At 71.0% G+C, this 230686-nt stretch carries 203 protein-coding genes, 1 other RNA gene and 2 pseudogenes (2 of these 206 only partly in view); 98 read left to right on the top strand and 108 right to left on the bottom strand.

The window, feature by feature from the left end; translation table 11 throughout:
* On the top strand, window positions 1-2496 hold the 3' portion of the coding sequence (locus ID574_RS03430) for an ATP-binding protein (protein ID WP_188187271.1). It extends 645 nt beyond the left edge of the window; 2496 of the gene's 3141 nt are visible here — the last part of the coding sequence; its start codon lies beyond the left edge, outside the window; it ends in the stop codon at window positions 2494-2496.
* A 169-nt stretch (window positions 2497-2665) separates the two neighbouring features.
* Here the strand turns inward: ID574_RS03430 and ligD are convergent, their stop codons facing one another.
* Window positions 2666-3685, bottom strand: coding sequence for a non-homologous end-joining DNA ligase (gene ligD / locus ID574_RS03425; RefSeq protein ID WP_188187270.1), 1020 nt, complete (start codon window positions 3683-3685; stop codon window positions 2666-2668).
* Window positions 3686-4108: 423 nt separating this feature from the next.
* Here ligD and msrB point away from each other — a divergent pair, with 423 nt between their 5' ends.
* Window positions 4109-4510 (top strand): peptide-methionine (R)-S-oxide reductase MsrB, encoded by a 402-nt coding sequence (gene msrB / locus ID574_RS03420; RefSeq protein WP_188187269.1) that lies wholly within the window; start codon window positions 4109-4111, stop codon window positions 4508-4510.
* A 164-nt stretch (window positions 4511-4674) separates the two neighbouring features.
* On the opposite strand, the gene ID574_RS03415 is transcribed toward msrB, so the two are convergent.
* The 3 genes from ID574_RS03415 to hemG form a co-directional block, all read right to left on the bottom strand.
* Window positions 4675-5388, bottom strand: a complete 714-nt coding sequence (locus ID574_RS03415; protein WP_188187268.1) for a hypothetical protein — start codon at window positions 5386-5388, stop codon at window positions 4675-4677.
* Window positions 5389-5735: 347 nt separating this feature from the next.
* Window positions 5736-6437 carry a hydrogen peroxide-dependent heme synthase gene (gene hemQ, locus ID574_RS03410; protein ID WP_188187267.1) on the bottom strand — a complete coding sequence of 234 codons (702 nt, stop codon included), beginning with the start codon at window positions 6435-6437 and terminating at the stop codon, window positions 5736-5738.
* A 5-nt stretch (window positions 6438-6442) separates the two neighbouring features.
* Window positions 6443-7846, bottom strand: coding sequence for a protoporphyrinogen oxidase (hemG, locus tag ID574_RS03405; RefSeq protein WP_188187266.1), 1404 nt, complete (start codon window positions 7844-7846; stop codon window positions 6443-6445).
* 124 nt (window positions 7847-7970) lie between these two features.
* On the opposite strand from hemG, the gene ID574_RS03400 reads away from it, so the two are divergent.
* Complete coding sequence (locus tag ID574_RS03400) at window positions 7971-8933, top strand: DUF4349 domain-containing protein (RefSeq protein WP_188187265.1); 963 nt, start codon at window positions 7971-7973, stop codon at window positions 8931-8933.
* Window positions 8934-8943: 10 nt separating this feature from the next.
* Here the strand turns inward: ID574_RS03400 and ID574_RS03395 are convergent, their stop codons facing one another.
* Window positions 8944-10170 (bottom strand): HRDC domain-containing protein, encoded by a 1227-nt coding sequence (locus tag ID574_RS03395; protein WP_188187264.1) that lies wholly within the window; start codon window positions 10168-10170, stop codon window positions 8944-8946.
* A 58-nt stretch (window positions 10171-10228) separates the two neighbouring features.
* The gene (locus ID574_RS03390) at window positions 10229-10813 is read right to left on the bottom strand and encodes a DUF3000 domain-containing protein (RefSeq protein ID WP_188187263.1); all 585 of its coding nucleotides are present in this window, start codon (window positions 10811-10813) and stop codon (window positions 10229-10231) included.
* A 617-nt stretch (window positions 10814-11430) separates the two neighbouring features.
* Between ID574_RS03390 and hemE the strand changes: the two genes are divergently transcribed.
* A complete protein-coding gene (gene hemE / locus ID574_RS03385) occupies window positions 11431-12435 on the top strand; it encodes a uroporphyrinogen decarboxylase (RefSeq protein ID WP_223166502.1) in 1005 nt (334 codons plus the stop codon).
* Window positions 12436-12566: 131 nt separating this feature from the next.
* Here the strand turns inward: hemE and ID574_RS03380 are convergent, their stop codons facing one another.
* Window positions 12567-13460, bottom strand: a complete 894-nt coding sequence (locus tag ID574_RS03380; protein WP_188187261.1) for an AraC family transcriptional regulator — start codon at window positions 13458-13460, stop codon at window positions 12567-12569.
* Window positions 13461-13470: 10 nt separating this feature from the next.
* On the bottom strand, window positions 13471-14322 hold the full coding sequence (locus tag ID574_RS03375) for a phytanoyl-CoA dioxygenase family protein (RefSeq protein WP_223166323.1): 852 nt from the start codon (window positions 14320-14322) through the stop codon (window positions 13471-13473).
* A 248-nt stretch (window positions 14323-14570) separates the two neighbouring features.
* Here ID574_RS03375 and ID574_RS03370 point away from each other — a divergent pair, with 248 nt between their 5' ends.
* Genes ID574_RS03370 through ID574_RS03360 form a run of 3 tightly spaced genes read left to right on the top strand, consistent with a single transcriptional unit; the run spans window position 14571 to window position 17706 of the window.
* On the top strand, window positions 14571-15716 hold the full coding sequence (locus ID574_RS03370; RefSeq protein WP_188187260.1) for a Gfo/Idh/MocA family protein: 1146 nt from the start codon (window positions 14571-14573) through the stop codon (window positions 15714-15716).
* Window positions 15713-16879 (top strand): dihydrodipicolinate synthase family protein, encoded by a 1167-nt coding sequence (locus tag ID574_RS03365; RefSeq protein WP_188187259.1) that lies wholly within the window; start codon window positions 15713-15715, stop codon window positions 16877-16879. The genes ID574_RS03370 and ID574_RS03365 overlap by 4 nt, the downstream gene beginning before the upstream one ends.
* Window positions 16876-17706 (top strand): sugar phosphate isomerase/epimerase family protein, encoded by an 831-nt coding sequence (locus tag ID574_RS03360; protein WP_188187258.1) that lies wholly within the window; start codon window positions 16876-16878, stop codon window positions 17704-17706. The genes ID574_RS03365 and ID574_RS03360 overlap by 4 nt, the downstream gene beginning before the upstream one ends.
* Before the next feature lie 31 nt (window positions 17707-17737).
* Here the strand turns inward: ID574_RS03360 and ID574_RS03355 are convergent, their stop codons facing one another.
* From ID574_RS03355 to ID574_RS03325, 7 genes are all read right to left on the bottom strand, one after another.
* Window positions 17738-18349, bottom strand: a complete 612-nt coding sequence (locus tag ID574_RS03355; RefSeq protein ID WP_188187257.1) for a class I SAM-dependent methyltransferase — start codon at window positions 18347-18349, stop codon at window positions 17738-17740.
* Between the two features lie 4 nt (window positions 18350-18353).
* A complete protein-coding gene (locus tag ID574_RS03350) occupies window positions 18354-20927 on the bottom strand; it encodes a PEP/pyruvate-binding domain-containing protein (RefSeq protein ID WP_188187256.1) in 2574 nt (857 codons plus the stop codon).
* Between the two features lie 79 nt (window positions 20928-21006).
* A complete protein-coding gene (locus ID574_RS03345; protein ID WP_223166322.1) occupies window positions 21007-21933 on the bottom strand; it encodes an alkaline phosphatase family protein in 927 nt (308 codons plus the stop codon).
* Window positions 21934-21942: 9 nt separating this feature from the next.
* The gene (locus tag ID574_RS03340; protein WP_188187254.1) at window positions 21943-22716 is read right to left on the bottom strand and encodes a sugar phosphate isomerase/epimerase family protein; all 774 of its coding nucleotides are present in this window, start codon (window positions 22714-22716) and stop codon (window positions 21943-21945) included.
* Entirely contained in the window at window positions 22713-23708 is a 996-nt protein-coding gene (locus ID574_RS03335) for a LacI family DNA-binding transcriptional regulator (RefSeq protein ID WP_188187253.1), read from the bottom strand. The genes ID574_RS03340 and ID574_RS03335 overlap by 4 nt, the downstream gene beginning before the upstream one ends.
* A gap of 221 nt (window positions 23709-23929) precedes the next feature.
* On the bottom strand, window positions 23930-25195 hold the full coding sequence (locus ID574_RS03330; RefSeq protein WP_188187252.1) for a hypothetical protein: 1266 nt from the start codon (window positions 25193-25195) through the stop codon (window positions 23930-23932).
* Window positions 25196-25383: 188 nt separating this feature from the next.
* A complete protein-coding gene (locus ID574_RS03325) occupies window positions 25384-25947 on the bottom strand; it encodes a TetR/AcrR family transcriptional regulator (protein WP_223166321.1) in 564 nt (187 codons plus the stop codon).
* A gap of 128 nt (window positions 25948-26075) precedes the next feature.
* On the opposite strand from ID574_RS03325, the gene ID574_RS03320 reads away from it, so the two are divergent.
* Entirely contained in the window at window positions 26076-26807 is a 732-nt protein-coding gene (locus ID574_RS03320; RefSeq protein ID WP_188187250.1) for an SDR family NAD(P)-dependent oxidoreductase, read from the top strand.
* Window positions 26808-26813: 6 nt separating this feature from the next.
* Here the strand turns inward: ID574_RS03320 and ID574_RS03315 are convergent, their stop codons facing one another.
* Window positions 26814-28193: an LCP family protein gene (locus ID574_RS03315; protein WP_223166320.1), complete on the bottom strand. Its 1380-nt coding sequence runs from the start codon at window positions 28191-28193 to the stop codon at window positions 26814-26816.
* A 329-nt stretch (window positions 28194-28522) separates the two neighbouring features.
* On the opposite strand from ID574_RS03315, the gene ID574_RS03310 reads away from it, so the two are divergent.
* The 4 genes from ID574_RS03310 to ID574_RS03295 all read left to right on the top strand — a co-directional run bounded on the left by ID574_RS03310 (window position 28523) and on the right by ID574_RS03295 (window position 33124).
* On the top strand, window positions 28523-29260 hold the full coding sequence (locus ID574_RS03310) for a hypothetical protein (RefSeq protein ID WP_188187249.1): 738 nt from the start codon (window positions 28523-28525) through the stop codon (window positions 29258-29260).
* Window positions 29261-29407: 147 nt separating this feature from the next.
* The gene (locus ID574_RS03305) at window positions 29408-30571 is read left to right on the top strand and encodes a thiolase family protein (protein ID WP_223166500.1); all 1164 of its coding nucleotides are present in this window, start codon (window positions 29408-29410) and stop codon (window positions 30569-30571) included.
* On the top strand, window positions 30568-32655 hold the full coding sequence (locus ID574_RS03300) for a 3-hydroxyacyl-CoA dehydrogenase NAD-binding domain-containing protein (RefSeq protein ID WP_188187247.1): 2088 nt from the start codon (window positions 30568-30570) through the stop codon (window positions 32653-32655). The genes ID574_RS03305 and ID574_RS03300 overlap by 4 nt, the downstream gene beginning before the upstream one ends.
* Before the next feature lie 88 nt (window positions 32656-32743).
* Window positions 32744-33124: an SSI family serine proteinase inhibitor gene (locus ID574_RS03295; protein ID WP_188187246.1), complete on the top strand. Its 381-nt coding sequence runs from the start codon at window positions 32744-32746 to the stop codon at window positions 33122-33124.
* A gap of 31 nt (window positions 33125-33155) precedes the next feature.
* Here ID574_RS03295 and ID574_RS03290 read toward each other — a convergent pair whose 3' ends face one another.
* Entirely contained in the window at window positions 33156-34631 is a 1476-nt protein-coding gene (locus ID574_RS03290; RefSeq protein ID WP_270094297.1) for an amino acid permease, read from the bottom strand.
* Between the two features lie 102 nt (window positions 34632-34733).
* On the opposite strand from ID574_RS03290, the gene ID574_RS03285 reads away from it, so the two are divergent.
* Window positions 34734-35354: a DedA family protein gene (locus tag ID574_RS03285; RefSeq protein WP_188187245.1), complete on the top strand. Its 621-nt coding sequence runs from the start codon at window positions 34734-34736 to the stop codon at window positions 35352-35354.
* On the opposite strand, the gene dxs is transcribed toward ID574_RS03285, so the two are convergent.
* Entirely contained in the window at window positions 35317-37197 is a 1881-nt protein-coding gene (gene dxs / locus ID574_RS03280) for a 1-deoxy-D-xylulose-5-phosphate synthase (RefSeq protein ID WP_188188254.1), read from the bottom strand. The genes ID574_RS03285 and dxs overlap by 38 nt on opposite strands.
* 132 nt (window positions 37198-37329) lie before the next feature.
* Here dxs and ID574_RS03275 point away from each other — a divergent pair, with 132 nt between their 5' ends.
* The 3 genes from ID574_RS03275 to ID574_RS03265 are packed head-to-tail and all read left to right on the top strand — an operon-like array spanning window position 37330 to window position 39880.
* Window positions 37330-38214, top strand: coding sequence for a neutral zinc metallopeptidase (locus ID574_RS03275; protein ID WP_188187244.1), 885 nt, complete (start codon window positions 37330-37332; stop codon window positions 38212-38214).
* Window positions 38215-38270: 56 nt separating this feature from the next.
* On the top strand, window positions 38271-39083 hold the full coding sequence (locus tag ID574_RS03270; protein ID WP_188187243.1) for a neutral zinc metallopeptidase: 813 nt from the start codon (window positions 38271-38273) through the stop codon (window positions 39081-39083).
* A gap of 47 nt (window positions 39084-39130) precedes the next feature.
* Window positions 39131-39880, top strand: a complete 750-nt coding sequence (locus ID574_RS03265; protein ID WP_188187242.1) for a neutral zinc metallopeptidase — start codon at window positions 39131-39133, stop codon at window positions 39878-39880.
* Between the two features lie 193 nt (window positions 39881-40073).
* On the opposite strand, the gene ID574_RS03260 is transcribed toward ID574_RS03265, so the two are convergent.
* The 4 genes from ID574_RS03260 to ID574_RS03245 all read right to left on the bottom strand — a co-directional run bounded on the left by ID574_RS03260 (window position 40074) and on the right by ID574_RS03245 (window position 44513).
* Complete coding sequence (locus ID574_RS03260; RefSeq protein ID WP_188187241.1) at window positions 40074-41279, bottom strand: ROK family transcriptional regulator; 1206 nt, start codon at window positions 41277-41279, stop codon at window positions 40074-40076.
* A 35-nt stretch (window positions 41280-41314) separates the two neighbouring features.
* Window positions 41315-42580, bottom strand: coding sequence for a sugar ABC transporter permease (locus ID574_RS03255; RefSeq protein WP_188187240.1), 1266 nt, complete (start codon window positions 42578-42580; stop codon window positions 41315-41317).
* A complete protein-coding gene (locus ID574_RS03250; protein ID WP_188187239.1) occupies window positions 42577-43341 on the bottom strand; it encodes an ATP-binding cassette domain-containing protein in 765 nt (254 codons plus the stop codon). The genes ID574_RS03255 and ID574_RS03250 overlap by 4 nt, the downstream gene beginning before the upstream one ends.
* 62 nt (window positions 43342-43403) lie before the next feature.
* Entirely contained in the window at window positions 43404-44513 is a 1110-nt protein-coding gene (locus ID574_RS03245; protein WP_188187238.1) for a sugar ABC transporter substrate-binding protein, read from the bottom strand.
* A 395-nt stretch (window positions 44514-44908) separates the two neighbouring features.
* Here ID574_RS03245 and ID574_RS03240 point away from each other — a divergent pair, with 395 nt between their 5' ends.
* Window positions 44909-45394 (top strand): citrate/2-methylcitrate synthase, encoded by a 486-nt coding sequence (locus tag ID574_RS03240; RefSeq protein WP_223166319.1) that lies wholly within the window; start codon window positions 44909-44911, stop codon window positions 45392-45394.
* Window positions 45395-45470: 76 nt separating this feature from the next.
* Window positions 45471-45812: a hypothetical protein gene (locus ID574_RS03235; protein ID WP_188187237.1), complete on the top strand. Its 342-nt coding sequence runs from the start codon at window positions 45471-45473 to the stop codon at window positions 45810-45812.
* Between the two features lie 132 nt (window positions 45813-45944).
* Here ID574_RS03235 and ID574_RS59425 read toward each other — a convergent pair whose 3' ends face one another.
* Window positions 45945-46157, bottom strand: a complete 213-nt coding sequence (locus tag ID574_RS59425) for a hypothetical protein (protein ID WP_223166318.1) — start codon at window positions 46155-46157, stop codon at window positions 45945-45947.
* Window positions 46130-46846: pseudogene (locus tag ID574_RS03230) on the bottom strand (glycosyl hydrolase 53 family protein); the annotation flags it as partial. The pseudogene ID574_RS03230 and the gene ID574_RS59425, both read right to left, overlap by 28 nt.
* A gap of 422 nt (window positions 46847-47268) precedes the next feature.
* Between ID574_RS03230 and ID574_RS03225 the strand changes: the two are divergent.
* Window positions 47269-48714 (top strand): ankyrin repeat domain-containing protein, encoded by a 1446-nt coding sequence (locus ID574_RS03225; RefSeq protein ID WP_188187236.1) that lies wholly within the window; start codon window positions 47269-47271, stop codon window positions 48712-48714.
* A gap of 89 nt (window positions 48715-48803) precedes the next feature.
* On the opposite strand, the gene ID574_RS03220 is transcribed toward ID574_RS03225, so the two are convergent.
* Entirely contained in the window at window positions 48804-49526 is a 723-nt protein-coding gene (locus ID574_RS03220) for a TSUP family transporter (RefSeq protein ID WP_223166317.1), read from the bottom strand.
* A gap of 119 nt (window positions 49527-49645) precedes the next feature.
* Between ID574_RS03220 and ID574_RS03215 the strand changes: the two genes are divergently transcribed.
* The 3 genes from ID574_RS03215 to ID574_RS59420 all read left to right on the top strand — a co-directional run bounded on the left by ID574_RS03215 (window position 49646) and on the right by ID574_RS59420 (window position 50553).
* Window positions 49646-49789, top strand: a complete 144-nt coding sequence (locus ID574_RS03215; protein ID WP_188187234.1) for a hypothetical protein — start codon at window positions 49646-49648, stop codon at window positions 49787-49789.
* Between the two features lie 161 nt (window positions 49790-49950).
* Entirely contained in the window at window positions 49951-50130 is a 180-nt protein-coding gene (locus tag ID574_RS03210) for a type II toxin-antitoxin system PemK/MazF family toxin (RefSeq protein WP_188187233.1), read from the top strand.
* 228 nt (window positions 50131-50358) lie between these two features.
* Entirely contained in the window at window positions 50359-50553 is a 195-nt protein-coding gene (locus ID574_RS59420) for a neutral zinc metallopeptidase (protein WP_223166316.1), read from the top strand.
* A gap of 174 nt (window positions 50554-50727) precedes the next feature.
* Here the strand turns inward: ID574_RS59420 and acnA are convergent, their stop codons facing one another.
* Together acnA and ID574_RS03195 are read right to left on the bottom strand one after the other, a co-directional pair.
* Window positions 50728-53451 carry an aconitate hydratase AcnA gene (gene acnA, locus ID574_RS03200; protein ID WP_188187232.1) on the bottom strand — a complete coding sequence of 908 codons (2724 nt, stop codon included), beginning with the start codon at window positions 53449-53451 and terminating at the stop codon, window positions 50728-50730.
* A 144-nt stretch (window positions 53452-53595) separates the two neighbouring features.
* Complete coding sequence (locus ID574_RS03195; protein WP_188187231.1) at window positions 53596-54324, bottom strand: metal-dependent hydrolase; 729 nt, start codon at window positions 54322-54324, stop codon at window positions 53596-53598.
* A 289-nt stretch (window positions 54325-54613) separates the two neighbouring features.
* On the opposite strand from ID574_RS03195, the gene ID574_RS03190 reads away from it, so the two are divergent.
* Window positions 54614-55342, top strand: a complete 729-nt coding sequence (locus tag ID574_RS03190; protein WP_188187230.1) for a PadR family transcriptional regulator — start codon at window positions 54614-54616, stop codon at window positions 55340-55342.
* A 26-nt stretch (window positions 55343-55368) separates the two neighbouring features.
* Complete coding sequence (locus ID574_RS03185) at window positions 55369-55836, top strand: DUF1707 SHOCT-like domain-containing protein (protein WP_188187229.1); 468 nt, start codon at window positions 55369-55371, stop codon at window positions 55834-55836.
* Here the strand turns inward: ID574_RS03185 and ID574_RS03180 are convergent.
* The 6 genes from ID574_RS03180 to ID574_RS03155 all read right to left on the bottom strand — a co-directional run bounded on the left by ID574_RS03180 (window position 55824) and on the right by ID574_RS03155 (window position 63699).
* Window positions 55824-58175 carry a glycoside hydrolase family 2 protein gene (locus ID574_RS03180; RefSeq protein WP_336245484.1) on the bottom strand — a complete coding sequence of 784 codons (2352 nt, stop codon included), beginning with the start codon at window positions 58173-58175 and terminating at the stop codon, window positions 55824-55826. The two genes, ID574_RS03185 and ID574_RS03180, sit on opposite strands and share 13 nt — an antisense overlap.
* Window positions 58176-58185: 10 nt before the next feature.
* Entirely contained in the window at window positions 58186-59061 is an 876-nt protein-coding gene (locus ID574_RS03175; protein ID WP_188188251.1) for an ABC transporter ATP-binding protein, read from the bottom strand.
* Window positions 59061-60002 carry an ABC transporter ATP-binding protein gene (locus ID574_RS03170; protein ID WP_188187228.1) on the bottom strand — a complete coding sequence of 314 codons (942 nt, stop codon included), beginning with the start codon at window positions 60000-60002 and terminating at the stop codon, window positions 59061-59063. The genes ID574_RS03175 and ID574_RS03170 overlap by 1 nt, the downstream gene beginning before the upstream one ends.
* The gene (locus ID574_RS03165) at window positions 59999-60883 is read right to left on the bottom strand and encodes an ABC transporter permease (RefSeq protein WP_188187227.1); all 885 of its coding nucleotides are present in this window, start codon (window positions 60881-60883) and stop codon (window positions 59999-60001) included. Before ID574_RS03165 ends, ID574_RS03170 begins: the two co-directional genes overlap by 4 nt.
* Entirely contained in the window at window positions 60880-61875 is a 996-nt protein-coding gene (locus ID574_RS03160) for an ABC transporter permease (RefSeq protein ID WP_188187226.1), read from the bottom strand. Before ID574_RS03160 ends, ID574_RS03165 begins: the two co-directional genes overlap by 4 nt.
* Before the next feature lie 66 nt (window positions 61876-61941).
* Complete coding sequence (locus tag ID574_RS03155) at window positions 61942-63699, bottom strand: ABC transporter substrate-binding protein (RefSeq protein WP_188187225.1); 1758 nt, start codon at window positions 63697-63699, stop codon at window positions 61942-61944.
* A 658-nt stretch (window positions 63700-64357) separates the two neighbouring features.
* Here ID574_RS03155 and ID574_RS03150 point away from each other — a divergent pair.
* Window positions 64358-65218, top strand: a complete 861-nt coding sequence (locus ID574_RS03150; protein WP_188187224.1) for a CAP domain-containing protein — start codon at window positions 64358-64360, stop codon at window positions 65216-65218.
* A gap of 86 nt (window positions 65219-65304) precedes the next feature.
* On the opposite strand, the gene mug is transcribed toward ID574_RS03150, so the two are convergent.
* From mug to ID574_RS03125, 5 genes are read right to left on the bottom strand one after another with little or no spacing between them, the layout of a single operon-like run.
* Entirely contained in the window at window positions 65305-65811 is a 507-nt protein-coding gene (gene mug / locus ID574_RS03145) for a G/U mismatch-specific DNA glycosylase (RefSeq protein WP_188187223.1), read from the bottom strand.
* A 10-nt stretch (window positions 65812-65821) separates the two neighbouring features.
* The gene (locus ID574_RS03140) at window positions 65822-67225 is read right to left on the bottom strand and encodes a sugar porter family MFS transporter (RefSeq protein WP_188187222.1); all 1404 of its coding nucleotides are present in this window, start codon (window positions 67223-67225) and stop codon (window positions 65822-65824) included.
* A 60-nt stretch (window positions 67226-67285) separates the two neighbouring features.
* A complete protein-coding gene (locus tag ID574_RS03135) occupies window positions 67286-69748 on the bottom strand; it encodes a polynucleotide kinase-phosphatase (protein ID WP_188187221.1) in 2463 nt (820 codons plus the stop codon).
* Complete coding sequence (locus tag ID574_RS03130) at window positions 69732-71210, bottom strand: 3' terminal RNA ribose 2'-O-methyltransferase Hen1 (RefSeq protein ID WP_188187220.1); 1479 nt, start codon at window positions 71208-71210, stop codon at window positions 69732-69734. The genes ID574_RS03135 and ID574_RS03130 overlap by 17 nt, the downstream gene beginning before the upstream one ends.
* A gap of 45 nt (window positions 71211-71255) precedes the next feature.
* Window positions 71256-72170, bottom strand: a complete 915-nt coding sequence (locus tag ID574_RS03125; protein WP_188187219.1) for an LLM class F420-dependent oxidoreductase — start codon at window positions 72168-72170, stop codon at window positions 71256-71258.
* Between the two features lie 145 nt (window positions 72171-72315).
* Here ID574_RS03125 and ID574_RS03120 point away from each other — a divergent pair, with 145 nt between their 5' ends.
* The 4 genes from ID574_RS03120 to ID574_RS03105 are packed head-to-tail and all read left to right on the top strand — an operon-like array spanning window position 72316 to window position 76455.
* Window positions 72316-73491, top strand: a complete 1176-nt coding sequence (locus ID574_RS03120) for a glycoside hydrolase family 18 protein (protein WP_188187218.1) — start codon at window positions 72316-72318, stop codon at window positions 73489-73491.
* A gap of 48 nt (window positions 73492-73539) precedes the next feature.
* Complete coding sequence (locus tag ID574_RS03115) at window positions 73540-74655, top strand: sensor histidine kinase (protein ID WP_188187217.1); 1116 nt, start codon at window positions 73540-73542, stop codon at window positions 74653-74655.
* Window positions 74655-75839 carry a sensor histidine kinase gene (locus ID574_RS03110; RefSeq protein ID WP_223166497.1) on the top strand — a complete coding sequence of 395 codons (1185 nt, stop codon included), beginning with the start codon at window positions 74655-74657 and terminating at the stop codon, window positions 75837-75839. Before ID574_RS03115 ends, ID574_RS03110 begins: the two co-directional genes overlap by 1 nt.
* A gap of 16 nt (window positions 75840-75855) precedes the next feature.
* Window positions 75856-76455 carry a response regulator transcription factor gene (locus ID574_RS03105; protein WP_188187215.1) on the top strand — a complete coding sequence of 200 codons (600 nt, stop codon included), beginning with the start codon at window positions 75856-75858 and terminating at the stop codon, window positions 76453-76455.
* Between the two features lie 2 nt (window positions 76456-76457).
* Here the strand turns inward: ID574_RS03105 and ID574_RS03100 are convergent, their stop codons facing one another.
* The 3 genes from ID574_RS03100 to ID574_RS03090 all read right to left on the bottom strand — a co-directional run bounded on the left by ID574_RS03100 (window position 76458) and on the right by ID574_RS03090 (window position 79049).
* Window positions 76458-76856 (bottom strand): DUF732 domain-containing protein, encoded by a 399-nt coding sequence (locus ID574_RS03100; protein WP_188187214.1) that lies wholly within the window; start codon window positions 76854-76856, stop codon window positions 76458-76460.
* A 251-nt stretch (window positions 76857-77107) separates the two neighbouring features.
* Window positions 77108-77683: a hypothetical protein gene (locus tag ID574_RS61455; RefSeq protein WP_188187213.1), complete on the bottom strand. Its 576-nt coding sequence runs from the start codon at window positions 77681-77683 to the stop codon at window positions 77108-77110.
* 115 nt (window positions 77684-77798) lie between these two features.
* Complete coding sequence (locus ID574_RS03090) at window positions 77799-79049, bottom strand: class I SAM-dependent RNA methyltransferase (RefSeq protein WP_188187212.1); 1251 nt, start codon at window positions 79047-79049, stop codon at window positions 77799-77801.
* 96 nt (window positions 79050-79145) lie between these two features.
* Here ID574_RS03090 and ID574_RS03085 point away from each other — a divergent pair, with 96 nt between their 5' ends.
* Window positions 79146-80783 (top strand): alpha/beta hydrolase, encoded by a 1638-nt coding sequence (locus ID574_RS03085; protein ID WP_223166315.1) that lies wholly within the window; start codon window positions 79146-79148, stop codon window positions 80781-80783.
* Here ID574_RS03085 and ID574_RS03080 read toward each other — a convergent pair.
* Window positions 80770-82821, bottom strand: a complete 2052-nt coding sequence (locus tag ID574_RS03080) for an APC family permease (protein WP_188187210.1) — start codon at window positions 82819-82821, stop codon at window positions 80770-80772. The two genes, ID574_RS03085 and ID574_RS03080, sit on opposite strands and share 14 nt — an antisense overlap.
* A 102-nt stretch (window positions 82822-82923) precedes the next feature.
* Here ID574_RS03080 and ID574_RS03075 point away from each other — a divergent pair, with 102 nt between their 5' ends.
* Complete coding sequence (locus ID574_RS03075) at window positions 82924-83589, top strand: potassium channel family protein (protein WP_188187209.1); 666 nt, start codon at window positions 82924-82926, stop codon at window positions 83587-83589.
* Window positions 83589-84248 carry a potassium channel family protein gene (locus tag ID574_RS03070; RefSeq protein WP_188187208.1) on the top strand — a complete coding sequence of 220 codons (660 nt, stop codon included), beginning with the start codon at window positions 83589-83591 and terminating at the stop codon, window positions 84246-84248. Before ID574_RS03075 ends, ID574_RS03070 begins: the two co-directional genes overlap by 1 nt.
* 19 nt (window positions 84249-84267) lie before the next feature.
* Here the strand turns inward: ID574_RS03070 and ID574_RS03065 are convergent, their stop codons facing one another.
* Window positions 84268-84840 carry a hypothetical protein gene (locus ID574_RS03065; protein WP_188187207.1) on the bottom strand — a complete coding sequence of 191 codons (573 nt, stop codon included), beginning with the start codon at window positions 84838-84840 and terminating at the stop codon, window positions 84268-84270.
* Between the two features lie 157 nt (window positions 84841-84997).
* On the opposite strand from ID574_RS03065, the gene ID574_RS03060 reads away from it, so the two are divergent.
* Window positions 84998-85477: a GbsR/MarR family transcriptional regulator gene (locus tag ID574_RS03060; protein WP_188187206.1), complete on the top strand. Its 480-nt coding sequence runs from the start codon at window positions 84998-85000 to the stop codon at window positions 85475-85477.
* Window positions 85474-86271 carry a class I SAM-dependent methyltransferase gene (locus ID574_RS03055; protein WP_188187205.1) on the top strand — a complete coding sequence of 266 codons (798 nt, stop codon included), beginning with the start codon at window positions 85474-85476 and terminating at the stop codon, window positions 86269-86271. Before ID574_RS03060 ends, ID574_RS03055 begins: the two co-directional genes overlap by 4 nt.
* Before the next feature lie 127 nt (window positions 86272-86398).
* Here ID574_RS03055 and ID574_RS03050 read toward each other — a convergent pair whose 3' ends face one another.
* Window positions 86399-87310 (bottom strand): helix-turn-helix domain-containing protein, encoded by a 912-nt coding sequence (locus tag ID574_RS03050; RefSeq protein ID WP_188187204.1) that lies wholly within the window; start codon window positions 87308-87310, stop codon window positions 86399-86401.
* Window positions 87311-87536: 226 nt separating this feature from the next.
* Here ID574_RS03050 and ID574_RS03045 point away from each other — a divergent pair, with 226 nt between their 5' ends.
* The gene (locus ID574_RS03045) at window positions 87537-88388 is read left to right on the top strand and encodes a zinc-binding dehydrogenase (protein ID WP_188187203.1); all 852 of its coding nucleotides are present in this window, start codon (window positions 87537-87539) and stop codon (window positions 88386-88388) included.
* A gap of 48 nt (window positions 88389-88436) precedes the next feature.
* Here the strand turns inward: ID574_RS03045 and ID574_RS03040 are convergent, their stop codons facing one another.
* From ID574_RS03040 to ID574_RS03030, 3 genes are read right to left on the bottom strand one after another with little or no spacing between them, the layout of a single operon-like run.
* Window positions 88437-88784 (bottom strand): hypothetical protein, encoded by a 348-nt coding sequence (locus ID574_RS03040; RefSeq protein WP_188187202.1) that lies wholly within the window; start codon window positions 88782-88784, stop codon window positions 88437-88439.
* A complete protein-coding gene (locus ID574_RS03035) occupies window positions 88781-89224 on the bottom strand; it encodes a hypothetical protein (protein WP_188187201.1) in 444 nt (147 codons plus the stop codon). The genes ID574_RS03040 and ID574_RS03035 overlap by 4 nt, the downstream gene beginning before the upstream one ends.
* Entirely contained in the window at window positions 89221-89655 is a 435-nt protein-coding gene (locus ID574_RS03030) for a PadR family transcriptional regulator (protein WP_223166314.1), read from the bottom strand. Before ID574_RS03030 ends, ID574_RS03035 begins: the two co-directional genes overlap by 4 nt.
* A 102-nt stretch (window positions 89656-89757) precedes the next feature.
* On the opposite strand from ID574_RS03030, the gene ID574_RS03025 reads away from it, so the two are divergent.
* Window positions 89758-91476, top strand: coding sequence for an HAD-IIB family hydrolase (locus ID574_RS03025; protein ID WP_188187200.1), 1719 nt, complete (start codon window positions 89758-89760; stop codon window positions 91474-91476).
* A 25-nt stretch (window positions 91477-91501) separates the two neighbouring features.
* Here the strand turns inward: ID574_RS03025 and ID574_RS03020 are convergent, their stop codons facing one another.
* From ID574_RS03020 to ID574_RS02985, 8 genes are all read right to left on the bottom strand, one after another.
* Window positions 91502-91696, bottom strand: a complete 195-nt coding sequence (locus tag ID574_RS03020) for a hypothetical protein (RefSeq protein WP_188187199.1) — start codon at window positions 91694-91696, stop codon at window positions 91502-91504.
* Window positions 91697-92010: 314 nt separating this feature from the next.
* On the bottom strand, window positions 92011-92679 hold the full coding sequence (locus tag ID574_RS03015; protein ID WP_223166313.1) for a DUF3159 domain-containing protein: 669 nt from the start codon (window positions 92677-92679) through the stop codon (window positions 92011-92013).
* Between the two features lie 4 nt (window positions 92680-92683).
* Window positions 92684-92890, bottom strand: coding sequence for an OB-fold nucleic acid binding domain-containing protein (locus tag ID574_RS62665; protein WP_223166312.1), 207 nt, complete (start codon window positions 92888-92890; stop codon window positions 92684-92686).
* Between the two features lie 209 nt (window positions 92891-93099).
* Window positions 93100-93738 (bottom strand): DUF3710 domain-containing protein, encoded by a 639-nt coding sequence (locus ID574_RS03005; protein WP_223166311.1) that lies wholly within the window; start codon window positions 93736-93738, stop codon window positions 93100-93102.
* A 57-nt stretch (window positions 93739-93795) separates the two neighbouring features.
* Entirely contained in the window at window positions 93796-94236 is a 441-nt protein-coding gene (dut, locus tag ID574_RS03000; protein ID WP_188187197.1) for a dUTP diphosphatase, read from the bottom strand.
* The gene (locus tag ID574_RS02995; protein ID WP_188187196.1) at window positions 94233-94787 is read right to left on the bottom strand and encodes a PaaI family thioesterase; all 555 of its coding nucleotides are present in this window, start codon (window positions 94785-94787) and stop codon (window positions 94233-94235) included. Before ID574_RS02995 ends, dut begins: the two co-directional genes overlap by 4 nt.
* Window positions 94788-94798: 11 nt before the next feature.
* Window positions 94799-96154: an AI-2E family transporter gene (locus ID574_RS02990; protein WP_223166310.1), complete on the bottom strand. Its 1356-nt coding sequence runs from the start codon at window positions 96152-96154 to the stop codon at window positions 94799-94801.
* Between the two features lie 139 nt (window positions 96155-96293).
* Entirely contained in the window at window positions 96294-97529 is a 1236-nt protein-coding gene (locus ID574_RS02985; protein WP_223166309.1) for an MFS transporter, read from the bottom strand.
* A gap of 57 nt (window positions 97530-97586) precedes the next feature.
* Between ID574_RS02985 and ID574_RS02980 the strand changes: the two genes are divergently transcribed.
* Window positions 97587-98102 carry an ArsR/SmtB family transcription factor gene (locus ID574_RS02980; RefSeq protein ID WP_188187195.1) on the top strand — a complete coding sequence of 172 codons (516 nt, stop codon included), beginning with the start codon at window positions 97587-97589 and terminating at the stop codon, window positions 98100-98102.
* A 7-nt stretch (window positions 98103-98109) separates the two neighbouring features.
* Here the strand turns inward: ID574_RS02980 and valS are convergent, their stop codons facing one another.
* A complete protein-coding gene (gene valS / locus ID574_RS02975) occupies window positions 98110-100587 on the bottom strand; it encodes a valine--tRNA ligase (protein ID WP_188187194.1) in 2478 nt (825 codons plus the stop codon).
* Window positions 100588-100695: 108 nt separating this feature from the next.
* Here valS and ID574_RS02970 point away from each other — a divergent pair, with 108 nt between their 5' ends.
* A complete protein-coding gene (locus ID574_RS02970) occupies window positions 100696-100980 on the top strand; it encodes a DUF4235 domain-containing protein (RefSeq protein WP_188187193.1) in 285 nt (94 codons plus the stop codon).
* On the opposite strand, the gene ID574_RS02965 is transcribed toward ID574_RS02970, so the two are convergent.
* The 3 genes from ID574_RS02965 to paaN all read right to left on the bottom strand — a co-directional run bounded on the left by ID574_RS02965 (window position 100913) and on the right by paaN (window position 106009).
* On the bottom strand, window positions 100913-102346 hold the full coding sequence (locus ID574_RS02965; protein WP_188187192.1) for an alpha,alpha-trehalose-phosphate synthase (UDP-forming): 1434 nt from the start codon (window positions 102344-102346) through the stop codon (window positions 100913-100915). The genes ID574_RS02970 and ID574_RS02965 overlap by 68 nt on opposite strands.
* 260 nt (window positions 102347-102606) lie before the next feature.
* Window positions 102607-104145 (bottom strand): FAD-dependent monooxygenase, encoded by a 1539-nt coding sequence (locus ID574_RS02960; RefSeq protein ID WP_188187191.1) that lies wholly within the window; start codon window positions 104143-104145, stop codon window positions 102607-102609.
* A 217-nt stretch (window positions 104146-104362) separates the two neighbouring features.
* Window positions 104363-106009 (bottom strand): phenylacetic acid degradation protein PaaN, encoded by a 1647-nt coding sequence (gene paaN / locus ID574_RS02955; RefSeq protein ID WP_188187190.1) that lies wholly within the window; start codon window positions 106007-106009, stop codon window positions 104363-104365.
* Window positions 106010-106109: 100 nt separating this feature from the next.
* On the opposite strand from paaN, the gene paaI reads away from it, so the two are divergent.
* Both paaI and ID574_RS02945 read left to right on the top strand, forming a co-directional pair.
* Complete coding sequence (gene paaI / locus ID574_RS02950; protein ID WP_188188246.1) at window positions 106110-106484, top strand: hydroxyphenylacetyl-CoA thioesterase PaaI; 375 nt, start codon at window positions 106110-106112, stop codon at window positions 106482-106484.
* Window positions 106485-106492: 8 nt separating this feature from the next.
* Window positions 106493-107089, top strand: coding sequence for a TetR/AcrR family transcriptional regulator (locus tag ID574_RS02945; RefSeq protein ID WP_188187189.1), 597 nt, complete (start codon window positions 106493-106495; stop codon window positions 107087-107089).
* Here ID574_RS02945 and ID574_RS02940 read toward each other — a convergent pair.
* The 4 genes from ID574_RS02940 to ID574_RS02925 all read right to left on the bottom strand — a co-directional run bounded on the left by ID574_RS02940 (window position 107078) and on the right by ID574_RS02925 (window position 110528).
* A complete protein-coding gene (locus ID574_RS02940) occupies window positions 107078-107878 on the bottom strand; it encodes a hypothetical protein (RefSeq protein ID WP_223166308.1) in 801 nt (266 codons plus the stop codon). The two genes, ID574_RS02945 and ID574_RS02940, sit on opposite strands and share 12 nt — an antisense overlap.
* Before the next feature lie 81 nt (window positions 107879-107959).
* Window positions 107960-108259 carry a DUF4193 domain-containing protein gene (locus tag ID574_RS02935; RefSeq protein ID WP_020542847.1) on the bottom strand — a complete coding sequence of 100 codons (300 nt, stop codon included), beginning with the start codon at window positions 108257-108259 and terminating at the stop codon, window positions 107960-107962.
* A 308-nt stretch (window positions 108260-108567) separates the two neighbouring features.
* Complete coding sequence (locus ID574_RS02930; protein WP_188188244.1) at window positions 108568-109836, bottom strand: sensor histidine kinase; 1269 nt, start codon at window positions 109834-109836, stop codon at window positions 108568-108570.
* A gap of 38 nt (window positions 109837-109874) precedes the next feature.
* A complete protein-coding gene (locus ID574_RS02925) occupies window positions 109875-110528 on the bottom strand; it encodes a response regulator transcription factor (protein WP_043614151.1) in 654 nt (217 codons plus the stop codon).
* A 232-nt stretch (window positions 110529-110760) separates the two neighbouring features.
* Here ID574_RS02925 and ID574_RS02920 point away from each other — a divergent pair, with 232 nt between their 5' ends.
* Window positions 110761-110925 carry a hypothetical protein gene (locus ID574_RS02920; RefSeq protein WP_188187188.1) on the top strand — a complete coding sequence of 55 codons (165 nt, stop codon included), beginning with the start codon at window positions 110761-110763 and terminating at the stop codon, window positions 110923-110925.
* A 309-nt stretch (window positions 110926-111234) separates the two neighbouring features.
* Here the strand turns inward: ID574_RS02920 and ID574_RS02915 are convergent, their stop codons facing one another.
* Window positions 111235-112023: an inositol monophosphatase family protein gene (locus ID574_RS02915; RefSeq protein ID WP_188187187.1), complete on the bottom strand. Its 789-nt coding sequence runs from the start codon at window positions 112021-112023 to the stop codon at window positions 111235-111237.
* Window positions 112023-113999: a S9 family peptidase gene (locus ID574_RS02910; RefSeq protein ID WP_223166307.1), complete on the bottom strand. Its 1977-nt coding sequence runs from the start codon at window positions 113997-113999 to the stop codon at window positions 112023-112025. The genes ID574_RS02915 and ID574_RS02910 overlap by 1 nt, the downstream gene beginning before the upstream one ends.
* Window positions 114000-114121: 122 nt before the next feature.
* Here ID574_RS02910 and ID574_RS02905 point away from each other — a divergent pair, with 122 nt between their 5' ends.
* On the top strand, window positions 114122-115075 hold the full coding sequence (locus ID574_RS02905) for a ferrochelatase (protein ID WP_188187186.1): 954 nt from the start codon (window positions 114122-114124) through the stop codon (window positions 115073-115075).
* An 18-nt stretch (window positions 115076-115093) separates the two neighbouring features.
* Here the strand turns inward: ID574_RS02905 and ID574_RS02900 are convergent, their stop codons facing one another.
* Entirely contained in the window at window positions 115094-116269 is a 1176-nt protein-coding gene (locus ID574_RS02900) for a lytic transglycosylase domain-containing protein (RefSeq protein ID WP_188187185.1), read from the bottom strand.
* Between the two features lie 92 nt (window positions 116270-116361).
* Between ID574_RS02900 and ID574_RS02895 the strand changes: the two genes are divergently transcribed.
* The 3 genes from ID574_RS02895 to ID574_RS02885 all read left to right on the top strand — a co-directional run bounded on the left by ID574_RS02895 (window position 116362) and on the right by ID574_RS02885 (window position 119669).
* On the top strand, window positions 116362-117567 hold the full coding sequence (locus ID574_RS02895; protein ID WP_188187184.1) for an MFS transporter: 1206 nt from the start codon (window positions 116362-116364) through the stop codon (window positions 117565-117567).
* Window positions 117568-117645: 78 nt separating this feature from the next.
* Window positions 117646-118344, top strand: coding sequence for a polysaccharide deacetylase family protein (locus ID574_RS02890; RefSeq protein WP_223166306.1), 699 nt, complete (start codon window positions 117646-117648; stop codon window positions 118342-118344).
* Between the two features lie 47 nt (window positions 118345-118391).
* On the top strand, window positions 118392-119669 hold the full coding sequence (locus ID574_RS02885; RefSeq protein WP_188187182.1) for a D-arabinono-1,4-lactone oxidase: 1278 nt from the start codon (window positions 118392-118394) through the stop codon (window positions 119667-119669).
* Between the two features lie 70 nt (window positions 119670-119739).
* On the opposite strand, the gene ID574_RS02880 is transcribed toward ID574_RS02885, so the two are convergent.
* On the bottom strand, window positions 119740-120447 hold the full coding sequence (locus ID574_RS02880) for a hypothetical protein (RefSeq protein ID WP_188187181.1): 708 nt from the start codon (window positions 120445-120447) through the stop codon (window positions 119740-119742).
* Window positions 120448-120560: 113 nt separating this feature from the next.
* Here ID574_RS02880 and ID574_RS02875 point away from each other — a divergent pair, with 113 nt between their 5' ends.
* Together ID574_RS02875 and sepH are read left to right on the top strand one after the other, a co-directional pair.
* Entirely contained in the window at window positions 120561-121739 is a 1179-nt protein-coding gene (locus ID574_RS02875; protein WP_188187180.1) for a protease inhibitor I9 family protein, read from the top strand.
* 163 nt (window positions 121740-121902) lie between these two features.
* Window positions 121903-124416: a septation protein SepH gene (sepH, locus tag ID574_RS59405; protein ID WP_223166305.1), complete on the top strand. Its 2514-nt coding sequence runs from the start codon at window positions 121903-121905 to the stop codon at window positions 124414-124416.
* A gap of 369 nt (window positions 124417-124785) precedes the next feature.
* On the opposite strand, the gene ID574_RS02865 is transcribed toward sepH, so the two are convergent.
* Both ID574_RS02865 and ID574_RS02860 read right to left on the bottom strand, forming a co-directional pair.
* The gene (locus tag ID574_RS02865; RefSeq protein ID WP_188187179.1) at window positions 124786-126255 is read right to left on the bottom strand and encodes a PH domain-containing protein; all 1470 of its coding nucleotides are present in this window, start codon (window positions 126253-126255) and stop codon (window positions 124786-124788) included.
* A gap of 722 nt (window positions 126256-126977) precedes the next feature.
* Window positions 126978-127499 carry a PH domain-containing protein gene (locus tag ID574_RS02860; RefSeq protein WP_188187178.1) on the bottom strand — a complete coding sequence of 174 codons (522 nt, stop codon included), beginning with the start codon at window positions 127497-127499 and terminating at the stop codon, window positions 126978-126980.
* A 1184-nt stretch (window positions 127500-128683) separates the two neighbouring features.
* Here ID574_RS02860 and ID574_RS02855 point away from each other — a divergent pair.
* The 8 genes from ID574_RS02855 to ID574_RS62240 all read left to right on the top strand — a co-directional run bounded on the left by ID574_RS02855 (window position 128684) and on the right by ID574_RS62240 (window position 138866).
* Complete coding sequence (locus tag ID574_RS02855) at window positions 128684-129208, top strand: YbhB/YbcL family Raf kinase inhibitor-like protein (RefSeq protein ID WP_223166304.1); 525 nt, start codon at window positions 128684-128686, stop codon at window positions 129206-129208.
* A gap of 183 nt (window positions 129209-129391) precedes the next feature.
* On the top strand, window positions 129392-131023 hold the full coding sequence (locus tag ID574_RS02850; RefSeq protein WP_188187176.1) for a hypothetical protein: 1632 nt from the start codon (window positions 129392-129394) through the stop codon (window positions 131021-131023).
* 224 nt (window positions 131024-131247) lie between these two features.
* On the top strand, window positions 131248-131385 hold the full coding sequence (locus ID574_RS02845; protein ID WP_188187175.1) for a hypothetical protein: 138 nt from the start codon (window positions 131248-131250) through the stop codon (window positions 131383-131385).
* Window positions 131386-131484: 99 nt separating this feature from the next.
* Window positions 131485-133728, top strand: coding sequence for a SulP family inorganic anion transporter (locus ID574_RS02840; protein WP_188187174.1), 2244 nt, complete (start codon window positions 131485-131487; stop codon window positions 133726-133728).
* Window positions 133729-133732: 4 nt separating this feature from the next.
* Window positions 133733-134749 (top strand): NAD-dependent epimerase/dehydratase family protein, encoded by a 1017-nt coding sequence (locus ID574_RS02835; protein WP_188187173.1) that lies wholly within the window; start codon window positions 133733-133735, stop codon window positions 134747-134749.
* Window positions 134750-135035: 286 nt separating this feature from the next.
* Window positions 135036-135983, top strand: a complete 948-nt coding sequence (locus tag ID574_RS02830; protein WP_188187172.1) for a serine hydrolase — start codon at window positions 135036-135038, stop codon at window positions 135981-135983.
* 71 nt (window positions 135984-136054) lie between these two features.
* The gene (locus ID574_RS02825; RefSeq protein WP_188187171.1) at window positions 136055-138079 is read left to right on the top strand and encodes a serine/threonine protein kinase; all 2025 of its coding nucleotides are present in this window, start codon (window positions 136055-136057) and stop codon (window positions 138077-138079) included.
* Between the two features lie 58 nt (window positions 138080-138137).
* Entirely contained in the window at window positions 138138-138866 is a 729-nt protein-coding gene (locus tag ID574_RS62240; RefSeq protein WP_188187170.1) for a Clp protease N-terminal domain-containing protein, read from the top strand.
* A 19-nt stretch (window positions 138867-138885) separates the two neighbouring features.
* Here the strand turns inward: ID574_RS62240 and rnpB are convergent.
* The 4 genes from rnpB to ID574_RS02800 all read right to left on the bottom strand — a co-directional run bounded on the left by rnpB (window position 138886) and on the right by ID574_RS02800 (window position 142309).
* Window positions 138886-139275: RNase P RNA component class A (rnpB, locus tag ID574_RS02815), an RNA gene on the bottom strand.
* Window positions 139276-139419: 144 nt separating this feature from the next.
* Entirely contained in the window at window positions 139420-140769 is a 1350-nt protein-coding gene (locus ID574_RS02810) for a bifunctional RNase H/acid phosphatase (RefSeq protein ID WP_188187169.1), read from the bottom strand.
* Window positions 140766-141506, bottom strand: coding sequence for a zinc ribbon domain-containing protein (locus ID574_RS02805; protein WP_188187168.1), 741 nt, complete (start codon window positions 141504-141506; stop codon window positions 140766-140768). Before ID574_RS02805 ends, ID574_RS02810 begins: the two co-directional genes overlap by 4 nt.
* A 2-nt stretch (window positions 141507-141508) precedes the next feature.
* A complete protein-coding gene (locus ID574_RS02800; RefSeq protein ID WP_188187167.1) occupies window positions 141509-142309 on the bottom strand; it encodes a Nif3-like dinuclear metal center hexameric protein in 801 nt (266 codons plus the stop codon).
* Window positions 142310-142425: 116 nt separating this feature from the next.
* Here ID574_RS02800 and ID574_RS02795 point away from each other — a divergent pair, with 116 nt between their 5' ends.
* A complete protein-coding gene (locus ID574_RS02795; protein WP_188187166.1) occupies window positions 142426-143910 on the top strand; it encodes a flavin-containing monooxygenase in 1485 nt (494 codons plus the stop codon).
* A 128-nt stretch (window positions 143911-144038) separates the two neighbouring features.
* Complete coding sequence (locus tag ID574_RS02790; RefSeq protein ID WP_188187165.1) at window positions 144039-145067, top strand: dipeptidase; 1029 nt, start codon at window positions 144039-144041, stop codon at window positions 145065-145067.
* Here ID574_RS02790 and ID574_RS02785 read toward each other — a convergent pair.
* Window positions 145021-145488: an SSI family serine proteinase inhibitor gene (locus ID574_RS02785; RefSeq protein ID WP_188187164.1), complete on the bottom strand. Its 468-nt coding sequence runs from the start codon at window positions 145486-145488 to the stop codon at window positions 145021-145023. The two genes, ID574_RS02790 and ID574_RS02785, sit on opposite strands and share 47 nt — an antisense overlap.
* A 135-nt stretch (window positions 145489-145623) precedes the next feature.
* Between ID574_RS02785 and ID574_RS02780 the strand changes: the two genes are divergently transcribed.
* The 6 genes from ID574_RS02780 to ID574_RS02755 all read left to right on the top strand — a co-directional run bounded on the left by ID574_RS02780 (window position 145624) and on the right by ID574_RS02755 (window position 152343).
* Window positions 145624-146412 (top strand): GNAT family N-acetyltransferase, encoded by a 789-nt coding sequence (locus tag ID574_RS02780; protein ID WP_188187163.1) that lies wholly within the window; start codon window positions 145624-145626, stop codon window positions 146410-146412.
* 64 nt (window positions 146413-146476) lie between these two features.
* A complete protein-coding gene (locus ID574_RS02775; RefSeq protein WP_188187162.1) occupies window positions 146477-147913 on the top strand; it encodes an Nramp family divalent metal transporter in 1437 nt (478 codons plus the stop codon).
* A 64-nt stretch (window positions 147914-147977) separates the two neighbouring features.
* Complete coding sequence (locus tag ID574_RS02770; RefSeq protein WP_188187161.1) at window positions 147978-148331, top strand: VOC family protein; 354 nt, start codon at window positions 147978-147980, stop codon at window positions 148329-148331.
* Window positions 148332-148370: 39 nt separating this feature from the next.
* Window positions 148371-150206, top strand: coding sequence for a zinc-binding dehydrogenase (locus ID574_RS02765; protein WP_188187160.1), 1836 nt, complete (start codon window positions 148371-148373; stop codon window positions 150204-150206).
* A 17-nt stretch (window positions 150207-150223) separates the two neighbouring features.
* Window positions 150224-151192 (top strand): helix-turn-helix transcriptional regulator, encoded by a 969-nt coding sequence (locus ID574_RS02760; RefSeq protein ID WP_188187159.1) that lies wholly within the window; start codon window positions 150224-150226, stop codon window positions 151190-151192.
* Between the two features lie 35 nt (window positions 151193-151227).
* Window positions 151228-152343 carry a C45 family autoproteolytic acyltransferase/hydrolase gene (locus ID574_RS02755; RefSeq protein ID WP_223166303.1) on the top strand — a complete coding sequence of 372 codons (1116 nt, stop codon included), beginning with the start codon at window positions 151228-151230 and terminating at the stop codon, window positions 152341-152343.
* On the opposite strand, the gene ID574_RS02750 is transcribed toward ID574_RS02755, so the two are convergent.
* Genes ID574_RS02750 through ID574_RS02740 form a run of 3 tightly spaced genes read right to left on the bottom strand, consistent with a single transcriptional unit; the run spans window position 152310 to window position 155998 of the window.
* Window positions 152310-153812, bottom strand: a complete 1503-nt coding sequence (locus tag ID574_RS02750) for an AMP-binding protein (protein WP_188187158.1) — start codon at window positions 153810-153812, stop codon at window positions 152310-152312. The genes ID574_RS02755 and ID574_RS02750 overlap by 34 nt on opposite strands.
* Complete coding sequence (locus ID574_RS02745) at window positions 153813-154835, bottom strand: acyl-CoA dehydrogenase family protein (RefSeq protein ID WP_188187157.1); 1023 nt, start codon at window positions 154833-154835, stop codon at window positions 153813-153815. It lies immediately after the preceding gene.
* Window positions 154832-155998 (bottom strand): acyl-CoA dehydrogenase family protein, encoded by a 1167-nt coding sequence (locus ID574_RS02740; protein WP_188187156.1) that lies wholly within the window; start codon window positions 155996-155998, stop codon window positions 154832-154834. Before ID574_RS02740 ends, ID574_RS02745 begins: the two co-directional genes overlap by 4 nt.
* Window positions 155999-156265: 267 nt before the next feature.
* Between ID574_RS02740 and ID574_RS02735 the strand changes: the two genes are divergently transcribed.
* Both ID574_RS02735 and ID574_RS02730 read left to right on the top strand, forming a co-directional pair.
* Window positions 156266-156865, top strand: a complete 600-nt coding sequence (locus ID574_RS02735) for a TetR/AcrR family transcriptional regulator (protein WP_188187155.1) — start codon at window positions 156266-156268, stop codon at window positions 156863-156865.
* Between the two features lie 64 nt (window positions 156866-156929).
* Window positions 156930-157895: an AurF N-oxygenase family protein gene (locus ID574_RS02730; RefSeq protein ID WP_188187154.1), complete on the top strand. Its 966-nt coding sequence runs from the start codon at window positions 156930-156932 to the stop codon at window positions 157893-157895.
* Here the strand turns inward: ID574_RS02730 and ID574_RS02725 are convergent.
* The gene (locus tag ID574_RS02725; protein ID WP_188187153.1) at window positions 157892-158656 is read right to left on the bottom strand and encodes a class I SAM-dependent methyltransferase; all 765 of its coding nucleotides are present in this window, start codon (window positions 158654-158656) and stop codon (window positions 157892-157894) included. The two genes, ID574_RS02730 and ID574_RS02725, sit on opposite strands and share 4 nt — an antisense overlap.
* A 50-nt stretch (window positions 158657-158706) precedes the next feature.
* Here ID574_RS02725 and ID574_RS59390 point away from each other — a divergent pair, with 50 nt between their 5' ends.
* The gene (locus tag ID574_RS59390; protein WP_223166302.1) at window positions 158707-159621 is read left to right on the top strand and encodes a copper resistance CopC family protein; all 915 of its coding nucleotides are present in this window, start codon (window positions 158707-158709) and stop codon (window positions 159619-159621) included.
* A complete protein-coding gene (locus tag ID574_RS02715; RefSeq protein ID WP_188187152.1) occupies window positions 159618-160652 on the top strand; it encodes a copper resistance D family protein in 1035 nt (344 codons plus the stop codon). The genes ID574_RS59390 and ID574_RS02715 overlap by 4 nt, the downstream gene beginning before the upstream one ends.
* Here the strand turns inward: ID574_RS02715 and ID574_RS02710 are convergent.
* From ID574_RS02710 to ID574_RS02700, 3 genes are all read right to left on the bottom strand, one after another.
* Window positions 160610-161788 carry a hypothetical protein gene (locus ID574_RS02710; RefSeq protein ID WP_223166301.1) on the bottom strand — a complete coding sequence of 393 codons (1179 nt, stop codon included), beginning with the start codon at window positions 161786-161788 and terminating at the stop codon, window positions 160610-160612. The two genes, ID574_RS02715 and ID574_RS02710, sit on opposite strands and share 43 nt — an antisense overlap.
* A gap of 11 nt (window positions 161789-161799) precedes the next feature.
* The gene (locus ID574_RS02705; protein ID WP_188187151.1) at window positions 161800-162612 is read right to left on the bottom strand and encodes a class I SAM-dependent methyltransferase; all 813 of its coding nucleotides are present in this window, start codon (window positions 162610-162612) and stop codon (window positions 161800-161802) included.
* 89 nt (window positions 162613-162701) lie between these two features.
* On the bottom strand, window positions 162702-163988 hold the full coding sequence (locus tag ID574_RS02700; RefSeq protein WP_223166300.1) for a cytochrome P450: 1287 nt from the start codon (window positions 163986-163988) through the stop codon (window positions 162702-162704).
* A 186-nt stretch (window positions 163989-164174) separates the two neighbouring features.
* Here ID574_RS02700 and ID574_RS02695 point away from each other — a divergent pair, with 186 nt between their 5' ends.
* Genes ID574_RS02695 through ID574_RS02680 form a run of 3 tightly spaced genes read left to right on the top strand, consistent with a single transcriptional unit; the run spans window position 164175 to window position 168231 of the window.
* Window positions 164175-164324, top strand: coding sequence for a hypothetical protein (locus tag ID574_RS02695; RefSeq protein WP_188188382.1), 150 nt, complete (start codon window positions 164175-164177; stop codon window positions 164322-164324).
* A complete protein-coding gene (locus ID574_RS59385) occupies window positions 164321-167386 on the top strand; it encodes an alpha/beta fold hydrolase (protein ID WP_223166299.1) in 3066 nt (1021 codons plus the stop codon). The genes ID574_RS02695 and ID574_RS59385 overlap by 4 nt, the downstream gene beginning before the upstream one ends.
* Window positions 167383-168231 (top strand): ABC transporter permease, encoded by an 849-nt coding sequence (locus ID574_RS02680; protein ID WP_188187150.1) that lies wholly within the window; start codon window positions 167383-167385, stop codon window positions 168229-168231. The genes ID574_RS59385 and ID574_RS02680 overlap by 4 nt, the downstream gene beginning before the upstream one ends.
* A gap of 327 nt (window positions 168232-168558) precedes the next feature.
* Here ID574_RS02680 and ID574_RS02675 read toward each other — a convergent pair whose 3' ends face one another.
* From ID574_RS02675 to ID574_RS02665, 3 genes are all read right to left on the bottom strand, one after another.
* A complete protein-coding gene (locus ID574_RS02675) occupies window positions 168559-169659 on the bottom strand; it encodes a serine hydrolase domain-containing protein (protein WP_188187149.1) in 1101 nt (366 codons plus the stop codon).
* 41 nt (window positions 169660-169700) lie between these two features.
* Window positions 169701-169916 carry a hypothetical protein gene (locus tag ID574_RS02670; protein ID WP_188187148.1) on the bottom strand — a complete coding sequence of 72 codons (216 nt, stop codon included), beginning with the start codon at window positions 169914-169916 and terminating at the stop codon, window positions 169701-169703.
* Window positions 169917-170016: 100 nt separating this feature from the next.
* Window positions 170017-170466 carry a GNAT family N-acetyltransferase gene (locus ID574_RS02665; protein ID WP_223166298.1) on the bottom strand — a complete coding sequence of 150 codons (450 nt, stop codon included), beginning with the start codon at window positions 170464-170466 and terminating at the stop codon, window positions 170017-170019.
* 234 nt (window positions 170467-170700) lie between these two features.
* On the opposite strand from ID574_RS02665, the gene ID574_RS02660 reads away from it, so the two are divergent.
* Complete coding sequence (locus ID574_RS02660) at window positions 170701-172821, top strand: ATP-binding protein (protein WP_223166297.1); 2121 nt, start codon at window positions 170701-170703, stop codon at window positions 172819-172821.
* Window positions 172822-172832: 11 nt separating this feature from the next.
* Here ID574_RS02660 and ID574_RS02655 read toward each other — a convergent pair whose 3' ends face one another.
* Both ID574_RS02655 and ID574_RS02650 read right to left on the bottom strand, forming a co-directional pair.
* On the bottom strand, window positions 172833-173714 hold the full coding sequence (locus tag ID574_RS02655) for a terpene synthase family protein (protein ID WP_188187147.1): 882 nt from the start codon (window positions 173712-173714) through the stop codon (window positions 172833-172835).
* A 221-nt stretch (window positions 173715-173935) separates the two neighbouring features.
* A pseudogene (locus ID574_RS02650) lies at window positions 173936-174310 on the bottom strand (ankyrin repeat domain-containing protein).
* Window positions 174311-174396: 86 nt separating this feature from the next.
* On the opposite strand from ID574_RS02650, the gene ID574_RS02645 reads away from it, so the two are divergent.
* Window positions 174397-175305: a proteasome assembly chaperone family protein gene (locus ID574_RS02645; protein ID WP_188187146.1), complete on the top strand. Its 909-nt coding sequence runs from the start codon at window positions 174397-174399 to the stop codon at window positions 175303-175305.
* Between the two features lie 297 nt (window positions 175306-175602).
* Window positions 175603-176643: a Gfo/Idh/MocA family oxidoreductase gene (locus tag ID574_RS02640; RefSeq protein ID WP_188187145.1), complete on the top strand. Its 1041-nt coding sequence runs from the start codon at window positions 175603-175605 to the stop codon at window positions 176641-176643.
* 4 nt (window positions 176644-176647) lie between these two features.
* Here the strand turns inward: ID574_RS02640 and ID574_RS02635 are convergent, their stop codons facing one another.
* Window positions 176648-177430, bottom strand: a complete 783-nt coding sequence (locus ID574_RS02635) for a tyrosine-protein phosphatase (RefSeq protein ID WP_336245482.1) — start codon at window positions 177428-177430, stop codon at window positions 176648-176650.
* Between the two features lie 74 nt (window positions 177431-177504).
* Between ID574_RS02635 and ID574_RS02630 the strand changes: the two genes are divergently transcribed.
* Window positions 177505-178377: a hypothetical protein gene (locus ID574_RS02630; RefSeq protein ID WP_188187144.1), complete on the top strand. Its 873-nt coding sequence runs from the start codon at window positions 177505-177507 to the stop codon at window positions 178375-178377.
* Here ID574_RS02630 and ID574_RS02625 read toward each other — a convergent pair.
* Together ID574_RS02625 and ID574_RS02620 are read right to left on the bottom strand one after the other, a co-directional pair.
* A complete protein-coding gene (locus tag ID574_RS02625) occupies window positions 178370-180934 on the bottom strand; it encodes an ATP-binding protein (RefSeq protein WP_188187143.1) in 2565 nt (854 codons plus the stop codon). The genes ID574_RS02630 and ID574_RS02625 overlap by 8 nt on opposite strands.
* 387 nt (window positions 180935-181321) lie before the next feature.
* Complete coding sequence (locus ID574_RS02620; protein ID WP_223166296.1) at window positions 181322-183424, bottom strand: M6 family metalloprotease domain-containing protein; 2103 nt, start codon at window positions 183422-183424, stop codon at window positions 181322-181324.
* 106 nt (window positions 183425-183530) lie between these two features.
* Between ID574_RS02620 and ID574_RS02615 the strand changes: the two genes are divergently transcribed.
* Together ID574_RS02615 and ID574_RS02610 are read left to right on the top strand one after the other, a co-directional pair.
* Window positions 183531-184688, top strand: a complete 1158-nt coding sequence (locus ID574_RS02615; RefSeq protein WP_188187142.1) for a PucR family transcriptional regulator — start codon at window positions 183531-183533, stop codon at window positions 184686-184688.
* Window positions 184689-184821: 133 nt separating this feature from the next.
* Window positions 184822-185826, top strand: a complete 1005-nt coding sequence (locus ID574_RS02610) for an amidohydrolase family protein (protein WP_188187141.1) — start codon at window positions 184822-184824, stop codon at window positions 185824-185826.
* A 53-nt stretch (window positions 185827-185879) separates the two neighbouring features.
* Here the strand turns inward: ID574_RS02610 and ID574_RS02605 are convergent, their stop codons facing one another.
* Complete coding sequence (locus tag ID574_RS02605; protein WP_188187140.1) at window positions 185880-186305, bottom strand: MarR family winged helix-turn-helix transcriptional regulator; 426 nt, start codon at window positions 186303-186305, stop codon at window positions 185880-185882.
* A 70-nt stretch (window positions 186306-186375) separates the two neighbouring features.
* On the opposite strand from ID574_RS02605, the gene ID574_RS02600 reads away from it, so the two are divergent.
* From ID574_RS02600 to ID574_RS02575, 6 genes are all read left to right on the top strand, one after another.
* A complete protein-coding gene (locus ID574_RS02600; protein WP_188187139.1) occupies window positions 186376-188112 on the top strand; it encodes an ABC transporter ATP-binding protein in 1737 nt (578 codons plus the stop codon).
* A 104-nt stretch (window positions 188113-188216) separates the two neighbouring features.
* Window positions 188217-189467: an MFS transporter gene (locus ID574_RS02595; RefSeq protein ID WP_188187138.1), complete on the top strand. Its 1251-nt coding sequence runs from the start codon at window positions 188217-188219 to the stop codon at window positions 189465-189467.
* A 111-nt stretch (window positions 189468-189578) separates the two neighbouring features.
* On the top strand, window positions 189579-190010 hold the full coding sequence (locus tag ID574_RS02590; RefSeq protein WP_188187137.1) for an Hsp20/alpha crystallin family protein: 432 nt from the start codon (window positions 189579-189581) through the stop codon (window positions 190008-190010).
* Between the two features lie 55 nt (window positions 190011-190065).
* On the top strand, window positions 190066-190380 hold the full coding sequence (locus ID574_RS02585; protein ID WP_188187136.1) for a helix-turn-helix domain-containing protein: 315 nt from the start codon (window positions 190066-190068) through the stop codon (window positions 190378-190380).
* Window positions 190381-190421: 41 nt separating this feature from the next.
* Window positions 190422-190964: a hemerythrin domain-containing protein gene (locus tag ID574_RS02580; RefSeq protein ID WP_188187135.1), complete on the top strand. Its 543-nt coding sequence runs from the start codon at window positions 190422-190424 to the stop codon at window positions 190962-190964.
* A gap of 33 nt (window positions 190965-190997) precedes the next feature.
* On the top strand, window positions 190998-191321 hold the full coding sequence (locus ID574_RS02575) for a DUF5709 domain-containing protein (RefSeq protein ID WP_223166295.1): 324 nt from the start codon (window positions 190998-191000) through the stop codon (window positions 191319-191321).
* On the opposite strand, the gene ID574_RS02570 is transcribed toward ID574_RS02575, so the two are convergent.
* From ID574_RS02570 to ID574_RS02560, 3 genes are all read right to left on the bottom strand, one after another.
* Window positions 191314-191967 (bottom strand): HAD family hydrolase, encoded by a 654-nt coding sequence (locus ID574_RS02570; RefSeq protein ID WP_188187134.1) that lies wholly within the window; start codon window positions 191965-191967, stop codon window positions 191314-191316. The two genes, ID574_RS02575 and ID574_RS02570, sit on opposite strands and share 8 nt — an antisense overlap.
* Window positions 191968-192101: 134 nt before the next feature.
* Window positions 192102-195971, bottom strand: a complete 3870-nt coding sequence (hrpA, locus tag ID574_RS02565) for an ATP-dependent RNA helicase HrpA (protein WP_188187133.1) — start codon at window positions 195969-195971, stop codon at window positions 192102-192104.
* 88 nt (window positions 195972-196059) lie between these two features.
* Entirely contained in the window at window positions 196060-196419 is a 360-nt protein-coding gene (locus tag ID574_RS02560; RefSeq protein ID WP_188187132.1) for a VOC family protein, read from the bottom strand.
* Between the two features lie 60 nt (window positions 196420-196479).
* Between ID574_RS02560 and ID574_RS02555 the strand changes: the two genes are divergently transcribed.
* Window positions 196480-196911, top strand: a complete 432-nt coding sequence (locus ID574_RS02555; protein ID WP_188187131.1) for a MarR family winged helix-turn-helix transcriptional regulator — start codon at window positions 196480-196482, stop codon at window positions 196909-196911.
* A gap of 4 nt (window positions 196912-196915) precedes the next feature.
* Here ID574_RS02555 and ppgK read toward each other — a convergent pair whose 3' ends face one another.
* On the bottom strand, window positions 196916-197632 hold the full coding sequence (gene ppgK / locus ID574_RS02550; RefSeq protein WP_188187130.1) for a polyphosphate--glucose phosphotransferase: 717 nt from the start codon (window positions 197630-197632) through the stop codon (window positions 196916-196918).
* A 219-nt stretch (window positions 197633-197851) separates the two neighbouring features.
* Between ppgK and ID574_RS02545 the strand changes: the two genes are divergently transcribed.
* Together ID574_RS02545 and ID574_RS02540 are read left to right on the top strand one after the other, a co-directional pair.
* Window positions 197852-198922, top strand: coding sequence for a TIGR03118 family protein (locus tag ID574_RS02545; RefSeq protein ID WP_188187129.1), 1071 nt, complete (start codon window positions 197852-197854; stop codon window positions 198920-198922).
* A gap of 128 nt (window positions 198923-199050) precedes the next feature.
* Complete coding sequence (locus ID574_RS02540) at window positions 199051-199701, top strand: TenA family protein (protein WP_188187128.1); 651 nt, start codon at window positions 199051-199053, stop codon at window positions 199699-199701.
* On the opposite strand, the gene ID574_RS02535 is transcribed toward ID574_RS02540, so the two are convergent.
* Window positions 199698-200276: an HAD family hydrolase gene (locus ID574_RS02535; RefSeq protein ID WP_188187127.1), complete on the bottom strand. Its 579-nt coding sequence runs from the start codon at window positions 200274-200276 to the stop codon at window positions 199698-199700. The two genes, ID574_RS02540 and ID574_RS02535, sit on opposite strands and share 4 nt — an antisense overlap.
* 91 nt (window positions 200277-200367) lie before the next feature.
* Between ID574_RS02535 and ID574_RS02530 the strand changes: the two genes are divergently transcribed.
* The 3 genes from ID574_RS02530 to ID574_RS02520 are packed head-to-tail and all read left to right on the top strand — an operon-like array spanning window position 200368 to window position 203158.
* Entirely contained in the window at window positions 200368-201186 is an 819-nt protein-coding gene (locus ID574_RS02530) for a DUF4253 domain-containing protein (protein ID WP_188187126.1), read from the top strand.
* 38 nt (window positions 201187-201224) lie between these two features.
* Entirely contained in the window at window positions 201225-202742 is a 1518-nt protein-coding gene (locus ID574_RS02525) for a hypothetical protein (protein WP_188187125.1), read from the top strand.
* On the top strand, window positions 202739-203158 hold the full coding sequence (locus ID574_RS02520) for a hypothetical protein (RefSeq protein ID WP_188187124.1): 420 nt from the start codon (window positions 202739-202741) through the stop codon (window positions 203156-203158). Before ID574_RS02525 ends, ID574_RS02520 begins: the two co-directional genes overlap by 4 nt.
* An 84-nt stretch (window positions 203159-203242) precedes the next feature.
* Here ID574_RS02520 and ID574_RS02515 read toward each other — a convergent pair whose 3' ends face one another.
* The gene (locus ID574_RS02515; protein WP_223166294.1) at window positions 203243-204076 is read right to left on the bottom strand and encodes an SAM-dependent methyltransferase; all 834 of its coding nucleotides are present in this window, start codon (window positions 204074-204076) and stop codon (window positions 203243-203245) included.
* 184 nt (window positions 204077-204260) lie between these two features.
* A complete protein-coding gene (locus ID574_RS02510; protein WP_188187123.1) occupies window positions 204261-205517 on the bottom strand; it encodes a helix-turn-helix domain-containing protein in 1257 nt (418 codons plus the stop codon).
* A 224-nt stretch (window positions 205518-205741) separates the two neighbouring features.
* Here ID574_RS02510 and ID574_RS02505 point away from each other — a divergent pair, with 224 nt between their 5' ends.
* From ID574_RS02505 to ID574_RS02480, 6 genes are read left to right on the top strand one after another with little or no spacing between them, the layout of a single operon-like run.
* The gene (locus ID574_RS02505; RefSeq protein ID WP_188187122.1) at window positions 205742-206464 is read left to right on the top strand and encodes a hypothetical protein; all 723 of its coding nucleotides are present in this window, start codon (window positions 205742-205744) and stop codon (window positions 206462-206464) included.
* Window positions 206461-207093: a hypothetical protein gene (locus ID574_RS02500; protein ID WP_188187121.1), complete on the top strand. Its 633-nt coding sequence runs from the start codon at window positions 206461-206463 to the stop codon at window positions 207091-207093. The genes ID574_RS02505 and ID574_RS02500 overlap by 4 nt, the downstream gene beginning before the upstream one ends.
* A 12-nt stretch (window positions 207094-207105) precedes the next feature.
* Complete coding sequence (locus ID574_RS02495; RefSeq protein WP_188187120.1) at window positions 207106-207306, top strand: hypothetical protein; 201 nt, start codon at window positions 207106-207108, stop codon at window positions 207304-207306.
* A 40-nt stretch (window positions 207307-207346) separates the two neighbouring features.
* Window positions 207347-208111, top strand: coding sequence for a maleate cis-trans isomerase family protein (locus tag ID574_RS02490; RefSeq protein WP_188187119.1), 765 nt, complete (start codon window positions 207347-207349; stop codon window positions 208109-208111).
* Window positions 208108-209274 (top strand): FAD-dependent oxidoreductase, encoded by a 1167-nt coding sequence (locus ID574_RS02485; protein ID WP_188187118.1) that lies wholly within the window; start codon window positions 208108-208110, stop codon window positions 209272-209274. The genes ID574_RS02490 and ID574_RS02485 overlap by 4 nt, the downstream gene beginning before the upstream one ends.
* 22 nt (window positions 209275-209296) lie before the next feature.
* On the top strand, window positions 209297-210649 hold the full coding sequence (locus tag ID574_RS02480; protein ID WP_188187117.1) for an RNA polymerase sigma factor: 1353 nt from the start codon (window positions 209297-209299) through the stop codon (window positions 210647-210649).
* Here the strand turns inward: ID574_RS02480 and ID574_RS02475 are convergent.
* Together ID574_RS02475 and ID574_RS02470 are read right to left on the bottom strand one after the other, a co-directional pair.
* Complete coding sequence (locus ID574_RS02475; protein WP_188187116.1) at window positions 210624-210980, bottom strand: hypothetical protein; 357 nt, start codon at window positions 210978-210980, stop codon at window positions 210624-210626. The two genes, ID574_RS02480 and ID574_RS02475, sit on opposite strands and share 26 nt — an antisense overlap.
* 121 nt (window positions 210981-211101) lie before the next feature.
* Window positions 211102-213024 (bottom strand): Xaa-Pro dipeptidyl-peptidase, encoded by a 1923-nt coding sequence (locus tag ID574_RS02470; RefSeq protein ID WP_188187115.1) that lies wholly within the window; start codon window positions 213022-213024, stop codon window positions 211102-211104.
* Window positions 213025-213098: 74 nt separating this feature from the next.
* Between ID574_RS02470 and ID574_RS02465 the strand changes: the two genes are divergently transcribed.
* From ID574_RS02465 to ID574_RS02455, 3 genes are all read left to right on the top strand, one after another.
* Window positions 213099-214094, top strand: a complete 996-nt coding sequence (locus ID574_RS02465) for an ADP-ribosylglycohydrolase family protein (RefSeq protein WP_188187114.1) — start codon at window positions 213099-213101, stop codon at window positions 214092-214094.
* A gap of 61 nt (window positions 214095-214155) precedes the next feature.
* Complete coding sequence (locus tag ID574_RS02460) at window positions 214156-214815, top strand: FadR/GntR family transcriptional regulator (RefSeq protein WP_188187113.1); 660 nt, start codon at window positions 214156-214158, stop codon at window positions 214813-214815.
* 112 nt (window positions 214816-214927) lie between these two features.
* Entirely contained in the window at window positions 214928-219970 is a 5043-nt protein-coding gene (locus ID574_RS02455) for an SCO7613 C-terminal domain-containing membrane protein (protein ID WP_188187112.1), read from the top strand.
* Here the strand turns inward: ID574_RS02455 and ID574_RS02450 are convergent.
* On the bottom strand, window positions 219957-220526 hold the full coding sequence (locus tag ID574_RS02450; RefSeq protein WP_188187111.1) for a carboxymuconolactone decarboxylase family protein: 570 nt from the start codon (window positions 220524-220526) through the stop codon (window positions 219957-219959). The two genes, ID574_RS02455 and ID574_RS02450, sit on opposite strands and share 14 nt — an antisense overlap.
* A 250-nt stretch (window positions 220527-220776) precedes the next feature.
* Window positions 220777-221526 (bottom strand): hypothetical protein, encoded by a 750-nt coding sequence (locus tag ID574_RS02445; protein ID WP_188187110.1) that lies wholly within the window; start codon window positions 221524-221526, stop codon window positions 220777-220779.
* Between the two features lie 141 nt (window positions 221527-221667).
* Here ID574_RS02445 and ID574_RS02440 point away from each other — a divergent pair, with 141 nt between their 5' ends.
* Window positions 221668-221913, top strand: coding sequence for a hypothetical protein (locus ID574_RS02440; RefSeq protein WP_188187109.1), 246 nt, complete (start codon window positions 221668-221670; stop codon window positions 221911-221913).
* A gap of 11 nt (window positions 221914-221924) precedes the next feature.
* On the opposite strand, the gene ID574_RS02435 is transcribed toward ID574_RS02440, so the two are convergent.
* The 7 genes from ID574_RS02435 to ID574_RS02405 form a co-directional block, all read right to left on the bottom strand.
* A complete protein-coding gene (locus ID574_RS02435) occupies window positions 221925-222206 on the bottom strand; it encodes a metal-sensitive transcriptional regulator (protein ID WP_188187108.1) in 282 nt (93 codons plus the stop codon).
* A gap of 69 nt (window positions 222207-222275) precedes the next feature.
* Window positions 222276-222824: a YybH family protein gene (locus ID574_RS02430; protein ID WP_188187107.1), complete on the bottom strand. Its 549-nt coding sequence runs from the start codon at window positions 222822-222824 to the stop codon at window positions 222276-222278.
* A gap of 403 nt (window positions 222825-223227) precedes the next feature.
* Window positions 223228-223548, bottom strand: coding sequence for a nitrite reductase small subunit NirD (gene nirD / locus ID574_RS02425; protein ID WP_188187106.1), 321 nt, complete (start codon window positions 223546-223548; stop codon window positions 223228-223230).
* Window positions 223545-225974, bottom strand: coding sequence for a nitrite reductase large subunit NirB (gene nirB, locus ID574_RS02420; protein ID WP_188187105.1), 2430 nt, complete (start codon window positions 225972-225974; stop codon window positions 223545-223547). The genes nirD and nirB overlap by 4 nt, the downstream gene beginning before the upstream one ends.
* A complete protein-coding gene (locus ID574_RS02415; protein ID WP_188187104.1) occupies window positions 225971-227365 on the bottom strand; it encodes an FAD-dependent oxidoreductase in 1395 nt (464 codons plus the stop codon). The genes nirB and ID574_RS02415 overlap by 4 nt, the downstream gene beginning before the upstream one ends.
* Window positions 227362-229398, bottom strand: coding sequence for a molybdopterin oxidoreductase family protein (locus ID574_RS02410; RefSeq protein ID WP_188187103.1), 2037 nt, complete (start codon window positions 229396-229398; stop codon window positions 227362-227364). Before ID574_RS02410 ends, ID574_RS02415 begins: the two co-directional genes overlap by 4 nt.
* Window positions 229398-230686 carry the 3' portion of an MFS transporter gene (locus tag ID574_RS02405; protein WP_188187102.1) on the bottom strand. 22 nt of this gene lie beyond the right edge of the window, so 1289 of the gene's 1311 nt are visible here — the last part of the coding sequence; its start codon lies beyond the right edge, outside the window; it ends in the stop codon at window positions 229398-229400. The genes ID574_RS02410 and ID574_RS02405 overlap by 1 nt, the downstream gene beginning before the upstream one ends.

The raw sequence follows: 230686 nt of genomic DNA, 5'->3' as shown, positions 1-230686 counted from the left end.
GTCGCCGAGCTGGTCACCCGGGTCACGGGGCGGGCGCCGGAGCCGGAGGCCGCCGTCGAGCTCCACCGGCGCACCGGTGGAAACCCGTTCTTCGTCCAGCAACTGGCTCATTTGCGGCCGTACGGCGGTGCGATCCCGCATGGCGTCCGCGCCACCGTACGGGAACGCCTGTCCCGGCTGCCGCCAGGGGTCGAAGGGGCCCTGGCGGCCGCCGCCGTGCTGGGCCACGAGTTCGGCGCGCGGCTGCTCCCCACGACGGCCGGGGCGCAGGCCGAGCGCGTGGAACGGCTCCTCACGCACGCCGTGGCCGCCCGGCTGATCGTCCCGGCGGGCGACGGCCGGTTCACGTTCGCGCACGACCTGGTACGGGAGGTCGTCTACGACTCGCTCCCGGAGGAGGACCGGTGGCGCAGGCATGCCGCCGTCGTGGCCACCCACAGCCCGGCGGCGTCGCTCGTCCCGGGCGAGTCGGCCCGTCACGCGCGACTCTTCCCTGGGGAGCCGGTCTTCCCTGGGGAGCCGGCCCGTGACGCGCGACTCTCACCGGCTGAGATGGCCCGTCACGCGGAGCTCGCCGGGCCTGCGCTGGACGCCCAGGTGACCGTGGGATGGCTGGTGCGCGCCGCCCGGGACGCCTCCGCCCGCATGGCCACCGAGGAGGCCGCCCGGCACGCCCGCCGCGCGCTGGAGCTCGTCCCCACGCGGGATCTCCGCACCCGGGCGCTGATCCTGCTCGACCTGGGCACGATCCTGCACCACGACGGTGACCCGCCGGCGGGGCGGGCGGCGTTCGAGGAGGCCGCCGAGGCCGCCAGGCGGCTCGGCGACGACGAACTGCTGGCACGGACAGCCCTGGTCATGCGTCGGCTCGAACACCCCACGAGAAAGCCTCCACTGGAGGTCTCCCTCATCGAGGAGGCGCACCGCCGGCTCGCGCCGCCCGGGACCGCGACGCGCCTCGATCACGCGGTACGCGAACTCAGCGTCCGGACCGCCTCCCTGGCGAGAGGGCGCGAGGACGACGAGGCGCTCGGGCTGAGCCTGCTGACGGCTCACGACGCCATGCTGGGGCCGGGAACGGCGCGGGACCGCCTGGCCATCGCCGCCGAGCTGGCCGACCTGGCCCGCCGCATCGCCGATCGGGAGCTCGACCTCCACGCCGCCCGCCTGCGCACATGGGCGCTGCTGGAGCAGGGCGACCCCCGCTACCTCGGTGAGCACCGTGCCTTCGTGGCCGCGGCCGAACGCACCGGTCTGCCGCGGTTCCGGTTCGACGCGCGGTGGGACCAGGCCACCGTCGCCACCCTCATGGGCCGTTTCGGCCAGGCGGCGGCGCACATCGACCAGGCGCTCGCCCTCGACCGGCCGCCGCACGTGGACGCCGCCAGCGTGGGCCGCCACCTGCGCTGGGCCCTGGAGCTGCGCCGGGGACGGCCGGAGGCGGCCGAGGCGCTGACGGCCGGACCCGATGACGGCCTGCACCCGTACCCGCACCTGCTCAGGGCAGCCACGGCGCTCCACCGGGGTGACCTCGCGACAGCCCGGCGTCACCTGCACGACGACGCGGCAGGAGCCGAGGGGCACGGCTGGTACGCGCCGCTGCGGCTGCGCCTCCAGGCCGAGGTGGCCGCCGCCGTACGGGACCCCGAGGAGTGTGCGCAGGTCCTGGCCTTGATCGCTCCTTTCGCCGGCGAATGGGCGGTCCCGGGCATGGCCACGGTCGAGGGTCCGATGGCGCACTGGGCTGCCATGCTCCACGCCGCCATGGAGCGATGGGACGAGGCGATCGACGGGTTCACCGCCGCCTGGCACTCCGCCGACCGTCTCCAGGCCCGTCCGTGGTCGATCGACGCCCGGTTGCGGCTGGCCGATGCGCTGCTCGTGCGCGGCCATGGCGGCGACGCGGCTGCCGCACGGGCGCGATTGGCCGAGGTGGAGCGGGAGGCGGCCGCCCTCGGCATGGCCGGCGTGAGCGAGCAGGTCCGACGCCTCCGACCACAGGGCGCGGGCTCGCCGAGGGTGTTCAGGTTCGACGGCACCGTGTGGACGCTCACGTACGCGGGCCGCACCGTCCGAGTGCCCGACGCCAAAGGGCTCCACGACCTGCGGACCCTCCTCCGTCAGCCGGGGGTGGAGGTGCCTGCCCTACGGCTGGCCGGCGGCCCGGCGTCCGAGGAGCAGGGCGGGGCCGATCACCGCGATCGGCTCGCCTGGCTGGACGACGAGATCGGCCGGGCGCTGTACGTCGGCGACGACGACCTGGCCGCCCGGCTCGACCAGGAACGCCTGCGGCTCGTCGAGGAGATCGGAACCGCCGGGAAACGTGTGGACGACACCGCCGAACGCGCCCGCAAGACGGTGTCCAACCGCATCCGTGCCGCGCTCGCCCGGCTCGACCGCAACCATCCGGAGCTCGCCCGCCACCTCCGGACCTCGATCAGGACTGGCGCGAGCTGCCGCTATCAGCCCCTCTCGGACGTGACGTGGCAGGCCTAGACGATCGCCTTGTGCTCAGGATCTCTCGAAGGTCTTGCCATCGCGGTGCTGGAGCGGCTTGGCGATGTCGCCGCCGTCGATGACGAGACCCGGTTCTTGGGCGCCGTGGGCTTTTCGAGGCCCGCCACGGCGTCGTGATCGGCCGTTCCGTCCGTCGTGGCCCACCGGCTTAGCTCGACTTGTTCTCCCCTGTCGCAGCCCTGGCCCTGCTGGGCTGGACGCGCATCGGCTCGCCCGGCATCTTCGGGTAGTTGGGCGGATAGGGCATGTCGCCCCTCTCGTCTTTGGCGAAGAGCTCCAGCAGGGGCTCGATGGAATAGGCCCGGTCGTCGATCGCCGCGTGCACGTCGCCCACCTCGGCGAAGCGGGCCGGAACCGTGCGGATGTCGAAGTCGCGCGGGTCGGCGTCGGCCAGCTCGTCCCACGTCAGCGGCGTCGAGACGGGTGCGTGCGGCCTTGCCCTGATGGAGTAGGCGCTGACCACCGTGCGGTCGCGGGCGTTCTGGTTGAAGTCGATGAAGACGCGCTGCCCGCGCTCCTCCTTCCACCACGCCGTCGTGACCAGGCTCGGATCGCGCTCCTCGACGGCCCTGGCCAGGGCGATGCCGGCGTGGCGGACCTGGATGAAGTCCCAGCGCGGCTCGATGCGCACGGCGATGTGCACGCCGCGGTTGCCCGAGGTCTTCACGAACCCGTCCATCCCCAGCTCGCCGAGCACCTCCCGGGTGAGGAAGGCGGCCTTGCGCGCCGCGTCGAAGTCCAGGCCGGGCTGCGGGTCGAGGTCGACGCGCAGCTCGTCGGGGTGCTCGACGTCGGTGGCCCGCACCTGCCAGGGGTGGAAGTCGATGGTGCCCAGGTTGGCGCAGTAGGCGAGCGCGGCCACCTCGGTGACCCGCAGGGACTGCGCCGTCCGGCCGCTCGGGAAGGTGACGGTGACGGACTGGAGCCACTCGGGGTGTTTCGGCGGCATCCGCTTCTGGTAGATGGCCTCGGTCTGCACGCCGTCGGGATGGCGCTTGATGTTGGTCGGCCGGTCCTTGAGCGCCCTCAGGGCGCCCTCGCCGACGCTCACGTAGTATTCGACCAGTTCACGCTTGGTGGCGCCGATCTCCGGAAAATACACCTTGTCGGGGTTGGTGACCTTGACGGTCCGCTCCCCCACCTCGAGCTCTATGAACGGCGATGCCATGCCCTCGAACCTACTCCTTTCCCGCGCGAGGGAGTGCCGTCGCCTGGAGGAGGAGCGACGAAGGAGCGACGGGGGAAGGCGGCGGCATAGGGCGACCGAGCCGCCGCACGAAGTGCGGCCATGAGCAGCGAGGTGGGCCCGCCCCGGAGCCGCCTCGGTGGCGGGACCGAGGGCTCGACGGGGCGGGCCAACAGACCGTCCGCCGCCGTTCCGGGCGCTGGCGCGCCACCCGGCCGGCCGTGTCGATCCCCTGCGGCTCCAGCACGGGCGTGGGCTGTGCCGCTTCCGTGGGATCTGCGGACGATCTCACCCCTTCGGCAGGAGGCGATGACACCCCCTTGCCTACAAAGACGCGAATTCTCCCCAGAATGGATGCTTCACCCTGTGGAGATCTCTTTTTGCAGGATCTCGTACGCTGGACCCATGGAAAAGGTCGTCAAGAGCGAGGCCGAGTGGCGGGCCCAGCTTTCCCCGGAGGAGTTCCACGTCCTCAGGGAGGCCGGGACCGAGCGCCCGTTCACGGGGGAGTACGTCGACACCAAGACCGAGGGCGTCTACTCGTGCCGGGCCTGCGGGGCCGAGTTGTTCCGGTCCGACACGAAGTTCGAGTCGCACTGCGGGTGGCCGAGCTTCTTCGCCCCTGCCGACTCCGACGCGGTCAGGCTGATCGAGGATCGCAGTCACGGGATGGTCCGGACCGAGGTGCGGTGCGCGCGGTGCGACTCCCACTTGGGGCACGTGTTCCACGGCGAGGGTTATCCGACCCCGACCGACGATCGCTACTGCATCAACTCGGTCTCGCTGCGGCTCGAACCCAAGGCGTGATCGACCCACGACTCCGCGTACCAACCTGCTGCCGAGGGTAGAACTCCCCCGTGCGGTTCCTGCATCTCCGCCACCGGTGGGTGACGATCGAGGCCATCGGCCGCGTCGTGACCCAGCGGTGCGAGGTGTGTGCCAGGACGCGCGTACGGGTGCGCTGAGCCGCGTCAGCCCGGATCCGGGTGGGTGACGCTGCAGCTGCGGTCGGAGGGTCCGAGGATGTTGGCGAGCACCGGGTTGCCGTTCTCCCCGAACCTGGCCTGGACGAACACCACCGGCCTGGTCACCCCGGCGGCTCTGAGGTATTCGAGGCCGCGCTTGCACAACGTTATGGCGTGCCGGGAATTGTACGCTGACGGCGGTAAATCGGTATAAATGCGCAAATATCCGCCGACGGTGCGAATGTCCTTGAGGCGTTTCATCGCCTTGTCGTCCGGGCCCCAGTGCGCACGGAAATACTCCGCCGCCTGCCGGTCCGTATGGGACGAGGGCCCGTCGGCGCGGTAGCCGTCGGTGTCGTCCATGCCGGGCACCATCAGCACCGCCTCCTCCGGCGGCGCGGAGCCCTCGACCAGGTCGGGGTCGGCGGTCTCCACGGGCCCGGGCTTCCCCGTCTCCTTGGGCACGGCCCGCTCGCTCTCGCGCGGCTTGGCCTCCTGCCTGACCTCGGCCTCCGCGCTCGCCCGCGGACCGGCCTCCCCGACCCGGCCGGGCAGCGCGGGGGCGCGATCGTCCGGCTCGGCGCGGGTCTGCCGCCCGGACGTCTCCGGCTGCGCCGCCGTCCGGGCGGCCGTGGGAACCCCGCCGGTGGCGCCGCCGAAGGCCCCGTTGACACCCAGCAGCCCGGCCACCCCGCCGGCCAGCGCCAGCGTCCACAGCACCAGTCCCCGTCGCCCGGCACGGCGACGCCGCCGGCCGCGCCGCGACCGCCCCGCCGCGTGCCGACCGGCCGGACGCCGCCTGTGGCCCGGCCCCCCGGATGTCTCCACCCCGCCCTCCCTGCCGCCCTGGAACGTGCCACCGCTGTCACGTCAACGAACAAGGGATTTCCCCGATTGTGACAAACGGGATAGATCACGTCTGTTGGATCGCCAAATTGGTCTGGGCTGGGCGATCGTCGGCTGGATCCGCATTCGGCAGGATCGTGTCTCCTGCGCCGCCTGACGTCCATGGGGCCGGTGTGGCGGTCAGGAGGGGCGGCGCGGAGCCGGTCAGGCGGAGAAGGAGGTTAGGGCAGGGCGGCGACGAGCTCGCGTACGGGCTTGCGGGCGCCGGTGTAGAACGGGATCTCGACGCGGGTGTGGCGGCGGGCCTGCGCGCCCCGCAGCGTGCGCATCAGGTCGACGATCCGGTGCAGCTCGTCGGCCTCGAAAGCCAGCATCCACTCATAGTCGTTGAGCGAGAAGCAGGCCACGGTGTTGGCCCGCACGTCCGGATAGTCGCGCGCCATCCTGCCGTGCTCGGCCAGCATCGCCCGCCGCTCGGAGTCCTCCAGCAGATACCACTCGTACGAGCGGACGAACGGGTAGACGCTCACGTAGGCGCGCGGCTCCTCCTCAGCGAGGAAGGCCGGGATGTGCGACTTGTTGAACTCGGCCGGCCGGTGCAGCGCCATCGCCGACCAGACGGGCCTGCTGTGCCGGCCCAGCGTGGTGCGCCGGAACCTGGCGTAGACGTCCTGCAGGTCCTCGGGCGTGGGCGCGTGCCACCAGAACATGAAGTCGGCGTCGGCCCGCAACCCGGACACGTCGTAGGCCCCCCTGGTCACGACGCCCTTGCCGGCGACCTGCTCCAGCAGCTCCTCGACCTCGCCCGCCAGGCCGTCGCGGTCGACGGGACACGGCTCGGTCGCCTGGAAGGCCGACCACATCGTGTAACGGATCACCTGGTTGAGATCGCGGGCCTTGGGCCGCGGGGCTGCCTCTGTCATGTTTCCTATTCTCCTCGCCGGGACAGGTGGTCCAGAATCCGGGCGGCCGCCGTACGGGCGGTGCCGACGCAGGCCGGGATGCCGAGGCCGTCGTAGGCGGCGCCGCAGACCGCCAGCCCGGGCTGCACCGCCACGGCCGCGCGCACCCTCGCCACCCGGTCGAGGTGGCCCACGTTGTACTGCGGCAGCGCGCCTCCCCAGCGGCTGACCCGGCTGTCGACCGGCAGGCCGCGCACCCCCATCACGTCGCCCATCTCGGCCATGGCCAGCGACACCAGCTCGGCGTCGTCGCGCTGGAGCAGGTGCTCCTCGCCGATCCTGCCGATCGAGCAACGCAGGATGAGCAGGTCTCTGGCCAGGTGGGGCCACTTCACCGAGCTGAACGTGACCGCCTTGACCGGCCGCCCCTCCACGGGGGGCACCAGGTAGCCGCTGCCGGTGGGCGGCTCGGGGAAGGCGTCCAGCGGGTACGCGAGCGTGACGATGGCCATGCTGGCGTACTCGATCCTGGCCAGCTCGCCCGCCGCCTTGGGCGCCTCGGCCTTGAGCAGCCGGGAGGCGGCGGGGCCCGGCACGGCGACGATCACCGCGTCGGCCTCGAGAGTCTCGGGCCTCGGCACCGGCCCGGTCACCAGGCGCCAGCCCTGCTCGGTGCGGTGCAGCTCGCGTACGGTGACGCCGGTCCTGATGTCGGCGCCGGAGGCCTTGGCGACCGCCTCGGGCAGGGCGCCGACGCCCCCCCGCAGCGACGTGAAGACCGGCCCGGCGTCCTTGGGCGCCTCCTCGACGAGGTGTCTGGCCCCGGCCAGCAGCGAGCGTTCGGAGCGGGCCACCGCCGCCACGCGCGGCATCGTGGCCTCGAGCGACAGCATCTCGGAACGGCCCGCGTACACGCCGCCGAGCAGCGGCTCGACGAGCCGCTCCACGACCTCGCCGCCCATCCTGGCGCGGATGTAGGCGGCCACGGACACGTCGGTGCGCACCAGCGTGGCGGGCAGGATCTGGTCGAGCGGCACGCGCAGCAGCCCGCCCGGGGAGATGATGCCTGACCTGGCGAGCTCTGCCAGGTCGGCGGGCACGCCCATGACCTGCCCCTTGGGCATGGGGCGCAGCGCTCCCCTGGTGTAGATGGACGCGCTCGTGGTGCCGGGGAACACCAGGTCGTCGCCGAGCCCGACCGCCCTGGCCAGCTCTGTGCCCTCGGGCCGCCTGGCCAGCATGGCCTCCGCGCCGGCGTCGACGCTCACCCCCGCGACCTCCGAAGCATGCAGCTTGCCGCCGATGCGCGAGCCCGCCTCGAGCACGGTGACCTTGACCCGCTCGTCCGCGCCCTGGCGGATGTACCACGCGGCGGCGAGACCGGAGATCCCTCCGCCGACGACGACCACGTGCGCCCTGTTCCCTTCCACGCCTCCTGACGCTACCGCCTCATCGGCTCGGCCAGCCGTTCGGGGCCACGAGGGCCATGAACACGGTGACCGTACCGTGATTCACGGCATCAAACCGGGCCGATCCGCAAGCCGTCTTAAGGGCATGAGGAGAATCCGGCACGGCATCGCACTCTCCGCCGCGTGCGCGGCCCTGCTCCTGACCGGCTGCGGCGGCGGCACCGCCACCCCTCAGTCCGCCACTGGAGCAGCCGCCCCCGAGATGGCGACGGAGGACTCCGGCTCCGCCGCCCAGGACCAGCGGGCCCTGAAGCGGGCGCAGCCGCAGCAGACGAGCAAGGACGGCCTGGTCTCGAACGTCAAGGTGACCCTCCAGGACCGGCAGGTCATCTACACCGGCAACATGAGCGTGCGGGTCAAGCGCGTCTCCGCCGCCGTCGACCTGGCCAAGCAGATCGTGACCGCGGCCGGCGGCTACCTCTCCAAGGAGGAGAGCAGCTCGGCCACCGAATCCCAGGAGACGGCCACGCTGGAGTTCAAGATCCCGCCGAACGCGTACGGCGGGGTGATCGGGCGGTTCGGCAAGGAACTGGGAACGCAGCTCTCCTTGAACCAGGCCACCCAGGACGTCACGCTGCAGGTCGCCGATGTCAACAGCCGGCTGAAGTCGGCCGAGCAGGCGCTGGAGTCGCTGCGCTCGCTGCTGAAGCGGGCCGACACCATCGGGCAGGTGCTGGACGTCGAGCGGGAGATCTCCGCCCGTGAGGCGGATCTGGAGTCGTTGCAGGCGCAGCAGAAGGAGCTGGCCGCCCAGGTCTCCATGGCCACGCTGACGCTCCGGCTGCTCGGGCCGGTCGCCGTCGACGAGGAGCCGGAGGAGGAGCCCGCCGGGTTCCTCGGCGGGCTCAAGAGCGGGTGGAACGCGCTGGTCTCCACCGTGAAGGTGCTGCTCACGGTGCTGGGAGCGGTGCTGCCGTGGCTGGTGGCCTCGCTGCCCCTGGTGGCGCTGCTGGTCTATCTGGTACGCCGCAACCGCGCCCGCCGCCCCCGCCTGGCCTCTCCCCCGCCAGGCGCGGGCCCCAGCGAGCCCCGCCCGGAAACCGCCTGACCGGAGCCGGTCAGATCTCGCCCCGGATCTCCAGGCGGGACAGGGCCTTCGCGATGGGGCGGGCGGCGAGGGAGAGCTGCCATTCGCGGGCGCCGAGCTCGCGCAGCCGGGCGGTCACCGTCTCTTCGGTGATCTCGTCCGGCGGCTCCCACGTCAACCGGCGCACCGCGTCCGGCTGCAGCAGGTTTTCCGTCGGCATGTGGTGCTCGTCGGCGAGGGCGGCCACCACGGCGCGGGCCGCGGCCAGGCGCTTGGCGGCGGCGGGGTCGCGGTCGGCCCAGCGGTTGGGCGGCGGCGGCCCGTCGCCCGGAGTGGTGGGCGCGGGGAGCTGGCTCTCGGGCAGATTGCGGGCCCTGGCCACGGCGGCGAGCCAGTCGCCCATGTGGCGGCGCGCGCTACGCCCCGTGAAAGCCGAAATCTCGGTCAAGGCCTTTTTGGTGCGCGGCCCTTCGAGAGCGGCGGTGATGATCGCCGCGTCGGGCAGCACCCGGCCGGGCGCGAGGTCGGCCTCGCGGGCGATCCTGTCGCGCATGGTCCACAGCTCGCGCACGATAGCCAGCGCCCGCACGTTGCGTACTTTGTGGATGCCCGACGTGCGCCGCCACGGATCCGACCGGGGCACCGGCGGCGGGGTGCCGAGCACGGCGGCGAACTCCTCGCGCGCCCACTCCAGCTTCCCGCTCTCCGACAGCTGCTGATGGAGCACGTCACGCAGCTCGACCAGCACCTCTACGTCGAGCGCGGCGTACCGCAGCCAGTCTTCCGGCAGCGGCCTGGTGGACCAGTCGGCGGCCGAGTGGCCCTTCTCCAGCCGCAGCCCGAGCACGGTCTCGACCATCGTGCCGAGCCCGACCCGCTCGTAACCGAGGAGCCGGCCCGCCAGCTCGGTGTCGAACATCTCGCGCGGCCGGAACCCCACCTCCAGCAGGCACGGCAGGTCCTGCGAGGCGGCGTGCAGCACGATCTCCGCGTCGGCCAGGGCCGCGTCGAGCGCGGACAGGTCGGGACAGGCGATCGGGTCGATCAACGCGGTGCCCGCCCCCGCGCGGCGCAGCTGCACCAGATAGGCACGATTGCCGTATCGGTAGCCCGAGGCCCGCTCGGCGTCGACCGCCACCGGGCCGCCGCCCGCGGCGAACCTCTCCACGACCATGGCGAGACCGTCCGCGTCACCGATCACCGGCGGGATGCCCTCACGCGGCTCGAGCAGCGGCTCGACGGTTCGTTCTTCTGTCACGAGTTCACCGACCTCATGACGCTGACGCTGTATTGACTGGTGCCCTCACTTCGTTCGGTCACTCTCCGGGTTCATCACGTCGGCGGGGCATCGCGGCCACGTCCGGCGGGAGCGGCGGGATCCCCGCCGCCAGGCACATCAGGTCGCACCAGGCGGCGACGTGGCCGGAGAGATCCTCCTCGGCGGGCGACCAGGACGCACGCAGCTCGAGCTCGGTCGTGACCGGGTCTTCGGCCTTGTTGCCGAACCCCTCTGACACGGCTCTTGTCACGGTACCGCCGGCGGCCGAGTAGTCGGCTGCGTGTGCGTCGAGAGCCTCGGTCAGCCAGCTCCACGCCACGGGCCCGAGGAGGGGGTCGGAGGTGATCTCCGGCTCCATGTCGGCCCTGACGTACGCCACCAGCCGGAACGGCCCCTCCCAGCCGCGCTGCCCGTCGGGGTCGTAGAGCAGGATCAGCCTGCCCACCGCGAGCTCGTCGTCGTCGCGATAGACCGACGCCCCGATCGCGGCCGAGTAGGGGGCCAGCCGCTGGGGCGCTGGGAGGTCCTCCAGCTCGATCTCGGGCCTGACCTCGGACAGCCGCAGGCTCTCCGCCGCGCGTGTGAACGCTGCAGGAGGCGGTGGCTGGTCACCGAGTGTCATAGCCGAAGAGTAGGTCGAAGTCGGACGGAAGGGGACCACGGGGGTGCTCATCCTTCGTGATCAAACTGCAGCCGTAACCAGCTGGCGAACCGGTCGGGTGGACTCGGCGGAGCCGAGCATGATCGCGTGGCCGCACTCGACGCACGCCCAGTCCGGGCACTCGCCCGGCTCGTGCCCGTCGGAGCACGGCGGCTGCTCGAACAGCCGCTCACCAGCGCAGGAAGCGCAGCGCTCACTGCGGCGCTCTGGGGAACTCCACAACGCGGTCATCGCAACGGAGCCTTTCTTCCGGGTCGTGGCTCCGACGTTGGCACGAGCCGCTGACAATTCCCCGCAACGCGCTCGGCGTGTCCCGAAAGTGGTCGCTGAATCGATGCCGCGCGGTGGCTTGGCGAACATTTGGTCCAGTCCAGACCGGCTCTCTGGGTCGTCATGGGGCGTGTTCGACCCGAGTACGACGCGGACGCGGGGCGGCCGGTAAACCTTCACCCTGCTATCTGATCATGACTCGGCCCGCCGGATGCAGGTTTTTCCGACACCTCACGCTTCGCGCCTATGACCCGACCGGTGCCCGGACGTGGCACCCTTGATGGGTGAACCTCGCCGACTCAGCGTTCCTGCGCGCCTGCCGCCGCCAGCCCGTTCCGCACACTCCGGTCTGGTACATGCGCCAGGCCGGGCGGTCGCTGCCGGAATACCTCAAGGTGCGCGAGGGCGTGCCGATGCTCACGGCGTGCGCCACGCCGGAGATGATCGTCGAGATCACCCTGCAGCCGATCCGCCGCTACGGCGTGGACGCGGCCATCTACTTCAGCGACATCGTGGTGCCGCTCAAGGCCATCGGCGTCGACCTCGACATCAAGCCGGGCGTCGGCCCCGTGGTCGCCGACCCGATCCGCGACGCCAAGGGGCTCGGCGTGCTGCGGCCGCTGGAGCCGGACGACGTCCCGTACGTCACCGAGTCCATCCGGGCGCTGATCGGCGAGCTGGGGGGCACGCCGCTGATCGGGTTCGCGGGTGCGCCGTTCACGCTGGGCTCCTACCTGATCGAGGGCGGGCCGTCCAAGAACCACGACCGGACCAAGGCCATGATGTACGGCGCTCCGGAGCTGTGGCACGAGCTGATGGAGCGGCTGTCCGGCATCGTCCTGGAGCACCTGCGCATCCAGGTCGCGGCGGGCGCCTCGGCCGTGCAGCTCTTCGACTCCTGGGTGGGGGCGGTGGCCCCCGACGACTACCGCGAGTTCATCCTGCCGCACACCCGGCGGATCTTCGAGGGGCTCGCGGGCGTGCCCCGCATCCACTTCGGGGTGGGCACGGGCGAGCTGCTGGGCCTGCTCGGCGAGGCGGGGGCCGATGTGGTCGGCGTGGACTGGCGGGTGCCGCTGGACGAGGCGGCCCGCCGGGTCGGGCCGGGCAAGGCGCTGCAGGGCAACCTGGATCCGGCGATCCTGCTGGCGCCGTGGGAGGTCGTCGAGCGCAAGGCCCGCGAGGTGTTGCGGCGGGGGCGGGCGGCCGAGGGGCACGTGTTCAACCTGGGGCACGGCGTGCTGCCCTCCACCGACCCCGACCAGCTCAAACGCCTGACCGATCTCGTGCACGAAACCTCTGCGGAGGGCTGAGGCCCCGCCCCCACTCACCACCGCGCGCCCTGGCCGGGGGATCTCCATGTTCCCACGGCTCCGCATGGCGACCTGCCGACCATGGCGATCGCTCCTGTGGGAGGCATGGGGCCGGATGTTCAGGCGGACGGTCACGAGGGGCGTTCCGGCAGCGGCGACCCGCGGCCGTGGGTGCCGGGCAGGAGCGACTGCAGTGCCGCGAGGCGACCGGACTCGACCGGTGACGGTGGTGCGCTCTCCGGCGCGGTGCCGCGGAACGCGGTCGGCGCCATCCCGTAGATCGCGCGGAATCGGCGGGAGAAGTGGTAGGCGTCGGTGAAGCCGCACTGCACGGCGATCGCGTGCATGGACAGGTTGCTCTGCCACAACAGCGGTTCGGCTCTGGTCAGGCGCAGCAGTTCGACGGCGGCGACCGGGCCGATGCCGAACCGCCGCCGGAACGTCCGGCACAGCGTGCTGGGCGAGACCTGGGCCGCCGCGGCGAGCCGTCGCATCGGGATCGGCCGCGCCACCCCGTCCGACCAGTGCTCGCGCACCGCGCGCATCATCGCGACGACCGGCTCCGGCAGGGCTTCGGGGGCACGATCCGCCGGCGCGGCGCCGGCCACGAAGATCACCACCAGCAGCCGGAGCGTTTCACGGGCCAGGGTCTGCCACCCGGGCGGGCACTCGGTGGACAGCCAGAGCAGGTACTGGCACAGGCCGCCCATCGGATCGGGCCGGCCGGTCAGGTCGCGCACCAGCGGCCAGTCGGCCGGCGTGTGCCCGGTGAGCGTGAAGTGCACGTACGCGTGCCGGGTCGGGGTGTGCGGATCCCAGTGGAACGAGTCGCGCATCCCCGGCCGGACGAGAAGCAGCTTTCCCGGGGCCAGCGGCAGCAGGACGTCGTCCCACTGCCAGGTGGCGCTGCCCCGGAGGAGCCACACGAACTCGTACGTCCTGGCGTCCCGCGGCCCGAAGGTCGAACCCGGCGGGTAGTCGGCGACGGTGGGCCCGAGGCGGGGCACCAGGTCGATGGAGATCATGCGACAGCCGTCATCTGTCACAGCCGCCGTCCCGGTTCCCGCGAATGCGTGGGCGGCGTACGTCCTGGAGACCTTTGTACGCGTACGGGTCGGTGCCCGCGACGAGGACGATGTCCCGGAAGTCGGCCTGCGCCATGTTCGTCCCGGCCGCCGGGGCATCCCACGGCAGCAGGGACTCGGCGCTCATGTAGTGGTTGACCAGCGCCCGGCGGTAGCCGTGCCGGCCGCTGTTGGGCAGCGACTTGTGCAGCAGGTAGCCGTTGAACAGCAGCACGGAGCCGGCCGCGATCTCGACGGGCACCGCTTCGGAGTCGTCGAACGGGAAGCCGTAGGACTCCACGGTGCAGTCGTAGCGCGAGTCGTCGTGATCGCGGTTCGGATAGAGCACGCCGGCCCGGTGTGATCCCGGCAGCACCCAGAGGCACCCGTTCTCGACGGTGGCGTCGTCGAGCGCGAGCCACGCCGCCGTGAGCGAACGGTCCCGGGTCGGGATGAACATCTCGTCCTGGTGCCAGGCCTGCCCGGGCTGTCCCTCGGACTTGATGAACAACATCGACTGCATCGCCTTGACGTTCGGGCCGATCAGTGAGGTGAGCGCCGAGACGATCGCGGTATGGCGCATCGTGGCGAGCATCACGTCAGAGAGCTTGTGCGGGTAATGGATGCACAGGAACCTGCGCAGCACGTCGTCATCGGTGTCGGCGCCCCCGGAGGGAAGCGCGCCCTGGATGTCGCCGAGCTCGCCGCGGCAGACGCGCACCGCCTCTTCGACCAGCCGGGCGACCTCACCGGGATCGAGGGCCTGCTCGAGGATGACATAACCGTCGCGCTCGTATCGGGACTTCATGTCGATGTTCGTCACCACCCCACTATCGGCGTCACGGTCGCGTCACGGCCATGGTGCGAGCGCGCACGGGGATGGCGAATCGGGTCATCCGCCGAGTGGTGGCCGAGGGCGGCGTCGTTCCGGCCCAGAGGGCGTTGAGCTGCGGCCAGGGGTGGTTCCGTAGAGTTCGGAGCGGTAAGGGGAGGCGCTACTTGACGCCCTCGGCGGGATGGCCGTACGGTTCGGGAAAGCGCTTTCCCCACGTTTGTCCTGAAGGGATCCTCATGAGCGTGCGCACCATAGGCGTCGTGATGAACGGCGTCACCGGGCGGATGGGCTATCGCCAGCACCTGGTCCGTTCTGTCCTGGCCATCAACGATCAGGGCGGTGTGACGCTCTCGGACGGCAGCCGGGTCAAGCTCAAGCCGGTACTGGTCGGCCGAAACGCCGACAAATTGGCATATATCGCGTCGAAGCATGGAATTTCGGATTTCACCACGGACCTCGACGCGGCCCTCGCCGACGACGACAACGTGATCTACTTCGACGCCCAGGTCACCAGCGCCCGCGTCAAGGCCGTACTGAAGGCCATCGAGGCGGGCAAGCACATTTACGCCGAGAAGCCGACGGCCGAGTCGGTCCAGGAGGCGGTCGCCCTGGCCGAGGCCGCGACCGCCAAGGGCGTCAAGAACGGCGTCGTGCAGGACAAGCTGTTCCTCCCCGGCCTGCTCAAGCTGAAGCGGCTGATCGACGGCGGCTTCTTCGGCCGCATCCTGTCGGTGCGCGGCGAGTTCGGCTACTGGGTCTTCGAGGGCGACTGGCAGGAGGCGCAGCGCCCGTCGTGGAACTACCGGGCCGAGGACGGCGGCGGCATCGTGCTCGACATGTTCCCGCACTGGCACTACGTGCTGGAGAACCTGTTCGGACGGGTCGAGTCGGTCTACGCCCGCGCCGTGACGCACATCCCCTCGCGGGTGGACGAGCAGGGCAACACCTACCAGGCCACCGCCGACGACGCCGCGTACGGGATCTTCGAGCTCGAAGGCGGCATCATTGCGCAGATCAACTCCTCCTGGGCCGTCCGCGTGAACCGCGACGAACTGGTCGAGTTCCAGGTGGACGGCACGCACGGCAGCGCCGTCGCGGGCCTGCGCAACTGCCGCGCGCAGCACCGCTCGGCCACCCCCAAGCCGGTCTGGAACCCCGACCTGCCGGTCACGGCGCGCTTCCGCGACGACTGGCAGGAGGTGCCGGACAACGGCGAGTTCGACAACGGCTTCAAGATCCAGTGGGAGGCGTTCGTCCGGCACGTGGTGGAGGACGCGCCCTTCCCCAACGACTTCGCCTCGGGCGCCCGCGGCGTCCAGCTCGCCGAGCTGGGCCTGCGCTCGAACGCCGAGGGCCGCAGGATCGAGGTGCCGGGGCTGTGATCATCGACCTGCCCGGCATCGGCGCGTACACGCTGAACGAGCGGACGGTCTGGCCGGTGCCCGAGGCGCCGGCGACCAGCCGCATCGTGTACGCGGCCGCCCACGTGGTGGCCGACCCGCTGGGCGACAACACGCCCGGCTCCCCCGCCGCCGTGGACTGGGACGCCACTCTGCGCTTCCGCCACCACCTGTGGTCGCACGGCCTGCGGGTGGCGGACGCCATGGACACCGCGCAGCGCAACATGGGCCTGGACTGGGCAGCGACCAAGGAGCTCATCCGGCGCAGCGCCGCCGAGGCCCGTACGGTCGGCGACCCGGCGACGCTGGTGGCCTGCGGCGCGGGCACCGACCACGCGTCCGGCGCCGGTGACCTCGACGCGATCGCCGCCGCGTACGCCGAGCAGATCGAGACCGTCCAGGAGGCGGGCGCCGGCGTGATCGTCATGGCGTCGCGGCAGCTCGCCAGGGTCGCCACCGGCCCGCAGGACTATCACCAGGTGTACGGCAAGCTCTTCGGGCTGGCCGACCGCCCGGTGATCCTGCACTGGCTGGGCGAGATGTTCGACCCGCAGCTGGCCGGCTACTGGGGCTCGCGTGACGTGGCGGCGGCGACCGAGTCGTTCCTCGAGCTGATCCACGCCCACGCCTCGATGGTGGACGGCGTGAAGGTGTCGCTGCTGGACGAGGAGCACGAGGTGGGCCTACGGGCCGCGCTCCCCGAGGGCGTCAAGCTCTACACGGGCGACGACTTCAACTACCCGTCGCTGATCAAGACCGGCTCGCACGCCTTGCTCGGCATCTTCGACGCCATCGCCCCGGCGGCGGCGGCCGCGCTCCAGGTGCTGGACTCGGCCGAGGCGGCCTGTGACGAGGCGGGCCGCGAGCGGCTGCTGGCCTCGTACGACGAGATCTTCGCCCCGACCGTCCCGCTGTCGCGGAAGATCTTCGAGGCGCCGACGTACAACTACAAGACGGGCATCGTCTTCCTGGCCTGGCTGAACGGCCACCAGGACGCGTTCGCCATGGTGAACGGCGCCCAGTCGGCCCGCTCGCTGCTCCACCTGTCGGAGGTGTTCCGCCTGGCCGACCAGGCCGGGCTGCTGGCCGACCAGGAGCTCGCGGTGCGCCGCATGAAGGCCCTGCTGGCGGTGAACGGCCTGTGAATCTCTCGCTGAACCAGTGGACGACCCGGCGCTGGTCGGTGGCGGAGGCCGTGGACGGGTGCGTGCGGCACGGCCTGGAGGCGATCGGGCTGTGGCGGCAGAACGTGGCCGACCAGGGCCTGGCTGAGAGCGTCAAGCTGGTGCGGGACGCCGGGCTGCGGGTGTCCTCGCTGTGCAGGGGCGGCTTCCTCACCTCGGGCGGGGACGCCCTGGACGACAACCGCCGCGCCATCGACGAGGCGGCCGAACTGGAGGCGGCCTGCCTCGTCATGGTGGTGGGCGGCCTGCCCGGTGTGCAGCCGGGCGAGCCGCTGACCGCGGGCGCGTCACGCGACCTGGCGGGCGCGCGGGAGCGGGTGGCCGAGGCGCTGGCGGAGCTGGCGCCGTACGCCGGGGAGCGGGGCGTCAAGCTGGCCCTGGAGCCGCTGCACCCGATCTACTGCCCGGACCGCGCGGTCCTGTCGACCCTGGGTCAGGCGCTGGACCTGGCGGAGCAGTACCCGGTGGAGCAGGTCGGCGTGGTCGTCGACACCTTCCACGTGTGGTGGGACCCGAGGGTGTTCGAGGACATCGCGCGGGCGGGCCGCCGGATCGCGTCCTACCAGGTGTGCGACTATCTGCACCCGCTGCCTGAGGACGTGCTGCTCGGGCGGGGCATGATGGGCGACGGCGTGATCGACTTCAAGCCGATCACCCGGGCCGTCCAGGCCGCCGGCTACTCCGGCGACGTCGAAGTGGAGATCTTCAACGCCGACGTCTGGGCCGCCGACCCGGACGAGGTCGTGGCCACGATGAAGGCTCGTTACGAGGACGTGGTGCTCCCATAGCAGGGCGGCGGCTCAGCTGAGCCGCCGCTCGCTACGCCGGTTTGTCCCAAGTGAGCAGGTAGCGGCGGAGGAGCAGGCGGCGGAAGCGGCAGCCGGGCAGCATCCTGCGCGCCTCCCTGGCGATCTCGCCCCAGGACATGACGGGGCTCATCCCCGGCACGCCTCCGGGTCCGCGCTTGCCGCTGTGAAACACCTTGAGCACGTGTGAGGCCGCTTGTCCGGCGAGCCGGACGATCCAGTCCAGGGGTGTGCGGTCCTTCCCGAGGCCGATGATCACCAGCCGCCCTCCGGGTGCGAGCAGTCGGACGATGGCGGTCACGGCCTCGCGGAAGCCGGCGTGGTGGACGACGGCGACGGCGGTGACGAGGTCGTACTTGCCCTCCGGTAACAGCCCTTTCGGGTCGTCGAGGTAGTCGGTCTCCACGAAGGTGACGTTGTCCAGGTCGCCGTATTGGCGGCGGGCCATGGCGATCGCGTCGGCGGAACGGTCCACGCCGGTCACGGTCGGCACGCGGGCGGCCAGCCTGCTTGCCAGCAGCCCGTCTCCGCACCCGACGTCGAGCGCCCGCTCGCATCCCTCGGGCACGAGCGTCAGCACGAGCCGCTGGTAGTGAACGTTGTGGTTCCAGTACACCTCGGGCATTTGATCACGATAGCGTCACGGTGCCCGCCGCGCCGTCCACTTCGATCTCCTGGCCCGTGGTGATGCGGTGGGTGGCGTCGGGGACGCCGACGACGGCGGGGATGCCGTACTCGCGGGCCACCACCGCGCCGTGCGACATCGCGCCGCCCATCTCCATCACCAGGCCGCCCGCCGTCAGGAACAGCGGCGTCCAGCCGGGGTCCGTCGAGGGGCAGACCAGGATCTCGCCCGGCTCCAGGTGCGCGCCGACCGGGTCGAGCACCACCCTGGCCACGCCGGTGACGGTGCCCGCCGAGGCCGCCGTGCCCACCAGCGCGCCATCCGCAGCGGCCGCCGCGAGCGCCTCCGGCTCGGTGCCGTCGGACAGCAGCACCCTGGGCACATGCCTGCGGCGCTGCTCCTGCTCGTACGCCGCCCGCCGCTCCGCCACCAGCTCCCGCAGGTCGCCCCCGGCCAGTGCGGCCCTGGCCTCCCGCAGGTCCAGGAAGAACACGTCCCGCGCCGAGTCGAGCACGCCGAGGCCCACCAGGTGCTCACCGACCGCCAGCAAGCTGTGCCGCACCGCGGCGAGCGTCTTGACTGCGTAGAACTTGGGCAGCTCACGCAGGCCGGCGAACATCCTGGTGCGCCGGAGCCCGAACCGCACCACCGCGCCACGCCAGCGGGCCCTGCGCCTGGCCTGCGCCACCACGTGCGCGATCGCGGCCCGCGACTGCTCGGCGCCCTTGGCGAACAACGCGGCGGGCGCGAGCTCGGCACCGCCCTCCTCGATGCGCAGATAGTTGGACAGCACGCCGAGGATGTGGGCGGGGTCCTCGGACCACCTCGGCACGCCCAGGTCGATCTCGGCGACGCCGCGGTGGCCGTACTTGCCCAGGAACGCGGCGATCCCGCGCTGGGCGACCGGCGGGAGCCGTCCCTCCTGGTAGCGGCGGACGAGCTCGGCGACCGGCAGCTCCCTGAACGGCTCGGGCTCGATGCGGGTGGCCAGGTCCCACAGCTCCAGGTCCATCTCCGTGGTCGGGTTGTGCGGAACGCTGCGCAGCACGTCCTGCATGTCGTTCACCGGCACGCCGGAGAGCTTGGAGGCCAGGGCGAACATGCCGTAGCCGGCGATCGCCACGGGCATGATCGAGATGATCGTCGGGAAGGTGCCGGCGAGCACGCGCTCGGCGTGGTCGAGGCGCTGCGCCGGGGTGGCGGAATCCGGCACCCGGAGCCTCCTGTCGAGCTCCTCGCCGACCCGCACCGTCAACGCGAGGGCCCGCTCCGGCCTGGTCAGCGCCATCAGGATGCGCGAGGGGAGGTGGATGCGGCGGGCGAAGCGGGCGAAGGCCCGCAGGAAGGGGCGGAGGGAGGTGTGCGCCGGCGCCAGGCGCGGATCCTCGAACAGCCGTTCCATGACGGTCCCGGTACGGGCCTCGCCGAGCAGGAGCATGCGCGGGAGGATGGCGCGGCCGGGGCGGCTGCGTACGGCGGTGGTGATGTCGAACCACACGCGCTGCCCGGAGACCGCCAGGAAGGGCGCGCCGTCGAGCGGGTCGGCGGGGCCGAACCCGGCCAGGCCCGCGCCCCCGGCGCTGATCAGCCGGAACGCCGACAGCCCCATCGGCGTGAGCGGGCCCATGACGCCCTGGGCGACGTTGACCGAGAAGTAGACCCGCAGGCCCGGCCTGGTGGTCTCGGGCAGCGGGTAAAGGGTGGTGATCGGCCTGGCCTGGGTGAGCCAGATCGTGCCGTCCCCGTCGATGGCCCACTCGGTGTCCTGCGGCGCGCCGTAGTGGTCCTCGACGCGTGCGCCCAGCTCGGCCAGCCGGAGCACCTGGGCGTCGGTCAGGCAGAGGCCGTCGTGGGCGGTCTCGACCCGCTCGGTGCCGCCGCCGGGCAGGGAGCGGATGGCCAGCCGCTTGTCGCCGGCGTGGCGTTCGAGGACCTCGCCGCCGTACACGACGAAGCGGTCGGGGTTGACGGCGCCGGACACGACGGCCTCGCCGAGCCCGGGGCCGGCGTCGACGACGATCTCGCACCGCCTGCCCGTGACCGGGTTCGCGGTGAACATCACCCCGGCGACCTGCGCGTCGACCATGACCTGGACGACCACGGCGAGGCGCACGGCGGCGTGGTCGATGCCGTTGGACTCACGGTAGGCGACGGCCCGGTCGGTCCACAGCGAGGCCCAGCAGCGGCGTACGGCGCCGATCACCGCCTCGGCGCCCACCACGTTGAGGTACGTCTCCTGCTGGCCGGCGAAGCTGGCGAACGGCAAGTCCTCGGCCGTGGCCGACGAGCGCACCGCCACGGGGACGTCGTCGCCGAGCGCGGCGTAGTGCTTCACGACGGCCTCGTGGACGGCGTCGGGCACCGGGGCCTGGAGCAGGTGCCGCCTGGCACGCTCGGCCAGCCCCTCTCCGGTGGTCTCCAGCCCGGCCGCGACCTGCCGGTACGCCTCCGTGGTCAGCACCCAGCCGGGCGGGACGGGCAACCCGGCCCGGGTCAGCTCGCCGAGGTTGGCGGCCTTGCCGCCGACCTCGGCGAGCATCCCGGCGTCGATCTCGGAGAAGTCAAGTGCCGTCTTCATCGGATGCACTCCTGCCGTTCAGCGTCTCGTCATCAGTCTCACGCTTCCGGGGCAGGAATTCAACACTTGATGAAACCGATCACGGTTCCAGGGGCACGCCGTCCAGGTCCCACGCGGGGTCGATCGCCAGCTGCAGCGCCGCGAGGGCCGTCGGTCCCACGTCGACCAGCCGGGGCGCGGCGAGCCTGCGCCCGCCGAGGTCCTCGCCGAGGCGGTGCGCGATCACGAAGACCGTGCGCTCCTCGTCCGACGTGCCGCCGTGGCCGCCCTCGTCCACGTGCCCGTGGTCGGTGGTGACCAGCACGGTCCACCGCTCCCCCGGGTACGCGGGCCGAGCCCGGATGGTGTCCAGGAGGCGGCCCAGGTAGGCATCCTGGGCCTGGAGGGCGGCGGCGTACTCGGGGCAGTGGGGGCCGAGGTCGTGGGCGACCTCGTCGGTGTCGCCGAGGTAGACGAACACGGCGTCGGGGTCCTCCTCGGCCAGGTGGCGCTCGGCCGCGTCCGTCACCTGCTTGTCGGCCTCGGCCCAGCCGACCGTGTAGCCGTCCAGGACGAACCGGTGGTCGATGGCCGGGCCGAAGGCGCCGTGCTCGGCGAGCGCCGCCCAGGAGAAGAACGCGGAGGTCAGGAGCTCGGGCCGAGCATTCTTCGCACGAGTCAGGAAGTCCGGAAATTTCTGGAACCGGGAGCCTTCGAAACCGTTGTCGACGACGCCGTGTTTGTCGGGCCAGGCGCCGGTCGCGATGGACGACCAGCCGGGGCCGGAGTCGGTGCGGCTCTTGATGACCCGGTCGCCGAGGCCCGGCTCCGGCGTCTCCGTCTCCGGGACGACCTCGCCGGGCGACTCCGTACGCGGCGCGTCGTCCACGCCGTAGGGGAGCATGCTGGTGCCGTACGCACCGGTGGACATCAACGCGGTCAGCACGGGGGCACCCGAGGCGGAGAGGAGGTCGAACCTCAGCCCGTCCATGCCGACGACGAGCACCTTGTTCTTGATAGGGGACATGCCCCCCATCTAAGCGGTGAAGCGCCGCACCCAGTCAGCCGCTCCCGGCAGGATCTCCTCGACCGGCGCGACGTGCGGATACCACGTGCGCTCCCACTCCAGCGACACCCAGCCGGAGTAGCCGGCGCCGCGCAGCAGCTCACCGGCCTCCTCCAGCGGCACGGACCCGGCCCCCATGGGCACCGGCGTGGTGTCCTGCGCCGAGACCGCGTCCTTGACCTGCACGTAGGACAGGTAGGGGCCGAGGGCGGCCAGCGAGTCGGCCGGCGACTCGCCGTGGCGCCACGGATGCAGCAGGTCCCAGATCGCGCCCGTGGTCTCCGGGGAGCCCGCCTCGGCGAGCAGCCGGGCCACGGCCGCGCAGGTGGGCATGCTGTCGTGGGTCTCGACGAGCACGCGGCGGCCGAGCTCGGAGGCGGTGCCGGAGACCGCCTTGAGCCTGCGCGCGCCGACGGCCGGGTCGTCGCCGCGCGGGAACACGCGCACCCCGGGCGCGCCCAGGTCGGCGGCCAGCCGCAGGTCGGCGAGGAGCGCCTCGACGACCGGCTCGTCCGGCCCGGGCTCGCAGATCCCGACGTAGCCGGCGAGGGCGGAGATCTCCAGACCCGCGCTCTCCACCCGCTCGCGCACCGAGCGCCGCTCCTCCGCGTCCAGGCCGGAGTGCACGCCGGTGTCCGGATGCAGGCGCAGCTCCAGCCCCGCGCAGCCGTGCCCCGTCGCGATCTCGATCGCCCGGTCGAGCCCTTCGCCGGGCATCCCCAGCGTGCTGACCGACAGCCTCACACCAACCTCCGTACGCTCTCTCGCAGGACGACCTCGCCGGCGACCTTCTCGACCACCACCGCGTCGTCCTCGCCCAGCGCCAGCTCCAACGCCCGCGCTCCCATGTCCTTCAACGGCAGCCGCACGGTGGTCAGCGCCGGCACGTGATCACGAAGAGTGACGATGTCGTCGAAACCGGCCACCGACACGTCCTCCGGCACCCGGATTCCGCGCTCCCGATAGGCCGCCAGCGCCCCGACGGCCATCACGTCGTTGACCGCGAACACGCACGTCGTGTCCTCTCCCACCTGCTGGGCCGCCGCGTAGCCGCCGTCGCGGTCGAACGGCCCGTGGATCACGTGGGGGGCGGGCAGGCCCAGCTCCTTCAGCGCCCCGGCGAACCCCGCGCAGCGGTCGGCGGCGGTCACCAGGTGCGGAGGCCCGGCCAGCACCGCGAAGCGCGTGTGCCCGAGCTCGGCCAGCGCCCGCGCGAGCTCCGCCGCCCCTTCGCGGTTGGCGGGCGCGACGGTGTCGACGCCGAGCAGGTCCTGGCCGACGCAGGCGGCCCGGCCGCCGCCCGATCGATATTTGGCCAGCTCGTCGCGGAGCCGGCCGGTGACGCCGGGATCGGCGACCCGGGAGCCGACCAGCAGCACGGCCCGCACCCGCTGGGCGTTGAGCGTGGCGACGTACGCGATCTCCTGCTCCGGGTCGCGATGCGTGGTGCCCACCATGACCAGCAGGCCCTCGGTGGCCGCTGCCCGCATCGCCCCGTCGGCCAGGGCGGCGAAGTAAGGGTCCGTCAGGTCGTGCACGACGATGCCGATGACGTTGCTCGCGCCGCGGGCGAGCGTCTGCGCCGCGATGTTGGCCCGGTAGCCCAGCTCGTCGGCGGCCTGCTCGACGCGGGCCCGCAGGGCCGCGCCCACCTGACGGGTGCTGCCGTTGAGCACCCGCGAGGCGGTCGCCAGCGAGACGCCCGCCTGCCTGGCGACGTCCTCAAGCGTGACCACGAGACCTCCCCGGAAAGCGGTTTCCAAGTGTGCCAGAACAGCACCCGAATCCGCATCCTTACACGTCTCGCCCCTCGGACGACAGAGGCCCCCGATCCCGGGGGACGCCTACCCGTCGAGGACGCGGACAGCGCCCCCCATCAGGAGGAGACCGCCGCCGCAAGCCCGGAGTGGACACGCCGGGCCCGAGGACAGGTCGGACGTCTCGGGCCCGGAACGGCTCACCAGGGGAAGAGGATGTCCAGCAGTCCCTTCCGCTCCTCCTGCGTCGGCGTCGGGGCGGGCGCCTGCGTCGTGGGCGCCGGCGCCTGGCTCGAGGGCTGGCTGGTCGGCTGGGGGTTGGGCTGCCTGGTCTGCGGCTTGGTCTCCGGCTCGTCGAGCTGCGGGTCGGTGTCCCGGGTCTCGGGCTGCCTGGTGGGCCTGTCGCTCGCCCGCGAGGTCGGCTCGCCGGCGCGCGTGCGCGTGGGACGCGCGGAAGGCTCGCGCGTCGGGCGCCGCGGCCGATCAGTCGTCGGGTTCTGGTTTGCGGGCTCGGACTCGGCCGGCTCCTGGGTGTCCGTATCCGCGGGCTCGGGGGTGGGTTCGTCCTCGGTCGGCGTGTCCTCGGGGGCCGCCGACTCGGAGGGCGAGGTCACCTCGCCGGCACTGGCGCACCGGCCGCCCGAGCACGGGTCGTCGGAGGAGGTGCCGGTGAGCAGGAACCCGGCCCCCACGCCGATCACCACCACCGCGGCGGCCGCCACCAGCAGCTTCCTGGTACGGCGGCGCACCTCGCGGTCGCCGCCCCGGGAGCCGCCGGACCGCTCGTCCTGCGTGTCGTCGGTCCAGCCCGAACCGAGGAAGCCGCGCTTGGGCCGCTCCTCCTCGCGCTCCTCGTACGCGGAGTCATAGCCCTGGTCGAGCGGGAGGTAAGGGTTGTCGTCCTCCACGCGGTGCGGGCCGCTGTGCTCGTCCATCGCCTCGTGCGCCGCGCCCGCCCGGTCGTGCGGCCTGTCGGGGTCGCCCAGCACGTCATGAGGTCCGCTGTGGCCGCCGAACCCGTCGTCATAAACGCTGGTGGTGCCGAGCACGTCGTCATAACTGTTGCCGGTGCCGCGCACGTCGTCATAACTGCTGCCGGGGCCGCGCACGTCGTCATAACCGCCGGCGCTTCCGAGCACGTCGTCATAGCCGCCGGCGGGGCCGCGCACGTCGTCGTAACCGCCGGCGGGGCCGAGCTCGTGGGCCCCTCCATGGCCGCTCAGCAGGTCATGGGAGGCCGCCGGGGCGTCGTCGAGCACGTCACGCAGGCCGCCGTCCCCCAGCGGTATCGGCTCGCCCTTGTCGGCCGGAAGGATGTAGGTCTCGTTGCCGGCAACCTGGATGGCGGGTTGCTCGTCGGTGTCGTCGGTGCTCCACCGCGGGGACAGCACGTCGCCCGTCAGCTCCGGGTTTAACGACCTACCCTGCCCATCCTCGTATGGCCTGTCGTTCTCGTCGCGCGCCACGATGGAACCTCTCTAGTGCGAATTCGGACCGCGCCCCTTCCTAGCAGACCCGACCACCCCTTGTCCGGAAATTTCACACGTTTCCCTAAAATCACCCTCCGTAACACCCGCCGCTCCACCGCTTGAGCGACGCTCCAAACCCACCCTCCACGCCGCCGCCCTCACAACGATGGGCGCCTGGACCGCTCCTACGTGGTCATGCCGTCGAGGAGGGCGGCGAGGGCGAGCTTCACCCTCTCGACCTCCACCCCGCACTCCCGGATCCGGTGAGCCAGCAGCGGAGCGGCCAGGGGTGCCAGGAGGGCGTCGGCCAGGCAATAGGCGTCGGCGTCCGGGCGCAGCTGCGCGATCAGCATCGACAGGTGGCCGTGGTAGGCGTCGTACGCGCCGCCGAACCTGGCGAACGGCCCCGCCGTCTCCGCCATGAGCAGCAGGTCGAGCTGGCCGACCGTCCGGTCCGTGAGCGCGTCCAGGAACGCGCGCGCCCTGGCGGCGGGATCCGCGCCGGGCCCCAGCGGCGGCGGCCCCTCGATGAACGCCGACTGGAACTCGCGCTCCCGCCGGTCGATCAGCGCGTACGCCAGCCCGGAACGATCGCCGAAGCGCCGGTAGAGCGTGCCCACGCCCACCCCGGCAGCGGCGGCGACCTCCGCCATCGACAGCCCTCGCACCCCCTGCGCGGCCACGATCGCCTCGGCCGCGGCGAGGATCTTCGCCCGGTTGCGGGCCGCGTCGGTGCGCTCGCGTCTCACGATCTCCACCCTCGCGCCATCGCGGGCCCCTCTCTCACGATCTCCATCTTGGCACCCGTTGCATCCGGAATCGGTTCCGCTTAGAGTGTTTAGCGGAACGCATTCCGGATCGGCGGAGGAGGGTCCGCATGACACGCAAGGTCGCCCTGGTCACGGGCGGGAGCAGGGGCATCGGCGCGGCCGTCGCTCGACGGCTGGCGGGCGACGGGTTCGACGTGGCGATCACGTACCGGAGCGCGGGCGACCGGGCCGCGGCCGTGGTCAAGGAGGTCGAGGCGGCCGGAGGGCGGGCGCTCGGCGTGCGGGCCGAGGCGGCCGACGCCGAGGCCCTGGTCGAGGCGGTGGAGCGGACGGTGCGCGAGCTGGGGCGGCTCGACGTGCTGGTGAGCAACGCCGGCATCGCCCCCTACGGGGCGCTGGAGGAGGTGACGCTCGACGAGGTGGACCGGCTGCTGGCCGTGCACGCCCGCGCGTCGTTCGTGCTGGCGCAGGCGGCGGCACGGCACATGGAGCGGGGCGGCAGGATCGTGCTCATCGGCAGCAGCCTGGCCGAGCGGGTGCCGTATCCGGGCTGGACGGCGTACGCGATGAGCAAGTCCGCGTTGATCGGCCTCGTCAAGGGCCTGGCCAGGGATCTCGGGCCGCGCGGCATCACCGCGAACCTGGTCAACCCGGGCTCCACGGACACCGACATGAACCCGGCCGACGCGCCGGAGGCGGACGAGGAGCGGCGCTACACGGCGCTCGGCACGTACTGCTCACCCGACGACGTCGCCGCCGCCGTCGCCCACCTGACCGGGGAGGGCGGCCGCCACGTCACGGGCGCTTCCATCCCCGTCGACGCGGGAGTCACGGCCTGAGCCGGGTCACTTGCAGGGATTGGTGGTGCTGTCGATGACCTTGTCCTTGAGCGAGTCCGGGATCGCCGACAGGACACGGACACCGGGCCAGTCCTTCCCGATGACGAGCTGGACGATCGGGCCGTCGGGCAGCTTGTCCACCTTGGACTCGTACGGCTGGCTGTTGACCGGCTTGACCTTGCCCGCCACCGGGGTCCGCTTGTCCTTCGACAGCCGGGCGGCCACCGCGTCGGCGTAGGCCGGGCCGTCCTGGGCGTCCTTCTTCGCGTAGCGGATCGCGGTGGTCTCGGTCGCGGGGGCGTTGCCGACCTCGATGACGGCGAAGCCCTGGGCGGCCAGTTCGTCGGCCACCTGGGTGGCCTTGCCGTCCTCGCCGGAGCCGTTGAGCACCTGGACGCGCACCTGCCCGTGCTCGATCTTCGGCGCGGCGGACTTGCCGGGGCTGGGGGCGGCGGTGGGCTCGCTGTCGTTGCGCACGGCCTCGAAGAAGTTCTTCGCGGCCGGCTGGGCGAACTGCACCCGGTCCTTGTTCTGCGGGTACGTCTCGATCGGCACCGTGATGCCCTTGAGCTCCTTGGCCGTCAGCCCCCGGAGGCTGTTGGCGATCTCCAGCATCCGGTCGAGGCTCAGCCCGCTGTCCACGGTGACCGCGGCGGCGGCCGAGCGCAGGAAGGCGTTCAGCTTGCCGGGGTCGGTGAGCAGGCCGCCGTCGGTGACCTTCTTCATCACCTGCGTGAGGAACACCTGCTGGCGCTGGATCCGGCTCAGGTCGCTGCCGTCGCCCAGCGCATACCGCGTGCGGACGTACCCCAGCGCCTGCTCGCCGTTGACCACGTGCTTGCCCGCGGGGAGCACCAGCTTGGCCTTGGGGTCGTTGACCGCCTTGGGCAGGCAGATCTCGATGCCTTCGAGGGCGTCGATGATGTTCTTGAAGCCGGTGAAGTCGACCTTCACGAAGTGGTTGATCTTGATGTTGGTGAGCGACTCCAGGGTCTGGATCGTGCAGTTGATGCCGCCGCTGTTGAAGGCGGAGTTGATCTCGCGGATCCCGCCCGGCAGCACGGTGCCGTTGCGGCCCCGGCACTGCGGGATCATGACCATGGAGTCGCGGGGGAAGCTGATCACGGTGGCCTTGTCCCGGTTCGGGGAGATGTGCAGCAGCATGATCGTGTCGGTGCGCTCCCCCAGCCCCTGCGACTTCGCGCCGTACTTCTTGTTGTCGCCCTCGCGGGAGTCGGAGCCGACCAGCAGCACGTTGAGCGCCCCGGTCTCCGGCGGCCGGGTCGTGTCGACCTCGATCTCCTCGCGGTCGATGCCGCTCTCGATGCTGCGGTAGTACGCGTACGCGCCGAGGGTGACGGCCACCAGCACGAGCGTCAACGCCATGCTCACCCAGCCCAGGGGCGTCAGCGGGTTCTTCCGCGGCCGCGGGCCGAGGTTCCTCGAGCGGCGTGGCGGCATCGGAGCGACACGAGGGTCACGAACCGCATGAGCAGGTCGCTCTCTCACGTTGTCCCCCCTTGCGCCATGATCGCGAAGCATAACCACGAACCAGAATTCGTGATGACATATCAAAAGTTCTTACGTTCGCCCCCACTCGCTAGTTCGCCTATCTACGGCCCTGCCGACTATGACTTTCCGGCCACTCATCCGTCACCTCGGAACTCCATCCGAAGCAGGCGAATCCCGGCGCGACTACAACGAGTGACGCCATCATGACGTTCATGCTGCTGACCGAGATGGCACCCCCTCCGGGCGCCGAGGATCTGGCCGGCCTGCGCACCAGGGCCAAGGCCGCCCGGCGCAGAGCGCTCGTCGCCCTCGTCGCCACCCTCGCGCTGCTGAGCACCGCCCAACTGCTCGCCGACCGGGCCGTCACCCGGGAGCAGACGCTCCCGCTCGCCGTGCTGTCCGTGACGGTCTTCGCCGCCGCCCTGCCCACGCTGGCGATCACCCAGTACGTGTGGGGCGCCCGCGCCCGCCTCGTCCGCCGGCGGGAACGCGAGCTCTACGCCGTCGCCAGGTCAGGAAGGGCGCGCCCGCTGAGCCGGATGGGGATCGCGGCGGGCTGGGCCGTGACGCTGCTGCTCGGCTGCACGGCGCCGCACTTCTTCCACGGGGTGGCCCACTCCGGCCTCGCCGGCGTCCTGAGCCGGGCCGCCGAGGCGATCGCGCTGGCCGGTCTCGCCGCAGGCGTGTGCTTCCTCGTTTGGTGGGCACGGGACCTGATGGGGATGCTGGCGCGTGACCGGTGCCCGGGAGGATCTCCTGGCGATCCGTGGGATCCCGGCCTCGGCACGCGTCGGCGAGCGGGCGCGGCGCTCTGGACCGGCGCGGCCGTAGCTGTCGCCGCCCTGGTCGGAGCCCGCGCCCATCTCTGGGAGCCCACCACGGGCATGATTTACGGCCTGTTGACCGCCGCCCTCGTCTGCGGGGTAGTTACCGACGAGTAGCATAACCCTGGACCCATCAACGAGAAACCTGCTCGTTGGCCTGCCGCCCACCTGTCACGCGCGGTCGAGACCGTAGCGGCAGTCCACTTAGCAGGTTTCTTATTGCCACCAACGAGGAGCGAATCCGTGCCTTCCTCTCGTGACGTCGTGTTCGTGGACGGCGTGCGCACGCCTTTCGGCAAGTCAGGGCCGAAGGGACTGTACGCGGAGACCCGCGCCGACGACCTGGTCGTCCGCGTCATCCGCGAGCTCATCAGGCGTAATCCCAACCTGCCCCCCGAGCGCGTGGACGAGGTCGCCATCGCCGCGACCACGCAGATCGGCGACCAGGGCCTGACCATCGGCCGGGCGGCGGCTGTGCTGGCCGGGCTGCCCAAGACGGTGCCCGGTTACGCGATCGACCGCATGTGCGCGGGCGCGATGACCGCCGTCACCACGGTCGCGGGCGGCATCGCGTTCGGCGCGTACGACGTGGCCATCGCGGGCGGCGTCGAGCACATGGGCCGCCACCCCATGGGCGAGGGCGTCGACCCGAACCCGCGCTTCCTGTCGGAGAAGCTCGTCGACCCGAGCGCGCTGGTCATGGGCATGACGGCGGAGAACCTGCACGACCGCTACCCGGGCATCACCAAGGAGCGCGCGGACGCGTACGCGGTGCTGTCGCAGGAGAAGGCGGCCAAGGCGTACGCCGACGGCAAGATCCAGCCTGACCTGGTGCCGACCGCGATCAGGACCGCGGAGAAGGGCTGGGGGCTGGCCGTCGAGGACGAGGCCCCGCGGCCGGGCACCACGATGGAGGGGCTGGGCGGGCTCAAGACGCCGTTCCGGCCGCACGGCAAGGTGACCGCGGGCAACTCCTCCGGGATCAACGACGGCGCGACCGGCTGCATCGTGGCCGCCGCGGACGTCGCCGGGGAGCTCGGGCTGACGCCGAAGATGCGGCTGGTGTCGTACGCGTTCGCGGGCGTCGACCCCGAGGTCATGGGCGTGGGGCCGATCCCGTCCACGGAGCGGGCGCTCCGGCTGGCGAATCTCGATATTTCGGATATCGGGCTGTTCGAGATCAACGAGGCGTTCGCCGTGCAGGTGCTGGCGTTCCTCGACCACTTCGGGATCGCCGACGACGACCCGCGCGTGAACCCGTACGGCGGCGCGATCGCCTACGGCCACCCGCTCGCCTCCTCCGGCGTGCGGCTGATGACGCAGCTCGCGCGGCAGTTCGGCGAGCGTCCCGACGTGCGTTACGGCATCACCACGATGTGCGTCGGCATGGGCATGGGCGGCACTGTGATCTGGGAGAACCTGGCGTGAACAACATCGACACCTGGCGGGCGCTGCTCAGCGAGCGCAACTCTGACGAGGTCGTCACCAAGGCGCTGGTGCGCGACGTCCAGCTTCCCTACGGCGCGGGCACGATGGCGCTGATCACGCTGGACAACGGCTTCGACCACACCAAGCCGAACACGTTCGGCCCGCACGGCCTGTTCGCGCTCAACGGGGCGCTGTCGGAGATCGCCGAGCGCTCCGACCTGGCCGCCGTCGGCGTGACGGGCAAGCCGTTCATCTTCGCCGTCGGCGCCGACCTCAAGGGCGCCGCGGCGCTGCGCACGCGCGAGGAGGCGCTGGCCATCGGCGCGCTCGGCCACCACGTGTTCCGCCGGCTGGGCGAGCTGCCGATCCCGTCGTTCGCGTTCGTCAACGGCGCGGCCATGGGCGGCGGCCTGGAGGTGGCGCTGCACTGCACGTACCGGACGATCTCCTCCGGCGTGCCCGCGGTGGCGCTGCCGGAGTGCTTCCTCGGCCTGGTGCCGGGCTGGGGCGGCACGCAGTTGCTGCCGCGGCTCATCGGCCCGGCGAACGCGGTCAAGCTGATCATAGAGAACCCGCTGTCGCAGAACCGCATGATCAAGGGCAAGGACGCGTTCGAGCTGGGCGTCGCGGACGTGATGTTCGAGCCGGCCGACTTCCTGGAGGAGTCGCTGCGCTGGGCCGCCCGCGTGCTCAAGGCCGAGGTGAGCGTCGAGCGGGCCGCTCACGACGGCTGGGAGAAGGCCGTCGCCGACGGGCGCTTCCTGGCCGACATGAAGCTGCGCGGCGCCTCCCCCGCCCCCTACCGGGCGCTCGACCTGATCGCCATGGCCGAGACCGCCACCCGCGACGAGGGCTTCGCCGCCGAGGACGAGGCTCTCGCCGACCTGCTGATGGGCGACGAGCTGCGGGCCGGGCTCTACTCCTTCGACCTGGTGCAGCGCCGGGCCAAGCGGCCCGCGGGCGCGCCGGACGCGTCGCTGGCGCGCAAGGTGACCAAGGTCGGCATCGTGGGCGCCGGGCTCATGGCCTCGCAGATGGCGCTGCTGTTCGCGCGCCGCCTGGAGGTGCCGGTCGTCATGACCGACCTCGACCAGGCCAGGCTCGACAAGGGCGTGGAGTACGTCCGCGCCGAGGTCGGCAAACTCCTCGACAAGGGTCGCATCACCGGCGACCAGGCCAACAGGCTCAAGGCGCTGGTGACCGGCTCGCTGACCAAGGACGCCTTCGCCGACGCCGACTTCGTGATCGAGGCCGTGTTCGAGGACATGGCGGTCAAGAAGCAGGTGTTCGCCGAGGTGGAGGCGGTGGTCTCGGCCGGGTGCACGCTTGCCACGAACACCTCCTCGCTGTCCCTGACCGAGATGGGCGCCGACCTGAGGCACCCGGAGCGGCTGGTCGGGTTCCACTTCTTCAACCCGGTCGCCGTCATGCCGCTGCTGGAGATCATCAAGGGCGCCGCGACCGACGACGCCACGCTGGCCACGGCCTTCGCGGTCGGCAAGTCGCTGAAGAAGTCGTCGGTGCTGGTCAAGGACGCCCCGGCGTTCGTGGTGAACCGGCTGCTGACCTGCTTCATGGGCGAGGTCGTCGCCGCCGTGGACGAGGGAACGCCGCTGGAGGTGGCCGAGCACGCGCTCGACGGGCTCGGGCTGCCGATGACCCCGTTCGCGCTGCTGCAGCTCGTCGGCCCGGCGGTCGGCCTGCACGTGGCCGAGACGCTGCACGCGGCCTTCCCCGACCGCTTCGGCGTCTCGGAGAACATGGCCAAGCTGGTCGCCGCGGGCAAGCCGGGCGTCTACCGGCCGGACTTCACGCTCGACCCGGAGGCGGTGGCGATCTTCTCGGGCGGCTCCTCCCCGTCCACCGCCGAGCAGGTGCGCGAGCGCGTGCTGAAGGCGCTGGCCAAGGAGATCCGCATCATGCTCGACGAGGGCGTGGTCGCGGCGGCTCAGGACATCGACCTGTGCATGATCCTCGGCGCCGGCTGGCCGTTCCATCTGGGCGGCATCACGCCTTATCTCGACAGGACCGGCATCGCCCAGCCCCGGTTCCTTCCTCCGGGTGTGGCCTCGCTCCCCGCGTGATTCTTTACGGGGGCCCGACCCGGGCCCCCGTAAATCATGACCTCCGCCGTCGTAGCGTTTGGTGCCGCACGACGAACGGAGAGTAACCATGATGCGAACGATCGGCACGATCGCGCTGTGCGCGGCGTTCCTGGCGTGCTCGGCCCCGGCGCAGGCGGCGCGTCCTCCCAAGGCCACCCTGAAGATCATCATCGGGGTGAAGGATCAGCCGGCGAGGGGGGCCACGCTGCACTGCAACCCCGACGGCGGCAACCACCCGAACCCACGCGCGGCCTGCGACCTGCTGCGCAAGATCGACGGCGACTTCAACAAGATCCACGTGCCGCCGAACACGAAGTGCGGCCAGCAGGTCAAGCCGTACGTGGCGGTCATCACCGGCCAGTGGCACGGCAAGAAGGTGCAGTGGGACATGGGCTACCGCAACGGCTGCGCGATGAAGGCCGCGGCCGGGCCGCTCCTCACCTCCTGAGCGCACGAGGGGTGGGCGCGCAGCCCACCCCTCAGCGGCGGGTGGCCTTCGGGTGGGGCACCGCGGTCCTGCTGTGCCTGTAGCCGTAGAGGAAGTAGAAGGCCACGCCGACGACCATCCAGATGAGGAACCGCAGCCAGGTCTCCACCGGCAGGTTCAGCATGAGGTAGAGGCAGGCCAGCACGGACAGGATCGGCAGTACGGGCACGAACGGGGCGCGGAAGGCGCGCGGCAGCTCCGGCCGGGTGCGCCTGAGCACCATCACGCCGATCGAGACCACCACGAACGCGAACAGCGTGCCGATGTTCACCAGCTCGGCCAGCTCACCGAACGACACGAACCCGGCCAGCGCCATCGTCACCAGGCCGATGATCAGAGTGAGCCGGGCCGGTGTGCCGAAACGCGGGTGGACCTGCGCCAGCCCGCGCGGCATCAGCCCGTCGCGGGACATCGCGAACAGCACCCGGGTCTGGCCCAGCAGCAGCACGAGGACCACGGTGGTCAGGCCGGCGATCGCGCCGACGCTGATGATCGTGGCCAGCCACGGATGCCCGACCGAGACGAACGCGTCCGACAGCGGCGCCGCCGTGCTCAGCTGGCTGTATTTCTGCATGCCGACGACGACCATGGAGACGGCGACGTACAGGAACGTGCAGATGGCCAGCGAGCCCAGGATGCCGCGGGGCACGTCCCGCTGCGGGTGGACGGTCTCCTCGGCGGCGGTGGCCACGATGTCGAAGCCGATGAAGGCGAAGAACACGATCGCCGCGGCCGAGAAGATGCCGATCACGCCGAAGGCGACCGGCGTGATGCCGAACAGCACCTGGATCAGCGGCGCGTTCAGCCCGCCCACGCGGGGGGTGGCCTCGGGCGCGGGGATGAACGGCGTGTAGTTGGCGGCCCGGATGAAGAACAGCCCCGCGATGATGACCAGCAGCACCACCGCGACCTTGGTGACCACCAGGACGAGGTTGACGCGGGAGGAGAGCTTGATGCCGGCGATCAGGATCGCGGTGAGGATGGCGATGATGAGGACGGCTGGGACGTTGACGACGGGGTCGTCGCCGGCGATCGAAGCCGGCAGGGGGATGCCGATGGAGGCGAGCATCGAGGCGAAGTAGCCGGACCAGCCGACCGCCACCACGGCCGCGGCCAGCGCCAGCTCCAGCAGCAGGTCCCAGCCGATGACCCAGGCGGGGAACTCGCCCAGGGTGGCGAAGGAGAAGGTGTACGCCGACCCGGCGACGGGGATCGTGGAGGCGAACTCGGCGTAGCACAGGGCCGCGAGCCCGCAGACGATGCCGGCGACGACGAACGACAGGGCCACCGCCGGGCCGGCCACCTCCTTCGCGACCTGTCCGGTGAGCACGAAGATCCCGGTGCCGATGATCACGCCGATGCCGAAGACCGTGAGGTCCATGGCGTTCAGGCGTTTGCGGAGCTGGTGCTCGGGGTCCTCCGTGTCGCGGATCGACTGCTCGACGGTCTTCGTCCGAAAGATGTCCACGGCCAGTGATCCTTCCCATACCCTCGGCGATCATGCCTGTTTTCTGGGCGGTTTCGAGACCTCCCCTATGGTTTTCCGGGATCCGGGTAGCACGCTGTAATCATGTTCAATGGTCTGCTCGATACCTTGGCGCGGCAAGACCTCGGCGTGGTGCTGGCGCTCCTGCTGGTGTTCCTGACGCTGGACGCCTCGGTCGGGATCGGCCTGGTCACGCCGGGCGACAGCCTGCTGCTCGTGGCGGGCGCCACCGCGGACAGCCCCGCTGAGGTGCTGGCGCTGATCGGCGCGGGCATGCTGGCGTGCTTCGCCGGCGCGTCGGGCGGCTATTTCCTCGGCCGGCACTACGGCGACCGGCTGCGGCACAGCAGGCTGGGGCGGCGCGTCGGGGAGGCCCGCTGGGCGCGGGCGGAGCGGTTGTTCGAGCGCAGGAGCTGGGCGCTGGCGCTGGCTTATTTCCTGCCGTTCCTGCACGCGCTGACGCCCGCCGTGGCGGGCACGGTCGGGATGCCCTACCGCACGTTCATGCCGTGGGCGATGGCCGGCAGCACGGCGTGGGTGAGCGCGTACGTGACGCTCGGCGCGGTCGCGGGCGGGGTGGCGCGCCAGCGCGCCGAGCTGCTGCTGCCGGTCGCGACCGCGGCGGTGATCCTGGTGATCGGGATCTCCGCCGCGGTCCGCAGGATCGTCAACGGCGGGCAGGCTCCGCGTGGGAGGTCCGCTTAGCGACCGCCTCGGTGATCTGACGGGCGAGGTCTTGACCGGTGAGGCCGACCCGGCCGAGGATCGCGGCCCGCTTGGCGTGGTCGAGGAACTCCTGCGGGATGCCGTAGGTGCGCACGGGCACGTCGACGTCGGCGTCGCGCAGCAGGCGGGCCACGGCGTCGCCCACGCCGCCGACGCGGCCGTTGTCCTCCACGACGGCCACCAGCTTGTGCGCGCTCGCGGCCAGCGTGAGCGCCTCGTCCAGCGGCTTGACCCAGCGCGGGTCGACCACCGTGGCCGCGATGCCCTGGGCGTCGAGCAGGACCGCGGCGTCGAGGCAGGCCTGGGCCATCGGCCCCACGCCGACGAGCAGCACGTCGGGCTCGCCCTCAGGGGCGCGCAGCAGATCCATCTCGCCGAGCTTGCCGACCGGCTCGACGGACTCGGCGACCGGGCCCTTGGGGAAGCGCACCACGGTGGGGCCGTCGGTGACCTCGACGGCCTCGCGCAGCAGCTCGGTCAGCCGGTCGCCGTCGCGCGGCACCGCGATCCTGAGCCCTGGCACGACCTGGAGGATCGACAGGTCCCACATGCCGTTGTGGCTGGCGCCGTCGTCGCCCGTGACGCCCGCCCGGTCGAGCACGACGGTGACCGGCAGCCGGTGCAGGGCGACGTCCATGAGGAGCTGGTCGAAGGCCCGGTTGAGGAAGGTGGCGTAGACGGCCACGACCGGGTGCAGGCCGCCGAGCGCCAGGCCGGCGGCGCTGGTCAGCGCGTGCTGCTCGGCGATGCCGACGTCGTAGATGCGGTCGGGGAAGGCGTCGGCGAACGCGTTGAGCCCCGTCGGGTGCAGCATGGCCGCGGTGATCGCGACCAGGTCGTCGCGCTCTTTGCCGAGCCGGACGAGCTCTTCGCTGAACACGTTGGTCCAGATGCGGCCCTTGGGCTTCTCGGCGCCGGTGGCCCGGTCGAAGGCCCCGGGCGAGTGGAACTGGTCTTCGTCGTGGTTTTCCGCCGGGGTGTAGCCGCGGCCCTTCTGGGTGAGCGCGTGGACGATGACGGGGCCGCGGAAGTCGCGGGCCTTGCGCAGGGCGGCCTCCATGGCCTGCTCGTCGTGGCCGTCGATGGGGCCGACGTATTTCAGCCCGAGGTCCTCGAACATGACCTGCGGCGCCAGCACGTCCTTGACGCCCTTCTTGAAGCCGTGGAGCGCGTCGTAGACGACCGGAACGTTGCCGAGTTTGTCCTTGACGTAGTCGAGGAAGTCCTCGTACCGCCGGTTGACGCGCAGTGAGGACAGGTGGGAGGCGAGCCCGCCGATCGTCGGCGAGTAGGAGCGGCCGTTGTCGTTGACCACGATGACGACCGGCAGGTCCTTGGCGGCGGCGATGTTGTTGAGCGCCTCCCAGGCCATGCCGCCGGTCAGGGCGCCGTCGCCGATCACCGCGACGACCGTGCGGTCGCGCTCGCCGCGCAGCTTGAAGGCCTTGGCCAGGCCGTCGGCGTAGGACAGGGCGGTCGAGGCGTGGGAGTTCTCCACGAAGTCGTGCTCGGACTCGGCCTGGCTCGGGTAGCCGGACAGGCCGCCCTCCTGCTTGAGCGCCACGAAGCCGGAGGCCCGGCCGGTGAGGACTTTATGCACGTAGGCCTGGTGTCCGGTGTCCCAGACGATGGGGTCGCGCGGGGAGTCGAAGACGCGGTGGAGGGCGATGGTGAGCTCCACCACCCCCAGGTTGGGGCCCAGGTGACCGCCGAACTTCGCGCACGAGTCGACGAGCAGATCACGGATCTCCCCCGCGAGGCCCGGCAGCTCCTCGACAGCGAGCCGTTTGACGTCGTGCGGTCCCTTGACCGAGCCCAGCAACCCGCTCACGGATCCGACTCCCCTCTGCTCTTGTACGCCGACTCCCCGAGTCTAGTTCGCGGACGCCCCACTGACTTCATCGAGTCAAATCCACCCACATATGTCCGATCTTGACCTACTCTTTCGATACCTATGAACTCCGTCCCCCTAAGCAAGGTCGCGGCGCTCGTGGCCGCCCTGCTGGCCCTCGCCCTGGCAGCGGCCGGTCTGGTGCTCGTTCTCGCCGACGTCGCCACGACTTCGACGGAGTCGCTCAACGAGGGCCAGCAGATCGCCTCCCCGCCGGTCAGGGCCGCCGACAAGAAGAAGGCGACCGTGCCGGGGAAGGCGCTGGCCACGGCCAACCCGCTCTACAGGACCGGCAGGCTGGCCGACGTGAACTGCTCGCCGGGCGAGCTGCCGGCCGGCAGCATGACCGCGTACCGGCGCTTCCTGACCCGCGTGACCGCGTGCCTGAACAGGGCCTGGGGACGGCAGTTCCGCAAGGCCGGGATGCCCTTCACCAAGCCGCGGCTGCGCATCATCACCGGCAAGGTGAAGACGCCCTGCGGCGCGTGGAACGCCGGGGCGGACGGCGTCTACTGCTCCACCGACCGCACGATGTACCTGATGATCAGCCGAGACCAGCTGCGCAACCCGTTCCCGCTGGGCATCACGCGGCTGATCGCCCACGAGTACGGCCACCACATCCAGCAGATCTCCGGCATCTGGAACTACTACTGGGTGGCCAGGGCGGGCGCGAACAAGTCCCAGCGGCTCCTGCTGTCCCGCAAGTCCGAGTTACAGGCCGAGTGCTTCTCGTCGATCTTCATGAGCACGATGCGCGACACGCCGCTCGTCACGGACGCGGACTGGGCGTACACGGTGGACTGGTTCAGGAAGAACGGCGCCAAGGGCTGGCCGCAGAACGACCACGGCAAGGGGCCGACGCAGGCGGCGTGGATGACGCGCGGCTTCAACAGGGGCACTCCGGGCTCCTGCAACACCTGGGCCGCGGCGTCCCGGAATGTTAACTGACGCCACAGTTTAATCTTTCTTTACCTGGAACCCCCTCTTTACTAGGGTGCCTTCCCATGCGTATCCCCCGATTGGCGCTCATGGCGGGCGCCCTGGCGAGCGTGCTGTTCGCCGGCACGGCTCATGCGGCCACCGTCTCGGCTCCGGCGTACAAGCCGGCTCTGGCCAAGAGCCCGATCTACAAGACGGGCAAGCTGGACCTCGGGACCTGCGACGATCCCGAGGTCACGACCGGGACCCTGGAAGAGGTCAAGGGCTACCTGGACACCGTGCTCGACTGCCTCAACGCCGCGTGGGAGCCCAAGATCAAGAAGGCGGGCTTCGCCTTCAGCAAGCCCTCGCTCCAGGTGATCACCAAGCCCGGCGCGCCGACGGGCTGCGGCGCCTACCCGGCGGAGGCGCAGGCGCTGTACTGCTCGCTGAACAAGAAGATCACCTTCCTGCTCTCCGCCAACCTGGTGGACGAGCAGTCGGACCTCATGCTGCTGGCGGTGCTCGCCCACGAGTACGGCCACCACATCCAGCAGCAAACGGGCATGTTCAAGGCTCTGAACAGCTACAGCGGCATGAGCCAGGCCCGCCAGCTCGACGTCCTGCGCCGCTTCGAGCTGCAGGCCGAGTGCCTGGCGGGGGCGTTCGTCGGCAACGTCTGGCACTCGCTCAACCGGCGCCAGACCGAGTGGGACTACATCGTCAAGAACGGCGGCAGCGGCTTCGACCTGTCGGTCATCGGCGTGAAGGTGGAGAGCTGGGGGGAGATGACCCACGGCAAGGCCGCCAATGTGGCGCGCTGGCTCAAACGCGGCTTCGCGGCCGAGTCCGCGGGCGGCTGCAACACCTGGACGGCCCCCAAGTCGCACGTGTCGTAGCGCTCAACCACTACCGATCCCGACAATCTGCTCTATGATCCGCGATCGTGCGCACTCTTCTCGTGGCGGCGGCCACGTGCATGGTCGCGGGTCTTCTCTTACCGGGACCCGCCTGGGCCGTGCCGGGCACCGCGCAGCCCGGGCTGTCGGACGTGATGGGCGGTGACCAGCCGCGGCTGACCTGCGCGATCCCCCCGATCCGGCTGGGGGCAACGGCCTCGCTCAGGTCCTTCCACCGGGCGATGGCCAGGTGCGCCGACCGTTTCTGGTCCGGCAGGTTCGCGGCCGCCGGGTTGCCGTACAGCCCGCCCGAGGTGACGATCACCACCGGTACGGACTCCGTCTGCGGCAAGATCACCAGTAGTGGCGCCCACTACTGCCCGGAGCAGCGCACCATCGTCGTCCGCATCACCAAGCAGGAGCTGCGGGACCCGTTCCGGATGAACATCGCGCACTCCATCGCCCACGAGTGGGGGCACCACGTGCAGGAGCTCACCGGGGTGCTGAACGCGCAGAGCGCCCTCTACTGGCCGGCATCCGACAAGGCGCGCACCCTGCTCAGCCACCGGCTGGAGATGCAGGCCGAGTGCTTCGCGGGCGTCTTCTACAGCGCCACGCTGGAGTCGATCAAACCGGGGATCGCGTGGGAGGAGTGGATCGAAGCGGTGCGGCAGGCGGAGGAGAGCGAGATCCACGGCAAACCCAAGAACCTGGCGTTCTGGCAGGACCGCGGCTACCGCGGCGGCGCGACGGGCTTCTGCAACACGTGGACGGCGAACAAGGCCAAGGTCGCCTGACACCGTCCCCGTCGGCCGGTCACCGGTCGGCGCGCCCGCCCCTCGGCTCGACACGGCACCTGGCCGTCGCACGCGACCACATACGCATGACGCACGTGCCGCGGCGCCGGGTCGTCGACCGCATCGGCGGGGCCGGGGGCGTGAAGGGCTGGAGCAGGGGACGAGGGCGGTGCCGGGGAGCTCCTGGCCGTGGTCAGCCGTTGGCGCGGGCCAGGACCTCGAGGGGGTCGGCGAGGACGTGGGCGAAGGCGAGTTCGGCGGCGCCGACCAGCGTGGCGGCGTCCCCGAGCGCCGACGTGCGCAACCGCAGGCGCTCCCGCTGCGGCGCCATGGCGTGCAGGGCCAACTGGGTGCGCACCTGCGCCGCCGACCCGAGGTAGACCTCCCGCAGCATCCCCCCGAAGATCACCATTTCCGGGTTGAAGATGTTCACCAGATTCGCCACGCCCAGCCCCAGCCAGTCGCCGACCCTCCTCAGCGCCTCCTGTGCGCCGCTGTCCCCCCGGTCGGCGGCCTCGACCACGGCCCGGACCGCGTCGCGCCCCTGCTGCCCGGCCCCGAACCGGCCGGCCGCCTCCAGCAGGGCGCGCTCCCCCACCTCCGCCTCCAGGCAGCCGTGCGAGCCGCATCCGCAGGCGCGCCCGCCCGGGTTGACGATCATGTGGCCGACCTCGCCCCCATAGCCGTCATGGCCGCCCAGCAGGTGCCCGCCGGCGATGATCCCGCCGCCGATGCCCACGTCGCCGTGCAGGTAGATGAGGTCCCTGACGGCGACGCCGACCCCACGGCTGTGCTCGGCGAGCGCGGCCAGGTTGGCGTCGTTGCCCACGCTGACCGGCAGCCCGAGGCCCAGCCTGCGGCCCAGCTCCTCGCCGAACGGCACCTCCTCGGCTTTCAGGTTGGGCCCGAAGGTGACCACGCCGTCGGCCTTGCGCACGCCGCCGGACACGGCCGCGGCCGCGCCCACGCAGACCGTGTCGTCCCTGGTCTTGCGGCGCATCTGGCGGGCGAACCCGGCCAGCGCGCCGGTCAGCTCGTCCAGCTCGAAGGCCCCGCGTCTCCGCGCGGCCTCCCGGCGGTCGAGGATGACCCCGCCCAGTCCGACGCGGGCGACGGCGAGCCGGTCGGGGCCGACGTCGAAGGCGAACACGTAGACCCGCGCCGACTCCGGCCGCACCACGAGCGAGGGCCGGCCGGCCCGGCCGGTCTCGCGGGGCAGCTCCTCGCGTACCAGCCCGGCGGCGGTGAGGTCGGAGGTCAGCGCCATGATCGTGCTGCGATTGAGCCCCAACTTGGAGGTCAGCTCGGCACGCGAGATCGGCCCGCCGAGGTGGACATGGCGAAGCAGCGCGCCGAGGTTGTGGCGCCTGATGTCCTCCTGTGAGGGGCCGGCACGCATGGTCTGGAAATCCTTCGAGGGCTGCGAGTCGCTGATCACCTTAGACCAGTGGCAGCCGCCCGCTTGCGCGCCAGGGCGTCCACGCCTGCCGCCAGCAGCAGAACCGAGCCCGTGACCAGATACTTCACGCTGGCCCCGTACCCCATCAGGCCCATGCCGTTCTCGATCACGGCCACCACCGCGCCGCCGAGCACGGCGTCGAGCACCCGGCCCTTGCCGCCGAACAGGCTCGTGCCGCCGATGACCGCCGCGCCGACCGCGTAGAGCAGGACGGAGCTGCCGCCCGTGTTCGGGTCGACGGAGCTGGCCCGGGACGCGGCCACGATGCCGCCGACGGCGGCCATCGAGGAGCAGATCACGAACGCGCTGATCTTGATCCGGTCGACCGGGATGCCCGCGCGGCGGGCGGCCTCGGTGTTGCCGCCGACCGCGTAGAGGTGGCGGCCGAACGCCGTGCGGCGCAGGATCACCGTCCACATGACCAGCAGCACCAGGATGACGGGGACCACGATCGGCACGCCGGTCAGCGAGACCAGCGCGGGGTTGCGGCTGCGCTCCAGGTTGAGCACGAACACCGCGAGCCCGGCCAGGATCGCCAGCGTGCCGACGCGGAAGGCGATCAGCGACAGCGGGTCGGCCACCAGCCCGCGCTTGGTGCGCTTCCTGGCCCGCAGCAGTTGCACGGCCGCGAACGCCGCCACGCACACGGCGTAGAGCGCCCAGCCGAGCCACGGCGGCAGGTTGCGGTTGGCGATCGCGACGATCACCGAGTCCCTGATGGAGATGTTGGTGCCCTCGTCGACCAGCACCAGGACCAGGCCCTGGAAGGCGAGGAACGCGGCCAGCGTCACGACGAACGACGGGATGCCGACCTTGGCCACCAGTGTTCCGAGCACGGTGCCGATGACCACGCCGGTGAGGATGGCGGCCAGCACGCACACGTACCACGGCAATCCCAGGCTGGCGAGCGTGACGGCGAGCACCGCCGCGCACACGCCGCTGGCGAAGCCCGCCGACAGGTCGATCTCGCCGAGCAGCAGCACGAACACCAGGCCCATCGCGATGAGCGTGACGGCCGCGCCCTGGGTGAACAGGTTGGCGAAGTTGATCGAGGTGACGAAGGAGGGACGGGCGAGGGCGAAGACGACGCAGAGCACCACCAGGCCGAGCACGGCCGGCAACGCGCCCATGTCGCCGCCGCGCACCCGCTGGAGGTAGGCGCGGAAACTGTTGCCGATCGACGGGGCCTGCGTCGCGGCAACGATGGCCTCGCCGGGGAGTTGCTTGACGACCTTGCTCATGGGGTGACCCCGTTCTTGAGGCCGAGATCCCCGCTCCGGCCTGCAGTGATCAGTTCAACGACCTGCGCGTGCGTCACGTCGGCGGTCTTGACCTGGGCGGCCATCCTGCCGAGGTAGAGCGCCGCGATCCGGTCGGAGACGGCGAACACGTCGTTCATGTTGTGCGAGATGAGCACGACGGCCAGGCCGGTGTCGGCGAGCCGGCGGACCAGCTCGAGCACCTGGGCGGTCTGGGCGACGCCCAGCGCGGCGGTCGGCTCGTCGAGGATGACGACCTTGCTGTTCCACAGCACGGCCTTGGCGATGGCCACGGTCTGCCGCTGCCCGCCGGACAGGCTGGAGACCTGCTGCCTGATGGACTTCACCGTACGCACGGACAGGCTGCTGAGGGTCTTCTCGGCCAGCTCCTCCATGCTGTCCTCGTCGAGCAGGAGCCCGCTCCTGCGCTCCCTGCCGAGGAACATGTTCTGGACGATGTCGAGGTTGTCGCAAAGCGCCAGATCCTGGTAGACGATCTCGATCCCGAGCTCGCCCGCGTCGCGGGGGGTGTGGATCTGGACCGGGCGGCCGTCGAAGGAGATCGTGCCCGCGTCGATCGGGTAGATGCCGCCGATGCACTTGACCAGCGTGGACTTGCCCGCGCCGTTGTCGCCGACGAGCGCGGTGACCTCGCCGGCGTAGGCGGAGAACTCGACGTTGTGCAGGACTTTCACCGGGCCGAAGCTCTTGTCGATCCCGCGCACTTCAAGGAGGGGGGTCATGGGGTCTCCGCTCCACAGGGGGTACGGCCACGCGCTCGTGACGCGGGCCGTACCCCTCGGTTCTACTGGATTCCTGCCTCGGTGCACTTCTCGGCGAAGTCACCGGTGCACAGTTCCTCCTTGGTGACGTAACCGTCGGCCACCACGTCCTTGACGTTGTCGAAGTAGATGGCCTGGGGCTCCATCAGCTCGGACGGCACGTCCTGACCGGTCTCCGGGTCCTTGACGCTGGAGGTCGCCGTGGGCTTCTCGCCCTTGGCCAGCGCCACCGCCAGCTTGGCCGCGGCGTCGGCCTCCTTCTTGACCGCCTTGTAGACCGTCATGCACTGGTCGCCCGCGAGGATGTTCTGCAGGCCCTGGACGGTGGCGTCCTGGCCGGTGACCGGCACCTTGCCGTTGAGGTTGTTCTTCTTCAGCACGGTGATGGCGGCGTTGCCGAGGCCGTCGTTGGCGGCCAGCACCCCGGCGATCTTCGGCTGCTCGGTGAGCATCTGCTCGAACAGCGTCCCGGCCTGGGTGTTGTCCCAGTCGGGCACCGACTGCTCGGGGCCCTTGACGTATTCGCCGGAGTCGAACTTGGGCTTCAGCACGCCGTCGTAGCCGGCCTTGAACAGGGTGGCGTTGTTGTCCGTCGGCGAGCCGTTCAGGTAGGCCACGATCGGCTTCTCGGCCTTCTTGTCGGTCAGGCACTTGACCAGGCCCTCGCCCTGGAGTGTGCCGACCTTGGTGTTGTCGAAGCTGACGTAGTAGGCGGCGCCGCCGCCGAGCGTCAGCCGGTCGTAGTCGATCACGGCCACGCCCTGGGACTTGGCCTTGTCGATGACGGCCTTGCCGCTGCCGCTGTCCAGGTTCACGATCATGAGAACGGTGGCGCCGTTCGTCACCATCTGGTCGGCGATGGTCTGGAACGCCGTCTTGTCGTTCTGGGCGTTCTGGATGTCGTACTGGACGCCGGCGGCTTTGAAGGCCTCTTCGAGGTATTTGCGGTCCGCCGTCTCCCACCGGGCCGAGGACTTGCTGTCCGGCAGGATGACGCCGATCTTCCCGGCCTTGGCCGGAGCCGAGGCCGACGACGTCGACGTGGTGGTCTGACCGCTGTCGCCCCCGCAAGCGGTGAGACCGAGGGCGAGCGCGGCTGCCGCGGCGGTCAGGCTGAGGATCCCCTTGCGCATGGTGCAGGGTCCTTTCTTCCGGAGGGGCCCGGATGAATGTTGTTTGCGGCAACGTATTCCGGGACGGCCTGCTTTGGAAGAGGGTTGGAGCCGGGAGTTTGTTGTATCCGGTAACAATCCAGAAACGCCACATCAATCTCCCGGACTCCTGACCGTTTGACGTCGGGAACGATGGACGGCCTCTGGGGGATCTCTCGGTCTTGTCACAGTCCTCGAAGCATCGGCCGGCGACGCCTTCAAGAAGGGGCGGAGGTGGGCGGCACGGCCGAAGTGAGCACAATTCCAGCCCCGCAGGAGCTTGGCATCTAGTCACCTAACTCACTAGTACGTACATTAGGGAATCATGTCCCGCGTACGGCCCTCAACGGGCCCGATCTCGCACGATCACCTGCGGGGTGGGGCTCAACAATGCCGTCGCCACCGGCGTCGACCTGCTCGGCGACGTGCATGGCGGCGCGGGCGAGCAGTGCGTGGAACTGCTCGAGGAGGTCGTCCGGGACGGCGACGCGGCGGCCGTGGTGGCCCGGCGGCGGGCCCGTGACAGATACCTGCCCGGCTTCGGGCACCGCTTCCACACGCGCGACCCGCGCCGCGACCCGCTGCTCCGCCTGGTGACGGCCGCGACCGCGGAGGGCGTGGTGGCGGGCACGCACCTGCGTGCCGCGTTGGAGGTGGAAGAGCTGATCGCGCCGGTGCCGATGAACATCGACGGCGCGACCGCCGTGGTCTACGCGGAGCTGGGCTTTCCGCCTCCGCTGGCGCGCGGGCTCTTCGTGCTCAGCAGGAGCGTCGGGATCCTGGCCCACGCCTGGGAGGAGGCCGGTCAAGGACGGCGGAACAAGGGTCCGATCCCGCCGTCCATCCTGCCGACCTGGTTGTAGAGCGACGGCCGCAAGCGCCTGCTCCCCGCCAAGGGCTACCGCCGGCTCGTCTACAGCCGCACCGCGGGACCACGCCATGCCCGGCCTGGGCACCCCGCTCGGCCCCGGCCTGGACCCGCCGCTCAAGCTGGGACAGGACAACGGGTTGGCCGTCGACTACACCGAGGACGTCACCCAGCTGTCGGCCGCGAGCCGCTTGCTCCGGTACAACGCCGTGATGTTTTACGACCACGGCCCCAACCAGCCCGGCTCCGTCGTCACCGTCAACCGCCGCGGCGCCCACGTCGAGGTAGTCGACGTGGAGCCGTTGACGATCAGGTTCGCCGGCCGGGCGGTGCCGCTGGTGTGGCCGTTGGCGAACCGGACGCCCAGCGTCGCCGGGCCGGCCGCCGACGCGTTCACCGAGAACTGGGCGTAGGCCCTTCACCGCGGCGATGCCGTTGCAGAACCCGCTGCCGAGGGCAGGTCGCATCACTCGCTCCGAATGACTCAGCAACCGGTGTCGCGGTCCCCACGAAGGAGGGCACGGTGGCCTGCCGAGGCGGCACGGTCACACGTTGAGGAATCCGTCCATGGCGGCGGTCGGACGCCGGGTGCCGGGGTCCCAGGCCGAGCTTCCGTAGCTGGTGAACGGCGAGTAGCCCTCGGGCTCCCAGAAGAAGGTGCCCAGGCCGCCGAAGCCCTTCAGCCCGGTGATGAACGCCCTCGACGAGTCGCGCACCTGGGTGGGCTTGTTCAGCGGCCCGCCGTACTCGACCTGCATGACCGGTTGCCGTAGCCGGACTGGATGGTCCGCATGTTGGCGAGCACCGCGGGCACGTTGCCGCCCTGCGCGTACGAGGAGAGCCCGGTGATGTCCCACTGCCCGCCGTTGTCCCGGTAGGCGTTGAGGAAATTCTGGACGCTCGCCAGGTTCTGCGGCTGCGCCGCGTGCACCATCACCGGGGTGGCCGGGAAGACGTGCTTGGACATCTCGTACGCGGCCTTGAGCAGGCCGGTCATCTGGGCAGGCCTGCTGATGCTGCCGGCCGGTCTGCAGATGCCGGAGTTGGTCTCGTTGCCGATCTTCACCCAGGCCGGGGTCACGCCGTAGTACTTGATGACGTTGCAGGAGTGGTGGACGTAGTCGTACATGGCGCCGAGCATCTGGCTGTAGCTCATGCCGGCCCAGGCCGCCGGAGGGTTCTGCAGGCCGACCGAGTTCCAGGTGTCCCCGAAGTGGAAGCCGAGGAGCACCTGCAGGCCGGCGTTCTTGCACCGCACCGCCATCTGCGCGGTCTCCTCGATGCTGCAGTGCCCGTTGGCCGGATCGTCGGACGGGTTGACCCAGGTGCGCAGGCTGATCGCGGTGATGCCGTACCCCTTGAGGATGGCGAACAGGTCCTGCCGTTGCCCGGCGCTGTTGTTCCAGTAGTAGCCGTTCGCCTCCATCTGCGGCATCCAGCTGATGTCCGCACCCTTGACGAAGGTCGGATCCTTCCGTTTGCGCCCAAGTGGTTAAAGCGTTTACACGAGGGGATGGCAGCATGGCATAGGGACCACGTCAAGATCCGTGCTTGATCGAGCGACCGCATGGAATGCGTTGACCCTGTTCAGGCTGCGAACTGCGCCTGCTCGTCGAGTGAAACTTTCTCGTCGCGCATAGGCGCCGTATCCGAGTCACTCTAGGAGTCTGTCTCATCTCGTTTAAACGGTTACAAGGCCCATCTCTCGCTCTCAGCGGCACCCGTCGGCGTAAGCTGGGTGAGGCGCGCTCGGGGCGCCCCCGGTCCGCGGGAAGGGCCAAGCCCACCTGATGCTCGTCGAACGACCCGGCCCGACCTCTTTTCCGGCCTGATCATGCGGACGCCAGGCCAGACGGAAAGGAGGCCCCGATGCCCCGCCATCGCCTGCCCGACAACCCCAGCCTCGAACGGCTCCGCAAGCAGGCCAAGACCCTGCTCCAGTACGTGAGGGCGGGAGTGCCCGAGGCGCTCGCGCTCGTCGCCGAGTTCCATCCCCGGCCGCCGGAGACGCTCAAGCTGTCCGACGCGCAACTCGTCACCGCCCGCATGTACGGCTTCGCGAGCTGGCCCAGGCTGAGAGAGCACCTCGGCACCGTCGAGCGATACTCCCGCTCGCCGCACCGCGTCGCGCCGCGCGACGAGCTTCCGGAGGAGTTCCTGCGGCTCGCCTGCCTCACCTACGGCGCCGACCACCCTGGCCGCACCGGCGAAGCCGACCTGCTGCTGGCCCGGCATCCCCACCTGTCCACCGCGAACGTCTTCACGATGGCGGCCACCGGCTCGGCCGACGTGCTGGCCGGCGTCCTGGCCGAAGATCCCGGGCTCGCCCGCGCGCAGGGCGGCCCCTTCGGGTGGGAGCCGCTGCTCTACCTGACCTACGCGCGCCTCGACTCCCCCGGCCGGTATACGGCGGCGGCCCGGCTCCTCCTCCAGCACGGCGCCGATCCGAACGCCGGATTCCTGTGGGACGGGCTGACCTCGCCGTTCACCGCGCTCACCGGCGCGTTCGGCGGAGGCGAGGGCGACCAGCCACCCCATGCGCAGGGCCTGGCGCTGGCCAGGCTGCTGCTGGAGGCCGGGGCGGACGCCAACGACAGCCAGACCCTCTACAACCTCGGGCTCGGCGGGTCGTTCTCCGACGACACCACCCACCTGGAGCTGCTGCTGGAGTTCGGCCTGGGCCGCGGCCGGGGCGGGCCGTGGCATGCCCGGCTCGGCCCGGCGCTGCAGTCCCCGCAGCAACTGCTGCGCGAGGAACTGGCCACCGCCGCGCTGCGGGGCGGCCCGCGACGGGCCCGGCTGCTCCTCGCCCACGGCGCGGAGGCCGACGGCCTCGGCGAGCATCCCGCGTACGGCGGACGCACCCCGCACGAGCTGGCCCTGCTGAACGGGCACACCGAGGTCGCCGAGATCCTCGCCGCGGCGGGCGCCTCGGCTGCGCTGGACGAGATGGACGCGTTCACCGCCGCCTGCATGCGCGCCGACGCCGACGCGGTGGCCGCCTTCGGCCCGGAAGCGCCGGCCCGGGCGCTCGCCCGCTCCCCGGAGCTGATCAACATCGCGGCCGGGCAGCGCAAGCCCGCGGCGGTGCGGCTGCTCGCCGGTCTGGGCTTCGACGTGAACCACCTGCGCCGAGCCACCCCGCTGCACGACGCTGCCTGGAACGACGACGTCGACACGGCCAGGACGCTGATCGAGCTCGGCGCCGACCCCACGATCAAGGACACCGAGCACGACTCGACCCCGCTCGGCTGGGCCGAGTACGGCGGCAAGCACCGCGTGGCCGCCTACCTGCGCAGCCTCGGCCGAGAGTGACGACCGTGAGGCACGACGGCCGCGCGACCTCGTCAGCCGTCCGTGTGCGCCGTGCCCCACGAGAATCCGCCCGTTCCCGGCCCCCGAGGTCACGTGGGCAGAACCTGCGTGATCACATTCTGGGCGATCAGCGCCGCCGCCGAGGCCGCGGCCACCACCAGGACGCCCACGCGCACCTTGCCGCCATCCAGATAGCGCCGCAACGGCCCCGAAACCAGGAAGCCCAGCACCATGGGCACGATGAGGATCGCCCCCGTCGCCAGTGCCCGGGCGGGCAACTCGTCCACGAGCGCCAGGATGGCCAGGGACTGGGCGGCGCTCAGGAAGAAGAACATCGCCAGGGTCGCACGGATCTGCGGCCCCTTGGCGTTCTGGTAGACCAGCGCGATGGGCGGCCCGCCGATGCCGGTGGCGGTCCCGGTGACACCCGACACGAAGCCGGCCGACGTGATCGTCACACCGTTGCGCGGCACGCTCAGCGCCCTGGCCGTCAGCGCCACGGCGACGAGCACCATGACGGCGACGAAGATGCCTCTGCTGTAGACAGAAATGTAGACAATGATGAATGCGCCGAGGACACTCCCCGGGATCCTGCCGAGGATCGCGAAACCAAGGCCGCGCCAATCCACCTTCCGCCATTCCGCGGCCAGCGTGAACAGCGGCAACGTCAGGTTCACCACCTGAATGGCGCCCGGCATCAGGCCGGGGTCGAGGATGGTGAGCACGGGCGCGCCCACCAGCCCCAGGCCGAAGCCCACACCGCCTTGAACGATGGCACCGACGAAGACGGCCAAACTCGCGAGGATCAGCACCAATGCCGCATTAGTCATGGTCGAAAGTCAACCATCTTTACTCACAGTTGCCATTCATGCTGCGATAGTGACCGCGCCTGCGTAGTGTCTCCTGCAGACGCAGACGTAACGTTTGCAGCATGGCCATGAAGCCGAAGACGACGAGCATACGCGTCAGCGTCAAAACCGGAGACAAGATCGCAGCGTTAGCGAAGAGGGCGGGTGAACCCATGACCGCGATCATCGACCAGGCCATCCGGGAGATGGAAAAGAAGCAACGCTGACAGCACGTCGCGGAGCAGATGGAGCAGACAAGACGAGAGGACCCGAAGGCCTGGGCAGACTACCTCGCCGAATCCGAGCTGGTGCAAGGCCTCTTGCCACGCACTTCCCGCATCGCCCCCGAGTGGGAGGGGCTCATCACATTCCCCAAGGAGAAATGAGGGTGATCCAGGGCGAGATCCGGCTCGCTGACTTGGGCGATCCGGTCGGCCGCGAGCAGGGCTTCCGCCGCCCGGTGCTGGTCGTGCGAAGCGTGTCGCCTCAGCGGTTCACAAGAAGAATCGGGATCGCCCCCGACGAGGTGGTCCGCGAAGTCACCGACTGGATCACAGACGTGATCTGATCGGTTTTGCCGCCCGGCGAAGCAGCATTTCGCCGGGTGGCATTCCTCATCGTGCCATATCCGCCGCTCGTCAAGCGGCCGACCGTGCAATCCCTCCCTATTATGGGATCCTGCGAACGCGGGAGTATCTCCCCGGGCACCGACCGCCTCTCCTGCACCAATACCACACGCTGGTGTTCCCGCTCACCGGCCCTGGATCGACGAGAGGACCCGTCTCTACCGTTCAAGGTGGCCGCCCATGAGTACGGGCACCACCTGCAGTCCCTCGTCGGCATCCGGCGCGCCTTCGAAGAGCGCGTCCGTGCCGCCAGGACGGGCCAGGACGAGCTGAAGCGCCGTTACGAGCTCCAGGCCGACTGCCTGGGCAGCGTGTGGGGATCCCTGTCGCGCTCGCAGCGCGAGTCGGCAGCGAAGGTCGCCTGAAGAACGCGGAAGAGCCGCCCGGCGGGGGGTGTCCCGCCGGACGGCTCTTCGCTGTGTCGGGTGGTACCCCCGATGCGGGCGCGTCAGGATCGCGCGCCCCACCCCCGGCTCAACGGACCAGCCAAGGGCCCCCTGCCCCCCGCCCGGCTCATGACCGGGCGGGGACGAGGGAAGTCACTTGGCGAGCAGCGAACGCAGAACGTACTGCATGATGCCGCCGTGCCGGTAGTAGTCGGCCTCGCCGGGCGTGTCGATGCGGACGACGGCGTCGAACTCGACGTCACCGGCCTTGACGTGCACCGTGCGCGGGATGCCGCCCTTGTTGAGCTCTTCGACGCCGATGATGTCGAAGGTCTCCTCGCCGGTCAGCCCCAGCGACTCGGCCGAGGCGCCCTCGGGGAACTGCAGCGGCAGCACGCCCATGCCGATCAGGTTGGAACGGTGGATGCGCTCGTACGACTCGGCGATGACCGCGCGCACGCCCAGCAGTGCCGTGCCCTTGGCGGCCCAGTCGCGCGAGGAGCCCGAGCCGTATTCCTTGCCCGCCAGCACCACCAGCGGCGTCCCGGCGGCGGCGTAGTTGACCGAGGCGTCGTAGATGAACGACACCGGCCCGTCGGGTTGGGTGAAGTCGCGGGTGTAGCCGCCCTCGGTACCGGGGGCGATCTGGTTGCGCAGGCGGATGTTGGCGAACGTGCCCCTGATCATCACCTCGTGGTTGCCGCGCCGCGAGCCGTAGGAGTTGAAGTCTTTGACCTCGACCCCGTTGGCCTGCAGGTATTGCGCGGCCGGGGTGCCGACCTTGATGGAGCCGGCGGGCGAGATGTGGTCGGTGGTGACCGAGTCGCCGACCTTGACCAGCACGCGGGCGCCCGTGATGTCGGACACCGGCTCGGGCTTCTCCGGCATGCCGTCGAAGTAGGGGGCCTTGCGGACGTACGTGGAGTCGGGGTCCCACTCGAAGGTGTCGCCGGTCGGGATCGGCAGCGAGCGCCAGAGGTCGTCGCCCTTGAACACGTCGGCGTAGTCGCGCTCGAACATGTCGCGGCCGATGGAGGAGTTGACCACCGCCGAGATCTCCTCCGGCGACGGCCAGATGTCCTTGAGGTAGACCGGCTCGCCGTCGGTGCCGAGGCCGAGCGGCTCGGTGTCGAGGTCGATGTCCATGGTCCCGGCCAGCGCGTACGCCACCACGAGCGGCGGCGAGGCCAGGTAGTTCATCTTGACGTCGGGGTTGATGCGGCCCTCGAAGTTGCGGTTGCCGGACAGCACGGCCGTGACGGCCAGGTCGTTGGCCTGGATGGCCTCGGAGATCTCCGGCAGTAGCGGGCCGGAGTTGCCGATGCAGGTGGTGCAGCCGTAGCCGACGAGGTTGAAGCCGATCTTGTCGAGGTACGGCTGGAGGCCGGAGCGCTCGAAGTAGCCGGTGACGACCTGCGAGCCGGGGGCCAGCGAGGTCTTGACCCACGGCTTGCGGGTCAGGCCCTTGTCGACGGCGTTGCGGGCCAGCAGCGCCGCGCCGAGCATGACGTACGGGTTGGAGGTGTTGGTGCACGAGGTGATCGCGGCGATCGAGACGATGCCGTGGTCGATCTCGAACGAGGTGCCGTCGGCCAGCGTGACGGAAACCGGCTTGTGCGGCCGGCCGCCGTTGGCCGAGGCGTTGGAGGCGGGCGCGTCGGAGGCGGGGAACGACTCCTCGCCCTCCTCGTCGTCGGCCACGTAGTTTTGCACGTCGTGGCGCCAGGTGGCCTTGGCGGCCGACAGCGCGATGCGGTCCTGCGGGCGCTTGGGGCCGGCGATGGAGGGGACGACGGTGGCGAGGTCGAGCTCGATGTACTCGGAGAACTCGGGCTCGGGCGCCGACGGGTCGAGCCAGAGGCCCTGGGCCTTGGCGTACGCCTCGACGAGCGCGATCTGCTCCTCGCTGCGGCCGGTCAGGCGCAGGTAGTCGATGGTCTGCCCGTCGATGGGGAAGATCGCGCAGGTGGAGCCGAACTCGGGGCTCATGTTGCCGATGGTGGCCCGGTCGGCCAGCGGCACGGAGGCCACGCCCTCGCCGTAGAACTCCACGAACTTGCCGACCACGCCGTGCTTGCGCAGGATCTCGGTGATCGTCAGGACGAGGTCGGTGGCGGTGGCGCCGGCCGGGAGCTGACCGCTGAGCTTGAAGCCGACCACGCGCGGGATGAGCATGGAGATCGGCTGGCCGAGCATCGCGGCCTCGGCCTCGATGCCGCCGACGCCCCAGCCGAGGACGCCGATGCCGTTTTCCATCGTGGTGTGGGAGTCGGTGCCGACGCAGGTGTCGGGGTATGCCTTGCCGTCGCGGGTCATGACCACGCGGGCCAGGTGCTCGATGTTGACCTGGTGGACGATGCCGGTGCCGGGCGGCACGACCTTGAACTCGTCGAAGGCCGTCTGCCCCCAGCGCAGGAACTGGTAGCGCTCGCGGTTGCGCTCGTATTCGCGCTCGACGTTGCGCTGGAAGGCGTCGGGGTGGCCGAAGTAGTCGACGATGACCGAGTGGTCGATGACCATCTCGGCGGGCGCGAGCGGGTTGATGCGGGCCGGGTCGCCGCCGAGGTCGCGGACGGCCTCACGCATGGTGGCCAGGTCGACCACGCAGGGCACGCCGGTGAAGTCCTGCATGATGACCCGCGCGGGCGTGAACTGGATCTCCACGCTCGGCGTCGCCTTCGGGTCCCATCCGCCCAGCGCCCGGATGTGGTCGGCGGTGATGTTGGCGCCGTCCTCGGTGCGGAGGAGGTTTTCCAGCAGGATCTTCAGGCTGTACGGGAGGCGTGCGGCGCCCTCGACGGCATCCAGCCGGAAAATCTCGTATGACGCGTCGCCGACGCGTAGCGTGTCACGGCTGCCGAAGCTGTTCGCGGACACGGTGATTCGCCTCCTCCATCAGAGCTGTGTTCAGACCAAATCCTGCCGCACTTCAGGAACGCCAAGCACGTTAGGTGACCCTAACAAGCAGGCCGCGACAGATGTCTCGACGTCAAGATATCTCTAGAGTATCTCGACATCAAGTTAAACGGGCGCCAGGCGCCAGAACAGCAGCCCGATGATCGCGACGGACAGGATCGGCGCGAGGATCTTCTGCTCGAACGTCTTGCCCGTCTTGATGCCGATCTTCCACGGCAGCACGAACTTGGCCCCCAGCGGCCACAACACCGGACAACCCCGCTCGGTCATGCAGTCGCCGACGACGTGCATGAGACACCCGATCGCCACGACCAGCCCGAGCCAGGCGTACCCGACGGACATGGAGAGGAAGACGGCGTAGAGCCCGGCGGTCAGCCCGACGTTGATCATGGCAGACCCGATCTTGTTGCCCGGGATCCCGATGCCCACCGCCCGCAGCGCGAGGCCGATGAGCAGCACCACCATGATGTCGCGGCCGATGGGATAGGTGTTGGCCAGCCAGTGCGCCCCGAACCCCATCGCCACGGCGAACACCAGCGAGTGCGTGGCCCCGCGGTGCCCGCCGCTGATCCAGGACACGGCCTTGCTGAGCACCCAGGTGACCGGCCCGAACGTCTGCGCGATGGTCGCGCTCGGATGGTCGAGGTCGGGCAGCATGGCCGCGCCCGCGCAGATGATCGCGCCGGCGATGAGCTCGGCGGGAGAGAGCGCGCCTGCCATGATCCCGGTGTCGACGAACCGGGTGGACTCGTTCAGCAACGGCAGTGCGGCAAGGGCCGGCGCCAGCCCCAGCCAGGCGATGGCCCCGGTCATCGCGTGCGTGTGCCCCATCATGATCGGGACTGTACGGCAAAGAAGCCCTTTACGCGCCGAGGCATGCCGCAAGGCGACTCAGACCTGCCCGGAAACGCAGACGAGGTCGTCTCCGCGGCGACAGCACCCCCCAGCCCTGCCGACGCGGAACGACCTCGTCTGCTCTGAACAACGACCGCATCCCCGATCCTGTTCCCGGATTCCGCAACTTTTTCGTGATCTGGATCACTCATAGTCAAGCCTTGCTAACGACACACTATCGATATATCGTTGACGCATCGAGAGTGGTCAACGATAGAGGAGGAAACCCATGACTTCCGCTCATGCAACAGGCGGGCACTGGCCCGGCGCACACGAATACCGGCAGGCGGGCCGGGAGGCCAAGCAGGCGCTCCGCGAGGCGTTCAGGACCCTCTCCGAGGCCTTCGAGCAGATGGGAGGCCGGCCCCATCATCACGAACACCGGCACCGCGGCCGGCGGGGCGGCCCCGGCGGCCCGTTCCCGTTCGACTTCGGCCGCGGCCCGTGGGGGCCCGGCGGGCCGTGGGGCGGCCACCGCGGCTGGGGCGGCAGGGGCCGCAAGGCGAAGCGGGGCGACGTACGCGCCGCGATCCTGGCCCTGCTCGCCGAGCAGCCGCGCAACGGCTACCAGATCATCCAGGAGATCGCCGAGCGCAGCGAGGGCGGCTGGAAGCCCAGCCCGGGCGCCGTCTACCCGGCGCTGCAGCAGCTCACCGACGAGGGTCTGGTGATCTCGGAGGAGAGCGAGGGCCGCAAGACCTTCCGCCTCACCGAGGAGGGCCGCAACTACGTGGAGGCGCACGCCGACGAGGTCAGCGCCCCTTGGGACGACATGCGTCCGGACATCGACGACAACGCCGCCGATCTCTGGCAGATCTCCAAGCAGTCGGCCTTCGCGATGATGCAGATTCTCCAAACCGGAAATGACGCACAAATCCGCGAAGCGCGTAAGACTTTGGTAGAGACCCGGCGCAAGCTCTACCAGATCCTGGCCGACGGCGAACCGGGCGAGGAGTGAGCAGTCAACTGACGAGGAGCCCGGCCATGGACCGCAACGACCTCCGCATCGGCGACGCCGAGCGTGAGCAGACGATGGCCGCCCTGCGCGAGCACTTCGCGCAGGGCCGCCTGACCCACGAGGAGCTCGACGAGCGGCTCGACCGGACGCTGGCCGCCAAGACGGGGCGCGACCTCGCGCAGGTCACGGCCGACCTGCCGGGATCGGAGCCCACCCCTCGCTACGACATGGACGACTGGCGGGAGTCCATGAAGGCCCACCGCCGGCAGATGCGGACCATGCACCACGACTACCGGGACATGCGGCACCAGTGGCAGCGCCACCCCGGGCGGCGCCACCACCACCGGGGGCCGCACCCGTTCGTCGGCGTGCTGTTCGTGCTCATGGTGCTGGGGCTGATCTTCGGGTTCGGCTTCTTCAAGGTGCTGTTCGCCCTGTGGCTGGGGGCCATGATCTTCAGCATGGTCCACCGGCGTTTCCACTACCGCGGCTGAGACCCCGCACGCTCGTTCACGCAGCGCAGCACGGGGAAGCTCGTCAGCGCCCCGGCGTCCAGCTCTTTCGCGGTGGTGACGTGGAAGACGGCGCTCTCCCCCGGCAGCAGGGTGACGAGCTGGTCGTCCACGCTCGCGTCCGGATCGAGCCGGTCGGGGAAGATCGCGAGTTCGCGCACCAGGCCGGCCGCCGTCACGGTAACCCGGTAGCCGCCCGGGGAGCGCTCGACGTGCGTCTCGTAGGCAGCGTCCGGGAACGCCACGGCGGTGTCCTCGGCGTAGAAGCCGATCGCGCGGCCCGCGCCGAGGCGGGCGACGAGCAGCTCGCGCGCCGGGTCGTCGGGGAGCGCGACGGACCGCGGCAGCGCCACCCTGGTCACCGACCTGGAGGCCACGTGGACGGCGACGGCCTCCTTCGCGAGGGGCTCGCCGGCGAGGCTCAGGCGGTCCAGGAGCAGCTCGCCCGACCAGGGCCCGGCGGTGTCGTTGATGACGGCCAGCTCGCCGTCCTGGACGGTGAGGAGCCGGTCGGCGTAGGCGCGGCGCAGCGCGTACCAGAGCGGTTTGCGCCGGCCGTCGCCGTCGACCGCCGACCACGAGGTCACCGGCCAGCAGTCGTTGAGCTGCCAGACGATCGTGCCCATGGTGAACGGCATGAGCGAGCGGAACCGCTCGATACCGAACGCCACCGCCCGCGCCTGGTTGAGCTGCGTCAGGTAGTGCCAGTCGTCGAACGTCTCCGGCCGCGGCAGGTGCCCGCCCAGCCCGCGCAGCAGTTTGGCCTGTCCGTCGTCGGCCTTCTGGTGCGAGGAGTCCGGGGTCAGCGGCTCGTCCGATGAGGCGCGGCGCAGGGTGGCGTACGCGGGCGGCCCCTGGAAGCCGAACTCGGCCACGAAGCGGGGCCGGTAGGCGGCGTAGCGGGTGTAGTCCTCGCGGTTCCAGACGTCCCAGATGTGGATCGTGCCACGCGCGGGGTCGTTGGGCGGCAGGCCGGGCGCGCCCGAGTAGGGGCTGCCCGGCCAGTACGGGCGGGTCGGGTCGAGCTCGGCGACGATCCGCGGGAGCAGGTCGTAGTAGAAACCCGCGCCCCAGCTGCGGCCTTCGAGCCGGTCCGGCCAGCCCCAGTCGGCGTGGCCCTCCAGGCTCTCGTTGTTGCCGCACCACAGCACGAGGCTGGGGTGCGGGGTCAGGCGGGAGACGTTCTCCCTGGCCTCGGCGGCCACCTCGGAGCGGAACGGCTCCTCCTCCGGGTAGGCGGCGCAGGCGAACGGGAAGTCCTGCCAGACCATCAGGCCCAGCTCGTCGGCCAGGTCGTAGAAGTCGTCGCTCTCGTACAGGCCGCCGCCCCAGACCCGCAGCAGGTTGACGCCGGCGGCCGTGGCCTGCCCGAACCGCTCGGCCAGCCGCTCCCTGGTGATGCGGGACGGGAAGCAGTCGCCGGGGATCCAGTTGACGCCCCGGACGAAGACCGGGACGCCGTTGACCTTGAGCCTGAACGCCTCCCGCTCCAGCTCGACGGAGCGGAAGCCGATCCGGCCGTGCCACGTGTCGTCGCCGAGGCGGACGGTCAGGTCGTAGCGGGGCTGGGCGCCGTATCCGCGGGGCCACCACAGCTCGGGGTCCGGAACCTCGATCGACAGCACGGCGGCCCGGCCGTCGAGGCGCCGCTCCGCGGCGATCCCGGCGATCTCGGCGGACAGCGTCAGAGGCTCCTCGGTGGTGCGCTCGACGCGGACGTGCACGTCCACCGTGCCGTCCGCGTACGCGAGCGGGCGCACCTCGGCCAGGCGGGCGCGGCTCCAGCTCTCCAGGCCGATCTGACGCCAGATCCCTGCCGTGACCAGCGTGGGCCCCCAGTCCCAGCCGAAGTTGCAGGCCATCTTGCGGATGAAGGGGTACGGCTCGGCATAGGAGCGCGGCCGATCCCCCAGCGCCGCCCGCCGCTCCTCGGCGTAGTCGTAGGCCGAGCCGAAGCGGATCTCCAGGGTGTTCTCACCGGCACGTAACAGGTGCCGCACCGGGAAGCGGTAGGAGCGGTGCTGGTTGGCCGTGTCGCCGAGGCGCACCCCGTTGAGCGTGACGGCGGCGACCGTGTCGAGCCCCGCGCACACCAGGTCCGTGCGCTCGTGCTCATCCGGCGACCAGGTGAAGGCGGTGCGGTAGGTCCATTCCGTGCGGCCGATCCAGGCCAGCCGGTGCTCGTTGTCATCCAGGTAGGGGTCGTCGATCAGCCCGGCGGCGAGCAGATCGGTGTGCACGCAGCCGGGGACGGTTGCGGGAACCTCCATGAGGTCCCGCCCCGACAGGGTCCAGCCGTCGTGCAGCGGACGGTAGGTCAAGAAGGTCTCCTTAGCAGCTCTCGAGCTGGGCGCAGGCTACGAAATGGCCGGGTTCGGCCTCCAGCAGGCCGCCGGACGCCCCGCGCGCGTGGTAGAGGCAGCTGTCCACGGGCGCGGGGTCGACCCATTCCTCGTGCAGGCGCGGCACCGCCGACAGCAGCTCACGCGTGTAGGGGTGCAGCGGGTCGCCGAAGACCGCGTCCGTCGGCCCCATCTCCACGACGCCGCCCTTGCGCAGCACCACCGTGCGCTCGGCGAGGTAGTTGCCGAGCGACAGGTCGTGCGTGATGTAGAGCACGCCGAGCCCCCGGGTCTTGAGCTCGGCCAGCAGGTTGAGCACGTCGATGCGGGTGGACGCGTCCAGCATGCTGGTGATCTCGTCGGCCACCAGCAGCTTGATGTCCAGCAGCAGCGCGCGGGCGATGAGCAGGCGCTGCAGCTGGCCGCCGCTGAGCTGGTGCGGGTATTTCCCGAGCACCTGGTCGGGGTTGAGCCGCACGTCGCGCAGGGACGCGCGCACCCGCCCGGCCCACTCCGGCTCCGGCACCGCCGGATAGTACGACTCCTTGATCATGGTGAACACGCGGTCGGCCTTGAACACCGGGTTGAACGAGCTGAACGGGTCCTGGAAGATGCCCTGGACGTGCCGGTAGTACTCCTTGCCCGCGCGGGCCGGGCGGCCGTCGAAGGTGATCGAGCCGCTGGTGGCCGGGTTGAGCCCGAGGATCAAGCGGCCGATCGTGCTCTTGCCGCTGCCGCTCTCCCCGATGAGGGACACGACCTCGCCCGGCACGACGTCGAAGCTCACGCTCCTGACGGCCGTGACGCTCTTGCCGCCGAAGGCGCCGATCCTGAATTCCTTGGTGACGTCCTGGAGTCTCAGCATCATGCCTTCCAGCAGGCGACGTGGTGGGCGGGCGCGATCTCGACCACCGGCGGTTCCTCGGCGCACTCGTCCCCGGCCAGCGGGCAGCGGTCGCGGAAGCGGCAGCCTTTCGGTGGATCGAGCAGCGACGGAGGGCTGCCGGCGATGCCCTCCAGCCGCCGCTCGGCGTAGCGGACGCCGACCTCGGGCAGGGAGTCGAGCAGCAGCCGCGTGTACGGGTGCCGCGGCGCCTTGACGATCACGTCGGCGGACGCCTTCTCGGCGAGCTTGCCCGCGTACATGACCATGATCGTGTCGGCGATGTGGTGGGTGAGCGCGAGGTCGTGGGTGACGAAGATCATGCTCTTGACGTAGCCGCTGTCGCGGAAGCCGAGCAGGGCGCGGGCCACGGCCTTCTGGGTGGAGACGTCGAGGGCGGAGGTGACCTCGTCGGCGATCAGCAGGGACGGGTCGAGCAGGGTCGAGATGACCATCACCATGCGCTGCTTCATGCCGCCCGACAGCTCGATCGGGTAGCGGTCGAGCACCTCGCGGGGCAGCCCGACCTGGTTCATCCGGCGCTCCAGCTCGGCGGCGTCCACGGTCGTGCCCCGCGACCTGAGCAGCTCGGTCACCATTCTGCGGATCTTGCGGGTGGGGTTGAGCGCGCTCATGGCGTACTGCGGGATGAGGGAGACCTCCCTGAAGCGGAAGTCGTTCATCTTCCTGTCGTCGGCGATGGGGAGCTCGCGGCCGTCGAGGACGACGCGGCCGCCCACGTGGTGCATGCGGCCGTCCATGCGGATGAGGCTCTTGCCCAGCGTGCTCTTGCCGCAGCCGGACTCGCCGACCAGGCCGAGGATCTCGCCGTCGGCCAGCTCGAAGGACATCCCGTCGAGGGCGCGCACCTCGCCCTTCAGCGTCCTGTAGTGGACCCTCAGCTCGCTGACCTGCAGGCTCATGTCTCCCTCAGTTTCGGGTTGAAGACCTCGTCGAGGCCGACGTTGGCCACGTACAGGGCGCCGACGATGGCGGTGATGGCCGCGCCGGGCGGCACGAACCACCACCACATGCCGAGCTGGAGCGCGCTCCACTGGTTGGCGTTCTGCAGCATCAGCCCCAAGGAGACGCCTTCAGTGGGGCCGAGGCCGATGAAGTCCAGGGAGGAGGCGATGAGGACCGAGCCGCCGAACAGCAGGATGAACGTCATGAACAGGTAGGAGCTCATGTTCGGCGCGATCTCCCTGGCGATGATCCGCCCGGTGCCCGACCCGCTCATCCGGGCCAGGTCCACGAACTCCCGCGTACGCAGCGAGAACGTCTGCGCCCTGATCGCCCGCGCCGCCCACGGCCACTGCGTCAGGCCGATGAAGACCCCCTGCACGAGCACGCTGCGGATGCCGAGGTACGCGTTGATGACCAGCAGGACGGCCAGGGTGGGGATGACCAGGATGATGTTGGTCAGCATGTTGAGTATCTCGTCCACGATGCCGCCGAGGTAGCCGGCCACGAAGCCGACGATCATGCCGATGACCGCGGCGATGCCGCCGCCGATCACGCCCACGACGAAGGTGCTGCGCAGGCCGTGCACGAACTGGGCGAAGATGTCCTGGCCGAACGTGGTGGTGCCGAGCCAGTGCTCGCCGCCCGGCGGGCTCATCGGCTGGGGGCCGTACTCGTTGGGCGAGGCGTCGACGAACAGCGGGCCGACCAGCCCGAGCAGCAGCAGCGCGAACACGATCGCGAACCCGGTGACGAGCTTGCCGTTGCGGACGGCGAAATACAGCGCCTCGCGCCGGACGCCCTCCCGCTCGCGTGGGGCGACTTCCTGAAGTGCGGTCATGCGTTGGCTCCCGCCATTCCGGCCCGCGTGCGCGGGTCGACCACGACGTAGACGATGTCGATGATGAAGTTGGCGATCAGCACGCCCAGCACGATGAACAGGAACGTGCCCTGGAGCAGGAAGAAGTCCTTGTTCTTGATGGCGTTGAGAATCAGGCTGCCCAGGCCCGGGTAGGCGAAGACGATCTCGGTGACCAGGGCGCCGGCGACGATGACGCCGAGCTGCAGGGCCAGGCCGGTGACCTGGGGCAGGACGGCGTTGCGGAAGGCGTACCTGCGGATCAGCCGGGCGGGCGCGCCCAGCGCCGCCAGGTAGGTGGAGTAGTCGGACTCCAGCTCATAGATGATCATGTTGCGCATGCCGATCGCCCAGCCGCCCAGCGCCACCAGGAACAGCGACAGGAACGGCAGGGTCCAGTGGTGCAGCAGGTCGAGGAAGAAGTCCCACGACCAGTTCGGCCGCAGCGAGAAGCTGTAGCCGCCGGCGACGGGGAAGAGGCCCGCGAGCACGCCGAGCCCCCAGGCCAGGAGCACGGCCAGCCACATGTACGGGGTGGCGGTCAGGACGTACCCGATGGGCAGCACCGTGTTGTCGAGCAGTTTGCGGCGGGCGGCGTACGCGCCGAACCAGTTGCCCACGACCCAGCTCAGCAGCACCGACGGGATGATCAGCCCCAGCGTGTACGGCACCGCGGCGGTGATCACGTCGGCGACCGGCGTCGGGAACAGCCAGATGCTCAGCCCGAAGTCGCCGCGGAACAACGCGGCCCAGAAGTTCAGATATTGCTGCCACAACGGCTGGTCGAAGCCGAAGAGGTTGTTGTAGTAGGCCTGCATGGCCGCCACGGCCTCGGGCCTGGTGACGTTGGCCCGGGCCACCATGCTGGCGACCGGGTCCCCCGGCATGAAGCGCGGGATCATCCAGTTGACCGTGACGGCGACGAAGAAGGTCAGTCCGTAGATGAGGAGTTTCCTGCCGAAATAACGACGCACGTGCGGCTCTCCGGGAAGGCCCCCCGCTCGGCGAGCGGGGGGCTAGGGGGACGGGGTTGGGGTTCGTCAGGAGCCGGAGGGCTGGAGCTGGGTGAGGCTCTCGAATCCGCCCAGTTCGAGCCAGTTGCGCCACATCACGGCGCCGGTCTTGGGCGCGCTGCCCGCGGCGGCGGGCCAGTTCTTCCACACGGAGGTGCTGGACTGGGCCCAGAGGCCGTTGTACCAGAGCGGGATGACCGGCATGTCGTCCAGGTGGATCTGCTGGAGCTGGGAGATGATCTTCTTCATCCCCTCGATGTCGTCGGTCTTGACCTGATCGAGCTGCTGCACGAGCTCCCAGGCCTGCTTGTTCTCGTAGCGGGCGAAGTTGACGGTGTTCTGCTGCTTCTGGATCGGCAGCTGGAACATGTACTCGTAGTAGGTGTACGGCGAGTTCGACAGCTGCCGCTCGTTGTTGATGAGCAGGTCGTAGTCGCCCTTGGCGCGCTTCTCGACGAGCGCGTTGAAGTCGGGGAAGTCGGGCGTGATCTGGATGCCGGCGGTCTTGGCGCTGGCCGCGATCGACCGGGCGGACTCCATCCAGTCGGTCCAGCCGGACGGCACGATGAGGGTGAGGCTCATCTTGGAGCCGTCCTTGTTCTCCACGAAGCCGTCGCCGTCGGTGTCCTTGTAGCCCGCGTCGGCCAGGAGCTTCTTGGCGTTGGCGGCGTCGAACGTGAAGCCGGACTTGGAGACCACGTTCTGGTCGACGAACTGCTCCCACTGCGGCAGCAGGCCGGTCGGGCTGGAGGCCTTGACGAGGTTGCCGTACACGCTCTCGACGATCTTGCCGACGTCGATGGACGAGGCCAGCGCCTTGCGGAAGGCAGGGTCGTCCATCGGCTTCTTGGTGTTGTTCGGCACCAGCCAGGCGGTGTTGGCCGACAGGTGGTACGGCGGCTCGGTGTAGTACGTCGTCAGGCCGAAGTTGCCCTTGACCAGGTTGGCCACGCCGGGCAGGAAGTTGTTGGACAGGTCGAGGTTCTTCTGCATCAGCATGGCGAGCGCAACCTCGTTGCTCGGGGTGGCGATGTCCACGATGTACCTGGGCTTGGGCTCCATGTTCAGCGCGGTCTTGCCCCACCAGTCGTCGCGGCGCTGCAGCACCACGCGGTCCTGGTCCTTGCTGATGAACTTGTAGGCGCCGGTGCCCACCGGGTTCTCGTTGACGCCGTCGAGCACCTCCTTCTCCGAGCGGCCTTTCCAGATGTGCTCGGGCACGATGGAGCGGCTGTAGAGGTTGAAGTCCCACTGCTGGTAGTTGGCCTTGGAGAAGGTGAACTTCACCGTCTGGTCGTCGACGGCCTCGACGCTCTTCAACCAGGTCCACAGGTTGTGGTACGGGATCGTCTCCATCTTGCCCAGCTCGAAGGAGAACACCACGTCCTTGGCGGTCAGCGGCTGGCCGTCGGACCACTTGACGCCCTGGCGGAGCTTGACCTGGTAGGTGGAGTCGTCGGTCCACGAGCCGCTCTCGGCCAGCCACGGGGTGAGCTTGGCCGCGGTGGTGTCGTAGTGGAACAACGTCTCGTAGACCAGGCCCTTGGTGCCCACGGCCGAGTCCCATTCCCTGATCGGGTTGTAGTTGGCCGGCGGGCCCCACTGCGTGCCGGTGGTGTAGAGGGTCTCGGCGCGCGGCAGCTGATCGGGGTTGGCGGGCGCCGCCGCGCCCTGGCTCTGCGGTTGGGAGGCCGGCGGGGTCGGCGTGGATCCGCCGCCGGTGCAGGCCGTGGCGAGCAGGCCCGCCGCCACGAGCGGGATCATGATCCGAGCCCGGTTACGCATCGCTTCTCTCCTTCCCTCCGCGGCCGGCGCGAAGGTTCGCACGTGTGCTAGACACCCCCGATTGGGCCGGGCTCGGACGGGCTCGCGGCGCGGGTGGGCCATTCCGGCCCTGGGAGCGCTCCCACACCCAACGCAAGCACGCTCCCGCCAATGAGACCGGTGAGCGATCGATCTTCAATAGTCGCAGGTCCATGCGGGCCTGCTGAACCGGATAAGTACCGCGAACGTAAATTCCGGATGTCTGCGGCGTCAATAGCCGTGACGCTTTCGAGACGTCACCTCGGGAACGCTCCCACGACCTCGGGACACCCGCGACCACCCCGGCGTGACACCACGGCCAACCGGTCCGACGCCGGCACGGCCCGCCCACAGACGGGTCGCCGAGAGGACGTCGGCCGCTCGCCGTGAAGACCTCCGGCCCGCCGGGGTGCTCAGCATGCGAGACGCCTCTGAACCTCGGCGGCTGGGGTCCCGTACGGAGTAAGGGGCGCCCGGAATCCCGCGCGGAAGGGCCTGCGGGCCGGGGCACAGACGCTTCAGCGATCACTTTGGTTTACACGGGCAACACAGAAATGTCGCAAATTTCATGACAAGTGGGTTGCGGTCCCGACAGAATGCGGAGCCATCCAGCGTCTACCGCAACTGGAGGAAACCCCCTATGCGTAGACCCCTAGGGGTACTCGCCGGGCTCGTGAGCGCCGCGGCACTCTGCACGACGACCACCGCGGCGGAGGCCGCGACCGCGCCGCAGACCGCCTGTCGCGTGAGCGTGGCCAAGCCCCGGCTGAGCGGCACCGCCCTCAAGATCGTCGCTTCCGCCGCCCGCCGCGGCTGCTTCAATTCCGCGCTGCTGCGCATCCGGATCAAGCAGGCCGTCCCCGGCCGCGACCCCGTCGTCAAGAGCGGGGCCACCAGGACCGGCCGTCTCACCCTCGCCCTCCCGTGCAAGCCGGGCACCTACTACGCGGTCGCCACCGACTACCGGGGCGCCACCGCCAAGTCCAAGGCGGTCCGGCTGACCTGCACGCCCGGCAGCGCCACGCCGACCCCCAGCCCCTCCCCCACCGGCTCGCCGTCCCCGACGCCGACGGGCACCCCCACCACGGCGCCCCCGCCCTCGGGAACGGTGGGCACGGCCGAGGAGAACGAGGTCGTCCGCCTGACCAACGCCGAGCGGGCCAAGGGCGGCTGCAAGCCGCTCACGCACGACCCGCAACTGCGTGCCGCAGCCTTCGGCCACTCCGACGACATGGCGAAGAACAACTACTTCGACCACACCTCGCGGGACGGCCGCAGCTTCACCGACCGCATCAGGGCGGCCGGCTTCACCGGCGGGACGTCCTGGGCGGAGAACATCGCCTTCGGCCAGCGCACGCCCGCCGAAGTGGTCCAGGGGTGGATGAACAGCCCCGGCCACCGCGCCAACATCATGAACTGCCGGTTCAACCTGATCGGCGTCGGAGCGGCCAAGAACTCCCAGGGCCGGATCTACTGGACCCAGAACTTCGCCGCCCGTTAGGAACTCGTGGTGCCCCGCTTCCGCGCCGCGGGGCACCACGAACCACCTCGCCGCCGGGCGCATAACACACGAGGCCGGGCCGCTGGTCATCGGCTCTTCGGTATGGACTCGCGCAGTCGTCGCAACTCCTCGGCGATGCTCGCCAGCGTCCAATGGGCGTTGAGACCGCTCGGGTTCGGCAGCACCCAGACGTGTGCACCGCCCACCAGATCGGGCTGAGGGCCGATGTGCGCCTCCGGCCGGGCGAACGCCGTTCGGTAGGCCGAAATGCCCAGGACGGCCAGTACCTTCGGCGCCGCGGACGTCACCTTGGCGGCCAGTCGCGCCCCGCCCTCCGCCAGTTCCGCGCGTGACAGCTCCGACGCCTTGGCGCTGGGGCGGGCGACGATGTTGGTGATGCCCAGGCCGTACGAGGGGAGGAGGTGCTGCTCGGACGGTGCCAGCAGGCGCGGTGTGAAGCCGGACAGGTGCAGCGCGGGCCAGAAGCGGTTGCCCGGGCGAGCGAAGTGGTGGCCGGTGGCCTCGGACATCAGGCCGGGGTTGATGCCGCAGAACAGCACGTCGAGCGAGGGGGCCAGGACGTCGTCAATCACGTGCCGGAGATTAGCCCATCTCCTCGAGTTTGCGGCCCTTGGTCTCCCTGATCCACCTGGCCACGAAGAGGAACGACACCAGCGCGAAGAACGCGTATCCGGCGTAGGTGAGCGGCAGGTTCCACTCCGCCAGGGCGGGGAACGACACCGTGATCGCCCAGTTGGCGACCCACTGGGCCCCCGCGGCGACGCCCAGGGCGGCGGCGCGGATGCGGTTGGGGAACATCTCGCCGAGCAGCACCCAGACCACCACACCCCACGACAGCGCGAAGAACAGCACGAACACGTTCGCCGCGACGAGCGCGACCGGCCCCTGCGGGTCGGGCAGGGAGACCGTGCCCCCGGCCACCCGGGCCGCGCTGAACGCCCATGCCGCGGTGCCCAGCGAGATCGCCATCCCGGCCGAGCCGATCATGAGCAGCGGCCGCCGGCCGATCTTGTCGACCAGCGCGATCGCGATGAACGTGCCGACGATGTTGATGATCGAGCTGGAGAAGCTGATCAGCAGCGAGTCGCTCTGGTTGATGCCGACCGACTGCCACAGCACGGACGAGTAGTAGAAGATCACGTTGATGCCGCAAAGCTGCTGGAAGGCCGACAGCACGATGCCGGCCCAGACGATCGGCAGCAGCCCGAGCGCCCTGCCGCGCAGGTCCTTCATCCCGGGCACGCGCTGGGTCCGCAGCACGTGCTGGATCTCCGAGAGGCGCGCGTCGAGGTCCACGTGCTCGCCCTCGACCTCGGCCAGCACCTCGCGGGCCCGCCGCGAGCGCCCCGACATGACCAGGTAGCGGGGGGACTCGGGGATGTTGAGTGCGAACACCAGGTACAGGAGGGCCGGCACGGCGCACGCGCCGAGCATCCACTGCCACGCCTGCAGCAGCCACAGGTGGTTGTTCACCGCGCCGCCGGCCAGGCGCACGATCACGTAGTTGACCAGCTGCGAGACCGCGATCCCGAGCACGATGGCCAGCTGCTGGAACGACCCCAGCCGGCCCCGGTAGGCGGGCGGCGCCACCTCGGCGATGTACGCGGGCCCGAGCACCGACGCCATGCCGATCGCGAAGCCCGCCATCACCCGCCACACGGCCAGGTCCCAGATGGCGAACGGCAGCATCTGCCCGATCGAGCTGACCGTGAACAGCAGCGCCGCCACCTGCATGGACCGCGTGCGCCCCCACCGGTCGGCCAGCCCGCCCCCGGCCCACGCGCCCAGCGCGGACCCGAGCAGCGCGATGGCCACCACGAACCCGATCTCGACCGGCCCCACCTGGAAGTGCCGCTGGATCCCGACGACCGCGCCGTTGATGACGGAGCTGTCGTACCCGAACAGGAACCCGCCGATGGCGGCCGCCGCCGTGATGAACACGACGTGACCCAGGTGCTCGGGATGCCGGGCGTACGGAGTGGCCATGCCGGTGTGTCCTACCCTCAGGCGGGACCGCTACCGCGCAGCTTGCCCGTTCTTTGCCCCCTACAGGCGCGGGTCGACCGGCTCCGACTCGAGGGCCAGCACCGCGAACACCGGCTCGTGCACCCGCCAGGCCGCCTCGCCGTCCGCCAGCCGCGTCAGCGCCTCCAGGCCGAGCGCGTACTCGCGCAGCGCCAGCGAGCGCTTCTTGCCCAGGAAACGCCTGCGCAGCACGTCGAGCGACTCGGTGTAGTCGGGGCCGTAGATGATCCGCAGGTATTCGCGGCCGCGGACCTTGATCCCCGGCTGGACCCGGCCGGGCGCGTACGCGGCGGGCTTGACCACCATGCCCTCGCCGCCGGCCGCGGTCATCGACTCCCACCAGGCGGTGGCCGCGGCCCTGGACTCGGGCGAGCCGAGGTCGACGAACACGTGCTCGGTCCGGGCGATCAGCGGCGAGTCGAGCAGCGCGAGCGTGGAAAGGTGCCAGGCGTGCGGCTCCAGCGCCGTGGCCCGCCCTTCGCAGGCCAGGATCTGGAACGGCGCCAGCTTGATCCCCTCCAGCCCGTCGACCGGCCAGCAGTATCGTGCATACGCCTCGCGGAACAGGGCAGCGTTGTGGGAGCGGCGGCGGGTGCGGTGCAGCAGATCGCCCACATCCAGCCCGCGCTCGGTCGCCGCCTCCAACGCCGCCACCGCCTCGGGGAGCGCTGCGCGGGCGGCCGCGCCGACGGAGGCGTACTGGCTTCTGATCAGGTCGCCGGCCTTCGCCGACCAGGGCAGCAGCTCGCAATCCAGCACCACCCAGTGGGAGCCGAGCTCGGCCCACAGCGGCTCGCATGCCGCGCGCAGCCGCTCGACGAGCGGCGCCGTGTCGGCGAAGAACGGCCGCCCGGTGCGCGTGTAGACGGCGCCCGCGCTGCCGTCGCTCACGCCGAACCTGGCCGCGGCCGCCTCCGGCGTCCTGGCCAGCACGGCGACGGCGCGCGAGCCCATGTGCTTCTCCTCGCACACGACCTCGCGCACCCCGCCGGCGGCGAACTCCTCGAACGCCTCGTGCGGGTGCTCCAGGTAGCCGTCGAGCCTGGAGGTCTCCGGCGGGGCCATGGTGGGCGGCAGGTAGACCAGCCAGCGGGGGTCCACCGCGAACCTGCTCATGACCTCCAGGGCCGCGGCCGCGTTCTCTTCCAGGACCTTGACCCGCGTGCCGAACCTGGTCTCGACGTGCCGGGTGCCGATCACGTCGTTGATGTCGAGCATGCCGGGGTCGCGGGCGGCGCCCGTGCCGAGCGGTTTGGTCGGCTCGTACCAGACCTTCTCCGCTGGAACCTGGACGATCTGGCGCTCGGGGTAACGCAGGGCGGTCAGCTTGCCGCCGAAGACGCAGCCGGTGTCGAGGCAGATGGTGTTGTTGACCCACTCGGGGTGGAGGGTGGGCGTGTGGCCGTAGACGACCATGGCGCGGCCGCGGTATTCCTCGGCCCACGGCAGGCGGACCGGCAGGCCGTATTCGTCGGTCTCACCGGTCGTGTCGCCGTACAGGGCGAAGGAGCGCACCCGCTTGGAGGCGCGCCCGTGGTAGGCCTCCTTGAGCCCGGCATGCGCGACGACGAGCCGGCCGCCGTCCAGCCGGTAGTGGCTGAGCAGGCCGTCCATGAACCGCGTGGCCCGCTCGACGAACTCGGGCGGCTCGGCGGCGAGCTGGTCGAGCGACTCCTGGAGGCCGTGGGCGACCTTGACCTTGCGGCCGTTGAGCGCGCGCACGAGCTTCTGCTCGTGGTTGCCGGCCACGCAGATCGCGGTGCCCGCCTCGACCATCTCCATGACCAGGCGCAGCACGCCGGGCGTGTCGGGGCCGCGGTCGACGAGGTCGCCGACGAACACCGCCGTGCGGCCCTCCGGATGCCTGATCCCCTGCCAGCCCAGCTCCCGCAGCAGCGTCTCCAGCTCCGCGCGGCAGCCGTGCACGTCGCCGATGATGTCGAACGGGCCGGTCAGCTCGGTCAGGTCCGACCAGGCCTTCTCGTACGTGACCACGGCGTTGTCGATCTCGTCGAGCCCCCGGAGGACGTGGACCTTCCTGAACCCGTCGCCGGAGATCTTGCCGAGCGAGCGGCGCAGGTCTTTCCGCTGGCGGATCACCACGCCGGGGCCGAAGTCGCGGTCGGGCCGGGCGGCGTTGCGCTCGATGGCCACCTCCTCCGGCACGTCGAGCACGATCGCGTCGGCCAGCACGTCGTGTTTCCTGGCCAGGTCGATGAGGCTCCTGCGGGCGGCGTACTGGACGTTGGTGGCGTCGACCACGGTGAACAGGCCCCTGGCCAGGCGCACGCCGACGATGTGGTGCAGCAGCTCGAACGCGGCCGGCGTGGCCGACTGGTCGTTCTCGTCGTCGGCGACCAGGCCGCGGCAGAAGTCGGAGGAGATGACCTGCGTGGGCTTGAAGTGCTTCTTCGCGAACGTCGACTTGCCGCTGCCGGAGACGCCGACGAGCACCACGAGGGACAGCTCAGGAACGCTGATCACGGGTGAACACTCCCATCTGGGTGGGCGGCCCGACCTCGGGGTCGTCGTCGCCGACCGGCTCGAACGCCACCTGGTAACCGTGCTCGGCGGCCACGCGCGTCGCCCAGGCGGCGAACTCGGCGCGGGTCCACTCGAAGCGGTGGTCCGGGTGGCGCAGGCCGGTGAGGAACTCGTAGCGGACGTTGTACTCGACGTTGGGGGTGGTGACGAGCACGTGCTGGGGCCTGGCGTGGCCGAACACGACGCGTTCGAGCGCGGCCAGGCGGGGCGGGTCGACGTGCTCGACCACCTCCATGAGCACGGCGGCGTCGTAGCCCTTGAGCCGCTTGTCGGTGTAGGTGAGCGCGCCCTGGAACAGGGTGAGCCGGGCGCGCTTGGCGTCGGGCATGCGGTCGAGGCGGAGTTTGCGGGCGGCGATGGTGAGCGCCATGGACGAGACGTCCATGCCGGCGACCCTGGCGAACCTGGGCCTGGCCAGCAGCGCGGCCACCAGCTCGCCCTGGCCGCAGCCGAGGTCGATCACGCTGACCGCGCCCAGCTCCTCCAGCTTGGCCAGCACGGCCTCGCGGCGGCGGAGGCTCAGTGGCCTGGCCGGAGCCTGGCCCTGGCTCTCCGCGCTCGCGCCCGCGTCGGCCTCCGCTTCGGCGGCGGCCATCTCGTCGGCGGCGCTCTCCCCTGGAGGCGCCTCCTCGGCGACGGCGGGCTCCAGCTCCTCCTCCGTCTCGTCGCCCAGCTCGGCGAGCCTGGCCAGTGCCGTGCGGGCGAGGGCCCAGCGCCGTCCCAGGTAGCGCCGGGTGATCAGGCCGCGTTCCGGGTGACCGTGGAGCCAGCCCTCACCGGCCCTGATCAGCTTGTCGACCTCGTCGGGGGCGATCCAGTAGTGCTTGCCGTCGTCGAGCACGGGCAGCAGCACGTACAGGTGGTTGAGCGCGTCGGACAGGCGGGCGGCGCCGCGCAGGGTGAGGCGGACATATCGCGAATCGCCCCATTCCGGGAAACCCTCGTCGAGCGGCAGCGCCTGCGCCTCGACCTCCCACCCGAGCGGCTCGAACAGCCGCCGCGCCAGGTCGGGGCCGCCGCGGCAGGGCAGCGCGGGGAGCCGCAGCTCCAGCGGCAGCGCCGTGCCGGGCAGCTCGGGCCTGGCCTTGCACCGGCCGGCCCGCGCGGTGCGGAACACCTCGCCCAGCGCCACGGCCAGCAGCGAGGAGGCCGCGTAGGGCCGGTCGTTGACGTACTGCGACAGGCTGAAGTCGGGCGAGCCCTTGCCGCGCGACCTGACCAGCGCGATCGGGTCGACCTCCAGCATCAGCGCCGCCGTGCAGCGCTCCTCGCCCGCCTCCGGGTAGAACACCGTGGCCGTGCCGAACGACTGGCTGAACTCCTGCACGCGCCCGGGGTGCTTGTGCAGGAGAAAGCCCAGGTCGGTGGCGGGGCTCGCAGTGGTCGTGATCGTCAGCAGCACGCCCCAAGTCTGCCGCACCGCCGCGAACCCCCGCCAACCGATTACTCACACGTGCGGCAGCACCTCGGCGGCGATCAGCTCCAGGTGCTCCAGGTCGCCCAGATCCAGGATCTGCAGGTATACCCGCTCGGCGCCCAGCTCGGCGAACCGGCCGATCTTCTCCACCACCTCCGCCGGGGTGCCGCACAGGCCGCCTGCGGGGAGCGTGTCGGGGTTCTCCCCGATGGCGGCCGCGCGGCGCTCGACCTCGGCGCGGTCGGCGCCCACGACGGTAGTCTGCGCCGCCGACAGCCGCACCGTGCGGCCGGTGGTCTCGCACGCCTCACGCACCCGGGCGAAGGCCTCGCCGGTGTCGGCCAGGGTGCGGAACGGCACGTTGTACTCGTCGGCGTACGTGGCCGCCAGCCGCGGCGTGCGCTTGGCCCCGAACCCGCCGATGATCACGGGTGGCCTGGGCCGCTGCGCGGGCTTGGGCAGCGCGGGCGAGTCGGCGAGGCGGTAGTAGCTGCCCTCGAAGGAGTAGCTCTTCTCCGCCGTCCACAGACCGGTGATGATCTCCAACTGCTCCTCGAACCGCCCGAACCGCTCGGCCATCGGCGGGAACGGGATGCCGTACGCGGAGTGCTCGCCGTCGTACCAGCCGGTCCCGAAGCCCAGCTCGACCCGGCCGCCGCTCATGTGGTCGACCTGCGCGACGCTGATCGCCAGCGGCCCGGGCAGCCGGAACGTGGCGGGCGTCACCAGCGTGCCCAACCGGATCCTCGAGGTTTCCCTGGCCAGGCCGGCCAGCGTGATCCATGCGTCGGTCGAGCCCGGGCCCGGGTCGCCCTCGCCGATGCGCTGGTAGTGGTCGGACCGGAAAAAAGCGTCGAATCCCAGGCGTTCGGCGGCCTGGGCGACGGCGAGCAGGTCGTCATATGTCGCGCCCTGCTGGGGCTCGGTGAAGATCCGCAGCTTCATGACCACATTATCCGCACACAACGGACGCGGACTGGAAAAGGCCCGCGCCGTGACGGGAACGCTTGCTAACGTTCGGTAACAACGCCGTACGTAGCCGACCGACCACATGGGGTGTCCTATGCCACGGCACAAGAGGGAGCCGGGCATGCTTCCTCGTCCTCTCGCGATCCTCGGGGCGCTCGCGCTCACGGCCGGCACCGGAGTCGCGATCCGGCTGCTGCCCGCGGGCGCCGGGTCGGCCCAGCCGCCTCCCGCCGCGCGGCATTCCCCTGTCATCTCACCGGCCGTGGCCGCGGCCTCCGGCGCCGCGTTCGTGGGCTTCGTCGACACCGCCCGAGACCCCGACTTCAACCTGCCCGCCGAGTCCCGCCGCACCGGCGTGCGCCACTACGCGCTGGGCCACCTGGTGGCGGGCGGCGACGACGGCTGCGCCCCGAAATGGGCGGGAGCGCTCGAAACCGACGCGGAGGAGACGGACGACCTCGAATCGGACACAGACTCGGCCGATTCTTCAGATTCTTCTGATGCGGATACCGAGGGCACAGACGCAGACAGCACCGTCTCCCCCGAGCCCGACACGGATGGAACCGACACTGAGGAGTCCGACGAGGACGGGAGCGGTTCACTCGAATCGGACCCGGAGCGGAGCGATCCTCTCGATCCGGGCGAGAATCCGGTGGCGAACAGGATCGGGCGGCTCCGGGCGCTGGGGGGCGACGCCGCGCCCGTGTTCGGCGGCCCTGCGGGCAAAGAACTGGCCGCGACGTGCACCAGGCCGGGCGGTCTCGCCGCCGCGTACCGCCGCGTGGTGGGCGCCTTCGACGCCGCCTCCATCGACTTCGAGATCCGTGACGGCGACGACGGCGCCACGGTGCTGCGCCGGGCCCGCGCCATCCGGGCCATGCAGCGCGAGCGGCCGCTGCGGGTCAGCTTCACGCTGCCGCTGAGGCCGCACGGGCTCGACGCCGTCGACGTGGCAATGCTGCACACCACCCACCAGGCGGGCGCGGAGGTCGGCACCGTCAACCTGCTGGCCGCCATGGAGCCGCGCCACTCCCAGAGCGGCCGCCTGCGCCGGCTCTCCGAGGCGGTGCAGCTGGCCAGATACCAGATCGCCCAGGCGCAGGACCTGCCCGACGCCGCCCAGGCGTGGCACCGCATCGCCCTGACCCCGGTCCTGGCGGGCGAAGGTGACCTGAGCGAGGTCGAGGCCCGCACGCTGACCGGTTACGCCGCCCGCCACGGCCTGGCCTGGCTGTCACTGCGCGGCGTCGCCCCATCGCGGCATGTGTCCCGGATTCTTTGGGGTACCGGTGCCTAAATATAGGATTTCCCTCACCTAGGAGGCTTCTCAGCGGGGAGGGGGGCGATGGCGGCTCGTCCGGACACGGCGCGAAAGATCCTGATCTACTGGATGGACGGGATGATCGTGTTCACCGGCGTCCTCTCCGTGGGACTCACCGTGGCGGCGGTGATGGACGGCAAGTTCTCCCCCGTGGTCGCGGCGATCGCCCTCGCCTGCCTGATCGGCTTCTACGCGCTCTACCCCGTCCTGCTCAGGGAGGCGTTCGACACGCGTCCGCGCCCCACGCCGAAGTTGCTGGCGGCGGCAGTCCTCTCGGCGGCGAGCATCGTCCTGCTCCCGCTCGACACGCCCGGCTTCTCCATAGCGACGCAGACCGAGTCGCTGTGGATGTCGGTGGCCGCTCTCTACCTGCCACTGCGGGCGACCGTCTGCCTCACGGCGGCGGTGGTCAGCCTGGTCACCGGCTACACCGTCCTGATGACCGGGCAGGAGTGGCCGGGCGTCCTGCTCCTCAGCGCGGCCAGCACGGTCGCGATGGTCGGCGCCCTGCTGCTGTGGCGCTGGCTCTGGTGGGTGATCAGGGACGCGAACGACAGCCGCGAGGCGAAGGCCAGGCTGGCGGTGGCCGAAGAGCGGCTGCGCTTCGCCCGCGACCTGCACGACCTACTCGGGCACAGCCTGTCGGTGATCACACTGAAGAGCGAGCTGGCCGCGAAGCTGGCGACCAAGGACGCCGGGCGGGCGGCGGTCGAGATGGCCGAGGTACGCGCCCTGGCGGGCGAGTCGCTGGCCGAGGTGCAGCAGGCGGTGCACGGCTATCAGGCGCTCGACCTGGACGAGGAGCTGGCCGGCGTACGGGCGGCGTTGGAGGCCGCGGGAGCCCGCTGCGTGATCGACGCCAGGGCCGACGGCTTGTCGCCGGCCGGCCGGGCGCTGCTGGCCTGGGCGGTCCGGGAAGGCGGCACGAACGTGCTCAAACACAGCAAGGCCACGCGCTGCGCGATCACCATCGACGGCGGCGTGCTGGAGATGGTCAACGACGGCGTGCATGAGCCGCCGGCCGCGCCCGGCAACGGCCTGCGCGGCCTGGCGGAGCGGCTGGCCACGGCGGGCGGGTCCTTCTTCGCGGCGCCCACTCCGACGGGCGAGTTCCTGCTGCGCGCGGCGGTCCCGTCGTGATGGGCGAAACCCTGGGACGGATCCGCGGCGGTGCGAGAGCCTCCGTCGCCGACCGCCGCACAGCGCTCGGCCGGCGGATACGCAGGCTCCGGGGGGCGACGAGGCTGGACAAGGCCCGCTGGCTGCTCGTCATCTCCACGGACATCATCCTGCTGTTCTCGGCGCTCGGCTATTTCGAGCTGTTCGTCCGCTGGCAGCAGGGTTTTCCGTGGCCGCTGGCCGTGGGCGGCGCCGTGCTGCTGCTGGTCTTCAACGTGCTGAGCATGTTCCCGTTCCAGGTGGCCGTCCGGGGCGGCAGGCGGCCCACCGCGATCCTCGCGGTCACCGGAGCGATCGTGGCACTGCTGGCGGCCTTCCTGGTCGTCTGGGCGATCCCGAGCTGGCTGGGGTTGATGGCGGCGTTCGTCCGCAAGCGCACCGTCATCGCCCTGTTCGTCGGCTCGCTCGCGGTCATGGGCGCGGCCTTCGGCGTGGTCGCCGGGTTCGATCCGGCCATCCTGCTGCTGGAACTGATCCTGGCGCTCCTCGCAGCGATCTCGATCGGCGGGGTCTGGGCGAGCCTGCGGCTCTGGCAGCTCGCCAAGGAGGCGCACGAGGGCGAGGAGGCCATGGCCAGGCTGGCGGTCTCCGAGGAGCGGCTGCGCTTCGCCCGCGACCTCAACGACCTGCTCGGCCAGAGCCTCACCGACGTCGCGGCCGGGACCGTCCGCGCCGAGCAGGCGCTGCGCGCCGATCCGGAGACGGCCGCGGCCGAGATGTTCGAGGTACGCGACCTGGCCAGGAAGTCGTTACGCGAGGTGCGCACCGTCGTGCAGGACTATCGCGCCATCGACCTGGACGAGGTGTTGGCCGGCGTGCGGGCGGTGCTGGAGGCGGCGGACGTACGCTGCACCGTGCGGGCCGACACCTCCGCGCTGACTCCGGAGACCCGCACGCTGCTGGCCACGGTCGTCCGCGAGGGCGCCACCAACGTCCTCAAGCACAGCCGGGCCGAACGCTGCACGATCACGATCGAGAACGGCGTGCTGGAGATGGCCAACGACGGCGTGAGCGGGCCCGTGGGCGAGCACGCCCCCAACGGGCTGGCGGGGCTGGCCGAGCGGGTGCGCGCGGCGGGCGGCACCCTGGAGGCGGCGCCCACGCGTGAGGGCCGCTACCTGCTGCGGGCGGCGGTGCCCGCTTGATCCCCCGGGAGCTTCCATGACCATCCGCGTGCTGCTGGCCGACGACGAGCACCTCATCCGGGGAGCCATCGCGGCCCTGCTGGACCTCGAGGACGGAATCGAGGTCGTCGCCCAGGTCGGCAGGGGCGACGAGGTCCTCGACGCCGTGACCGAGCACCGGCCCGACGTGGCGGTGCTCGACATCGAGATGCCCGCAATGGACGGCCTGAGCGCGGCCGAGCGGATCAGCGCGCAATGCAAGATCGTCATCCTGACCAGCCTGGGCCGGCCCGGCTACCTGCGCCGTGCCATGGCGGCGGGCGTGAGCGGTTTCCTCGGCAAGGACGCCTCGGCCGAGGAGCTGGCCATGGCGATCCGCAAGGTCCAGGGCGGCGGACGCTACCTGGACGCGGAGCTGGCCGCGGCGGCGATGGCCGCCGGCGACAGCCCGCTGACCGATCGCGAGCGCGACGCGCTGCGGCTGGCCGGCGACGGGGCCACGATCGCGCGGATCGCGGGCGAGCTGCACCTGACGGAGGGCACGGTACGCAACTACCTCTCGAGCGCCATGACCAAGCTCAACGCGCAGAACCGACTGGAGGCCATCCGCACCGCTCAGCGCATGGGCTGGCTCTGAGCTCAGGGTTTGCACCACACCCTGACCTCGTCGACGATCTTCCTGGCCTGCTCGGCGTCCACGCCGATGAACCGCTTCCGCGCGGCCTCGACCACCTCGTCGTCGCCCTTGCCCTCCCGGATGTCGGCGCAGGTCTGCTCGGCCGCCGAGATGTTGATGTCCTCGTCCAGCAGCCATGGGGCGATGGTGGCCAGCTTGAACATGAAGTCCTTGCGCTGCTGCTCCGTGGGCGTCCTGCCGTTTCCTCCCCCCGTCTCCCTCGTCGGCTCGGGAAGCGTGATCGAAGGAGCGGCCAGGGGCGGCGCGAGGGCGCGCTGGCCCATGAAGCTGACGACCAGCAGCACGCCGACGACGGCGAGCACCGCCAGCCCGCCGGCGGCGACCAGCACGATGAGCAGCACCGGGCCTTTCTTCGAAGGCGGCGGTGGCGCTTGGTGCTGATGCCACTGCTGCGGGTGTTGCGCGGGATGTGGAGGTTGCTGTTGCGGAGGGTGCATGCGCGCACCGTACGCCCTTCGCCAGTAATTTTGTCCGGGTTCGCCATGACGAATGCCCGAAAACGGGGAAACAGCCGACCTAATCGCCCCGAGTACCCGCAGGCCGAGCGCCCCGCCGCTTCGCCCTTGAGGCGGCGGGGCGCCTTCTGACGCGCTCAGCTCTCGCAGAGCGTCTCGAACTCGGCGTCGCACCGGTCGGTGCCGTCGCCGCCGGCGGCCGAGTCGGTGCCCGCCTCGCCGACCAGCGTGTCGTTGCCCGCCTGGCCCGAGAGCCGATCGTCACCATCGCCGCCGAAGGCGATGTCCGAGCCGAGCCCGCCGAGGAACGCGTCCGTGCCCGGCCCGAGGTCGACCTTCGACCGCAGAGCCGTACGGTTCCGCAGCCGGTCGTCCCCCTTCCCGGTGACCACAGAGATCACCGAGATGCCGGCGCTCGGACAGGCCACCTGGTTGGCGGACAGCCCCACGCACGGCGCGGCCCCGGCGACCGTGTCGGCGGTGTTCGTGACGATCAGTCGCGGGCCGGACACGAACACGACCAGATCGTCGGACGCGCTGCCCGCGACGACCTCCAGCACCGTGCCGGACACGCTCACGTTGGTGGCGGCGTGCGCCGGACCGGCGATGGCCAGGAGCGACGCGGTCAGCGCCGCGCCCGCCGTGAGCGCGCGGATCCCGTGCCGCCGCAGGACAGCGGCCCTGGAGCGCCTGTCGTTCCCCCGTGTACTCATCGATCCCCCTCTGACTTGGTGGCCGGCCTCCGTGATCGGGGGCCAGAGGATGAGTACAGCGCGGTCGGGGGCGCGCCTCTGTGTTGAAGGGGACACCCGTACTGCGTCGTTTTGCCTATGCCCTGACCAGCAGCCCGACGCACTCCACGTGATGGGTCATGGGGAACGCGTCGAAGGCCCGCAGGTCGGCCAGCACGTATCCGCGCTCCGCCAGCCACTTCAGGTCCCGCGCGAACGTGGCAGGATCGCAGGACACGTACACGATGCGCAGCGCGTCCAGCCCCGTGATCCGCTCCACCACCTCGCGCCCGAGCCCCGACCGCGGCGGGTCCACCACGACGAGGTCGGCGCGCTCGATCTGGAACCGGTCGAGGGCCTCCTCCACCCTCCCCCGCTCCACCCGGGCCTGCGGCAGGTCGCGGAGGTTGGCGCGGGCGTCGCGGACGGCGGAGGCCTCCGACTCCAGCCCGAACACCGCGCCCTCCGGCCCCACGGCCTCGGCCAGGCCCGCGGCGAACAGGCCGACGCCGCAGTAGAGGTCGAGCGCCCACTCGCCGGGCTCCGGCGCGGCGTAGACCAGCACCGCGTCCAGCAGCGTCTCCGCGGCCCCCGGGTGCACCTGCCAGAAGCCGCTGCCCGCCACCCGGAAACCCCGGTCGCCCACCTGCTCGTGCAGCACGCCCGATCCGCGCCGCGGCACCGTGCGGCCCTTGCCCTGGTCGAGCAGGATCGAGGCGGGCGCGTCGAGATCGGGCACGGTGACGCTGCGCCGGGGCCGGGGCGAGACCACCACGGCCCGGTCGCCGCTGGAGGAGGCGATGACCTCGACGCCGGCCGCGCCCGGCCACTCGTGCGCCTCCGCCCCGACCGCCTCCACCTCGGGATGGGCGATCAGGCAGGCGTCGACCACCTCGATCTCGTGCGAGCGGTGCCGGCGGAAGCCCAGCTCGCCGGTCGGCAGGGCGGCGAACTGCACGCGCGTGCGCCAGCCCAGCCCGTCTTTGGCGCCCGGCACCTCCTCGACCACGACCTCGCGCTCGATGCCGGCCAGCCGCTGCAACTGCTCGGCCACGACCTGGGCCTTGAGCCGCCGCTGGGCCTCCAGCGTGGCGTGCTGCCAGTCGCAGCCGCCGCAGCGGCCCGGGCCCGCGTACGGGCACGGCGGGACCACGCGATCGGGCGACGGCTCGAGGATCTCGACGGCGTCGGCCCGCAGGAACCGGGTCGTCTCCTCGGTGACGTCGGCCACGACCCGTTCGCCGGGCAGCGCGTGGCGCACGAAGACCACGCGCCCTTCGTGGCGTGCCACGCACCAGCCGCCGTGCGCGACCGGGCCTACCGTCAACTCGAGAGTTCTCCGTTCCACACCGCCACCCTATGGGGGCCGCGCCTTGCAGCCGACCATCGGTGCCCGCGCCCTGGAGGCTCGACCTGCCGGATCGATCCCCTACCGTGGATGGACGTGAGCGGGGGACGTGTGGTGCGGCGGAGGCTGGGCTTCGGGGGGACGCTGGCGGCCACCCTGTTCGCCTGCGCGTCGCTGACGCCGTCGCTGCTGCCCCGCACCTGGCTTTACCAGGCGGTGCTGGCCGCGCTCACCGGCATCCTGGGGTACGCCGCCGGAGCCGCACTCGGCGCGCTGGTGCGGGCGGCGGTTCCCTACCGGCCGCCGGAGCGCACGCGGCAGATCGCCTGGCGGGTCCTGATCGGCGGCTGCGTGGCGCTGGCGGGGACGGCGCTCTGGTACAGCGCCGGCTGGCAGCGCGACGTGCGGGCGCTCATGGGCATGGACACGAGGATCACGTGGTTTCCGCCGCTGATCCTCGCGGTGGCCATCGCCCTGTTCACGGTCCTTCTCGTCATTTCGCGGCTCGTCCGGCTGGGCGGCCGCAAGTTGATCGCCTGGCTCGGCCGGTTCGTCCCCGTCCCCGCCGGTCGCGCCATCGGTGTGATGCTCATCGCCGGCCTGGTCGCGCTCTTCGCCGACGACGCCGTGTCCTCCGCGTTCGCGGCCAAGCTCAACGACGTCTCCTCGGTCACCAACGAGGGCACCCACCCGGGCGTGCGAAAGCCCGCCTCCAGCCTGGTGTCCGGCGGCCCCGGCTCGCTCGTGACGTGGGAGTCGCTCGGCAGGGAGGGCCGCCGCTTCACCGCCACCGCCCCCTCCCGCGCCCGGCTCGCCGCCTTCTCGGGCCGCCCCGCCGCCGATCCGATCAGGGTGTACGTCGGCCTCGGCTCCGCCGCCTCCCCCGAGGCCCAGGCGGCGCTGGCGGTACGCGAGCTGGAGCGCACCGGCGGCTTCCGCCGGCCCGTGCTCGCCGTGCTCGGCACCACCGGCAACGGCTGGGTGGACCCGCACGTCGCCGACGCGCTGGAGTACATGTACAACGGCGACTCCGCCATGGTCGCCGTGCAGTACTCGTACCTGCCGAGCTGGTTGTCGTTCCTGGCCGACAGGGAGCGGGCGGCCGCGGCGGGGCGGACGCTGTTCGAGGCGGTACGCGCCCGGTGGGCCCGGCTGCCGCCCGGCGACCGGCCGCGCCTGCTGCTGTCAGGTGAGAGTCTGGGCGCCTACCAGGCAGAGCGGGCCTTCCGCGACCTTGACGACCTGGTGGCCGAGGCGGACGGCGCGATGTTCGTCGGCCCGCCGAACGCCGGCCCCGTCTGGCGGAGCGTCACGGCCGGACGCGAGCCGGGCAGCCCCATCTGGCGGCCGGTCTACGAGCAGGGCCGGACGGTGCGGTTCGCCGCCCGCCCCGGCGACCTGGGCCGCCCGGGCGCCCCCTGGCCGGGCCCGCGCGTGGTCTACCTGCAGAACGCCTCCGACCCGGTCGTGTGGTGGTCTCCCGAGCTGATCTACCGGCGGCCGGACTGGCTGGCGGACGGGCGGGGTCCGGGGGTGAGCCAGGAGATGACCTGGTTCCCGGTGGTGACCTTCTGGCAGGTGGTGACGGATCTGACGGCCGGGCTGTCCGTGCCGCCCGGATACGGGCACCGCTACGGCCCGAACATCGCCGACGGCTGGGCCGCGGTCGCCGCGCCGCCGGGCTGGAGCACGTCCGACACCGACCGGCTGCGCGCGCTGATCACCTCGTCCTGATCTGCTGCCCTTCCTCTTCCTTGACGGTCTCGTGCCACGGACGGCGCACCGACCCGGGCGCGAACGGCTCCGGCCGCCCCTTGAGCCGGTCGGAGGAATGCAGCTGCCACGGCACGCTGGTGACCATGACGCCCGGCTTGAACAGCAGCCGCGCCTTCAGCCTGAGCGCGCTCTGGTTGTGCAGCAGGTGCTCCCACCAGTGGCCGACCACGTACTCCGGGATGAACACCGTCACCACGTCGCGCGGCGAGCGCCGGCGCAGGTGCTTGACGTAGTCGAGGATCGGCTGCGTGATCTCCCGGTACGGCGAGTCGAGCATCTTCAGCGGCACCGGGATCGCCCGCCGTTCCCATTCCTCCTGCAGCTTCCGCGCCTCGTCCCCCTCCACGCCCACGGTGACGGCCTCGAGCGTGGACGGCCGGGTGGCGCGCGCGTACGCCAGGGCCCGCATGGTGGGCTTGTGGATCTTGGAGACGAGCACGATGGCGTGGTTGCGGGCGGGCAGCATCGTGGGCTCGTAGTCCTCGGTGATCGCCAGCTCGGCCGCCACGTTGTCGTAGTGGTGCCTGATGCCCTTCATCATGAGGAACAGGATGGGCATGGCGATCACCACGATCCACGCCCCGACCAGGAACTTCGTGAGCAGCACGACGATCAGCACGAGCCCCGTCATGATGCCGCCGAAAAAGTTGATCGCCCGGGAGCGGTGCATCTGGTGGCGGACCCTGGGGTCGGTCTCGGTCTTCAGATGGCGGGTCCAGTGGATGACCATGCCGGTCTGGCTGAGCGTGAACGACACGAAGACGCCGACGATGTAGAGGTTGAGCAGGCGGCTGACGTCGGCGTCGAATCCCCACAGCAGCAGGCACGCGCCCAGCGCCAGGATGATGATGCCGTTGGAGAAGGCCAGCCGGTCGCCGCGGGTGTGCAGCTGGCGCGGCAGGTAACGGTCCTGCGCCAGGATCGAGCCGAGCACCGGGAAGCCGTTGAACGCCGTGTTGGCCGCCAGGAAGAGGATCAGCGCCGTCACCGCCGAGATCACGATGAACATCAGCGACCCGCCGCCGAAGACCGCGTCGGCCACCTGCGAGATGATCGGCTGCTGGTGGTAGCCGGGGCCGACAGGCGTGCCATCCGGCCTGAGCAGGTCGTGGGCGACCACGGAGGGCTCGGCCATCCGCACCCCGGAGGCAAGGGCGAGCGCGATGATGCCGCCGAACATGGTGATCGCGATGAGACCCATCATGAGCAGCGTCGTGGCGGCGTTCTTGCTCTTGGGCTTGCGGAAGGCGGGAACGCCGTTGCTGATGGCCTCGACGCCGGTCAGGGCCGCGCAACCGGAGGAGAACGCGCGCAGGACCAGGAAGGCCGCGGCGAAGGCCGTCAGGTTGGTCTGCTCGGGCTCGATGGTGAAGCCGGCGCTCGGCGCCTCCATCCGCTCCCCCAGCACCAGCAGCCGGATCCCGCCCCAGGCGATCAGCCCCAGCACGGCGATCATGAACGCGTACGTGGGGATGGCGAAGGCGGCGCCGGACTCGCGGATACCGCGCAGGTTGATCACGGTGAGCAGAACGACGATGCCGATGGCGACGGCGGGCTTGTGCTGGGCGACGAACGGGATCGTGGCGCCCACGTAGTCGACGCCGTTGGCCACGGACACGGCGACCGTCAGCACGTAGTCGACGAGGAGCGCGCTGGCCACGGTGAGCCCGGCGTTCTTGCCGAGGTTGGTGTTGGCGACCTCGTAGTCGCCGCCGCCGCTGGGGTAGGCGTGCACGTTCTGCCGGTACGACGCCACCACCGTGAGCATCACGATGATGACGGCGATCGCGACCCAGGGACTGTAGGCGTAGAAGGAGACTCCGGCCAGCGACAGGATGACCAGGATCTCCTGCGGGGCGTAGGCCACGGACGAGAGCGCGTCGCTCGCGAAAACAGGTAGTGCGATCCGTTTGGGGAGGAGTTGCTCGTGGAGTTGCCCGCTTCGTAGGGCGCGCCCCACGAGCAAGCGTTTGACAAGATCCGTTACCTTCGCCACGTAACGAGATGCTAGCCCCATAAGCAGGGGCTAAACGAGGTGAGCCCCACCTGGGTCCATACTGGTGTCGAGCAACCGGCCGACCGCGAGATGCGGGGGGATATGCATATAGTGATCATGGGATGTGGCCGGGTGGGATCGACCCTCGCGCACATCCTCGAAGACAGCGGCCATTCCGTCGCCATCATCGACCGCGACCCGCAGGCGTTCCGCCGGCTGCGTGCCGGGTTCCGCGGGCGTCGGGTGACGGGCATCGGCTTCGATCGCGATGTGCTCACGGAGGCCGGCATCGAGTCCGCGGCGGCGTACGTCGCCGTCTCCAGCGGCGACAACTCCAACATCATCTCCGCCCGCGTGGCGCGCGAGACGTTCGGCGTGGACAACGTGGTGGCCCGCATCTACGACCCCCGCCGGGCCGAGGTCTACCAGCGGCTGGGCATTCCGACGGTGGCCACCGTGCGCTGGACCGCCGACCAGATCCTGCGCCGCATCCTGCCCGAGGGCGCCGAGCCGCTGTGGCGCGACCCCACCGGCACGGTCGTCCTGGCCGAGGTCACCGTCAACCCGGGCTGGATCGGCACCCGCGTCGTCGACCTGGAGCGCCGGGTCAGGACGCGCGCCGCCTTCATCAACCGCATGGGCGAGGCCCTGACCATCACGGAGGACTCCGTGGTGCAGGAGGGCGACATCCTCCACGTCATGGCCGCCGAGAACGACATGGACCGGATCAACAAGGTGCTCGCCGCGGCACCGGAAGAGGACCAGTGATGCGCGTCGCCATCGCCGGAGCGGGGGCCGTCGGCCGTTCCATCGCGGCCGAGCTCCTGGAGAACGGCCACGAGGTCCTGCTCATCGACATCGACCCCAAGGCCATCAAGATCGACAGCGTGCCGCGGGCGGAGTGGCTGCTCGCCGACGCCTGCGAGATCGCCTCGCTCGACGAGGCCGGGCTCAACAACTGCCACGTCGTGGTCGCCTCCTCCGGCGACGACAAGGTCAACCTGGTGGTGTCGCTCCTCGCCAAGACCGAGTACGGCGTGCCGCGCGTGGTGGCCCGCATCAACCACCCCAACAACGAGTGGCTGTTCAACGAGTCGTGGGGCGTGGACGTGGCCGTCTCGACCCCGCGTCTGCTGAGCGCGCTGGTGGAGGAGGCGGTGAGCGTCGGCGACCTGGTCCGCCTGATGACCTTCCGCCAGGGCCAGGCCAACCTGGTGGAGCTGACGCTGGCGGAGGACGCGCCGGTCGTCGGTCAGCGGGCCGGCTCGGTGCCGTGGCCGGTTGACGCGGCACTGGTGGCGATCCTGCGGGAGGGCCGGGTGCTGGTGCCGACCGCGGACGATCCGCTGGAGGCCGGGGACGAGCTGCTGTTCGTGGCCAACCAGGAGGTCGAGCAGGAACTGGCCCATTTGCTCTCCCAACACTAGGAGCGGTACGCCAGGATGCTCACCCGGCCGGCGTCAGCACCCGCATGCCGTCCGGCCCCATCTGAATCGTCGTCTCGCCCTTGATGGGCTTTGCGAGGCGGATGACCGCACGCTTGCCGTCGATGCGGACCAAAGTCAGCGAAATGCCGTTGAGGTTCGCCGATCCCGCCGGCCCCGGATGGGTGTAGGCATAAGCGCCGGACGCCAGGTCGAAGACCACCTGGTTTTTGCGGACGCTCTTCACCGCCAGGTCGGCGAAGCCGGCCTTGCGGAAGGCGCGGGCGTCGAAGCGGATGACGTCGCCGGCCTTGACCTCGACCTCGCACCTGGCGTCCGAGCAGGCGGCCAGGCGCCTGCCGTCCTTGGGCTTCCGCGGCGCGGGGCTCCCGCTCGGCGGGGTCGCGGACGGTGTGCTCGACGGCGTCTCCGCGGGCGTTGCCGAGGACGCGGAAGGGGAGGCGGAGGCGCGGGCGGCGGGTGCGGCCGTCGTGGCCGGCGTCGCGTCGCCGCAGGACGTGAGCAGCAGCGCCACCGCCGGAGCGAGCGCCGTCCAGGCAGCGCGGCGGCCCTTCGGGCAACGTGCTTGGTGCATGAGCTTCCCCCTCCACCAGGAGTCCGAGCGGTTCCCGCAACCTAACGTCGTCCGGCCGGGACCGGTCCCGGCCAGGCTCCACGTGGGCTTGCCCGCTCGTTCATCGAGTCCATATAGTTCAGTCAAGAATGAACTGGATGAACTCAGGGAGAGCCGCATGGCGGACCCGGACGATCAGGAGCTGCTCGCGTACGTGGAGGACGTGGCAGGGCTGTTCGCCCGGGACGGGCTGCCGCTGATCACCGGGCGGATCATCGGCTGGCTGATGGTGTGCGACCCGCCCGAGCAGTCGGCCCAGCAGATCGGGCAGGCGATCCAGGCGAGCAAGGCCTCCTTGAGCACGAACATGCGGGTGCTGACCGAGAGCGGTTTCGTCCGGACCATCACCCGTCCCGGCGATCGCGTCACCTATTACCGGATCGACGACGACGCCTGGCTGCAGATCACACGCCGGCGGCTCGCGGCCCTGAGCGGCTTCCGCGACGTCACGGCGAAGGGCCTGAGGCTGCTGGGCGAGGACTCGCCGAGGGCGCGCAGGGTGCGCGACGCCCACGAGATGTTCTCGTGGCTGGATCGGGAGCTGACGCCGTTGTGGGACCGATGGGCGGAGATGAGGCACAAGGAGAAGGAGCCATGATGATCATGCTCACGGCCGAACAGGAGACCCTGCTCATCCCGCTGTACAGCAAGGCCACGATGAAGCAGATCATCGACGATCCGACGGCGGCGGCCATCGTCGAGCAGGTCGACTATGACTTCGCCGCCCTCCGCCAGCCGTGGGTGACCAGGGCGACCCTGGCGATGCGCGCCAGGAAGCTGGATCAGTGCGTCCGCGAGCACCCGGCTCCGCTGGTCATCCACTTGGGCTGCGGCCTGGACGCCCGCGCCGACCGGGTGGCCCCCGCCGCCGGAACGCTCTGGTACGACGTCGATTTCCCCGAGGTCATCGAGTTACGCCGGCGGTTCTATCGGGAGACCGGCACCCGGCGCATGATCGGCTCCTCGGTCACCGACCACTTCTGGATGGACCGGATCGAGGGCGACGGCCCAGCTGTGATCATCGCGGAGGGGCTGCTCATGTATCTCCGCGAGGCGGAGGTCAAAGAGCTGGTGAAAGCCCTGCGTCACCGTTTCCCCGGAAGCCTGCTGGCGTTCGACGCCTTCACCACGTTCGTCGCCCGGCGCATCGCGCGCCATCCCTCGTTGCGGAAGACCGGTGCTCAGGTGCGCTGGGGCATCGACGATCCCCTGGAGATCACTCGCTGGGCGCCCGGCGTGGAGCTGACCGGGGAGTGGACGCTCGCCGACCCCACCTCCCTGAGCGCGCTCGGCCCGCTACGCCGCCTGCAGCTCAAAGCCATGTTCGCCCTCCCCGCCGCCAAGCGGGCCCACCGCATCCTCCGCTACCGGCTGGGCCCCGGCGGAAGCTGAGCCCCGGCACCACCGCCGACGCCTCAGTCCGTTCTTCCGGGACGAGAACCCGGTTGTGTCGTTCATTTGCGACAGTGCGACAGCTCCAGAAAGAGCGCCCATGCGGTCACACCATGGATGCGGGATCTTAGGACGTATCGGGCTTGCCGGTCGTGTCGGGGGAGCGGGTGGTCGCGTCGCGCGCCCGGTCGTCGTGGGGCCGAGATGTTGCGGCCCAGCTGGCCAGGAGGCGGAGTTTGTCTTCGGACTCGCTGCCCGGTTCGGTGCCGTAGGCCACCAGGGTGAGACCGTCGGCGGCCAGTTCCAGGGATTCGTAGGTGAGGTGGAGGTCGCCGACGACGGGATGGTGGAGGGGCTTGGCGCCCCGGTGATGCTGGCGGACGTCGTGGCGGGCCCAGCGCGTGCGGAAGTCGTCGCTGCGGCTGGACAACTCCCCGATGAGGTCGGTGAGGGTCTTGTCGTAGGGGTCGCGGCCGACCTGGGCATGCAGGAGGGCGACGGTCTCGTTGGCGGCGCGTTCCCAGTCGCCCCAGAACTGGCGGGATCGGGCGTCGAGGAAGATGAACCGGGCGTGGTTGGGGGTGGCGCCGCGGGCAGCGTCCAGCATGGGGGCGTACAGGGCGCGGCCGAGGGCGTTGATGGCCAGGACGTCAACGCGGCCGTTCATCACGAAGGCGGGGCAGGTCATGGAGTCCAGCAGCCGCTGCACTTGGGGCCGCACGGTGTGCGGGGCGGGGCGGCGCCGACGGCGCGGGCCGGGTCCGGCGGCGCGGGCCAGATCCTCCAGGTGGGTGCGTTCTTCGTCGTTGAGCCGCAGCGCGCGGGCCAGGCCGTCCAGGACGCTGTCCGACACACCCGCCAGGTCGCCGCGTTCCAGGCGCGAGTAGTACTCCACGCTGACCCCGGCGAGCTGGGCGACCTCGGCGCGGCGCAGGCCTGGCACCCGCCGGGTGCCGTAGGAGGGCAGCCCGGCCTGCTGCGGGCTGATCCTGGCGCGACGGGAGGACAGGAACTCACGGATCTGACTGCGGTTGTCCACCTTTCCCAGGTTAGGCGGCCTTCCCCCGGGCAGGGGTGCCCTGACAGTACACCTCTCAGCAGTGCCTTTCACATCGTCTGACCAGCGCTTTTGATGGTAGGGGCCACCTCACCGGCTCGGATCGCGATGATCGGGAACCGGAGGCCCGGCCAGGCTCGCGACGGCTTCACGCCTGGCCTGTCCGCGGGGCGGGCCGTGAGGACGAGAATCCGAAGGAGTGAAGGCTATGCGTGGTGTGGTGATGCACGCTCTCGGCGACGTCCGGGTGCAGCACCTCGACGACCCGCAGATCATCGAGCCGACCGATGCGATCATCCGCGTCACGGCGACCTGCGTGTGCGGGTCGGACCTGTGGCCCTACCGCGGCATCGAGAAGGTCCACGACCAGCCGATGGGCCATGAATACGTCGGCGGGATCCCCTACGCCGACGGCACCCTGGTCGCCACGCCGGGCATGCCCGACGCGGATTTGATCCCCAGCCTGCTGGCGGCCTCCGACGTCCTGGGCACCGGCTGGTTCGGCGCGGTGGCCGCTGAGTCCGGCCCTGGCAAGACGGTCGCAGTGGTCGGCGACGGCGCGGTCGGCCTGCTGGCGGTTCTGGCCGCCAAGCAGCTCGGCGCCGAGCGGATCATCGCCATGAGCCGCCACGAGACCCGCCAGAAGCTGGCCACCGAGTTCGGCGCCACCGACATCGTCACCGAGCGCGGCGACGAGGGTGTCGCCAAGATCAAGGAACTGACCGGCGGGCTGGGCGCACACTCGGTGGTCGAGGCGGTCGGCACCCAGGAATCGATGCAGCAGGCCATCGGTTCCGCCCGCCCGGGCGGCCACGTCGGCTTCGTGGGCGTCAACCACGACGTCAGCCTCAGCGGGGAGGACCTGTTCTTCTCCCAGGTGCGCCTGCTCGGCGGGCCGGCCCCGGTGCACCGGTTTCTGCCCGAGCTGATCGACCTGATCTGGCAGCGGAAGATCAACCCCGGCAAGGTCTTCGACCTCACCCTGCCCCTGGAGCAGGCCGCCGAAGGCTACAAGGCCATGGACGAACGCCGCGCCATCAAGGCTCTGCTGCGCCCGTGATCTGGCGGGACCCCGCAAGCACGCCGGTTCGCCCCCGACAGCCGCGGGTCAACCGTCGGCTGGGCTGGACGTCGCTTCGCCCGTTCTCGCCAGCCACGCCGTGAGCCCCAGCACCACCGCCGACACCGTGCCCAGTGCCGCCAGGTTGGTCAGATCCCCGGCTCCGGGCAGTCCGCCGGCGAACACGAGCAGCAGCGGCACCAGTGCCACCGCCGTACGACGTCCGACCGGGGAGCGCAACGCCATCACCAGGGCCGTCACCAGGAAGAGCACGATCGCCGCCGCCGAGACCAGAGGGGCGGCGACCACGGCGGCGAAGGCGGCGGCCGACCAGGCCAGAAGCCGGCGGGTGCCGAGAGGGCCGGGGCCTGGTGACGGCGCGAGGGTCAGCATCACGGCGCACAGAGCGATGGGCAGCATGGCGAGGCCCGCGGCCGTCCGAGCCACGCCAGCAACGCGACCAGCCCGTACGGCAGGGCGAAGACGACCAGTTCCAGCAGTTGCAACGCCTCCTCCCGCACGAACGCCGGCAGGGCCCTCCCCGTGTAAGCGGCGGCACGGAACAGCAGGCCGATGAAGAGCGCGATCGGCGCGATGAGGGCCGCGAGGTTCACGGCGTCATGCCACTGGCGGCGCGCCTCCGGCTTGACGGCGCGGTGCAGCCGGATCGCCAAACCGCCGCGCAGCACGTCGAACGCGTCTCGGGCGGTCGGCCGCCGCTGCCCCGGGGACGAGCCGGCGAGCAGCACCGCGATCATCTCCTCCTCGTGCCGCGCCCGGTGCTCCTTCGGATAGCTCGTCAGCAGCCTGCGGTAACGCCGCTCCAACGGGGTCACGTGGCGTCCCCCAGACGTGCGCGCGGAGCCGAGCCGGGCGGGGTGCGAAGCCCCGGACGAGTCTGCGCGGGCAGGAGGCGAAGCCGCAGGCGCGTGGCGAGTGCCGGTCCGGGCCGGGCGCGGAGACGCCGCGTGGCGGTGTCGGCGTTGCGCCGCAGGCGCTCCGCCTCGGCGGACAGCCGAGCCTCACCTTCGGAGGTCAGCCGGTAGTAGCGCCGCACCCGGCCGTCCACGATCTCCTCACGCTCCGCCTCGACCAGGCCCTCCCCTTGGAGCCGGTCGAGCGCGGCGTACAGCGTTCCGGCCCGCAGTCGCACGCTCTCGCCGGAGATCCGCAGAACGTCCGTGATGATGCCGTAGCCGTGCTGAGGGCCGGCCGCCAGCGCCGTCAGGATCAGGAACGTGGGTTCCTGCATCGATCTAGATGCCATGCCCGATATGTACCGATGATCTATCTATAGCGCAACCTGATCCGGAGACCAAGGTCACACCGTCACGCCGGATGCGGGCCCTCTGGCGGGTAAGGGAGGACCATGCGCTACAACGTTCTGGCCTGCGACTACGACGAAACCCTGGCCAGGCGCGGCCAGGTGACCGATGAGACGATCAAGGCGCTGGAAAGGCTCTCGCGCGCCGGGGTCAAGCTGCTCCTGGTGACCGGCCGCGAGCTCGACGACCTCCTCGCCGTCTTCCCGCACCCGGGCCTGTTCGACCTCATCGTCGCCGAGAACGGCGGCCTGCTGTACGACCCGCGCCAGCGCACCGCCGACGCCCTGGCCGATCCCCCTCCGCCCGAGCTGGCGGAGCGGCTGCGGCGCGAAGGGGTCACCCCGCTGGGCGTGGGCCGGGTGCTGGTCGCCACGCGGGAGCCGTACGACGTGCACGTCCTGTGCGCCATCCGGGACCTGGGCCTGGAGGCGCAGGTGATCTACAACAAGGGCGCCGTCATGGTGCTGCCGCCGGGGGTGAACAAGGCCAGCGGGCTGGCGGCCGCGCTGGAGCGGCTGGCGCTGTCACCCCGCAGTGTGGTGGCGGTGGGCGACGGGGAGAACGACCACGCCTTCCTGTCCGCCGCCGAGTGCGGGGCGGCCGTGGCCAACGCGTTGCCCGCGCTCAAGGACGCCTGCGACCTGCCGCTCGCCGGTGAGGCGGGCGAGGGGGTGGCGGAGCTGGCGGAGAGGCTGCTGTCCGGCGACCTGGACGGCGTGGCGGTCCCGCGCCGGCACGTTCTGCTGGGGCGCACGGACGAGGAGGAGGTACGGCTGCCGCCGTACGGCGTCGGCCTGCTGGTCGCCGGGCCGTCGGGCAGCGGGAAGTCCACGGTCACCACGGCGCTGCTGGAACGGCTCTGCGGCCACGGATACCAGTGCGCGATCGTCGATCCGGAGGGCGACTACGCCGAGTACCCGGGCCTCACGGTCCTGGGCGATCCCGATCGGGTGCCGGGCGTGGCGGAGGTGCTCCACGTGCTGGAGCAGCCGGAGCAGAGCGTGGTGATCAATCTGATCGGGCTGCAACTCCGCGACCGGCCCGCTTACTTCGCCGAGCTGCTGCCCCGGCTGACGAGCCTGCGGGCCAAGCTCGGGCATCCGCACTGGCTGATCGTGGACGAGGCCCATCACCTGATGCCGGCCGAGGTGCGGAACGTGCCGCTCCCGGATGCCGGCGACATCGGCGCGCTGCTGATGATCACGGTGCATCCCGACGCGATGAGCCAGGGCGCGTTGCGGCTGGTGACCGGCACGGTCGCGGTGGGCAAGGATCCGGAGGGCACGCTGGCGGCGTTCGCGGGCGCCCTCGGCCACGGCGTTCCCGCGCTGGAGGGGGCGGGCGACCTCGCGCTGTGGCACGTCGGCGACCCCACGGCGCGGCGGCTGACGCTGGAGCCGGCCCGGGTGGAGCGTACGCGGCACCGCCGCAAGTACGCGGCCGGCACCATGGCCAAGGACAAGAGCTTCTACTTCACCGGCCCGGACGAGCGGCTGCGTCTGCGCGCCCGCAACCTGCACACCTTCGTCGAGCTGGCCGAGGGTGTGGACGACGACACCTGGCTGCACCACCTGCGGCGAGGCGACTACTCCGCCTGGATCAGGGAATGCCTGGGGGACGCCGACCTGGCGAACGAGGTGGCGGCACTGGAGGACGACGGCTCCCCACAGGAGAGCAGGGCCCGTATGGCCGCCCTCATCGGCGAGCGCTACACGCTGCCCGCCGAACCCACCGACTTCGACCCCGACCACGACGACCGCTGACTGCCGGGAGTCCTCGCGAGGACGGTCAGGGGAAGTCCGCCTCCGCCAGGCACCCCCTCATCGGATCGTCCGGGCCCTCGTTCTCGGCCATCACCTCGCCGTTCACCGTAATCCGGCAGGTGAGGGTTCCCCGAGGCGCGTTCGGGCTGCTCGCGTCCAGCATCAGGTAGTGAATGCCCCCGTGGTCGACCTTCACTTCCTGTCTGAACGGCAGTTCCACCCATTTCGCGCTCGTCTTGTAGCGTCGCCGACGTTGTACGTGAAATGGGCCTGGTCGATACCACCGTTCCCGATCACCTCGAAGACCACGTCGCCGGACTGGACCCCCCAGCAGACTGCTGAGGAACGGTAAGGGGTTTCGCGATGTCCGCCCGCCGGCCCGGAAGGTGAGCTGACCGGTGAAAGACCTGGTCACTGAGGGCGCGGCGGAACGATCGGCGGGCCCTCGTCACGGCGACCGATGGCGCGAAGGGCCGGCGGCGCGGCCCTTCGCGGGGCGGAAAGTGTCCGGTAAATGGCCGGCCGCTGAGGCCGTCAGGCCGGGGCGACCGGGTTGATGGGGGTGCGGCCGCGGCCGAGAACCCAGACCATCGCGGCGAGCGCGGCCACCTGGAGCGGCCATCCCATCACGATCTTGGCGACGCCGAGCGCCGCCACCGCTTGGTCCCCGCCCCCGAACAGGTAGACGGGCCCCTGCACCGCCACCCTGACCGCGCACGGCAGCATGAGCAGCCAGGTCAGGCGCGTGCAGAGCTTCACGATGCCGGGGTCTCTGCGCCAGGCGGTCGGGTCGCCCGTGACCGAGCCGATCAGGAAGCCGACGACCGGCCACCGGGTGACGATCGACAGGAGCATGCCCACCATGTAGACGGCGTTCCACAGGATGCCGGGCAGAAAATAGTCTTTCGCGTCACCCGTGCGGCTGGCGAAGAACGCGCCGATCGCGATGCCGATCAAGCTGTTGATCACGAACTGCGGCGTGGACCGCTGCACGATCCGGACCAGCAGCAGCAGGACCGCCAGCGAGATGCTGACGATGAGCGACAGCTTCAGGTCCTCGGTGGAGATCCAGGACACCGTGAACGCGATCGTCGGGATCGCCGCCTCGATGATGCCGCGCACCCCGCCCAGCGCCTTGGCGAGCTGCGCTCGCACCGCCGCCTCCACGGTGTCGTGGGCGACCTCTTCCGCCTCAGCACTCACCTGATCAACTCCCTGGCCGCAGCTCGTAACGCGGATTGAACATCACCTTGCGCCCGTCCTGAACGCTGACGAGCCCTTCCGCCTTGACCGTGCGGCCTGGTTCGATGCCCACGATCTTGCGGCGGCCGAGCCAGACCAGGTCGATCACGTCGGACCCGTCGTAGAGCTCGGCCTCGAGAGCGGGGGCGCCGCCCCTCGGGCGCAACGTCACCGTACGTAGCGTACCCGCCACGCAGAAGCGTCGGCGGCCGCCACACGACGCGATCGGCGTCGCGCCGACCTCGTCGGCGTCTTCTCGCAGCTCCTGGGCCTCGATTTCGGACTGAGGGGATGCCAGCCGACTGAAGAACCCGCGCAATCCTCCGCGTTTGGGAGGCTCTGCCGTACTCATGATGAATCAGCCTATGCGAATGTCAGCTTTCAGCGAATCTCGCTGATTTCCGGCCCTCTCTTGAAGGGGTTGAAGCCGGGCCGATCCTCGGGCCTGTCACTCGCCTTCTCGTTGGGGCGGCGCAGCGGGATGGGCTCCTCGCGGGCCATAGGCTCGTCGCCGCGCACGACCACGACGTCCTTGATGAACTCGACGAACGCCCCCGAGACGGCCTCGTCGTGCGTCCCCTTGCCGGAGATCACCACGAGCAGGAACCAGCGCGGGCCGTCGATGCCGAGGTAGCGGGCCGGCCTGACGCCGCCGTCGGCCTTGATCTCGCCGACCAGCTCCGTGCCGAACGGCCCCTCCCGCTCCTCCAGGTCTTTCGCCTGGGCCCGGATCTTGGTCTTGACCTCGTCCCACAGGCCCGAGCTCCGCGGCGCGGCCAGGGCCTGCAGCTGGAGCGTGCTCTCCTCGTAGATGACGACGACGCCGACGTGCTGGTCTCCCATCGAGGCCAGCCGTACGTCGAAGTCGGGGTTGTGCGGCAGCCGCAGGCCGCCGAGATCGATCCTGTCATGGTCCGGATGGGGCTCGTCGGCGTCCCATGGGCCGGACTCGCGCATGGGGGCGGCGGGCTCCTGCTCGGCCACCGGTTCCGGCTGCTCACGACGACGACGTCGGAACACTTTTCTCACTCTCCCTGCTCACCGTTGCTCGTCTTCAGGCTTCCTGCAGCCGTGCGGTCAGCGCCCCGTGGATCCGAAGCCGTTGGCGCCGCGTACCGAGCCGGGCAGGCGCTCGACCTCGTAGAAGGCCGCGCGCTCGACCCGCTGGATCACCAGTTGTGCCACGCGGTCGCCGCGCCGGAGCCGGAACGGCTCCTTGGCGTCCGTGTTGATCAGCGTCACCTTGATCTCGCCCCGGTAGCCGGCGTCGACCGTGCCGGGCGCGTTGACCATCGTGATCCCGTGTCTCGCCGCCAGCCCCGAACGCGGGTGGACGAACGCCGCATAGCCATCGGGAAGGGCGATCGCCACGCCGGTGCCGATCACGGCCCGCTCACCCGGCAGCAGCTCGACGTCTTCGGCCGCGTAGAGGTCGGCGCCCGCGTCTCCCGGATGGGCGTAGGACGGCATCGGCAGCTCGGCGTCGAGCCGGTGGATGAGGACCTCGACGTTGCTCAAGGGTTCACCTCGTAGTCCTGGTGTTGTGCGGCGATGGCGGCCAGGTCGCCGTGCTTGGCGAAGTGTTCCATGTCCACCTCGATGAACAACGCCGCCGCGCGGACGGCGACCGGTCCGTCGGGGGCGCCGATGCGCCCCTCAGCCTCAAGGTACGCCTTCCTGCCCGCGATGCCGTTGCACCAGGCGCGAAGGTGGAGTGTCGTGCCCACGGGAACGGGAAGGAGGTAGTCGGTCTCCAGCCGTCCCGTGACATAAGGCTTGTGGAAGAGGTAGACGGACATTCCGATGACCTCGTCCATGGCGGCGGCCAGCACGCCGCCGTGCGCCAGCATCGGGGCGCCCTGGTGCGCCTCCCCCACCGTGAACTCGGCCTCGACGGTGGCGCCGTCCGGCGTCCTGGCCGCCAAATGCAGGCCGGTCGGGTGGCCGGTGCCGCAGCCGAAGCAGTGGGTGTAGTGGGAGCCCAGCCGGGTGCCTGGCGGCGGCGCGCCGGGGTGCGCCGCGGGCACGGCGGCGTCCGGCGGCGGGGTGGTGAGGGAGGAACGGGTCACGGGTGACGAGGTTACTCCGTGTCCACGCCCCGCCGGTCTTCGGTCCTCGTCCCGCTCTCCGCGGCGGATCCGCCCGCTGTGGACGGTCCGCTCCCCGCTGACGGCCCATCTGCCGCGGGGGGCGTGGCCTCACCGGCGTCGGACTCGGAGCCGCGCCCGGAACGAGGCTCAGGGCGCGAGCCGCGGCCGGGCTCAGGGCCCGCACCGGCATGAGGCTCAGGGCCGACGCCGGCGGCCGGCTCAGGGCCGGGCTCGGGCGGCGGGGGCTCCCCGTCGTGCGGCAACTCCTCGGCGTCCGGCGGGCCCGGCAGGGCGGGCGGCTCGTGCCTGAGCTCCGGCAGCGCCCGGTAGAGCACCGCCGCCACCGGCACCGCCACGGCGGCCCCGGCGATGCCCGCCATGATGCCCCCGATGGACAGCACCAGGATGATCGCCAGCGGATGGAAGTTGAGCGCCCGCCCCACGATCAGCGGCTGCAGCACGTGGTTTTCCAGCTGCTGCTCGACGATGAGGATCCCGAGGAAGACCAGCGCGAGCACCGGCCCCTGCGAGCCCAGCGTGACGAGCGTGGCGACCGTGCCGGCGAAGAAGATGCCGACGATGGGGATGAAGCTGGCCAGGAAGATCAGCACCGCCAGCGGCGCCCACAGGGGCACCCCCATGCCGGCCAGCACGATGCCCATGATCAGCCCGTGCACGGCGGCCACGGCCACGGTGCCCTGCACGTAGTGGGAGAGCGTGGTCCACGCGGCCCGCCCCGCCCGGTCCACGCGCGGCGCCACCCCGCCGAACCCCTTCAGGAACCACGCCCAGATCCGGTCGCCGTCCTTGAGCAGGAAGAACGTCACGAACAGCAGGAGCACGATGGACGCGAGCACCTCGACGGCCACCGCGCCGGCACTCAGCACGGTGCCCGCGATCGCCTGGCGCTGCGTGTCGATCATCTTGGCGAACTCGTCGACGTAGCCGGTGATCTGCGCCTGCTGGAGGTGCAGCGGCCCGGTGATCAGCCAGTCCTGCACCTCGCGGGCGGTCGCCTGCACCTGCCTGACGAGGCCGGGGAACTCCTCCGTGGCCCGCGCCCCGACCAGCCAGCCGGTGCCGACGAGCACGGCGAGCGCCACCAGCATGGTGATCCAGGTGGCGTAGATCGGCCGCATGCCCGCCTGCCGCAGGCTGTTGGTCAGCGGGAACAGCAGCGCGGTCAGCAGCAGCGCGATCGCCACCGGCAGCGCCACGAACGTCAGCCTGGCGACGATCAGGGCGAAGAAGTAGACGACCACGCCGACGAGGATCAGGCACACGCACCAGGCGGCCATTCTGGCCAGCACGGGCGGCACGAGCTTGGTTGGGCGGTCGGGAAGCACGTGTTCAAGACTGGCACGTCCGGGCCGCGGATGCGCGCTGATAATCGCGTGCCGGTCCCACAACGCCAAGATCGTGCCTGGAGAGGCAACGGGCCGGCGGCGGACGGCCGAAGAAGATCTTCCCTACCGGGGTGCGCGACTACTGACCGGCACTCGCCGAGCGCATGGGCAGCTCGCGCATCGTGCGCAGCGGCGAGGTGTACAGCCACAGGAACGCCAGGCAGGACCCGACGGCGGCGACCAGCAGCGTGTTCCTGACCCCGATCGCCTCGCCCAGCACGCCGCCGAGCAGCCCGCCCAGCGGCAGGGTGCCCCAGACGAGGAAGCGGACGGTGGCGTTCATCCGGCCGAGCATCGGCTCGGGTGTGATGGCCTGCCGGAAGCTGAGCTGCGTGACGTTGTAGACCACCACCCCTGCCCCGACGAGGAACTCGAACAGCACGAAGAGTCCCAGTCGCCAGTCCGCCTCCAGCCACGGCAGCACGAACGTCAACGGCGCCGGCACGGCGAGGCTCAGCCACATCGCCGGCCCCTGCCCGAGCCGGCGGGCCAGCCTCGCGTTGACCAGCGCGCCGGTGACCCCGCCGAGCCCGCTCGCGGCCGTGAGCAGCCCGATCGCGCCCGCGCCCAGGCCGAGGTGCCTGGCCAGCAGGAGCAGGGTCAAGGGCTGCGACATGGCCACGAAGAAGTTGGCCGTGGCGGTGCAGCCCGCGATGCGGCGCAGCAGCGGCTGCCCGGCGACGAACCTGACACCTTCGGCGATCTCCTTGCCCAGGTGGGCGCGGCGCGGCTCCGGCCGCGGCTCCGCCTTGCGGATCGCCGCCAGGCACAGCGCCGACCAGGCGAATCCGGCCACGGTGACGGCCAGGGCGAACGGCGCGGTGAGGAGCTGGATCAGGTAGCCGCCGGCTCCGGGGCCGCCGACCTGTGCCACCGTGCGTACGACCTCCAGCGCCGAATTGCCCTCGACGAGCCGCTCGCGCTCGACCAGGTGCGGCAGGTAGCTCTGGTACCCGATGTCGAAGAACAAGGTGAGCACGCCGAGCGCGAGCGCGACCGCGTACAACTGGTGGATCGTGAGCACGTCCAGCCACCACGCCACGGGCACCGAGACCAGCGCCAGTGCCCGCCCCCAGTCGCTGACGACCATGACGACGCGCTTGCGCAGCCGGTCCACGACGGCTCCGGCGGGCAGCCCCAGCACCACGAACGCCAGCGTCTGACAGGCGGCCAGCGCACCCACCTCGAACTCCGAGACCCGCAGCGCCGACACGGCGACCAGCGGCAGTGCCAGCAGGAGGACCTGCGCGCCCGCCTGGCTGGCAGTGTCGGCGAGGAAGAGTCTCCGGAAGTCGCGATCGCGCAGCAGGCTCACGGGCACGACACTGCCCGACCGATTGAGATAAGTCAATCGGTTGTAGGGTGACCTGCCATGGGCACCCAACGCCGCCCCGCCACCGAAGCGGAGGCCCGCGCCCTGGCCTCCGCCATCCGGCTGCGCATCCTGCGGCTCTGCCTCGACCAGGCGCTGACCAACAAGGAGATCGCCGGGCGGCTCGGCGCCAACCCGGCCACCACCCTGCACCACGTGCGCAAACTGGTCGACACGGGTTTCCTGGCCGCCCAGCCGAGCCGCCCCGGGCCGCGCGGCTCCACCGAGATCCCCTACCGGGCCACCGGCAAGTCCTGGGAGATGGACATCCGCGAGAGCGGCGTGAGCGGCGCCAACGCGGCGATGCTCGACGCCTTCCTCGAGGAGATCAGGATGACCGACCTCGAGGAGGGCAACTTCACCCGGCTGGGGCTCAGGCTCACCGTCGAAGGGCTGGCGGAGCTGCAGCGACGGCTGGAAGAGGTGTTCGACGACTTCCGCGAGCGGCCGGCGCCCGACGGAGAGGCGTACTCGTTGTTCGTCGCCCTCCATCGCGACACCGGCCGCGACGCGTGACCCCTCGTCAGCCCAGGTGGACCTCGACCTTCAGCACGTCGCCGTGGTCGAGCACGAACTCCTCGACGTTGCCGGCCCCGCACAGGTCGTCCTGCGCCTGCCGCACGAGCTCGACCTCGGGCCCGGTGACGGTCAGCCGGGAGACCTCGGCCCGCATCGACAGCTTGGCCTCCGACTTGGCCTTGCGCACGCGGCCGAGCACCTCGGAGGCCACGGACAGCACCGCAGGGTCGCCCGGGCCGCGGTCGACGGCCGGCCACGGCGCGAGGTGCACCGACCCCTCGTGCCACCAGGACCACACCTCTTCGGTCACGAAGGGCAGGAACGGCGCGAACAGCCGCAACAGCGTGTCGAGCGCCTGCCGCAACGCCGCGTGCGCCGAGGCCGACTCGGGGCCGGACTCGTACGCGCGGGCCTTGACCAGCTCCAGGTAGTCGTCGCAGAACGCCCAGAAGAAGCGCTCCACGGCCTCCAGTGCCCGGGTGTGGTCGTAGGCCTCGAACGCCTCGGTGGCCTCGCGCACCACGTCGGCCAGCGCCGCGAGCATCGACAGGTCGAGCGGCTCGGTGACGTCACCGTCGCTCTCGGCCAGGCCGAGCACGAACTTGGACGCGTTGAGGATCTTGATGGCGAGCCGCCGCCCGATCTTGAGCTGCCCGGGGTCGAACGCGGTGTCCACGCCGTAGCGGCCGCTCGCCGCCCAGTAGCGCACCGCGTCGGAGCCGTGCTGCTCCAGCAGGTCGAGCGGGGTGACCACGTTGCCCTTGGACTTGGACATCTTCTTGCGGTCGGGGTCGAGGATCCACCCCGAGATCGCGACGTCGCTCCACGGCACCTCGCCGAACTCGTAGTGCGACCTCACCACGGTCGAGAACAGCCAGGTGCGGATGATCTCGTGGGCCTGCGGCCGCAGATCGGCGGGGAAGACCCGCCGGTAGAGGTCGTCGTCGGTGCCCCACCGCCCCGCGATCTGCGGCGTCAGCGACGAGGTGGCCCAGGTGTCCATGACGTCCGGGTCGGCCATGAACCCGCCGGGCACGCCGCGCTGGTCCTCGGTGTAACCGGGCGGCACGTCGGAGGACGGGTCGATCGGCAGCATGTCCTCGGTCGGCACGATCGGCGCGTCGTGGACGGGCTGCCCGGACTCGTCGATCGGATACCAGACCGGGAACGGCACGCCGAAGAACCGCTGGCGGGAGATCAGCCAGTCGCCGGTGAGCCCCTCGACCCAGTTGTCGTAGCGCACCCGCATGTGCGGCGGGTGCCACACCAGCTCGCGCCCGCGCTCCAGCAGGCGCCGCCGCAGCTCCTCGTCGCGGCCGCCGTTACGGATGTACCACTGCCGGGTGGTGACGATTTCGAGGGGCTTGTCGCCCTTCTCGTAGAACTTCACCGTCCGCGTGACCGGCCGCGGGTCGCCGTCGAGGTCGCCGGACTGGCGCAGCAGCTCCACGATCCGCTCGCGCGCGCTGTGGACGGTCTTGCCCGCCAGCTCTTTGTACGGCTCCGGCTCCACGCCCTCGGGCGGCTCGGGCAGCAGCCGGCCGTCCCAGCCGATGACCGGCCGGGTGGACAGGCGCAGCTCCCGCCACCAGGTGACGTCGGTGATGTCGCCGAACGTGCAGATCATCGCGATGCCCGAGCCCTTGTCCGGCTCGGCCAGGTGGTGCGCCAGGACCGGCACCTCGACCCCGAACAGCGGCGTGAGCACCGACGTGCCGAACAGCTCCTGGTAGCGCTCGTCATTGGGGTGCGCGACCAGCGCCACGCACGCCGGGAGCAGCTCGGGCCGGGTCGTCTCGACCCAGACCGGCCCCTTCTCGCCGTAGAACGAGATGCGGTGGAAGGCGCCGGGCCACTCGCGGTCTTCCAGCTCGGCCTGCGCGACGGCGGTGCGGAACGAGACGTCCCAGAGCGTCGGCGCCTCGGCGAGGTAGGCCTCGCCGCGCAGCAGGTTGCGCAGGAACGCCCGCTGCGACACCGCCCGCGCCGCGTCGCCGATCGTGGTGTAGAGCAGCGACCAGTCGACCGACAGGCCGACCCGCCGCCACACCTCCTCGAACGCCTGCTCATCGATCGCGGTCAGCTTGTGGCACAGCTCCACGAAGTTGCGCCGCGAGATCGAGATCTCGCGTTTGCCGGGCTTCTCCGGTGGAACGAACTCCGGGTCGTAGGGCAGCGACGGGTCGCAGCGCACGCCGTAGACGTTCTGCACCCGCCGCTCGGTGGCCAGGCCGTTGTCGTCCCAGCCGATCGGGTAGAACACCGCTTTGCCGATCATCCGCTGGTAGCGGGCCATGATGTCGGTGTGGGTGAAGGAGAAGACATGACCGACGTGCAACGACCCGGACACGGTGGGCGGCGGCGTGTCGATCGAGTAGACCTGATCACGCGGCTTGGACCGGTCGAAGCGGTAGGTGCCGTCGGCCTCCCAGCGGGCTACCCATACCTGCTCCAGGCCGTCGAGGGTCGGCTTCTGGGGCATGGATGCATGGCGTAGTCGCTGTTGAGTCATGCCTCCTTATGGTACGGCTTCGACGGCCCCGCAAGCGGTACAGACTAGTGTTCGTTACATATGGGGAAGGAGATCGGGATGGCTGACGACAAGCCCGACGTGGCCTGGCGGATCATCGGCGGCCTCGTGGGTCTGGTGACCGGGTGGGCGATGAAGAAGCTCCTCGGGTTCGTCTGGGTGAAGGCGACCGGCAAGGAGCCGCCTGTCGACACAGAGTCACCCGAGGTCAGCATGGGTGAGGCGATCGGCTACGCCGTGCTCATGGGCGTCGGCATGTCGGTGGCGCAGATCGTGGTCAACCGGACCGCCAAGAAGCGCTACGACGCATGGAAGGCTCTGAAGCAGGTGACTCCAGGGCAGTGAGAAACTCGCTCGCCCAGCGGTCCACGTCGTAGGTGGCCACCCGGCGGCGCATCGTACGCATCCGCCGGGCCAGCTCGTGCGGCGTGGCCCGCATGGCGGCCACCATCTGCCTCTTGACGTCCTCGACGTCGTACGGATTGACCAGATAGGCCTGCCGCAGCTCGTCGGCGGCCCCCGCGAACTCACTCAGCACCAGCGCGCCGTGCAGGTCGTGATGGCAGGAGATGTACTCCTTGGCCACCAGGTTCATCCCGTCCCGCAGCGGGGTCACGACCATGACGTCGGCGGCGAGGTAGAGAGCGGCCAGCTCCTCGTGGTCGTAGGACTGGTGGAAATACCAGACCGGCTGGTAGCCGAGCTGCGCGTGCTCGCCGTTGATCCGCCCGACCTGCAGCTCGATGTCGTCGCGCAGCCGCCGGTATTCGTCCACCCGCTCCCTGCTCGGCGTGGCGATCTGCACGAACACCGCCTCGCCCGCCTCCAGCCGGTGGTCCTTGAGCAGCTCGCCGAACGCCTCCAGCCGCTGCCCGATGCCCTTGGTGTAGTCGAGCCGGTCCACGCCGAGCAGCACGTGCTCGGGGTCGCCGAGCTCCATCCTGATCTCCTTGGCCCGCGCCACGATGTTCGGGTCGCGCACCAGCGCGTCGAGCTGCCCGAAGTCCACGGAGATCGGGAACGCCTGCGTCCGCACCACCCGGTCGTCGAGGAAGATCTCATTCCCCTTGTACGGCAGCCCGAGCAGCCGCCGGCACAGCCTGCGGAAGTTCGAGGCGCCTCCGGGCAGCTGGAACCCCACGAGGTCGGCGCCGAGCAGCCCCTCGACGAGGTCCTTGCGCCACGGCAGCCGCCAGAACAGCTCGACCGGCGGGAACGGGATGTGCAGGAAGAACCCGATCCGCAGGTCCGGCCGGATCCTGCGCAGCATCGCGGGCACCAGCTGCAGCTGGTAGTCCTGCACCCAGACGACCGCGCCCTCCTCGGCGGCCTCGGCGGCGGCGTTGGCGAAGCGCTCGTTGACCTCGCGGTAGGCCTCCCACATCTCCCGCTCGAAGACCGGCGGCGCGACGACGTCGTGGTAGAGCGGCCACAGGGTGGCGTTGGAGAAGCCCTCGTAATAGAGCTCCACCTCGCGGGCCGACAGAGGGACGGGGATGAGGTTCATGCCGCCCTGCTCGAACGGCTCCAGCTTCTCGTCGGGCGCGCCATGCCAGCCCGCCCATGCGCCGTGGCGGCGCTGCATCACCGGCGCGATCGCGGTGACGAGCCCGCCGGGACTCCTCCGCCACGAGGCCGTTCCGTCAGGCTCGATCGTCCGGTCCACCGGCAGGCGGTTCGCGACGATCAGAAACGAGCTCCGGCCGGTCACCGATTCCCTCCTCCAGCCTGCCGGCCGCGCCCCCGGGCGCGGAGGGGGTATGTGGAGTCCCAGGACATGGTGTTCTCCTCATGACTTCGGTGCTCTGTTTGCACGGGGGCCGAGCCGGCGTGTAGTGGGCATGGAGCGGCAGCACGCGGACCCCGCCGGGCGCCGGCCAGGGCTGTGAACCGCGAACCGCTCGACCTCGGTTGGATGTCTTCGGCCCTCCGGACCGGAGTGGATGTCAAGCAGTCCTCCTCTTATGGGGGTCAAGTGTCAGGTGAGCCACCGAGGGCGCGGCTCACGGCGGCCGCCACCGACTCCGGCCCCGCATGGGGGACGATCGCGGCGATGTGGGAGTCGGGCCTGATGAGCCATGCCTCATCCGGCCCGGCGCCGAGCCTCTCAGCGAGCGAGCCAGTCCCATCCATCTCCGCGAGCCCGCGTACGGCGAGCGGCGCCGTAGTGACCTTGCCCAGGACCTGCACAAACAAACTCGAATCGCACATATCGCCCAACAGAAGCAGAAAACCGTCGCGACAGAACTCGCGCAAGCGCCCGCCCGGAAGGCTCATGTCGGGCAGGATCACGCCGGGCGCGGGCGGGCACAGCGCGCCCTTGGGCGGCCTGCCGGCGAAGGGACGCGTGGGCTCGGGTGTGGTCAGCGGCGAGTCGACGTACCAGAACGGCTCGGCGAAGCGGCCGGAGTCGACCTCGGCCACCAGCCCGCCCTCCAGCACGGCCCGCCGGTGCATGCGCTCCTCCACCGTCCGCGGCGCGAGGAAGCGCATGGTGGCGGCGGTGACCTCGAGGTTCTCCAGCGCGGCCGCGTGCCGCTCGACGTGGTACGACTCCAGCAGCTCCTCCCCCGCCCAGCCGTTGAGCACGAAGGCCAGCTTCCAGGCCGCGTTCTCGGCGTCGGGCACGCCGGAGTTGAGCCCGCGGGCGCCGAACGGGGCCACCACGTGGGCGGAGTCGCCCGCCAGCAGGACGCGGCCGACGCGCATGCGGGAGGCGATGCGGGAGTGGAAGCGGTACGTGCTGTACCAGAGCAACTCGTACGGCCGGTCACCGATGATCTGCCTGATTTTTCGCGAAATATCATCCTTTGTTGGTGTGAAGTCCGGTGCGATCTGCCAGTCGATCCTGAACGTGCCTCCCGGGCAGGGATGGATCAGCACCTGGCGGCCGGGGTTCCAGACGGGGTCGAAGTAGAAGCGGCGCTCGTTCTCCCAGCCGGGCAGGTCGGCCTTGATGTCGCAGATCAGGAACTGGTCGTCGAACGTCTCCCCGTCGAACGTCACGCCGAGCGCCTGGCGCACCTGCTGGGCCCTGGCCCCCGCGCAGACCACCGCGTACGGCGCCCGCAGCAGCCGCTGCCCGCAGTGCACGGTCACGCCGGAGGCGTCCTGAGTGATCCCGGTGACCTCGTGGCTCCAGCGGACCTCGATGAGCGGCTGGCCGGCGATGGCCTCGTCGAGGATCTCCTCGGTGCGGGCCTGCGAGATGTTCACGCACGCCGGGAGCGGCCCCTCGCGCTCGAACGTCCAGGAGAACAACTCGCGGCCGCGGTAGTAGGTGCGGGCCGTCGTCCACGCCAGCCCCTCCTCGGCCACCTTGCCCGCCCCCACGGCGGACCAGATGTCGAGCACGTCGCGCTGCTGGCAGATGGAGCGCGACCCGCCGGCGTCCCGCCCAGGCCGCCGGTCGAGCACCAGCACCTGAACGCCCCAGCGGGCCAGCAGCAACGCGGCGCTCTGCCCGACCGGGCCCGCGCCGATCACGATGACCTGCGGTCCGCCGTTCACGCCGGCCCCTCCGGGGTCTGCCTCTTCTCGCCGAGATCCGCCGACGAGGCGAACGGTGTGGCCATGGCTCTCCTCCCGTCACCACTCGTAGAATCCCTTTCCCGCTCTCGCGGCCCGGCTCTCCGGCGGCCACCCCGTCGCGCGGCCTCGGCGGCACGAATCGTCCCCGCGGCCCCGTCCGGCGCCCCACGCCAGGCCGCGTGGCGGCGGCCCGGGGTCAGGCCGGGCGGCGGGACTGCACCAGGTGGAAGCGCCCCGCCACGAACCCCGGGTCGGTCAGGGAGGCCGTGGCGGCGGGGTTGGCGCCGGTGCCGTGGTAGTCGCTGAAGGCGGCCGACTGGTTGACGAAGACGCCGCCGGTCAGGTTGCACGACAGGTTCACGCCCGCCTCCAGGGCCGCGCGTTCGGCCTGGTCGAGCACGTCCGGGGACGTCGAGTACGCCACGGCGGTCAGCGCGCCGCGCGCCGTGGTCGTGCGGCGCAGCACGTCCAGGCTCTCCGCGGTCGAGGACGTCGGGATGAGGAACGAGATGGGCCCGAAGTGCTCACGGCCGTAGACGTCCGAGGCGGCGGGGTCCACACGGACGATCACAGGCGTCCGGATCACCGCGTCAGGGAACGACGGGTGTGTGACGGCCCGTGACTCCAGCACCACCTCCCCCAGCGACGGCGCGCCCTCCACCCGCGCCAGCACGTCGGCGTTGACGACGGCGCCGATCAGCTCGACGGCGCGGGCGTCGTCGCCGAGCAGCTTGCCGACCGCCGCCGCCAGCCCCGAGGCGACCTCGTCGAAGCTCTTGTGCCCCTCGTCGGTCTCGATGCCGGCGGCGGGGACGAGGATGTTCTGCGGCGCGGTGCACATCTGGCCGCTGTAGAGGGACAACGAGAACGCCAGATTGTTGAGCATGCCCCGCCAGGAGTCGGTGGAGTCGAGGACGACGGCGTTGACCCCCGCCTTCTCGGTGTGGACGAGGGCCTGACGGGCGTTCTGCTCCAGCCACTCGCCGAACTCCGTGGAGCCGGTGAAGTCGACGATGCGCACGCCGGGATGGGTGGCCAAGGTCTTGGCCAGCCCCCGCCCCTCCTCGGCGGCCAGCGACACGAGCGCCGGGTCGAATCCGGCCTCGGCCAGCACCTCACGGGCGATCCGGACGGTGATCGCGAGCGGCAGGATCGCCCGCGGATGCGGCTTGACGATCACGGGGTTGCCGGTGACGAGCGAGGCGAACAGCCCCGGGTAGGCGTTCCACGTCGGGAACGTGTTGCACCCGATCACCAGGGCGACGCCCCTGGGCACGACGGTGAAGCGCTTGTCCATGACCAGCGGCTCGCCCTTGCCCGGCTTCTCCCAGCGGGCGGCGGCGGCCGAGGACGTCATGGCGGCGTAGCCGTACGCGACCGCCTCCAGCGCGCGGTCCTGCGCGTGCGGCCCGCCGGCCTGGAAGGCCATCACGAATGCCTGCCCGGTCGTGTGCTGCACCGCGTTGGCCAGCTCGAAGCTGCTCTGGTTGATCCGGTTGACGATCTCGACGCAGGTCAGGGCGCGGGCTTCGGGCCCGGCGTCCCGCCAGGCCGGCATCGCCGCCTTGGCGGCGCCGATCAGGTCCTCGACGACCGGCTCGGGGTAGGTGACGCCGAGGTCGATCCCGTACGGGGAGCGCTCGGCGCCGATCCACGACCCGGTGCCGGGCTGCTCGATGGGGAACGGCTTGCCGAGGTAGGACTCGAACGCCTCCTTGCCCCGCTCGGCCGCCCCCTCGCCGTACACGCGCGGGCTCGGCGACTCGGGATAGGCGCTCCAGTATCCCCGGCCGGCGATGGCGGAGAGTGCCTTCTCCAGGGTCTCGCGGTGCTGCTCGAACATGGTTGCTCACCCACTTGACAGGCATCGGCCAGACGATGAAGGGTTTACCGAACATTCGGTCAGTTGACAAGGGAGACCTGCGTTGGAGAGCGCGCGTCGCATGATGGACGCCGACACCGCCTCCGCGGCCCTGGGCATCGAGCTGACGGAGCTGGCGGCGGGCAGGGCGGTGTGCCGCATGAGCGTGACCGGCCAGATGATCAACGGGCACGGCCTGTGCCACGGCGGCTACGTCTTCCTGCTCGCCGACACGGCCTTCGCCTGCGCGTGCAACACCCGCGGCCCGGTGACGGTGGCGGCGGGCGCGGAGATCACGTTCGTCTCCCCCGCCCGCGAGGGCGACGTCCTGGTGGCCGAGGCCGCCGAGCGGACCCGCTACGGCCGCAGCGGCATCTACGACATCACCGTACGCAGGCTGGACGGAGAGGTGGTCGCGGAGTTCCGCGGCCGGAGCCGGGAGCTCAGATCAGGATAATGAGGCATATGGCCACCCCGACCCCCACCCGTCAGCGCCGGCGCGGGCACGACCCCGAGTCCGTGCTGTCGATCGCCGTGGACGTCTTCAACGAGCGCGGCTACGACGGGACGAGCATGGAGGACCTGGCCAGGGCGCTGGGCGTCACCAAGTCGGCGATCTACTACCACGTGCCGGGCAAGGAGCAGCTGCTGGCGCGGGCGCTCGACCGGGCGCTGGACGGGCTGTTCGAGCTGGCCGCCGACGAACGGGCGGCGGCGGGCCCGGCGATCGACCGGCTGGAGTGGGTCGTACGGCAGAGCGTGCGACTCCTCGTCGACCGGCTGCCGTACGTGACGCTGCTGCTCCGGGTGCGCGGCAACAGCCTGACCGAGCAGGCGGCGCTGGAGCGGCGCAGGGAGTTCGACGCGTTCGTCAGCCACCTCGTCAAGGAGGCGGCGGCGGAGGGCAGCATCCGGCCCGACCTGGATCCGGCGCTGGTGACGCGGTTGCTGTTCGGCACGGTGAACTCGATCGCGGAGTGGTATCGCCCCGCGCGTGGCGCGTCCGCGGACGAGCTGGCCGACGCGCTGATCAAGATGGCCTTCGGCGGGCTACGACGATAGCTCGTCGCGCCGCGGCGCGGGGGGCAGCTTGCCGCGCAGGTCGTTACGTACGGCCTCGGCCAGTTTCTTGGTCGCCATCCTGTTGAGCGCTCCGCCGGCGACCGCCCCGGTGAGGAACGGGCCCAGGGTGGTGAGGTGGCGCCCCAGCGTCCTCATGAGGCGGTTGCGCAGGGCCGTCTTGGTGGCGGCGCCGAGCGCGAGCGTGACGGACGTGGGAGCGAGGGGGTCGATGCCACGTTGTCTGGCCCAGGCGCTCGTGAACGCGAACGCGCGCTGGGCGCCGGTGCCGTGCACGCGTACGCCGTAGACCTCATGGAGCTCGGCCAGGAGCTTGACCTCGATGGCGGCGACGACGATCGTCTCGGCGACGAGCTGCGCGGGGGCGGAGAGCAGGAGGGGTGGTGCGGCGAACTCGGCCGCCGCGAGCGCTCCGCCGATGGCGCCGACCGTCATCGTGGCCTTCTGGGCGGTGCGCACCAAGTCGTCGGCGAGTTCTTCGCCGGTGAGGCCGTGATGATGCTCAGAGAGGGTGTGCAGATCCCGGATCGGAATGCGCGGCGCGATGTTGAGGAAGACGTCGGCCAGCCAGCGTCCCCGGCCCGCGCCGGTCTCCTTCGCCTTCTTGGCTCCGGCGGACAGGGCCTGGGCTAGTCGGCCGAGCAGCTTGCGCCGCTCGGCCGGCTCGAGCTCACCGGGCGTGGTGAGCCTGCCTACGAGCTCGCCGACCTCCTTCTCGGGGTCGGCGATCTCGTTGCCCGGTTGTTGACGATCTTTCTCCGGTACGGCCACGCGATGCCTCCGTCTCCTTGGTCGCGACCGCTCAGGGCTCGCCGTCTCGGTTCCCCGATGTCGTACCCTGAGCCAAGGCGATCAGGCGGCGCACTCCCGGCACACCTGCTGGCCGTTCTTCTCGGAGGCCAGCTGGCTGCGGTGATGCACCAGGAAGCAGCGCGAGCAGGTGAACTCGTCGGCCTGACGGGGGATCACCCGCAGGGAGAGCTCTTCGTTCGACAGATCCGCACCGGGCAGCTCGAGCGACTCGGCCAGGTCGGTCTCGTCGATGTCGATGCTGCCGGACGACTTGTCGGTGCGCCGCGCCTGGAGTTCCTGAAGGCTGTCTTCCCCCAGGTCGTCGTCTGTCTTGCGCGGGCTGTCGTAGTCGGTAGCCATTGTGCTTACTCCATCCCCCTCATCTATATGTCCTCGCGCTCGTCGCGCGTCTTCTAACGTCCGGGAGGGTCGTCTTGTGCCCGTTCCGCCCAGGAGATTTCCCATCGGTACCCCGCTGGAACGGACAACGAACCTCCCAACACGTCAGGGCCTGCTGCCGTCGGCAATGGTTAGCCAAATATGGCGAAACCCACAGCCTTGGCGTCATGCACCACCGTGTTCGACGGCACATCCAACCACATGTGCGCCGAGAACGAGACGCCCCCCGTGCATCAACACGCGGACGAACGTCCCCGGAGCAACACGAGTCACCGTCTCGGCAGCCGAATGGTCACCACAAGCCCGCCGCCGTCGCGCGGTACGGCGGCGACATTTCCGCCGTGCGCCTGCACGACCGCGCGGACGATGGACAACCCGAGACCCGATCCCTTGGCCGAATCCACGCGGTCGGCGTGGAGCCTCCTGAACGGCTCGAACAGGCTGTTGACCTCGTACGCCGGGACATGCTGCCCCGTGTTGGCCACCTGAACAACCAAGGCACCGTCCACCATTCCCGTCCGGATCCAGACTTTTCCGTTTTCGGGAATGTTGTACTTGACGGCGTTCTCCAGCAGGTTGCTGACGGAGCGCTCCAGGAGCACGGGATCGCCTATGGTAGGCGCGCTGACCAGATCGGTGGTTATGGTCACGCCGTGCTCCTCGGCGAACGGCATGACCTGTTCCACGGCCGTCTGAGCGACTTCCTGAACGTCGACCGGTTTGCGCACGGCGAGTTCGCGCTCGCTCCTGGCGAGCAGCAGCAGTCCCTCGATGAGCTTCTCGTTACGCGCGTTGACTTCGAGGAGGGTACGGCCGAGCGCTTTGAGGTCCTCGGACGCCTCCGGATCCGACAGGGCGATCTCCAGGACGGTCCGGTTAATGGTGAGGGGAGTCCGCAATTCGTGGGAGGCATTGGCCACGAATCTGCGCTGGGTGTCGAAGGCGATGTTGAGCCGGGTGAGCATGGCGTCGAAGGTGTCGGCCAGCTCCTTCAGCTCGTCGTTGGGGCCTTCCAGGGCGATGCGCTGGTGGGCCAGGGTGCTCTCGGAGAGCTTGCGGGCAGTACCGGTCATCTTCGCCACCGGCCGCAGGGCGCGGTCGGCGACGAAGTAACCGATGATGAGCGCGAGGATGCTCACGCCGACCAGCGCGAGGAAGGCGTTCTGCAGCAGCACGTCGCGCGCCTTCAGCACCGTCGCCTCTTTGGCCTCGGCCCACTGGGCCTGCATGACCGCCGCGTCGATGGGATCGACGCCGCGGGTCCTGAGGTCGGGCCAGACGAACTCGATCGTGTTGCCGACGACGGCGTACATGGCGAACAGCAGCGCCGCCGCCGCCAGGAACACCAGACCGCTGTAGGTGAGCGTGAGCCGCCACCGGATGCTGAGCTTCTCCGGGAGCGCCTTCATCCGCGCCATCGTGGTGCGCTGCGCAGGCAGATGCTCCGGAGGGGGCGGGCCGTCCCAGGCGGGCGGGCCGCTGGGCGGCGGCGCCTCCTGCACACGCGTCACTTTGCGCTCCGAATGGGGGCTGATCATGGGATGCGTCGGCCCCGCCTGGCGCTTTGGCCCTTCAGTCACAGTTTGTACCCAACCCCGGGCACAGTCTCGATCACCTGAGGCTCGCCCAGCTTCTTCCGCAGCGTCATCATGGTCACCCTGACCACGTTCGTGAACGGGTCGATGTTCTCGTCCCACGCCTTGTCCAGCAGGTCCTCCTGGCTGACGACGGCGCCCTCGGCCCGCATCAGCTCCTCCAGGACCGCGAACTCCTTCTTGGTCAGCACGACCTCCCTGCCGTCGCGCTCCACCAGCCGCTTGCCCGGGTCGAGCCGGATCCCGGCCCGCTCCAGGACCGGCGGCAGGGCGGGCGCGGAGCGGCGGCCGAGCGCGCGGACCCTGGCGACGAGCTCGATGAACACGAACGGCTTGGCGAGGTAGTCGTCGGCGCCCAGGCCGAGCCCCTCCACCTTGTCGTCCACGTCGCCCGACGCGGTCAGCATCAGGATCCGCGAGGCGGTCCGCTGCTCGACCAGCCGGCGGCAGACCTCGTCTCCGTGCACGACCGGCAGGTCGCGGTCCAGCACGATCACGTCGTAGTCGATGTAGGAGGTCCGCTCGAGCGCGCCGCCGCCGTCGTAGGCCACGTCCACCGCCATGGCCTCGCGCCGCAGCCCGGTCGCGATCGCGTCGGCGAGCACCCGCTCATCCTCCACCACCAGCACTCGCACGCCTGGAACACCTCTCTCCGATTCTGGTCACTCATTCTGCCCACAGGCTCGATAAGCGCACGGTAAGGCATGTTCAGGCCTCGGTGACCACCTGGTGAGGGGGAGCGCCGGAAATTCATGTTTCGGGGGGCAAGGTGGCGGGGTATGCCTGCGGGACACCCATTGCCAGGACATCGTCCGGCAATGGGCAAACATCGCCCTTGCACGAGCGAACCCCTAGAGAGTAGGTGAGATGGGCGAGTTCACGACCACGATCGAACACCGCCTCGACCAGGCTTACAAGGGCCTTCGGGAGGCCCGTAGCGTCGGCGACGACTACCTCGCCGACACGCTCACCGCCGAGATCGAGGACCTGCGCCGACTGGCGGACGATCACGGCATCGCGTTGCCCCGCTAGCCCACGCGAAACGGCCGGAGCCTGCGCGGCTCCGGCCGTTTCGCGTCGCCGGGCGCCCTTGCCCGCTGCCGGTCCCTCCCGGAGACCCCAACGGGGGGATGGGGCTGAGGTCCTCTCGGAAGAAGGACGGGCATCCTCCCAGCACGCCGGGCCGGATCCTTTCGGGCACGCCGTGCAGAGGCCCTCCCGCGCACGCCGGGCCGAGGTCCTCTCGGGCACACCCCCCGAGAGGGACAACGCCCGTGCCCTCCCCGGACAGGCAACGCGTCCGACCTCCCGGGAGAGGATCGGCGGATGTCGGTGAGAGGGTCAGGCGTCGCGTTCGGGGTTCAGCGTCACCAGCAGGTCGTGCAGTTCCTCGAACAGACCGGGACCGGCGCAGAGCGCGAACTCCGGGCTCACCGGACGGCCGCGCAGCCCGCCCAGCCGGGCCCCCGACTCCGTCGCCACCAGGCCGGCGGCGGCGTAGTCCCACGGGTTGATGCCCCGCTCGTAGTACGCGTCCACGCGCCCGGCCGCCAGCGAGCACAGGTCGATCGCGCACGAGCCGCCCCGCCGGATGTCGCGCACCCGCGGCAGCACCGCCGCGACCACCTGCCCCTGGACGGCCCGCCGCTCGACCGCGTAGCCGAACCCGGTCGCGACCAGCGCCTGGGCGAGCGGCACCCCGGTGTTGCAGTGCAGCCGCTCGCCCCCGAGCCAGGCGCCCTCGCCGAGCGCGGCCGTGTAGACCTCGCCCCGCGCCGGGACGTTGACCACCCCGGCCACGACCCGGCCGCCGACCTCGACGGCGATCGACACCGCCCATTCGGGCAGGCCGTACAGGAAGTTGACGGTGCCGTCGATGGGGTCGACGATCCAGCGCACGTCGGACTCGCCGGGCTCCTCCCCGCCCTCCTCGCCGAGGATGCGGTCGCCGGGCCTGGCGGCCAGGATGCGCTCGCGGATGAGCGACTCCGACGCCGTGTCGAGGGCGGTGACCACGTCGGTGGGGCTGGACTTGGTCTCGATCTCCTCGGACATCGTCGGGCGCTTGGCGAGGAGCATGTCCCCCGCCTCACGGGCGATGTCCTCGGCCAGTCGCAGGAAGTCGCTCATCACGCCACCGAGTCCGGGCGCTTCCACTCCTGGCCGAGCACGTGCTGTGCCAGGAAGGCGAGGACGGTCTCGTACCAGGCGACGATGTTGCCCGGCTTGAGTATCCAGTGGTTCTCGTCGGGGAAGTACAGGAACTTCGCCTCGATCTCACTCCGTTGCAGGTCCCGCCACAGGCGCAGGGCCTCGCCGATCGGCACGCGGTAGTCCTTGTCGCCGTGGATGACGAGCATCGGCGTGGTGATCTTGTCGATGGAGAGGTGCGGGGAGAGCCGCTCGTACCGCTCGGAGCCCGGCAGGCCGAACTCCCGCTGCCAGTACATCGCGACGTCGGTGGTGCCGGCGAACTGGTCGAGGCTCCACAGCGAGGCGTGGGTGACGATGGCCTTGTAGCGGTCGCTGTGGCCGGCGAGCCAGTTGGCCATGTAGCCCCCGAACGAGCCACCCATGGCGCCGACGCGCTCGCTGTCGATGTCGTCCCTGGCCAGGGCGACGTCCACGATCGCGTCGAGGTCGGCCTGGGTGCGCGGGCCCCAGTCGCCCCAGCCGCGGTCGATCATGTCCTGACCGTAACCCGTGGACAGGCACGGGTCCGGCATCAACACGGCGTAACCGTGCTCGGCCATGATCCAGGACTGCCAGCGCCACTGCCAGTCGTTCCAGGACGCGACCGGGCCTCCGTGGATCCACAGCAGGAACGGCGCCGGGTCCTCGGCGGAGGCGCCCTCGGGCAGCACGAGCCAGCCGCGAACCGTGGCGCCGTCGTCGGCGGTGGCCGAGATCTCGGTGAGCGTGCCGCGGACCTCGGGGCGCGGCGCGGGCGAGGGCAGGTCGGTGATCTCGCCGGTGGCCACGTCGATCCTGGCCGGGGCGGGGGCGAGGTTGATCGCGCTGCGCAGGGCGTACACGAAGCGGCCGTCGGCGGAGGCGTTGAGCCCGAGGTACGCGGCGTCGTCACCGGTCAGTCTTGCCACTTCCCCGTCCAGCGGGACGCGGAAGATCGGGCGGCGGCCCCGGTGGTCGGCGGCGATGTAGACGGCCGAGGAGTCCGGCGCCCATTCGACGTCGGCGGGGAACAGGTCGGGCGCGTACGCGCGGCCCTCGCCGGTGGCCAGGTCGGCGATCCACAGCTCGCTGCGGGCCGAGACGTCCACGGCGGTGAACCGCTCGCGGGAGCAGGCCACGCGGGCGCCGTCGGGGGAGATCGCGATGGGGCCCGTGAAGTCGTGGCCGTCCTGGGTGAGCAGCGTGCGCCGCTCCCCGGTGGCGACGTCGACGGCCACCAGGTCGGTACGGAACTCACCCTTCGCCAGGTCCGTCCGCCACGTCGTGATCACGGTGGCGCCGTCGGGCGTCAGCTCGAACGCGACCTCACGCAGCGCCTCGCCGGCGTCGGGCGTCAGGTCGCGCACGTCCTCCAGCCGGTCGGCGCCGAGCCGGGCGGCGAAGAGCCGGGTGCGGCCGGGGCCGAGGTCGTGGTCCCAGTAGCGGACGGGAGAGCCCTCGTGCAGGATCGCGCTGATCCCGGCCTCCTTGCGGGCCTTGCGCTTCTCCTCCTCGGCCGCCTCCTCCCCATCCAGCACGTCCGAGGCGAACACGACCACGTCACCCGCGGTGCGCACGGCCCCGATCCCCCCGGGCCTGGCGGCCACCTGGCGGGACTCGCCGCCGGCGCGCGGCAGCAGCCAGAGCGAGGGGACCTCGTCGGTGGAGTCCTTGACCGTGGGGTCGGGGCGGGCCGAGGTGAACAGCACGTCGCCCGCGTCGGTGAAGACGGCGGCCGACTCGCCCTTGGCGGAGCGGGTCAGGCGGTAGGGGTCGCCGTCGAGCGGGATCGCCCAGAGCGCGGTGCCGTACGACTTGCCGTCGGGGTTGAGGGACTGGACCGCCGAGATCAACCGTGAGCCGTCGGGGGAGAGCCGCAGCGAGAGAACCCGGGGGATGGCCACATAGTCACGTATGTCGTTGAATGCGCTCACTCGATCGAACCTACCTTGCGTCGGTGACCGTCGCACCGTGCCGCAACCGCCACTCCGCCGCCCTTCCTTCGGGGGCGGGGGAAGGCTGCGGGGGCACTGCCCCGCGCGAATAAGGTTGTCACGTGGGTGACTACGACGCTCTGCTGGTCCTGTCGTTCGGCGGCCCCGAAGGGCCCGACGACGTGATGCCGTTCCTGGAAAACGTCGTGCGCGGGCGCGGCGTGCCGCGCGAGCGGCTGCTCGCGGTGGCCGAGCACTACCAGAGTTTCGGCGGGGTCAGCCCGATCAACCAGCAGAACCGCGACCTGATCGAGGCCCTGCGCCCGGTCGTCGACGTGCCGATCTACTGGGGCAACCGCAACTGGCACCCGTTCGGCGAGGACACGGTGCGGCAGATGAAGGCCGACGGCGTCCGCAGGGCGGCCGTCTTCGCCACGTCGGCGTTCGCGGGCTACTCCAGCTGCCGCCAGTATTACGAGGACATCGCCAGGATCTCCGTCGAGGGCGGCCCCGAGCTGGTCAAGATGCGGCACTTCGGCGATCATCCGGGGTTCGTCGCCGCCATGGCCGACCACACGCGGGCGGCGCTGGAGCGGCTCGGCCGCGACGACGCCAGGCTCGTGTTCACCGCGCACAGCATCCCGGTCTCGATGGCCGAGACCGCGGGCCCGTCCGGCGGGCTCTACGAGGCGCAGCTGCGCAGGAGCGCCGAGCTCGTCAGCCGGGCGCTCGGCCGGAGCGAGCCGTGGGACCTGGTGTGGCAGTCGCGCAGCGGCCCGCCGCAGGTGCCGTGGCTGGAGCCGGACGTCTGCGACTACCTGCAGAAGACCGACGCCCGCTCGGTCGTGCTGGTGCCGATCGGGTTCGTCTCCGACCACATGGAGGTCGTCTACGACCTCGACACCGAGGCCAGGCAGGTGGCCGCCGAGCTCGGCCTGCCCCTGGAGCGGGCGGCGACCGCGGGCACCCACCCGCGTTTCGTCGGGATGGTGCGCGAGCTGATGGACGAGCCGGAGCCCGTCCCGTGCGCGCTCACCTGCTGCCCGGCGCCTGTTCGCGGGCGTCCTCAGGCGTAAGGGCGGGCGTACGCCGCCTCAGGCGTACGTGCGGGCGTACGCCTCGGCGATGCCCATGACCTTGTTCACGTAGTCCCACGAGTGGTTGTAGAACCAGATCGCCTTGCGCAGCTTCTCGCCGCCCTTGCCCGCGCCGTTGGCGCACAGGTAGTTGGCCGCGCTCGGCACCGCGTCGTACGGGCTCCAGATGTCGGCCTTGCCGTCCCCGTCGCCGTCCACGCCGTAGTGCTTCCAGGTCGCGGGCATGAACTGCATGGGGCCGAGCGCGCCCGCGCTCGACGGCCCGTTGTTGCGCCCGTGCCCGCTCTCGACCTGCCCGATCGCGGCCAGCACCGTCCATGAGAGTCCGGGGCAGCGAGTGGCCGAGGCCTTGTAGAGCTCCAGGTAGCTGCCGGGGCGGCCGACGTTGACCGTCTGCGGGCTCTGCCGGTCCGGCTGATTGCTCTTGGGGGTGCGCGCGTGCGCGTCGAGCGTGACGACCTGGGAGCCCTTGCCGAGCAGCTTCCGCACGCCCGCCGCGCTGATCTTGCCCGGCTTGCCGTGCAGCAGCACCGCGACGCCGGGCGCGAACCCCAGCGACCTGCCCACGTCGGCGCTCACGAGCCCGTCCACGCCCGCGAGCCCGAGCGTGGCCGAGGCCGCGACGCGCAGCTTGGGGCCGCCGTCCACCTGGTACATCGCCCCGAGCATCATCCCGAGCCTGCGCATCGAGCCCGCGTCGGCCACCAGCTCTCCCCTGGCCAGCGCGCTCCACACGGCCGGCTGGTCGGCGACGGGCTGCGGCGTCCAGGAGCGGAAGTCGACCGGGTCGACGGCCAGCAGGTTCAGCCCGGTGCCCGACACCGTGACCGCGCCCGCGTCCACGACGATCGCCTTCTGGACGTGCTTCAGCGCGCCGAGCTTGAGCCGGGTCTCCTTGGGCACGGCGGACCGGGCGATCGCCAGTACGCGCGGCGGGGTCGCGGTGACGCCGGGGCCTCCCGCGCCGAAGTCCTGGACCGGCTGGGCCGTGGGCACGAGCTGGTCGAGGCGGGGCGCGGCGGACGGCTGGCGAGACGGCCTCCGTACCGGCTCTTGTGAGGTTCCGACCAGGTCGTCGTCCAGCATCACGGTGACGACGCCGGCCGCGGCCGTGACCGCGAGCACGGCGGTGACCATGAGCATGACCGCGCGCAACGAGGGAAGACCGGACACTCGGGACAGGTTAGCCCAGCCGACCGGAAAACCATTTGCTATCACAACATTCGTGCGCAATGGTTAGCTGGCCGAAGTAAGGAGGAAACGGGGTGGTCGGGCCTTACCGGGGGCTGTTCAACGGGCCTGGCATCAAGGCGTTCGTGCTCGCCGGCTTCGTCGGGCGCATGCCGATGTCGATGCTGGGGATCGGGATCGTCTTACTGATCTCCGCCCTCACCGAGTCCTACGCCACCGCCGGCGCGGTCGCCGCGACCACCAACGTGGCCTTCGCGGTGGGCGCCCCGTTGTCCGGGCGCCTCGTGGACCGGTTCGGGCAGAGCCGGGTGATCCCGCCGTTCGCCGTGATCAACGCGCTCGCTCTGGCCGCCCTCATGGTCAGCGCCGGCCTCCGGCTGCCCGAGTGGACGCTGTACGTCTCCGGCCTGGTCGTCGGGGCCACGTCGCTGTCGGTCGGCTCGATGGTGCGGGCCCGCTGGTCGGTCATCCACGGCGGCTCCGGCAAGCTGCACACCGCCTTCGCCTTCGAGTCCGTGGTCGACGAGGTCGTCTTCGTCACCGGGCCGGCGCTGGTCACGGTGCTGGCCACCGAGATCAACCCGTACATGGGCCTGATCGTGGCGCTGGTCTTCATGTTCGTCGGCCTCGTGGCGCTGGCGGCGCAGCGGCGCACGCAGCCGCCCGTCCACGAGCAGAGCAGGTCGGCGAACGGCACGCCCATCCTCATCCCCGGGATCGCCCTGCTGTCGTGCGTCTACCTGGCGATGGGGGCGGTGTTCGGCTCCGTGGACCTGATCACCGTGGCGTTCGCGGACGAGCGCGGGGTCAAGGGCGCCGCGGGGTTCCTGCTGGCCGCGTTCGCGGGCGGGTCGATGGTGTCGGGGCTCTGGTTCGGGTCCAGGAACTGGCGGATCTCGTTGCGGCGCCGCTTCGTCCGGGCGCTGGGCGTGTTCGCGCTGGGCCTCCTGCCGATCGTGTTCATCGGGGACGCGTGGATCATGGCCGCGGCGCTCTTCCTGGCCGGGTTCGCGATCTCGCCGACGCTCATCACCGGCTTCTCGCTCACCGAGCGGCTGGTGCCGCCGTCCCTGCTCACGGAGGGGATGGCGTGGATCTCCACCGCGCTCGGCTTCGGCGTGGCGATCGGCGCGTGGGCGGGCGGCCGGCTCACCGAGACGTACGGCGCGTCCAACGCGTACGTCTTCTCGCTGGGGGCGGCGGCCCTGGCGGTGATGGTCGGGATCGGAGGTTCGGGTTTCCTGAGACTTCCCGAGGCTCCTTCACCTGCCAAGAGTTGATCCGCTACGGTCGGGACATCCCTCGCAACACCCATCACAATGGAAGCTCTATTTATGTCCCGACACATCAGTTCACTCTTGGCAATCGCGGCTGTTTGCGTCACCCTCACCCCGGCGCCCGCGTCCGCCCAGGCCCCCAAGAAGGCTCCGGTCGACTGCACGCAGGTGAAGTGCGTCGCGCTGACCTTCGACGACGGACCGGGCAAGTACGCGGGAACCCTGCTCGACACGCTGAAGAAGTACGACGCCAAGGCGACGTTCTTCCTCGAGGGCCAGTACGTGAAGAGCCGCCCCCAGTTCGTCAAGCGGATGGCCGCCGAGGGCCACGAACTGGGCAACCACAGCTACAAGCACCCTGACTTCAGGACACTCGAGACCTGGGAGATCAGGGCCGAGATCAAGAAGACGCAGGACGAGATCAAGAAGGCGGCCGGCGTCGAGCCCAAGCTGCTGCGGCCCCCGTACGGGATGGCCGACCTGACGGTCTCCGAGATCGCCACCGAGTTCGGCATGCCGATCATCCTGTGGACCGGCGGCTCGGAGGACTGGAAGACCAAGAACGTCGAGGCGATCAAGAAGAAGACCCTTGAGGTGGCCAAGCCCGGCAGCATCATCCTCATGCACGACTGGGTGAAGCAGACCGTCGACGCCATGCCGTCGATCGTCAAGTCGCTGCAGAAGAAGGGCTACCACCTGGTGACGGTGTCCGACATCGTCAAGAACGAGAACCTCCAGCCCGGCGACGTCTTCCCGGTTCCCGAGGGCTGGGAGAAGTGAGTATCGTTCACGTTTGACGTGGACGAGGTCTTTCGAAGGGGCCGCTCATGGTCTTCACGAACTGGGCGAGGAACCAGTCGGGCAGCCCCGCCGAGGTGCGTGCGCCCGCGTCCGTCGCGGACGTCGTACGCGCCGTACGGGACGCCGCCGCCTCCGGGCGGCGGGTCCGCATGGTCGGCACGGGCCACTCCTTCACCGGAGTGGCCCTGACCGACGGCATCATGCTCCGCCCGCACGCGCTGACCGGCATCAGGTCGGCCGCGGGCGACCGCGTGACCGTGCTGGCCGGCACCCCGCTGCGGGTGCTGAACGAGCTCCTCGACGAGCGCGGGCTGGCGCTGGCCAACATGGGCGACATCACCGAGCAGACCGTCGCGGGCGCGATCCAGACCGGCACCCACGGCACGGGACGCGACAGCGGCGGGCTCGCCGACCAGGTCGCCGAGCTGGAGCTGGTGCTGGCCGACGGCTCGGTGGCGACCGCGGTCCCGGGCGAGGACCTGTTCGACGCGGCCCGGGTCGGCCTGGGTGCGCTCGGGGTGCTGACGGCCGTGACGTTCCGGGTCGAGCCCGCGTTCCTGCTGCACAACAGGCGGCGCAAGATGTCGCTCAGGGAGATCTTCGCCTCGCTGGACGAGCTCACCTCCGCCAACGAGCACCTCGACTTCTTCTGGCTGCCGCACACCGACGCGTGCCTGGTCAAGACCAACAACCGGCATCCGGGGCCGGCCCGGCCGCCGAGCCCGGCCAAGCGGTGGCTGGACAACGTGTTCCTGGAGAACACCGTGTTCGGGGCCGCCTGCGCGGCTGGGGCCCGCTTTCCCGGGCTGATCCCGCGGATCAACGAGGTCAGCGCGGCGGCGCTCGGGGACTCGGAGTCGGTGGACACCTCGTACAAGATCTTCACAGCGCGGCGGGACGTGCGGTTCCTGGAGATGGAGTACGCGGTGCCGCGCGAGCGGCTCGCCCAGGCGCTGCGCGAGACCAGGGACCTGATCGAGCGGATGGACTGGAGGATCACCTTCCCGGTCGAGGTGCGGGTGGCACCGCCCAGCGACGCCTGGCTGTCCACCGCGTACGGGCGGGCCACGGCGTACGTCGCCTGTCACATCTACCGGCCGACGCCCCATACGGCGTACTTCGAGGGCGTGGAAGAGATCATGACGCGGCTGGGCGGGCGGCCGCACTGGGGCAAGCTGCACACCAGGGACGCCGCGTACCTGGGCAAGGTCTATCCCCGCTTCGCGGACTTCGTCGCCCTGCGCGACCGGCTCGACCCGCGCCGCCTGTTCACCAACGACTACCTGGACCTGGTGCTCGGCTAGGCCCGCTTCCCGGGCCCCGGCGTCGCGACGAGCGGCCGCCGGCGACGGGACGCCACGTGCGAAGACGAGCCTAGGGCGCCGGGGTCGCGGTCTGCTCCGCCTGCTCGTCCTGCGCGGGGTCCTCGGTCGGTTCGGCCTGGTCGGTGGGCGGGGGCTGCTCGGCCACGTCCGGCCGCCCCTCCTCCGCCCGCACCGGCGCGGTGGTCGTGGGCGCCGGTGACGGCGCGACCGTGTCCTCCTGCGTGGGGGCCGGGGTGGGCGTCTTCGTGGGGGCCGGCTTGCCGGTCTCCGAAGGCGTCGGGGTCGCGGGCCGCTCCGTGGCTTTCCCGGGCCGGTACGCGGGCGGATCGCCCTCCTCCGGCGCCCGCTCCGCCGACGCCCTGTCCGCCTCGCCCGCCTTCTTCGGGGACTTGCCGACGATCTGCTCGTGGACCGTCTGCTGGGCGGCGGCCTGGTAGACCAGGATGCTCCCCATGCTCACCGCGAACACCACGGCCGCGGCCGCCGCGATCTTCACCCACGGCAGCCTCCGGCTGGACTCCTCGGGCTCATGCCGCCGCCCGCTCAGCGCGTGCTGCTTGACCCGTTCGCCCGTGCGCTTGAGATAGTGCGTGTAGACGGCGGTGGCGATCGTGCTCGCGACGCTGACGACGGCCGCGCCGATCACCGTGCCCGCCACGCCCAGGTAGGAGGCGGCCACCGCGGCGGTCACCGACGCCAGGGCACCGCCCAGGATCTGTGGCCCGCTCAGCTCGAACTTCCGCTGGTCGTCGCCCATCCCCCGGATCAGTCCCCTCTTGTCATGTGTTCGGTAAAGAGTTGTCTCGTGAATAGACGTGAAGGCGTGTCCTGTTGTTCGTGTGACCTGCGTGACAGGCACCCTCCTAGCTCGTGTCCCGACGACTCGGCCTGCCCTCCGTGTATCTCGCCGCGGCCGTGGCGACGGCCGCCGCGACCGCCGTCCCTCTGGCCATGACGCCCGCCTCGGGACTCACCCTGCGCCCTGCGGCCACCGAGCCCACCCGGCCCTACATCGTCATCGCGCGCAGCGGGGCGGACGCCCGCGACCTCGTCGGCGAGGTGCGATGGCGGGTGCGGCGCTACTACACCGCGGCCCTGCCCGGCTTCGCCACGTTCCTCACCGCCGCCGAACTCGCCGAGCTGCGCGCCGACCCGAGGGTCCGCACGGTCGAGCCCGACCGGCAGATCCACGCCATGCCGGGCCGCGCACCCGCTCGTCCGCCCGCCGACCCGGCCACCGGGGCGGGCGTCACCGTGTACGTCGTGGACAGCGGCGTGAACGCCGGCCCCGGAGACCGGGCGGGTCGCACGCTCGACCCGGGGGACCAGGCCGGGCGGGCACTCGACCCCGGCGATCATGTCGGGCGCGCACCCAGCCCCGGCGGCCGGGCCGGGCATGCCCTCGACCCCGGCGATCATGCCGGGCACGCGCACGACGCCGGGGACCACGTCCGGCACGCGCACGACGCCGGAGACCACGCCGGGCGCGCGCCCGACGCCGACGGCCGGTCCTGGCGCGACCTGGACTTCGACGGCCGGGCGTGGCGCGCCTTCGACGCCACCGGCGGCGCCGGTCGTGACTGCACCGGACACGGCACGCAGGTCGCCGGCCGGGTCCACGCCGCGGCGCCCGAGGCCAGGATCGCCTCAGTACGGGTGCTCGGCTGCGGCGGGCCCGGCATGCTGGCCGACGTGCTGGCGGGGCTCGACTGGATCCGCAGGCACGCGCGCGGGCCGTCCGTCGCGACCCTCTCCCTCGACGGGTCCGGGTCTCCCGCGTTCGACACCGCCGTGGACGCTCTGGTGCGATCGGGGGTCTTCGTGGTCGGCGCGGCCGACTCCGTCGCCTGCCGGGTCACGCCGGGCGGCGCGGCGTACTCCGCTCTCGCCCCGCACCTCGCGGGGGCCGCCGCCCGCCATCTGGAGCGCCATCCCGGCGCGAATCCGGCCTTCCTGACGTCTCGGTTCAACTGCACTCCGGCCCACGGCGCGATTCGCCAGAACCCGTCGGCGGCATCTAACCTCCTCATGCACAGCGGCGGGCTCTAGAGGGATGGATTCGACAAATGTGACCGGCGTCACATCGCCCCGGGGCTATCCCAGGAAGGCGATGTTCGGACATGCCGGGTACGGTGCTGGCAGGCAACCGGCACACGCGAGAGACTCAAGGGTCCGGGGGAAGAATGGCAGCGACGCTGACGAAGGGACTCGCATGCAGGAGCTCCGACTCGTCGCGGTGAGTGAGGACGGCACCTACCTCGTGCTGGCAACGGCCGGGCGGGGCACCCGCTTCACTCTTCCCGTGGACGACCGGCTCCGTGCTGCCGTCCGCGGCAACTTCTCCCGTCTCGGCCAGTACGAGATCGAAGTGGAGAGTCCGTTGCGCCCCAAGGAGATCCAGGCCCGCATTCGCGCCGGAGAGACCGCGGAGGAGATCGCGGCGACCGCCGGCATCCCGGTCGAGCGGGTGCGCTGGTTCGAGGGGCCGGTGCTGCAGGAGCGGGAGTACGTCGCTCAGCAGGCGCAACGGGTCGCCGTGCGCATGCCTGGGGAGTCCGCGCCCGGGCCGACCCTCGGCGATCTCGTCGCGGAGCGGCTGACCAGGCGCGGCGTGCCCACGGACGAGATCGACTGGGATTCCGCCAAGCGCGACGACGGCCTGTGGCGGGTCAAGCTCGGCTACGTGTGGAACGGTCACACCCGGCACGCCGAATGGCTCTTCGACCCGCGCAAGCGCCACGTGACGCCCCACGACGACGAGGCCATGCGCCTGTCCGCGGCCGACTTCGACCCCGAGCCGCCCGTGGTCGAGGACACCACGGTGACGCCGTTCACGCCGCGCGTGGCCAAGCTGCAGCCGGTGCCGCCGCTCGCCTCCGACGCGGTGCCGTTCCCCTCGGTGGCGCGGCGTGAGCCGGAGGAGCCGGCGGTCGGCTACAACCCCCCGCCCAGATCCTCGGAGACCGCCTACACCCGCACCCCGGACGCCCCGTCCCGCGACGCTTCGTTCGACCGCTCGGACTCCCCGTCCCGTGACACCACGTTCGACCGAGCCGACACCCCGTCCCGCGACGCCACGTTCAATCGTCCCGATGTGTCGTCACGCGAGGCCCCGTTCGACCGTGCCGCGCCGCCGCGTGAGGCGACGCCCGACACCGCCCGCGAGACCGGCTACACCCGCCCCGGCGACACCTCCCGCCGCGGCGGGTCTTCGCCGTGGCTGCCCGACTTCGGCTCCGGCCGCCCGGCCGACCACGACTCCATTTACGCCCCCGCCACGCCCACCGACGCCAACCCCATCACCGAGCAATCGGCCATCCCCGCCCGGGACGACCGCACGCCGGCCACCGAGCAGCCGCACACGCCCGAGAACACCCATGGCCTGCCGCAGGAGCAGCGTTCCAGGCAGGACCCGATCTCCGCCCAGGAGCAGCCGCCTGCGACGTCCCAGCCCACCGCGCAGACGCCCGCCGCCAAGCCGCCCCTGAGCCAGGAACCGGCCGCAGAGCCTGCGGCTGCCCGCGACACGGCCCACACCACGGAAGCCGCCGCACAGCCCACGACCGCCATCGACACGACGCATGCCACGGAAGGGGCCGCGCAGCGCACGGCGCCCCCCGTCCCCGACGTGGCCGCGCAGGACGAGCCGACCACGGACACACCGACCACGGACGCACCGACCACGCACGGGCCGCCTACAACCGCCCCTTCGTCCAAGCCGGAACCGACCGCCCAGCCGACCCCGGCCGCTCAGCCGACCACCGCCGCCCAACCGACCACCGCCGGTCAACCGACCCCCGCGGCTCAGCCGACCCCCGCAGCTCAGTCGACCACCACTACCGAATCGGCCGCCGCCGCGAGCGCTACCGCCGTTTCCACGCCGACCGCCGCGGAGGCAACCGCCGCCGGGCCGACCACGACCGCGGAGCCCCCGGTCGCCCGATCGGCCGCCACCGCCGACACGGCCTCCGTGGCAGGGGAGAGCACCGTCGCCGGACCGGCCGTCACCGAGACGACCTCCGCTCCCCAACCGAGCACCGCCGGGCAAGGCACCGCTCCCGCGCAAGGCACCGCTGTGGAGCGGGACACCGCCGATGCTCGTGACACCGCTGCCGAGCCGACCGCCACCCAGGCGTCGACCTCCGCCGCCGCACAGCCGGCCGCCGCCGCGGAGCCCGATGCCACCGAGTCGTCGTCCGCTGCCGCACAGCCGCCTTCTGCCGCTGAGACCGCCGCCACCGACGGGCAGGATGCGGCCTCCACGCCCGCGGAGACCACGCCCGCCACCGCAACTGCCCCTGCCCCTGCCCCTGCGGCGGAGGTCCCGGCCGAGACCACGAGCCAGCCTTCGGAGGCCAAGGAAGCGGTTGCCCAGGACGCGGAGCCCACCCCGTCCACTCCCGAGGCGTCGGAGCCGGCCCCGGCCGATCCCAAGGCCGCGGAGTCCGAAGCTCCCGAGGCCGGGAGTGCGACTGACGGCGAGCCCGAGCAGCCTGTCAAGGAGGCCAAGGCGCCAACGCCCAAGCCGAAGCCCGCTCCCACCGCCGAGCCCAAGGTCCCGGCAGCACGGGCCGGTAAGAACGAGGGCAAGGAGGAGCAGGCCGTACCGGTGCCGTCGCCGCCTCCCGCTCCGGCCGCCCGCCAGGCACGCAAGGGTTCAAGGGGCCGCAGGGCCTCGGTCCCGACCTGGGACGAGATCATGTTCGGCGCCCGTCGTCAGGACTGACCTCAACGTCGGGACTGATCTCAGCGTCACCGATCTCAGCGTCAGAACCGACCGCAACATCCGGACCGACTTCAGCGCCCGGACCCAGGTCAGCGCGCCGGATCGACCGCAACGCCGGGACAAACCCAGGACCCGAATCGAGCTCAGGACGCGAATTGAGCCCTGTACCCGAATCGGGCTCAGGGCGCGGATCGACCGCAGCACCCCCGGTGCCCTGTCGCACAGCGCGCCGCGCCTCGCCGTGCTGCGCATCGGGTATCACCGTGCCGCGCACCGGGCATCGCCGCACAACACGCCACGCATCACCGCGTCCTGTCCCGGTCGTCGCCCACGCCTGCCGCCCCGTCAGCCGGCCGGACGTCCGTTGGCTCAGTCCGTGGGCGGCGAGTCCTCCTCGGCCGACCGGAGGAAGGGGGCGAGCCATTCCGGCGTCACCTCTGCGGGGAAATCCGCCCCTTGGGCCACCGAGACGTCGATCGCCTCGTAGCCTCCCTTGCCCGCGCCCACACCGGCGATCAGCGTGAGCACTCCGGCCCGCCGCTGGAACCACGTCTGCCGCAGCCGCCACCCCACCACGGCCCGGCGCTCGATCACGGCCTGGGAACGCCGCAACGACCCGGAGCGCACGGCCATCCGTACGCCGTCGTAGCCGTGCCCCAGGGAGGCGTACCGGTCGAGCCCCAAGGGGACGCCCGCGCCGGCCAGCAGCAGCGACACCACCAGCAGGATCCACCACAGCATCGCGTCGGTCGCCCAGACCGCCACAGCGCTGACCAACGCCGTCATCGCCCAGGGGAAGACGGCTCGGAACAGGCGACGGTTGCGCGCCACGGGAGGGTGCGGGCGCAGGGCGGCCTCGTAGGGTCCGATCGCCTCCCCGGTCACCCCGACCGCGACCGGCCGGGGCACGTCGGGCAGCAGTTGCCCTCGGGTCTCCGAGTCGCCGAGCCCCGTCACGATGGCCCACACGCGCACGACCCCGGCCCACCGCTCGGCCAGCCCGTCCACGATCTCGTATCCGCGCACCCGCGCCGACTCCAGCGACACGCTGCGCCGGTTGATCAGCCCACGCTCGGCCACCAGGTAGCCGTCGCGCCGCTTGAGCACGAAGTTCCAGTTGAAGACCGCGTACATGAGCCCGCCGAGGACGGGCATCGCCAGGACGAGCAGCACGGCGAAGATCAGCAGCAGATAGGGGCGGTCCCACAGCCACTGGCCCACGTACCAGGCGGCGTCCCGGCCGAACCCCAGCTCGTCCCCCCACTGGAACGCCAGGCCCACGGCGCCGCCGGCGAGCGCGAACGGGGTGAACAGGTAGGCGCCGGACAGCGGCCCGTACAGGAGCCAGCGTCGGGGCACGTTGATGATCGGCCGTTCGACGGGGCGTTCGTGCGCCGGGCCTGGGGCCGCCGCGGCGGGGACACGGCTCTCCGGCTGGGCGGCGCGGCGCAGGAGCAGCGCCTTGAGGCGTTCGGCCTCCGCCAGCGTGACCCCGTCGAGCTCGGCCTCCTCGTTGCCGCCGCTGGCCCCCGTATCGATCTTGAGTACGGCCAGGCCGAGCAGCCGGTGCATGGGCGGGGTCGACACGTCGACGCCGCGGATCCGCTCCAGCGGAATGGTCCGGATGGAACGGCTGATCAACGACCGTTTGGTCTCCAGGCGATCGCCGACGATCTCGTACGTGAACGTGGCCCATCTGACGACCGCGAAGACCACGGTGCCGACGAGGCCGAGCGTCGCCCACCCGTACGACCTGGCCGAGAAGCCGCCCACGAAGAGCACGCCGAGGAGGGGCAGGAGCAGGGACGGCAACATGCGCACCGGATCGATGAGCAGCACCTTCGGACTCAACCGCAACGGCGCCCGACCAGGCGGCGACGGACGCCCCTGCGCCTCGCGCTCGCCCCCTTGCGGCCCGCCACCGTGCCCCAACGGCCTGCCCCCGGCGCCGGGAATCCCACCGCCCGAGCGGCGCAACCCGCCCCCGGCCTCAGGAGCCCCACCGCCTGACCGGGACGCCCCGCCCTCGGGCCCTGGCGCCTGTCCTCCATCTATCAACGGTCCGCCTACCGCCTCGGGTGAGCCGGCCTGAGGTTGCGGCGGCACCTCGCTTCCACGTGAGGCCGGCGACGAAGTGGCACTCGGCGGGGGTGGTGACGGCACATTTCTGGGCAAGGATGGCGACACACCTTCGGGCGGCGATGACGGGGCATCTGCGGCCAGCGGGGGCGACGCGGCGTCGGGCGGTGCGGACGAAGCGCCGCCGTCCGATGTGACCAGGCCCTCGCCGCCCCTGGACGATCGGCCGCCCCCCGATCCGCTGCCGTCGGCGGACTCGGGCGTGGGACGACCGTCAGGGCCTCCGGGCGCAGAGCCGCCCCCAGCGGCTTCGGGCGAGGAGCCGCCGCCGGCCCGCTCGGGCGTCGGGCGGCCGTCGCGGGAATCAGGCGCGAGGCCGCTGTGGGCGGCTTCGGGTGTGGGGTCGCCGTCAGCGGCGTCGGGTGGGGGATCGTTGTCTGTCGCGTCAGGTGGGGAGCCGCGGTGAGGAGGCCGAGGGTCGGTCATGTCGCGTCATCCCTGAGCTCCTCGGCCCGGTGCGCGAGCTGCTCGGCCAGCCCCGCCGCCACCTGGAGATCCAGACCCTTGATCGTCGAGGAGCCCGCGTGGGACGCGGTGCGGATCTCCAGCGTCGCCAGCCCGAGCATCCGTTCGAACCACCCTTGCCCCTTGTCGACCGTCTGGATGCGGCTCACGGGCACGAACACCCACTCCCTGGTCAGGAACCCCGACCTGGCGTAGACGACGTCGCCTGAGAGCTCCCAGCGATGTACGGAGTACCTTACGAACGGCTCGGCCACCAGGAACGGCAGCAGCACCACGACGACCGCCAGCGGCAACAACCAGGGGTTTCCGGCGAACCAGTCAGGCACCCAAGACCACCCGCTCCCGCCGACCCACCGCGCCACCAAGAGGGAGCCGCCGAGGAAGAAGGCGAACGCGACCAACGCCTCCAGCAGCCACAGGCGTACGGCCTTGGGCGAGACGCGGTTCGCCGGATCGCGTAGCGGGCCTGTTGACGTCACAAGGCCAGCTTAGGACCGATGGCGATCTGCCGTCGGGGCGGTAAAGATCCGCCGGTCGCCGCGGCGTGTCCGATCGCCCGCCTCCGGCGCGTGGTGCCATGCTCGGTGGCGGCCGGCCGCAGGCTGTCGAGCTTGGCCACGTCGGCGGCGCCACGTTCGTGCCAGCCAGGCTCGGGCCCCGCGCGGGACCGCACACAGCGCGAGCGCCTCACGCAACGTGGCAGCCGCCGTCCGCCCGATGCGATCCCCCTGCGTCATGCCAGCAACCGATCCCTACTCCAGTAGCCCGCTCGCCACCCAGCCTCGGACCGGCCAGCCCTCGGACCCGGCCAGCCCCGCGCCCACCCAGCCCGGCGTCCAACCAGCCCGCGTCCAACGAGCGTGTCCAACCAGCTCCGCCTCCAGCCAGCCCCGCGTGATGGCAGCCCCGCGTGATGGCAGCCCCGCGTAATGGCAGCAGACGTCTCTCGTGCCAGCAGATACGCCGCGCGGCCACATCCCCTGTCGGCCCCATGCGCTTCGCGGCATTGCCCCGCGGCCGGGCCGACGCCCCCACAGCCTCGCCCCCGTAGGTCGAGCCGACGCGCCACGCAGCCTCGCACCGCCTCCCCCACTGCCAGACCGACACGCTGCATAGCCCCACCCGCGGCCAGCCGACGCGCCGCATAGCCTCGCCCGCTCTCGGGCCGGGTGCGCCGCACGCCGTCACCCACCATCTGGGTGGTGCGGCTCACGGCTGCACCAGGCCGTCTGGCCGGCGTGGGGCCGCGGTCCCATCGGTGCCGGCCCCAATGCGGTTCGCAGTCCCCCATCGACCGCCGGCCCAATACCGCTTCCCGCCGATCTGGCGCATCTGGTTTTCGCCCGAGTCTGCGACCGAAACCAGTGTCCGTTTTGTGGCGTCGCCGTGCGGGATCCCGCCCGCCGTCCCGTCGACGTGACGCCGCAGGCCAGTAAGGGTCCCGAGGCGCGAGCCGATTCGGCTCGGCGGGTGGGGACAGAGGGGCGGATGTGGCCAACCTCACTCTCTAGATGCCTCGATTCCGGCCGATTTCGGATCCTTTACCGACCACGGACCATCGAGAAACGGTCTGCGCATCGCCGAGAGCCGCGTAGCATCGTCCGGCATGGGGCTGTGTAACGCGGCATCACGCGTGCGACGCACCGCCGTCACTGTGACGGCGGTGACCGCGCTGCTGGCGACGTCGGGGTGCGGCAGTTTCTTCGGCAGCTTCATCGGCAGGTCACAGGCCCAGGACATCGCGCGGATCAACGTCTCGAGCCCGGAGTTGCGCGACGGCAAGCCTTTGCCGCGCGAATACTCCTGCAGGGGCACCCAGGGCAGCCCGCCGCTGCGCTGGTCGAGTCAGCCGCTGTCCCAGGCGAAGTCGATCGCGATCGTGGTCGATTCACACACCCCATCAGAAGCGGCCGTGTACTGGGTGCTCTACAACATCCCGGCGACCACGACCGAGCTGGGCCCCAACGCCGCGGCCGAGCCCCCGGAGGGCAGCGGGCAGGCGAGGGTGACCAGTGGAAAAGCGGGCTACGAACCCCCGTGCAAGGAAAAAGGAAGCTACCGCTTCACGGTTTACACGTTGGACGGCAAGGTCGATCCCGGTAAGGGCAGTTCCCTGCCCGAGATCCTGAAGCAGATCGCGGACCAGACCATAGCCCGAGGCCGCCTCACGGCGGTCGACATCGAGTGAGAGACCGAACACCGCAGGTAGTACGGTGTACCAATTCTTCACGTAGGGTGTGACAACGCTCATAGTGGTCCGACACAATCAGATCCAATTGTTAGGCATTGGTGATCAAAGGGGGCAGGTCGCGTCGATGGCCGCGCGATCTCACCAGTGCCAGAGGGAGGCCATGGCTTTGAGGGTGGTGCAATGACTGCGGTTGTCGTGAGCTTGGTCGCCGTCGTGCTCGCCGTGCTCGTCGTCGTGGCACTGGGCATGCGTTCGATGAGTCGCCGGGAGAGCTCGCTCCCTCCGGAACGGCTGAAGGAGATGGCCGAGAAGGAGGAGAAGACCCACGCTCGCTCCACGGACGAGTTCGCGGCGCACGAGCCGCGGATGACCAATTTCAGCCCCGACTTCAGCCCCATCGACGCGCCCAAGCCGAAACCGGTGCGCACCGGACAGCGTGGCAGGCGTGGCGTCGACGAGTGGGGCAACCCCACGACGGACGAGGACGACGAGGAGTTCTGGGCCAACATCCGCAGCGATGCGGAGCAGGGCGGCTTCGGCGCCGGAGGCACCGTGGCGGCCAGGAAGGCCGCCGCCCGCCCCGACGACCGGGAACGTGCCGCCGACCGGCAGCGGACCGCGGACCGCGACCGGACCGCCGACCGCGACCGGACCGCCGAGCGGGCGCGCCCCGCTGAGCGGCAGCCGCAGCGCGCCGCCGAGCGTCCGAGCCGGCCGGAGCGTCCCGCCGAACGTCGCAGCGAGCGCAAGGCCAGGCCCCAGCCCGTCTCCGCCGCCGTCGACCCCAACGCGGCCACCCTCCAGGCTCCCTTGCCGCAGCGCCAGGTCCCCGCGGCCGCCAACCTCGCCGATCTGGTCGAGCCCGCCAGGCGTGCCACTCCCTCGCAGGCCGAGCTGGCCGACCAGCGCACCGTGACGTTCGCGGCGCCGACGGCCGACGTGATGAGCATCCTCGGCACGGGCGCCCAGCAGGTGCCCGCCGCCCGCCCCGAGCCGACCCCCTCCGCCCGCCCGCAGCCCGCGGCGAACGGCAGCGGCTCCTACCCCGCCTCCCCCGCGAACGGCAGCGGGTCGTTCCCGGCCTCCCCCTTGAGCGGCAGCGGCTCTTACCCGGCCTCCCCCGTGAGCGGCAGCGGGTCGTTCCCTGCCGCCGCCTCCACCGGCGGCGCGTTCCCCGCCTCCGGCCCGGCCTCCAGCGGCTCGTTCCCGGTGGCACAACCCACCCCCATCCACGGCGCGCCGACGAGCGACCCGTTCCCCGCCTACAACGGCGCGGCCGCCGACCCGCTCGAGACCACCTGGAACACCCCTCCGATGCCCACCCCCTCGGGCACCTGGCCCCCCACGGCCTCGCCCGACATCCTGGACGACCCCACCCCCGCCACCGTCTACGGCGGCCCCGCGACCTCCTGGCCGGCGTTCGAACAGCCGGCCGGCCGCTCCTCCTACCCGGCCTCGTACGAGGTGCGCACCGGCTGGGCGGTGGCCGACGACTCCGAGCCGCTCCCCGGCTCCTCCCCCGCCACCGGCAGCCCGACCGTGCCGGGCCGGGCGGTCTCGGCGGGCGCCTACGACGACGTGCTGTCGACCCCCACGCCCCCGGCGCCCCCGTCCTCGTTCCCCGCGTACGAGACGGGCGACATCACCACCGCCCCCGCCGCCCTGTGGCCCGAGCCGCCGTCGTCGAACGGCACTCAGAGCACCTGGCCGGGGTACGGCGGCGACGGGCTCGGCGACCAGCCCTCCCAGGGCAACGGCGGCGGCCATCGGCGGCCCTCGGAGAAGGACTACCCGCACGACTACTACCGCTGATCGCAGGCGCCGCCAGGTCGAAGGGAAGGAGACCGCTCCCTTTAGGGCCCTTTAGGGCCCTTTAGGGAGCAAGGGAATGCCGGGCGGGAAGGCGTTCCAGCGCCTGAGCGTGCCTTCAGCCGCAGGCCCATGCGGGTTCCGGCGAATACCAGTGTTATAAGAACACGATCGTTATCGCGGTGGATCCCCGCAACAACTCCGGCAGCTGCCCCGAATGAGGGCACGTGTCAGGGGAGAATCGCACCACCCAGGCCGGCTTCGTCTGCGTCACGTGCGGGTACGCCGCCAACGCGCACGTGGTCGGGGCGAGCAACATCAAGAGGGCCGGGCTGGTCCTCCGCGACGTCGCCCGCGCGGCGTAACGAGAAGCCACCCCCTTTACGGGTGGAGGAGTCACTAATGCGTAAAACCCATGTGACGCACCACTAAAGCAGGGTCGACGGAGCAATAGGGTTTGCTCCATGTTCCGCGACACGCAGAGTAGCTGGCTGAGCACCCTCCGGCATGATGTGCCAGCCTCGCTCGTGGTTTTCCTCATCGCGGTGCCCCTGTCGCTGGGCATCGCGATGGCCTCCGGGGCTCCCCTGGCCGCCGGACTGATCGCCGCCGTGGTGGGCGGAATAGTGGCGGGCGCGCTGGGCGGGTCCGCCGTGCAGGTGAGCGGGCCGGCCGCCGGGCTGTCCCTGGTGGTCGTCGACCTGGTGCACACGTACGGGTGGCGCGCCACCTGCATGATCACCTTGCTGGCGGGCGCTGTCCAGCTCGTGCTGGGAGTTTTCAAGGCCGCCAGGGCGGCGCTCGCGGTGTCCCCGGCCGTCATCCACGGCATGCTGGCGGCCGTCGGCGTGATCATCGCGCTGTCCCAGCTCCACGTCGTGCTCGGCGGCAGCTCGCAGCGCTCCGCCGTGGCCAATCTGATCGAGCTGCCCGGCCAGATCGCCGACCTGCACGGCCACAAGGTCATGGTCGGGCTCCTCACGATCACGGTGCTGGCGGTGTGGACTCGGCTGCCCAAGCGGGTCAAGGCGGTGCCGGCGCCGCTGGCCGCGCTGGTGGCGGCGGCGGTGACGGCGTGGGTGTTCGACTGGGACGTCACGCGCGTGGACCTGTCCGACAGCGTCACCGAGTGGGCCTTCCCGGTGCTGCCGCAGGGCGACTGGCACATGGTCGTCGCGTCGGTGCTGCTGGTGGCGCTGCTGGCGGGCTGCGAATCGCTGCTCTGCTGCGTGGCGGTCGACGGCATGCACGGCGGCCGCCGGGCCGATCTCGACCAGGAGCTGACCGGCCAGGGCGTGGCGAACATGGTCACCGGCGCGCTCGGCGGCCTGCCGGTGGCGGGCGTGATCGTGCGGAGCACCGCCAACGTGCGCGCGGGCGCGCGCACCCGCTGCTCGACGATCCTGCACGGGGTGTGGGTGCTGGTGTTCGCCCTCGGGTTCGGCTCGACGATCACGCTGATCCCGATGGAGGCGCTGGCGGCGCTGCTGGTGTTCATCGGCGTGCAGATGGTGAATCTCGGCCACATCAAGAAGGTCCACGGCCACGGCGAGGTCCCCGTGTACGTGGTGACGCTGGTCATGGTGATCCTCCTCGGGCTGGCCGAGGGGGTGCTGGCCGGGCTGGCTCTGGCGGCGCTGCTCGCGCTGCGCCGCCTGACCTGGGTCACCGTGCTGAAGCGGGAGGACCGGGACGGCCGGCTGCACGTGACGATCTCGGGCTCGCTCACGTTCCTGGGCGTGCCGAGGCTGACGCACGAGCTGCGGACGATCCCCGCGGGCACCCCGGTCGACCTCGACCTCAACATCGACTTCATGGACAACGCGGCCTTCGAGGCGCTCCACTCCTGGCGGCTCGACCACGAGCGCATGGGCGGCACGGTCGAGATCGACGAGCTGCACGACGAGTGGTACACGCTGGCGGCCAGCGGGGCGCGCATGTTCCCGGTGAAGTCGCCGCCCATGGTCCCGGACCGCTGGTGGCTGCCGTGGGCGCACCGGCGGCGCCACCCGATCGGCCGCGACATGCCGGACATCGGCGGCACCACGCGGGTGGAGTGCCAGCTGACGGCCGGGGCGCGCGAATACCACCGGCGCACGGCGCCGCTCGTGAAGCCCATCTTCACCGAACTGGCCCACAAGCAGCAGCCGTCGCACCTGTTCATCACGTGCGCGGACTCCAGGATCATGCCGAGCCTGATCACCGCGAGCGGTCCCGGCGACCTGTTCACGGTGCGCAACATCGGCAACCTGGTGCCGCGCAGGGGGTCGGAGCCGCACGACGACTCGGTGGTGGCCGCGATCGAGTACGCCACGCAGGTGCTGGGTGTGCACACGATCACGGTGTGCGGCCATTCGGGGTGCGGCGCGATGGCGGGGGTGCTGAGCGCGGGGGTCCAGGCGGGGAGCCTGCCGGGGCTGCGGCGGTGGCTGCGGCACGGCTACCACAGCCTGGCGACGTTCATCGAGACCGAGGGCGACCGGCTGCACAGCGGGGCGCTGGACGTGCTGTGCCGGGTCAACGTGCAGCAGCAGCTGGAGAACCTGCGGACCTACCGGAAGGTCGACGAGCAGGTCAGGGCCGGGAAGCTGGAGCTGGTGGGGCTGTACTTCGACATCGCGACGGCCCGGGTGCACATCGTGCCGCCGCTGCGTTCTACGCCCTCGGTGAAGAGGGGTGATCGCCGGGTGCTCGCGGCCGAAGAATGATCCCATGAAGGTTCTGGTCATCGGTGGGTCGGGTTTCCTGGGCCGTGCCGTCGTGGAGGAGGCGCTGGCCCGGGGCCACGAGGTCACGACGTTCAACAGAGGGCGCAGCGGGGCCGACGTGCCCGGGGTCGAGGCCGTGCGCGGTGACCGGGAGGCTCGGGACGACCTGAAGCGGTTAGCCGACGGGCGGTCGTGGGATTTCGTGGTCGACACCTCGGGCTACGTGCCGCGCGTGGTGGGCGAGTCGGCGCGCGTCCTGTCCGGGCACGCGGGGACGTACGCGTTCGTCTCCACGATCTCCGCGATCGCCGGCTTTCCTGGCAAGCCGGCCGAGGAGGACTCGGAGATCTGGCCGTGCGAGCCCGACGCCGGGCCGGACGACGGCAACTACGGGGTGCTGAAGGCGGGCTGCGAGCGGGCGGTGGAGCAGGGCTTCGACGGCAAGGTGCTGATCGTGCAGCCGGGGATCATCCTGGGGCCGCACGAGGACGTCGCCAGGCTGCCGTGGTGGCTGACCAGGATCGCGCGGGGCGGGCGGGTGCTCGCGCCCGGCGATCCGGCGGCGCCCATGCAGTTCGTGGACGCGCGCGACCTGGCGATCTTCACGCTGGATCAGGCGGAGCGCGGCACGGCCGACCGGTTCCTGGTGACGGGGCCCGTCGGCCAGACCACCTTCGGGGAGTGGCTGGGCCTGTGCAAGGAGGCGACCGGGTCCGACGCCGAGTTCGTGTGGGTGGACAGCATGTTCCTGGCCGAGCAGGGGGTGGGGACGTTCGTGGAACTGCCGCTGTGGGGCGGGCCGCCGTCGGAGGACATCGACCGCTTCTGGAGTGTGCCGACGGACAAGGCGCGGGCGGCGGGGCTGCGCATCCGTCCCGTCGCCGAGACGGTGCGCGACACGTGGGCGTGGCTGCGCGAGATCCCGGAGGACGAGCGCGACTTCGGCGCCGACACGACGCACGGGATCCCGGCGGAGAAGGAGGCCGCGATCCTCGCCGCGTGGGCGGCCCGTTCTGAGTAATCCTGCGCAGACCCGGGGCACGGGCGGGATTAGTGTCGCGGTGCCGGCGAGGTACTCCCGGTGCCCACGGCGCACCTCGCGGCGCCGGTCCTGACTCCCAGGGGCCGGAGGGGCGGAGGTGCCGATGCCTCCGCCCCTCACCTTTGAGCTGCCTCCGAGGGAATTTCCAGGTGGCGCACGTAGTGCTAACACGGTGGAAACACCCGTATCGGAATGCTGCCTGCCATGAGTTCCCGGGCTCCGCATTCCTTGTCGCCGTCTCTGTCCGCGTTCGGGTAGTCCGAGCGTGCCGGCCAAGCTCGGGGCGCGGCCGGAGCGGTGGCGTACCGCACTGGGGTCGATCGTGGCCGCGATCACGCCGCTGGTCGTGCTCACGTCGAGCGGCCTCTCCCCCGCACCCGCCCCCGCCCCCGTCCGCCTCAGCCCCGTCCCCGTCGCCATGACGACGACCCCGCAGCCGACACCGGCGAAGAAGCCGTCGCCCTCGGTCAAGAAGCCCTCTTTCAAGAAGCCGCTGACCCGGGCGCTGGACCGCTACCTCGACGACGTTCCCGGCGAGGTGGCGGTGTCGGTGCACGAGCCTTCCAGCGGGCTGTCCTTCTCCTACAACCGCGGGCTCAGGACGGCCACGGCCAGCATCGTCAAGGTCAACATCGTCATGGCGCTGCTGCTCAGAGCCCAGGGGCAGCGCCGCGGCCTCACCTCCTGGGAGCGGCGGGCGGCCGCGCAGGCCGTCAAGGTCAGCGACAACGCCGCCGCCTCGGCGCTGTGGTCGGCGATCGGCGGCGCGTCCGGCCTGGCCGCCGCGAACAAGCGGTTCGGCCTGCGTGACACCCGGCCTGGGCCGGGCGGGGCGTGGGGTGCGACCACCACCAGCGCCGCCGACCAGGTCCGGCTGCTGACCGCGCTCACCTCTCCCAAGAGCCCTCTGTCGGCCGGGAACCGCAGGCACGTGCTGGGCCTGATGGACGACGTGGCGCCCGAGCAGGCGTGGGGAGTGAGCGCGGCGGGCGGCCAGGACGCGGAGGTGGCGCTCAAGAACGGATGGCTGCCCCGCGAACGGCACGGCGGCCGGTGGACGGTCAACAGCATCGGGCGGGTGCGGGATGGCGGGCGCACGTACCTGATCGCCGTGATCTCCCACCGGCACGGCTCCATGGACGCGGGCGTCAAGGCGGTGGAGCAGGCCAGCCGGCTGGTCACCAAGGCCCTGTCCGAAGCCGTTTCACGTTGACGGGCATCAATCCCGCCGGAATACCCGTAAGTAAGTTTCGGAGATCGCCTTCATCGGGTCAAAATTCCTTCATGCCGTCTTACGCGCCGCTGACCTCTGGTGACCCCCGGCAGCTTGGGAACCTGCAGATCATCGGCAAACTCGGCGAAGGAGGACAGGGCGTCGTCTACCTCGCCAAGAACCCCTCAGATGCGTACGTGGCCGTCAAATGGCTGCAGTCCGACCAGTCGGACGACCACGTCAGCGTCGGGCGGTTCCTGCGCGAGGCGGAGGTCGCCCAGCGGGTGGCGCCGTTCTGCACCGCGGCCGTCCTCGGCACGGGCGTGCAGGACGACCGGCCGTACATCGTGAGCGAGTTCGTCGAGGGCCCCTCCCTGCAGCAGGTCGTGAGGGACGAGGGCCCGCGCACCGGCGCGGCGCTGGACCGGCTGGCCATCGGCACCGCCACCGCGCTGGCCGCGATCCACCAGGCCGGAATCGTGCACAGGGACTTCAAGCCGGCGAATGTCATCATCGGCGCGGACGGGCCGCGGGTGATCGACTTCGGCATCGCACGTGCGCTCAACGCGACCACGACGTTCAGCAACACGCCGATCGGCACGCCCGCGTACATGTCTCCCGAGCAGTTCACGGGGGAGGCGATCGGGCCGGCGTCCGACATGTTCTCCTGGGCCGGCACGATGGTCTACGCGTCCTGCGGGCGGGCGCCCTTCGGGAGCGGGGCGATGCATCCGCTGATCAGCCGGGTGCTCAACGGGCCGCCCGACGTGGGCGCGCTCGAAGGGCCGCTGCGTGACGTGGTGCTGGAGTGCTTCTCCAAGGATCCGGGGCGGCGGCCGACCGCCCAGCAGGTCATCATGCGCCTGCTGGGGCACTCGGTGCCCACCGCCGGCCTCCTGGAGCAGGGGGCGATGGAGGCCTCGCCGAGCAGCCGTCCTCACACCGGCGGAATCCAGCTCGACGACCGTCGCGACATGGGCGGGACGAAGAGAGGCACGGGGCCGATCGTCGCCGGAGTGGCGGCCGGGGCCGCCCTGCTGATCGTCCTGGTCGTGGCGGCCGTGACGGTGGTGCTGGACAAGGTCTCGACCGCGGTCGGATCCACCACCGCGGCCGGATCCACCACCACGGCGCCGGCGGAGACGACCCTGACGCCGCCGTCCTCCATCCCCGCCACAACCACCAAGCGCACGCTGCCCGGCGGCGCGATCACGCTCCACGAGCACCCGTCCGACCCGATCACGCTGACGGCGTACGAGGTCTACAACAGGAACCTCGACGACGACGTCGACTACGCCAGGCAGTCGCTGCGGGACGACACGTTCGACCGGCACTCCGGCAACTGGGAGTCGCTGGTCTCGCCCGACGGGCGCTACCTCGCGGGCAGACCTCAGGACTACACCTCGGACGACTACGACTCGATCCTCTTCACCGACCGGCAGGCAGGCGCCAGCTTCCGCGTCAAGACCGTGCGCAAGCCGCTGATCAGCACACTCCGCGCCTGGTCGAAGGACAGCTCGAAGGTCCTGCTCAACATCGACAAGAAGATCAAGGACAACAAGCAGGGCGAGGACGAGTGGGCCTCTCTGGGCTTCGCGATCGTCGACGTGGCCCAGGCCAAGGTCAGCGTGATCGAGGTGACCGACACGTCGGTCCAGGACTCCGACTACGGCTGGGACGCCGCCGAGACGGGCGTGGTCATCGTCTACGGCAAGGACGAGGGACTGCGCTTCTTCGACGCCGCCGGCAAGCCCACGCGGGACGTGGCGGGGGTCGGGCCGCTGGCGTCCGGCACCCTGGACATCTTCTCGCCCTCCGGCAAGATGTTCGTGACCGACTGCCCGGGCGGCGGCGACGGCGACCACTGCCTCTTCGACACCGGCACCGGCAAGCGGGTGCGCACGTTCTCCTCCGACTGCGACAAGGTGCTGGGCTGGTACGACGAGTCGCATCTGTACTGCTGGGAGCAGGACAACGGCGCGAACGACGAGGTCCGGGTCGTGGCGTTCGACGGCAAGCTGACACGTACCCTGCTGGAGGTCCCCGAGGACCTGGACTTCACCCCGTACTTCACGGTGAACCCCACCGGCAGCTGAGCCGACAATCGTCAACCTCCCGTTGACGACAGCTCGGCCGTCAACTTATGGTTGACGCATGGACAGCACGGTACGTCTCGACGACCTGATTTCCGCAGTCAAGAGCCGTCACCCCGCCGGCGACCCCCTGGGCGAGCTGTCGGACGCGGTGACCTTGGGCGAGCACATCGGCGAAGTCGCCGACCACCTGATCGGCCACTTCGTCGACCAGGCCAGGCGCTCCGGCGCCTCCTGGACGGACATCGGACGCAGCATGGGCGTCAGCAAGCAGGCCGCCCAGAAGCGGTTCGTGCCCAAGGACGGCGGCTCTGGCTTGGCCGCAGACATGCGCACGTACTCCCGCTTCACCGACCGGGCCCGCAGCGTCGTCGTGAAGGCACAGGAGGAGGCGCGGGCGACGGGTCACAGCCACATCGAGCCGGGCCATCTGGTGCTCGGCCTGCTTCGCGAACCCGAGGCCCTGGCTGCCACGACCATGGTGAGACTCGGCGCGTCGCTCGACTCGGTCAGGGACGCCGTCACGGCCACGCTCGGACCGGGCGGCGGGCACCCGGCACAGACGATGATGCCGTTCTCCGCGCAGAGCAAGAAGGCACTGGAGCTGACGCTTCGCGAGGCCCTGCGGCTGGGTCACGACGTCGTGGGCACGGAGCACATCCTGCTCGGCGTCCTGTCACTGGAGGAAGGGCCCGTCGTGCGGGCGCTGGCGGATCTCGGCGTGACCAAGGAGCGGGCCGAGCGCGAGATCATGCAGGCTATGGAGCAGATCAGGCGCACCAGGGACTGACCTCAGGCCGAAGTGATGGGTGACGAGTCGGCCTGTAGGCCGGGTTCTGTCCTTCGTGTGAAGGGGCGACCATCCATCTAGGACCGCCGTTGCCGGCGGCCTCGAGCGGTCTACCCGCGCGGCTCGGGCGGGCCGCCCTCGAACGTCGCGCGCGGAACGCTCCGGGGAGCGTTCCTTCTTGACCTTGCTCCGGGTGGGGTTTACCTAGCCGCCCACGTCACCGTGGGCGCTGGTGGTCTCTTACACCACCCTTTCACCCTTACCTCCTGTGCGACCGGGAGGCGGTCTGCTTTCTGTGGCACTGTCCCGCGGGTCACCCCGGGTCGGCGTTACCGACCACCCTGCCCTGTGGAGCCCGGACCTTCCTCGGCGGGCCCGCTGGGCCCGACGCGGTCGCCCGGCCGACTCGTCGGTAGAACATTATCAAGTTTCAAGCTGTTCCCAACCCAACCGCAAGATCGACGCGGTGGGATGGGGGCGTATCGCCTGAGGGGGGCGATGCGCAGACGGGCCGTGCCGGGTGAACTGGCGGAACCCGGCACGGCCCATGACGTCAGCGCAGGTGCGAGGTGTCGTTGAACGACTTCACCACGGAAGGCCCGTCCGCGTAGTACTCGATCATCGACAGGCACGCCAGGTCGAGGTGCATCCGGTAGAGGGATTCCAGCGGGGCCATGAGGGCGAGCCTCAGGAGCATCTTGATGGGCGTCACGTGCGAGACGGCCAGGACGGTCTTGCCCTCGTACCGCTCCACGAGCCGCTCCCCCGCCGCCTGGACGCGGCGCGCGGTCGTGGCGAAGCTCTCGCCGCCCGGCGGGGCGGCTTCGGGGTCGGCCAGCCAGGCGGCGAGCTCGGCCGGCCACTTCCGCTGCACTTCGGTGAACGTGTGGCCCTCCCAGGCGCCGAAGTCGGCCTCCCTGAGGTCGTCGTCCACCTCGACGTCGAGGCCGGTCCGCTCGGCGACGGCGGCAGCGGTCTGCCGGGCCCGCTTGAGCGGCGAGGTGACGATCACGTCCAGCTGGTACGGCTCCCGCGACAGGCGCTCGGCGGCGGCCGCCGCCTGGGCCCGGCCGTTGGGCGTGAGCTCGGCGTCGCCGAGGCCGGAGAACCTGCGTTCGATCGACAGCTCCGTCTCGCCGTGGCGGAGGAGGAGCAGCGACGTCGCGACGCGGGTGGGCGGGCGCCAGCCGGTGCCCTTGCCTGTGCCGCGCTGCTGGGCGGCGGCGACGGAGGCGGTTGGGGCGGATATTTCGGATATGTCGCCAGCGTCGAGGAGGTCCGTCTGCCGCGCGACAGGAGGAGGGGCGCTTGGCGCGACCAACCCACCGGTCCCACCCGGTGCCGAGGGGCCGCTTGGTGTCTCCGGTCTGCCGAGCGTCGAGGTGTCGCCCAGCGGGGCCGGGCCGCCGGGCGTCGAGGGGGCGCCCAGCGGGGCCGGGCCGATGACTGTGTCAGGTGCGGAGGTGCCGCCGGCTTTCCAGGCCAGGCCCTTGGCGGCGGCGTCCATGGCCTCGTTGGCCAGGCGGTCGGCGTGCTGGTTGCGCTCGCGCGGGATCCAGGTCCACTCCGTCACCCGCAGCCGCCGCACCAGCGCCCCGGCCTCCAGCGCCAGCGGTCGCAGGCCCTCGTGCTTGACCTTCCAGCGGCCCGCCATCTGCTCGATGACCAGCTTCGAGTCCATCCGGACGGCCACCGACGCGCCCTCGCCGCCGAGCCGCAGCACGGCCGTGAGCCCGGCGATCAACCCGCGGTATTCGGCGACGTTGTTGGTCGTGACGCCGATCGCCTCGGCCACCTCGGCCAGCACCTGGCCGTCCGCGGCGTCCCTGACCACCGCGCCGTAGCCGGCCGGCCCCGGATTGCCGCGCGAGCCGCCGTCGGCCTCGATGACGTAATGCGTCACAGGCCCGACTCTGGCGTGCGCACGAGGATGCGGCGGCACTCGTCGCAGCGGAGCACCTCGTCGTGGGGGGCGGCCTTGATCCGGTTCATCTCGGCGATGGACAGGGCCACCTTGCAGCCCTGGCACCGGCCGGCGCGCAGCATGGCGGCGCCCACGCCGTACTGCTCCCTGAGCTTCTCGTAGAGCTTGAGCAGGTCGGCGGGGATCTCGCCGGAGACGGCGGAGCGGCGGCCCCGGGCCTCGGTCGCCTCCTTGTCGATCTCCTTCAGCGCGGCGTCGCGGCGGTCTTCCGCGGCGGACACGGCGGCGGCCACCTCGTCGCGCCGCGCCACCAGGTCGGTCACCCTGGCGTCGGCGGCCTCCCGCCGCTCCATGATCTCCAGGACGATCTCCTCCAGGTCGCCCTGGCGCTTGTGCAGCGAGGCGATCTCGGACTGGAGGCTCGCCAGGTCGCGGGGCGAGGTCACGGCGCCGGAGTCGAGGCGCTTCTGGTCGCGCTCGGCGCGTGTGCGCACGGCGTCGACGTCGCTCTCGGCCTTGGCCTGCTCGCGCGCCAGGTCGCCGGCCTCGGTCTCGGCCTCGATGACCTGGGTGGCGAGCCTGGCGTACTGCTTCGACCGCTCGTCGATCTCGGCCAGCTCGGGCAGGGTGCGGCGGCGGTGGGCCAGCCGATCAATCACGGAGTCGAGCTCTGCCAGGTCGAGAAGTCTCTTCTGGGCCTCAGGGGCTGCTTTCATGATCAATATCCTCTTGTCCAAGCATCGGTGACCGTGGCGGAGACACGCGTTTCAACGGTAACGCCACTGGCGTGCAGGATGGACGCGGCGCTGTCGAGCCACGGCCACTCGGTCGCCCAGTGTGCCGCGTCGATCAGCGCGGGGCCGCCCGACTCGATGAACTCGCTCGACGGGTGGTGGCGCAGATCGGCGGTGAGGAACACGTCGACCCCCGCGGCCGCGGCGGTCGCGAGGAGGGAGTCGCCCGCGCCCCCGCTGACCGCCACGCGGGTGACGGACCGGGACAGATCGCCCGCCACCCGGATCCCCCCGGAGGTCCTGGGCAGCCCTTCGGCGGCCTGAGCCGCGAACTCGCCCAGTGTCGTCCCCTCCGGCAGCTCCCCGATGCGGCCCAGCCCGCGCCACGGGTCGTCGGGGAAGGGCTGGAGCGGCACCAGGTCGCCGGTCAGCCCGACGGCTCTGGCCAGGGCGTCGGACACGCCGGGGTTGGCGACGTCGGCGTTGGTGTGGGCGGTGTAGAGGGCGATGTCGTTCTTGATCAGGGTGTGGACGAGGCGGCCCTTGGGGGTGGTCGCGGCCACGCTCGTGGTGCCGCGCAGGTAGAGGGGGTGGTGGGTGACGATCAGGTCGGCCCGCCACTCCAGGGCCTCCTCGGCGACGACGGCGACCGGATCGACGGCGAACAGCACCCGCCGCACCTCCTGCGCCGGATCCCCGGCGACCAGGCCCACCGCGTCCCACGACTCGGCTCGGGCGGGCGGGTAGGCCGCCTCCAGCACCTCGATCACGTCAGCCAACGTCACAGCAGCCACCTGCGAAGACTACCGGCCCGTGGGAGGCGCTCGCGGAGGATGGGAAGGGGTGTCGGCAGAACACGGTTCGGCGTACTGTAAGTGAATACTGACACGCGGAGGACGGCATGGCACCAAGCGTCGCGATCGTCGGAGCGGGGTTCGGCGGACTGTGCATGGCGATCCAGCTCGAACGGGCCGGGGTCCGCTCGTACACCGTGTTCGAGAAGGCGGACGGCCTCGGCGGCACCTGGCGCGACAACAGCTACCCGGGGGCGGGCTGCGACATCCCATCCCATCTGTACTCCTACTCGTTCGAGAAGTACGCGAGCTGGACCCGCCGTTACCCCGAGCAGCCGGAGATTCTCGGCTATCTAGAGCATTGCGCCGATAAATACGACGTCAGGCGAAAAATCCGTTTCCGCACGGAAGTGCGGCGAGCCGTCTTCGACGGCTCCCAGTGGCAGGTCACGACCGCCGCTCCCCCGGCCGACGGCGCGACAAGCATGGAGAAAGGCACGGAGGAGCGCACGGAGACGTTCGACGTGGTCGTGACGGGAGTCGGGCAGCTCAGCCGGCCACGCCTCCCCGATATCCCCGGAATGTCGGACTTCGCGGGCGTCTCCTTCCATTCCGCGCGCTGGAACCACGATCACGACCTCACGGGCAGGCACGTCGCGGTGATCGGGAACGGCTCGTCGGCGGCCCAGTTCATCCCGCGCGTCGCCGAGCAGGCGGAGCGGCTGTACGTCTTCCAGCGCACTCCCAACTGGGTGATCCCCAAACCGGACGCCACGTTCCAGCCGCTGACCAGGCTCGCGTTCCGCCTCGTCCCCGGCCTCCAGCGGGTCTACCGCGAGTGGATCTACCGGTACGCCGAGGCCACCCTCTACCCCGCCCTCGCCCAGGGGTGGAGCGCCGACCTGCTCAGGAAGCGGGCGCTGCGGCACCTGCGCGACCAGGTGCCCGACCCTGAGCTGCAGGCCAAGCTCACGCCCGCCTACCCGCCGGGTTGCAAGCGGGTCGTCATCGACAGCGCCTTCTACCCGGCCCTGACCAGGCTCAACGTCGACGTGGTCACCGACAAGATCGTCCGGCTCGTGCCGCAGGGCGTCGAGACCACCGAGGGAGTGCGCGAGGTCGACACGATCGTGTACGCCACCGGCTTCATGACCACCGACTTCCTCGCCCCGATGGAGATCACCGGGCGGGGCGGGCGGTCGCTGCGGGAGCAGTGGGCGGGCGGGGCGGAGGCGTACCTGGGCATCTCGGTGCCGAACTTCCCGAACATGTTCCTGCTGTACGGGCCGAACACCAACCTCGGGCACAACTCCATCGTCTTCATGATCGAGTGCCAGGTGAACCACATCATGGCGTGCCTGCCGCGCCTGGCCGCGCACGGGCCGATCGAGGTGCGGCCCGAGGTCATGGCGGCGTGGCGCGGGCGGCTCGACGCGGCCATGGAGCGCATGGTGTGGGGCGGAGGATGCCAGAGCTGGTACATGACGGCGGAGGGCCGCGTCACCAACAACTGGCCCGGCCCCACGACGCTCTACCGCAAGCTGACCGCCAAACCCCCGCACAACGCCTACCGCCCGATCCCCGCGAGCTGACGCGTGCCCCGCCGCGTGCACCCACGCCGATCGCCCCGTCCGCCGGGAACCCGGGGTCGTACGGGTGATCCAGAAGATCGGACTCCGGCCCGTTGGTGCGGCGCGGGCGACCGCGATAACTTCCGACCATGACGCTTCCGCTGCATCAGCGCGCCGTCGTGGCCGACACTCACAACGATCTGCTGATGGCCGTCTCCGCCCGCCCGCCAGGGCAGTGGGCCTCGTTCTTCCGCGAGAGGTGGCTGCCCCAACTCGTCGCCGGCGGGGTCGACCTGCAGGTGCTGCCGGTCTTCATCGACGACCAATACCGGCCGGAAGGCGCGCTGCGGCAGACGCTGCGCATGATCGAGTGCGCACATGTGATCGCCGAGGGAAACGCCGGCCACGTCCGCCTGTGCCTCGACGCCGCCGGCATCGACGCGGCGCTCGGCGACGGCAAGATCGCCCTGGTGCTGGCGCTGGAGAGCATGCCGGGCCTCGACGCCGATGTCGAGTTGATCTCGACCGTCCACCGCCTCGGCGTACGGGTGGCGTCCATCGCGCACTTCGGCCGCACGCCGCTGGCCGACGGCAGCGGCGAGGACGCCACGGGCAGCGGGCTTACCTCGCACGGCATCGCCGCGCTGGCGGAGATGGAGCGGCTCGGCATCGTCTTCGACGTCTCCCACCTGGGCGCCTCCGGCCTCGCCCACGTGCTGGAGCTGGCCACCAAGCCGGTCATGGCCACCCACTCCTCCGCCCGCGCGCTGCGCGACCACCACCGCAACCTCACCGACGAGCAGCTGCGCGGCGTGGCCGCCACGGGCGGCGTGATCTGCGTCAACTTCTTCGGCCCCTTCCTCGCCGACCGCTCGGAGGACATGACGCTCGACCGCCTGCTCGACCACATCGAGCACATCGCGGCGGTCGCCGGCATCGACCACGTCGGCCTCGGCCCCGACTTCATCCGCGAGGTCATGGACGATCTGACGCCGCCCTGTTGCGAGGACTTCTTCCCGAGGGGCGTGGACCCGAAGGCCGCGGTGCCCGGCCTGGAGGGGCCGGCGGGCCTGCCGATGGTCACCGAGGGCCTGCTCGAGCGCGGCCTGCCGGAGAAGGACGTCATGAAGATCATCGGTGGGAACGTCCACCGCTTCCTCGGGGAACGGCTGGCTTGAACGGAGCCGCCGCCTCCGGTCGGGCCGTGGCCTCCACGACCGGGCCGAGGGCTCTCCGCATCTCGCAGGTGCTGGGGAATCGGTGCTGGTACGAGACGCGCCGCCCGCGCCAATGGCCGGTGATCGAGACGTCGACCGGCATGTAGATCAACGGACACGGGCCGGGATCGACGTTCAGGTGCTTAATCCATCCGTTGACGGCGCGCAGCGCGTCGCACGCCTCCACGGGCCGGGGGTGGCCGCCTCCGTCCGGGCCGCAGCGGAGGTTCATCCTGTACGCGCCGCCGTCTGCAGGAGAGACGGCGATGTCCAGCTCCGCTCCCGCCGCGGCGGCGGCAGGCGACGGCGCGGCCAGGATCGCGACGGCGCAGAGCCCGAGCGCGGCCGTCCTGCGGGCGACGGCGATCAGCGCGAAAGTCATGGAATCCCCCTGTTTCAACGGGCGTCCCGGCCGGGACGGCACACCTGACCACATTAAGTCATGAGACTGCGACTCACCGTGATGGAGACACGTCCCACGTCGCCCCCACCGGGCGCGACGTGGGTAAATGGTGAGATGACCAGCGAGAGCGAAGAGGCGGCGGCCAAGGCCGGTGTGGAGATCAGGGAGTTGCGGGAGATCGGCGAGTTCCGGGAGGTCTACCGGCTCTTCGACCAGATCTGGCACCCGGATCCGCACAACCCGCCCATCACCGTGGAGTTGATGATCGGGTTCGCGCACACCGGCAACTACGTGGCGGGGGCGTTCGAGGAGGACACGCTCGTGGGCGCGTCCGTCGGATTCCGCGCCGCCGGCCGGGCGCTGCACTCCCACGTGACCGGGGCCGTCAAGGGCCGGGGCATCGGCTACGCGCTGAAGCTGCACCAGCGGGAGTGGTGCCGGGAGCGGGGCCTGGAGCGGATCACGTGGACGTTCGATCCCCTGGTGCGGAGGAACGCCCGGTTCAACCTGGCCAAGCTGGGCGCCCAACCCGAGGCGTACGTGGAGGACTTCTACGGGGCGATGGCGGACGCGATCAACGAGGGGGACGCCTCCGACCGGCTGCTGACGGCGTGGCAGGTGAATCCGGGCGAAGACGGCGGAGCGGGCACCTCGCCGGCCGACGTCGGGGCGTTGCCCGTGCTGCTGGGGTCCGAGGGTGATCGCCCCGTCGTGAGAGGGGTTCAAGGCGACGTGGTGCTGGTGGGGACGCCGCGGGACATCGAGGCGTTGCGGCGGACGGATCCGGCGGCCGCCAAGGAGTGGCGGATGGCGGTCCGGACCGTGCTCGGGGCACTGATGGGCGCGGGCGGTCATGTGGTCGGTTTTACGGAACGGGGAGAGTACATAGTGGTGGTTAACTAGCTATTCCACCCGCGTTTCAGGTCTCTGTAATGTGACGGATAGGTAAGCCGAACAAGGAGACCGCATGGCGGAGTTCATCCCGACCGTTCCTGCGCGAGTCCTACCGCCCGTCACCGTCCGAGACCTCCCCGAACCACCCACGTCGAAATGGCGCATCATCGGCCCCGGCCTGGTCGGCGCCGGCGTGGGACTGGCCTCGGGCGAGTTCATCCTCTGGCCGTACATCGCCTCCCAAGTCGGGCTCATCTTCATCTGGGGAGCCGCGATCGGGATCATCACCCAGTGGTTCCTCAACATGGAGATCGAGCGCTACACCCTGGCCACCGGTGAGACCGCGCTCACCGGGTTCAGCCGGATGTGGCGCCACTGGGGGCTCGTCTTCGTCCTCATGACGCTCGCCTCCAACCTGTGGCCGGGCTGGGTGACAAGCTCCGCCACCATGGTGACCTACCTGACCGGGACGGACGCGGGCAGCGTGCGGTGGATCGCCATCGGCATGCTCATCGTGATCGCGCTCGGGCTGACGCTGGCACCCGTGATCTACATCGCGCTGGAACGGGTGATCTTCGTGAAGATCGCCCTGGTGGCGACGCTGATCGTGGTCGCGATCGTGTTCGCGATCAATGCCGAGAGCTGGGCCGAGCTCGGCAAGGGGATGACCGTCGGGGCCCGCTTCCCGGTGCCGGCGCTGGAGTTCGCCCTGCTGATGGGCGCCATCGCGTACGCGGGCGCGGGCGGCGGCCAGAACCTGTGCCAGAGCAACTGGATCCGCGACAAGGGCTTCGGCATGGGCGCGTACGTGCCGCGCCTGGTCAGCCCGGTGACCGGGCACGAGGAGGCGGCCGCCTCGACCGGATACCAGTTCGCGCCGACCAAGGAGAACCTGGCGCGGTGGCGGCAGTGGTGGCGCTTCGCGAACGTCGAGCAGGCGTGGACGTTCGCGATGGTGTCGTTCGTGACGATCGCCCTCATGTCGATGCTGGCGTACTCGACCGTCTTCGGGAGGGAAGGGCTGGCCAACAGCATCGGCTTCCTGAAGGTCGAGGGCCAGGCGCTGCAGAGCATCGTCGGCCCCTGGTTCGGCGTGCTGTTCTGGCTGATCGGGGCGCTGGCGCTGTTCGCCTCGGCCATGGGCATCGTCGACTACACCTCCCGGCTGGCCTCCGACACGATCAAGACGGTCTACCTGCGCGACAAGCCGATCTCGGTCAACAAGATCTACTTCTACACCGTCTGGGCGATGGTGCTCATCGGGATCGCGATCCTGCTGCTGGGCTTCGACCAGCCGCTCATCCTGCTGGTGTTCTCGGCGAGCTTCGCGGCCGTGATGATGTTCGTGTACTCGATCCTGCTGATCATCCTGAACCGGCGGTCGCTGCCGGACGCCATCAAGGTGCGTTCGTACCGGCTCGGGGCGCTGATCTGGTCGGTGGCCTTCTTCGGCACCCTGACCGTGCTGACGCTCATCCAGCAGGCCCAGCGGTTGTTCGGCGGAGGGTGACGGCGACCGGGCCGTCCGGCTCCCGCTCCTGGGACGGCCGGGCGGTTCGGCGTATCGTGAGCACATGATCAACGGAGCGCATCTGATCATTTACAGCCGCGACGCGGACGCCGACCGGGCGTTCTTCCGCGACGTGCTCAGCTGTCCGAACGTCGACGCGGGCGGCGGCTGGCTGATCTTCAAGCTGCCGCCCGCGGAGGTGGCCCTGCATCCCACGGACGGGGCGGAGGTTCACCAGCTCTACCTGATGTGCGACGACCTGGAGCGCACGATGGAGGAGCTGCGGGCCAAGGGGGTGGAGTTCGCCGCGCCGGTCAGCGACGAGGGGTGGGGGCTGCTCACGGCGATCACGCTGCCCGGGGGCGGGCGACTCGGGCTGTACGAGCCGCGCCACGAGACGGCGTACGACGTGAACTGACTTGACCTCAACCTCGGTTGAGGTACAAGACTCGCCGTCATGCGAATTATCGAGGTGACGAAGTTCGGCGGGCCCGAGGTGCTCGAGGTCCGCGAGGCGCCCGAGCCGGTGGCGGGTCCCGGGCAGGTGGTGATCGGGGTGTCGGCGGTGGACGTCATGTCCATCGACGCTCAGCTGCGGAGCGGGTGGGGGCGCGAGTGGTTCGACCATGAGCCGCCGTACGTGCCGGGCACCGGAGTGGCCGGGCGGGTGCTGTCGGCAGGTGACGGGGTCGACGCCGGGTGGGTGGGGCGGCGGGTGGCCGCGCTGGTGTCCGGCGGCGGGTACGCCGAGCAGGTCGCCGCCGATCTCGCGACCGTGGTGGCGGTGCCCGATGGGCTGCCCTCGTGGCGGGCGGCGGCGCTCATCCAAGTCGGACCGGCGGCGTTGAGCCTGGTCGAGGCGGCCGAGCTGGAGCACGGGACACGGGTGCTGGTCACCGGCGCCGGCGGGGCGCTGGGACTGGCGCTCGTACGGCTGGCGGCCGCGGCCGGGGCCCGCGTCACGGCCGCGGCGCACGGCACGGCCAAGCGCCGGGCCGCCCTCGAAGCGGGGGCGGCCGAGATGATCGACTACACGGCCCTGGCGCCGGGAACGCGGGACGGGTTCGACGTCGTGTTCGACGGGGCCGGCGCAAGCGTCGGCGGAGAGGCGTTCCGGATGGTGGAGCCGGGCGGGAGGTTCTTCGCCTTCGGGGCGCCGAGTGGTACCACGGCGGCGGTCACTCCGGCGGAGGCCGAGCGGCGGGGCGTGCGGCTGATCGGCATGGAGCAGGTCCAGTTCGCGCCGGCCGAGTTCAAGCGCCTGGCCGAGCGCACCATGGAGGAGGCGGCCGCGGGCAGGATGGCGACCGTGGTCGGTCTGGCGGTGCCGCTGGAGCGCGCCCACGAGGCACACGCCGCCCTGGCCGCCCGCGAGCTGGTCGGCAAGGCGGTCCTGCTGGTCACCGCGCAGGCCGTACGGTACCGGGCGTACGGCGGCCCGGAGGTACTGGAGCTGGAGGAGATCCCGATGCCCCAGCCGGGCCCCGGCCAGGTGCGGGTGGCGGTCAGGGCGGCCGGGGTGAACCCCATCGACTGGAAGATCCGCCGCGGCTTCATGGGCGCCCCGATCGTCGGCCCCCAGGGCACCGGGCTGGAGCTGGCGGGCACGATCGACGCGCTCGGCCCGGGCGTCGAGGAATGGCGGCTCGGGCAGCCGGTGTACGGCCGGGTCGCCTCCGGCGCGGCGGCCACGCACGCGATCGCCGACGCGGGCAACCTGAGGGCCAAGCCGGACGACCTCTCGTACGAGGAGGCCGCCGCGCTCCCCGTGGCGCTCGAGACCGCCCACCGCGCGCTGGGCCTGCTCGACCTGCGGAGCGGCCACACGCTGCTGATCCACGCGGTCGCGGGCGGCGTCGGCCTGGCCGCCGCGCAGCTCGCCCTGGCCCGCGGGGCCGAAGTGGTCGGCACCGCGAGCGAACGCCACCACGACGCCCTTCGCGGCCTCGGCATCCACCCGGTCGCCTACGGCGACGGCCTGGAGGAGCGCCTCCCCGGGCCGATCGACCGGGTCCTGGACGCTTCAGGACGGGGCGAGCTGGAGCTGTCGGTCAAGCTCACCGGCGACCCGGACAAGGTGATCACCATCGCGGACCGGGCCGGCGCGGCCCGCTTGGGGGTCCGGTTCTCCTCGGGAGGGGGATCCCTGGCCCTTCCCGCGGACGAGGGCATACGCGTGCCGGTCGCGGAGACGTTCCCCCTGGAGCGGACCGCCGACGCGCATCGCCGCAGCGAAGACGGCCATTTCCTGGGCAAGATCGTCATCAACGCGGAAGCGTCCTTGCCGCATTAGCGGGCACACTGGGCACCATGCTGGAAACCTCCGCCCGCCTGCTCAAGCTCCTGTCCCTGCTCCAGGCACACCGGGAGTGGTCCGGCCCCGAGCTGTCAGCCCGGCTCGGGGTCTCGACCAGGACGATCCGCAACGACATCGAGCGCCTGCGTTCCCTGGGCTACCCGGTGCACGCCACACCGGGCGTCGCGGGCGGCTACCGGCTGGGCGCGGGCGCCGCGCTGCCGCCGCTGCTGCTCGACGACGAGGAGGCCGTGGCCGTCGCGGTCGGGCTCGGCCGCGCGGCGGGCGGCGGCGTGGAGGGCATCGAGGAGACGTCGGTGCGCGCCCTGGCCAAGCTGGAGCAGGTGCTGCCGTCCCGGCTGCGCCGCCGGGTCAGCGCGCTCAACGCCTACACCGTCCAGATCCCCGGCCCTGCCGTCGGCAGCGCCCCGTCGGTGCCGCCGGAGGTGCTGACCACGATCGCGAACGCGGCCCGCGACCACGAGCGGCTCCGCTTCGACTACACCGGCCACGAGGGCGAGACGACCGTGCGCAACGTGGAGCCGCACCGCCTGGTGCACCGCCGTGGCCGCTGGTATCTCGTGGGGTACGACGTCGAGCGGCAGGACTGGCGCACGTTCCGGGTCGACCGGCTGCGGCCGCGCACGCCGTCCGGCCCCCGGTTCACCCCGCGCGAGCTGCCGGAGAACGGCGACGTGGCGGCGTACGTGGAGAAAGGCGTCAACACGGCGATGTGGCGCCACCGGGCCACGGTGCTGCTGCACGCCCCGGCCGAGCACGTGGCCGGGCTGCCGCTCGGGCTGGAGGCCGAGCCGGTGGACGAGGCGACGTGCCTGGTCAAGTTGGGCGGCGACGACCTGAACGGCATGGCCGTGTGGATCGGGTTCATCGGCGTGGACTTCGAGGTGCTCGACCCGCCGGAGCTGGCCGAGCACGTGTTGCGGCTGTCAGAGCGTTACCGGCGGGCGGTCAGCGGCCGGTAGGCGAACGGTCAGCGGGCGGGCGCAGGCTCGGTGGCATGACGAACATGACGCGTGTGGCCGGCAGCCGGGACGACTTCCAGCTCGTCCACCACCTCACCCTCACCGGCAGCCAGTTCGAGATCGGCAGGGCGCTGGCCGAGGAGGCCCGCAGGCTCGGCTGGTCGCCCATGCCGGTCGACCCGGTCGTGAGCCGGGCCCGCCGGACCTGGTTCGAGCGGCACTGGCCGCAGCACCACGCCCGCATGGACGGCGCGGCGGCGGCCCTCGGCCTCGACCCCGACCAGGACGACCTGGCCCTCGACAGCCTGAGCTACATCCCCGAGGGCTTCGGCTGCTCGGCCCTGTGGATTCCGCCGTCGGCCGCCGCGGACGGCCACGGCCGGGTGGGCCGCAACTACGACTTCTTCCCCACGACCACCAGCGAGATCATGGGCGGAACCCCGCGGCCCGGCGAGCTGCCGATGGCCTCGCGCCCCTACGTGATCACGACGGTGCCCGACGAGGGGCTCTCGTCGACCGTGATCACCATGAACGACCTCGACGGCTGCATGGACGGCATCAACTCGGCGGGCCTGGCGGTCATGCTGCTGGTGGCCGACTTCGAGAGCGCCGCGCCGCCGGAGAGCTTCGCGCCGCAGGTGGGGCTGGCCAGCGTGCAGCTGCCCAGGTTCCTGGTGGACACCTGCGAGAACGTCGACCAGGCCAAGCAGGCGCTGCTGGGCGCCAAGCACTACGACTTCGGCACGCCCCTGCACTACCTGGTGGCCGACGCCAACGGGCAGGCCTTCGTGTGGGAGCGCGGCAGGGACGGCAGCGAGCACGTCATCGACTTCGGCGACGGCCCGCTGTGCGTCACCAATCACCTGCTGCACCGCAACCCGGACCCGATGAACCTGCCGCAGGACAGTCCGGCGTCCTTCGGCACCTTCGCCCGGCTGCGCACGCTGTACGAGCGCAGCAAGGGCGCCACCATGTCGGGTCAGGACCTGCGGGACAGCCTGCGCGCGGTCGAGCAGGCCGAGGACCCCGCCGTGCCGTTCCGCACGCTGTGGAGCACCGTCTTCGACACCGCGGACCGCACCCTCTCCACCCGCTTCTACCTGGGCGAGGGCCGCCGCTACAGCGAGGAGCTGGTGTTCTCCGCGAGGTAGTCGGCGCGGACCTTGGAGCGCGACAGCTTGCCCGTGGGCGTGCGCGGCAGCGTCGAGCGGTATTCGACCACCTTCGGGTGCTTGAACCTGGCGATGCGCGGCCCGCAGTGCTCCAGCAGCTCGGCGGTGAGCTCGGGCCCCGGCTCGACCCCGCCGGCGGGCTGCACGAGCGCGACCACGTTGTGCCCCCACTCCGCGTCGGGCACCCCGATGACGGCCACGTCCGCCACCGCGGGGTGTTCGAGCAGCGCGGCCTCGATCTCGGCGGGGTAGATGTTGACGCCGCCGGAGACGATCAGGTCGGTACGCCGGTCGCACAGGAACAGGTAGCCGTCGGCGTCGAGGTAGCCGATGTCGCCCGGGGTGTACCACTCGCCGCGCATGCTGGCGGCCGTCTTCTCCGGGTCCTTGCGGTATTCGAACTTCCCGAGGCTGGACTTGACGTAGATCAGTCCGGGCTCGCCGGGCGGCAGCTCGTTGCCGTCCTCGTCGAGGATCTTGGCCTCGAACGTGGGCGCGGGCCGCCCCACCGTGCCCGGCCTGGCCAGCCATTCGTGCGGCTTGACCGCGAACGCGATCGCCGACTCGGTGGAGCCGTAGTACTCGTACAGCACCGGCCCCCACCAGTCCATGATCTGCTGCTTGACCGCGACCGGGCAGGCGGCGGCCGTGTGGATCACCTGGCGCAGGCTGGAGACGTCGTAGCGGGAGCGGACCTCCTCCGGCAGTTGCAGCATGCGGTGGAACATGGTGGGCACCATCATCGCGTTGGACACCCGGTGCCGCTCGATCAGCTCGAGGATCTTCACCGGCTCGAACCTGGGCGTGATCACCACCGTGTGCCCGAGGTGCAGCGCGAACTGGGTGTGCGCGCACGGCGCGGAGTGGTACATCGGCGAGGTCACGAGGTGCACCTCGGCGCCCGGTCGCAGGTCGACGACCTCGCCGAGGAACCACATGTAGAGCGGCACGATGGCCTCCGGCGCGGCGCCCGGCAGCGGCCGCTGCACCCCCTTGGGGAAGCCGGTGGTGCCGGAGGTGTACCACATGACCGCCCCGGAGGTGCGGTCCGCCGGCGCGTCCACGGGCTGCCCATCGGCCAGCCCGTCCGTGCCGATCTCCGCGCCGGGCACGGCGAAGTCGGGGCCGGTGACGACTACCTTGGCGTCGCAGTCCTTGAGGATGTACGCCACCTCGGACGCGGTCAGATGCCAGTTGATCGGCACGTAGTAGACGCCGATCTGCCCGGTCGCCATCAGCATGATCACCGCGTCGATCCCGTTGGGCAGGACGCCCGCCGCCACGTCGCCGGTGGCGAGCCCGCGGGCCCTGAGCCCGTGGGAGACCTGGTTGACCTTGGCGAGCAGCTGCCCGTACGTGGTGCGGGTGCCGTCGGAGTCGATCACGGCGAGGCGGTCGGGGTCGGCGGCGGCGATGGCGTAGAAACCGGGCGTCTCGCTCAGGTCCATTTACAGCTCCAGCAGTTGTGCGAGGCGGGCGCGGTGAAGACGGGGCGGGCCGAGCAGCACCTCGTCCGCCTTGGCTCGCTTGTAGAACAGGTGCGCGTCGTGTTCCCAGGTGTACCCGATGCCGCCGTGCAGCAGCAGGTGGTCGCGGGCCACCTCGAAGCAGGCGCGGCCGACGTACGCCTGGGCGAGCGCGGCGGCGCCGGGCAGCTCGTCCGGCGCCTCGTCGGCGGCCCAGGCCGCGTACCTGACGATGGACTCGGCCTGTTCGAGCTTGCAGTGCATGTCGGCGAGCTTGTGCTTCACCCCTTGATAAGAGCCGATATAGCGGCCGAACGCCACCCGGATCTTCGCGTAGGCGACGATGGCGTCCAGCGCCGCCCGCATCACGCCGAGCTGCTCGGCGGCCACCGCCACGCACAGCCGGTCTCCTATCCCGCTCTCGGGCTGCGGCCCGAGCACCCGGCACGGCGCCCCCTCCAGGACCACCCGCGCCTGGCCGCGCGTGACGTCGAGGGTTTCCAGCGGGGTTCTGCTGACGCCGGGCGCGCCGAGCTCGACGGCGACCATGACCATGCCGTCGCCGGTGCTCGCGGGCGCGACGAGCACGTCGGCCTCCATGCCGCTGAGCACCTGCGTCAGCGTGCCGCGCACGGTCGTGCCGTCGCAGGCGAGCTCGTGCTCGGTGAGCGTGGCCGCGACGCGGCCCTCGGCGATGCCGGAAAGGAGCTCTTTGTCGGGGGTCCTGGTGAGGGCGATCGCGGCGAACGCGGTGGCGAGGAACGGTCCCGGCAGCAGGGCCGCGCCCGTCTCCTCCAGCGCGACCGCCAGCTCGGCCATGCCCGCGCCCGCGCCGCCGTACTCCTCGGGGACGATCAGGCCCGACAGGCCCAGCTCACCGTTGAGCCGGGCGTAGACCTGCGGGTCGTAGCCGTGGCGGACCTTGGGCAGCGGCGAGGCGGCGCGCAGGAAGGACCGTACGGACTCGCGCAGCTGTTGCTGTTCCTGGCTGAGTACGAGCTTCACGCCTGGGTCCCCACCTTCAGGTCCTTGAACGGCACGGTCTTGTCCACGCGCGGCTCGGGCGGCAGGCCGAGCACGCGGTCCCCGATGATGTTGCGCATGATCTCGTTGGTGCCGCCGCCCAGCGCGAAGCCCGGGGCCAGGGAGATCGCCTGCGCGAGCGGGTGGCCGGCCACCACGGACTCGGGGCCGACGAGCTGTGTGGCCAGGTCGGCCTGGAACAACGTGAGCTCGGCCAGCAGCAGCTTGGCGGCGCTGCCCCGGGCGCCGGGGAAGATCCCGGCCTCGGTCTCCTGGGCCAGCCGCTGGTTGAACAGCGCGAGCGCGCGGCTGCGGATGTGCAGCTCGACGAGTTGGTCGCGGACCAGCGGGTCGCTCGTGTCGACCGCCTGGCGCAGCGCCTCCAGCGAGGCCGGGTTGTCCTTCTGCCCGCCCATGCCGACCCCGGCCGAGATCGACAGCCGTTCGTGCAGCAGCGTCGTGACGGCCACGCTCCAGCCGTCGTCGACCTCGCCCACGCGGTGCTCGTCGGGGATCGTCACATTGTCGAAGAAGACCTCGTTGAAGTTGGCCCTGCCCGACATGTCCTTGAGCGGCCGGACGGTCACGCCCGGGTGGTGCATGTCCACCACGAACATGGTCAGCCCCTTGTGCTTGGGCACGTCCACGTTCGTGCGGGCCAGCAGCAGGCCCCAGTCGGCGTACTGAGCGATCGAGGTCCACACCTTCTGGCCGTTGACCACCCAGTGGTCGCCGTCGCGGACGGCCCTGGTCTGCAGGCTGGCCACGTCGCTGCCCGCGCCCGGCTCGGAGAACAGCTGGCACCAGATCTCCTCGCCGCGCAGCAGCGGCCGGATGAAGCGCTCGCGCTGCTCGTCGGTGCCCCGGTCGAGGACGGTCGGGCCGGTCATGCCGAGGCCGATCGAGAAGACGTACGTGGGCAGGGTGAAGTGGCGCGCCTCGGCGGCGAACGCGCGTTCCTCCGCCTCCGTCAGCCCCTGGCCGCCCCACCGCGCGGGCCAGGTGATGCCGGAGTAGCCGGCGTCGTAGAACCTGGCCATGAACTCCTTGGCCCGGGCGAGGTCGCCTGCCTCGGGACGGTCGCCGGCCTGGGCGTTCTCCTCCAGCCAGGCACGGGCGGCACGCCGATACTCAGCAAGGTTCACGTCGTCTCCTTCGTATCAGTGCTCACTTACTCTAATCAGGCGGCCGCATCACGCATAGAGCATGGCGTTCGTACTACGGATGCCGGCCCGAAAGGACTGACGAGGGCGAATAGCGGGTACTGAAACGTTTTCGGCCCTTTCTAAACCCCAGGGGCCCCACCGTTACCATGATCACGGTAAGTGTCGAGAGGAGATCCGGTCACGTCCGGTTCGTTCCAGGAATGACAAGAAGTAGAAGTTTCATCATTGTGAAATGAGTTACCCGTTGTGACATCAGGTTTCAGCCGATTACGGCGTGAGGATCTCCTCAAGACGGCCTGCGAGGTGATCGCGGAGCAGGGGTTCGGCCACACCAGGACCATCGACATCGCCAGAGCCGCAGGCGTCAGCCAGGCCTTGCTCTTCTACCACTTCGAGAACAAGGAACGGCTGTTCGCGCAGGCCTTCGCGTACGCGGCCCGCCTCCACCTGGACGCGCTCGGCGACGTCGAGCGATCCGCGGGCACGCCGCTCGAGCGGCTGCGCAGCCTGCTGAGGCTCTGCTCACCGGCGACCCCCACCGAGGGCTGGCGCCTGTGGATCGACGCGTGGGCGGAGGCGATGCGCAGCCCGGAGCTGGAGGAGCTCTCGCGCCGGATCGACACGCAGGGCCGCCTGCTGCTGCGCGCGATCATCGAGGCCGGCGTGGAGTGCGGCGAGTTCGACTGCGCCGATCCCGACTCGGCGGCCTGGCGCATCTTCGCGCTCATCGACGGGCTCGCGATCCAGACGCACGTGCATCCCAAGGCGCTGTCGCGGCGCAAGGCCAACATGCTCATCCGCACGGCGGCGGCGAACGAGCTCGGGATGTCCGCCGAAAAGCTGTGACCCCACTCTTCCCGAGTTATTGGACGCTTCGTACAATTACTTGGCGAGGAGAGGAGGGCACGCGATGACACCCGCACCGAGCTCTACCGCCGCCAGGGAAAGCGACGAGCAGGTCGCGAGCCGCAGCGCCTACGAAGCGGTCATCCAACGCCTCTCGAAGGCGTCGGTCGACAAGCACTGGGAGCCGTACCGGGACATCCCGTGGGATGACCCGGAGTTCCTCGTCGATCCGGCCGACCCGCGCTGGGAGCTGCCCGAGGTCGACAAGCTGGGCGGCCATCCGTGGTACCAGAGCCGGCCGCCCGAGGTGCGGGCGGAGATCGGGCTGTGGCGGGTGGCCACCGCCATGAAGATCGGGCTGCAGTTCGAGAACCTGCTCAAACGCGGCCTGCTCAACTACGCCTACCGGCTGCCGAACGGGGCGCCGGAGTTCCGGTACGTCTATCACGAGACCATCGAAGAGGGACATCACGGGATGATGTTCCAGGAGTTCGTGAACCGTACGGGGCTGCCGATCCGCGGCATGCCGGGGCCGCTGTCGCTGATCGCCCAGGTCGCGCCGTGGATCCCGCTGATCTCGACCGAGCTGTTCTTCGTGTTCGTGCTCGGCGGCGAGGACCCGATCGACCACGTGCAGCGCAAGGTGCTCAAAGACGGGCGGGCCCACCATCCGCTGGAAGAGACGATCATGCGCATCCACATCGCGGAGGAGGCCAGGCACATCTCCTTCGCCCGGCACTACCTGCGTAACCGGGTGCCGCGGATGCCCGCGTACCGGCGGCTCATGCTCGGCGTCGCGGCGCCGATCATCCTCGGCGTGATGGCCCGCATCATGCTGGCGCCGCCCGGGGCGATGATCAGGCATTTCCGGATCCCCGCGAAGGTGGTGTCCGAGGTCTACCTCCGCAACGCGGCCGCCAAGCAGGAGCTTCGCGACTCGGTCGGCAAGACCCGCGAGCTCTGCGCCGAGCTGGGGCTGGTCAACCCGCTCACCCGGCGCGTCTGGCGGGCCATGGGCATCTGGGCCTAGCTTTCGGGGCGCCTGGCGATCAGCACCTCGGTCACCGTCACGTGCTCCCACCTGCCTGACGGGTTGCTCTGCAGGAGCGCGTTCCTGGTCGTCTCGGTGAAGGCCGTCAGCCGGTCCGCGAGGCGGGCGGGCGTGCTGAAGGAGAAGGACAGCTGCAGGCCGATCACCTCGTCGACGTCGTGGGTCAGGCGCCGCTCGTACTCGGTCGAGTCCAGGTCGGAGAAGGGCGAGGTGGCCAGCACGTCGTGATGGTGCTCGCCGCTCACCTGGTAGGAGTTGGTGGCCGTCATCTCTCCCAGGCCGAACTCCGCGCGTACCCGCCGCATCACCGGCTCCCAGGGATCCTCGCCGGGGTCGCGCCCCGGGCCGACGAGCGCGACGACGCCGTCCGGCGGGAGCAGCTCGTCCAGCTCGGCCAGCACGGTGCGGCGGTCCATCCAATGGAACGACCTGCCCATGACGACGTGGTCGAACGGCGGCAGCTCGCGCAGCGTCGTGGAGTCGCCGCGGAGCCAGCGGATGTTCGGCGCGTCCGCCGCCAGGCGCCCGCCCTCGGCGAGCATCTCCTCGTCCGGGTCGACGGCCACGACCTCGCGCACGTGCCGCGCCAGCGGGATCGCCACCGTTCCCGGGCCGCAGCCGAGGTCCAGCACGCTGCTGTCCTGCCCGAACGTCCTGGCCAGGTGCTCGATCGCCGCGTCGCCGTGGTCGGCGCGGTATCTGGCGTAATACGGCGCCGCGCCGCCGAACAGGTCTGTCATGGGTGGCACCATATACGGGTTCGGGACATGTTCTACGGAGGGTTTGAGCTTTGAGGCGGCTACTGACGGTCCTGCTGCTCGCCTGCGCCGCGGTGGGGATCGCCCCTCCCCCCGGCGCCCAGGCGCACAACGTGCTGATCGGCAGCGACCCGAAGGACGGGGCCGTGCTGGCGGCCTCGCCGGCGCGGGTGACGCTGGTGTTCGACCAGGCGGTGCGCCAGGGGTACGCGCAGGTGGAGGTCACGGGGGCGGACGGGTCCGCGTGGGCCGACGGGGGCGCCGTCGTGGCGGCCGAGCGGGTGTCGGTGAAGGTCAAGCCGCTGCGGGCGGGAGGGGCGTACGTGGTGGGGTACCGGATCCTGTCGGCCGACGGGCACCCGGTGACCGGGAAGATCACCTTCAGCCTGGCCGCGGACGCCTCCGGGGTCACCGCGGGCGAGGCCGCACAGGGCTCCAGCGCGGAGGCCGCGGAGGCGGCGGCCAACGGCGGGGCCGGCATGGCCGTGGTCTGGATCGTCGGCGCCCTGCTGCTCCTGGCCGGGGGCACCGCGGTCGCCCTCCGCCGCTCCACCCCGGCCTCCCCCGCCACCGCCGTGACCAGCGCACCCGCCCCTGACACAGACCCCGCCCCAACGCCGGATCCGGCCGGTCCGCGCTCCGGCACGGCGCTCAGCACCGCCGGCGGGCCGGTCACGATGGCGGGCCCGCCCAGCGCCAGTGACACGACCGCCCGGCATGGCGGCGGAGGCACCGCGACGCCCGTCGCAACCGGCGCACCCGCCATGACACACGACCTCCGCACCGCACCCCATTCGGCCGGCACCCGTGACGCGGGCATCGGGCACGGCGGCGCAGCAGGAGCGAGCGGTGGCCGGGCAGCGGAGGACGAGGCGCCCGGACATGCGGGGGCGTTCGACGAGGTGACCGGTGTGCCGCGCTCCGAGGCCGAGGGGGCGCGTTCGTGAGCGTCAGCGCTCCTGCTCTCCCCCGGCAGCGCCTCGGCGGGCGGCTCGTGGCCGGCGCGTTCGGGGTGTGCGCGGTCGTCTCCGCCGTGACCGCGAGCACGCTCACGGCCCAGGAGTCCGTACCCGGCATCCCCATGCCGAGCCCCATCGTGGCGATCGGCCTGCCCATCGTCCGGGTCCTGCTCGACGTGGCGGCCGTGGCCGTGGTCGGGCTGAGCCTGCTGCCCAAGCTGCTCGGTTTCGACGACCCCGACCGCACCGAGCCGGTCCTGCTCAGGGTGCGCCCGCTGGCCGTGATCGCCGCCTGGGCGTGGGCGGTCTGCGCGCTGCTCACCATCGTGTTCCAGACGGCCGAGCTGAATCCCGGTGCCGGCGTGCCGACGTTCGGGATGATCGCCGCTTATGTCGGGAATGTCGGCACGGGCCAGGGCCTGCTGTTCAGCGCGGCGTGCGCGCTCGCGGCGGCCGGCATCGGGCTGATGGCGGTGCGGTTCGGAGAGAAGGTGCCGGCCGAGCTGCGGGTGATCGTGGCGTTGTTCGGGCTGCTGCCGATCCCGGTCACCGGCCACGCCGTGAACTCGGTCTGGCACGACCCGATCATGGTCTCGATGGAGATCCACGTGATGGGCGCGGCGGCGTGGACGGGCGGGCTGGTGGCGACGGCCGTGTTCGTGGCGCCCCACAAGGACCTGCTGGCCCGGGTGCTGCCGAAGTTCTCCAGGATGGCCACGGTCTGCCTGCTCCTGGTGTGCCTGTCGGGCCTGGGCACGGGGCTGGGCACGATGGCGCTGACGCCGGGCGTGACGCTGCCCGGCGCGATCGTGACCAGCCCGTACGGATTGCTGGTCGTGGTCAAGACGGCGCTGGTGGCGCTGCTGGTGCCGCTGGCCGCGCACATCCGTTTCCGTCTGCTGCCCGCCGTACGCCGGGGCCGGGCCACCGCCCTGGTGGGATGGGCGGCGGCCGAGGTGGCGGTCATGGGCCTGGCCTACGGGGTGGCGGTGGCGATCACCCGCGCCTCGATCGGCTGAAGGTCGCGCCTGCCCGCGACCCACTCGACGGCCAGCCAGGCGGCCAGCAGCCCCAGGCCGGCCCACACGGCGGACGACGTGGCCAGAGGAGGGGCGCCCAGCAGTCCCTCGTGGCCGATGAGGGCGCCGTACACCACACCCATGATCGCGCTCTGCGCGACCAGCGCGCCGTACGCGACGGCGGTGGCGCCGGCGGCCCCGAGCACGGCGCGCGCCACCGGCATGCGCACCAGGAACGCGGCGTCCACCAGCAGCCCGGCCACCACGAGGAAGAACGGCACCGCCGACGGCGGGAACCCGGTCAACGTCAGCAGCGGCCAGACCAGCGTCCTGAAGCCGACGTACGCGGCCGCCACGAGGGTGGCCGCCCCGAACCTGCCGATCAGCAGCCGCGCCACCACCAGCACCGACAGCCCGGCGACGACGGCGTAGACGGGGTAGAGGAAGTCCGGCACCGGCAGCGCGAAGCCGGTCATCATGGTCCGGTCCACCGGGCGACCCATCTGGTCGGCCGCGAACTGGAGCAGGATCGGCTCGGCGTAGGTGGCCCCGTTGTCCCAGGCGCCAATCGACAGGATGCCGTATTCCTGGTGCTGCTCGGGGAAGTGCACGGTCTCCAGGAGGAAGGCGAGGAACGCGCCCAGCACGACCGTGCGCTCGCGCCCCGGCGGCGCCCCCATGAACCAGCCGCGGATCACGCCGACGATCATGAAGAACGTTCCAACGTAGAGCATGATGTGCGACGGGCTCCACGAGGTGATGTCGAGCCCGTTGACGCGGTGGTTGATCAGGTCGAGCGGGACGGCGACCAGGAAGATCCCGGTGCCCCACTGGATCAGCCGGAGCGCGGCCTTGTCGACGCCGTAACCGGTGTAGCCGTGGATGATCGTCAGCGCGACGGCGAGGGCCGTGCCGGCGGAGTTGAGCAGGTGCGGCGGGGCCAGGTCGTCGCGCAGCCACTTGAAGTGCCACGAGACGTCCCAGGCCGAGCCGAGCAGCTTGAGCGTGAGCGCCGCCAGCCATCCGAAATAGAGCACCCTGAACAGGTCTTGCGGCGTCTCGCGCCCCGCCTGGCCCCGGGTCCAGTAGGGCAAGGCCCAGTCCGCGGCCTTCTTTATCGATGCTGGAGACTTCACGGGAGAGAATCTTACGGTTCCCTGGCGGGAACGCCATCGGCGAACGCCCGCAGGGAGTACATGAGCGGCACCCTGGGGGCGCCCTCCGGCGCGCGGTAGCCCGTGTCGTCCTGGGACAGCGTGGCGAAGCGGCGGAAGAGCGTGTGGTCGTGCTCGTGCAGGAACTCCAGCCGCAGGCCCGCCGCCGTCACCGCGCTGACGACCTCGCCGAGGCCGTGCTGGTACTGCAGGGTCATCATGGGCTCGGCCAGCTTCCCACCGGTGTAGGTGTAGGCCTCCTCCCAGAGGTGCGGACCCTTGGTGAAGTAGTCGAGGGTGACGGTGGTGCCGGTCTCGTCGTCCAGGGTGTCGGCGAACGGGTGGAATTCGGCGAGGTAGAGGAATCCGCCCGGCTTCAGGAGCGCGGCGACCGTTTCCGCCCAGCGGGTGACGTCGGGCAGCCAGACCAGGGCGCCGATGCCGGTGTAGACGATGTCGTACGTCTCGCCGAGCGCCTCGGCGGCGTCGTACACGTCGGCGGTGACGAAGCGCGCCGGGATGCCGCAGTCGGCGGCGATGGCCCTGGCCTGCGTGATGGCGGCGTCGGAGAAGTCGAGACCGGTCACCTCGGCGCCGAGCCTGGCCCATGAGAGCGTGTCCAGGCCGATGTGGCACTGCAGGTGCGCCAGGCGGCGGCCGGACACGTCGCCCACCTCCGCCACCTCGAACGGCCTGAGGAGGCTCCGGCCGCTCGCCTTGAAGCCCTCGACGTCGTAGAAGTCACTGGCGACGTGGATCGGGACGCGTGCGTTCCAGTTGGCCCGGTTCGTCGTCAAATAGTCCATGGCGCCCGAGCCTAAGGTGGGCTTGATCGTGCCGCATTCGCTTTTTCGGCCGGCTTGGTGAGCGCTCTCTGGGCGGCTTGGCGAGCGCTTTATGGGCGGCTTGGTGAGCGGCGCCTTGTGAGGCGTACGGGGAGGTGCTTGAGGCCGTTCTGGAAGTTCGACGTGAGCCTTTGGGGGGCGCCCGCGAGCTCGACGTCCCAAGCCAGCAGTTCCCTGAAGATCGAGCGCATCTGGGCGCGGGCCAGGTGGGCGCCGATGCAGAAGTGCGGGCCGAAGCCGAAGCTGACGTGGTCGTTCGGGGTGCGTGCGATGTCGAAGCGGTCGGGGTCGGGGAAGACGGACGGGTCGCGGTTGGCGGAGACGTGGTAGACGACCACCTTGTCGCCCGCGCGGATGTCGTGGCCGCCCAGGGTGAGGTCGCGCGTGGCCGTGCGGCGGAAGTGCATGACCGGCGGCCAGAAGCGGAGCATCTCCTCGATGGCGGAGTCGAGCAGGGAGGGGTCGTCGCGGAGGCGGGCCAGCTCGGCGGGGTGCTGGAGGAGCGTGAGGAGGCCGCCCGGGATGCCGTTGCGGACGGTCTCGTTGCCTGCGACGGCGAAGAGAGAGAACATGTTCTCGAATTCCTCCACGGTCAGGCCGCCCTTCCTCATGGCCGCCATGAGGGATTCGTCGTCGGCGGGGGCCTCGGCGAGGTCGTGCGCATAGGCGAACACGTCGGCCAGCGCCGCCCTGGAGCGCGGATTCGTCCCGGGCTCGAGCCTGGGCCTCAGCGCGACGGCGCGGCGGCCCATCGGGGTGAGGGACTCCACGTCGGCCGTCGAGAGGTCGGCGTGGTCGGCGTCCTGGTAGCCGATGACCCGCGACGCCCAGTCGTACAGCAGCCGCCTGTCCTGCTCCGGGAAGCCCATGACGTGGGCCAGCGTCCACACGGGCAGGTCGGCGGTCATCTCCACGAAGTCGCACTCGCCCTGCGCGAACAGCGCCGCCGCGCGTTCGGCGATCGTCCGCTCCAGCGCCCGCACGGCGCGCGGCGTGAAGGCCGCCGCCACGATCTTGCGCAGCCTGGCGTGGTCGGGCGCGTCCATGTTGACCATCATGTTCTGGACGAAGGCCAGGTCGGCGGGGGTGTCGAAGTCGCGGAGCTGGGTGGCGCCGAGGTGGGAGGAGAAGTCTTCCGTGTTGCGCAGGACCTGCTTGACGTCGGCGTGCCTGAAGACGGCCCAGTAGCCCGGGCCCTCACGCCACGGGCCGATGGCGGGCTCGGGGATCCAGCAGACGGGGGTCTCGCGCCTCAGATGGGCCAGCAGGTCGTACGGCACGGCTTCCGCGTAGGTGGACGGCAGGAACACCTCCACTGCTGCCTGGTGGACCGTCACCTGAGCCTCCTTGCCTCGTCGGGCATACGTCAAGATCGCGTCCTCGCGTACGATATTGACCTTTGCGCAGTCCGCAGGCAAGCGCCCGGGCACCGTCGTCCACAGGCGAGAGCGGCCTCCGCCGGGTTGTCCACAGGACCGGTGCTCGTGGCGTCGCCGGGAGGGCCGGGCGTGCATGATGAGCGCGTGACTCCAGCAGACGCGCGGGCGATGCTCCGTGACCGGTTCGCCTTCCGGCTCCCGCAGGGCGACGGCACCAGGCACCACGCGGGCGATCCCGACGTGAGCGCCGTCTCAGAGATTTCTCAGGTGCGGAAAGTAAGCTCCCCGTCATGAAGCGTGTGGCCGCACTGGTAGCGGCACTTGCCCTCATCGGGGTGACGACGTGGCTGGTGTGGCCGTCGGCTCCCGAGGTGCGGGGCCAGGACCAGAGAATAACCGTCGTCGACGGGCCCGCCGACGACCAACGGGTGGAGCTCGACACGACGTTCTTCCCACCGCCGGATGGCGGGAAGGCGCCTGCCGTGTTGATCGCCCACGGTTTCGGCGGCAGCAAGCAGAGCGTCAGGCAGCAGGCGATCCGCGTCGCCCAGGACGGCTACGCGGTGCTGACCTGGTCGGCGCGCGGCTTCGGCCGCTCGACCGGCGAGATCGCGCTCAACTCCCCCGACTACGAGGTCAAGGACGTCAAGCAGCTCATCGACTGGCTGGCCAAGCGTCCCGAGGTCCGGCTCGACGCCGCGAACGACCCGCGCGTGGGCATCGTGGGCGGCTCGTACGGCGGCGCCATCGCCCTGATGACGGCCGCCCACGACCAGCGGGTCGACGCGATCGTGCCGCAGATCACGTGGTCCGACCTGGCCGACGCGCTCTTCCCCAACGCCGCCACCCAGACCCCCACGGCCACGACGGCCCAGAGCAACGGCACCACCGGCCAGAGCACGGAGGGCGGCACCGGCACCACCGCCCAAGGCGCGGGGAGCGCCGCCGGCACCGGCCAAGGGCCTGAGAGCGGCGTGTTCAAGCGCATGTGGGCAGGCATCTTCTTCGGGCAGGGCGTCTCCCTGGACAGCTTCGCGCTGGGCCAGCGGCAGGCGGCGGCCGCGCCGCTGACGCCCGAGCAGGCGCGGTGCGGCAGGTTCCTGCCCGCGATCTGCGACATCTACCAGAAGGTCGCCAAGGACGGCCGGGCCACGCCCGAGGCCGTCGCACTACTCCGCAAGTCGAGCCCGATCACCGTGGCCGACCGGATCAAGGCGCCCACGCTGCTCCTCCAGGGCCAGCGCGACTCGCTGTTCCCGCTGAGCCACGCCGACGCCAACGCCAAGGCCATCGCCGCCGACGGCACCCCGGTCAGCCTGGCCTGGTTCGACGGCGGCCACGACGGCGGCAACGGCGAGGCCGACTGGCTGTTCGAGCAGTCCTCGGCCTGGTTCGCCCGCTACCTGAAGGGTGACGGCTCGGCTCAGACCGCCCCGCCGGTCAGCGCCTTCACCGTGACGCGTGACGGCGGCCGCGACCCCGGCACCCGCCAGCGCATCCGCCTGCACCCGGAGGCCGCCTCCTACCCCGGCCTCGCGGGCACCGACACCACCACCGTGGAGCTGACCGGCCCCGAGCAGAACATCGTCAACCCGCCCGGCGGCGCCCCCGCCTCGATCTCGACGGTGCCCGGCATCGGCGGCCTGCTGGGCGGCCAGAACACCGGCGGCGTGTCGATCGACATGCCGGGGCAGAGCGCCGCCTTCGAGTCCCGGCCGCTCACCGCCCCGCTCCAGCTCACCGGCAGCACCACAGTCAAGATCAAGGTGACGGGCAAGGGTGAGGCGACGCTGTTCGCCAAGCTCTACGACGTGGCCGACAGCATGCAGCCGCCGACCTTGCCCGCCGGGCTGGTGGCGCCGATCCGAGTGACGATCCCCGAGGGCGCGGGCAGCGTCGAGGCCACGGTCACCCTGCCCGCCGTCGACCATCGCTTCGCCGTCGGCCACCGGCTCCGCCTGGTGGTGGCCACGACGGACATGGGGTTCGCGACGCCTGTCGAGCCTGCCACGTACCAGGTGTCGTTGGCCTCCCCCACGCTCTCCGTCCCGACGGTGCGCACACTGGCGGCCCCGCCGACCGGGGTGGCGTGGTGGGTGTGGGCGATGCCGCTGACCGCCGTGGTGATCGCCGCCGTCCTGCTGGCGACGGGCCGCACCTCGACCCTCGCGCTCTCCGGCGCCCGGACCCGCCGCCGGACCGTCGCATCCGGCGTGGAGGGAGACGGCCGCCAGTCCGTACCGGCCGCAGCAGGCAACGGCCAGACGCACGGCATCCCCGCCTTCACGCCTAACGGCGACGCCGCCGGCTTGAACGCCCCGAGCCCGAACGGCGAGGCACACGACGTTCCCGCCTCCACGGTCTCGGACGGCAAGTCGTCGGACGATGAGTCCGTCGACGCCGTGAACGGTCACGCGAGCGACGTGCCCGGGGGTGCGGCGAGCGGCGATGGGGAGTCGTCGGATGAGTCCTCGGCCGTCACCCCGTCCTCCGGCGAGGAGTCCCGGGACGCGGCCGTCCGGAACGGCCATCTCGTGGCCAATGGCGTGATACGCGAGCCGGGCAACCCGGAGGTGGCGGCGCAGGCGGCGAGTGGCGAGCCGGTGCCGTTGGAGATCAGAGGGCTGACGAAGGCGTACCGGAACGGGGAGCTGGCCGTCGACGGCCTGTCGTTCCGGGTCGAGCAGGGCCAGGTGCTGGGCCTGCTCGGGCCGAACGGCGCCGGCAAGACGACCACGATGCGGATGATGATGGGCCTCATCCGGCCGGACGACGGCGAGATCCTGATCTTCGGCGACCGCGTCACACCGGGCGCGCCCGTGCTGTCCAGGCTCGGCTCGTTCGTCGAAGGGCCCGGATTCCTGCCGCACCTGTCCGGAAGGGACAACATCGAGCTTTACTGGGCCGCCACCGGACGCCCGGCCGCCGACGCCCATTTCGACGAGGCGCTGGAGATCGCGGGCCTGGGCAAGGCGCTGGAGCGCGCCGTACGCACCTACTCGCAGGGCATGCGGCAGCGGCTGGCCATCGCGCAGGCCATGCTCGGGCTGCCGGACCTGCTCGTGCTCGACGAACCCACGAACGGTCTCGACCCACCCCAGATCAGGGAGATGCGCGAGGTGCTCAAGCGCTACGCGCGCGACGGCCGTACCGTGATCGTCTCCAGTCACATGCTCGCCGAGGTGGAGCAGACCTGCAGCCACGTCGTGGTCATGCACCGGGGCCGGCTGGTCTCCACCGGGCCGGTGTCGCAACTGCTCACCTCCGCCTCCGCCTCCGCCGCCGCGTCCACCGGCAACGGGCACGGGCCGCGGCTGGAAGACGTCTTCCTCGACCTCATCGGAGACAAGTCATGACGGCCGCGACCGGCTACGTGCCCCGCCGTACGCTCCCGCTGCGCGTGGAGATCATCAGGCAGTTCAAGCGGCGGCGGACGATGGTCATGTTCGGGCTGCTGCTGGCGCTGCCGTGGATCCTGGTGATCGCGTTCCAGTTCGGGCCGCAGGGCAGCGGGCAGACGCAGACGGCGCTGCGCATCTCCGACCTCGCGACGGAGAGCGGGCTCAACTTCGCCGCCTTCGCCCTGTCGGTGTCGGCCAGCTTCCTGCTGGTGGTGGCGGTCGCGCTGTTCTGCGGTGACACCGTGGCCAGCGAGGCCAACTGGTCGTCGCTGCGCTACCTGCTGGCCGCGCCGATCCCCCGCGACCGGCTGCTGCGGCAGAAGCTGATCGTGGCGCTCGGCTACTCGGCGGCGGCCGTGATCTGCCTGCCGCTGATGGCGCTGCTGGCGGGCACGCTGGCGTTCGGGTGGAACGACATCCAGGTGCCCGGCACGGGCGAGACGATCCCGGCGCTCGACGTGCTGCCGCGCTTCGGCATCGTGATCGGGTACGCCCTGGTCAGCCAGCTCGTCGTGGCCGCGCTGGCCTTCCTGATCTCCACCCTCACCGACTCGCCGTTGGGCGCGGTCGGCGGGGCGGTCGGGCTCTGGATCGTGTGCAACATCCTGCAGGCGGTCGAGGCGCTGGGGGTGCTGCGCGAGTTCCTGCCCACGTTCTGGAACAACGCCTGGCTCGACGCTCTGGCGCCGGAGCTCGACTGGAGCGGCATGGCCAAGGGCGCCTCGGTGTCAATTACGTACGCGGCCCTATTGATCGCGGTGGCATTCCGCCGCTTCAGGCGCAAGGACGTGGTGAGCTAGCGGAGCCTCGATCCAGAGCCGCGACGGTCCGGCCCGTGAGACGACCGTCCTGAACGGCCGGTCGGTCCGTGCCGGAAGTACGGGCAGCTTCCGTACCCGCAGTACGGCCCGTTCAGGGCGGCGAGTCCGCCGGGGCTCCGAGTACGACCCGTTCAGGGCGGCGGGTCAGCCCCGAACCCGAAGTACGGCCAGGTTCGGGGGGCCGGGTGCGGCCGTCCTGAGCGGCGGATCGTCCAGGCCTCGAGTATGGCCCGTTCAGGGCGGCGGGCCATGTCCCGGTCAGATGGTGTGGAGACCTGACGGTCGCATATGCGTGGGTATGCGGGTTCAGGTGGGGAGGCTTCCGTAGGCGGCCAGGACGATGCCGAGGGCGCGGTCGTCGACGAGTCCGCCGTCGTCGATCATCTGATTCATCGCGTACGCCACCGTCATGCGGGCGTCGAAGTCGACGAAGACCAGGGAGCCGCCCCACCCGCCCCAGTAGCACGCGCGGCGGTCGCCCTGGATGGCGTACCCCATGCCGTACCGCATCCGGGTGCCCAGGTAGCGGTCCGTGCCGTGGTGCTGTTCCTCCAGGGCGCGTTCGCAACCGGCCGGGGACAGCAGGCGGACGCCGCCGAGCGTTCCGCCGCAGGCCAGGACCGACTGGATGGCGGCGACCGAGCGGGCGTTGCCGTGACCGTTGGCGGCCGGGATCTCGGCGCGCCGCCAGCCGGTGGTGTTCGCGTCCGCGGCCTGGATCTCGGGGTGGAACGGCTCGTCCGGCCGGCGGGAGCCTGCTGGGGCGGAGGGCGGGATGACCGGGGCGACGCGGTGGTCGTGCTCGGCGGGCAGGCCGATGTGGAAGTCGGCGCCCAGCGGCCCGGCGACCTCCTCGGCGAAGAAGGTGCCCAGGGTGCGGCCGGTGATGCGGCGGACGACCTCGCCGATCAGGTATCCCTGGGTGAGCACGTGGTAGCCGCTCTCGGTGCCCGGCTCCCAGCGTGGCGTCTGCGCGGCCAGCCGTGCCGTGGCCTTCTCCCAGTCGTACAGGTCCTCGACCGTCATGGGCGCGTCGAAGGTCGGCAGGCCCGCGGTGTGGGAGAGGACGTGCCGGATCTGGACGCGGTCCTTTCCCTCGGCGGCGAACTCGGGCCAGTACGCGGCCACGGGGGCGGTCAGGTCGAGCTCCCCGCGGTCGGCGAGGATCAGTGCGCACAGCGCCGTCATGGGCTTGGTGGTGGACCAGACGTTGGTGATGGTGTCGCGCTGCCAGGGGATGGTGCGTTCGGCGTCGGCGTAGCCGCCCCAGAGGTCGACGACCCGCTCGCCGTCCACGTACACCGCAGCCGAGGCGCCACCCACGGCGTCGTCGCTGTCGAGGGAGGACGCCAGCATCTCGCGTACCTCGCCGAAACGTTCGTCGCAGGTGCCGTGGAGCTCAGCCATGGGACGGAACCTAGCCCGGCTCCTCCTGGCCGTGCCACAGATTAATGACGTGCCGGATTAATGACGTGCCGGACGGCCTGACGCACCCAAGATCCAGGACGGGCGTGGCGGGCGTGTGCGGACACGTAATCGGCGCGCTGGCGGTGGCGGTCGCTGGGGGTGGCGAAGGCGGTGGCTGTGGCGGCGGACATGGTGGCGGACATGGTGGCGGACGTGGCGGAGGAGGGGGCGGCTGTGGTGGCGATGGCGGTGGCCATGGCGCATCCAGAAGGCCAGCCCAGCCGCCATCCCGGCGTTCGTTTCGCGGTGGTGCCGGAGGAAGGCGACATGTCGTACCGTTCCCGGGTGACGGCGGCGTCAGAGCGTGCGGGTGAACGTGACCAGCTGGGTGCCGGGGCCGTTGTAGCCGGGGATCGGGCCGGTGACCGTGAAGCCCATGCGGCGGTGGAAGGCGATCGACGCCTCGTTGACCGGCGACGTGATCGCCTTGACCACGCGGCGGTCGTGGGCACGGGCCATGGCGAAGAAGTGCTCGTACATCGTCCGCCCCAGCCCCGAGCCCCGTGCGGCGGGAGAGACGCCGACGAAGTGGATGTACGCCTCGTCGGCCGCCGACGGCGACAGGAAGCCGATCAGGAAGCCCGCCATCCCGTCACGGCCCTCGGCGACCAGGCTGGTGCGGTGGAAGTGGTCCAGGAAGAGCCGGGGAAGGGAGCCCAGGATGGGGCGGCCCCACCACTCGTCGACCACGGCGGCCATGGCGTCGTAGTCGGCGGGCGTGGCGGGGCGCAACGTGTGCTCGGCCAACGACGTCAATCCCAGTGGGGCGGCCTGTTGTCGAGGTAGAAGTCGTCCGCGTCCTCGTCAGGCAGGTCGTCGCCCCAGCCCAGATCTTTGTCGTCCGCCGTCTGCTCGGAGTAGAAATCTTCCACGGCTGACATGCTACCCAGACGTACAAACCAGCACCCGGTGTGTCCGCAGGTCCGGGGACAGGCGGGGGGCGCGGCGGTACGATGCTTGAGCAGGTGTCGCCTATCCCCCGTGAGGCTGCGCATGGCCACCCCGACAGGCTGGCGGCGAGAAGGCAATCTGCCGGCGGAGCTCACCAGCTTCATCGGCCGGACACGTCTCCTCTCCAACCTCAAAAGGCACCTCGGCGAGTCGCGGTTGGTGACCGTCACGGGCATCGGCGGCGTCGGGAAGTCCCGCACGGTGCTGCGGCTGGCCCATCAGGTGCGCTCTCAATACCCCGACGGCGTGTGGTTCGCCGATCTCGCCCGGCTGCAGGACGCGGGCATGGTCAAGCACACGATCGCCTCCTCCCTGCGCATCGCCGACCAGTCCTCGCGCGCGGAGTCCGAGTCGCTGTCGGAGTGGGTCGGCGAGCGCGACATGCTGCTCATCATCGACACCTGCGAGCACGTCGTGCAGGGATGCGCGGAGCTGGTGCACGAGCTGCTGGAGGCGGCGCCCAACCTGAAGGTGCTGGCCACCAGCCGCCAGTCGCTGCACCTGCCGTACGAGCACGTGGTCCCCGTGCCGCCGCTGCAGGTGCCCGGCGACGACCCGGCGGAAAACCTCTTCACCAACGAGTCGGTGCAGCTGTTCGCGGCGCGGGCCGGGGCGAGCGTGCCCGACTTCCAGCTGGACGAGGACAACATCGCCTCGGTCGCCGAGCTGTGCCGGCGGCTCGACGGCATCCCGCTGGCCATCGAGCTGGCGGCGGTGCGGCTGCGGGCGCTGTCGGTGGAGCAGATCCTGGGCCTGCTGGCCGACCGGTTCAGCCTGCTGGCCGGCGCCAGCCGCACGGCGCTGCCGCGGCACCAGACGCTGCGCGCGGCGATCGGCTGGAGTCACGAGCTGTGCGAGCCGGCCGAGCGGCTGCTGTGGGCGCGGTTGTCGGTGTTCGCGGGCGACTTCGAGCTCGACGCGGCCCGCTTCGTGTGCAAAGACGAACGGCTGCCGGAGGATCAGATCACCGACCTGGTCACCGGCCTGGTGGAGAAGTCGATCCTGCTGATCAGCAGCAACCACGCCGGGGTCCGCTACAAGCTGATCGACACGCTGGCCGAATACGGCGACGAGTGGCTCAGGAAGCTCGGGCAGCGGGAAAAACTGAGGCAGCGGCACCTGGAGTACTACCTGAGTCTGGCCCAGCGGGGCGAGGACGCATGGTCGAGGCCGCGGCAGATCTACTGGTTCATCCGCATGCGCGAGGAGCACAACAACGTCCGGGCCGCGCTCGAATACGCGCTGCAGACGCCGGGCAAGGAGCCGCTGGCGCTGACGCTGTTGTCGTCACTCTGGTTCATGTGGGTCTGCTGCGGGTTCGCCCGCGAGGGACGCCTCTACCTGGAGCGGGCCCTGGAGGCCAACCCCGACCCGAGCAAGGAGCGGTGCAAGGCGCTCTGGGTGCTGGCTTATGTACGCAACTCCCAGGGCGACAGCGTCGGAGGGCAGGCCGCGGCGGAGAAGTGCAGCTCCGAGGCCGTCCAGGTGGGCGACTCCCGGGCGGTGATCCTGGGCTCCAAGATGCAGGGCACGGCGGCGATGCTCCAGGGCGACATGCAGAAGGCCTGCGCGCTCCTGGGCATGGCGATCGAGTTCAACACCGACAACAAGGAGCTCAACCCCGGCCTGCTGCCCGCCATCGTCGAGCTGTCCATCGTCCTGACCGCGCAAGGGGGGTTCTACGAGGCCGAATCCCTGCTGGAGGACTGCCTGCAGGTGTGCAAGGAGCGTGGCGAGCTCTGGCTGAGCTCACACGCGATGTGGGCGTTGGCGGGCACCAAGCTCGCCACGAACCGGCACGAGGAGGCGCTGCCGCACCTCAAGGAAGGCCTGCGGATCAAGCTGCACTTCCACGACATCCTCGGCACCCTGCTGGCGCTGGAGTCCTCGGCACGGGTCTTCGTGGCCCTGGACCGGCTGCCGGTGGCCGCCCAGGTGCTGGGTGCGCTGCAGCAAAACTGGAAATCGGCCGGCCTGCCGCAGTTGGGCGCGCCGTTCCTGTCCGATGACCACAACGCGTGCGTCAGGGAGTGTGTGCGGCGGATGGGCGAGCTCGCCTACAAGGACGCCTTCGAGGAGGGCGCCCGGCTCGACCTCGAGGAGGCGTCCACGCTCGCGCGGGACGAGCTGGACGCCCTCGAGAACAGCTGATACGGGGAGCTTCAGACGGCCTGGGGCCAGCAGGTGTCGTCCGGCCAGGCATGCACGAAGCGTGCGCTGCCGAACGAGAATTCGATGTGGCCGCGGACCCAGTGCTCGAGGCCGCGCACGTATTTGCGCACCGCCGGTGGAGCCCACGTCTCCATCGCCGCGCGCCGGTCGACGAACGCGGCGATCGCCTCGTGGTGCATCCGGGCGACCTCGAGCAGCGCCTCCTGCAGGGAGAGCGACTTCTCGTTGGCCAGCACGGTCACGAGGTTGTGCCGGGCCTTGTCGGTGCGGCGCTCCTTGGCGTACGAGAGCAGGTCGTTGTCCCACCCGACGAGGTCGCATGCCAGGTCGGAGAGCGTGCGTACGTCGGGGTGGTACCAGTCCTCGGTCTCGATCCGGTAGCCGCCGCCGATGTCGATGAGCGCGAAGCAGGTGTACGTGGCGCCGGTGGTGCGGCGCATGAGGAGATACTCCTCGAGGCTGGGGATCAGATCAGCCTCGCGGTTCGCCGCCTCCCAGATCTGGGCGAAGAGGTACTCCTTCACCGCGCTCCGCCACCGGTCCACCTGTGCGGGGGTGGCCATCGCGGAGATGCGGTCCAGGAGTTCCCTGAGGGCGAGCCCGAACGCGTCGCCGGGCTCCGGGTCCCTGTCCCCGTCGAGGCTCTCCAGAAGCGACGGCAGTGCGCGGGCGACCGCGGCCGCCCGATGCCCGGTGCGCTCGTTCTCGCAGAAGCCGTCGTCGAAGGCCCAGAGCCAGAAGTACCAGTCGGTGATCAGCCGGAGACTGGCGCGCGGCACGGTCGGGTTGGTCCGTGCGGGGAGAAGGCCGAGCTCCGATCGGCTGAAGTGCTCGATGGAGTCGGCGCTGGGGAGCATGTTGGAGGCGGTCACCCATGCGTGACTTTCCGCAGTGACCTCCGCGGCATGGACGTTGATCTCACTGGGGAACGGACATGGCAGCGGAGGGATGCGGAGTGGTCGCCTACTGAAGGGGTGCGCAGAATTAACCACATCCCCAGCATGACTACGGACGGAGCGAAAGGCCACACTCGGCCACTTCGAGGCGTTTAATGCTTATTTCACACTATGAATCCCTTGGGGAGAAGCATTGACTAAACTAGCCATTTGCCCCCATTTACGCCGTCACCTTGGGTGGACGGCGTGCCGGCGTCCGGATTCGCCCCGGCGTCCAGCAACGCTCTGACCACGGCAGATTCCTTTTTGTACACGGCTCCGGCGAGCGGCGTCTGCCCACGGTCGTTGACTCAGTTGACCTCTGCGCCGCTTGTGACAAGCATGCGTACAGTCTCAGCGTGACCGTAATAAGCCGCTAGCATCAGCAAAGTGTCACCTTTGCCGTTGCTCAGATCGACCGGCACCCCGGCTTCGACATACGCGCGCAGCGTCTCGGTGTCGCCCGCTCTGGCCAGGTCGAACATCCTGGTGGCGAGCTCTTCGAGCTCCGGGTCCCCGTCCATGGAGGCCATTGTGCCTCGATAGGGTGCCGTGCACGGAATCGTTCCGACCCGCCGTAGGTTCTGGAGATGAGTACCTAGGGAAAGGCTGTCCAACCGTGTTCGACCCGCAGGATCTCTACAAGCTCGCAGATGACGCCCCCGAGCTGCATGATCCGGTCTTGCTGTACCACTTCGACGGTTTCGTCGACGCGGGCGGCGCCGGACGCCTCGCGCTGGGCCACCTGCTGGCCGAGCTGGAGCACCGGGTCGTGGCGACGTTCGACGTGGACCGGCTGCTCGACTACCGGTCGCGCCGGCCGATCATGACCTTCGACACCGACCGTTGGGTCGAGTGCGAGAGCCCGGAGCTGGCCGTGCACGTCGCGCAGGACTCGACGGGAACGCAGTTCCTGCTGATGAGCGGGCCCGAGCCCGACCGGGAGTGGGAGCTGTTCACCCAGGCGGTGAAGTCGCTGGTGGATCGGCTGGGAGTGAGCAAGCTGGTGACGATGCACGGCATCCCGATGGCCGTGCCGCACACCCGCCCGCTGGGCCTCACGATGCACGCCAGCCGGCCCGAGCTCATCAATTCGCAGACGAGCGCGTTCGGGCGTGTCCAGGTGCCGGGGAGCGTGGCGGCGTTGATCGAGTTCCGGCTGGGGGCGCAGGGGCACGACGCCCTGGGGTACGCGATCCACGTGCCGCACTACCTGTCCCAGGCCGAATACCCGACGGCCGCCGTCACCGCGCTGGAGGCGGTGACGCGGGGGACGGGGCTGGTGTTCCCGATGGACGCGCTGCGGGAGGCGGCCCAGCGCACGACGTCGGAGATCGAGGAGCAGATCGCGGCCTCCGCCGAGCTGTCCACGGCCATCACGGGGCTGGAGCAGCAGTACGACGCCTTCGCGGCGGGCGCGGAACGCGAAAACCTCATCGCCGAGTCGATCCCCATGCCGACAGGCGATGAGCTGGCTGCCCAGTTCGAACGCTTCCTCGCCGAACGCGACGACCCCCAAAACCCATAATCATCATCATTTACGCGCTGCCGTGGCCTGCCACCCTCCGTACTACGGCTGACGGAGCGGCGAGCCTGGGGCGGAGAGCGGTAGCTTGCGTGACCAGCGGAGCCCCGTGCGAGCGCGACCATCAGCCACGTGCGGCGAGCCTGGGGCGGAGAGCGGTAGCTTGCGTGACCAGCGGAGCCCCGTGCGAGCGCGACCATGAACAGGGCCCTCCAGGAAACGCCCTCTGACCCTTCACCGGCGGGCCGCCGTTACGGAGCGCACAGTGGGCCGATTACGTGGTTTCGATAGCCTGGGCCGATGAGTGACATCCGGGTGGGGCTGGTCGGATATGGCGTTGCGGGGGCCTACTTCCATGCCCCCTTCATCCAGGCCACGCCTGGCTTGTCGTTGGCCGCTGTCGTCACCAGGGATCCCGGGCGGCGGGCGGAGGTGCGTGACAAGTACGGGGCCGTGGGCGTTGATGACGTGCGGGAGTTGATCGGGCGGTGTGATCTTGTGGTGGTCGCGTCGCCCAATCGCACACATGTATCCATCGCGGCGGCGGCGATCGGCGAAGGGCTGCCTGTCGTCGTGGACAAGCCCCTGGCCAGGACCGCCGAGGAAGGGCGGGAGCTGGTGCGGATGGCCAAGGAGCGCGGGGTCATGCTCACCGTGTTCCAGAACCGGCGGTGGGACGGTGACTTCCTGACCGTGCGGCGGCTCGTCGGCCAGGGCCTGCTGGGCGAGGTGCGGCGGTTCGAGTCGCGGTTCGAGCGGTGGCGGCCGGTGCCCAAGGGCGGCTGGCGGGAGGCCGGAGGGCCCGAGGAGGTCGGCGGGCTGCTGTACGACCTCGGGAGTCATCTCGTCGACCAGGCGCTGCAGTTGCTCGGCCCGGTGCGGGAGGTCTACTGCGAGAGCGACGTCCGGCGCGAAGGGGTGGCCTCGGACGACGACACGTTCATGGCGTTGACGCATGCCGGCGGGGCGCGGTCGCATCTGTGGGTGAGCTCCGTGGCGGCGCGGCTCGGGCCCCGGTTCCGGGTGCTGGGGTCGGCGGGCGCGTACGTGAAGCACGGGATGGACGTGCAGGAGGAGCGGCTCCGGGCCGGGGTCTCACCCGATTCGCCCGGGTTCGGGGAGGACGAGGAGGACCGGTGGGGGGTGCTGGGCACGGAGGACGAGCACCGGGTGGTGCGTACCGAGGCGGGGGCGTACCTGGACTTCTACCGGGGTGTCGAGGCGGCGCTGCGGGAGGGGGCGCCGCCGCCGGTGGACGCGGAGAGCGTGATCGAGGCGCTGAGCGTCATCGAGGCGGCCCGCCAGTCGGCCGCCCAGCGCATCGTCGTCCGCCTCAGCTGAGCGGTCAGTCCCGCAGGCGGCCGCGCATCGCCTCCGTGTCCGCCACCGTCCAGCCGTGCTGCGCCAGCCAGCCCATCGGGCCGCCGTAGCGGTCGTCGAGCACGCCGAGGAACTGCTCGAGGTATTTCGCCCGCGGCATGTGGTCGTCGGCCGGCCTGGAGTCCAGATCCCCGCGGTAGGTGTCGCTCGCCCGCAGTCGCTTGAGTATCAGCTCCAGCCGCTCCCCCGTGGCGACGTAGTCCTCCACGATGGCCTCCCTGGTGACGCCCGCGATCTCCAGCGCCAGCGCCGCCAGCACGCCCGTGCGGTCCTTGCCCGCCGCGCAGTGCACCACCGCCGCCCCGTCGTCCAGCGACATCGCGCGCAGGGCCGCCACCACGGCGGACGGGCGGTCGCGCAGATAGCCGAAGTAGAAGCCGGTCACGCGCAGCTCCTCGTCCAGCACCCGCTCCGCCCACGGGAGCACCCGCTCCCCGTCGATGGTGTCGGCCTCGACGTCGGTGTGCCGGCCGCCCTCGGCGAACAGCGTCAGATGGTGATGCCGCACCTCGGGCACCGTCGTCAGCGGCCCCGGGCCCTCCAGCGCGACCTCGGCGTTGGAGCGGAGGTCCACGACGTGCCGGAGGTTCAGCTCGCCCACCAGCAGATCCACGTCCCGGGGCGTGAGCCCCTGGAGATTGTCGGCGCGGAAGATCCGGCCGCTCCGGGTGACGCCGCCGTCACGCGTGGGAAGCCCGCCCAGGTCACGCGCGTTGACCGCCCCTTCCAGATCGATCCACCTCGTCATCTCTCTCATCATCTTCGACCCTATATGTCCGCCAAATATGAGCGGATTCGAGGTTCATAACGCAGCATGAACGTATGGATCCACGAGCTCTGCCTCCACGGCTGGTGATCGATCCCTCGCTGCCCCCGGAGATCTCGGTAGAGCTGCGGTCGAGCCCCCACATCCTCCGCATGGCTCGAACCGGCACGCGAATGGACACCACGTACAACCCCGCCCTGCTGTTCGTGCTCCCCGGCTTCCTGTTGCTGATCTTCTTGCTCACCGATGTGTCGGGCGTCTTCGTGGCAAGCCTCGGCATCGGGATGATCGTGTTGATCCGCTGGATGGCCCTGGACGGCTCCCATCGCACGACCAGGCGAAGACTCCGCCTGGCGCAGACGCACGCCGAGCAGTACATCCTGGCCGAGGACCTCGACTATCCCTGCCAGATGCTGCTGCGCCGGGCCCAGAACGCGGTCGAGGTGATCCTCAACTCCAAGGTGCACAAGGCGGGCCTGATCGACAGCATCGACAACCAGGTGACGCTGCCGGACGAGATCTGGCAGATCGCGCAGCGGCTGCGCAAGCTGTCGTCCATGCACGCCGAGCACGGCAAGCTCATCCCCCGCGAGCTGCCGCCCGGCATGGAGGACGCGTTCAAGCCCTACACCAGCGCGCTGGACGCCGCCTGGACGTCGTTGTCGCAGCGGGTGCGTCACCTGGAGAAGTACGCCAAACAGGTGGTCAAGGCCGACAAGGTCTACCACACGCACAAACGGCTGGAGGCGCTGGCCGCCAAGACCCCTGAGTACCAGCAGCTGATCGCCGAGACCGTGCATGACCAGGTGGCCCACCAGCACATCAGGGAGCTGGCCGACCAGGCGGCGCACGCGCGCAAGATGTTCGAGGAGAGCATCAACCAGGCCAGGCTGGCGGCGGGCGAGCTGCTCAGGACCCCGCTCACCTAGCGGGTTCCTCCGGCGGGGCCGCGCGTCTGAGTAGCTCCAGGGTCCTGCGCATGCCCGCCTCGTTGCCGAGGCTGCGGTAGATCTCCCTGGCCTGCTCCAGCGGCCCGACGGCCGCCCGGCGTCCGCCCGCGTCCAGGTGCGTCTCCCCGAGGTACCGCAGGCTCCTGGCCATCCACCACCGGTCCTGCAGCTCCTCGAACCCGTGGACGGCGCGGCGCAGCTCCGCCTCCGACTCCTCGATGCGCCCCAGGCGGGCCAGCGCCCGGCCCGCCGACACGGCGTTGCGGGCCACCCCCCACGAGTCGCCCAGCGCGACGAGGATCTGCTCGGCGCGCCGCACGTACTCCAGCTCGCGCAGCCCGTTGGCCGGATCGCCGACCTCCCCGGCCGCGCGCAGGCATCGGGCCTCCTCCCAGAGCTCGCCGCGCTGCCGGAACATCTCGGCGGCCCGGTCCAGGCTGAAGCCAGCGCGCGTGAAGAGGTTGCCGGCGGCGCGGTGGTCGCCGGCGAGCCGCTCGCCCCGCGCCTGCGCGGCCAGCACCTCGCCGTAGACCCGCAGCGTCTGGGCCTCGGAGTAGCGGTTGCCCTCCCGCTTGAAGATCTCCAGGGCGTCCTCGAGCAGCTCCCTGGCCTCCTCGGGCCGCCGCTCGGCCATCCGCATCTCGGCGAGGTTGCGCTGGGTGCGGGCCATCCACCACAGGTCCTCCTCGCCCTTGAACTCGGTGATGGCCCCGATCAGGAAGTCCTGCGCCTGGTCCAGGTGGCCGTCGCTGAACAGGGTCATGCCGATCGTTCGCATGGACCTGGCCGCCCACCACGACTCGCCCAGCTCGGTGAAGATCTCCAGCGCCCGCTTGGCCTCGTCCAGCGCCTGCTGGCGCAGGCCGAGCCCGCCGTGAACGGAAGCGGCGTCGAGCAGCGCGATGGCCAGGGAGCGCCGGTCGTCGGCCCGCTCGGCGGCCTCGCAGCCGATCTCCGCGACCGCTTTCCAGTCGGCCCAGTAGGCCCGCAGCGAGTGGCACAGCGAGCAGAACGCCCGGGCCAGCCCCCACGTCAGCTCCCACAGCTCCAGCTGCCGCGCCAGGTGGATCATTGCCAGGAGCGAGAGGCGCTCGGCGTTGAGCCAGTCGCCGGCCCGCAGCTGCCCGTCGGCGCTGGAGCGGCGCCCGCCCCTGCTCCAGTCCTGCGGCCAGCGGTTCTGCGCGGCCTCCTCGGCGCGGCGGCGGTAGCCGTAGAGCACGCGCTCGATCGCGGCCCGGCGCCGCTCGGCCTCGTCCTGGTCGGCCAGCTCGGCGGCGAACACCCGGACCAGGTCGTGCAGCCGGTAGCGCATGGTGCCGGTCTGGTCGGTGCCCGAGCACTCGGCGAGCTGGGCGTCGATGAGGGCCTCCAACTGGTCGGCGCCGTCGAGCCCCGAGATGTCGAGCAGCTCGCCGGCCACCCAGCCCGGCACGTCGGGGGCGGTGAGCGAGCTGAGCAGGCGCAGCAGGCGGCGCTGCATGCCGGTGCAGTCGTCGTAGCTGAGCTGCACCGAGGCGCGCACGCTCTTGTCGACGGTCGGCGCGACCTCCAGGTGATCGAGGCGGCGGCGCGTGTCGGCCAGCCGGCCGGCCATCTCACGCAGCGTCCACTGCTCGCGGGTGGCGAGCCGGCCGCCGCAGATGTTGATCGCCAGCGGCAGGTAGTCGCACAGGCGGACGATCTCCTTGGCGGAGTCGAGGTCGTCGACGATCCTGGCGCCGCCGGCCAGCCTGGCCAGCAACTCCACGCCGTGCGCCTCGCTGAACACGCCGAGCCGCGTGTCGTGGGTGCCGTTCAGGAACAGCGGCACGCGGGAGGTGACCAGCACCGCGCAGCCCGGCTCGGCCGGGATGAGGGGTTTGACCTGGTCGGCGTCGTGGGCGTTGTCCAGGCCGATGAGGATCCTGCGGCCCTTGGTCCAGGTCAGCCAGAGCTTGCGTAACTCGTCGAGGCCGCCGGGGTCGGTGGTCAGGCGCACGTCGAGCGCGCGCAGAAAGCCGATGAGCACCTCGTCGGGGCGTACGGGGGCGTCGACGCCGCCGCGCAGGTCGGCGTAGAGGCGGCCGTCCGGGAACCAGTCGGCGACCTCCTGACCGAACCGGGTCATGAGGGCCGACTTGCCGACGCCGCCGCGGCCGTACACGGAGACGACGAGCGGGGGCGAGAGGTCGGAGGCCTTGCGGCGGCCGGCGAAGACGCCGCGGAGCTCGGCCAGCGCCTCGGCGCGGCCGGTGAAGTGCTCGGGCACGGGGGGCCACTGGTCGGGCGCGACGCCTTCCGCGGCCTTGGCGGCGGCGGGGCGTCTGGGGCGCGCCTCGGTGGTGGCCCAGGTTGTGAGCCCGACCAGGACGGCCGCGGCCAGGGTCACGCCGATCTTGGCGGCGGGCGGGATCTCCCACTCCACGGAGGCCGCCAGGACGCTCGCGGCCGCCGCCGCCAGGCCCGCGGAGACCGACGCTGCCCACGGCACCTTTCTGCGCCGTTGCGGCGGCTTGTCGGGCAGTTTCCCTATCTTGTCCGGCAGGTCCCCTGTCAACGAACGCCCCCTTCGCGGAAAGCTGCGCTCCCCGTCGTGTGCACCGCCTCTCCTTCCATTTTCCCGGCGATCACGTCCCCCGTGGAAGCGTTTTCCGCCCTCGGGGGCACGCTTTCGGCGAGCGGGGATCGGGGCCGGGGGTGACACACCGGGGACGGCCCGCCCGGCCGTGCACCATGTCGTGGCCCCCGGTGTGCGCGGCCCGGCGTGCACGGCCCGGCGTGCACGGCCCGGCGTGCACGGCCCGGCGTGCACGGCCCGATATGCGCGGCCCGGTATGCGCGGCCCCGTGTGCGCGGCCCCGTGTGCGCGGCCCGGTATGCATGGCCCGGTATGCACGGCCGCCCCGCCGAAGCCCGGGCGGGGCGGCCGTGCGCTGGACCGGTGCTAGAGGCCGATCACGTGGCAGGTGGCGGTCATGGTCTTGGTCGGGTCGCTCTCCGACGTGGCGGTGAGCTTCACCCGGGCCAGCCGGTCACCGCCCGCCTCGCGGACCGCGTTCACGGTCACGAGCTCCTTCTTGCCGAACGCGACGGCCGCCAGCGCGTTCGGCGTCTGAGCGGTCCAGCCCTTGCCCTGGACCTCGGCCTTGAGCCGGTAGACGTCGGTGTTGAGGTAGGCGCTGACGTCCTCCGGATGCCGCCCCTGCGCCGGGGCCGCCTTGCCGGTGTTGAACAGCGGGAACGTGCAGGTGGAGATGTTCTTGCCGGTGGGGACGCCGGCCGCGGGGAGCAGCTTGACGCCGCGCCGCTGCGGGCCGGAGCCGTCGAGGGAGCGGACGGCCACCGTGTACGACAGCTCGCCGTCCCGGTTGCGCTTCAGGTCGGTGACGTAGAAGTGCAGGCGGTTGGCCTGGTCGACGAACTCGTACTCGCTGCCGGAGTCGGTGCCGGCGTGGAAGAGCGCGTCGGAGAGCTGCCGGTAGTCGCCGATCGTGATCGGCACCTTGGTCCCGTCGGGCATTACGTAGTCGGTCATGCCGATGTCCTGCGGGTTGGCGTCGATCACCCACTCGAACGGGGCCCGGTCCTGGTTCTTGGTCTTGGCCAGGAGCACGCCGGCGTCGGGGGTGAAGGAGTCGGTGCCCATGCGGTCCACGACCTCGACGGTGTAGTTGTCGTAGCCGCCGCCGTCGCACAGCGGGTCGGCCTGGTCGCAGGTGCTCTTGTCGCCGGTGTCGAAGGAGATGTTGATCCCGGCCAGCTCGTCCTGCCCCGGCTGCACGGCCCGGGCCAAAACCTTGGCGGTGACCAGGCCGGACTCGTCCAGCGCCTCGCGGGACAGGCGCAGCACGTTCTGCTCGTCGACCATCTCCAGCTTGATCTTGTTGCGGAGCATGTGCTGGGCGCCCATGGACGCGCCCGCGGTGGGCGGGATCAGCCAGCGGGAGTGCGGGCCGCCGGGGCCGTTGAAGCTGCCGCGGCTTAACATCTCCCAGATGCCGGTGAACGCCCGTTTCGGCGGCACGGCGTAGGGGTTGTTGTAGTTGTCCGCGATGCCCATGATGTGGCTCAGCTCGTGGGCGTACACGGCCATGCCCGAGCTCTCGGCCTGGACGGAGTCGACGCCGAAACGGGCGTTGGGCCAGAAGTTGGAGCCGGCCTGCCAGGACGTCCACTCGACGTAGCGGGTCCTGGACCAGTTGGGCAGGTTGGGGTCGGGCGGGCCCCACTCGTCGGGCACGGACTCCTTGGCCGGGAACTTCATCATCCCGAACTCCTGCCAGGTGGACGACTCGTCCTGGCCGGCGCTCAGGTAGAAGACGAAGTCGAACTGCCCGGCCACCTCCTGGCCGACGTCGGCGAGCCAGGCGGCGTTGCCGTCGGTACGCAGGTTCCTGGTGCAGGTGTCGCCCGCCGGGCACGCGTCCCGCTGGTACTCCATGGAGTACTCGTGGTCCTTGCCCGGCATCCTGTACGGCCCGAACCCGGTGAGCTCCACGCCGAAACGGCCGCCCGAGTCCTCCATCCAGTACTCGTGGATGGTGTGGCCCTTGTTGAGATCGTTGGGGGTGTTGAGGAAGTCCTGGTAGAACTTCGCGACCTGGTCACGCGGGATGTCGTGGGCCTCGGCGCTCGGGTTGGCGTAGATCGTCGAGCCCTTGGGCTGGGTGACGACGAACGGCTGGTTGGGGTAGTCGAGCAGCACGAGCGCGCCCTTGAAGGTACGCTTCGAGCCCTTGACCGCGGGGTCGTTCCAGTTGGTGCCGGGCGGCTTCTTGTAGTCCGCCCACGTCATGTTGTCGGGATTCTCCCAGTTCTGCGGGTCGATGGGCTGGAGGCCGCCCGGCGGGCGGGGGCGGGTGCGCAGGGCCTGGGCGTCGAGGGGTGTGTCGAGCTGCCAGGGCTGCGTCTGCGGCCAGTGGTCCTGCCGCCACGGGTGCTCGGGATCGGTGGGGGGTGCTGCGGAAGCAGGGGTCGCCAGCAGGCTCACCGGCATCAGCACGATGGCCGCCAGCAAACCCTTCAGCAGCTTCTTCGGGGCATTCACGGATCGACGGTATAGACGTTGTTGACTGAGATCACCGAACAGTTGTAGGGAAGACGTGTAGCGCCATTTCCTACAAATGTTGAAAAATCCATGTGAAGGGGTGGTCGTGGCGGATCTCCAGCGCGCTGTCGACGAGCTCGCCGCCCGTCTCGGCCGCCCCCTCCTGCTGGAGGACCGGGTGCAACGCGTCGTGGCCTACAGCGAGCAGAACGGCGCCATGGACGACATCCGCCGCGACTCGATCCTGCGCAGGCGTACCACGCCCGAGGTGCGCCAGTGGTTACGCTCGGCCGGCGTGCACGAGGCCCCCGGCCCGATCCGCACCCCGGGAGCGCCGCACCTGGGCCTGCTGCCGCGCGTGTGCGTCCCCGTACGGCACGCCGACGGGCTGCTCGGCTTCCTGTGGTTCATCGACGCCGAGCCACCCATGCCGGACGCGCTGGTCGCCGAGGCCGCGGCCGCCGCGCCCGGGCTGGCGCTGGCGCTCTACCATGAGAGCCTGGCCACCGGGCTGGCCTCGCACCGGGAGCTGGAGGCGGTCACCGGGCTGCTGCTCGGCGAGCTCGACGCGGCCAGGCAGCTCATCGAGGCGGGCGCGTTCCCGCAGGCGCAGGCGGTCATCGTGCAGGTGGCCAGGCCGCGGGCGGCCGAGCCGTCCGACCCGCTCCGGCTTGCGCTGGAGCAGGGCCTGCTGGCGCTGCGGCGGCGGCTGAGCGGGCATCATCCGCTGCACCTGGTCCGCTACGACCACGCCGTGCTGCTCACGGCCGGGGCGCCGGTATCGCCGGACGAACTGCACGCGGCCATGCCGGTGCCGGTGGTGGTCGGGGTCGGGCGGGCCAGGCCGGCGCTGACGGAGGCGGCGGAGTCGTACCGGGAGGCCAGGCACGCGGCCGAGGTGGCCGCCCGCGTGCCGGGGCTCGGCGGGACGGCGGAGTGGGCGCGGCTCGGCGTGTACCGCATGCTCACTCATCTGCCGGACCCGGAGCTGCATCCGGGGCTGGAGGGGCTGCTCGGGGACGCGCAGTACCTTCCGCTGCTGGAGACGCTGGAGACCTATCTGGACCTGGCCGGGAGCGCGGTCGCCACGTCCAAGGCGCTGCGGCTGCACCGGACGTCGCTCTACTACCGGCTGCAGCGGGTCGAGGAGCTCGCGCGTACGGACCTGAAGGACGGCGGCGAGCGGCTCGCCCTGCACCTCAGTTTGAAGCTCGCCCGGCTTTCCGGGCGGTACTTACCTAGGGATATGCCTGGATCGACCTGATTGATTCCCCGGCCCGGCTCACGTTTAATGCCCTGATAGGGTAATCGGACGGGGAGAGCTGATGCCGTTTGCGACGCGTGCTGGACCGATTGTCAGACGGCCTGCCCGGCCTCTGTCCGGAAAGCGCGCGCCCGTGCCGATCGTGCTCCATTCCGCGCCGCTCGTGTTGCCGGTCTGCGACGAACCCGTCCGCGACGGGGCCGTGGTGATCAGAGGCGATCGCGTCCTCCAGGTGGGCCTGCGCGCCGAGCTGCTGTCGTGCTTTCCCGTCACGGAGGAGCGCCGATGGCCGGGGATGATCGTGGCGGGGCCGGTCGACGCCTGCGGGGCGGCGCCCGCGACCGGGCCGGGCGTGACCGCGCGGGCCGGCGTGGTGAGCGACCTGGCCGATCCCCCGGGGTTGCCCGGCATCTCGTACATCCAGGTGACCAGCGCCTCCGAGGAGGAGTGGGAGGATCACGAGCGGGACGCGGTGATCACGGCGCTCCGCGAGATCGACCGGCCGCGCGTGGTCGGGATCGCGGCCCGCACCCCAGACCCGCAGGTGCTGGAGGACGTGGCCGTGCTGGCCAGGACGTTCGGGCTGCGCCTGCTGGCCGGCCTGGACCGCCACTCCCCCACCGAGCTGGACGAGGCCGGGGTGCTCGGGCCGCTGTGCCACGTCGCCTGTGCCCGGCCGCTCGACCCGGGCGAGCGCAAGCTGCTCCGGCTGCGTGGCACCGCGATCGCCATGTGCCCGCCGGGGACGCCGTCCGTGACCGACGTGCTGTCCCTGCTGGACGAGGGCAACACGGTCGCCTTCGGCAGCGCCGTCCCGCCCGCCGACGCGCCGGGCACGGTGCCCGTCGCCGGCCCGCTCGCGTTGGCGGCGGCGATCAGGCAGCATGCCCGGGAGCTGGGATTGCGGCCCCGCGGGCTGGACCGCCGGCTCGTCGAGGCGGCCACGCTGGGCGGGGCCAGGGCTATGGGCATGGATCGCGGACCGGGCCGCATCGGATCGCTGGGCCCCGGCGCCCGGGCCGACTTCGCCGTCTTCGACGCCCGAGGCCGCTACCCGTACGCGGCGCTCCTGCGCGAGCCACCACGCTGCGTCGGCACGGTGGTCGGCGGTGTGGTCACCCACGCCACCGATGCCTGAACGCGGCCGGCGTTGTGATCGCTCACACCGTGCGCGCCTGATCTGCGCGTCGCCTACCTGAACTGGGCGTCCACGACGCTCAGCAGCTCCCGCAGTTGCTCGCGCTGCTCCTCCGACAGCACCGCGAACAGCTCCTCCCCCGCCTGCCTGCGCGCGTCGCGGGCCCGCTCGGCGGCGACGCGCCCCTCGGGCGTGATCACGACCAGCGTGGAGCGGCGGTTGCCCGGATCGGTCTGCCTGCGCACAAGCCCCGCTTCCTCCAGCGCGTCCACGACGGGCGTGAGCGAGCGCGGCACGATCCGCAGCTCCTCGGCGAGCCGCACCATGCGCAGCGGCCGCTCGGGCCCAGCGTCGTCGAGCACCCGCAGCGCCCGTGCCTGGCTGGGGCTGAGCCCGAGCGGGACCAGCCGCCGCACGTAGCCGTGCCGCAACCGCCTGCCGACCAGGTGCACGAGCTCCGCGAGCTCCCTCTCCTCCATGGCCGATAAGTTTAGCCGGAACAAATATGAGTTAACCTCTGTTTGAGTGGACATCTGAAAGGAGCACCACTTGGCGGAGGAACCACGGGCGCCGCTGCGGCGCATCATCAAGCTGTTCCGCCCCTACCGTGGCCGCCTGGCCCTGGTGGGCTCGTTCATCCTGCTGTCGTCACTGGTGTCGCTGGCCTCGCCGTTCCTGCTGCGCGAGGTGCTGGACGTGGCGATCCCGGCGAGGGACGCCGGGCTGCTCGCGCTGCTGGCCATGGGCATGATCGCGGTGGCGGTCACGACCAGTGTGTTCGACGTGGTGCAGACGCTGATCTCGACCACGGTCGGCCAGCGGGTCATGCACGACCTGCGCATCGCGGTGTACGCGCACCTGCAGCGCATGTCGCTGGCCTTCTTCACGCGCACCAGGACCGGCGAGGTGCAGTCCCGCATCGCCAACGACATCGGCGGCATGCAGCAGGTCGTCACCTCGACCGCGTCCTCCTTCATCTCGAACTTCACCACCGTGATCGCCACGATCGTGGCCATGGCCGCGCTCGAGTGGCGGCTGACCGTGATCTCGCTCCTGCTGCTGCCGGTGTTCGTGTGGATCAGCCGCAAGGTGGGCACGGAGCGCAAGCGCATCACCGCCGAGCGGCAGCGCAAGCTCGCGACGATCGCCTCGATGGTGCAGGAGTCGCTGTCGATCAGCGGCATCCTGCTGGGCCGCACCATGGGCCGCTCCGCCGAGCTGACCGAGCGCTTCGGCCGGGGCTCCGACGAACTCGCCGACCTCGGCGTGCGGATGAGCATGGCCGGGCGCTGGCGGCAGTCGTCGATCCAGATCGTCATGGCCGCGATGCCCGCGCTGATCTACTGGGCGGTCGGCTACACCGGCGCCATCTCGGTCGGCACGCTGGTGGCGTTCACGACGTTGCAGACGAGCCTGTTCCGGCCGGCGGTGCAGCTGCTGCGGCTCGGCGTGGACGTGCAGACGTCGCTGGCGCTGTTCGGGCGCATCTTCGAGTATCTCGACCTGCCGGTGGACATCCATCCGGGCGCGCGCACGCTCGACCGGGTCCGCGGCGAGGTCCGCTTCGAGGACGTCGACTTCTCCTACGGCGAGACGCCCACCCTCACCGGCGTGGACGTCACCGTCCCCGCGGGGAACAGCCTGGCCGTCGTGGGCGAGACGGGCTCGGGCAAGACCACGCTGAGCTACCTGCCGCCGCGGCTCTACGACGTCACGAGCGGGCGGGTGACGATCGACGGGGTGGACGTGCGCGAGCTGACGTTCGAGACGCTGAGCGCGGCCGTCGGCGTGGTCTCGCAGGAGACGTACCTGTTCCACGCCTCGATCGCGGACAACCTGCGCTTCGCCAAGCCGGAGGCCACGGACGAGGAGTTGGAGGCGGCGGCGCGGGCGGCACGCATCCACGACCACATCGCCGCGCTGCCGGACGGCTACGACACGGTGGTGGGCGAGCGCGGCTACCGGTTCTCGGGCGGCGAGAAGCAGCGCCTGGCCATCGCCCGCACGCTGCTGCGCGACCCGCCGGTGCTGATCCTCGACGAGGCCACCAGCGCACTGGACACGCAGACCGAGCGGGCCGTGCAGGAGGCGCTCGACACGCTGGCGCGGGGGCGTACCACGATCACGATCGCGCACCGCCTGTCCACCGTGCGCGACGCGGACCAGATCGTCGTGCTCGACCACGGGCGGATCGTCGAGCGCGGCACCCACGACGAGCTGATGGCACGCGGTGGCCACTACGCGACGCTCGTCAGCAGGGACCGGCCCGAATTCGAGCCGGTTTAAACCTGATTTAGGCGTGTTCTGCCTCACATTCCGGTCTGGCCGGAATCGATTCCCCGGAACCGCGCGTTCGGAAACCCGGTGAATCGTCAAGGCTAGGACAAGTTTTGCCCTCCTCTTCCTCAACTTTTCGCGCGCTGCGCCATCACAACTACCGGCTGTGGGCGGGAGCCGACCTCATCTCGGTGACCGGCACCTGGATGCAGGTCCTGGGTCTCAACTGGCTCATCCTCCAGCTGACCGGGTCGGCGACCAGCGTCGGGCTGAGCCTCGTCATGCAGGCGCTCCCGACACTGCTCCTGGGCATGTGGGGAGGGGCGCTGGCGGACCGGCTGCCGAGCCGTCCCGTCGTGATCGCCGCACAGCTCGCACAGGCGGCGCTGGCGGCCGCGCTCGCGGCCATCGCATTGACGGGCGTCGAGTCCGTCCTGCCGATCTACGCGGTGGCGCTGGCCGGCGGCGTGGTGACCGCATTGGGCGGGCCCGCGCTCGGCCGGTTCGGCGCCGAGGTCGTCCCGCCCGCCGACCTGCCCAACGCGATGGCGCTCGGCTCGATCCTGAACTCCGCCGGCCGGATCCTGGGCATGAGCCTGGCGGGCGCGCTGCTGCCGGTCACGGGGAACGGCGGCCTGTTCGTCATCAACGCCACCAGCTTCTTCGTGGTGATCGCGGCGGTGGCGGCCATGCGCCGCGCGGAGTTCCACCGGCTCGCCACCGAGCGGCGGCCCGGCGCCGTGCTGGAGGGGCTGCGGTACGTGCTGCGCACGCCCTGGCTGCTCGTGGTGCTGGCGCTGTGGTTCGTCTCGGGCAGCGTCGGCCGCAACTACCAGGTGACCATGGCCGCCATGAGCGCGGGCCCCCTGGAGGCGGGCGCCGGCGGGTACGGCCTGCTGTCCACCGTGTTCGCCGTCGGCACGGTGCTGGGCGGTTTCCTCGCCGCGACCAGGCCACATCTGACGATCAGGCTGCTGCTGATCACGGCGTTCGCGACCGGGGTGGCCCAGGCGCTGAGCGGGCTGATGCCGGAGCTGTGGACGTTCGCGGCCGTGATGCTGCCGATCGCGGCGGGCGCGGTGGCCATCGACACCACCGTCTCGGCGCGGGCGCAGCTCGACAGCCCGGAGCCGATGCGCGGCCGGGTCATCGCGGCGCTGTCCATCGTCAGCGCGGGCGCGGGCGCGCTCGGCGGGCCGCTGCTCGGCCGGCTCAGCGACACGCTGGGGCCGCGGATCGCCCTGGAGATCGGCGGCGTGGTCTGCGTGGCGGCCTCGCTGCTCGCGGCCGTGGCGCTGGCCCGGCTGTCCGGGCGGCCGATCAGGCAGGCGGCCCGGCTCCGCCCCCGGCTGGAGCAGGTCTGACCACCCGGCGAGAGCCTCCTTACCGCACTTGCCTACATACAGTTCTGGAGTTAACCTGTAACTGAAGTTGGAAGTTAGCTACAAGCCAGCAAACATCGAGGAGGTTTCGACATGCTCTTGACCTCGATCGATCCGTTCTTCCAGGAGTTCGAGCGCCAGTTCAACCGTCTGACGCGCGAGACGCTCGGCAGCGAGGGCGCCATCATGCCGATGGACGGGCTTCGCCGCGACGACGACGTGCTCCTGCGCTTCGACCTTCCCGGCATCGACCCCGACTCCATCGAGGTGACGGTCGACCGCGGTGTCCTCAGCGTCACCGCCCGCCGGGAGGAGGAGGTCGCGGAGAACGAGCGCCTGTTCGTACGGGAGCGCCCGATGGGCTCCTTCACCCGGCGCGTCTACCTGTCCGAGCACCTCGACAGCGACAAGATCGATGCGGGCTACGCCAACGGCGTGCTGACCGTCCGCATCCCCGTGCTGGAGCGGGCCAAGCCCCGCAAGGTGGAGATCCAGCGAGGTGAGACCAAGGCCATCAAGGCCTGACCGGCACGCCTACCGGGGCGGGCGCCCAGGCCCGCCCCGGTACCATTTGGAGGTCATGATGGCCGATCTGCCCTTCGACGACGAGCACGCCCCTCTCTACTCCCTCGGGCAGGTGGCGGAGATGCTCCAGGTCCAGCAGGCCTACCTGCGGCGGCTGGATCAGCACGACGTCATCAGCCCGAGCCGTTCGAGCGGCGGCCAGCGGCGCTATTCCCGGCGCGACATCATGACCGTCCAGCACGTCACGCGCATGGCCGAGGAGGGCATGACCCTCATCGCGATCCGGCGCATCCTCGAGCTGGAGCGGGAGCTCGCCGAGCTCCGCGAGGAGCTGAAGGAGGCTCGGGCGCGCCTCCGCGAGCTGGAGTGACGGACGAATGGAGGCCGCCTCATTGGGTAGCGGTGGCCACCATGGCAACCGACGTCATCACCCTGATCACCAAAGACCACAGGACCGTGGAGTCGCTCTTCGAGCGCCTGAAGAAGCAGCAGGGCGATTCGAAGGCCACCGTGGCCGAGCTGCACGCCCTCCTGATCGCGCACGCCCGCGCCGAGGAGGACCGCGTCTACCCGGGCATCGACGCGCACCACAGCGTCGAGGAGCACAAGCAGGCCGAGATCCTCCTCGACGCGCTCGTCCGCTCCGAACCGGGGACGCCGGAGTTCCGCAAGACGCTGCAGGAGCTCGAGCAGTCCGTCAAACACCACGTCGAGGAGGAGGAGACCAAGATCCTCCCCATGCTGGCGAAGTCGGTCGGGGACAAGAAGCTCAAGGAGCTCGGCAAGGCGTTCGCGGAGCGCAGGGGCGAGGAGCTGAAAGCGCTCAGCGTCCCCCAGCAGGCCGGCCCGTCGAAGTCCGAGCTGTACGAGCAGGCGCAGAAGGCCGACATTCCCGGCCGATCCCGCATGGGCAAGGAAGAGCTGGCCGAGGCGCTCAGGCACGCCAAGTCCTAGGATTCCGCGCTTGTCCCTGGGTAGGGGACGCGTATGACCGAAAAACCTCCGGACCGATTCGGCCTGAGCGACGAGCAGGACATCGAGGTCCGCGAATGGACCGAGGATCTCGGCCTGCACCACGAGGTCGTCGGGGACGACCCGCGGCGCAGGGACACGCTCGACGAGCGGCTGCGGCGGGAGGCCCGTGACCGGCTCCGCGAGCCCCGGCCCAAGCACCGGCTGACCCAGCCGGACGCGGGGCTGGAGCCGGACCTGGAGGACGAGGAGATCGGCGAGGACTGGGGCGTCGACGACGACGACCTGTCGGCCGAGGAGCGCGCCGTCCGCATCGACCCCGGTGAGGACCTCAGGTGAGCAGGCGCGCCGCCGGCAGGACGCCGTGCAGATCGTCGACGATCACGTCGGCGTCCGCCGCCTCCGGGCGTGCGGCGTGCAGGTAACCCCACGGGCCGCGGCGGAGCAGGGCTGTGCGCATGCCCGCCCGGCCCGCGGGGAGCACGTCGTTGTCGAGCCGGTCCCCCACGTACAGGATCTCGGAGGGCTCTCGTCCCGCGACCGCGGCCACCTTGGCGAAGAACTCAGGCTCCGGTTTGGACACGCCCCATCCCTCGGAGGTGTGCACGGAGTCGGCCGGCAGGTCCATCGCGACCAGCGCGTCGTAGGCGCGCTTCGGCTGGTTGCCGGCGATGATCACCCGGTAGCCGGCCGCGCGCAGCGCGCCCAGCGCCTCGCGCACGTCCGGATAGAGGTCGTCGGCGTCGAAGTGGTTGCGCAGGCCGGTGGGGTCGTCACGCTCCCAGGCGGCCTCCTCCGCGTCCAGGTCGAACCCGGGCTTGATGAGCTCGAAGGCGTCCGCGTGCGGGCGGTCAAGGGCGGCCATGCCGCCGAGCGCGCCCATCAGCACGAAGCTGCTCACGCCCAGCCGCTCGGCCCAGCGCGCCCAGATGCGTGTCTCGTCGATGAGCGTCTCCCCGACGTCGAACACCACAGCCTTGATCATCGATCCCCCTGCTCGAATCCTGTCTCACCACGTTAAGCCGGGCACTGGATGGAAACCCCGCCAAACGACCTCAAGGGGGATTTTTCCATGCGTCCGGAGCGTGACGCGAGGACCGCCGCCCCCGCCCCGGGACCCTATGGGGTGAGCTTCTCCATCGCCTTCGCGATCCGCTTCTCCGAGACCGGCGTGGGCGTGCCGAGCGTCTGGGCGAAGAAGCTCACCCTCAGCTCCTCGATCATCCACCGGATCTCCACCACGTCAGGATCTCCCCGCCGCGCCGGATGCAGCTTGTCCAGCAGGTCGTGGTAGTCGTCCTCGACCTTGTGGACCCGGTCCATCCACTCCTGGTCGCGCCACGGATCCTCGGGGAGCTTCGTGAGGCGGCGCTCGATGGCCCGGATGTAGCGGAGGAGGTCGGACAGGCGGCGGTGGCCCGTGGCCGTGACGAAGCCCGGGTGGATCAGATGGCCGAGCTGGTCGCGGATGTCGTCCGTGGCGGCGCTCGGGCGGAGGGCGGCCAGCCGGGAATTCACCTCGTGCCAGACCGACAGGATCTGCTCCACCTTCGCCAGCACGTCCGCCGCCGTGTCGTAGAGGTTGGCCCGGACGTGCTGGTAGAGGCGGTCGAAGGCGACCGGGTCCCACGCCGCGCCGCCGACGTCGAGCATCAGCTTGTCGACGGCCGCGTTGACGACGTCGTCGAACAACGCCACCGCCCCGCCGTGCGGGCTGCGCGACAACGCCAGCTTGGCCTGGTTGGACAGGCCGCCGAGCAGGGACTTGGCCGGGTTGGTGACGTTGAGGAGCAGCAGCCGCCGCACCCCGGGCCAGTGGGAGCGGCGCTGCTCGGCCTCCGTCTCGAAAATCTTGATCGACACCGAGTCGCCCGCGTCCACCAGCGCCGGATAGCCCTTCATCCGGCCCTGCTCGAACACCTTCGGCAGCCGGCCGAAGCTCCACGTGTGCAGGCCCGTCTGCTCCAGGTCGTCGCCGGCCTGCGACAGCGTCTGGCGCAGTCGCGGGGCGAGGCGGCGCTTGAGCGCGTCGAGGTCTTTGTCCTCGGCCACCGTGCGCTTGCGCTCGTCGATGATCCGGTATGTGATCCGCAGGTGGTCGGGCACCTGGTCGAGCTGCCAGGCGTCCCGTGGCACGCGTATGCCCGTGAGCCGCAGCAGCTCACGCTCCACGGCCTCCAGCAGCGGCTCCCCGCCCGGCTTGACGGCGGCCAGCACCTGCTTGGCGTAGTTGGGGGCGGGCACGAAGTTGCGGCGCAGGTTCTTCGGCAGTGAGCGGATCAACGCGGTGATCAGCTCCTCGCGCAGGCCGGGGATCTGCCAGTCGAAGCCGTCGGAGCTGACCTGGTTGAGCACCTGGAGCGGCACGTGCACGGTCACGCCGTCGGCGTCCGCGCCCGGCTCGAACTGGTAGGTCAGCTTCATCCGCTGCCCCAGCTGCTTCCAGGTGTCGGGGTAGTCGCGGGCGCTCACGTCGGCGCCCTCGTTGACCAGCATCTCGGGCGAGAACGTCAGCAGGTCGGGCGTCTCCTGCCTGGCCTTCTTCCACCAGGAGTCGAAGTGGCGGGCGGAGACCACGTCGGCGGGTATGCGCTGGTCGTAGAAGTCGAACAGCGTCTCGTCGTCGACCAGGATGTCGCGGCGGCGGGCGCGGTTCTCCAGCTCCTCGACCTCCTCCAGGAGCCGGCGGTTGTCCTTGAGGAAGCGGTGGTGGGTGTCCCAGTCGCCCTCGACCAGGGCGTGCCGTATGAACAGCTCGCGAGACAGGTCGGGGTCGATGCGGCCGTAGTTGACCTTGCGGCCGACCACGAGCGGCACGCCGTAGAGCGTGACCTTCTCCAGGGCGATCACCGCGCCCTGGTTCTTCTCCCAGTGCGGCTCGGAGTAGGTGCGCTTGACGAGGTGCTGGGCGAGCGGCTCGACCCAGTCAGGCTCGATCTTGGCGTTGACCCGGGCCCAGAGGCGCGAGGTCTCGACCAGCTCGGCCGACATGACCCACTGCGGCTGCTTCTTGGCCAGCGACGAGCCGGGGAAGATGGCGAAGCGGGCGTTGCGGGCGCCGATGTACTCCTGGATCGGGCGGCGCCCGTCGGCGCCGCGCTTCTCCATGGCGTCCTTGACGCCGATGTGCGACAGCAGCCCGACGAGCAGGGACGCGTGCACGTGGTGGGGGTCGGCGGGCGCGCTGTTGGGCTGGACGCCGAGCGACTGGCGCAGCTGGCTGTAGATGTCCTGCCACTCGCGTACGCGCAGGTAGTTGAGGAACTCGGCCTTGCAGAGCCTCCTGAACGCGCTGGAGGACAACTCCTTCTGCCTGTCGCGCAGGTAGTTCCACAGGTTGAGGTAGGCCATGAAGTCCGACTCGGGGTCGGCGAAGCGGCGGTGCTTCTCGTCGGCCTGCTGCTGCTTGTCGCTGGGCCGCTCGCGCGGATCCTGGATGGACAGGGCGGCGGCGATCACCATGACCTCGCGCAGGCAGCCGTTCTTCTCCGCCTCCAGCACCATGCGGCCCAGGCGCGGGTCGACCGGCAGGCCGGCCAGCTTGCGGCCGATGGGCGTGAGCTTGCCGTGGGCGTCGAACGCGCCCAGCTCGTGCAGCAGGTTGACGCCGTCCTTGACCTGGCGGCGGTCCGGCGGCTCGACGAAGGGGAACGCCTCGATGTCGCCGAGCCCGATCGAGGTCATCTGGAGGATGACGGACGCCAGGTTGGTGCGCAGGATCTCGGGGTCGGTGAACTCGGGCCGGTTGAGGAAGTCCTCCTCCTCGTACAGCCGGATGCAGATGCCGTCGGAGGTGCGGCCCGAGCGGCCCTTGCGCTGGTTGGCGCTCGCCTGCGAGATGGCCTCGATGGGCAGGCGCTGCACCTTGGTGCGGTGGCTGTAGCGGGAGATGCGGGCGTAGCCGGGGTCGACGACGTATTTGATGCCCGGGACCGTGAGCGAGGTCTCGGCGACGTTGGTGGCCAGGACGATGCGGCGACCGGTGTGGCGCTGGAAGACGCGGTGCTGCTCGGCGGCGCTGAGCCTGGCGTAGAGCGGGAGGATCTCGGTGTTGCGGAACTCGGCCTTGGTGAGGGCGTCGGCGGCGTCGCGGATCTCCCGCTCGCCGGAGAGGAAGACGAGGATGTCGCCGGGGCCCTCGGCGATCAGCTCCTGGCAGGCGTCGACGATGCCCTGCGTCTGGTCGTCGTCCTCGTCGAGCGGCCGGTAGCGGACCTCGACGGGGTAGGTGCGGCCGGAGACCTCGACGATCGGCGCGTCGTCGAAGTGGCGGGAGAACCGCTCGGGGTCGATCGTGGCGCTGGTGATGACGACCTTGAGGTCGGGGCGTTTGGGAAGGAGCTGTTTCAGGTAGCCGAGGATGAAGTCGATGTTGAGGCTGCGCTCGTGGGCCTCGTCGATGATCAGCGTGTCGTACTGGTCGAGCATGCGGTCGTTCTGCAGCTCGGCCAGCAGGATGCCGTCGGTCATGAGCTTGACCAGGGTGCGGTCGCTCGCCTGGTCGGTGAAGCGGACCTTGTAGCCGACGACCTCGCCCAGCGGGGTGCCGAGCTCCTCGGCGATGCGCTCGGCGACCGTGCGGGCGGCGATGCGGCGGGGCTGGGTGTGGCCGATCAGGCCGCGTACGCCGCGGCCGAGCTCGAGGCAGATCTTGGGGATCTGTGTGGTCTTGCCCGACCCCGTCTCGCCGGCGATGATCACGACCTGGTGGTCGCGGATGACCTCGAGGATGTCGTCTTTGCGCTGCGAGACCGGCAGGTTTTCCGGATATTTCACGACTGGTACGGCTTCGCGGCGCCGTACCAGTCGTTGCTCGGCCCGCTCCACGTCGGCCAGGATCTCCGCAACGATCTTGTCCCGGGTGTCGCGGGAGCGCACCCGGCGCATGCCGTCGAGCCTGCGCCGCAGCCGCCGCTGGTCGCGCGGCATGAGCTCGGGCAGGCGGGACTGGAGGTCGGCGAGTGGAGAGGACAAGGAAGACGTTCCCATACTGCTTTCAGGATATTTGAGCCCCGCTTCCCCGGAGCCAACCGCCCATGGTGCCCGACCGCGCCGCCCCGCGCATCCCAATATCGCCTCAGCCGTCGTGCACGGTGATCATGTAGCCCTCGGGGTCGGCGAAGGAGAACGTGCGGCCGAACGGCCCGTCGACCGGCGGCGCCACGACCTGGACGCCCGCCGCGGCCAGCTCGTCGTGGAGCCGCTGGGCGTCGTCGCTCTTGAGCCAGAGCGCCACGCCGGCGCCCGGGTGCTCGGGCAGTTCGACGCCGGGCAGCGGCTCGCGCACGGCGAACGGGATGGGCTCGGTCGCGAACACGACCGCGTGCGGCGGCCCGGAGGGATCGCGCTTGAGGCCGAGGCGCGTCTCGTAGAACGCGGCCGCCTTGTCGAGGTCGCGGACCTGCAGGGCGACGAAGTCGACTCCGGTGACGGTCATGGGGGGCTCCTTTGCGATGTCAGGACTTTGACATAGGGAAGCATATGTCAAAATCCTGACATGACGCAAGAAGACCTCGGCCGTAGCATCGGCTACCAGCTCAAGCGGGTGCAGGCGGCGCTGCGGGCCGCCATGGACGGCGCGCTGCGCCGGCACGGGCTCACCACGCCTCAGTACGCATGCCTGGAGCTGCTCGGGCAGCGGCCCGGGCTGTCGAACGCCGAGCTGGCGCGCGGCGCGTTCGTGACGCGGCAGTCGATGAACGTGGTGCTGCGCAACCTCCAGGAGGCCGGGCTGGTGGACCGCCCCTCGACGGCCGCGTCGGGCCGCGCCCTGGAGACCCGGCTGACGGCCGCCGGGGAGCGACTCCTGGAGGCGGCCAGGGCCGACGTGACGGCGATCGAGCGCCGCATGACGGCCTTCCTGACCACCGCCCAGGCGGAGGCGCTCCTGATCCAGCTGGAGGCGATGGCCGAGGCCCTGCAGGAGTGACGGTTCAGGGCCGCGCGGCGAGGGCCGCGCCGATGATGCCCGCCTCGTTCTGGAGCATGGCCGGCTCCACGGGGGTGCTGAGCGTGATGTGCGGGAGGAACTTGGCGGCCTTCTTGCTCACTCCCCCGCCGATCACGATCAACGCCGGCGAGAAGAGCATCTCGACGTGCTCCAGGTATTCCTGCACCCGCTCGGCCCACGTCTCCCAGCTCAGCTCGTGCTCCTCCCGGGCCCGCGCCGAGGCCCGGTGCTCGGCGTCCTTGCCGTGCAGTTGAAGGTGTCCCAGCTCGGTGTTGGGCACCAGCCTCCCGTCGATGAACAACGCGCTGCCGATCCCCGTCCCGAACGTCAGCATCAGCACGGTGCCCCGCTGCTCGCGCCCGCAGCCGAACCTCATCTCGGCGACCCCGGCGGCGTCGGCGTCGTTGAGCACGCTCGCCCCGCCGAACAACGCGGCCGCGTCCACGCCGATCCACGAGCGGTCGACGTTGGCGGCCGACCGCACGACGCCGTCCACGACGACACCGGGAAACGTGACGCCGACCGGGCCGGTCCAGTCGAAATGCTTGACGATGTCCGCCACCGCGCCGGCCACTTCCCCCGGCGCGGACGGCTGCGGCGTGGGGACGCGCAGGCGCTCCTCGACCAGGCGGCCGGCCTCGGTGTCCACCGGGGCGCCCTTGATCCCCGAACCGCCGATGTCGATGCCCAAGACGTTCATGCTCCTCCTTCTCCCCGCATGACACGGAGAAACTCACCTCTCGATATTTCCAGCAACCCCGGATGAACCCGCCTCCGGCCCTCCGCGTATCTCGCGTCACAAGCGCTAACTAGGAGGCACCGGATGCGGCCACGCATCATCACACTCTGCGCTGTTGCGGTCGTCTTGGGAGCGACTCTCACCACTCCCGCACACGCCACCACCAGGACTCTTTTCGACGTGCACAGCCTTGTGTCGGATGTTCAGGGCAAGGCCCAGGTCACCGACCCCAAGGTCGTCAACCCGTGGGGCCTGGCCATGGGCAAGACGCTGTGGGTCTCCAACACCGGCACCGGCACCGCCACCGTCTACTCGGGCACAGGCCAGAAAGAGCAGACCGAGGTGTGGATCCCCGGCGGAGCCCCCACCGGCCAGGTGTTCAACGACGGCGAAGGCTTCACCGTGAAGGGCAAGCCCGCCACCTTCATCTTCTCCAGCCCGAGCGGCGCCATCACCGGCTGGAACGCCGAGGTGGACCCGAAGAACGCGATCATCGCGGCGTTCACGCGCGGCGCCGACTATAAGGGCCTGGAGCTCGTCCGGACCGAGGACGACGAGGAATTCCTGCTGGCCGCCGACTTCGCCGGCGGCCGCATCCACGCCTTCGACGACGACTTCCGGCGCATCCGCCTCGGGCGCACGCAGTTCCACGACCGCGCCCTGCCGGAGGGCTACCACGCCTACAACGTGGCGGTGGCCCACGGCAGCGTCTGGGTGGCCTACGCGCTGCGCGACCCGTCCACCGGCAAGCCGGTCTTCGGCAACGGCAAGGGCTTCGTGAGCCGCTTCAACGCCTCCGGCCGCCTCACCGGCCGCATCTCCAGAGTCGGGCTCAACGCCCCCTGGGGCATCACCGAGGCCCCGAAGGGCTGGGGCAGCCCGTACGCCGGCGCGCTGCTGATCGGCAACTTCGGCGACGGCACCGTGCACGCGTACAAGCGCAACCGTCACCTCGGGGCGCTGCGTGACGGCAACGGCAAGCCGATCGTGCTGCCGGGCCTGTGGGACCTGGAGCCGGGCACCGCGGCCGTCGGCGGCGAGAAGTCCCTGTGGTTCTCCGCCGGCATCGACGGCACCAAGCACGGCCTGATCGGCGTCATCTCCCCGCAGGGTGTGAAGCCGACGTCCACGGGCGGCGGCACGGGATCCAGCTCGTCCTCCACTCCCACGCCGACGAACCATCCGTCCGGCCACCAGTCGAGCGCCCCTTCTACCTCGCCGTCCTCCCAGAATCCGTACGGCGGGTACTAGACAGGCGCTCTCACGCCGCCGCCCCCTGTCTGGCGAGGAGCGCAGCTCGCCGACAGAAGGCGGGGGGCGGCGGTCCCCCGACGTTTCCGGCGCGGTTGGCGCGAGCCGCGCCGGAAACAAACCACTGCGTGAATGAACGATCCTTCAGTGAATGGCTCCGGGAGCAGTGCGAACCGGAGTGGACGGCGGTCGTGACGCACCCGTTCGCCATGGCGATCACGACGGGCACGGCGGCCGACGACGACATGCGGCGCTACCTGGAGCAGGACTTCCAGTTCGTGGACTCCTTCACGGCCCTGCTCGGTGCGGCCGTGGCGAGCGCCGACACGTTCGAGGCGCGGGTGCCGTACGGGAAGTTCCTCGGGCAGGTGGCGACCACCGAGGAGAAGACGTATTTCCACCGGGCGCTGGCGGAGCTGGGCGGGCGGACGGAGGTGCCGCTGGAGCCGGTGACCGTGGCGTTCCGGGAGCTCATGGACGAGGTGCGGGCCCGGCAGGACTACCTGCTGATCGCCGCGGTGCTGTGCGTGGCCGAGTGGTGTTACCTAGGCTGGGCGTCGCGGGCCGAGGAGCCGCTGCCCGAAAGCTTCGTGCACCGGGAGTGGATCGAGCTGCACGAGGGCGCGGAGTTCCGGGGGTGGGTCGCGTTCCTGCGCGGCGAGCTGGACCGGCTCGGCGCAGGGCTCGACGAGGCGCGGCGGCAGGAGGTCCTGAGCGTGTTCCGCCGGGCCGTCGAGCTGGAACGGGCCTTCTTCGACATGGCCCTGGGCCGGGGCTAGGGGAGCACGGCCGCCAGGTCCGCGATCGTGCGGTAGTGGACGCCGGTCATGCCGAGCGCCCTGGCGGCCTCCACGTTCGGGAGCCGGTCGTCGACGAACAGGCAGCGCTCCGGCGGGGCGCCGGCGCGCTCGGCGGCGATCTCGTAGATGCGCCGGTCGGGCTTGGCCACGCCGACCCTGGCGCTGCTGACCACGTCGTCGGCGAAATACGTGAGCCCCAGCCGGTCGAGCTGCTCCTCGATCTTGTCCATGGCGTTGGTCACGATCACCACGGGCACGTACTGCTGAACGCGGGCCAGCAGCGCCCTGACCTCCTCGTCCACCCAGTAACGGATCTGCGCGAACTCGGCGACGGCGCGGCGGGCGCGGTCGTCGCCGCCCAGCGCCACCACGATCGACTCGAACCACTGCTCCTCGGTGACCTGGCCCAGCGTGGGAGGCATGATCAGCTCGGGGTCGAGAGCGGTCTTCATGAGCGGGAGGCCGTAGCGGGCCTCGATGTCGGCCTGGGCGGCATGATCGAAATGGCGCAGAACGCCGTCGAGGTCGGTGAGTACCGCGGCAAAGGGGATCACAACCGTTTATTTTCGCCTACCGCCGACGGTGTCGGGGCGACCGGCCGCACTACCATCTCCGAGACAGGATTCGGTATCGGAACGGTAGGGCATGAACGATCACCGGCTGCCACGTGAGCTGTGCCGGCTGTTCCCCGACGGCGGCGGGGGGCGGAGGCTGGGCGCCTCCCTGCCCCCGGGCGACGTGGTCTGGCCCGATCCCGGATACACCCGGCAGGGTGAGGCGGCCAGGCCGGCGTTCTGGATGAGCGACGGTCACGCGACCGGCGAGGACTGGGCGCGCCTGCGGGAGTGGCATCCGCACAGCGGGCTGTGGCCGCTGCTGCTGGACGAGTCGGCGCAGCCCTGGGGGGTCGGGCAGGTCGTGCCGGACGATCCCCGCCAGATCGACCACTTCACCGCCGAGGGCTTCATGGCCGAGGTGTGGCAGGAGTGGGTGGCGCAGATGCCGCCGGACGCGCTGGACGAGCTGGAGCCGTACGGCGCGATCTGCCCGGGGCTCGCGCCGCCCGGCGTGCTCAAGGCCGACCCGGAGGCGGTCGCCGACTGGTACGCCGGCCAGCTGGCCGCCAAGGGCATGCCGCTCGGCCTGGTCGCGGCGGCCAGGGGTGCCGACGCGCTGGCGGTCATGGGCTGGCAGGGCGCGCTGCACCACAACGAGTGGATGGTGCCGATGGCGGCCGTGGTGCGCAGCTGGGAGGACAGGTTCGGGGCGCGGGTGGTGAGCGTCGGGTTCAACACGCTGGACCTGAGCGTCGCCGCACCGCCGGTCGATCACGAGCACGCGCTGCACGTGGCGGCCGAGCACTGGACGTTCTGCCCGGACAACGTCGTCCAGGGCCCCGGTGACCTCCAGGGCTACGCCGAGCAGATCATCGGCGGACACGCATGGTCATTCTGGTGGGACTAAATGCTAAGTAAAGGTCCTTTACGCTACCTTTAGCTCTCGTGTCCTGGGGAGATCTGACGCCGGAGTTGCTCCACTCCTCCGTCTGGGCCGACGGGCTGGTGGAGTCGGCGGGCATCCCCGTCTACGACATGCCGCTGGTGTCGGTGGGCGGTGGCCTGGGTTCGTTCACACTGGTGGACGTGCTGCGCATTCGCGGCGTGGCGACGTCGGCCATGCGGGTGCTGTCGACCAGCGACACGCCCTGGCAGACGTGGGAATACCTGACGCGCGTGTCGCAGCTGCCGGCCCATGAGCGCATCCGCTCGGACTCGGGCGCCCGGCCGGACAACATCTGGGGCTTCCCGTCGTACGCGGTGCAGGAGGCGTGGCAGGAACGTTCCCTCAAGCCGCTGCTCCAGGTGCTCACCGAGCCGATCCTGGCCGACTTCTACAGCCCGAAGGCCGGGATGGTCACGTGGACCGTGAAGCGCGAGGCCGACCGCATCGGCTACTGGGAGATGCTGGTCAAGGGCCAGGTCCGCATGGTCAGGAAGCGGCTGGGCGGGGGCTACTTCACCGTGCTGACCCCGCCGCCCGGCACCTCGCCGACCAAGCGGGTGGCGCTGCGCTCCCACTACGTGCACCTGGCCGTCGGCTATCCGGGGCTGAAGTTCCTCGACGACCTGCAGGAGTTCCGGCAGCGGCAGAACGAGCGCTATCGCGTGGTCAACGCCTACGAGCCGCACGAGCACGTCTACGACCAGCTCCGTAAGCGGCCGGGCGTGGTGGTCGTGCGGGGCGCCGGGATCGTGGCCTCGCGCGTGCTGCAGCGGCTCATGGACGACAGGGAGCGGTACGGGCTGCAGACCCAGATCGTGCACCTCTTCCGCACGTACGTCACCGGGTCGCACGGGCCGCACCTGTTCATGCGGCGCAAGGGCGGCGACGGATGGGCCTACCAGGCGTTCACCATGCCGAAGTCGGCGTTCGGCGGCCAGCTGAAGGCCCAGTTCCGCAAGGCGTCGCCCGAGCGGCGGGCCGAGCTGGCCAAGGTGGTCGCGGGGACCACCACGCCGAAGCTTGCCCGCTGGCAGGAGCAGATGCACCGGGCCAGGCAGGGCCGCTGGTACCACCCGGTGCAGGCGGTGGTCGAGCACATCGCCCAGCAGCCGGACGGCCGGCTGGTCACCCACACGCGCAGCGCGAACTCGGCGGGCATGCAGTACGTCTCCGACTTCATCATCGACTGCACCGGGCTCGAGGCCGACATGCCGGAGCACCGCGTGCTCGACGACCTGCTCAAGCACGGCGGCGCGCGGCCCAACAAGGCGGGGCGGCTCCAGGTGGGCCCGAACTTCGAGGTGCTCGGCGCGGAGAACGGGGACGGCGTGCTCTATGCCTCGGGCGCGGCCACCGCGGGCAACCACTTCCTGGCCGTGGACAGCTTCCTCGGCATGCAGACCGCCGCCCTCGACATCGCCGACGACCTGGCCGGACGCGGGTTCTGCAAGGGGCTGGGGCCGGTCAGGTCGCTGTCGCAGTGGCTCAAGTGGGCGGCGAACAGGAGGCTCGCGTGATCCCCACGCTCGCCGGACGCGTGCAGACCCGGCTCTTCGTGCTGGCCACGGTGGGGGTGGTGCTGACCGCGCTGCTCACCCTGCTGCTGCCGATGTCCTTCGCCGACGCCTATCTCGTGCTGCTGGCCGTCGCCGTGGTCGGCGTCGGCTGGGAGCTGCTCTACCACCTGCTGATGCAGTTCCGCTGGGACAAGGACTGGCCGACGATGTTCGGCCTCCTCACGGCGGTGCCGGAGGGGCTGCTCATGTGGGTGCTGCTGGACCTCGACCTGGTGCCGGGCGTCGAGGGACCGGTGTCGTGGTGGGCGTTCGCGGTGATGTTCACCGTCGTCTGGCTGGGCCAGTGGCTGTTCGTCAACGGGCCCATGCGGGTGCTGTTCGTCAAGTGGCGGCTTCGGGGCGGCCGCTTGTTGTGATCGCTCGAAAGGAGCGGCGCAGGGCCGGCCGAGGGCACGGCCGGCTCACCGGCCGAAAACCCTCGGTCGCGACCTGGCCTGTATTCAGGGAATGCAGGCCACGGCGCCGTAATTTCCGGAGGAACTCGGTTCTTCGAGACAGGCGCCGTCGTGGCCGTCCGGCCGCCACTCCGGGACCCACACCAATCCCGGATCGACGAGCACCAGACCCTCGAGCAGCGCCTCGACCTCCTCCCGGCCGCGAATGGCGTGTCCGGGCAGCGTCATCGCCAGCAGCTCATGAATGGCCGTCAGCAACTCCGGAGGAATGGCGTCGAACGTGGTCTGCAATAAGGACAGATAACTCCCTTCCGGCACCGCCTGCCTGATGCGCTTGATCACGTAATGGAAGTACTCGTCGTCGTTCACGCTGTGAGTCGACAACAACAGAACGGCCACGGGCCGGTCCCACTCCAGGAACGTCTGGACGACCCTGTCATCGAGGATGTCGTCGATCTCGCGCACATCGCCCTCTACAACGCGCACGAGGTCGGTGACGGGCTCGATGGTCGCCCGCGCCCCGGCCAGCACCATGGGGTCGTTCTCCACGTAGACCACCCGGGGCGCCGCTGCGCCCAGGGCGTCACGTGCCACGTCGTGCAACTGCCTGCCCGCGGGCAGGCCGCTGGGAACGCCGCTGCCGACGATCAGGAACTGATCCACTCCCTCGGACGCCAGCCAACGGACCACGCGGCATAGATATTGGAGCACGGCCCGCGCGGCCGTCGTCGTGACGGGAGCAGCCTGGTCGTAGCGGCGCACCGCGTCCCTGTCCGCTACGAAGTTGTTCTTTCCACCCGCCGCGGCGTCGAGAATCCGGGTGACACTTGCTTGGGTCATCTCCAGCTTCGCCAGGTTTCGGATGGCACGCTGACGCATTGAGTGTTGCCCCTTTCCCCTCGCCCACTATCTCGGGAAAAGCTGATCCTTGCGGACCCCACTCGATGACCCAGACCATATGATCCTCGCTGCCAGCGAGAACACAACACGAAAAGCCATTAGTTTTGGGTATATCTGCGTAACCCGAACTCGCGCATAAACGATCAGTCAAGCGGGAAAGAGATCACTTTCCCAGTGAACGCGAGAGCCTTTCGAGGTGCGAATTCAGCATCTCGACGGTCTCCTCGCGCGTGGTGGTCGTCACCGAGAGCTTGGTGAACGCCTGGTGGTACGCCTCGACCGCGGCGGTGTCGGTGATCAGCTCGTCGGACTCGATGCCGTGCGCGCAGGCGATGTCGGGCTCGAACGCCTCGGCGAAGCGCCAGAGCGTGAAGGGGCCGGTGCGCGGCACGTACGCGGGGTCGTCGATCGGCACCACGTGCAGCGAGACGTTGGGCCGCTTCGCCTGGTCCATCAGCATCTCCAGCTGGCGCAGCTGGACGTGCGGCCCGACGATCGAGCGCATGAGCACGCTCTCGTCGATCACGGCCCACACCACGACGCCACTCTCGCGGCTCAGGGCCTCCTGCCTGGCCATGACGAGGGCCAGCGCCTCGTCGACCGTCGGCTGCCCGAGGGTGGCGGGGCCGGCCGCGGTGATCGCGGCCCTGGCGTATTCCTCGGTCTGCAGCAGCGGCGGGACGAACTGGCTGTGGAAGGTGCGGATCAGCGTGGCGCGCTGCTCCAGGGCGTAGGTGGCGGCCAGCCAGACGGGGATGGAGTGCGCGTCGTACCAGGCGGCCTCGCGCTCTCCCCGAGCGAGGGACAGCACGTATTCGCGGATGGGCGGCGAGGCGATGCCGTAGACGGTGAGCAGGCGCTCGACGGTGATCGGCGCGGGGGCGATGCGACCCTCCTCGATGGCGGGGATCGCGGCGGCGCCCTTGCCGATCGCGGTCACGACCTGCTCCACGGACAGCTGCGCGGCCAGGCGCAGGCCGTGCAGCCGGCGGCCGAGCGCCCGGCGCTGCGGCCCGCTCAGCGGCGCGGCGGCGTCGGGGATGTCGGAGGCGGGCTCGTGCTCCTCGGGCAGGCCCTCGGCCTTGCGGGCGAGCTCGACCACGCCGCGCAGCACGGCCAGGGAGCTCTCGGACAGCCCCGAGGCGGACAGGCCGATCGTGGCCGCCCGCAGCTGCAGATCCTCGACGGCGCCCGACTCCAGGTGGTCGTCGCCCACCAGCCAGCCCACGCTCACCTGAAGGCAGGAGGCCAGCGCCCGGAGCACCTGGAGGGTCGGGTTGGTCTGCTTGCCGGTGCGCAGCTGGCTGACGTAGGCACGCGTGATGGGGATGCCGGCCTCCGTCAGGGCGGAGGCGACCTGCGCGCCGGTGAAGCCGCGCTTGGTCAGCGCGAGATCGAGCCGCTCGGCGAAGTTCGCCACGGCGCACACCTCCTACCGCCCGTGAACTTTTCCAGCGTAAGGGACGCGGGCCCCACTGTCCCCTGCCATGCGGGCCAGCTCTGCCCCGCGGGCTGGTATCAACATATGCGGAAACTGTGAGTTGACATAGTCCTGGGTAAGAGCGGACTATCAGAGCACGTGGTAACTGTGGCTTAACAGTCACGAGGTTCTGGAGAGTTTCCCCGACGAGGAGGTGGCCGGACGTGACCATGAATTCCTCGGGCAGTTCCTGGTTCATCGACGATCCGGTCTCTCCCGGGCAAGAGCAGGTGGTCCAGCGCATCTGTGCGCGTGTGGCCGGGCCTGTGATCGGGCCGGACGTCCACGTGGCCGGCCTGCCCCTCGGCGGGGTCCAGGTGTGGCTGGACAGCCCCCGTCACCGTTGGCGCTTCTATCACCGGATGGCCCGCGAGCTGCGGCTGGCCGGCTGGCACACGGAGACGGGCCCCGATCGGCTGCTGTTGCTGGGGTGGAGCTCCGTCTGCCTGAGCCACCGCGTCAGGATGCTGAGCGCGGCCCTCGCGGGGCGGCTGTCCGATTTCGACGAGACGGCGTTCACGGCCGTCATGACCGCCACCCGGCTGCGCCACGCGGGGTTCCCGGCAGAGGAACTTCCGGCCGAGGTGGAGACCCGCTGCAGTGACGCGTTGCGCTGGCCCGCCCGGCTGGCCGACCTCGACGGCCTCGAACGCAGGTCGTCGCTGGAGCCGATGAGACTCCGCCTCGCCCAGGTGGCCGGGCTGGAGTCCAAGGTGAACCGTCGCTGCGGCGAGCACCTCGCGCTCGCCTCGAAGGTCGCGCGCACGGTGGCCGGCGGTGCGGTGCCGGCCCGATCGTGCGCCTCCGGACCGCGGGCGGGGCTGACGGAGCGGATGGTCGGTGTCAGCGTGCCCAACCTGGCCATGAGCGCAGGGACGGCGCGATGACAGCGACCCCCTTGACGCTGGCCCCGGCGCTCCCCCACCCCCTCGGCACCGTGCGGCACGTGCCCGACCTAGTCGGCGCGGTGCTGTCGGCCAGCGCGGTAGCGGCTGGCGTGCTGGCCGTCTCAAGGGGTAGCGCCTGGGGCTGGCTTACTCGCGGCCCCACGTGGGCGGCGGGCGCGTCGCGCCTGCCCTCTAAGGGCGTCGGCGCGGCCGCTTTCGCCGTGCCGCCCACGGGGTCGCCTTACCAGGACGGGGCCGCCCGCGCGGCGCGGCCCCCCTCCACGTTGAAAGCCGCCGGCACGGGGGTGGTGCTGGGTGGGGCGATCGGCGTGACGGGCGCCACGGTGCTGATCGACCGGCCATTCCCACATGGGCCGGCGCCCGGGCACGCCTCCGTGTCGGCGGCCGTCCTGAGGGCCGCCGTTCTGCTCGCCGCCACGGCGCTGGTGCGGGTCGCCGGGGCGTCGGGCCGTGAGACCGACCATCGATCTCAACGCTCGGCGGCAGGAGAGGAGCCGGCGATCACCCGCCGGCTCCTCGCCGAGCCGCGCGAGCCCTCCGACCACGTATGGAGCGCGGCCGAGGCCCGCTCCGCCACAAGCGACTCCCGAGTCGTCAACCCGCGATAGACAGGAGCGAACATGCTCGCCGACGAGATGCGCAGGTCGCAACCCCACGAAGTTCACATGCGCGGCATCCGGCCGGCCGCGCCGCCGCCCCGGGGCGAGGACCGGGACGACGACAGACCAGCGCGTACCGTGCACCGGCTGCGCCGCATCCGCCAGGTGTCCGTGCAGGCCATCAACGAGATCGACCAGGCGCTGCGCCACCGCGCCTCTTGAGCCCCCCGCCCTTCTTCCCCCTCGCTGGAGGAGACCCCCAATGCGCACCGGTTCGGTGAGCCGCGGCAGGGTGGGCGTGATCGTGGCGCCCGCGAACCCGTCGGCGGAGCCAGAGCTGACCCGCCTGTTCGGGTCGCGTGCCGACATGCACGTCGCCCGCCTCCCCGCACGGCCCGGCCTGCCGCTGGCCGAACGGCTGGAGAGCTACAACGACGACCTGCCGGTCATGCTGTACGCGTTCGACGGCCTGCCGCTGAACGCGATGGTCATGGCCTGCAGCGAACCCCGCTACCTGCTCGGCCCCGACGAGGACCGCGACCAGTGCGCCCGGCTGAGCGACGCGGCCGGCGTGCCGTTCGCCTCGGCCACGCTGGCCACGCGCGAGGCGATGGAGCACGTCGGGGTGAGCGACATCGTGCTCGTGTCGCCGTACCAGCCGTGGCTGACGGAGCTGGCCGAGCGGTTCTGGAAGACCACCGGCCTGACCGTCACCCAGGTGGTGCAGGTGCGGGCCAAGGACGGCTACTCCTCGTACGGGGTCACCCCGGCCGAGCTGATCGACCAGGTGGAGCTGGCCGAGCCACCGGGGGACGCGGTGCTGCTGTTCACCGGCACCGGCATCCCCACGCTGCCCGTGCTGGCGCCGCTCAGCACCGGCAACGACCGCCTGCTGCTCACCTCCAACCTCTGCACGGCCTGGTGGGCCCTGTCGCGGGCCGTCGGGCAGCACGTGACGCTCAGCCGCGTGCCCCACCGCCGCCCTATGGCGGCTCCAAGGGTGGCGCACACGGGAGGCAGGGCATGAACGGCGTCATCGTGGTGGGAGCGGGTCCCGCGGGCCTGACCGCGGCGCTGTCGCTGGCCAAGGCGGGGATCCCGGTCACCGTGCTGGAACGCGAGAGCGAGCTGCCCGGGCAGCCGCGTGCCTGCACCTTCCATCCGGCCACGCTCGACCTGCTCGACGAGCTCGGCGTGGCCGCCCAGCTCGTCGCCAAGGGCCGCGTGGTCGACCGGGTCCAGTGGCGGGACCGATCCGGGATCGTGCTGGCCGAGATGGGCATGAACCGGCTGGACGGCCTGACCAGGCATCCGTTCAGGATCCACGCCGACCAGGCCGCGCTCACCCCGCTGCTGCTCGCCGCGCTCGGCGATTACCCCGACGTCGACGTGCGGTTCGGCACCCGCGTGGACGGTGTGGCCGAAGGCGGCACAGGGATCCGGGTCCGCGTCGGCCACACCTGGACGCGGGCCCGGTACATGATCGCCGCCGACGGCGCGCACAGCACGGTCCGTGGCTCGCTGGGGCTGCCGTTCCCCAGGTCCGCATACCCGATGCAGGCGCTGCGGGTGTTCACGAACTCGCCGCTGGATCGGCTGCTGCCGAGCATGGCGCCGCTGACGTACGTGCGGGACGTGCAGCAGTCGTGCACGCTGCTGGCGCTGCCCGACCACTGGCGGATCATCTTCAAGATCCCGGTCGACTCGCACGAGCCGCTGTCCCCGGGGAACCTGTCGCTGATGATCCGTAGGGCGCTGCCGGGCGCCACCGAGCCGATCCACGTGACGGGCGCCGACCGGTTCGCCCTGTCGCGAGGCGTGCTGACCTCGTACCGATGCGGGCGCGTCATGTTCGTCGGCGACGCCGCGCACCTCACGTCCACGGTCGGCGGGCTCAACATGAACGCGGGCATCCACGACGCGGCCGAGGTCGGCCAGGTGATCGCAGCGGTGATCGGCGGGTTCGCCCCGCCGGCGGCGCTGGAGGCATGGGCCTGGCGGCGGCGCTCGGTGCTGATGCAGCGGGTGGTCCCGCGCGGGGAGGCCCGGCTGGCCGGCGTGCGCGAGCACGACAGCGCGCGGCTGGCCGCCGCCATGGCGGGGCTGCGGGCGATCGCCGGCGACCCCGACGCGACCCGGGCGTACCTCGCCCAGGCCTCTCTGCTGGACACCGTGCCGGGAAAGACGTGAGCTCTGGAGGAGGTGACGCCGGATGTGGCGCAACCTGTCCGACGACGCGCGGCAGGCCATTCGCGACCTGTGCGACAAACACGGAGCCCGACTCTACGACTACTGCCGCACCGAGCTCGCCCCGGGCGAGGCCGAGCAGGCGGTCGCCGGGGCGCTGCTGACGGCGCACCTGTACGCCGGCCGCGTGACGGACCTGGCCCTGCGCCGGCCGTGGCTGTACGCGCTGGCCCGCGCCCATCGCGCGGTCGTGGCCAAGCCCGCCAGCATCGGCTCCTGGTCGCGCCCCGGCCGCATGTCGGAGCTGCTGCCCGAGGCCCTGCTCTCCCTCGACCGGCCACAGCGGGAGCTGCTCGACCTGTCGGTGCGGCACGGCCTGTCGGACGCCGAGCTCGCCGCGATCTTCGAGCTGGACGCGCCCGCGGTGCAGGCCATCGTGGCCCAGGCCGCCACCAGCCTTGAGGCGTGGTTCGCCGCGATCATGTCCGCGCGCGCCGGGGCGGGCGGCTGCTCGGACCTGACCGCGCGGATGGCCGAATGGGTCGCGGCCCCCGGCCGGCGGGCCAGGGCCAGGATCGGCCGGCACATCCAGTCCTGCGCGACCTGCCGGGCCGCGCCCAGGGCCATGTCGGCCGCGGCGCTGCTGCGCCGCCTGCCGATCACCACGTTGCCCGGCACGCTTCCCAACCGGCTGGCGTCGGCGCAACCGTTGCCCGGCGAGGGGCCTCTCTGGCGGGCGGACGGTTTTCCCGTGCAGTCCCGCACGCTGGTGGAGACCGGCTCCGCGGAACCCGGTCCAGCGGAGGTCTCCCCGGACGCCGACGCCACGCCATCCCTCCCCGTCGCCGGCCCCACGACGGCGACGCCGGGAAAGCCCTGGTCGGCGGCGGGCGCGGCCGCCGCCGACCAGGAGCATCCCCTGGCCGCCCCGGCCGTGCGCGGGCGGCATCCGTTCACGCCGCCGAGCCGCACGCGGGCCTTCCGCGGCGGCCCGCACGGCGACAAGCTCGTCTACAGCGCCGCCATCAAGGGCGAGAGCAACGGGTCCGCCAAACCCCCCGGCGCGATCATCCGGTACGGCGGCATCAGCCTCAGCGACGAGCTCGCCGGCCTGCAGGACGCGCAGTGGCAGGAGTACTGGCGCGACCGCGCCTCCGGCGGCGACGACGACCCCGAGGCCGGCGCGCCGATCAGGACCGTGGCCAGGCTCGGGCTCATCCTGGGCGTGGGCCTGCTGGTGGCCGGTCTGGTGTGGGCGATGCTCAACGCCCGGCAGCACCCGGCCACGATCACCAAGGCCGCCGCGCAGACCAGCGTGCTGCTGGAGGAGCCCTCGCGGTGGGTGGCCGAGGTCACGACCCCGCCCGGTCCGGGATGACGAGCGTGGCCAGGAAGGCGGACCTGCCCGAACCGCCGGCGTCGGTGTGGCTGGGCTCGGAGAGGACCGGGTCGTTCCGGCTGTCGTGAACCGGACGCTGCGAGATCACCTCGGCCACCGGCACGGACGCGATCGCCGTGTCGGGGACGCGGTTCAGGGTGCGGGAGCCCGTGTCGCGGCCGGGCTGCGGCGATCGGCCGACGGTGCGGCGCGGCAAGATCGTCGTCCGATGGGCCGGCACGACGACGGGCGACGGCACCCGTACCGGCGGCACGACCGCCGGAGGCGGGACTCTGACCCTGAACGTGGCCTGGGCGGTGTCCGGGGACAAGGGCCTGCTGATGCTGGACGAGGACGGCGTCCGCTGGAGCAACTGCCGGCAGGCCCCTCTGGACGGGTCGCCGGTGGGCCCCGGGCCTCCCTTCTCCGGAAGGCCCGGGGCCGCGGGCGGTTTAGAAGAACTGGAACTCGGGCTCGGGCTGCGGGAGCTCGATCCGGTCCGGCCCGTGGAACCTGGCCCTGTCCTGCGGCACGTCGGCCAGCGGCGTGCCGAGCACGAACGGCACGACGACGCTGCTCCTGGTCAGGTCGACGGTGACGTTGGCGCCGGTTCCGGTCTCATCGCTGTAGGTGGCGTCGGTGCCGGCGATCACCAGGCCGATCCTGTGGCCCTTCTTGAACGTGTAGTCCTGCGGCAGCGTCAGCCACTTGACCGTGCCGTACGTGCCGACAGGCAGCGGCGTGGCCTGGCTGAGCGAATTGCGGTTCTGCACGTCGATCCAGCCGCGGGCGACGATCTCCAGCGGCCGGGTGGCCACGTTCGTGACGACCTTCTTGTAGCAGGCGTCGTCGGCCGCGGTGCTCTCGCCGTGGCAGTCCTCCTCGGTGAGCGTGGTGATGCCCTGGGTGCGCCGCCAGTCGACGCGGGTGTCCTCGCCGAAGTCGACGAGCAGGGCGGTCAGGTTGGAGGTGGGCTTGTCCAGCTTGACCCGCAGGTCGGCGGTGGGCGTGCCGGACAGGCGCAGGTCGAGCGGGAGGGCGCCGGTGGTGAACGCCACCCGTCCCGGGTTCGGGGTGCCCACGTCGGCCACCATGGCCTCCTCGCTCAGGGCCACGTCGGTGAACGACGCCGTGCTGCCCCTGGCCGCGGGCTTGAGCCCGAGCGAACCGCCGGGTCCGGGACGCAGCGACGCCTTGACCGCGTAGGGCGCCGGCCAGTCGCGCTGGGTGATCCACTTCGCCGGGCCGATCTCGACGTCGGCGCGGGGCTCGTTCATGATCCCGTTGCGTACGCCGTGCAGCCAGTGGTCGAACCAGCGGTGCAGGGTGTCCACCCAGACGCCCCGGCGGCCCTCGAAGTCGAACGGGTCGACGTGCTGCGTCTGGCCGACCCAGATCTTGCGCGGCACGTTCCGGTCGGCCAGGGCCTTCCACCAGACGGAGAAGTTGTCCGGCTTGACGTTGAGGTCGTTGACCGTGTGGATCACGAAGACGCTGGCCTTGACCTTGGAGACGTCGCCGAGCAGGCCCTGGATGTAGTCGCGCTCGGCCCAGAACGGGTTGTAGTTGCCGGTGTCGTCGCCGTCCTCGGCGTCCATCTTGTCGCGGACCGCCTGGCACTTGGGCTCGGGGTCGGTGTCGACGTAGTTGGCCAGCCAGGAGGCGTAGTCGTAGTTGTAGATCACGCCGTTGCTGCGCTGGTACTTGTACCAGGAGCTGATCGCCGAGATCGGCACGATGGTCTTCAGGCCGTCCACGCCGGTCGCGGCGACGGCGTTGGCCAGGGTGCCGTCGTACGACTTGCCGATCATGGCGGCGTTGCCCGTCGTCCAGTCGGCCACGGCCGGTGTGCCGTCGGGCTTGAAGGCCTTGGCGCGGCCGTTCAGCCAGTCGATGACGGCCTTGCCGCCCAGCACGTCGGCCTTGCCGCCGATGTCCGGGCAGCCCTCGGACCTGGTGGTGCCGAGCATGTCCACGTTGAGGACGGCGTAGCCGCGGGGGACGAAGTAGTTGTCGTAGAAGAGCGGGAATTTCACGACATTTCCGGCGGCGTCATAGACCTTCCGCTCGCCTTCGTTGCCGCGGCCCGAATTGTCGTAGTACGGGCTCTCGTCGATGATCACCGGCACCTTGAGCCCGGGGCCGGACTCCTTGGGCCTGATGATGTCCACGCGTACCTTGTCGAGCTTGCCGTCCAGGTCGCTGTCGACGGTGGACTCGACGTACACGTGCTCGCGGATCGCGTCCGCGTAGGAGAACACCGGCTGGGTGCGGCCGTTCTCGATCGTGATGGCAGGTCCGGCGGTTGCCTGCGCTGGGGTCGCGATCGCCAGGGTCAGGGCGACGGCGATGAGGGCCGGGCGTAATTGTGGCACGCGTGACCTCCGTGAGGGTGATCAGGACAGAAGGCAATCTCTCAGACGGCTCCGGACCTGACAAGATCCGGGGTATGGATGTACAGGATCGAGTTCGGGGCTGCCTCCTCGGTGGCGCGATCGGTGACGCGCTCGGGGCGCCGATCGAGTTCTCATCGTTGCGGGAGATCCGCAAACATCACGGCACGGACGGCATTTCCGGATATGTCGCGGATTGGCGTGGCAAAACCGGCCTTATCACGGACGACACCCAGATGACCCTCTTCACCGTCGAGGGCCTGGCCGGCGCCGCACACACCGGCGGATCGGTGGTGGAGTCGGTACGAGAGGCGTACCTGCGGTGGCTCGACACCCAGACCCACCAGGCGCCGCCGCCCGCCTCCCTGCCCCACCACACCGGGTGGCTGCGTGAGGAGGGCTGGCTGTACTCGCGACGGGCGCCGGGCAACACCTGCCTGTCGGGGCTGCACCGGCACTTCCCCGGGCCGTCTCCGCCGGGTGAGCCGGGACCGGTCAACCCGCACTCCAAGGGCTGCGGCACGGTCATGCGCTCGGCCCCGTTCGGGCTGGCCAGGAGTGACGCGCGCGAGGCGTTCGAGCTCGCGGCCGTGTGCTCGCAGATCACCCACGGGCATCCGACCGGCTACCTGGCGGCAGGCGCGTTCGCGGCGATCATCACATACCTGATGGCGGGCGAGGCGCTGGAGCCCGCCGTCCACCGCGCCATGGAGCTGCTGGCCGGCTACCCGGCGCACGAGGAGACCACGCAGGCGCTGCACGCGGCGCTGACCGTCGACGGGCCGCCCTCCCCCGAGCGGGTGGAGTCGCTGGGCGGCGCGTGGGTGGCCGAGGAGGCGCTGGCCATCGGCGTCTACTGCGCGCTGGCCGAGCCGGACGTGGAGCGGGCGCTGCTGCTGTCGGTCAACCACTCCGGTGACAGCGACTCGACCGGCTCGGTGTGCGGCAACCTTTTGGGCACCCTGCACGGCGCCGCGGCCCTGCCCGCCGCCTGGCTGAGCCCTTTGGAAGGCCGCGACACGATCGGGCGACTCGCCGCCGCGCTCGCTTGATCGCACCGTCGCGACCAGCGCTTAGGCTGGAAGTCCCCCAGCCGGATGAGAAGAGGATGGCATGCGAAACGTCGCTCGGACCTCGCTCGTCGACGCAGCCATCGACGAGCTCCGCCGGGAGATCGCCCGCGGCACATGGCCGGTCGGCACGAAGATCCCGTCCGAGAGCCAGCTCGCGCAGAGCCTCGGCATGAGCCGGCTGTCCGTGCGCGAGGCGGTCCGGGTCCTCGCCCACGCGGGGCTGCTGTACACGCGGCAGGGCGACGGCACGTACGTCACCGCCACCGACGAGTCCAAGGTCGCGCTGCGCCGCCGGCTCGACACGGCGGCCGCCATGGACATCATCGACGTGCGCCGGGGGCTCGACCTCGTGGCGGCCCGGCTGGCGGCCGGCCGGCGCACCGAGGCGGACCTCGTCGCGCTGCGGGAGACGCTGGCCCGCAGGGACGCGGCCGGGCGGTCGGGAGACCTCGACGGGTACGCGGACGCGGACGTCGACTTCCACCTGCTGGTGGCCGACGCGGCGCACAACGCCCTGCTCGCCGACCTCTACCGGAGCATGAGCGACGCGCTGCGCGACCACGTGCGGGACCAGCAGCAGGCGGCGCAGGAGCCGGACGTCTCGCACGCCGAGCTGCTGCGGGCGATCGAGGACGGGGATCCGGCGCGGGCGGTCGCGGTGTCGGTCGCCATCCTCGACCAACAGGAACGCGAGCTCTGAGCGCGGCCGGCGGCCTTGTCGACGACCGGGAAGCGGCTTTTCTGATTACCAGACAAAGGGTGATCTGTTAGGGCAAGGTCGTGGACGACCCGATCTTCGGGAGGTTCACCGCATGGACTACTGGCCGACGTGTCCCGGCTGCGGCGCCACCCTGACCGGCCCGCCGTCTGCCGCCTGCCCCGAGTGCAGCCTGCTCCTGCACGGCCCGGCCGCGGCCGACTACCTCGCCGCCGCGGCCGCCCTCGCCAAGCTGGAGGAGCGCCGTACGGACCTGCTGAAGCGCCGCGACGAGGCCCTCGCCGCCATGCGCGCGGCAACGACCGCCGCTTCGACCCGGGCGGACCCCGTCCCTACGGCGGACAGGCCGATGGAGCTCGCCGGCGCCACCGCCACCCAGCACGCCACCGCCACAGGGCACGCCACCGCCACACAGGACGCCACCGCCACCGGGCACGCCGACGCCGGCCGGCGGGCGGACGACCAGAAGCGTGCGGACGCCGACGGGCGGCTGGACCGCGGTGAGCCGGTGGACGTCGGCGGGCGGCCGGACGACGCCGGGGGACGGCCGCGGCGGGATCTGTCGCATCGGGCGGTGCAGAATCTGTTGCTGCTGCTCGGCGGCGTGCTGCTGTCGATCGCCGCCGTCGTCTTCACGCTGGTCAGCTGGCAGGTCCCGGCGCTGCGGGCGCTCATCCTGAGCGTGTTCACGCTGGGCGTGCTGGCCGCCCCCTGGTTGCTGGCCCGCCGCCGCCTGATCGCGACCGCCGAGACGGTGGCGCTGGTCGGCCTCGTGCTGCTCCCGCTCGACGGCGTCGCGATCATGCAGGTCTTCGACGACGGCGGCCCCTCCACCGGTCCCGGTCTGAATCCGCTGTGGGGATACGCGCTGGGCGGCGCCGCGCTGACCGTGGGCTGGGCGGTGTACTCGCGGTGGGCCCCGTTGCGGCTGCCCGCGCCGGTCGCCATCGTGCTGGCCCAGGCGCCGCTGCCGCTGGCCGGGCTGGCTGTCATGGGCGACCCCTCCGCCGGGTTCGGCTGGCCGGCCGGGGCGCTGATCGCCACGGCCGCGTTCGACCTGGTCCTGTGGCAGGCGGCCCGGCGGGCCCAGGCCGCCGTCGAGTACGTGACCACGGCCGTCGCCGGTTCCCTCGCCTGGCTGCTCGGCGTCGGCCTGGTCGCGTTCCAGGAGTGGCACAGGACCGGCGACGGCACCTCGTCGCCCATGCCGCCGCCGGTCGCGGCCCTCGTCCTGGCTGCCGCCTCCGTGGTGGCGGTGCTGTGGGCGGCCGCGACGCGTGACCGGGCGGCGCGCCGGTTCATCGCCACCTTGGCGTCCCTCGCCGCGGTGGGAGCGGTCTCGATCGTGCCCGTCTCGATGGCGGCCCTCTCGTGGGCAGGCGCCTCGTGGATGGCCGCCATCGTCGCGGCCGGCGCATGCCTGATCCTCGCCGCCGCGTTCACGCTTCCGGTGCGGCTGCGCGACGGCGTGCGTACCGGGGCGCTGCTGGCGCTACTGGCGTCCGCGGTCTGGAAGGGGTACGCCGTGATCACGGCTCTGGTGGCCCCGCTGGGCTGGCTGCGGTCGATCTGGTCGGAGGTGGGCGGGCCCGCCGTGGCGCTCCTCGGTCCCCCTGACGTCCAGTGGGACGACACGGCGGCCACTCCGCTGGTGATGGCCGCCGTGGCGCTGGGGTGGGCCCTTGTGCCGCCCATGGGCGAGGTGTGGACCGCGGGGTTCCGCCGCACCATCTGCCTGGTGTCGAGCTCGCTGGCCGTGCTGACGGCGCCGTTGGGGACGGGCCTGCCGTACGAGGCGGCGCTGGCGGTCCTCGTGGCCCTGGCCGGCGCGCTGTTCCTCATGGCCGCCCGCCAACACGCAACGCCCCGGCGGCCTGCGCTCGCTCTCGTGCCCGGCGGACCACCACCGGGCACACCGCAAGGCCCCGAGGCCGCAGCCGGATCCGCCGCGTTCGAAGCCGCTCCCCGAGGCGGGGCGGATGTGCTCACCCGGCAAGGCTGGGTGGCGCTCTGGGTGGGCGGCTATGTGGCGGGGCTGGCGATGTGCTGGGCGCTGGCCGATCGGCAGGCGACCGTCGGGGTGGCGGGCGGGCTGCTGGTGATCCTGCTGGTCTGCGCCGTCGCCGCCCGTCCTGCGACGATGCAGGCCGTGGGCGGGGCCGGGGCGACGCTGGCGGCGGGGGTGCTCGTCTGGGGGCTGTTCGCCGACGGGCTCGTGGCGGCGTTCGCGCTGCTCGGCCTGCGGGCGGCGACGCTGGTCGTGACGCGGCCGTCACGCAGGCTGGCCCGTGCCGTCGTACGTGCCCGCAGCACGGCCGCCACCCTCGCGCTCGGCTCCCTGGACCGGCTCACCAGGACGATCAGGCCAGGCGGGCGTGCGGCCGTCGAGGCGGCGTCCGTCGTGGTGGGGCTGTTCGCGCTCGGGCAGCAGGGTGTGCACGGCGAATGGACGGCGCTCGTGCTGGCGGTGGGCGCGGTGCTGGCGGCCGCCTCGGCGTGGCGGCGTCCCCGGGGTCCGTGGCGGACGGCGGCCGTGGTGGAGGCGTGCGTGCTGGCCGCGCTCGCGCCGCTGCCGGTGAGCAGCGCCGTCGTGCCCGCGCTGGTGGGCCCGTACGCGTGGGTGACCCACGCCTGGGCGGGTGCGGCCGAAGGGGCCCGGGAGATGCTCAGCCCGTCGGGGCCGTGGCAGGAGCAGCCGATGCTGCTGCCCGTCCTGGTGCTGGCGGGCGCGGCGGGGATGTTCGCCGCCTGGGCGCGCTGGGGCCGGGCGGCCGCGATGGGGGTGGCGAGGATCGCGTTCCCGCTGGCGGCCACGACGTTGCCGGTGGTGGCGGACCTGCCCTACTGGGCGGCGCTGGCCTTCCTCGTCGCGCTCACGGCCGGGCTGGCCCTCTGGTCGGCGGTGAGCCGGTCGGCCGCGGGCAGCGCGAGCCTGTGGACGGCGACGCTGGCGGTCTCCTGGTCGCTGGCGGACCGTACGGCGACGCTCGCGGTGCTGGCGGCCATCGTGGTGACGGGCGTGCTCTGCGCGATCCGCGGCAAGGGCTCGCCGGTCACCAGTGTGGCCTCGACCGTGACCGGGCTGGCCGTGGGGGCGGAGAGCGTGGCCGCGGCGCTCGGCGGCGGGCTGGGCCAGGAGAACGCGGCGCTGGTGCTGCTGCTGGTGGCGGTGCTGCTGTCGCGGGCCGCCGCGCTGCCGGTGCTGCCCGGTGCCGTCGCGGGGCCGGTGGGCGGGACGGCTCTGGCGTCGTGGGTGGTCGCCATGGTGCTGACCGGGGATGATCCGGCGCGGCTGTCGCTGGTGCTGGCGGTGGGCTCGCTCGCGCTGGCCGGGGCGGCCGGGCGGCTGCGGGCGCAGCGCAGGTCGGGCGCGTACGTGCTGGCGGCGGTGGTGTCGGGTGCCGCCGTCCTGCCGCATCTGACGGTCTGGGGCACGGTGCTGGGGCTGCCGTACCTGTGGGCGACCGAGCCGTGGCGTGAGCGGTTCGGCGGATGGTCGCCCCGTCCGGAGGCCGACGAGTGGGCCGGGGCGCAGGGGGAGGTGTTCCGGCTGGCACCGTCGGGGTTCGAGCTGTCCGGGGTCGAGACGGCCTTGGGGGTGGCGGTGTTCGTGGCGGTGACCGGCGTGATCGTCGCTCGCGGGCTGCGCGGGGCGGCGGCAGGGCGGTCCGCGGCCACGGTGGGGGCGTTCGGGTGCCTGGTGCTGGTTCCCGCGGTGGCCGAGATGCCGTACGCGGGGATGCTGGTCTTCTACGGGGTCATGCTGGTGGCGCTCGCCGCGCAGGCCGCACTCGGGCCGCGGCCTGGGGTGGCCGGAGTGCTGGCGGTGGGGCTGGCGGTGCATCTGGTCGTGTTGTCGCTGGACGTGGACACGTACACGCTGGTGGTTTCGGGCGGGGTGGCGCTGCTGGGCGTCGCGGCGGCGGTGCTCGCCCGCGACGAGACCTCGCGTACGGGCGCCGCCGCCTCGGCCACTGTCGCGACCGGCGCGCTGGCGATCGCCTCGGCGCTGTCGGCGGGATTCCCGACGACGGAAGCCGCCTTCGCCGCCCTGGCCGTCGCGGCCCTGTCCGCCGCCGCGGCCGCCGTCCTGGCCCGCCACGCGGCCTCACCATCGGCCGCCCTCGCCCCCATCGGAGCACCCGTGGCAGGCGCACGCCGCCCTGCCGAGGCGCACGCGCCGTCTGCGCACCGCCTGACCGAGGCCACCGATCCTGCCCGGCCGAGCACGGAAAGAACGCAGGCCGGCACAGAGCACGAGCTGACCGCGCCGGATCAGCCCGACGCCGGGAACACACCGAACGTGCCCGGAACCGGCCATGGCCAGGCCAGGACCACGCCCGTTCAGCCCGGCGCCGACCACGGCCGAGGCTCAAGCGCTCCGGGTCAGGCCGAGGGCACGCCAAGCCAGGCCGCGAGCCCGGTGGGTGAGGCCCGAGCCGCAGGCGGTGTGGCGACGGTGGCCGGGCGGGCGCGGGGCGGGGCGGTGGCGCTCGGGGTGGAGGTGCCCGGGTGGTGGCTGGCCGCGGTCGCTCTGATCATGACCGCGTCCGACGGCGGGCTGCTGAGCCTGGCACTGGCCTGCACCGGCGCGCTCGCCCTGGCCGTGGCCCTGCGGCCGGATCGGCGGCCGGTCGCCTGGGGCGGGGCGGCCCTGCTGCAGCTGGCCCTCTGGCTCCAGCTGGCGATCTCCGAGGTCACGGCCCCCGAGGCGTACACCGCGCCCCTGACCCTGGCCGGGCTGGTGGCGGCGTGGCGGGCCAGGCGGCGTGATCCCGGCATCTCCTCCTGGACGGGCTACGGCGCGGCGCTGGCGTTGACGTTCCTGCCGAGCGCGTACGTGGCCTGGAACGACGTCGCCCTCTCCAGGCCCCTGCTGCTGGGCGCGGCCGCGTTCGCCGCGACCCTGGCCGGGGCGTGGGCGCGGCTGCAGGCGCCGCTGATCCTCGGCGGGGCGGTGCTGGTGGTGACGGCGGCGCACGAGTTCGCGCCGACCCTCGCCGAGCTGGTCGGCGAGGGCCCGCGCTGGCTGCCGATCGCGCTGGCCGGGGCGTTCCTGCTGTTCACCGGCGCGACGTACGAACACAGGATGCGCGACCTGCGCAAGATCCGCAGGTTCATCATCAAGATGCGCTGACGCGCCCGCCGGAAGGCGGGCCCGCCGGCTCGGGATCGTCAGAGGCCGGCTCCAGGCCCGCCAGGAGGTTGAACGCGCCGGTCAGCAGGTTGAGCGCGACCAGGCCGACGATCTCCGCGATCACCCGGTCGCTCCAGCCGTGCGCCCGCAGCTCGGCCACGTCCCGGTCGGTCAGGGAGGCGGGCTCGGCGAGCACCCGCACCGCGACGCCGATCAGCGCGGCCTCGCGCGCGTCCGTGGAGGTGCCCCGCCTGGCCAGCGCGATGTCGCTCTCGCTCAATCCGATCTTGCGGGCCGCCCGCGCGTGCGCCTGACGGCACATCTCGCAGCCGATCCGCTCCTGCGCGGCCAGGGAGATCTTCTCACTCACCGTCCTCGGCAGCTTGGACCTCTTCATGGCCCTGGTGAGCCCCAGGTAGCCCTCCAGGAGCGCCGGCGAATGCGCCATCGTGGCGACCATCTCTCCCACGGACCCGTGCCGGTCGATGAGGTCCGTCAGCAGCTCGCGGGACTTGTCCGGAGCGTCCGCCGGGTCGAGAGCGGTCAAACGTCGCATGTGTCCTCCTAGACCGAGACCGAATGCGCCCGTCCGTACCCTCTCCCCCGCGCCCTCCTGGGCGAACGCCGGCCGGATCCAGCGCAGGTAGGAGAAGACGCCGGCCACCGTGTCGACGGCTCGACACCCGGCGATACCCCTATGCACAGGATCGGGCGCAGCAGAAGCCGGGGTGCGCCCGCGACGCGTGCCGCTCGGGAAAAACGGTGTCGCGAGCGCACCCCGGCTGATCTACCCCCGGTCCCCCGCGCTAACCGGAGACGACGATCGTCTCCGACGACGTGCCGGACGGCTGATCGGGCTCGTCCTCCCGCCGGCGACGCGGCAGAGGCAGCCACCGCAGGGCCGCCGCCGCGAGCAGCGCGCCGCCGGCCGCCGCGATGAGCAGCGTGTACGCGGGCACGCCTCCGGACTCCCGAGCCGCGGGAACGGCGGTCACGCGAGGCGACGCCACCGGCTCCCGGGGCGCCGCCGGACCGGCCTCGGCCGCCACCTCCCCGGTGTCCACCTTCACCGTGGCCCCCGCCAGGTCGGGGAACCCGGGCGGCCGCACCTCGTCCCAGTAATCCCGCCCGTACGACACGAAACTGGCGATCGCCTCCTTCTCCACCGGATTGAGCTTCAACCCGCCGGGAACGACGAGCGTCCCCACGTCATACGGCTGGAAGATCCCCTGCATGCCCTCGACCTTCCACTCACCTTCGGGCACGACCACGGAAGTCGCGTAGTGACCGGCCTCCGGCAGCGCCGTGCCGTTGAACATCAGGCTCTTCCCGCCCTCCCCGGTGAGCCGCAGTCCGACGGGCCCCAGCCGCCCCGAGAACGGGTGACTGCCGTGCTGCAGCACCCAGAACCCCAGCACGTACGGCTTGCCGCTCTCGAACCGGTCCGGCAGCGGATCCATGTACGTCACCGCCCAGTTCCCCGCCGCCCCGGCCGGAACGGTCCCCGCGGCCAGGGCCGCCAGCACGACGGCCAGCACGGCCAGCATCCTCTTCATGGGGATCACCTCCGGTGTAGATACACCGGAGGCACGACCCAGGTTCCAGGAACGAAGATCCCGGAAAAGCGACATTTCCTGAAAGGGCGCGCACAATGGAGGTCAGGCGAGAATTCGGCGAGGAGCGAGGAGGCTTGCGCCGTGTCCGCCGCCCGGCGTCACTACCTGAGCGCGATGCTCGACATGCTCGTCTACGAGAACGTCCTGGTCGCGTGGCGACGGACCCCGCTGGGGGGATACATGATCGTCTCGCACGAGGGCGAGGAGATCAGGCTGACCGCGCAGCAGGCCGAGAGGTGGACGCAGGGCGCCTTCGCCGTCTATCTCGCCCTGGTCGACCAGCGCCGGATCACGCCCCGCATCCCGGGCGACACGGCGCAGAACTGACCCCCTTGAGGTCACGACCTGACGAGGCGGGCGATGGCGTCGGCGGCCTCCTTGACCTTGATCTCCGCCTCGGCACCGCCCTTCTGCGCCGCCTCGGCCACGCAGTGCGCCATGTGCTCCTCCAGCAGGGACAGCGCGAACGACTGCAGCGCACTCGTCGTCGCCGACACCTGCGTCAGGATGTCGATGCAGTACTTGTCGTCCTCGACCATGCGCTGCAGCCCTCGCGCCTGCCCTTCGATGCGGCGCAACCGCCGTAGGTGGTCCTGCTTGCTGTCGGTGTATCCGGCCATCTCACGGTCCTCCCCGTTCGCTACACCGACAGCAACGCCATACCCCCCTACCGTATTCCCCTCGCGGGATCAGGGCGCCTTGTTGGTCATGAGCTCCGCGATCTTCCATTCCCCTCCGTCCTGCGTGAGCGCGAAGAGCTCGCGGAGGTTCTGGTTGTCCTGCTTGCTCGTCGCGCGGACGACCGCGCCCTCACCGAGCTGGCGCGCCTCCTCGATGGTGTGCGTGGCCTGCGCCATCCCGTTCGCGGCCCTGAGCCGTTCCTGGAGGAGCGTGCGGATGGCGTCGGTGTCCGTCGCGGTGGCCGCCCCGTCCAGGGCCACCACCGCGTCGTCGGCGAACGTGCCCATGACCTGGTCCACGTTCCCCGACTTGAGCGCGTCGAAGAATCCCTGGACGGCCGACCGCGCCCCCTCCGCCCCGGCGGTGTCCGTCGGCGTGGCGGTGTCCATGGGCGTGTCGGTCTCCTCCGGCGACATCATGGTGTCCGTCGGCGTCGCCGGGCTCGCCGCGCCCTTCATGGCTTGGGTGTCGGCGCCTCCCGCTGCGCAGCCCGCGACGAGCATGGCGGGGACGATAGTGGCCAGCAGGAGTGCCCTGCGCTGAGAAATCTCGCTCATGGCGGCTTTGATGCCCGCGCTTCCCGTCGCCGAATGCGCGGTTTAGGCACTTTGCACGCCGCCTTTACCTCGTCCGGCATTACTGGCTGAAATGACCGGTTTTGGCGAGACCGTTCAGTGTTTCGATCGTTGCCCCCGCGAGACCAGCGGGGCGGACACCGCCTATAGCGTCCGTGCAGTGTCGCGAACGCAGGCGAACCCCGAACCCCTTCCCCAGCGCGAGGACGCCGAACGCTGTGACAGCGTAGAGGCGGGACGCCGCTGCGTGCTTCCTGTAGCCCACCGGAGCCCGCACGTCTACCCCCGGCGGACCTCAGGGGAGATCGACGAAGACGCGTAGCCGAGCCGAAAGGGCCCAGGCCGTGAGACGGCCTGGGCCCTTTCGTGTCGTCCGCGTGAGGAGCTAGACGCTCACCTCCACGCGCCCGTCGGCCACCCGCACCGGATAGACCGGCACCGCCACGCCCTGTTCGTCCAGGCACACCCCGGACACCAGCGAGAACACCTGCTTGTGCAGCGGCGAGGCCACGGTCGGCTCGCCCTTCCTGGTGCCGACGATGCCACGCGAGAGCACGTACGCCCCGCTGAACGGGTCGAGGTTGTCCAGCGCGTGCAGTGCGCCGTCGTAGGTGCGGAAGACGGCCACCTGCCTGCCCTCCACCAGGGCGCAGACGCCGCGCTCGGGCAGCAGCTTGTCGTAGTCGCAGATCGGCGTCCAGCTCATCGGGCCATCACCGGCTTGATCTGGCCGCGCTCCTGCTCGAAGACGATCGACGGGTCGGGGACGCCGGGCGCGTTGACGAAGCTGACGAACCTGCTCAGCTTCTCGGGGTCGTCCAGGGTGGCGGCCCACTCGTCGGCGTACGTCGCGGTGTGGTGCTCCATCTGCGCGTCGAGGTCGGCGCAGATCCCGAGCGAGTCCTCCATGATCACCTCCCGTAGGTAGTCGAGCCCGCCTTCCAGGGACTCCAGCCAGGTCGAGGTGCGCTGGAGCCGGTCGGCCGTGCGGATGTAGAACATCAGGAACCGGTCGATGGTCCTGATGAGCTCTTCGGTGGACAGGTCGCCGGCCAGCAGGTCGGCGTGGCGGGGCTTGAAGCCGCCGTTGCCGGCGACGTACAGGTTCCAGCCCTTCTCGGTGGCGATGATGCCGAAGTCCTTGGAGCGGGCCTCGGCGCACTCGCGGGCGCAGCCGGAGACGGCGGACTTGAGCTTGTGCGGCGAGCGCAGGCCGCGGTAACGCAGCTCCAGGGCGATGGCCAGGCCCACCGAGTCCTGCACTCCGTACCGGCACCAGGTCGAGCCCACGCAGGACTTCACCGTCCGCAGGGCCTTGCCGTAGGCGTGCCCGGACTCGAACCCGGCCTCCACCAGCCGCCGCCAGATCTCGGGCAACTGGTCGACGCGGGCGCCGAACAGGTCGATCCGCTGCCCGCCGGTGATCTTCGTGTAGAGCCCGAAGTCCCGGGCCACCTCGCCGATCACGATGAGCTTCTCCGGGGTGATCTCGCCGCCGGGGATGCGCGGAACGACCGAGTACGTGCCGTTCTTCTGCATGTTGGCGAGGAAGGCGTCGTTGGTGTCCTGCAGCGCGGCCCGCTCGCCTTCGAGCACGTGCCCGTTGTGCAGCGAGGCCAGGATCGAGGCCACGGCCGGCTTGCAGATGTCGCAGCCCCGGCCCTGCCCGTGCTCGGTGATGAGCTGCGAGAACGTGGTGATCTTGCGGACCCGTACGATGTCGAACAGCTCGGCGCGCGAGTACGTGAAGTGCTCGCACAGCGCCTTGCTGACCTCGACGCCCGACTTCTCCAGCAGCTGCTTGAGCATCGGCACGCAGCTGCCGCAGGTGGTGCCGGCGCGGGTGCACGCCTTGATCCCGGGCACGTCGGTGACGCCCTTGTCGGCGATGGCCGTGCGGACGTCGCCGGCGCACACGTTGTTGCACGAGCACACCTGCGCCTCGTCCGGCAGGTCCAGGCTCGCCCCGGCCCCGCTGAACAGCAGGTCGGACGGCGCGGCGGGCAGCGCCTTGCCGACGAAGGGCCGCAGCGACGTGTACGGCGAGGCGTCGCCCACGCAGATGCCGCCGAGCAGCGTCTTCGCGTCGTCGCTGATGAACAGTTTCTTGTAGACGCCGCCCACCGGGTCCATGTAGGTGACGTCGAGCGCTCCGTCCATGGCCCCGAACTGCGCGACCTCGACGCCGAGCAGCTTGAGCTTCGTGGACATGTCCGCGCCCTCGAACGTCGCGGACCCGCCCATGATCCGGTCGACGGCCACCTCGGCCATGGTGTTGCACGGCCCGACCAGCCCGTAGATCATCCCGCCGGCGAGCGCGCACTCCCCGACCGCGTAGATGGACGGGTCGGAGGTGAGCATCCCGGAGTCGACCACGATGCCGCCCCGCTCGCCGACCTCCAGGCCGGACGACCTGGCCAGCTCGTCGCGCGGCCTGATGCCCGCCGAGAACACCACGACCTGCGCGTCCACGAGCGTCCCGTCGGGCTTGAGCAGCCCTGTGACCTGCCCCTGGTCGTCGGCGACGATCTCCTTGACGCCGGCGCCGGCGTGCACGCTCAGCCCCAGGTCCTCGATGTGCTGCTTCAGCACCGCGCCGCCGCCCTCGTCGACCTGCCGCGGCATCAGCCAGGGGCTCATCTCGACGATGTGCGCCTTCAGCCCGAGCGCCCGCAGCGCGTCGGCGGCCTCCAGGCCGAGCAGGCCGCCGCCGACCACGACGCCCTCGGCCGCGTCCTTGGCGGCGACCTTGATCGCGTCCAGGTCCTCGATCGTGCGGTAGACGAAGGCGTGCTCGGCTCCCGGCACCGGCGGCACGAACGGCGCCGACCCGGTGGCCAGCACCAGCACGTCGTACGGCTCGACGTCGCCGTCCCCGGTGACCACGTGCTTGGCGTCCCGGTCGATGCCGGTGACGCGGGTGCTCAGCTTGGTCACGGCGCCCTCGGGGACGTCGTAGGTGAGGTCCTCGGCGCTGGTGCCCGACAGGTAGGAGGTCAGGTGCACCCGGTCGTACGCGGGCCGCGGTTCCTCCCCGATCACGGTGATCCGGCCGTCGAAGCCCTTGCTCACGAGGGTCTCGACGAGCCGGTGAGCCGTCGGCCCATACCCAACGACGACGATCCTGCTCATACTGAAATCCCTTCCTGCTCGCACAGCCAGCTCACGATGCCCTCGACGGCGTCCTTGCACGTGCCGCATCCGGTCGTGGCCCTGGTGGCGGCGGCCACCCCCGCCACGTCCCGCGCCCCGGCCTCCCAGCACGCCCTGATCTGTCCCTTGGTCACGTTGTTGCACTGGCAGATCTTGGCCGCGTCGGGGATCAGCGTCGGGTTCTCGGTCACGGGCGCCGACGACAGCCCGGGGAACAGCAGCCCCGCCCGATCCCCCGGCACCGGTCCGCCGCGGTCGAAGAGCTGGGTGAGCGTGCCGACGGCGTCGCTCTCGCCCAGCAGGATCGCGCCCACCAGCCGGCCGTCGCGGATGACGAGCTTGCGGTAGGTGCCGCGGGCCCGGTGGCTGAAGCGCACGACCTCGGCGTGCTCCTCGGTGAGGTGGGTCTCGCCCATGGCGGCGAGCTCGACGCTCCTGGCCTTGAGCCGGGTGACGAGCCGGGAGCCGCGGTAGAGGGCCTTGCCGCCGGTGATGACGTCCGCGGCCACGGAGGCCTGCTCCCAGGCGGGGGCGACCAGGCCGTACACCATGCCGTCGTGCTCGGCGCACTCGCCGATGGCGAAGATCGACGGGTCGTCGGTGCGGAGCTCGTCGTCCACGACGACGCCGCGGCGCACCTCCAGCCCGGCCTCGGCGGCGAGCTTCGTGATGGGCCGCACGCCGCAGGCCAGGATGACCAGGTCGGCCTCGACGAGCTCGCCGCCGGCCAGCCGGACGCCGTCCTCCAGCACGGCCTCGGCGGAGACGCCGGTGCGGATCTCCACGCCGAGCCCGTTCAGCGTCTCGCCGAGCACCTCGCCGGCCTCGACGTCGAGCTGGCGCTCCATGAGGTGGCCGGCCAGGTGCAGCAGCGTGACGGGCAGGCCGCGCCCGGCCAGCCCGCGGGCGGCCTCGATGCCGAGCAGCCCGCCGCCGATGACCACGGCCTTGCGGGCCTGCTGAGCGGATTCGAGGATGCGCTCGCAGTCCTCCAGCGTGCGGAACGGGATGGCCCGCTCCACGCCGGGGATCGGCGGCACGATGGCCTCGCTGCCGGTGGCCAGGACCAGCAGGTCGTACGGCTCGCGCCGGCCGTCCTCGGTCACGACGTGCCTGGTCTCCCTGTCGATGTGGGCGACCGCGCTGCCGAAGGCCGCCTCGACGTCGTGGGCGGCGTACCAGGAGGAGTCGAGCAGCCGCACCTGGTCGGGGCGGGAGCTGCCGGCCAGCACGTTGGACAGCAGCACCCGGTTGTACGGCTGGCACGTCTCCGCGCCGAAAATCGTGATCTTCATGTGGGGATCGCGGGTGCGCACCTCGCTGACGAGCCGCGATCCGGCCATCCCGTTCCCCACGACGACGAGCCTCATGAGTCCCTCTCCACCCTGACCGCGCAGACCTTGAACTCCGGCATCCTCGACGTCGGGTCGAGCGCCGGATTGGTGAGCCGGTTGGCGCCCTCCCAGTGGAAGGGCATGAACACGGTGTCGCGCCTGATGGCGTCGCTGATCCTGGCGACGGCCTTGGCCTCGCCACGCTTGCTGGTGACCCGCACCACGTCACCGGCGCTGATGTCGAGCTGCTCGGCCAGATCCGGGTGCAGCTCGACGAACGGCTCGGGCGCGGCCTTGACGAGCGAGGCGATCCTGCGGGTCTGCGCGCCGCTCTGGTAGTGGGCCAGCACCCGGCCGGTGCTCAGGTAGACGGGGTAGTCCTCGTCGACCTCCTCCGCCGCAGGCCGGTGCTGGACGGGCACGAACCTGGCGCGGCCGTCCGGGGTGGCGAAGGAGTCGAGGAACGGGCGCGGCGTCCCGGGGTGATCCGGCTCCGGGCAGGGCCAGAACACGCCCTTCTCGGCCGCGATGCGCTCGTAGGTGATGCCGGAGTAGTCGGCCAGACCGCCCTTGCTGGCCCGGCGCAGCTCGTCGAACACCTTGACCGGGTCGGTCTCCAAGCGGTGCCCGAGCCGCTCGGCCAGCCCGGCGAGCACGTCGAGGTCGCTCCTGACGCCCTCGGGCGGCGTGACCGCCCGCCGGCGCAGCAGGACGCGGCCTTCGAGGTTGGTCATGGTGCCGGTCTCCTCGGCCCACTGCGTCACCGGGAACACCACGTCGGCCATCGCCGCGGTCTCGGACATGACGAAGTCGCAGGTGACCAGCAGGTCGAGGGCGGCGATGCGCTCGGCGACGTGCTCGGCGGCCGGCGCCGAGATCACCGGGTTGGACCCGAACAGCAGCAGCGCCTTCGGCCCGCCCGGGGTGCCGAGGGCGTCGAGCAGCTCGTACGCCGACCGCCCCGGCCCCGGCAGGCTCTCCGGCGGCACGCCCCAGACGCCCGCCACGTGCTCCCTGGCCGCCGGGTCGTCGATCTTGCGGTAGCCGGGCAGCTGGTCGGCCTTCTGGCCGTGCTCCCTGCCGCCCTGCCCGTTGCCCTGCCCGGTCACGCAGCCGTAGCCGGAGCCGTGGCGGCCCGGCAGGCCGAGCGCGAGCGCGAGGTTGATGAACGCGGAGACGGTGTCGGTGCCCTTGGCGTGCTGCTCGGCGCCGCGCCCGGTGAGGATGTACGCCTTCTGCGCCGCCGCCATGGCCCTGACCGCCTGCCGCATCCGGTAGACGGGCACCCCGGTGATCCGCTCGACCCGCTCGGGCCACCAGGCGGAGAGCGACGTGCGGACCTCGTCGAACCCGGTGGTCCGCGCGGCCACGTACTCCTCGTCGACCAGGCCTTCGGCGATGACCAGGTGGAGCAGCCCCAGCGCCAGCGCCAAGTCGGTGCCGGGCGTGGGCTGCAGGTGCAGCCAGGCCAGCTTGGCGGTCTGGCTGCGGCGCGGGTCGATGACGATCATGCGCGGGCCGTCCAGGTGGCGCACGAACGGCGGCATGGTCTCGGCAACGTTGCCGCCGGCCAGCAGCACGACGTCCGCCTCGGCCAGGTCGGTGATCGGGAACGGCATCCCCCGGTCCATGCCGAACGCCTTGATCGAAGCGGCGGCCGCCGAGGACATGCAGAAGCGCCCGTTGTAGTCGATCTGGCTGGTGCCGAGCGCGACCCGGGCGAACTTGCCGAGCGTGTACGCCTTCTCGTTGGTGAGGCCACCCCCGCCGAACACGGCCACGGCGTCGGGGCCGTGCTCGGCGCGGATGGCGGCCAGGCGGTTCGCGACGTAGTCGAGCGCGACGTCCCACTCCACGGGCTCGCCGTGCAGGAGGGGGCTCGTCAGGCGCTCGCCGTTGGTGAGCAGCTCGCCGGCCGTCCAGCCCTTCTGGCACAGCGCGCCCGAGGCGTTGGCCGGGATGTCGGTCCTGGGCCGGATGGCCAGCTCAGGACCGATCTCCATGCCGCACTGCAGTGCGCAGTACGGGCAGTGCGTCTTCACGGCGCCATCCACGGGGTCACTCACCATCAGACCCGGGCGTAGGCGAGGCTGGCCACGACCTTGACGCCGACCTTGCGCGTGTAGCACCACCAGGTCAGGGCGAGGCACATCACGTAGAAGATCCCGAAGGCGAGGAAGGCGAGGGCGGGGCTGCCGGTCGCGGCGAACGCCATGCCGAACGCCCGGTTGATGAGGAATCCGCCGAGCGCCCCGACCGCCGAGATGATGCCGATGGCGGCCGATGCCTGGCGCTTGCCGTACAGCAGCGCCTCCTCGCTCTCGCCGCGCTCGGCCACCGCCTTGGCCTGGAAGATCGCGGGGATCATCCGGTACGTGGAGCCGTTGCCGATGCCGGCGGTGAGGAACAGCACCTGGAAGGCCAGGAAGAACAGCCAGAAGCTGCCCGACGTGCTGGCGAGCCAGACCAGCAGCACGCCGCCGCCCATCGCGGCGAAGTTCCACAGCGTGACGGGGGCGCCGCCCAGCTTGTCGGCCAGCCAGCCGCCCACCGGCCTGATCAGCGAGCCGACCAGCGGACCGACGAAGGCCACGGCCGCGAACGGCGCGTCGGGGAACAGGCTCTTGCTCAGCAGCGGGAAGGCGGTCGAGTAGCCGATGAACGAGCCGAAGGTCCCGATGTAGAGGAACGACATGATCCACGTCTGGGCCTTGCCGGCCACCGCGAGCTGCTGGCGCGGGCTTGCCTTGGCGCTGGTCAGGTTGTCCATGAAGAACCAGGCGCAGGCGGCGGCCACGACGATGAGCGGGATCCAGAACCAGCCGGCCGCGGCCAGCCCGAGCCCGCCGATGACCAGCGGCATCGTGAGCTGCACGGAGCTCACGCCGATGTTGCCGCCCGCGGCGTTCAGCCCGAGCGCCACGCCCTGCTTGCTGCGTGGGTAGAAGTAGGTGATGTTGGCCATGCTGGAGGCGAAGTTCCCGCCGCCGAACCCGGCGAGGGCCGCGATCACGAGGAACAACCAGTACGGCGTGCTCGGGTCGCTGACCGCCACGCCGAGGAGCACGGCGGGGATGAGCAGCAGCAACGCGCTCACGACGGTGAAGTTGCGCCCGCCGAACTTGGCGGGGCCGAAGGTATAGGGGATCCGGAGCACGGACCCGATCAAGTTCGGCAGGGCGATCAGCCAGAACAGCTGGTCGGTGGTGAACTCGTAGGCTCCCAGCTTGGTGGCGACGATGCTCCAGAGCGTCCACACGGTGAAACCGAGGTGCTCGGCAAAGATCGAGAAGATCAGGTTACGGCGCGCCACACGCTTGCCTGAACTCTCCCAGAAGGCTGGGTCATCGGGGTGCC

Origin of the sequence: Nonomuraea sp. SYSU D8015, assembly GCF_008065375.1 — a bacterium.
GTDB lineage: Bacteria > Actinomycetota > Actinomycetes > Streptosporangiales > Streptosporangiaceae > Nonomuraea.
Note: the sequence above shows the minus strand (reverse complement) of the source record. Positions and strands in the feature narration are given on the sequence as shown.

What these genes read in the sequence shown, in the direction of transcription:
- ID574_RS03225 (WP_188187236.1), top strand. Translation starts at nt 47,269, where the DNA reads ATGCCCCGCCATCGCCTGCCCGACAACCCCAGCCTCGAACGGCTCCGC.
- ID574_RS02935 (WP_020542847.1), bottom strand. Translation starts at nt 108,259, where the DNA reads ATGGCTACCGACTACGACAGCCCGCGCAAGACAGACGACGACCTGGGG.
- ID574_RS02495 (WP_188187120.1), top strand. Translation starts at nt 207,106, where the DNA reads ATGCTCGCCGACGAGATGCGCAGGTCGCAACCCCACGAAGTTCACATG.
- ID574_RS03400 (WP_188187265.1), top strand. Translation starts at nt 7,971, where the DNA reads ATGAGGAGAATCCGGCACGGCATCGCACTCTCCGCCGCGTGCGCGGCC.
- ID574_RS03270 (WP_188187243.1), top strand. Translation starts at nt 38,271, where the DNA reads ATGCGTATCCCCCGATTGGCGCTCATGGCGGGCGCCCTGGCGAGCGTG.
- msrB (WP_188187269.1), top strand. Translation starts at nt 4,109, where the DNA reads ATGGAAAAGGTCGTCAAGAGCGAGGCCGAGTGGCGGGCCCAGCTTTCC.
- ID574_RS03190 (WP_188187230.1), top strand. Translation starts at nt 54,614, where the DNA reads ATGACTTCCGCTCATGCAACAGGCGGGCACTGGCCCGGCGCACACGAA.
- ID574_RS02760 (WP_188187159.1), top strand. Translation starts at nt 150,224, where the DNA reads ATGCTGGAAACCTCCGCCCGCCTGCTCAAGCTCCTGTCCCTGCTCCAG.
- ID574_RS03390 (WP_188187263.1), bottom strand. Translation starts at nt 10,813, where the DNA reads ATGACACTCGGTGACCAGCCACCGCCTCCTGCAGCGTTCACACGCGCG.
- hrpA (WP_188187133.1), bottom strand. Translation starts at nt 195,971, where the DNA reads ATGGGAACGTCTTCCTTGTCCTCTCCACTCGCCGACCTCCAGTCCCGC.
- ID574_RS02460 (WP_188187113.1), top strand. Translation starts at nt 214,156, where the DNA reads ATGCGAAACGTCGCTCGGACCTCGCTCGTCGACGCAGCCATCGACGAG.
- ID574_RS03025 (WP_188187200.1), top strand. Translation starts at nt 89,758, where the DNA reads ATGCGCTACAACGTTCTGGCCTGCGACTACGACGAAACCCTGGCCAGG.
- ID574_RS03350 (WP_188187256.1), bottom strand. Translation starts at nt 20,927, where the DNA reads ATGAAGACGGCACTTGACTTCTCCGAGATCGACGCCGGGATGCTCGCC.
- ID574_RS03140 (WP_188187222.1), bottom strand. Translation starts at nt 67,225, where the DNA reads ATGGCCACTCCGTACGCCCGGCATCCCGAGCACCTGGGTCACGTCGTG.
- ID574_RS03155 (WP_188187225.1), bottom strand. Translation starts at nt 63,699, where the DNA reads ATGCGTAACCGGGCTCGGATCATGATCCCGCTCGTGGCGGCGGGCCTG.
- ID574_RS03060 (WP_188187206.1), top strand. Translation starts at nt 84,998, where the DNA reads ATGGCGGACCCGGACGATCAGGAGCTGCTCGCGTACGTGGAGGACGTG.
- ID574_RS02530 (WP_188187126.1), top strand. Translation starts at nt 200,368, where the DNA reads ATGAACGATCACCGGCTGCCACGTGAGCTGTGCCGGCTGTTCCCCGAC.
- ID574_RS03310 (WP_188187249.1), top strand. Translation starts at nt 28,523, where the DNA reads ATGACGTTCATGCTGCTGACCGAGATGGCACCCCCTCCGGGCGCCGAG.
- ID574_RS02915 (WP_188187187.1), bottom strand. Translation starts at nt 112,023, where the DNA reads ATGAGCGACTTCCTGCGACTGGCCGAGGACATCGCCCGTGAGGCGGGG.
- ID574_RS02765 (WP_188187160.1), top strand. Translation starts at nt 148,371, where the DNA reads ATGCGAATTATCGAGGTGACGAAGTTCGGCGGGCCCGAGGTGCTCGAG.
- ID574_RS03150 (WP_188187224.1), top strand. Translation starts at nt 64,358, where the DNA reads ATGCGTAGACCCCTAGGGGTACTCGCCGGGCTCGTGAGCGCCGCGGCA.
- nirB (WP_188187105.1), bottom strand. Translation starts at nt 225,974, where the DNA reads ATGAGCAGGATCGTCGTCGTTGGGTATGGGCCGACGGCTCACCGGCTC.
- ID574_RS03215 (WP_188187234.1), top strand. Translation starts at nt 49,646, where the DNA reads ATGGCCATGAAGCCGAAGACGACGAGCATACGCGTCAGCGTCAAAACC.
- ID574_RS02570 (WP_188187134.1), bottom strand. Translation starts at nt 191,967, where the DNA reads ATGATCAAGGCTGTGGTGTTCGACGTCGGGGAGACGCTCATCGACGAG.
- nirD (WP_188187106.1), bottom strand. Translation starts at nt 223,548, where the DNA reads ATGAGCTGGACGCCGATCTGCGACTACGACAAGCTGCTGCCCGAGCGC.
- ID574_RS02730 (WP_188187154.1), top strand. Translation starts at nt 156,930, where the DNA reads ATGACACCCGCACCGAGCTCTACCGCCGCCAGGGAAAGCGACGAGCAG.
- ID574_RS59385 (WP_223166299.1), top strand. Translation starts at nt 164,321, where the DNA reads ATGAAGCGTGTGGCCGCACTGGTAGCGGCACTTGCCCTCATCGGGGTG.
- ID574_RS02775 (WP_188187162.1), top strand. Translation starts at nt 146,477, where the DNA reads ATGGCGGAGTTCATCCCGACCGTTCCTGCGCGAGTCCTACCGCCCGTC.
- ID574_RS02880 (WP_188187181.1), bottom strand. Translation starts at nt 120,447, where the DNA reads ATGGGCGACGACCAGCGGAAGTTCGAGCTGAGCGGGCCACAGATCCTG.
- ID574_RS02790 (WP_188187165.1), top strand. Translation starts at nt 144,039, where the DNA reads ATGACGCTTCCGCTGCATCAGCGCGCCGTCGTGGCCGACACTCACAAC.
- ID574_RS02580 (WP_188187135.1), top strand. Translation starts at nt 190,422, where the DNA reads ATGGCAACCGACGTCATCACCCTGATCACCAAAGACCACAGGACCGTG.
- ID574_RS03380 (WP_188187261.1), bottom strand. Translation starts at nt 13,460, where the DNA reads ATGATCTCCATCGACCTGGTGCCCCGCCTCGGGCCCACCGTCGCCGAC.
- sepH (WP_223166305.1), top strand. Translation starts at nt 121,903, where the DNA reads ATGCAGGAGCTCCGACTCGTCGCGGTGAGTGAGGACGGCACCTACCTC.
- ID574_RS02795 (WP_188187166.1), top strand. Translation starts at nt 142,426, where the DNA reads ATGGCACCAAGCGTCGCGATCGTCGGAGCGGGGTTCGGCGGACTGTGC.
- ID574_RS03125 (WP_188187219.1), bottom strand. Translation starts at nt 72,170, where the DNA reads ATGAAGCTGCGGATCTTCACCGAGCCCCAGCAGGGCGCGACATATGAC.
- ID574_RS02455 (WP_188187112.1), top strand. Translation starts at nt 214,928, where the DNA reads ATGGACTACTGGCCGACGTGTCCCGGCTGCGGCGCCACCCTGACCGGC.
- ID574_RS03250 (WP_188187239.1), bottom strand. Translation starts at nt 43,341, where the DNA reads ATGACCCCCCTCCTTGAAGTGCGCGGGATCGACAAGAGCTTCGGCCCG.
- ID574_RS02430 (WP_188187107.1), bottom strand. Translation starts at nt 222,824, where the DNA reads ATGAGCGAGATTTCTCAGCGCAGGGCACTCCTGCTGGCCACTATCGTC.
- ID574_RS03320 (WP_188187250.1), top strand. Translation starts at nt 26,076, where the DNA reads ATGACACGCAAGGTCGCCCTGGTCACGGGCGGGAGCAGGGGCATCGGC.
- paaN (WP_188187190.1), bottom strand. Translation starts at nt 106,009, where the DNA reads ATGTTCGAGCAGCACCGCGAGACCCTGGAGAAGGCACTCTCCGCCATC.
- ID574_RS03295 (WP_188187246.1), top strand. Translation starts at nt 32,744, where the DNA reads ATGATGCGAACGATCGGCACGATCGCGCTGTGCGCGGCGTTCCTGGCG.
- ID574_RS02670 (WP_188187148.1), bottom strand. Translation starts at nt 169,916, where the DNA reads ATGGCCACCGCCATCGCCACCACAGCCGCCCCCTCCTCCGCCACGTCC.
- ID574_RS02980 (WP_188187195.1), top strand. Translation starts at nt 97,587, where the DNA reads ATGGGCACCCAACGCCGCCCCGCCACCGAAGCGGAGGCCCGCGCCCTG.
- ID574_RS02640 (WP_188187145.1), top strand. Translation starts at nt 175,603, where the DNA reads ATGAGTGACATCCGGGTGGGGCTGGTCGGATATGGCGTTGCGGGGGCC.
- ID574_RS03285 (WP_188187245.1), top strand. Translation starts at nt 34,734, where the DNA reads ATGTTCAATGGTCTGCTCGATACCTTGGCGCGGCAAGACCTCGGCGTG.
- ID574_RS02840 (WP_188187174.1), top strand. Translation starts at nt 131,485, where the DNA reads ATGTTCCGCGACACGCAGAGTAGCTGGCTGAGCACCCTCCGGCATGAT.
- ID574_RS02490 (WP_188187119.1), top strand. Translation starts at nt 207,347, where the DNA reads ATGCGCACCGGTTCGGTGAGCCGCGGCAGGGTGGGCGTGATCGTGGCG.
- ID574_RS03275 (WP_188187244.1), top strand. Translation starts at nt 37,330, where the DNA reads ATGAACTCCGTCCCCCTAAGCAAGGTCGCGGCGCTCGTGGCCGCCCTG.
- ID574_RS03070 (WP_188187208.1), top strand. Translation starts at nt 83,589, where the DNA reads ATGCGCGTCGCCATCGCCGGAGCGGGGGCCGTCGGCCGTTCCATCGCG.
- ID574_RS02435 (WP_188187108.1), bottom strand. Translation starts at nt 222,206, where the DNA reads ATGGCCGGATACACCGACAGCAAGCAGGACCACCTACGGCGGTTGCGC.
- ID574_RS02630 (WP_188187144.1), top strand. Translation starts at nt 177,505, where the DNA reads ATGGATCCACGAGCTCTGCCTCCACGGCTGGTGATCGATCCCTCGCTG.
- ID574_RS03355 (WP_188187257.1), bottom strand. Translation starts at nt 18,349, where the DNA reads ATGCCCGAGGTGTACTGGAACCACAACGTTCACTACCAGCGGCTCGTG.
- ID574_RS02805 (WP_188187168.1), bottom strand. Translation starts at nt 141,506, where the DNA reads ATGAAAGCAGCCCCTGAGGCCCAGAAGAGACTTCTCGACCTGGCAGAG.
- ID574_RS02930 (WP_188188244.1), bottom strand. Translation starts at nt 109,836, where the DNA reads ATGATCAGCCCCCATTCGGAGCGCAAAGTGACGCGTGTGCAGGAGGCG.
- ID574_RS03165 (WP_188187227.1), bottom strand. Translation starts at nt 60,883, where the DNA reads ATGACCGCACTTCAGGAAGTCGCCCCACGCGAGCGGGAGGGCGTCCGG.
- ID574_RS02945 (WP_188187189.1), top strand. Translation starts at nt 106,493, where the DNA reads ATGGCCACCCCGACCCCCACCCGTCAGCGCCGGCGCGGGCACGACCCC.
- ID574_RS03120 (WP_188187218.1), top strand. Translation starts at nt 72,316, where the DNA reads ATGCTTCCTCGTCCTCTCGCGATCCTCGGGGCGCTCGCGCTCACGGCC.
- valS (WP_188187194.1), bottom strand. Translation starts at nt 100,587, where the DNA reads ATGCCCCAGAAGCCGACCCTCGACGGCCTGGAGCAGGTATGGGTAGCC.
- ID574_RS03170 (WP_188187228.1), bottom strand. Translation starts at nt 60,002, where the DNA reads ATGAGCCTGCAGGTCAGCGAGCTGAGGGTCCACTACAGGACGCTGAAG.
- ID574_RS02635 (WP_336245482.1), bottom strand. Translation starts at nt 177,430, where the DNA reads ATGACGAGGTGGATCGATCTGGAAGGGGCGGTCAACGCGCGTGACCTG.
- ID574_RS02885 (WP_188187182.1), top strand. Translation starts at nt 118,392, where the DNA reads ATGGTCTTCACGAACTGGGCGAGGAACCAGTCGGGCAGCCCCGCCGAG.
- ID574_RS03245 (WP_188187238.1), bottom strand. Translation starts at nt 44,513, where the DNA reads ATGCGCAAGGGGATCCTCAGCCTGACCGCCGCGGCAGCCGCGCTCGCC.
- ID574_RS02465 (WP_188187114.1), top strand. Translation starts at nt 213,099, where the DNA reads ATGGATGTACAGGATCGAGTTCGGGGCTGCCTCCTCGGTGGCGCGATC.
- ligD (WP_188187270.1), bottom strand. Translation starts at nt 3,685, where the DNA reads ATGGCATCGCCGTTCATAGAGCTCGAGGTGGGGGAGCGGACCGTCAAG.
- ID574_RS62240 (WP_188187170.1), top strand. Translation starts at nt 138,138, where the DNA reads ATGGACAGCACGGTACGTCTCGACGACCTGATTTCCGCAGTCAAGAGC.
- ID574_RS03115 (WP_188187217.1), top strand. Translation starts at nt 73,540, where the DNA reads ATGGCGGCTCGTCCGGACACGGCGCGAAAGATCCTGATCTACTGGATG.
- ID574_RS02680 (WP_188187150.1), top strand. Translation starts at nt 167,383, where the DNA reads ATGACGGCCGCGACCGGCTACGTGCCCCGCCGTACGCTCCCGCTGCGC.
- ID574_RS02675 (WP_188187149.1), bottom strand. Translation starts at nt 169,659, where the DNA reads ATGGCTGAGCTCCACGGCACCTGCGACGAACGTTTCGGCGAGGTACGC.
- ID574_RS02575 (WP_223166295.1), top strand. Translation starts at nt 190,998, where the DNA reads ATGACCGAAAAACCTCCGGACCGATTCGGCCTGAGCGACGAGCAGGAC.
- ID574_RS02755 (WP_223166303.1), top strand. Translation starts at nt 151,228, where the DNA reads ATGACGAACATGACGCGTGTGGCCGGCAGCCGGGACGACTTCCAGCTC.
- ID574_RS02415 (WP_188187104.1), bottom strand. Translation starts at nt 227,365, where the DNA reads ATGAGGCTCGTCGTCGTGGGGAACGGGATGGCCGGATCGCGGCTCGTC.
- ID574_RS02835 (WP_188187173.1), top strand. Translation starts at nt 133,733, where the DNA reads ATGAAGGTTCTGGTCATCGGTGGGTCGGGTTTCCTGGGCCGTGCCGTC.
- ID574_RS59425 (WP_223166318.1), bottom strand. Translation starts at nt 46,157, where the DNA reads ATGCAGGTCGAGTACGGCGGGCCGCTGAACAAGCCCACCCAGGTGCGC.
- ID574_RS02450 (WP_188187111.1), bottom strand. Translation starts at nt 220,526, where the DNA reads ATGCGACGTTTGACCGCTCTCGACCCGGCGGACGCTCCGGACAAGTCC.
- ID574_RS03105 (WP_188187215.1), top strand. Translation starts at nt 75,856, where the DNA reads ATGACCATCCGCGTGCTGCTGGCCGACGACGAGCACCTCATCCGGGGA.
- ID574_RS02590 (WP_188187137.1), top strand. Translation starts at nt 189,579, where the DNA reads ATGCTCTTGACCTCGATCGATCCGTTCTTCCAGGAGTTCGAGCGCCAG.
- ID574_RS02770 (WP_188187161.1), top strand. Translation starts at nt 147,978, where the DNA reads ATGATCAACGGAGCGCATCTGATCATTTACAGCCGCGACGCGGACGCC.
- ID574_RS02785 (WP_188187164.1), bottom strand. Translation starts at nt 145,488, where the DNA reads ATGACTTTCGCGCTGATCGCCGTCGCCCGCAGGACGGCCGCGCTCGGG.
- ID574_RS03235 (WP_188187237.1), top strand. Translation starts at nt 45,471, where the DNA reads ATGCCCGGCCTGGGCACCCCGCTCGGCCCCGGCCTGGACCCGCCGCTC.
- ID574_RS02725 (WP_188187153.1), bottom strand. Translation starts at nt 158,656, where the DNA reads ATGACAGACCTGTTCGGCGGCGCGGCGCCGTATTACGCCAGATACCGC.
- ID574_RS61455 (WP_188187213.1), bottom strand. Translation starts at nt 77,683, where the DNA reads ATGAGTACACGGGGGAACGACAGGCGCTCCAGGGCCGCTGTCCTGCGG.
- ID574_RS03255 (WP_188187240.1), bottom strand. Translation starts at nt 42,580, where the DNA reads ATGAGCAAGGTCGTCAAGCAACTCCCCGGCGAGGCCATCGTTGCCGCG.
- paaI (WP_188188246.1), top strand. Translation starts at nt 106,110, where the DNA reads ATGATGGACGCCGACACCGCCTCCGCGGCCCTGGGCATCGAGCTGACG.
- ID574_RS02920 (WP_188187188.1), top strand. Translation starts at nt 110,761, where the DNA reads ATGGGCGAGTTCACGACCACGATCGAACACCGCCTCGACCAGGCTTAC.
- ID574_RS02970 (WP_188187193.1), top strand. Translation starts at nt 100,696, where the DNA reads ATGGCTGACGACAAGCCCGACGTGGCCTGGCGGATCATCGGCGGCCTC.
- ID574_RS02825 (WP_188187171.1), top strand. Translation starts at nt 136,055, where the DNA reads ATGCCGTCTTACGCGCCGCTGACCTCTGGTGACCCCCGGCAGCTTGGG.
- ID574_RS02410 (WP_188187103.1), bottom strand. Translation starts at nt 229,398, where the DNA reads ATGGTGAGTGACCCCGTGGATGGCGCCGTGAAGACGCACTGCCCGTAC.
- ID574_RS02445 (WP_188187110.1), bottom strand. Translation starts at nt 221,526, where the DNA reads ATGAAGAGGATGCTGGCCGTGCTGGCCGTCGTGCTGGCGGCCCTGGCC.
- ID574_RS03260 (WP_188187241.1), bottom strand. Translation starts at nt 41,279, where the DNA reads ATGCGTGCCGGCCCCTCACAGGAGGACATCAGGCGCCACAACCTCGGC.
- ID574_RS02485 (WP_188187118.1), top strand. Translation starts at nt 208,108, where the DNA reads ATGAACGGCGTCATCGTGGTGGGAGCGGGTCCCGCGGGCCTGACCGCG.
- ID574_RS02515 (WP_223166294.1), bottom strand. Translation starts at nt 204,076, where the DNA reads ATGCGTCAGCGTGCCATCCGAAACCTGGCGAAGCTGGAGATGACCCAA.
- ID574_RS02480 (WP_188187117.1), top strand. Translation starts at nt 209,297, where the DNA reads ATGTGGCGCAACCTGTCCGACGACGCGCGGCAGGCCATTCGCGACCTG.
- ID574_RS03030 (WP_223166314.1), bottom strand. Translation starts at nt 89,655, where the DNA reads ATGGCATCTAGATCGATGCAGGAACCCACGTTCCTGATCCTGACGGCG.
- ID574_RS03045 (WP_188187203.1), top strand. Translation starts at nt 87,537, where the DNA reads ATGCGTGGTGTGGTGATGCACGCTCTCGGCGACGTCCGGGTGCAGCAC.
- ID574_RS02555 (WP_188187131.1), top strand. Translation starts at nt 196,480, where the DNA reads ATGACGCAAGAAGACCTCGGCCGTAGCATCGGCTACCAGCTCAAGCGG.
- ID574_RS03195 (WP_188187231.1), bottom strand. Translation starts at nt 54,324, where the DNA reads ATGATGGGGCACACGCACGCGATGACCGGGGCCATCGCCTGGCTGGGG.
- ppgK (WP_188187130.1), bottom strand. Translation starts at nt 197,632, where the DNA reads ATGAACGTCTTGGGCATCGACATCGGCGGTTCGGGGATCAAGGGCGCC.
- ID574_RS03110 (WP_223166497.1), top strand. Translation starts at nt 74,655, where the DNA reads ATGGGCGAAACCCTGGGACGGATCCGCGGCGGTGCGAGAGCCTCCGTC.
- ID574_RS03185 (WP_188187229.1), top strand. Translation starts at nt 55,369, where the DNA reads ATGGACCGCAACGACCTCCGCATCGGCGACGCCGAGCGTGAGCAGACG.
- ID574_RS02500 (WP_188187121.1), top strand. Translation starts at nt 206,461, where the DNA reads ATGACAGCGACCCCCTTGACGCTGGCCCCGGCGCTCCCCCACCCCCTC.
- ID574_RS02750 (WP_188187158.1), bottom strand. Translation starts at nt 153,812, where the DNA reads ATGGACCTGAGCGAGACGCCCGGTTTCTACGCCATCGCCGCCGCCGAC.
- ID574_RS02585 (WP_188187136.1), top strand. Translation starts at nt 190,066, where the DNA reads ATGATGGCCGATCTGCCCTTCGACGACGAGCACGCCCCTCTCTACTCC.
- ID574_RS03065 (WP_188187207.1), bottom strand. Translation starts at nt 84,840, where the DNA reads ATGCACCAAGCACGTTGCCCGAAGGGCCGCCGCGCTGCCTGGACGGCG.
- ID574_RS03175 (WP_188188251.1), bottom strand. Translation starts at nt 59,061, where the DNA reads ATGCTGAGACTCCAGGACGTCACCAAGGAATTCAGGATCGGCGCCTTC.
- ID574_RS03075 (WP_188187209.1), top strand. Translation starts at nt 82,924, where the DNA reads ATGCATATAGTGATCATGGGATGTGGCCGGGTGGGATCGACCCTCGCG.
- ID574_RS03055 (WP_188187205.1), top strand. Translation starts at nt 85,474, where the DNA reads ATGATGATCATGCTCACGGCCGAACAGGAGACCCTGCTCATCCCGCTG.
- ID574_RS03345 (WP_223166322.1), bottom strand. Translation starts at nt 21,933, where the DNA reads ATGTCCCCTATCAAGAACAAGGTGCTCGTCGTCGGCATGGACGGGCTG.
- ID574_RS02560 (WP_188187132.1), bottom strand. Translation starts at nt 196,419, where the DNA reads ATGACCGTCACCGGAGTCGACTTCGTCGCCCTGCAGGTCCGCGACCTC.
- ID574_RS03315 (WP_223166320.1), bottom strand. Translation starts at nt 28,193, where the DNA reads ATGGCGTTGACGCTCGTGCTGGTGGCCGTCACCCTCGGCGCGTACGCG.
- ID574_RS02850 (WP_188187176.1), top strand. Translation starts at nt 129,392, where the DNA reads ATGACTGCGGTTGTCGTGAGCTTGGTCGCCGTCGTGCTCGCCGTGCTC.
- ID574_RS03370 (WP_188187260.1), top strand. Translation starts at nt 14,571, where the DNA reads ATGAGCGTGCGCACCATAGGCGTCGTGATGAACGGCGTCACCGGGCGG.
- ID574_RS02605 (WP_188187140.1), bottom strand. Translation starts at nt 186,305, where the DNA reads ATGGAGGAGAGGGAGCTCGCGGAGCTCGTGCACCTGGTCGGCAGGCGG.
- hemQ (WP_188187267.1), bottom strand. Translation starts at nt 6,437, where the DNA reads ATGACAGAGGCAGCCCCGCGGCCCAAGGCCCGCGATCTCAACCAGGTG.
- ID574_RS02705 (WP_188187151.1), bottom strand. Translation starts at nt 162,612, where the DNA reads ATGGACTATTTGACGACGAACCGGGCCAACTGGAACGCACGCGTCCCG.
- ID574_RS02780 (WP_188187163.1), top strand. Translation starts at nt 145,624, where the DNA reads ATGACCAGCGAGAGCGAAGAGGCGGCGGCCAAGGCCGGTGTGGAGATC.